218 protein-coding genes, 1 tRNA gene, 3 pseudogenes and 3 riboswitches (2 of these 225 running past the window's edge) are annotated in these 226,273 nt (G+C 63.6%); of the genes and pseudogenes, 101 read left to right on the forward strand and 121 right to left on the reverse strand.

Annotated elements, in window-relative coordinates; genetic code table 11:
• From FDP28_RS09245 to FDP28_RS09255, 3 genes are all read left to right on the forward strand, one after another.
• On the forward strand, positions 1–1,203 hold the 3' portion of the coding sequence (locus FDP28_RS09245) for an ROK family transcriptional regulator (protein ID WP_144660893.1). It extends 3 nt beyond the left edge of the window; 1,203 of the gene's 1,206 nt are visible here — the last part of the coding sequence; the start codon falls outside the window, past its left edge; it ends in the stop codon at positions 1,201–1,203.
• A 100-nt stretch (positions 1,204–1,303) separates the two neighbouring features.
• Positions 1,304–2,383, forward strand: coding sequence for a YihY/virulence factor BrkB family protein (locus tag FDP28_RS09250; RefSeq protein ID WP_144660897.1), 1,080 nt, complete (start codon positions 1,304–1,306; stop codon positions 2,381–2,383).
• Complete coding sequence (locus FDP28_RS09255) at positions 2,384–2,590, forward strand: hypothetical protein (RefSeq protein ID WP_144660902.1); 207 nt, start codon at positions 2,384–2,386, stop codon at positions 2,588–2,590.
• Between the two features lie 118 nt (positions 2,591–2,708).
• Here the strand turns inward: FDP28_RS09255 and FDP28_RS09260 are convergent, their stop codons facing one another.
• Genes FDP28_RS09260 through FDP28_RS09270 form a run of 3 tightly spaced genes read right to left on the reverse strand, consistent with a single transcriptional unit; the run spans position 2,709 to position 5,928 of the window.
• Entirely contained in the window at positions 2,709–3,548 is an 840-nt protein-coding gene (locus FDP28_RS09260) for a sugar phosphate isomerase/epimerase family protein (protein ID WP_144660905.1), read from the reverse strand.
• Complete coding sequence (locus FDP28_RS09265; RefSeq protein ID WP_144660907.1) at positions 3,545–4,759, reverse strand: dihydrodipicolinate synthase family protein; 1,215 nt, start codon at positions 4,757–4,759, stop codon at positions 3,545–3,547. The genes FDP28_RS09260 and FDP28_RS09265 overlap by 4 nt, the downstream gene beginning before the upstream one ends.
• Positions 4,759–5,928 carry a Gfo/Idh/MocA family protein gene (locus FDP28_RS09270; RefSeq protein ID WP_144660910.1) on the reverse strand — a complete coding sequence of 390 codons (1,170 nt, stop codon included), beginning with the start codon at positions 5,926–5,928 and terminating at the stop codon, positions 4,759–4,761. The genes FDP28_RS09265 and FDP28_RS09270 overlap by 1 nt, the downstream gene beginning before the upstream one ends.
• 215 nt (positions 5,929–6,143) lie before the next feature.
• Here FDP28_RS09270 and FDP28_RS09275 point away from each other — a divergent pair, with 215 nt between their 5' ends.
• Positions 6,144–7,163 carry a LacI family DNA-binding transcriptional regulator gene (locus tag FDP28_RS09275; RefSeq protein WP_144660913.1) on the forward strand — a complete coding sequence of 340 codons (1,020 nt, stop codon included), beginning with the start codon at positions 6,144–6,146 and terminating at the stop codon, positions 7,161–7,163.
• A gap of 98 nt (positions 7,164–7,261) precedes the next feature.
• Here FDP28_RS09275 and FDP28_RS09280 read toward each other — a convergent pair whose 3' ends face one another.
• Both FDP28_RS09280 and FDP28_RS09285 read right to left on the reverse strand, forming a co-directional pair.
• Positions 7,262–8,035: a sugar phosphate isomerase/epimerase family protein gene (locus FDP28_RS09280; protein WP_144660916.1), complete on the reverse strand. Its 774-nt coding sequence runs from the start codon at positions 8,033–8,035 to the stop codon at positions 7,262–7,264.
• A gap of 66 nt (positions 8,036–8,101) precedes the next feature.
• Positions 8,102–8,956 (reverse strand): LysR substrate-binding domain-containing protein, encoded by an 855-nt coding sequence (locus FDP28_RS09285; RefSeq protein ID WP_144660919.1) that lies wholly within the window; start codon positions 8,954–8,956, stop codon positions 8,102–8,104.
• Between the two features lie 166 nt (positions 8,957–9,122).
• Between FDP28_RS09285 and FDP28_RS09290 the strand changes: the two genes are divergently transcribed.
• Positions 9,123–10,523, forward strand: coding sequence for an MFS transporter (locus FDP28_RS09290; RefSeq protein WP_144660923.1), 1,401 nt, complete (start codon positions 9,123–9,125; stop codon positions 10,521–10,523).
• 79 nt (positions 10,524–10,602) lie between these two features.
• On the opposite strand, the gene FDP28_RS09295 is transcribed toward FDP28_RS09290, so the two are convergent.
• Positions 10,603–10,673, reverse strand: a tRNA-Gly gene (locus FDP28_RS09295).
• Positions 10,674–10,774: 101 nt separating this feature from the next.
• Positions 10,775–12,316, reverse strand: a complete 1,542-nt coding sequence (locus FDP28_RS09300; RefSeq protein ID WP_144660926.1) for a M15 family metallopeptidase — start codon at positions 12,314–12,316, stop codon at positions 10,775–10,777.
• A 218-nt stretch (positions 12,317–12,534) separates the two neighbouring features.
• Between FDP28_RS09300 and FDP28_RS09305 the strand changes: the two genes are divergently transcribed.
• Positions 12,535–12,972: an SRPBCC family protein gene (locus FDP28_RS09305; RefSeq protein ID WP_144660929.1), complete on the forward strand. Its 438-nt coding sequence runs from the start codon at positions 12,535–12,537 to the stop codon at positions 12,970–12,972.
• Here the strand turns inward: FDP28_RS09305 and FDP28_RS20765 are convergent.
• Positions 12,969–14,999 carry a CAP domain-containing protein gene (locus tag FDP28_RS20765; RefSeq protein ID WP_260842410.1) on the reverse strand — a complete coding sequence of 677 codons (2,031 nt, stop codon included), beginning with the start codon at positions 14,997–14,999 and terminating at the stop codon, positions 12,969–12,971. The two genes, FDP28_RS09305 and FDP28_RS20765, sit on opposite strands and share 4 nt — an antisense overlap.
• 125 nt (positions 15,000–15,124) lie before the next feature.
• Here FDP28_RS20765 and dcd point away from each other — a divergent pair, with 125 nt between their 5' ends.
• Positions 15,125–15,700 carry a dCTP deaminase gene (dcd, locus tag FDP28_RS09315; RefSeq protein WP_021474048.1) on the forward strand — a complete coding sequence of 192 codons (576 nt, stop codon included), beginning with the start codon at positions 15,125–15,127 and terminating at the stop codon, positions 15,698–15,700.
• 90 nt (positions 15,701–15,790) lie between these two features.
• Here dcd and FDP28_RS09320 read toward each other — a convergent pair whose 3' ends face one another.
• The 3 genes from FDP28_RS09320 to FDP28_RS09330 all read right to left on the reverse strand — a co-directional run bounded on the left by FDP28_RS09320 (position 15,791) and on the right by FDP28_RS09330 (position 18,947).
• The gene (locus FDP28_RS09320; protein WP_144660933.1) at positions 15,791–16,990 is read right to left on the reverse strand and encodes a cation:proton antiporter; all 1,200 of its coding nucleotides are present in this window, start codon (positions 16,988–16,990) and stop codon (positions 15,791–15,793) included.
• Positions 16,991–16,995: 5 nt separating this feature from the next.
• Positions 16,996–17,478, reverse strand: coding sequence for a cation:proton antiporter regulatory subunit (locus FDP28_RS09325; protein WP_018778177.1), 483 nt, complete (start codon positions 17,476–17,478; stop codon positions 16,996–16,998).
• 65 nt (positions 17,479–17,543) lie between these two features.
• Positions 17,544–18,947, reverse strand: a complete 1,404-nt coding sequence (locus FDP28_RS09330) for an MFS transporter (protein WP_144660936.1) — start codon at positions 18,945–18,947, stop codon at positions 17,544–17,546.
• Positions 18,948–19,147: 200 nt separating this feature from the next.
• Here FDP28_RS09330 and FDP28_RS09335 point away from each other — a divergent pair, with 200 nt between their 5' ends.
• The 6 genes from FDP28_RS09335 to mnhG are packed head-to-tail and all read left to right on the forward strand — an operon-like array spanning position 19,148 to position 25,459.
• On the forward strand, positions 19,148–22,180 hold the full coding sequence (locus FDP28_RS09335) for a Na+/H+ antiporter subunit A (RefSeq protein WP_144660939.1): 3,033 nt from the start codon (positions 19,148–19,150) through the stop codon (positions 22,178–22,180).
• Positions 22,177–22,677 carry a Na(+)/H(+) antiporter subunit C gene (locus tag FDP28_RS09340; RefSeq protein ID WP_144660942.1) on the forward strand — a complete coding sequence of 167 codons (501 nt, stop codon included), beginning with the start codon at positions 22,177–22,179 and terminating at the stop codon, positions 22,675–22,677. Before FDP28_RS09335 ends, FDP28_RS09340 begins: the two co-directional genes overlap by 4 nt.
• Positions 22,674–24,242: a Na+/H+ antiporter subunit D gene (locus tag FDP28_RS09345; protein WP_144660946.1), complete on the forward strand. Its 1,569-nt coding sequence runs from the start codon at positions 22,674–22,676 to the stop codon at positions 24,240–24,242. Before FDP28_RS09340 ends, FDP28_RS09345 begins: the two co-directional genes overlap by 4 nt.
• Complete coding sequence (locus tag FDP28_RS09350; protein WP_144660949.1) at positions 24,239–24,805, forward strand: Na+/H+ antiporter subunit E; 567 nt, start codon at positions 24,239–24,241, stop codon at positions 24,803–24,805. The genes FDP28_RS09345 and FDP28_RS09350 overlap by 4 nt, the downstream gene beginning before the upstream one ends.
• The gene (locus FDP28_RS09355; protein WP_144660952.1) at positions 24,802–25,080 is read left to right on the forward strand and encodes an MrpF/PhaF family protein; all 279 of its coding nucleotides are present in this window, start codon (positions 24,802–24,804) and stop codon (positions 25,078–25,080) included. Before FDP28_RS09350 ends, FDP28_RS09355 begins: the two co-directional genes overlap by 4 nt.
• The gene (gene mnhG, locus FDP28_RS09360; protein ID WP_144660955.1) at positions 25,070–25,459 is read left to right on the forward strand and encodes a monovalent cation/H(+) antiporter subunit G; all 390 of its coding nucleotides are present in this window, start codon (positions 25,070–25,072) and stop codon (positions 25,457–25,459) included. Before FDP28_RS09355 ends, mnhG begins: the two co-directional genes overlap by 11 nt.
• Positions 25,460–25,534: 75 nt before the next feature.
• Here the strand turns inward: mnhG and FDP28_RS09365 are convergent, their stop codons facing one another.
• Together FDP28_RS09365 and FDP28_RS09370 are read right to left on the reverse strand one after the other, a co-directional pair.
• The gene (locus tag FDP28_RS09365; RefSeq protein ID WP_144660958.1) at positions 25,535–25,795 is read right to left on the reverse strand and encodes a DUF4235 domain-containing protein; all 261 of its coding nucleotides are present in this window, start codon (positions 25,793–25,795) and stop codon (positions 25,535–25,537) included.
• A gap of 25 nt (positions 25,796–25,820) precedes the next feature.
• Entirely contained in the window at positions 25,821–26,510 is a 690-nt protein-coding gene (locus tag FDP28_RS09370) for an NUDIX hydrolase (protein WP_144660961.1), read from the reverse strand.
• Between the two features lie 173 nt (positions 26,511–26,683).
• Positions 26,684–26,819, forward strand: a riboswitch (TPP riboswitch).
• 76 nt (positions 26,820–26,895) lie between these two features.
• Here FDP28_RS09370 and FDP28_RS09375 point away from each other — a divergent pair.
• Genes FDP28_RS09375 through FDP28_RS09385 form a run of 3 tightly spaced genes read left to right on the forward strand, consistent with a single transcriptional unit; the run spans position 26,896 to position 29,863 of the window.
• Positions 26,896–27,516 carry an ECF transporter S component gene (locus FDP28_RS09375; protein ID WP_144660964.1) on the forward strand — a complete coding sequence of 207 codons (621 nt, stop codon included), beginning with the start codon at positions 26,896–26,898 and terminating at the stop codon, positions 27,514–27,516.
• Complete coding sequence (locus FDP28_RS09380; protein ID WP_144660967.1) at positions 27,516–29,072, forward strand: ABC transporter ATP-binding protein; 1,557 nt, start codon at positions 27,516–27,518, stop codon at positions 29,070–29,072. The genes FDP28_RS09375 and FDP28_RS09380 overlap by 1 nt, the downstream gene beginning before the upstream one ends.
• The gene (locus tag FDP28_RS09385) at positions 29,069–29,863 is read left to right on the forward strand and encodes an energy-coupling factor transporter transmembrane component T family protein (RefSeq protein WP_144660970.1); all 795 of its coding nucleotides are present in this window, start codon (positions 29,069–29,071) and stop codon (positions 29,861–29,863) included. Before FDP28_RS09380 ends, FDP28_RS09385 begins: the two co-directional genes overlap by 4 nt.
• Before the next feature lie 4 nt (positions 29,864–29,867).
• On the opposite strand, the gene FDP28_RS09390 is transcribed toward FDP28_RS09385, so the two are convergent.
• Together FDP28_RS09390 and FDP28_RS09395 are read right to left on the reverse strand one after the other, a co-directional pair.
• Positions 29,868–30,461 (reverse strand): GNAT family N-acetyltransferase, encoded by a 594-nt coding sequence (locus FDP28_RS09390; RefSeq protein WP_144660973.1) that lies wholly within the window; start codon positions 30,459–30,461, stop codon positions 29,868–29,870.
• Between the two features lie 33 nt (positions 30,462–30,494).
• Positions 30,495–32,606, reverse strand: coding sequence for a penicillin acylase family protein (locus FDP28_RS09395; protein ID WP_144660977.1), 2,112 nt, complete (start codon positions 32,604–32,606; stop codon positions 30,495–30,497).
• Positions 32,607–32,707: 101 nt separating this feature from the next.
• Here FDP28_RS09395 and FDP28_RS09400 point away from each other — a divergent pair, with 101 nt between their 5' ends.
• Positions 32,708–33,427 (forward strand): siderophore-interacting protein, encoded by a 720-nt coding sequence (locus tag FDP28_RS09400; protein WP_144660980.1) that lies wholly within the window; start codon positions 32,708–32,710, stop codon positions 33,425–33,427.
• 4 nt (positions 33,428–33,431) lie between these two features.
• Here the strand turns inward: FDP28_RS09400 and FDP28_RS09405 are convergent, their stop codons facing one another.
• Together FDP28_RS09405 and FDP28_RS09410 are read right to left on the reverse strand one after the other, a co-directional pair.
• Positions 33,432–33,917 (reverse strand): hypothetical protein, encoded by a 486-nt coding sequence (locus FDP28_RS09405; RefSeq protein WP_144660985.1) that lies wholly within the window; start codon positions 33,915–33,917, stop codon positions 33,432–33,434.
• Positions 33,914–34,906 carry a WXG100 family type VII secretion target gene (locus FDP28_RS09410; RefSeq protein WP_186313575.1) on the reverse strand — a complete coding sequence of 331 codons (993 nt, stop codon included), beginning with the start codon at positions 34,904–34,906 and terminating at the stop codon, positions 33,914–33,916. Before FDP28_RS09410 ends, FDP28_RS09405 begins: the two co-directional genes overlap by 4 nt.
• A 181-nt stretch (positions 34,907–35,087) precedes the next feature.
• Between FDP28_RS09410 and FDP28_RS09415 the strand changes: the two genes are divergently transcribed.
• Entirely contained in the window at positions 35,088–36,611 is a 1,524-nt protein-coding gene (locus FDP28_RS09415; RefSeq protein WP_144660991.1) for a UDP-N-acetylglucosamine 1-carboxyvinyltransferase, read from the forward strand.
• Positions 36,612–36,712: 101 nt separating this feature from the next.
• Here FDP28_RS09415 and FDP28_RS09420 read toward each other — a convergent pair whose 3' ends face one another.
• Positions 36,713–37,507: a DUF559 domain-containing protein gene (locus FDP28_RS09420; protein WP_186313576.1), complete on the reverse strand. Its 795-nt coding sequence runs from the start codon at positions 37,505–37,507 to the stop codon at positions 36,713–36,715.
• Positions 37,508–37,762: 255 nt separating this feature from the next.
• Between FDP28_RS09420 and FDP28_RS09425 the strand changes: the two genes are divergently transcribed.
• Positions 37,763–38,959, forward strand: coding sequence for a glutamate--cysteine ligase 2 (locus FDP28_RS09425; protein ID WP_144660997.1), 1,197 nt, complete (start codon positions 37,763–37,765; stop codon positions 38,957–38,959).
• Here FDP28_RS09425 and FDP28_RS09430 read toward each other — a convergent pair.
• Genes FDP28_RS09430 through FDP28_RS09445 form a run of 4 tightly spaced genes read right to left on the reverse strand, consistent with a single transcriptional unit; the run spans position 38,956 to position 41,447 of the window.
• Complete coding sequence (locus FDP28_RS09430; RefSeq protein ID WP_144661000.1) at positions 38,956–39,558, reverse strand: hypothetical protein; 603 nt, start codon at positions 39,556–39,558, stop codon at positions 38,956–38,958. The two genes, FDP28_RS09425 and FDP28_RS09430, sit on opposite strands and share 4 nt — an antisense overlap.
• A gap of 10 nt (positions 39,559–39,568) precedes the next feature.
• Complete coding sequence (locus tag FDP28_RS09435; protein ID WP_144661003.1) at positions 39,569–40,777, reverse strand: O-succinylhomoserine sulfhydrylase; 1,209 nt, start codon at positions 40,775–40,777, stop codon at positions 39,569–39,571.
• 2 nt (positions 40,778–40,779) lie between these two features.
• Positions 40,780–41,190 (reverse strand): rhodanese-like domain-containing protein, encoded by a 411-nt coding sequence (locus FDP28_RS09440; RefSeq protein ID WP_144661006.1) that lies wholly within the window; start codon positions 41,188–41,190, stop codon positions 40,780–40,782.
• Positions 41,187–41,447, reverse strand: a complete 261-nt coding sequence (locus FDP28_RS09445; protein WP_144661009.1) for a DUF1737 domain-containing protein — start codon at positions 41,445–41,447, stop codon at positions 41,187–41,189. The genes FDP28_RS09440 and FDP28_RS09445 overlap by 4 nt, the downstream gene beginning before the upstream one ends.
• A gap of 13 nt (positions 41,448–41,460) precedes the next feature.
• Positions 41,461–41,574: riboswitch (SAM riboswitch) on the reverse strand.
• 175 nt (positions 41,575–41,749) lie between these two features.
• On the opposite strand from FDP28_RS09445, the gene FDP28_RS09450 reads away from it, so the two are divergent.
• From FDP28_RS09450 to FDP28_RS09465, 4 genes are all read left to right on the forward strand, one after another.
• Complete coding sequence (locus FDP28_RS09450) at positions 41,750–43,078, forward strand: NtaA/DmoA family FMN-dependent monooxygenase (RefSeq protein WP_144661012.1); 1,329 nt, start codon at positions 41,750–41,752, stop codon at positions 43,076–43,078.
• Positions 43,078–44,640 carry an aromatic amino acid ammonia-lyase gene (locus FDP28_RS09455; protein ID WP_144661015.1) on the forward strand — a complete coding sequence of 521 codons (1,563 nt, stop codon included), beginning with the start codon at positions 43,078–43,080 and terminating at the stop codon, positions 44,638–44,640. Before FDP28_RS09450 ends, FDP28_RS09455 begins: the two co-directional genes overlap by 1 nt.
• Positions 44,637–45,698, forward strand: coding sequence for a PLP-dependent cysteine synthase family protein (locus FDP28_RS09460; protein WP_144661018.1), 1,062 nt, complete (start codon positions 44,637–44,639; stop codon positions 45,696–45,698). Before FDP28_RS09455 ends, FDP28_RS09460 begins: the two co-directional genes overlap by 4 nt.
• A 115-nt stretch (positions 45,699–45,813) precedes the next feature.
• Positions 45,814–46,296 (forward strand): carboxymuconolactone decarboxylase family protein, encoded by a 483-nt coding sequence (locus FDP28_RS09465; protein WP_144661021.1) that lies wholly within the window; start codon positions 45,814–45,816, stop codon positions 46,294–46,296.
• Positions 46,297–46,505: 209 nt separating this feature from the next.
• Here FDP28_RS09465 and FDP28_RS09470 read toward each other — a convergent pair whose 3' ends face one another.
• Positions 46,506–47,960 carry an amino acid permease gene (locus FDP28_RS09470; RefSeq protein ID WP_144661025.1) on the reverse strand — a complete coding sequence of 485 codons (1,455 nt, stop codon included), beginning with the start codon at positions 47,958–47,960 and terminating at the stop codon, positions 46,506–46,508.
• A 251-nt stretch (positions 47,961–48,211) separates the two neighbouring features.
• Positions 48,212–49,153: an aminodeoxychorismate lyase gene (locus FDP28_RS09475; protein WP_144661028.1), complete on the reverse strand. Its 942-nt coding sequence runs from the start codon at positions 49,151–49,153 to the stop codon at positions 48,212–48,214.
• An 86-nt stretch (positions 49,154–49,239) separates the two neighbouring features.
• Here FDP28_RS09475 and cls point away from each other — a divergent pair, with 86 nt between their 5' ends.
• On the forward strand, positions 49,240–50,712 hold the full coding sequence (gene cls, locus FDP28_RS09480) for a cardiolipin synthase (protein WP_144661031.1): 1,473 nt from the start codon (positions 49,240–49,242) through the stop codon (positions 50,710–50,712).
• 4 nt (positions 50,713–50,716) lie between these two features.
• Here the strand turns inward: cls and FDP28_RS09485 are convergent, their stop codons facing one another.
• The 3 genes from FDP28_RS09485 to FDP28_RS09495 form a co-directional block, all read right to left on the reverse strand.
• Positions 50,717–52,771: a chorismate-binding protein gene (locus tag FDP28_RS09485; RefSeq protein ID WP_144661033.1), complete on the reverse strand. Its 2,055-nt coding sequence runs from the start codon at positions 52,769–52,771 to the stop codon at positions 50,717–50,719.
• Positions 52,768–53,328: a low molecular weight protein-tyrosine-phosphatase gene (locus tag FDP28_RS09490; protein WP_144661036.1), complete on the reverse strand. Its 561-nt coding sequence runs from the start codon at positions 53,326–53,328 to the stop codon at positions 52,768–52,770. Before FDP28_RS09490 ends, FDP28_RS09485 begins: the two co-directional genes overlap by 4 nt.
• A gap of 104 nt (positions 53,329–53,432) precedes the next feature.
• The gene (locus FDP28_RS09495) at positions 53,433–54,038 is read right to left on the reverse strand and encodes a TetR/AcrR family transcriptional regulator (protein WP_144661040.1); all 606 of its coding nucleotides are present in this window, start codon (positions 54,036–54,038) and stop codon (positions 53,433–53,435) included.
• Between the two features lie 99 nt (positions 54,039–54,137).
• Between FDP28_RS09495 and FDP28_RS09500 the strand changes: the two genes are divergently transcribed.
• Positions 54,138–54,473 (forward strand): putative antibiotic biosynthesis monooxygenase, encoded by a 336-nt coding sequence (locus FDP28_RS09500; protein WP_144661043.1) that lies wholly within the window; start codon positions 54,138–54,140, stop codon positions 54,471–54,473.
• Positions 54,474–54,549: 76 nt separating this feature from the next.
• On the opposite strand, the gene FDP28_RS09505 is transcribed toward FDP28_RS09500, so the two are convergent.
• Genes FDP28_RS09505 through uriH form a run of 3 tightly spaced genes read right to left on the reverse strand, consistent with a single transcriptional unit; the run spans position 54,550 to position 57,943 of the window.
• The gene (locus FDP28_RS09505; RefSeq protein WP_144661046.1) at positions 54,550–55,491 is read right to left on the reverse strand and encodes a ribokinase; all 942 of its coding nucleotides are present in this window, start codon (positions 55,489–55,491) and stop codon (positions 54,550–54,552) included.
• Positions 55,488–56,930: a uridine transporter UriT gene (gene uriT / locus FDP28_RS09510; RefSeq protein WP_144661049.1), complete on the reverse strand. Its 1,443-nt coding sequence runs from the start codon at positions 56,928–56,930 to the stop codon at positions 55,488–55,490. Before uriT ends, FDP28_RS09505 begins: the two co-directional genes overlap by 4 nt.
• Complete coding sequence (gene uriH / locus FDP28_RS09515; protein ID WP_260842413.1) at positions 56,930–57,943, reverse strand: uridine-preferring nucleoside hydrolase UriH; 1,014 nt, start codon at positions 57,941–57,943, stop codon at positions 56,930–56,932. Before uriH ends, uriT begins: the two co-directional genes overlap by 1 nt.
• A gap of 174 nt (positions 57,944–58,117) precedes the next feature.
• On the opposite strand from uriH, the gene FDP28_RS09520 reads away from it, so the two are divergent.
• Complete coding sequence (locus FDP28_RS09520; RefSeq protein ID WP_144661052.1) at positions 58,118–59,155, forward strand: LacI family DNA-binding transcriptional regulator; 1,038 nt, start codon at positions 58,118–58,120, stop codon at positions 59,153–59,155.
• Here the strand turns inward: FDP28_RS09520 and FDP28_RS09525 are convergent, their stop codons facing one another.
• Both FDP28_RS09525 and FDP28_RS09530 read right to left on the reverse strand, forming a co-directional pair.
• Entirely contained in the window at positions 59,156–59,509 is a 354-nt protein-coding gene (locus FDP28_RS09525; RefSeq protein WP_144661055.1) for a hypothetical protein, read from the reverse strand.
• A gap of 37 nt (positions 59,510–59,546) precedes the next feature.
• The gene (locus FDP28_RS09530) at positions 59,547–60,170 is read right to left on the reverse strand and encodes a LysE family transporter (RefSeq protein ID WP_186313577.1); all 624 of its coding nucleotides are present in this window, start codon (positions 60,168–60,170) and stop codon (positions 59,547–59,549) included.
• 667 nt (positions 60,171–60,837) lie between these two features.
• On the opposite strand from FDP28_RS09530, the gene FDP28_RS09535 reads away from it, so the two are divergent.
• A complete protein-coding gene (locus FDP28_RS09535) occupies positions 60,838–61,929 on the forward strand; it encodes a DNA polymerase IV (RefSeq protein WP_186313578.1) in 1,092 nt (363 codons plus the stop codon).
• A gap of 58 nt (positions 61,930–61,987) precedes the next feature.
• Here the strand turns inward: FDP28_RS09535 and FDP28_RS09540 are convergent, their stop codons facing one another.
• The 5 genes and pseudogenes from FDP28_RS09540 to FDP28_RS09560 all read right to left on the reverse strand — a co-directional run bounded on the left by FDP28_RS09540 (position 61,988) and on the right by FDP28_RS09560 (position 66,140).
• Positions 61,988–62,971, reverse strand: coding sequence for an aldo/keto reductase (locus tag FDP28_RS09540; RefSeq protein WP_144661388.1), 984 nt, complete (start codon positions 62,969–62,971; stop codon positions 61,988–61,990).
• 432 nt (positions 62,972–63,403) lie between these two features.
• A pseudogene (locus tag FDP28_RS09545) lies at positions 63,404–64,213 on the reverse strand (RNA polymerase sigma factor); the annotation flags it as partial.
• A gap of 3 nt (positions 64,214–64,216) precedes the next feature.
• Positions 64,217–64,576, reverse strand: coding sequence for a YciI family protein (locus tag FDP28_RS09550; RefSeq protein WP_144661061.1), 360 nt, complete (start codon positions 64,574–64,576; stop codon positions 64,217–64,219).
• 100 nt (positions 64,577–64,676) lie between these two features.
• The gene (locus tag FDP28_RS09555; protein WP_144661064.1) at positions 64,677–65,492 is read right to left on the reverse strand and encodes a class I SAM-dependent methyltransferase; all 816 of its coding nucleotides are present in this window, start codon (positions 65,490–65,492) and stop codon (positions 64,677–64,679) included.
• Positions 65,493–65,573: 81 nt separating this feature from the next.
• Positions 65,574–66,140: a MarR family winged helix-turn-helix transcriptional regulator gene (locus tag FDP28_RS09560; RefSeq protein ID WP_144661067.1), complete on the reverse strand. Its 567-nt coding sequence runs from the start codon at positions 66,138–66,140 to the stop codon at positions 65,574–65,576.
• A gap of 154 nt (positions 66,141–66,294) precedes the next feature.
• Between FDP28_RS09560 and FDP28_RS09565 the strand changes: the two genes are divergently transcribed.
• Entirely contained in the window at positions 66,295–68,478 is a 2,184-nt protein-coding gene (locus tag FDP28_RS09565; RefSeq protein ID WP_144661070.1) for an MMPL family transporter, read from the forward strand.
• A gap of 255 nt (positions 68,479–68,733) precedes the next feature.
• Positions 68,734–69,705: a thioredoxin-disulfide reductase gene (gene trxB / locus FDP28_RS09570; RefSeq protein WP_144661389.1), complete on the forward strand. Its 972-nt coding sequence runs from the start codon at positions 68,734–68,736 to the stop codon at positions 69,703–69,705.
• An 84-nt stretch (positions 69,706–69,789) separates the two neighbouring features.
• On the opposite strand, the gene FDP28_RS09575 is transcribed toward trxB, so the two are convergent.
• Together FDP28_RS09575 and FDP28_RS09580 are read right to left on the reverse strand one after the other, a co-directional pair.
• Positions 69,790–70,647, reverse strand: a complete 858-nt coding sequence (locus tag FDP28_RS09575) for a prephenate dehydratase (protein WP_144661073.1) — start codon at positions 70,645–70,647, stop codon at positions 69,790–69,792.
• 162 nt (positions 70,648–70,809) lie between these two features.
• Positions 70,810–72,222 carry an aldehyde dehydrogenase family protein gene (locus FDP28_RS09580; protein WP_144661076.1) on the reverse strand — a complete coding sequence of 471 codons (1,413 nt, stop codon included), beginning with the start codon at positions 72,220–72,222 and terminating at the stop codon, positions 70,810–70,812.
• 170 nt (positions 72,223–72,392) lie between these two features.
• Here FDP28_RS09580 and FDP28_RS09585 point away from each other — a divergent pair, with 170 nt between their 5' ends.
• Complete coding sequence (locus FDP28_RS09585) at positions 72,393–73,031, forward strand: LysE family translocator (RefSeq protein ID WP_144661078.1); 639 nt, start codon at positions 72,393–72,395, stop codon at positions 73,029–73,031.
• On the opposite strand, the gene FDP28_RS09590 is transcribed toward FDP28_RS09585, so the two are convergent.
• The 3 genes from FDP28_RS09590 to FDP28_RS09600 all read right to left on the reverse strand — a co-directional run bounded on the left by FDP28_RS09590 (position 73,028) and on the right by FDP28_RS09600 (position 75,135).
• The gene (locus FDP28_RS09590) at positions 73,028–73,750 is read right to left on the reverse strand and encodes a hypothetical protein (RefSeq protein ID WP_144661082.1); all 723 of its coding nucleotides are present in this window, start codon (positions 73,748–73,750) and stop codon (positions 73,028–73,030) included. The genes FDP28_RS09585 and FDP28_RS09590 overlap by 4 nt on opposite strands.
• Positions 73,740–74,423 carry a helix-turn-helix domain-containing protein gene (locus FDP28_RS09595; RefSeq protein WP_144661085.1) on the reverse strand — a complete coding sequence of 228 codons (684 nt, stop codon included), beginning with the start codon at positions 74,421–74,423 and terminating at the stop codon, positions 73,740–73,742. Before FDP28_RS09595 ends, FDP28_RS09590 begins: the two co-directional genes overlap by 11 nt.
• 121 nt (positions 74,424–74,544) lie before the next feature.
• Positions 74,545–75,135, reverse strand: a complete 591-nt coding sequence (locus FDP28_RS09600; RefSeq protein ID WP_144661088.1) for a TetR/AcrR family transcriptional regulator — start codon at positions 75,133–75,135, stop codon at positions 74,545–74,547.
• A gap of 121 nt (positions 75,136–75,256) precedes the next feature.
• Here FDP28_RS09600 and FDP28_RS09605 point away from each other — a divergent pair, with 121 nt between their 5' ends.
• The 3 genes from FDP28_RS09605 (at position 75,257) to FDP28_RS09615 (ending at position 79,154) form a co-directional block, all read left to right on the forward strand.
• Positions 75,257–77,203 carry a primary-amine oxidase gene (locus tag FDP28_RS09605; RefSeq protein ID WP_144661091.1) on the forward strand — a complete coding sequence of 649 codons (1,947 nt, stop codon included), beginning with the start codon at positions 75,257–75,259 and terminating at the stop codon, positions 77,201–77,203.
• A gap of 2 nt (positions 77,204–77,205) precedes the next feature.
• Positions 77,206–77,643, forward strand: coding sequence for a hypothetical protein (locus FDP28_RS09610; protein ID WP_144661094.1), 438 nt, complete (start codon positions 77,206–77,208; stop codon positions 77,641–77,643).
• Between the two features lie 137 nt (positions 77,644–77,780).
• Positions 77,781–79,154, forward strand: a complete 1,374-nt coding sequence (locus FDP28_RS09615) for an APC family permease (RefSeq protein ID WP_260842414.1) — start codon at positions 77,781–77,783, stop codon at positions 79,152–79,154.
• Here the strand turns inward: FDP28_RS09615 and FDP28_RS09620 are convergent.
• A complete protein-coding gene (locus tag FDP28_RS09620) occupies positions 79,132–80,028 on the reverse strand; it encodes a sigma-70 family RNA polymerase sigma factor (protein ID WP_144661097.1) in 897 nt (298 codons plus the stop codon). The two genes, FDP28_RS09615 and FDP28_RS09620, sit on opposite strands and share 23 nt — an antisense overlap.
• A gap of 17 nt (positions 80,029–80,045) precedes the next feature.
• Positions 80,046–80,504, reverse strand: coding sequence for a carboxymuconolactone decarboxylase family protein (locus FDP28_RS09625; protein ID WP_144661100.1), 459 nt, complete (start codon positions 80,502–80,504; stop codon positions 80,046–80,048).
• A 93-nt stretch (positions 80,505–80,597) separates the two neighbouring features.
• Here FDP28_RS09625 and FDP28_RS09630 point away from each other — a divergent pair, with 93 nt between their 5' ends.
• Positions 80,598–81,635 (forward strand): zinc-dependent alcohol dehydrogenase family protein, encoded by a 1,038-nt coding sequence (locus FDP28_RS09630; RefSeq protein ID WP_144661103.1) that lies wholly within the window; start codon positions 80,598–80,600, stop codon positions 81,633–81,635.
• A 21-nt stretch (positions 81,636–81,656) separates the two neighbouring features.
• Here FDP28_RS09630 and FDP28_RS09635 read toward each other — a convergent pair whose 3' ends face one another.
• Positions 81,657–82,280: a TetR/AcrR family transcriptional regulator gene (locus FDP28_RS09635; RefSeq protein ID WP_144661106.1), complete on the reverse strand. Its 624-nt coding sequence runs from the start codon at positions 82,278–82,280 to the stop codon at positions 81,657–81,659.
• A 122-nt stretch (positions 82,281–82,402) separates the two neighbouring features.
• Here FDP28_RS09635 and FDP28_RS09640 point away from each other — a divergent pair, with 122 nt between their 5' ends.
• Genes FDP28_RS09640 through FDP28_RS09655 form a run of 4 tightly spaced genes read left to right on the forward strand, consistent with a single transcriptional unit; the run spans position 82,403 to position 87,566 of the window.
• Positions 82,403–83,323 (forward strand): SDR family NAD(P)-dependent oxidoreductase, encoded by a 921-nt coding sequence (locus tag FDP28_RS09640; protein ID WP_144661109.1) that lies wholly within the window; start codon positions 82,403–82,405, stop codon positions 83,321–83,323.
• Positions 83,320–84,501, forward strand: a complete 1,182-nt coding sequence (locus FDP28_RS09645; RefSeq protein WP_144661112.1) for an acetyl-CoA C-acyltransferase — start codon at positions 83,320–83,322, stop codon at positions 84,499–84,501. The genes FDP28_RS09640 and FDP28_RS09645 overlap by 4 nt, the downstream gene beginning before the upstream one ends.
• A 52-nt stretch (positions 84,502–84,553) precedes the next feature.
• Positions 84,554–85,933 carry an MFS transporter gene (locus FDP28_RS09650; RefSeq protein ID WP_144661115.1) on the forward strand — a complete coding sequence of 460 codons (1,380 nt, stop codon included), beginning with the start codon at positions 84,554–84,556 and terminating at the stop codon, positions 85,931–85,933.
• A 4-nt stretch (positions 85,934–85,937) separates the two neighbouring features.
• Positions 85,938–87,566, forward strand: coding sequence for a long-chain fatty acid--CoA ligase (locus FDP28_RS09655; RefSeq protein WP_144661117.1), 1,629 nt, complete (start codon positions 85,938–85,940; stop codon positions 87,564–87,566).
• 10 nt (positions 87,567–87,576) lie between these two features.
• On the opposite strand, the gene FDP28_RS09660 is transcribed toward FDP28_RS09655, so the two are convergent.
• The 3 genes from FDP28_RS09660 to FDP28_RS09670 all read right to left on the reverse strand — a co-directional run bounded on the left by FDP28_RS09660 (position 87,577) and on the right by FDP28_RS09670 (position 90,595).
• Complete coding sequence (locus FDP28_RS09660; RefSeq protein WP_144661120.1) at positions 87,577–88,806, reverse strand: pyridoxal phosphate-dependent aminotransferase; 1,230 nt, start codon at positions 88,804–88,806, stop codon at positions 87,577–87,579.
• Positions 88,807–88,863: 57 nt separating this feature from the next.
• On the reverse strand, positions 88,864–89,526 hold the full coding sequence (locus FDP28_RS09665) for a hypothetical protein (protein WP_144661123.1): 663 nt from the start codon (positions 89,524–89,526) through the stop codon (positions 88,864–88,866).
• 127 nt (positions 89,527–89,653) lie between these two features.
• Complete coding sequence (locus tag FDP28_RS09670; RefSeq protein ID WP_144661126.1) at positions 89,654–90,595, reverse strand: NAD-dependent epimerase/dehydratase family protein; 942 nt, start codon at positions 90,593–90,595, stop codon at positions 89,654–89,656.
• Between the two features lie 140 nt (positions 90,596–90,735).
• On the opposite strand from FDP28_RS09670, the gene FDP28_RS09675 reads away from it, so the two are divergent.
• The 7 genes from FDP28_RS09675 to FDP28_RS09705 all read left to right on the forward strand — a co-directional run bounded on the left by FDP28_RS09675 (position 90,736) and on the right by FDP28_RS09705 (position 97,467).
• Complete coding sequence (locus FDP28_RS09675) at positions 90,736–91,461, forward strand: TetR/AcrR family transcriptional regulator (protein ID WP_144661129.1); 726 nt, start codon at positions 90,736–90,738, stop codon at positions 91,459–91,461.
• A 23-nt stretch (positions 91,462–91,484) separates the two neighbouring features.
• Complete coding sequence (locus FDP28_RS09680) at positions 91,485–92,276, forward strand: oxygenase MpaB family protein (RefSeq protein ID WP_144661132.1); 792 nt, start codon at positions 91,485–91,487, stop codon at positions 92,274–92,276.
• Positions 92,269–93,165, forward strand: a complete 897-nt coding sequence (locus FDP28_RS09685) for a DUF817 domain-containing protein (RefSeq protein ID WP_144661135.1) — start codon at positions 92,269–92,271, stop codon at positions 93,163–93,165. The genes FDP28_RS09680 and FDP28_RS09685 overlap by 8 nt, the downstream gene beginning before the upstream one ends.
• Before the next feature lie 193 nt (positions 93,166–93,358).
• Positions 93,359–95,230: a molecular chaperone DnaK gene (dnaK, locus tag FDP28_RS09690; RefSeq protein ID WP_144661138.1), complete on the forward strand. Its 1,872-nt coding sequence runs from the start codon at positions 93,359–93,361 to the stop codon at positions 95,228–95,230.
• Positions 95,231–95,232: 2 nt separating this feature from the next.
• Entirely contained in the window at positions 95,233–95,889 is a 657-nt protein-coding gene (locus FDP28_RS09695; RefSeq protein WP_144661141.1) for a nucleotide exchange factor GrpE, read from the forward strand.
• A gap of 164 nt (positions 95,890–96,053) precedes the next feature.
• Positions 96,054–97,028 carry a DnaJ C-terminal domain-containing protein gene (locus tag FDP28_RS09700; protein WP_144661144.1) on the forward strand — a complete coding sequence of 325 codons (975 nt, stop codon included), beginning with the start codon at positions 96,054–96,056 and terminating at the stop codon, positions 97,026–97,028.
• 10 nt (positions 97,029–97,038) lie between these two features.
• The gene (locus FDP28_RS09705) at positions 97,039–97,467 is read left to right on the forward strand and encodes a heat shock protein transcriptional repressor HspR (protein ID WP_144661149.1); all 429 of its coding nucleotides are present in this window, start codon (positions 97,039–97,041) and stop codon (positions 97,465–97,467) included.
• Between the two features lie 9 nt (positions 97,468–97,476).
• Here the strand turns inward: FDP28_RS09705 and FDP28_RS09710 are convergent, their stop codons facing one another.
• Together FDP28_RS09710 and FDP28_RS09715 are read right to left on the reverse strand one after the other, a co-directional pair.
• Positions 97,477–97,881, reverse strand: a complete 405-nt coding sequence (locus FDP28_RS09710; RefSeq protein ID WP_260842415.1) for a hypothetical protein — start codon at positions 97,879–97,881, stop codon at positions 97,477–97,479.
• A gap of 59 nt (positions 97,882–97,940) precedes the next feature.
• Positions 97,941–98,339 (reverse strand): nuclear transport factor 2 family protein, encoded by a 399-nt coding sequence (locus tag FDP28_RS09715; RefSeq protein WP_144661152.1) that lies wholly within the window; start codon positions 98,337–98,339, stop codon positions 97,941–97,943.
• 184 nt (positions 98,340–98,523) lie between these two features.
• Between FDP28_RS09715 and FDP28_RS09720 the strand changes: the two genes are divergently transcribed.
• Complete coding sequence (locus FDP28_RS09720; protein ID WP_144661155.1) at positions 98,524–98,826, forward strand: DUF3040 domain-containing protein; 303 nt, start codon at positions 98,524–98,526, stop codon at positions 98,824–98,826.
• A 19-nt stretch (positions 98,827–98,845) separates the two neighbouring features.
• Here FDP28_RS09720 and FDP28_RS09725 read toward each other — a convergent pair whose 3' ends face one another.
• Both FDP28_RS09725 and FDP28_RS09730 read right to left on the reverse strand, forming a co-directional pair.
• Positions 98,846–99,268, reverse strand: a complete 423-nt coding sequence (locus FDP28_RS09725; protein ID WP_144661158.1) for a hypothetical protein — start codon at positions 99,266–99,268, stop codon at positions 98,846–98,848.
• 88 nt (positions 99,269–99,356) lie between these two features.
• A complete protein-coding gene (locus FDP28_RS09730) occupies positions 99,357–100,007 on the reverse strand; it encodes a CG0192-related protein (RefSeq protein ID WP_144661160.1) in 651 nt (216 codons plus the stop codon).
• Positions 100,008–100,113: 106 nt separating this feature from the next.
• Between FDP28_RS09730 and FDP28_RS09735 the strand changes: the two genes are divergently transcribed.
• The 5 genes from FDP28_RS09735 (at position 100,114) to FDP28_RS09755 (ending at position 103,683) form a co-directional block, all read left to right on the forward strand.
• Positions 100,114–100,458 (forward strand): hypothetical protein, encoded by a 345-nt coding sequence (locus tag FDP28_RS09735; protein WP_144661163.1) that lies wholly within the window; start codon positions 100,114–100,116, stop codon positions 100,456–100,458.
• 86 nt (positions 100,459–100,544) lie between these two features.
• Positions 100,545–101,345: a GNAT family N-acetyltransferase gene (locus tag FDP28_RS09740; RefSeq protein WP_144661166.1), complete on the forward strand. Its 801-nt coding sequence runs from the start codon at positions 100,545–100,547 to the stop codon at positions 101,343–101,345.
• 135 nt (positions 101,346–101,480) lie between these two features.
• Entirely contained in the window at positions 101,481–102,146 is a 666-nt protein-coding gene (locus FDP28_RS09745; protein ID WP_144661392.1) for a GntR family transcriptional regulator, read from the forward strand.
• On the forward strand, positions 102,143–103,321 hold the full coding sequence (locus tag FDP28_RS09750; protein ID WP_144661169.1) for an MFS transporter: 1,179 nt from the start codon (positions 102,143–102,145) through the stop codon (positions 103,319–103,321). The genes FDP28_RS09745 and FDP28_RS09750 overlap by 4 nt, the downstream gene beginning before the upstream one ends.
• A 68-nt stretch (positions 103,322–103,389) precedes the next feature.
• A complete protein-coding gene (locus tag FDP28_RS09755; protein WP_144661172.1) occupies positions 103,390–103,683 on the forward strand; it encodes a hypothetical protein in 294 nt (97 codons plus the stop codon).
• A 7-nt stretch (positions 103,684–103,690) separates the two neighbouring features.
• Here FDP28_RS09755 and FDP28_RS09760 read toward each other — a convergent pair whose 3' ends face one another.
• The gene (locus tag FDP28_RS09760) at positions 103,691–107,101 is read right to left on the reverse strand and encodes a DEAD/DEAH box helicase (RefSeq protein ID WP_144661175.1); all 3,411 of its coding nucleotides are present in this window, start codon (positions 107,099–107,101) and stop codon (positions 103,691–103,693) included.
• 165 nt (positions 107,102–107,266) lie between these two features.
• On the opposite strand from FDP28_RS09760, the gene FDP28_RS09765 reads away from it, so the two are divergent.
• From FDP28_RS09765 to FDP28_RS09785, 5 genes are all read left to right on the forward strand, one after another.
• On the forward strand, positions 107,267–108,115 hold the full coding sequence (locus FDP28_RS09765) for a DMP19 family protein (protein WP_144661178.1): 849 nt from the start codon (positions 107,267–107,269) through the stop codon (positions 108,113–108,115).
• A 109-nt stretch (positions 108,116–108,224) separates the two neighbouring features.
• On the forward strand, positions 108,225–109,019 hold the full coding sequence (locus FDP28_RS09770; protein ID WP_144661182.1) for an ABC transporter permease: 795 nt from the start codon (positions 108,225–108,227) through the stop codon (positions 109,017–109,019).
• Positions 109,012–109,851, forward strand: a complete 840-nt coding sequence (locus FDP28_RS09775) for an ABC transporter permease (RefSeq protein WP_144661185.1) — start codon at positions 109,012–109,014, stop codon at positions 109,849–109,851. The genes FDP28_RS09770 and FDP28_RS09775 overlap by 8 nt, the downstream gene beginning before the upstream one ends.
• 1 nt (position 109,852) lies before the next feature.
• Entirely contained in the window at positions 109,853–110,830 is a 978-nt protein-coding gene (locus FDP28_RS09780; RefSeq protein WP_144661189.1) for an ABC transporter ATP-binding protein, read from the forward strand.
• Between the two features lie 185 nt (positions 110,831–111,015).
• Complete coding sequence (locus FDP28_RS09785) at positions 111,016–111,960, forward strand: type IV toxin-antitoxin system AbiEi family antitoxin domain-containing protein (RefSeq protein WP_144661192.1); 945 nt, start codon at positions 111,016–111,018, stop codon at positions 111,958–111,960.
• A gap of 189 nt (positions 111,961–112,149) precedes the next feature.
• On the opposite strand, the gene FDP28_RS09790 is transcribed toward FDP28_RS09785, so the two are convergent.
• Positions 112,150–112,677, reverse strand: coding sequence for a COG4315 family predicted lipoprotein (locus tag FDP28_RS09790; protein WP_144661195.1), 528 nt, complete (start codon positions 112,675–112,677; stop codon positions 112,150–112,152).
• A gap of 133 nt (positions 112,678–112,810) precedes the next feature.
• Here FDP28_RS09790 and FDP28_RS09795 point away from each other — a divergent pair, with 133 nt between their 5' ends.
• A complete protein-coding gene (locus FDP28_RS09795) occupies positions 112,811–113,308 on the forward strand; it encodes a sigma-70 family RNA polymerase sigma factor (protein ID WP_144661198.1) in 498 nt (165 codons plus the stop codon).
• Positions 113,305–113,976: an anti-sigma factor family protein gene (locus tag FDP28_RS09800; RefSeq protein WP_144661201.1), complete on the forward strand. Its 672-nt coding sequence runs from the start codon at positions 113,305–113,307 to the stop codon at positions 113,974–113,976. The genes FDP28_RS09795 and FDP28_RS09800 overlap by 4 nt, the downstream gene beginning before the upstream one ends.
• A 19-nt stretch (positions 113,977–113,995) precedes the next feature.
• Here FDP28_RS09800 and FDP28_RS09805 read toward each other — a convergent pair whose 3' ends face one another.
• The 4 genes from FDP28_RS09805 to FDP28_RS09820 all read right to left on the reverse strand — a co-directional run bounded on the left by FDP28_RS09805 (position 113,996) and on the right by FDP28_RS09820 (position 116,128).
• On the reverse strand, positions 113,996–114,478 hold the full coding sequence (locus FDP28_RS09805) for a type II toxin-antitoxin system RatA family toxin (protein ID WP_144661204.1): 483 nt from the start codon (positions 114,476–114,478) through the stop codon (positions 113,996–113,998).
• The gene (locus FDP28_RS09810; RefSeq protein WP_144661207.1) at positions 114,478–114,870 is read right to left on the reverse strand and encodes a hypothetical protein; all 393 of its coding nucleotides are present in this window, start codon (positions 114,868–114,870) and stop codon (positions 114,478–114,480) included. Before FDP28_RS09810 ends, FDP28_RS09805 begins: the two co-directional genes overlap by 1 nt.
• Before the next feature lie 21 nt (positions 114,871–114,891).
• A complete protein-coding gene (gene trmB, locus FDP28_RS09815; RefSeq protein ID WP_144661210.1) occupies positions 114,892–115,797 on the reverse strand; it encodes a tRNA (guanosine(46)-N7)-methyltransferase TrmB in 906 nt (301 codons plus the stop codon).
• 70 nt (positions 115,798–115,867) lie between these two features.
• Positions 115,868–116,128 (reverse strand): ribbon-helix-helix domain-containing protein, encoded by a 261-nt coding sequence (locus tag FDP28_RS09820; RefSeq protein WP_144661213.1) that lies wholly within the window; start codon positions 116,126–116,128, stop codon positions 115,868–115,870.
• Positions 116,129–116,194: 66 nt separating this feature from the next.
• Between FDP28_RS09820 and FDP28_RS09825 the strand changes: the two genes are divergently transcribed.
• Positions 116,195–117,472: a CynX/NimT family MFS transporter gene (locus FDP28_RS09825; RefSeq protein WP_144661216.1), complete on the forward strand. Its 1,278-nt coding sequence runs from the start codon at positions 116,195–116,197 to the stop codon at positions 117,470–117,472.
• Positions 117,473–117,546: 74 nt separating this feature from the next.
• Here the strand turns inward: FDP28_RS09825 and FDP28_RS09830 are convergent, their stop codons facing one another.
• Positions 117,547–118,839: an MFS transporter gene (locus FDP28_RS09830; protein ID WP_144661219.1), complete on the reverse strand. Its 1,293-nt coding sequence runs from the start codon at positions 118,837–118,839 to the stop codon at positions 117,547–117,549.
• A gap of 15 nt (positions 118,840–118,854) precedes the next feature.
• A complete protein-coding gene (locus tag FDP28_RS09835; RefSeq protein ID WP_144661222.1) occupies positions 118,855–120,072 on the reverse strand; it encodes a M20 metallopeptidase family protein in 1,218 nt (405 codons plus the stop codon).
• 140 nt (positions 120,073–120,212) lie between these two features.
• On the opposite strand from FDP28_RS09835, the gene FDP28_RS09840 reads away from it, so the two are divergent.
• The gene (locus FDP28_RS09840; RefSeq protein WP_144661225.1) at positions 120,213–121,250 is read left to right on the forward strand and encodes an Lrp/AsnC family transcriptional regulator; all 1,038 of its coding nucleotides are present in this window, start codon (positions 120,213–120,215) and stop codon (positions 121,248–121,250) included.
• On the opposite strand, the gene FDP28_RS09845 is transcribed toward FDP28_RS09840, so the two are convergent.
• Together FDP28_RS09845 and soxR are read right to left on the reverse strand one after the other, a co-directional pair.
• On the reverse strand, positions 121,247–121,975 hold the full coding sequence (locus FDP28_RS09845) for an SAM-dependent methyltransferase (protein ID WP_260842416.1): 729 nt from the start codon (positions 121,973–121,975) through the stop codon (positions 121,247–121,249). The two genes, FDP28_RS09840 and FDP28_RS09845, sit on opposite strands and share 4 nt — an antisense overlap.
• A 72-nt stretch (positions 121,976–122,047) precedes the next feature.
• Positions 122,048–122,503: a redox-sensitive transcriptional activator SoxR gene (gene soxR, locus FDP28_RS09850; protein ID WP_144661228.1), complete on the reverse strand. Its 456-nt coding sequence runs from the start codon at positions 122,501–122,503 to the stop codon at positions 122,048–122,050.
• A 66-nt stretch (positions 122,504–122,569) separates the two neighbouring features.
• On the opposite strand from soxR, the gene FDP28_RS09855 reads away from it, so the two are divergent.
• Together FDP28_RS09855 and FDP28_RS09860 are read left to right on the forward strand one after the other, a co-directional pair.
• A complete protein-coding gene (locus FDP28_RS09855) occupies positions 122,570–123,973 on the forward strand; it encodes an MFS transporter (protein ID WP_144661231.1) in 1,404 nt (467 codons plus the stop codon).
• Positions 123,974–124,322: 349 nt separating this feature from the next.
• Positions 124,323–126,044 carry a DEAD/DEAH box helicase gene (locus FDP28_RS09860; protein ID WP_144661234.1) on the forward strand — a complete coding sequence of 574 codons (1,722 nt, stop codon included), beginning with the start codon at positions 124,323–124,325 and terminating at the stop codon, positions 126,042–126,044.
• A gap of 74 nt (positions 126,045–126,118) precedes the next feature.
• Here FDP28_RS09860 and FDP28_RS09865 read toward each other — a convergent pair whose 3' ends face one another.
• The 5 genes from FDP28_RS09865 to FDP28_RS09885 all read right to left on the reverse strand — a co-directional run bounded on the left by FDP28_RS09865 (position 126,119) and on the right by FDP28_RS09885 (position 129,292).
• A complete protein-coding gene (locus FDP28_RS09865) occupies positions 126,119–126,769 on the reverse strand; it encodes an MBL fold metallo-hydrolase (RefSeq protein WP_144661237.1) in 651 nt (216 codons plus the stop codon).
• Between the two features lie 4 nt (positions 126,770–126,773).
• On the reverse strand, positions 126,774–127,778 hold the full coding sequence (locus tag FDP28_RS09870; RefSeq protein WP_144661240.1) for an aldo/keto reductase: 1,005 nt from the start codon (positions 127,776–127,778) through the stop codon (positions 126,774–126,776).
• A gap of 74 nt (positions 127,779–127,852) precedes the next feature.
• Complete coding sequence (locus FDP28_RS09875; protein ID WP_144661243.1) at positions 127,853–128,239, reverse strand: DMT family transporter; 387 nt, start codon at positions 128,237–128,239, stop codon at positions 127,853–127,855.
• A gap of 2 nt (positions 128,240–128,241) precedes the next feature.
• The gene (locus FDP28_RS09880) at positions 128,242–128,556 is read right to left on the reverse strand and encodes a DMT family transporter (RefSeq protein WP_144661246.1); all 315 of its coding nucleotides are present in this window, start codon (positions 128,554–128,556) and stop codon (positions 128,242–128,244) included.
• Between the two features lie 9 nt (positions 128,557–128,565).
• Positions 128,566–128,631: riboswitch (guanidine-III (ykkC-III) riboswitch) on the reverse strand.
• A gap of 49 nt (positions 128,632–128,680) precedes the next feature.
• The gene (locus FDP28_RS09885) at positions 128,681–129,292 is read right to left on the reverse strand and encodes a HutD/Ves family protein (protein WP_144661249.1); all 612 of its coding nucleotides are present in this window, start codon (positions 129,290–129,292) and stop codon (positions 128,681–128,683) included.
• A gap of 97 nt (positions 129,293–129,389) precedes the next feature.
• Between FDP28_RS09885 and FDP28_RS09890 the strand changes: the two genes are divergently transcribed.
• Entirely contained in the window at positions 129,390–129,986 is a 597-nt protein-coding gene (locus FDP28_RS09890; protein ID WP_144661252.1) for a phosphoribosylanthranilate isomerase, read from the forward strand.
• A 336-nt stretch (positions 129,987–130,322) separates the two neighbouring features.
• Positions 130,323–130,724, forward strand: coding sequence for a YccF domain-containing protein (locus FDP28_RS09895; RefSeq protein WP_144661254.1), 402 nt, complete (start codon positions 130,323–130,325; stop codon positions 130,722–130,724).
• On the opposite strand, the gene FDP28_RS09900 is transcribed toward FDP28_RS09895, so the two are convergent.
• The 7 genes from FDP28_RS09900 to FDP28_RS09930 all read right to left on the reverse strand — a co-directional run bounded on the left by FDP28_RS09900 (position 130,721) and on the right by FDP28_RS09930 (position 138,389).
• Positions 130,721–132,376 (reverse strand): sialidase family protein, encoded by a 1,656-nt coding sequence (locus tag FDP28_RS09900; RefSeq protein ID WP_144661256.1) that lies wholly within the window; start codon positions 132,374–132,376, stop codon positions 130,721–130,723. The two genes, FDP28_RS09895 and FDP28_RS09900, sit on opposite strands and share 4 nt — an antisense overlap.
• A 10-nt stretch (positions 132,377–132,386) precedes the next feature.
• Entirely contained in the window at positions 132,387–133,151 is a 765-nt protein-coding gene (locus FDP28_RS09905) for a 2-phosphosulfolactate phosphatase (RefSeq protein ID WP_144661258.1), read from the reverse strand.
• Between the two features lie 5 nt (positions 133,152–133,156).
• A complete protein-coding gene (locus FDP28_RS09910) occupies positions 133,157–134,026 on the reverse strand; it encodes a DUF4031 domain-containing protein (protein ID WP_144661260.1) in 870 nt (289 codons plus the stop codon).
• Between the two features lie 132 nt (positions 134,027–134,158).
• Complete coding sequence (locus FDP28_RS09915) at positions 134,159–135,493, reverse strand: FAD-binding oxidoreductase (protein ID WP_144661262.1); 1,335 nt, start codon at positions 135,491–135,493, stop codon at positions 134,159–134,161.
• Positions 135,494–135,595: 102 nt separating this feature from the next.
• Positions 135,596–136,477 (reverse strand): hypothetical protein, encoded by an 882-nt coding sequence (locus FDP28_RS09920; protein ID WP_144661264.1) that lies wholly within the window; start codon positions 136,475–136,477, stop codon positions 135,596–135,598.
• A gap of 89 nt (positions 136,478–136,566) precedes the next feature.
• Positions 136,567–137,217, reverse strand: a complete 651-nt coding sequence (locus FDP28_RS09925) for a response regulator (protein ID WP_144661266.1) — start codon at positions 137,215–137,217, stop codon at positions 136,567–136,569.
• Entirely contained in the window at positions 137,214–138,389 is a 1,176-nt protein-coding gene (locus FDP28_RS09930; protein ID WP_144661267.1) for a sensor histidine kinase, read from the reverse strand. The genes FDP28_RS09925 and FDP28_RS09930 overlap by 4 nt, the downstream gene beginning before the upstream one ends.
• Before the next feature lie 360 nt (positions 138,390–138,749).
• Between FDP28_RS09930 and FDP28_RS09935 the strand changes: the two genes are divergently transcribed.
• From FDP28_RS09935 to FDP28_RS09950, 4 genes are read left to right on the forward strand one after another with little or no spacing between them, the layout of a single operon-like run.
• Entirely contained in the window at positions 138,750–139,160 is a 411-nt protein-coding gene (locus tag FDP28_RS09935) for a TOBE domain-containing protein (RefSeq protein ID WP_144661268.1), read from the forward strand.
• Complete coding sequence (modA, locus tag FDP28_RS09940; protein WP_144661269.1) at positions 139,157–139,939, forward strand: molybdate ABC transporter substrate-binding protein; 783 nt, start codon at positions 139,157–139,159, stop codon at positions 139,937–139,939. Before FDP28_RS09935 ends, modA begins: the two co-directional genes overlap by 4 nt.
• A gap of 7 nt (positions 139,940–139,946) precedes the next feature.
• Positions 139,947–140,756: an ABC transporter permease gene (locus FDP28_RS09945; RefSeq protein ID WP_144661270.1), complete on the forward strand. Its 810-nt coding sequence runs from the start codon at positions 139,947–139,949 to the stop codon at positions 140,754–140,756.
• On the forward strand, positions 140,753–141,823 hold the full coding sequence (locus tag FDP28_RS09950) for a sulfate/molybdate ABC transporter ATP-binding protein (protein WP_144661271.1): 1,071 nt from the start codon (positions 140,753–140,755) through the stop codon (positions 141,821–141,823). Before FDP28_RS09945 ends, FDP28_RS09950 begins: the two co-directional genes overlap by 4 nt.
• 413 nt (positions 141,824–142,236) lie before the next feature.
• Here FDP28_RS09950 and FDP28_RS09955 read toward each other — a convergent pair whose 3' ends face one another.
• On the reverse strand, positions 142,237–142,854 hold the full coding sequence (locus tag FDP28_RS09955) for a pyridoxamine 5'-phosphate oxidase family protein (RefSeq protein WP_144661272.1): 618 nt from the start codon (positions 142,852–142,854) through the stop codon (positions 142,237–142,239).
• A 137-nt stretch (positions 142,855–142,991) separates the two neighbouring features.
• Here FDP28_RS09955 and clpB point away from each other — a divergent pair, with 137 nt between their 5' ends.
• On the forward strand, positions 142,992–145,649 hold the full coding sequence (gene clpB, locus FDP28_RS09960) for an ATP-dependent chaperone ClpB (RefSeq protein ID WP_144661273.1): 2,658 nt from the start codon (positions 142,992–142,994) through the stop codon (positions 145,647–145,649).
• A gap of 12 nt (positions 145,650–145,661) precedes the next feature.
• On the opposite strand, the gene FDP28_RS09965 is transcribed toward clpB, so the two are convergent.
• Entirely contained in the window at positions 145,662–146,519 is an 858-nt protein-coding gene (locus FDP28_RS09965; RefSeq protein WP_260842417.1) for a septum formation family protein, read from the reverse strand.
• Positions 146,520–146,831: 312 nt separating this feature from the next.
• Between FDP28_RS09965 and FDP28_RS09970 the strand changes: the two genes are divergently transcribed.
• Both FDP28_RS09970 and FDP28_RS09975 read left to right on the forward strand, forming a co-directional pair.
• Positions 146,832–147,056, forward strand: a complete 225-nt coding sequence (locus tag FDP28_RS09970; protein ID WP_011776148.1) for a DUF3073 domain-containing protein — start codon at positions 146,832–146,834, stop codon at positions 147,054–147,056.
• A 182-nt stretch (positions 147,057–147,238) separates the two neighbouring features.
• Positions 147,239–148,009, forward strand: coding sequence for a VOC family protein (locus FDP28_RS09975; protein WP_144661275.1), 771 nt, complete (start codon positions 147,239–147,241; stop codon positions 148,007–148,009).
• A 65-nt stretch (positions 148,010–148,074) separates the two neighbouring features.
• Here FDP28_RS09975 and purM read toward each other — a convergent pair whose 3' ends face one another.
• From purM to FDP28_RS10005, 6 genes are all read right to left on the reverse strand, one after another.
• The gene (purM, locus tag FDP28_RS09980) at positions 148,075–149,223 is read right to left on the reverse strand and encodes a phosphoribosylformylglycinamidine cyclo-ligase (protein ID WP_144661276.1); all 1,149 of its coding nucleotides are present in this window, start codon (positions 149,221–149,223) and stop codon (positions 148,075–148,077) included.
• Positions 149,220–150,845 (reverse strand): amidophosphoribosyltransferase, encoded by a 1,626-nt coding sequence (purF, locus tag FDP28_RS09985; RefSeq protein WP_144661277.1) that lies wholly within the window; start codon positions 150,843–150,845, stop codon positions 149,220–149,222. The genes purM and purF overlap by 4 nt, the downstream gene beginning before the upstream one ends.
• Positions 150,846–151,002: 157 nt before the next feature.
• Entirely contained in the window at positions 151,003–151,335 is a 333-nt protein-coding gene (locus FDP28_RS09990; protein WP_144661278.1) for a hypothetical protein, read from the reverse strand.
• A gap of 89 nt (positions 151,336–151,424) precedes the next feature.
• On the reverse strand, positions 151,425–151,766 hold the full coding sequence (uraH, locus tag FDP28_RS09995; RefSeq protein WP_144661279.1) for a hydroxyisourate hydrolase: 342 nt from the start codon (positions 151,764–151,766) through the stop codon (positions 151,425–151,427).
• The gene (gene uraD / locus FDP28_RS10000) at positions 151,763–152,272 is read right to left on the reverse strand and encodes a 2-oxo-4-hydroxy-4-carboxy-5-ureidoimidazoline decarboxylase (protein WP_144661280.1); all 510 of its coding nucleotides are present in this window, start codon (positions 152,270–152,272) and stop codon (positions 151,763–151,765) included. Before uraD ends, uraH begins: the two co-directional genes overlap by 4 nt.
• 152 nt (positions 152,273–152,424) lie before the next feature.
• A complete protein-coding gene (locus FDP28_RS10005; protein ID WP_144661281.1) occupies positions 152,425–153,255 on the reverse strand; it encodes a phosphatase PAP2 family protein in 831 nt (276 codons plus the stop codon).
• Positions 153,256–153,422: 167 nt separating this feature from the next.
• Here FDP28_RS10005 and FDP28_RS10010 point away from each other — a divergent pair, with 167 nt between their 5' ends.
• On the forward strand, positions 153,423–154,517 hold the full coding sequence (locus FDP28_RS10010; protein WP_144661282.1) for a pyridoxal-phosphate-dependent aminotransferase family protein: 1,095 nt from the start codon (positions 153,423–153,425) through the stop codon (positions 154,515–154,517).
• A 184-nt stretch (positions 154,518–154,701) separates the two neighbouring features.
• Here FDP28_RS10010 and FDP28_RS10015 read toward each other — a convergent pair whose 3' ends face one another.
• The 12 genes and pseudogenes from FDP28_RS10015 to FDP28_RS10070 form a co-directional block, all read right to left on the reverse strand.
• Entirely contained in the window at positions 154,702–155,259 is a 558-nt protein-coding gene (locus FDP28_RS10015; RefSeq protein WP_144661283.1) for a hypothetical protein, read from the reverse strand.
• Positions 155,260–155,611: 352 nt separating this feature from the next.
• Entirely contained in the window at positions 155,612–156,031 is a 420-nt protein-coding gene (locus tag FDP28_RS10020; protein ID WP_144661284.1) for an ATP-binding protein, read from the reverse strand.
• On the reverse strand, positions 156,024–156,356 hold the full coding sequence (locus tag FDP28_RS10025) for an STAS domain-containing protein (RefSeq protein ID WP_144661394.1): 333 nt from the start codon (positions 156,354–156,356) through the stop codon (positions 156,024–156,026). The genes FDP28_RS10020 and FDP28_RS10025 overlap by 8 nt, the downstream gene beginning before the upstream one ends.
• A complete protein-coding gene (locus FDP28_RS10030; RefSeq protein WP_144661285.1) occupies positions 156,346–158,319 on the reverse strand; it encodes a glycosyltransferase family 2 protein in 1,974 nt (657 codons plus the stop codon). The genes FDP28_RS10025 and FDP28_RS10030 overlap by 11 nt, the downstream gene beginning before the upstream one ends.
• A gap of 18 nt (positions 158,320–158,337) precedes the next feature.
• On the reverse strand, positions 158,338–159,456 hold the full coding sequence (locus tag FDP28_RS10035) for a PP2C family protein-serine/threonine phosphatase (protein ID WP_144661286.1): 1,119 nt from the start codon (positions 159,454–159,456) through the stop codon (positions 158,338–158,340).
• A gap of 179 nt (positions 159,457–159,635) precedes the next feature.
• Positions 159,636–160,106: a thioredoxin-dependent thiol peroxidase gene (gene bcp / locus FDP28_RS10040; protein WP_144661287.1), complete on the reverse strand. Its 471-nt coding sequence runs from the start codon at positions 160,104–160,106 to the stop codon at positions 159,636–159,638.
• Between the two features lie 81 nt (positions 160,107–160,187).
• Entirely contained in the window at positions 160,188–160,940 is a 753-nt protein-coding gene (locus tag FDP28_RS10045; RefSeq protein WP_144661288.1) for a winged helix-turn-helix domain-containing protein, read from the reverse strand.
• 10 nt (positions 160,941–160,950) lie between these two features.
• On the reverse strand, positions 160,951–162,300 hold the full coding sequence (gene allB / locus FDP28_RS10050; RefSeq protein WP_144661289.1) for an allantoinase AllB: 1,350 nt from the start codon (positions 162,298–162,300) through the stop codon (positions 160,951–160,953).
• On the reverse strand, positions 162,293–163,459 hold the full coding sequence (locus tag FDP28_RS10055; RefSeq protein WP_144661290.1) for a glycerate kinase: 1,167 nt from the start codon (positions 163,457–163,459) through the stop codon (positions 162,293–162,295). The genes allB and FDP28_RS10055 overlap by 8 nt, the downstream gene beginning before the upstream one ends.
• A gap of 23 nt (positions 163,460–163,482) precedes the next feature.
• On the reverse strand, positions 163,483–165,258 hold the full coding sequence (gcl, locus tag FDP28_RS10060) for a glyoxylate carboligase (RefSeq protein WP_144661291.1): 1,776 nt from the start codon (positions 165,256–165,258) through the stop codon (positions 163,483–163,485).
• Positions 165,259–165,373: 115 nt separating this feature from the next.
• Positions 165,374–166,270, reverse strand: a pseudogene (locus FDP28_RS10065) (2-hydroxy-3-oxopropionate reductase); the annotation flags it as partial.
• A gap of 37 nt (positions 166,271–166,307) precedes the next feature.
• Positions 166,308–167,111 carry a hydroxypyruvate isomerase family protein gene (locus tag FDP28_RS10070; protein ID WP_144661293.1) on the reverse strand — a complete coding sequence of 268 codons (804 nt, stop codon included), beginning with the start codon at positions 167,109–167,111 and terminating at the stop codon, positions 166,308–166,310.
• A gap of 337 nt (positions 167,112–167,448) precedes the next feature.
• Here FDP28_RS10070 and FDP28_RS10075 point away from each other — a divergent pair, with 337 nt between their 5' ends.
• Entirely contained in the window at positions 167,449–168,102 is a 654-nt protein-coding gene (locus tag FDP28_RS10075) for a hypothetical protein (RefSeq protein ID WP_144661294.1), read from the forward strand.
• Positions 168,099–170,981, forward strand: coding sequence for a hypothetical protein (locus FDP28_RS10080; protein ID WP_144661295.1), 2,883 nt, complete (start codon positions 168,099–168,101; stop codon positions 170,979–170,981). Before FDP28_RS10075 ends, FDP28_RS10080 begins: the two co-directional genes overlap by 4 nt.
• A gap of 423 nt (positions 170,982–171,404) precedes the next feature.
• Here FDP28_RS10080 and FDP28_RS10085 read toward each other — a convergent pair whose 3' ends face one another.
• From FDP28_RS10085 to FDP28_RS10095, 3 genes are all read right to left on the reverse strand, one after another.
• A complete protein-coding gene (locus FDP28_RS10085) occupies positions 171,405–174,833 on the reverse strand; it encodes an SIR2 family protein (protein WP_144661296.1) in 3,429 nt (1,142 codons plus the stop codon).
• Between the two features lie 471 nt (positions 174,834–175,304).
• Positions 175,305–176,000 (reverse strand): MAE_28990/MAE_18760 family HEPN-like nuclease, encoded by a 696-nt coding sequence (locus FDP28_RS10090; RefSeq protein ID WP_144661297.1) that lies wholly within the window; start codon positions 175,998–176,000, stop codon positions 175,305–175,307.
• 2 nt (positions 176,001–176,002) lie between these two features.
• Entirely contained in the window at positions 176,003–177,154 is a 1,152-nt protein-coding gene (locus FDP28_RS10095) for a DUF262 domain-containing protein (RefSeq protein WP_186313579.1), read from the reverse strand.
• A gap of 285 nt (positions 177,155–177,439) precedes the next feature.
• Between FDP28_RS10095 and FDP28_RS10100 the strand changes: the two genes are divergently transcribed.
• The 7 genes from FDP28_RS10100 (at position 177,440) to FDP28_RS10130 (ending at position 184,978) form a co-directional block, all read left to right on the forward strand.
• The gene (locus FDP28_RS10100; protein ID WP_144661299.1) at positions 177,440–178,435 is read left to right on the forward strand and encodes a LacI family DNA-binding transcriptional regulator; all 996 of its coding nucleotides are present in this window, start codon (positions 177,440–177,442) and stop codon (positions 178,433–178,435) included.
• Positions 178,436–178,633: 198 nt separating this feature from the next.
• Positions 178,634–179,941 carry an ABC transporter substrate-binding protein gene (locus FDP28_RS10105; protein ID WP_144661300.1) on the forward strand — a complete coding sequence of 436 codons (1,308 nt, stop codon included), beginning with the start codon at positions 178,634–178,636 and terminating at the stop codon, positions 179,939–179,941.
• Between the two features lie 2 nt (positions 179,942–179,943).
• On the forward strand, positions 179,944–180,930 hold the full coding sequence (locus FDP28_RS10110; RefSeq protein WP_186313580.1) for a carbohydrate ABC transporter permease: 987 nt from the start codon (positions 179,944–179,946) through the stop codon (positions 180,928–180,930).
• The gene (locus FDP28_RS10115; RefSeq protein ID WP_144661301.1) at positions 180,927–181,826 is read left to right on the forward strand and encodes a carbohydrate ABC transporter permease; all 900 of its coding nucleotides are present in this window, start codon (positions 180,927–180,929) and stop codon (positions 181,824–181,826) included. The genes FDP28_RS10110 and FDP28_RS10115 overlap by 4 nt, the downstream gene beginning before the upstream one ends.
• Positions 181,827–181,871: 45 nt before the next feature.
• Positions 181,872–182,975 (forward strand): Gfo/Idh/MocA family protein, encoded by a 1,104-nt coding sequence (locus FDP28_RS10120; protein WP_144661302.1) that lies wholly within the window; start codon positions 181,872–181,874, stop codon positions 182,973–182,975.
• Position 182,976: 1 nt separating this feature from the next.
• Positions 182,977–183,720, forward strand: coding sequence for a ThuA domain-containing protein (locus FDP28_RS10125; protein ID WP_144661303.1), 744 nt, complete (start codon positions 182,977–182,979; stop codon positions 183,718–183,720).
• A gap of 25 nt (positions 183,721–183,745) precedes the next feature.
• Positions 183,746–184,978 (forward strand): Gfo/Idh/MocA family protein, encoded by a 1,233-nt coding sequence (locus tag FDP28_RS10130; RefSeq protein ID WP_144661304.1) that lies wholly within the window; start codon positions 183,746–183,748, stop codon positions 184,976–184,978.
• A 470-nt stretch (positions 184,979–185,448) separates the two neighbouring features.
• On the opposite strand, the gene FDP28_RS10135 is transcribed toward FDP28_RS10130, so the two are convergent.
• Complete coding sequence (locus FDP28_RS10135; protein ID WP_144661305.1) at positions 185,449–186,396, reverse strand: NAD-dependent epimerase/dehydratase family protein; 948 nt, start codon at positions 186,394–186,396, stop codon at positions 185,449–185,451.
• A 99-nt stretch (positions 186,397–186,495) separates the two neighbouring features.
• On the opposite strand from FDP28_RS10135, the gene FDP28_RS10140 reads away from it, so the two are divergent.
• Positions 186,496–187,092: a TetR/AcrR family transcriptional regulator gene (locus tag FDP28_RS10140; RefSeq protein WP_144661306.1), complete on the forward strand. Its 597-nt coding sequence runs from the start codon at positions 186,496–186,498 to the stop codon at positions 187,090–187,092.
• Between the two features lie 33 nt (positions 187,093–187,125).
• Positions 187,126–187,809 carry a type 1 glutamine amidotransferase domain-containing protein gene (locus FDP28_RS10145; RefSeq protein WP_144661307.1) on the forward strand — a complete coding sequence of 228 codons (684 nt, stop codon included), beginning with the start codon at positions 187,126–187,128 and terminating at the stop codon, positions 187,807–187,809.
• Between the two features lie 32 nt (positions 187,810–187,841).
• Here the strand turns inward: FDP28_RS10145 and FDP28_RS10150 are convergent, their stop codons facing one another.
• The 6 genes from FDP28_RS10150 to FDP28_RS20535 all read right to left on the reverse strand — a co-directional run bounded on the left by FDP28_RS10150 (position 187,842) and on the right by FDP28_RS20535 (position 191,736).
• Positions 187,842–188,225 (reverse strand): DUF1304 family protein, encoded by a 384-nt coding sequence (locus FDP28_RS10150; protein ID WP_144661308.1) that lies wholly within the window; start codon positions 188,223–188,225, stop codon positions 187,842–187,844.
• A 91-nt stretch (positions 188,226–188,316) separates the two neighbouring features.
• Entirely contained in the window at positions 188,317–188,892 is a 576-nt protein-coding gene (locus FDP28_RS20525) for a hypothetical protein (RefSeq protein ID WP_186313581.1), read from the reverse strand.
• A 45-nt stretch (positions 188,893–188,937) separates the two neighbouring features.
• A complete protein-coding gene (locus tag FDP28_RS20530; RefSeq protein WP_186313582.1) occupies positions 188,938–189,342 on the reverse strand; it encodes a hypothetical protein in 405 nt (134 codons plus the stop codon).
• A 28-nt stretch (positions 189,343–189,370) separates the two neighbouring features.
• Positions 189,371–190,588 (reverse strand): ABC transporter permease, encoded by a 1,218-nt coding sequence (locus FDP28_RS10160; protein WP_144661309.1) that lies wholly within the window; start codon positions 190,586–190,588, stop codon positions 189,371–189,373.
• A complete protein-coding gene (locus FDP28_RS10165) occupies positions 190,588–191,505 on the reverse strand; it encodes an ABC transporter ATP-binding protein (RefSeq protein WP_144661310.1) in 918 nt (305 codons plus the stop codon). Before FDP28_RS10165 ends, FDP28_RS10160 begins: the two co-directional genes overlap by 1 nt.
• Positions 191,506–191,586: 81 nt before the next feature.
• A complete protein-coding gene (locus tag FDP28_RS20535; protein ID WP_186313583.1) occupies positions 191,587–191,736 on the reverse strand; it encodes a hypothetical protein in 150 nt (49 codons plus the stop codon).
• Between the two features lie 622 nt (positions 191,737–192,358).
• Between FDP28_RS20535 and FDP28_RS10170 the strand changes: the two genes are divergently transcribed.
• Positions 192,359–192,541, forward strand: coding sequence for a hypothetical protein (locus FDP28_RS10170; RefSeq protein ID WP_144661311.1), 183 nt, complete (start codon positions 192,359–192,361; stop codon positions 192,539–192,541).
• A gap of 39 nt (positions 192,542–192,580) precedes the next feature.
• Here the strand turns inward: FDP28_RS10170 and ggt are convergent, their stop codons facing one another.
• From ggt to FDP28_RS10195, 5 genes are all read right to left on the reverse strand, one after another.
• Positions 192,581–194,446, reverse strand: a complete 1,866-nt coding sequence (gene ggt, locus FDP28_RS10175) for a gamma-glutamyltransferase (RefSeq protein WP_144661312.1) — start codon at positions 194,444–194,446, stop codon at positions 192,581–192,583.
• Between the two features lie 108 nt (positions 194,447–194,554).
• Positions 194,555–195,499 carry a hypothetical protein gene (locus FDP28_RS10180; RefSeq protein WP_144661313.1) on the reverse strand — a complete coding sequence of 315 codons (945 nt, stop codon included), beginning with the start codon at positions 195,497–195,499 and terminating at the stop codon, positions 194,555–194,557.
• A gap of 68 nt (positions 195,500–195,567) precedes the next feature.
• Positions 195,568–196,764: an NAD(P)/FAD-dependent oxidoreductase gene (locus tag FDP28_RS10185; protein WP_144661314.1), complete on the reverse strand. Its 1,197-nt coding sequence runs from the start codon at positions 196,762–196,764 to the stop codon at positions 195,568–195,570.
• 120 nt (positions 196,765–196,884) lie between these two features.
• A complete protein-coding gene (locus FDP28_RS10190) occupies positions 196,885–197,787 on the reverse strand; it encodes a diacylglycerol kinase catalytic domain-containing protein (RefSeq protein WP_144661315.1) in 903 nt (300 codons plus the stop codon).
• A 9-nt stretch (positions 197,788–197,796) separates the two neighbouring features.
• Positions 197,797–198,813 (reverse strand): SPFH domain-containing protein, encoded by a 1,017-nt coding sequence (locus FDP28_RS10195; RefSeq protein WP_144661316.1) that lies wholly within the window; start codon positions 198,811–198,813, stop codon positions 197,797–197,799.
• Between the two features lie 107 nt (positions 198,814–198,920).
• Here FDP28_RS10195 and FDP28_RS10200 point away from each other — a divergent pair, with 107 nt between their 5' ends.
• The 10 genes from FDP28_RS10200 (at position 198,921) to FDP28_RS10250 (ending at position 209,688) form a co-directional block, all read left to right on the forward strand.
• Entirely contained in the window at positions 198,921–199,655 is a 735-nt protein-coding gene (locus FDP28_RS10200; protein ID WP_144661317.1) for an NUDIX hydrolase, read from the forward strand.
• A gap of 1,077 nt (positions 199,656–200,732) precedes the next feature.
• Positions 200,733–201,209 (forward strand): hypothetical protein, encoded by a 477-nt coding sequence (locus tag FDP28_RS10210; protein WP_144661319.1) that lies wholly within the window; start codon positions 200,733–200,735, stop codon positions 201,207–201,209.
• Positions 201,206–202,435, forward strand: coding sequence for an NRAMP family divalent metal transporter (locus FDP28_RS10215; protein WP_144661320.1), 1,230 nt, complete (start codon positions 201,206–201,208; stop codon positions 202,433–202,435). Before FDP28_RS10210 ends, FDP28_RS10215 begins: the two co-directional genes overlap by 4 nt.
• Positions 202,432–202,851, forward strand: coding sequence for a hypothetical protein (locus tag FDP28_RS10220; protein WP_144661321.1), 420 nt, complete (start codon positions 202,432–202,434; stop codon positions 202,849–202,851). Before FDP28_RS10215 ends, FDP28_RS10220 begins: the two co-directional genes overlap by 4 nt.
• Positions 202,841–203,176: a PRC-barrel domain-containing protein gene (locus FDP28_RS10225; RefSeq protein ID WP_144661322.1), complete on the forward strand. Its 336-nt coding sequence runs from the start codon at positions 202,841–202,843 to the stop codon at positions 203,174–203,176. The genes FDP28_RS10220 and FDP28_RS10225 overlap by 11 nt, the downstream gene beginning before the upstream one ends.
• 48 nt (positions 203,177–203,224) lie before the next feature.
• Positions 203,225–203,653 (forward strand): hypothetical protein, encoded by a 429-nt coding sequence (locus FDP28_RS10230; protein ID WP_144661323.1) that lies wholly within the window; start codon positions 203,225–203,227, stop codon positions 203,651–203,653.
• A gap of 116 nt (positions 203,654–203,769) precedes the next feature.
• Positions 203,770–204,255 (forward strand): SRPBCC family protein, encoded by a 486-nt coding sequence (locus tag FDP28_RS10235; protein WP_144661324.1) that lies wholly within the window; start codon positions 203,770–203,772, stop codon positions 204,253–204,255.
• Positions 204,256–204,345: 90 nt separating this feature from the next.
• Positions 204,346–205,875 (forward strand): CYTH and CHAD domain-containing protein, encoded by a 1,530-nt coding sequence (locus FDP28_RS10240; RefSeq protein WP_144661325.1) that lies wholly within the window; start codon positions 204,346–204,348, stop codon positions 205,873–205,875.
• A 112-nt stretch (positions 205,876–205,987) separates the two neighbouring features.
• Complete coding sequence (locus FDP28_RS10245) at positions 205,988–207,724, forward strand: ABC transporter ATP-binding protein (RefSeq protein WP_144661326.1); 1,737 nt, start codon at positions 205,988–205,990, stop codon at positions 207,722–207,724.
• Positions 207,721–209,688: an ABC transporter ATP-binding protein gene (locus tag FDP28_RS10250; protein WP_144661327.1), complete on the forward strand. Its 1,968-nt coding sequence runs from the start codon at positions 207,721–207,723 to the stop codon at positions 209,686–209,688. Before FDP28_RS10245 ends, FDP28_RS10250 begins: the two co-directional genes overlap by 4 nt.
• A gap of 138 nt (positions 209,689–209,826) precedes the next feature.
• Here the strand turns inward: FDP28_RS10250 and FDP28_RS10255 are convergent, their stop codons facing one another.
• Both FDP28_RS10255 and FDP28_RS10260 read right to left on the reverse strand, forming a co-directional pair.
• Positions 209,827–210,534, reverse strand: a complete 708-nt coding sequence (locus tag FDP28_RS10255) for a hypothetical protein (protein WP_260842420.1) — start codon at positions 210,532–210,534, stop codon at positions 209,827–209,829.
• Between the two features lie 165 nt (positions 210,535–210,699).
• Positions 210,700–211,272: an MOSC domain-containing protein gene (locus FDP28_RS10260; protein ID WP_144661328.1), complete on the reverse strand. Its 573-nt coding sequence runs from the start codon at positions 211,270–211,272 to the stop codon at positions 210,700–210,702.
• A 76-nt stretch (positions 211,273–211,348) separates the two neighbouring features.
• On the opposite strand from FDP28_RS10260, the gene FDP28_RS10265 reads away from it, so the two are divergent.
• The 3 genes from FDP28_RS10265 to FDP28_RS10275 are packed head-to-tail and all read left to right on the forward strand — an operon-like array spanning position 211,349 to position 212,781.
• The gene (locus FDP28_RS10265; RefSeq protein WP_144661329.1) at positions 211,349–211,786 is read left to right on the forward strand and encodes a hypothetical protein; all 438 of its coding nucleotides are present in this window, start codon (positions 211,349–211,351) and stop codon (positions 211,784–211,786) included.
• Entirely contained in the window at positions 211,783–211,974 is a 192-nt protein-coding gene (locus tag FDP28_RS10270; RefSeq protein ID WP_144661330.1) for a helix-turn-helix transcriptional regulator, read from the forward strand. Before FDP28_RS10265 ends, FDP28_RS10270 begins: the two co-directional genes overlap by 4 nt.
• A 27-nt stretch (positions 211,975–212,001) precedes the next feature.
• A complete protein-coding gene (locus FDP28_RS10275; RefSeq protein ID WP_144661331.1) occupies positions 212,002–212,781 on the forward strand; it encodes an alpha/beta fold hydrolase in 780 nt (259 codons plus the stop codon).
• Here the strand turns inward: FDP28_RS10275 and FDP28_RS10280 are convergent.
• Positions 212,778–213,254, reverse strand: coding sequence for an NUDIX hydrolase (locus FDP28_RS10280; RefSeq protein WP_144661397.1), 477 nt, complete (start codon positions 213,252–213,254; stop codon positions 212,778–212,780). The genes FDP28_RS10275 and FDP28_RS10280 overlap by 4 nt on opposite strands.
• A 283-nt stretch (positions 213,255–213,537) precedes the next feature.
• Between FDP28_RS10280 and FDP28_RS10285 the strand changes: the two genes are divergently transcribed.
• A complete protein-coding gene (locus FDP28_RS10285; protein ID WP_144661398.1) occupies positions 213,538–214,863 on the forward strand; it encodes a hypothetical protein in 1,326 nt (441 codons plus the stop codon).
• Here FDP28_RS10285 and FDP28_RS10290 read toward each other — a convergent pair.
• From FDP28_RS10290 to FDP28_RS10325, 8 genes are all read right to left on the reverse strand, one after another.
• Positions 214,860–215,051 (reverse strand): hypothetical protein, encoded by a 192-nt coding sequence (locus FDP28_RS10290; protein WP_144661332.1) that lies wholly within the window; start codon positions 215,049–215,051, stop codon positions 214,860–214,862. The two genes, FDP28_RS10285 and FDP28_RS10290, sit on opposite strands and share 4 nt — an antisense overlap.
• A 7-nt stretch (positions 215,052–215,058) precedes the next feature.
• Positions 215,059–216,189: a glycosyltransferase family 2 protein gene (locus FDP28_RS10295; RefSeq protein ID WP_144661333.1), complete on the reverse strand. Its 1,131-nt coding sequence runs from the start codon at positions 216,187–216,189 to the stop codon at positions 215,059–215,061.
• A gap of 258 nt (positions 216,190–216,447) precedes the next feature.
• The gene (locus FDP28_RS10300; protein ID WP_186313584.1) at positions 216,448–216,618 is read right to left on the reverse strand and encodes a hypothetical protein; all 171 of its coding nucleotides are present in this window, start codon (positions 216,616–216,618) and stop codon (positions 216,448–216,450) included.
• Between the two features lie 180 nt (positions 216,619–216,798).
• Positions 216,799–217,629 (reverse strand): oxidoreductase, encoded by an 831-nt coding sequence (locus FDP28_RS10305; RefSeq protein WP_144661335.1) that lies wholly within the window; start codon positions 217,627–217,629, stop codon positions 216,799–216,801.
• Between the two features lie 97 nt (positions 217,630–217,726).
• Positions 217,727–219,703 carry an APC family permease gene (locus FDP28_RS10310; protein WP_144661336.1) on the reverse strand — a complete coding sequence of 659 codons (1,977 nt, stop codon included), beginning with the start codon at positions 219,701–219,703 and terminating at the stop codon, positions 217,727–217,729.
• A 95-nt stretch (positions 219,704–219,798) separates the two neighbouring features.
• Positions 219,799–220,335 carry a GNAT family N-acetyltransferase gene (locus tag FDP28_RS10315; RefSeq protein WP_144661337.1) on the reverse strand — a complete coding sequence of 179 codons (537 nt, stop codon included), beginning with the start codon at positions 220,333–220,335 and terminating at the stop codon, positions 219,799–219,801.
• Positions 220,336–220,361: 26 nt separating this feature from the next.
• Positions 220,362–221,723, reverse strand: coding sequence for an LLM class flavin-dependent oxidoreductase (locus FDP28_RS10320; protein WP_144661338.1), 1,362 nt, complete (start codon positions 221,721–221,723; stop codon positions 220,362–220,364).
• Positions 221,724–221,799: 76 nt separating this feature from the next.
• Positions 221,800–222,684, reverse strand: a complete 885-nt coding sequence (locus FDP28_RS10325) for a MetQ/NlpA family ABC transporter substrate-binding protein (RefSeq protein WP_144661339.1) — start codon at positions 222,682–222,684, stop codon at positions 221,800–221,802.
• Positions 222,685–222,903: 219 nt separating this feature from the next.
• Between FDP28_RS10325 and FDP28_RS10330 the strand changes: the two genes are divergently transcribed.
• From FDP28_RS10330 to FDP28_RS10340, 3 genes and pseudogenes are all read left to right on the forward strand, one after another.
• Positions 222,904–224,007 carry a methionine ABC transporter ATP-binding protein gene (locus tag FDP28_RS10330; protein ID WP_144661340.1) on the forward strand — a complete coding sequence of 368 codons (1,104 nt, stop codon included), beginning with the start codon at positions 222,904–222,906 and terminating at the stop codon, positions 224,005–224,007.
• Positions 224,004–224,666: a methionine ABC transporter permease gene (locus tag FDP28_RS10335; protein WP_144661341.1), complete on the forward strand. Its 663-nt coding sequence runs from the start codon at positions 224,004–224,006 to the stop codon at positions 224,664–224,666. Before FDP28_RS10330 ends, FDP28_RS10335 begins: the two co-directional genes overlap by 4 nt.
• Before the next feature lie 41 nt (positions 224,667–224,707).
• Positions 224,708–225,661, forward strand: a pseudogene (locus FDP28_RS10340) (LLM class flavin-dependent oxidoreductase); the annotation flags it as partial.
• A 535-nt stretch (positions 225,662–226,196) separates the two neighbouring features.
• On the opposite strand, the gene FDP28_RS10345 reads toward FDP28_RS10340, so the two are convergent.
• Positions 226,197–226,273: the 3' end of a PLP-dependent cysteine synthase family protein gene (locus FDP28_RS10345; protein ID WP_144661343.1), read on the reverse strand. 1,282 nt of this gene lie beyond the right edge of the window; only the last 77 of its 1,359 coding nucleotides appear in the window; its start codon lies beyond the right edge, outside the window; it ends in the stop codon at positions 226,197–226,199.

Raw genomic sequence — 226,273 nt, forward strand, 5'->3', positions numbered from 1 at the left:
AATGAGCCAACCGCGCCCGGACGCGTGGGTGACGTCCGCCGTCGAAATCTTTCGCTGGTGTTGGACTCGATTGCCAAAACCGCTGACGCCAAACCCAGCCGCGCGCAGCTCGCTGCCGGCACCGGGCTCACCAAGGCCGCGGTCTCCAGCCTTGTGGCGGATCTTGTCGAGTCGGGCCTGGTGTCCGAGGTCGGCCTTTACCGTGATGGCGAGCGGGGGCGGCCGGGGCAGGGCTTGGAACTGAACTCCCGTCGGGGTGTGGTCGGCATGGAGATCAACGTCGATTATCTGGCCGTGGGCCTGGTGGACCTCGCGGGAAACCTTCGTTTCCATTCTGCCGTTGAGTCGCGGAACCGCGCAGTGCCGCCCGCACAGGTCATGGACCAGCTGGCTGTTTTGGCCGCTGAAGCGAAAGCTGCGGCAGCGGCCGAGGACATTGCCATCCTGGGCGGGGGGTTGGCGGTGCCGGGTCTGGTGGATGACAAGGGTGACGTCGTGCTGTCCGCCCCCAACCTTCATTGGGAGCATGAGAAGTTGCGTCCTCAATCCCTGCTGGAGGGCGCACCGCTGGGCGTCAAACTGTCCAACGAAGCCAACAGCGCAGCCCTCGGCGAGCTTTGGTATGGCGGAGGGCCAACTGACTTCCTGTACGTCTCGGGTGAGGTCGGTGTCGGTGGTGGCGTCATCATTGGCTCCGAGTTGTACACCGGACCAGGGGGATCGGCGGGCGAGCTGGGGCATATCGTGGTGCACCCCGAGGGCCCTGCGTGCTCGTGCGGCGGTGCGGGCTGCCTTGAGACCTTTGCCGGCCAGGAAGCCATTTTCGAAGCGGCAGGGATTGCCGCGGGCACACTGGGTGAGCGGACCGACATGCTGCTGGCGGCGTTGGGCGCCCACGAGCCCAGGGCCACTGCGGCAGTTCACGACGCCGGTCGCTACCTGGGCGTTGCACTCGCCTCGGCCGCGCGGTTGATGGATATTGAAGCCGTGGTCCTCGGTGGGCATTTCGCTGTTCTTGGGGAGTGGCTCAGGCCCTCCCTCCTGGCCAGCCTGGAACGGCATGCGCCCGGGCTCCTGGCTCCGGAAAACCTCACGGTGTCCGGGCTGGAGCATTCCGGCACGCTCCTGGGCGCCGCCGGCCAGGTGATCCGCTCTGTTATCGAGTCGCCTTTCGAGTTTCTGTTGGCGAGCAAATTGGCCTGAAGTACAGGCAATTTCGGCGGGGTTCTTCCGGAGTTTTCATCAGTATGCTTAGTATTGATGAGTCAGCTGTTCGCGCAAACTACCCACGGACGAGTGCCTCATGACTACACAAGACTCAGCCCACAAAAGTACAACCAAAGCGCAGACCGCGCCTTCGCCGGAAGATTCCAGTAAGCCAGACAGTCCCAACGACCTCGTCAAGCCTACGTGGACCTACATCGCCAAGCGCACGCTCAGCGAGTTCAGCAAGGACCAGTGCCCCGATGCCGCCGCAGGTCTGACGTACTACGCTGTTTTGTCGCTCTTCCCGGCGCTCTTGGCCCTGGTGTCGGTCCTGGGACTCTTTGGCGATGCGGGCAAGACCACCTCAGCCATCCTCGATATCGTCCAGCAATTCGCGCCAGGACCTGGTGTGGAGGCCATGCGCCAACCAATCGAGGAGCTCACCCGATCCAACGCTGCGGGCTTCGCCTTGGTTTTCGGTGTTCTGGCGGCTCTCTGGTCCGCCTCCGGCTATGTCACCGCCTTCAGCCGGGCCATGAACCGGGTCTACGAAGTGGACGAAGGCCGCGGACTCGTGAAGCTGCGCGGAACGATGCTCGCCGTAACGGTCGTGGCCGTGGTGGGTGCTGCCCTGGTGGCGGCCATGCTGGTCCTCAGCGGGCCCGTAGCCGAGGCGATCGGCGGGGCCATCGGCCTCTCCGAAGCTTTCGTAACCGTGTGGAACATCGCCAAGTGGCCGGTCCTCATCGTGATCGTGGTGGCCATCATCGCCGTCCTTTACTACTTCACTCCCAACGTCAAGCAGCCCAAGTTCCGTTGGATGAGCATGGGCTCCCTGATCGCGCTCGTGATTTTCGCCCTGGCTTCCCTGGGCTTCGGCTTCTACGTGGCCAACTTCAGCAACTACAACAAGACCTACGGTGCGCTGGCGGGCGTCATCATCATGCTGCTGTGGCTGTGGATCCTGAACATGTCCCTGCTGTTCGGTGCCGAGTTCGACGCCGAGATGGAACGCGGCCGGCAGCTCCAGGGCGGAATCAAGGCTGAGGAAAGCCTTCAGCTGCCTCCCCGGGACACCAAGCGCAGCGAGAAGCAGCAGAAAAAGGAAGAAGAGTTGGTCAGCCGAGGCGAGGAACTCCGCGAAACCCACGGCGAAGACTCCAAGAAAGACAAATAGATGCCGGCAAGCAAAGATACAAAGCTCAAGACGGTCAGGAACGGCGACCGGCTGCGGATCGGCGGTGAAGTCTTCCGGGTCAGCGCGGTCGAGCCGCAGTTGGATTCGCACAACATCAGGCTCGAGCTGCAAGGGCACGACGGCGGACTGGTCACCTTGATCGGACTGCCGAAGACCCGGGTGGAGCTGGCAGCGAAAGCTTCGTGATCTGGCCGTCACCCCTTCGAACGCAAAGCGGGCCCCTGCCGTGACCGTGGCAGGGGCCCACTGGATTTTGGAGCGGTCCTCCCGCGGAGCTTAGGGCATCGGCGGGAGGACCACGCTTTTACGCGAACGGGAGGACGAGCTCCGCGTAGCGCTGCTTCATGGTTTCCAGGACAGAGTCGCCGTCCGCGTCCCAGATGTCCTGGTTGAAGATTTCAACCTCGATGTCGCCCGTGTATCCGGCGTCCCTGACCCAGGTGCCGATGGTCGCGAAGTCGATGACGCCGTCGCCCATCATGCCGCGCGAGAGCAACGCGTCGGCGGCGATCGGCAGGTTGAAATCGCACACCTGATAGGAGGCGATGCGGTCTTCGCGTCCGGCACGTTCGATCTGAGCCTTCAGCTCCGGATCCCACCAGACATGGAAGGTGTCGACGGCGACGCCGACGGCCTTCGCGTCGTACGGCGCGGCAAGATCCAAGGCCTGGCCCAAAGTGGAAATGAGTGCACGGTCAGCCGCGTACATCGGGTGGAGCGGCTCAAGGACCAGACGGACGCCGTTCTCCGAGGCGAACGGGACCAGTTCCTCCAGGCGATCGGCCACACGCTGGCGGGCGGCGACGACGTCCTTCTCTCCGGGAGCCAGTCCGCCGACCACCAGGAACAATTCCTGCGTGTCCAGGGCAACGGCTTCACGGATGGCCTCGAAGTTGTCGGCCAGCGCGGCGGCCTGTCCCTCGGCGTCGGCCGCGGTCAGGAACCCGCCACGGCACAAGGACGAGACACGGAGCCCGGCGTCCTTGATCAGCTTGGCGGCCTTGTCGAGCCCGGCCTCTGCCACGCGGTCACGCCACGGTCCAATGGCCGGAATGCCTGCCCGTGCGCAACCATCCACGGCCTCGGCGAGGGTCCACTTCTTGGTGGTGGCGCTGTTGAGGGAGAGTCGTGAGAAGTCGCTCATGCGCCCACCCCGTTGATGCGCAGGTAATCGGACATGCGGAACGCGGCCAGCGATGGATCCTTCAGCAAGCCCGCCTGGTCGGCCAGCTCGAAGGTCTTTGCCAGGTGCAGGACCGAACGGCCCGAATGCAGGCCGCCCACCATCTGGAAGCCGGGCTGTTTGCCGTTGAGCCAGGACAGGAAAGCGATGCCTGTCTTGTAATAGAAGGTCGGGGCGCTGAAGATGTGCTTTCCGAGCTCACGGGTGGAGTCCAGGATCGCTCGTGCCTCGGCGCCATGACCGGCGTCGTACTTCTGCAGGGCGACCGAAGCGGCAGGGTAGATTGCCGCGAAGATGCCCAGCAGGGCGTCCGAGTGGTGGGTCTCGTCGCCGTCGATCAGTTCGGGGTAGTTGAAATCGTCGCCGGTGTAGAGGCGGACGCCTTCCGGGAGGTTCGCGCGGAGGGCGACTTCGTGCGAGGCGTCCAGCAGCGAAACCTTGACCCCGTCGACCTTGTCCGCGTGTTCCCGGATCAAACTGAGGAACGTTTCGGTAGCTACGGAAACGTCGTCCGAGCCCCAGTAGCGGGCCAGCGCGGGATCGAACATGGTGCCCAGCCAGTGAAGAATGACGGGCTGGTCCACTTCCTGCAGGAGCGTGGAGTAGACGTGCAGGTAGTCGTCGGCGCCATGGGCCACCTTGGCCAGCGCACGGGACGCCATCAGGATCACCTTGGGGCCGGCTTCGCTGACGACGGCGATCTGCTCGCGGTAGGCATCAATCACCGCCTGGACGCCGGCTGCGCCGTCGGGAAGGGAAGTGATGTCCAGCTGGTCGGTGCCCGCGCCGCAGGACACAAGGTCGCGGACGGACTTGCCGGCAATTGCTGCGTTTCCTGCTGAAACAACCGAAGCAGCCTCCGCACCCGTGCGCTTGATGAGCTGCTGGGTTGCTGCCCAGTCCAGGCCCATGCCGCGCTGGGCAGTATCCATGGCGTCGGCGACGCCCAAGCCGTAGGACCAGAGCTCGTGGCGGTAGGCCAGCGTCGCGTCCCAGTCGAGCTGTGCCGGCGCGCCGGGGGTGTTGTCAGCAGCGACTTCAGGGATGACGTGGGCCGCGGCGTAGGCCCGGCGGGAGGTCAGGGGAGCGGTTGGTTTGGCCCACGTGGTGGCGGCCTGGAGGCGGTACTCGCGGGTGCCGCCGTCGTCGGTGGGAAGGATCAGTGACGTCATTAGAGGGTGATCTCCGGGATGTCGATGGTGCGGCGCTCTGCCGAGGACTGCAGTCCGAGCTCGGCCAGCTGCACGCCGCGGGCGGCGGAGAGCAGGCCAAAACGGTGCTCGCGGCCGGCGACGACGTCGCGCAGGAACTCTTCCCACTGCAGCTTGAAGCCGTTGTCCAGTTCAGCGTTGGCGGGGACTTCCTGCCACTGGCTGCGGAAGGACTCGGTGACGGGAAGGTCCGGGTTCCAGACCGGCTTGGGGGTGTGGGCGCGCTGCTGCGCAACGCACTTGTTCAGACCGGCGACGGCGGAACCGTGCGTGCCGTCGATCTGGAACTCAACCAGTTCGTCGCGGTAGACGCGGACGGCCCAGGAGGAGTTGATCTGGCCGATGACCTCGTCGCCCCCCGGCGTCTCGAGCTCGAAAATGCCGTACGAGGCGTCATCCGCGGTGGCCTTGTATTCCTTGCCGGCCTCGTCCCAGCGGGCGGGGATGTGCGTAGCGGTCTTGGCGTTCACGCTCTTGACCTTGCCGATGATGCCTTCGAGCACGTAGTTCCAGTGGCAGAACATGTCCGTGGTCATTCCGCCGCCATCTTCCTTGCGGTAGTTCCAGGACGGACGCTGGGCAGCCTGTACGTCGCCTTCGAAGACCCAGTAGCCGAACTCGCCGCGGATGGAGAGGATGCGTCCGAAGAAGCCCTCGTCCACCAGGCGCCGCAGCTTGACCAGGCCGGGGAGGTACAGCTTGTCGTGGACCACGCCTGCCGTGACGCCGGCTTCCTTGCCGATCCGGGCGAGCTCGATCGCTTCTTCCAGGGTCTCGGCGGTGGGCTTCTCGGTGAAGATGTGCTTGCCGGCGCGCATGGCCTTCTTGAGGGTGGCTGCGCGGAGACTGGTCATGGAGGCGTCGAAGATGATGTCCACGGTGGGGTCGTTGATGACGGCGTCCAGGTCCGTGGTCCATTCGGAGACCTTGTGAAGCTCTGCGAGCTCGCGGATCTTGGCTTCGTTCCGGCCAACCAGGATCGGTTCCACCTGGACCTTGGTGCCGTCTTCAAGGGTGAAGCCGCCGGCGTCGCGAATGGGGAGGATGGACCGCAGCAGATGCTGGCGGTAGCCCATCCGGCCGGTGATGCCGTTCATGGCGATGCGGATCGTCTTTGTTTCGAAGCCCATGTTTTCTCCAGTGCCTGATGTGCCGGTCGCTGTGCGGATGCCGGTGCTTGGTTGGTCTTGTCTTGGGAGAGCGCCCATCTTGGAAAGCGCATTCCCGCTGAGATTGATGATGCACCACGGAATGCCCTTTGGCAAGCGCTTTCCCAGAATTGGCGAGGAACTGCCATAATTTTCTTAGCGCCAGCCCCGGCGCTTGAAGAAGAGGAGTCTCCCCTTTGGCCGCCAGCACACTGAGTGAAGTTGCCCGCCTGGCCGGGGTCTCCCTGGCTACGGCCTCCCGGGTTCTGAACGGCTCGTCCCGGAAGCCCGCCGAGGAGATCGCGGAGCGGGTCCGGGAGGCCGCCGACAAGCTCGGCTACATTCCCAACGCCCAGGCCCAGGCTCTTGCGAAATCCAGCTCCGGACTCATCGGACTGGTAGTCCACGACATCGCGGATCCCTACTTCTCAGCCATCGCGCGCGGCGTCCAGGAGGCCGCCCGAAAGCAGAACCGCATGGTGTTGCTGGCCAGCACCTCCGGAGCTCCCATGGATGAGAAGGAAGCGGTAGCTGCCTTCGCCGCACGCCGCGCCGACTCCATCGTGATCGCAGGGTCCCGCTCTGCACGGGAAGAAGACCAGCAGGGCAACGCGGAACTGGCTGCTGAGTTGGATAGATATTGCCGCAACGGGGGACAGGTGGGCGTGGTAGGCCACCCCGTCGTGGGAGCTGCCGCTTCGGAGGGCTACCACGTGGTGAAGGTTCCCAATGAGGAGCTTGCTTCCGGGCTCGCCGAGCAACTTTCGGCCCACCATGACGGCGGATTCGTGATCATCGCCGGTCCGGAGGGGCTGTTCACCTCAGACGACCGCGTCCGCGGCTTCCAGCGTGGCTTGTCCGACGCCGGCCGTCCGGCTGCCGAAGTCATCCGCACCGGGTTCAATCGTGCCGGAGGTTTCGAGGCGGGCCAGGCGCTGGCGGAACGCATCAAGTCCTCGAAAGAACGGCTCTGCATCTTCGCCGTCAACGATGTCATGGCCATCGGGGTCGCGGCTGCCCTCCGGCCGGAGGGTGTGTGGATTCCCCGCGATGCCACTGTTGCCGGCTTTGACGACATTGAGACCCTGCGTGACTTCCGCCCCGCCCTGTCCACGGTTCACCTGCCCCTGGAAGACATTGGGCGCCTCGCAGCCGGCGATCAGGACACTCCTCCGGTCAGCGGATCCGTGCAGCTGCGCCGTAGCACCGAGTTCTAAGGCCTGGTTGTGCCGAGATCGCTGGAAACCTGCCATTTCACCGCAAGCTTCCATACGAAACCGCAGCGTTGCAGCGAACTCGATGCCGTGCCCCCGCCCTAGTCCTCGCCCAGGGTGAGCGCGTGCAGGAAGGCGGCGTCGCTGAGCACGTTGTTCGGGAGGTCGTCCTGGACGAACTCCAACATGATGTCCAGGTCCTTGCCGTTGCCGCGCAGGACATCGGCGACCGTCTGCCAGAGTCCGGCCCGGTTCCGCAGTGGAAATCGCTCGCCCGCCGGTCCCCAGGAGAAGCAGTGGACGCCCGCCACATGCGGGAGGACCTCGTGCAGCGAGTCCAGCGCCTGCTGGTCTGAAAGCCCGACGGCGGGTTGCCAGTAGGTGCCCACGTTCCGGTGATTCACCCTGTCCAGCAGTTCGAGCGTCGTTGCGGGGGAGTCCGTGAGGGTGTTGCCGTGGTACTCGAAGGCTACGGCGATCCCGCGTCCTGCGGCGATGTCCGCGATGCGCCGGGTGTCAGTGACCACGGCTTCCCAATGATCCGCAGTGGCCACCGCCGACCCCAGTTCACCGGCCCAGATCCGGATGCGTGGCGCGCCAAGAGCTTCCGCCAGGTCAAGGTCCCGCCCGAAATCGCTGAAGGCCCCGGCCCGGTAGTACGAGCCGAGCGAGAGTACCGCGAGGCCGGCTTCCGTGGTCGCCTGCCTCGCCTGGCGGGCGGACGCGGCGTCGCTGACGTGCACATCCGTACCCCATTCGATCCCTGCCAGGCCTGCTTCAGCCGAAATCCGGACGACGTCGTCTATCCCGTAGGAGCGGAGGGTAACGGAACAGATCCCGGGGGTGAGGTCAGCCAGGGTGGTGAGGTCGATCATCGGAACAGGATAGCGGGAATGCGCTTACCCGGGTAGCGTCGGCGTTCATTCGAACACCTTCGAAGGCTAATTCGACTTGCTCAGCGTCCGACCCATGATGGCCTGGGTCAAGGCGTCAATGACCTCCGCGTTGGCCAGCGGATTGCGGATCAGCGTGAAGTCGACGTCGCCCACCGGCGGCAGGCCGAACCGCTGGGTGATCACCTTCAAGTCCTCCGGAACGAGTGAAGCGGGCATGACGGCAACCCCAATGCCGGCCCGCACTGCGGCCAGGACACCGCTGATCTGCTTGGTGCTGCAGGTGATCCGCCACGTGCGGCCCGCGGCTTCCAAGGCGTCAATGGCGAGCTTTCTGCTGAGGCTCGGGGCGGGGTAGGCGATCAGGGGGACAGGAGCGCCGGGTTCCAGGACTGTCTGCTCAACACCCACCCACGCGAAGTTGTCATGCCGGACCACGGTTCCCTCCTTGGCCCCGGCCACCCATTTGACGAACACCAGATCCAGCTGGCCCGCGTTGAGCCGTTTGTAGAGTTGGTCGCTTTGGCTGACCGTGAGTTCAAGGTTGATCTGCGGGTACAACTGCCGGAATTCGCGCAGGATCCGTGGCAGGCCCGTGATGGCGAGGTCGTCGGCAGTGCCGAAACGGAGGCGCCCGCGCATGGCCGATCCTGAAAAGTAGCGGGCAGCCGAATCGTGGGCCGCCAGAATGCTGCGGGCGAAACCGGCCATGGCGTCCCCGTTGTCGGTGAGCCTGACCTCGCGCGTATCGCGGGCAACGAGAACCCGCTTGGCGGCTGCTTCCAACTTCCGGACGTGCTGGCTCACTGTCGGCTGGGCGAGTCCAAGCCGTTCGGCGGCCTTGGTGAAACTCAGCGTTTCCGCGACGGCGAGGAAGGAGCGGAGCTGGACAGGTTCGAACACGGAACTCCTCAAAGCGCAGGTCAGCGCAGGGCACGGGTGCTGCGCGGGGGACGGGAGCCCATTGCATTCCGCAATGCTAGTTATAGGCGCAATACGCTTCCACAATTGCTGCTGGCAACCCTAGCGTTAAACGCATCCCACCGAAACTCCCATCCGAGGACTACTTTTGGCACCCCCACCGCCTTCAGCGGCACACGTCAGCCAGCCCGTCATCGATTCCCTGTCCGCTGGTCCCCTGCCGGAGACAAAGCAGCCGGACACCGTCACCCAGCCACTCGCGGTCGTGAGTGAAAAGCTGCCCTGGCGGCACACCTTCATTTCCCTGAAGGTGCCCAACTTCAGGATCTTCGCGATCGGCCACTTCATCGCGGTCATCGCCATCTGGATGCAGCGCATCGCCCAAGACTGGATGGTGCTCCAACTCTCCGGTTCCGTCACCGCCGTCGGAATTACCGTGGCGCTGCAGTTCATGCCGTCCCTGTTCCTTGGCCCCTGGGGAGGCATGATTGCCGACCGCTTCGCCAAACGGAAAATCCTCATCATCTGCCAGTCGGCGGCAGCGGTGCTTGCGGCCGTCCTTGCGACACTGTCACTCACCCACACCGTGCAGGTCTGGCATGTCTACGTGATCGCGTTGGTTCTGGGCTTCGTCACGGTCCTTGACCAGCCCGCCCGGCAGGTGTTCGTCAATGAACTCGTCGGACCCACGTATCTGCGCAACGCCATCAGCGTCAACTCCACCACGTTCCAGCTTGGCGGGCTCATCGGCCCTGCCCTCGCAGGCTGGTTGCTGACCGCCGTCGGTGCGGGCTGGGCTTTCGCCGGGAACGCCGTGGCCTGCTGCTCCACCGTGGCCATGTTGATGATCCTCCGGAAGGACCAGCTCCACCTCAGCCAGCCAACGCCGCGGAAGAAGGGCATGCTGCGCGAAGGCCTCAACTACGCGCTCAGCAAGCCGACCATCTACTGGCCGTGGCTGATGGCCGGATTCGTGGCTGTTTTCGCCATGAGCCTGCCGGTCCTGCTGGCCGCCTTCGCGGACCACGTGTACGACGCCGGTGCCGGAGGCTACGGACTGCTGAACGCCATGGTTGCGCTCGGTGCGCTGACAGGTGCCATTGCGTCCACCCGCCGCAGGCAGCTGCGGTTGCGCTCGGTGGTGCTCTCCGCCGGTCTGTACGGACTGATGCTCTGCCTGTCATCGGTGATGCCATCCATGGTGTTGTTTAGCGCGACCATGGTCCTCTCCGGTTTTTGGTGCCTGATGTTCCTCACCGCCGCCAACCAGATGGTCCAAACCAGTTCCAATATGAGCATCCGCGGCCGGGTCATGAGCCTCTACCTGGTGGTGCTCATCGGCGGCCAGGCCATCGGCGGTCCCATGATGGGCTGGCTTGCCGAGCACCTCGGTCCGCAGCTGGCCATCCTCGTGGCGGGCGGGGTGCCGGCCATCGCTGCTGCGGTAGTCGCCGTCGTCCTTGCCCGGAAGTCCTCGCTGCACATCAAGGTGGACCTGCGGGACCGGCGCCGGGTCCTTCGGATCGTGCAGGAGCCGCAGACGGCCTGATTCCGGGCGGATCAGTCGTCTGGTCTCCAAGCATGGAAACAAAAGAACCCCGGATCCATTGGATCCGGGGTTCGCTGTGAGCGGGCGACGGGAATCGAACCCGCGTATCGAGCTTGGGAAGCTAGCGCTCTACCATTGAGCTACGCCCGCACTGCCGGCGGAAATCCACCGGGCGAGTCCTAGCTTAGCGCAGTTGTGGGACTCCTCCTGACAAGCGCTCCCGGCCGGGCCCAACGTACGCGGCGGGGTGCCTACTTGAACAGTTTCATGCCGTTCCAGCCGATGCCCACCTGCCGTTGTGCGCCCCATACGCCACTGCCCAATCCGTAGTCCACCAGGTACCCGTCGACTGTTTGAGCGGTGATGCTGCGCGTTCCCGGGCCCGACAAACCGAAGCTTGGGACAAGGGCTTTCATGGTTCCCCACCCGGATCCGATGCTGCTGGGCAGTCCCTTAAAACCGCCGACGCCGTTGCCCGGGTAGCTGAGCAGGATTCCGGAGGTGGTGGTGGCGAGGATGTCGTTGGCGCCGTCCGCGTCCCAATCGGCCATGGTGAGGCCCATGCCGGCCCACCCGGTCCCGATGTCGACCCGGTACGTCAGCGCCCTGCCGGACGTGTTGGGGTAGTAGCGCAGACCGCCGTCAGGGAAGTAGCCCACGACGCCCGGGTAGCCCTGGTTGCTGGACCACTTCCCGACTGTGATGGTCATGGCGTCCCAGTCGCCGGTGCCAACGACAATCTGCGTGGAGAAAGCCCCGCCGGGCCAGCCCTTGAACAGACCCAGGGTCCCGTTGCTCCACTGAGCCAGGAGATCGTAGACGCCGTCCGAATCCCAATCGACCACGAACGCCTGCTTCAACCCAGTCCAGTTGGAACCGATCTGTACCGGCGCTCCGTAGCCACCGCTGGCCAGCGCCGGGTAGCGGAGCAGCCGTCCCGCTCCGTCCGCGGCGACGATGTCCGCCCCGGAAGTGATGCTCGAATAGATGGCTGGGTTGCCGGCAAAGTACTGCTCCAGAGTGGCAAAGCCCCGGCGCTTCATGTCGGTTGCCAGGTCCACACCGACGTAGCGCAGGTGCCACGGCTCATAGCTGTACCCCGTGATGTTCGTGTAGCCGTTGGGGTAGCGGATGATGAAGCCATATTTGTACGCATTCGCCGCCACCCACATACCCGCGGCAGTGTCGCCAAAGCAGGTGCTGAGCCCGCAGGAACCGTTGGCGTTGCCGACGTCCACCGCCAACCCCGTTTGGTGCTCGCTGTAGCCGGGCCGGGCCGAGATCAGGTCTGCTTGGGCCTGGCCATACAGGCTGACGTAATAGGCATAAACCTGTTGCTGCTGCGCGTAGGAACGGTAACCGCTCACCACTGCCAGCCCACCCGTACCGGCATCGGCGGCGCCTTGGAACAGCCCGTTCAGCCAGGCCGCCGCCTGGGCCCGCAGATATTGGCCCGAACCACGGGCGTTCACCAGGTCACCCGGTGCGTAGGTCACCGGGTTCAGTGGTCGGGCCTTGTTCACCAGAACAGACTGGTTGGCAGGATCGCCCACGGGGTCGAGCGCCGGAAGAGGATTGGCCGCCGACGGCACCAGCGCATTCACGACGGCGGCAGTTGCCTTGGCGGGGCTGGCGGCGGTGGTTGAGGTGGCCGGTGCCGCTGTTGCGTTGCCGGCTGTTGCGGGGGCCGCGGCAGCGAGGCCGCCGGCCAGGACGGTGGCGAGGAAGGCAGCGCAAGCCGCCAACCGGCGTCGGCCATTCTTCGGTGTTCCTGCTTGATCCTGAACCCGCATGTCGCCCCCAGTCGGTTTTTCTCCAGCGGCAGGACTCTACCCGGCACGGCGGCGCGTGTCAGCAGTGTGCGCTAAAAAGTCATCAGGTAACCATTCGATCAAGGCTCGGTGGTCGTGTGTCGCGGTCGGCGCCGCGCTGACTATTCTGAAGGTGTTAGCTGCAGTGTATGGGGAACCCGGCTACGACATTTGAACCGTAGGCCGAAAGTGGGTTTTCCGTGGCATTCGCAGCCAATGAAGTGGTGATCAGTCGGGACGCCATGACCGTTTACGGTTTCCTTATGGACGGCATGAACAACTCGCTCTGGCGTCCGGACGTGCGCAGCATCGCGCTGCGTTCGGGCATCCGTGGCCAGAAAGGCGCGTTGTACCAGCAGACGGTGGCAGGACCCGGTGGCCGGCCCATCGCAGCGGACTTCACCATCACCGAGGCCCGCCCTGGAGCGGAAGTCCGGTACGCCGTCGTCGCTGGACCCGCCCGCCCAACAGGCGGCTACTACCTCAGTACCGAAGGCGCCACTACCCGGCTCCGCTTCGCGCTGGAGTACCACCCCAAAGGGCTGCGGAAGCTCATGAACGGGATGATCCAGAAGGCGCTGGAAGACGAAGTCGGACAGCTGGAACGGCTCAAGACCGCCATCGAGGCCAGCTCCTAGCTGGCGAACCTCAGGCCACCCCAGCCGTTGCCGATGGTCACGGGGGTGGTGAGGCGACCCGAGGTGAGGTCCCAGTACTCCACCATGCCATTGCGGTCCAGGCCGGCCACGCCAACGGAGTCGGGACCCGTGAGGCCGCTCAACGCCCTCAACCCGATGTAATCCGTCCACGCGCTTCCCACCACCGGCCGGGACTCCTGCTTGGGCGTGCCCAAACCGCTGCCCCGGTACAGCCGGAGGGTCCCGTTGGGCTCGGTACTGAGCAGGTCCTCGAAGCCGTCGGCGTTGTAGTCCACCATGGTCACCCGGACGGAGGGGTTGCCGGTTCCGATCGCTGCCTGGCTGCGGATGTAGCTCAACCCTGTGTTCTTGTACAGGTACAAGTTGCCGCCCTTGTCCATGGCGACGATCTGGGGCAGCCTGTTGTTGGCGCACCACGTCCCTACGGAAATGTTCAGGGTTCCCCACCCTTGGCCCAACACCACAGGATCCTTGAACCCGCCGCTTTGAAGCCCGGGATAGACCAGCAGCGCACCGTCAAGGCGTTGATACAGAAGGTCGAAGACACCGTCGCGGTCCCAGTCCGTTACAAAGAGATCCTTGAGGCCCACGAATCCGGCCCCGATCCGCTTGCCCGGACCAAACCTGCCGTTGCCCCACGATGGATACGCCACCACGGAACCGTCACCTGCGATGGACACAAGATCGGCGGCGCTGCTGATCGAGGCCGCACCCAAGTCGACCGTTGGTGGCTGATGCTTCGATCCGGGTTCACAGACAGCCACGGGATCAGTCGGCGGTGTGACCGTTCCGCCGGGGCTGGTGGTGGTCCCCGCTGGCAGCGTCGTGTAGCCGAAGAAGTTGACCACGCCCCAAAGGGTGTAGCGGTTGGGGGTCGTCTGCCAGTTGCCGTCCGTGTACGTGATGCCGATGCCCATGACGTTGAACCGGGGATCCCGCAACAAAGCATCGTGGCCCGGTGAGCCCTTCCACCACTCCACAAGCTGCGCGGCGTCGCGGTCCCAACGCACAGCAATGACCTCGCCCGCCCCATTGTTCGGGTTCATCGCGCGGGGGTCGGTCCAGAAGTTGGGGCGGTGCTGGATCACTTCACGCGTTGCAATGTTGTTGGACCACTCCTGGGCCAGGCTTGCCACTGTTGCGTGGTACTTCACCGGTGCCAGGCCCAACGATGCCCGGTAACTGTTGATCGCGTTGAACACCGTCAGGATCGCGGCACTGTTGTTATCCGGCAGGAGCGCCAGGGCTCCGTCCTCGAGCTGCGGATCGTGCTGGGGGGCTTTGCCGGGGAAAGGCGTGGCGGAGTCGGTGCTGGGGGCTGCCGGGCTTTCCGGGGCGGTTGGATTCTCCGGAGCGGCTGGGTTTTCCGGGGCGGCGCCCGTTGGGGTGGTTACCGGCGACGGCGTCTGGCTGGGTGCCGGTGTTTGGCTTGGTTCCGTTGCTGTTGCCGTCGGGGTTGGGGTTGGCGTCGCGGTGGGCGTCGCGTTCTGAGTGGGTGTGGGCTCGGCGGTCAGTGTAGGCTGCGCGGGCGCCGGACCGGCGGCCTCCGCTGTCGGCGTCGAGCCGGGGGAAACACTACCGGCGCTCTGCTGGGGAGCTGGTTGAGCCTCTGTCGGCTGGGGAGAGGTGGGCGTAGCGGAGGGAGTGGGATCTGACGGATTATCCGGCCCCCATGATGGCCCAATGTTCGGCACAGGCGGAGGTGTCTCAAACACCGGATCTACTGCGACCGGACCGCTTTCGCGAACCGAGGGTGTTTGCGCGGGCGGCTCTGTTGTGGGCTCGGTACTGGAAGACCCGCCCCCGGCCGGACCCACCGCCGAAGGTGAGGGAGCCGCCGTCGGGCTTTCTTCAGGGACCGCCAGGCCGGAAGGGACGCTGGATGACGGAGTGGCGCTGGCGCCAGGTGCCGCCTCCGTCGCCGGCAGGATCTGGCTGGACGCGGCCATGCAAAGTGCCAGTGCGCCAGCCAGCACAAGAGCGGCAGGCGCTGCCAGTTTGTTCACAATTACCCCGCGGTTGCTCGTTGCCCCCAAGTACGGGCGCGGCTTTACATGTCCGGGAACTATAGTCCCATGGGGCGGCCGGAACAATGCGTGGGGTATTTGGCCGATGGGGTATTTTTGATGACGTGCTGATCTCTGACCGCGACATACGTGCCGAAATCGACTCCCAACGGATTGTTCTTGAGCCGTACGATCCCGCGATGGTGCAGCCGTCTTCGGTGGATGTACGTATTGACCGGTTCTTCCGGCTTTTTGACAACCACAAATATGCCCACATCGACCCGGCAGAAGAGCAGCCCGAGCTGACCCGCCTGGTGGAAGTGGAAGGCGATGAGCCTTTCATCCTGCATCCCGGGGAATTCGTGCTGGGCTCCACGTATGAAACCGTGAGCTTGCCCGATGACATTGCCGCCCGGCTGGAGGGCAAGTCCTCCCTGGGCCGTTTGGGGCTGCTCACACACTCGACCGCAGGCTTTATCGATCCCGGATTTTCCGGACACGTCACTCTTGAACTCTCCAACGTGGCCACGTTGCCCATCAAGCTGTGGCCGGGCATGAAGATTGGCCAGCTGTGCTTCTTCCGGCTCACTTCCGCTGCTGAGCACCCCTACGGTTCCGGCGAATACGGCAACCGCTACCAGGGCCAGCGCGGACCCACCGCGAGCCGCAGCCACCTGAACTTCCACCGGACGTCCATTTAGCTATTTGCGCCGAGGCGTGGGCGTTCGCCTCTTTGTGGGCCGTTATGTAGCCTCTTTCGCTTGAGGCGTCGTCCCTCGGTGAAGGCGGCGTTACGCCGGAGCGCGGTCCGGGGTCCGGGGCGGGGCTTTGGGGGTTCTCCGGAGGGCCTTGACCGCGGGCTCCACGAAACGGGCCGCCAGCGGGCCAAGGATGGCCATGAGGAGGACGTAGGCCGTGGCCAGCGCCGCGAGTTCGTGCGGAACAGTTCCGGAAGCCACGGCCAGACCGGCGATGACAATGGAGAACTCACCACGGGCAATCAGTGCCGCCCCGGCGCGGAACCGGCCGGGCATCGCAATGCCGGCCCTCTTGGCCGCCCAGATTCCCGTGAGCATCTTGGTGGCGGCGGTGAGTACGGCCAGCAGCAGGGCCCAGCCCAGAACCGGCGGAATCGAGGTGGGGTCGGTGTTGAGCCCGAAAGCCACGAAGAAGATCGCAGCAAACAAGTCCCGCAGTGGTTCCAGAATGCGGGTGGCGGTGTGGGCTGTCGCGCCGGAAATGGCGATGCCCAACATGAATGCTCCCACAGCGGCGGAGACCTGAAGGGCCGAGGCAATGCCTGCCACCAGCAGCGCAAGGCCCAAGACATTGAGCAGGAAGACTTCGGAGTTCTCGCTGTGGATGGCTTGGGAGACGCGCTGACCGTACTTGAGGGCGATGACCAGCACCACCGTGACTACGGCCAGGGCGATGCCCACTGTCTGCAACCCGCCCAGGAATCCTACGCCCGCCAGGATCGCGGTCAGGATGGGCAAGTAGATAGCCATGGCCAGGTCTTCGAATACCAGGATCGACAGCACGACCGGCGTTTCACGGTTGCCGATGCGGCCAAGGTCGGTGATGACCTTGGCAGCGATGCCCGATGACGAGATGTAGGTAACGCCGCCCATGACGATCGCGCCGACCAGCCCCCAACCAAGCAGAACGGCCAATCCCGCGCCGGGCAGGAAGTTAAGGACAAAGTCCATGACGCCCGCCTGCCACGAGCGGCGAAGCCCCGTGACCAGCTCCGACGCCGTATATTCCAATCCGAGCATAAGCAGAAGGAGAATGACGCCGATCTCGCCGGAGAGATGCGCGAACTCGTGCATGCCGTCAAGCTTGACGAACCCGCCGGCACCGAATGCCAACCCGCCGACAAGGTAGAGGGGGATGGGCGACATGCCGATTCGGCCCGCTAATCGAGCCAGGAGGCCGAGGCAGAACACGACGGCCCCCAGTTCAACGAGGGCTAATGCGAGCGGATCCATTCCGGTCAGCCGTTGCGGAGGATGTCGGCTGCCGAGTCAAGTCCTTCCTGGGTGCCGACCGCTACGAGCAGATCGCCGGTGTGAAGAACGACGTCGGGTGCCGGCGAGGGGACAACCTCACCTTCGCGCATGATCGCCACGATGGAGACACCGCTGCGTGTGCGGATTTGGGCCTTCCCCATGGCCTGGTTGACGAACGGGGAATCAGCGGTGATGGAGAACTGGCGTGTGACGATGCCCGGGACTTCGCGGTGTGCTTCGGCCAGGCGCATGGCAATGTGCTGCCCGCCCAGCAGGTTCCCGAGGGTCGAGGCCTCGTCAGCTGTCAACGGAATGGAGGCCTGGCACGTATCCGGGTCATCCCACGTTGAGACGAAAAGCTCCGTTTCGCCCTCGCGCAGTTCCACCACCCCAATACGGCGGCCTGATGCCGTCACGAAGTCCTTCCGGATGCCAAGGCCCGGAAGTTCGGTCTCATCCACGTTCATAGCTCCACCCTAAACTCTGTTGAACCGGTCCGGTACGTTGTTGACGTTCGACAGGTCCTATGTAGTTAACGCTCTGGTATTACGGCTATTTCCACCTTGGCTGGCGGCTTTACGGGAAGGATCACCAGCAGGCCCGCCAGGAGCACCACCATGATCCCCAGGATGCCCCAGCGCTGGGCTTCCCCGGCCGGGACGAGGGGAGAGGCGATGGCAATGCAGAGCGTGAACAGGGTGGGGGCCAGGAAACTGACGGCCCGCCCCGTAGTGGCGTAAAGACCGAACAACTCGCCGGACTCACCTGCAGGGGCAAGCCTGGCGAGGTAGGCCCGGGACGAGGACTGCGCGGGTCCGACGAACAAGCACAGGAGAAGGCCGAAGACCCAGAAGGTGGAACTGCCCGGCCAGGGGCTGCCGAAGAAGACGTAATCACCGTTGCCCAGGACCAGGATGAAGGTTCCCGCGGTCAGCAGGCCGATCAAGGACAACACGATGACTGCTTTGGGTCCGATCCTGTCGTCCAGGAAGCCGCCGATGATTGCGCCAACGGCGGCGACTACGTTGCCGAAGATGGCGAAGAAGATGACTTCCTTGAGCTCAAAACCGAAGGTCCCTGCGGCAATCACCCCGCCGAAGGTGAAGACCGCGGCGAGGCCATCACGGAAGATGGCGCTGGACAGCAGGAAGTAGATGGTGTGCGGGCTGGTCCTGTAGATGGCTCCGATGCGGCGGATCAGCAATTTGTAGGAGTCGACGAAGCCCAGCGCCGCCGTGTCCTTCTTCACGGAGACCTCAGGGACGGCAAACATCACGGGGAGGGCAAAGATGAAGAACCACAGGGCGGAGAAGACGGCGACCAGCCGGATGTTGAGCGAATCCTCGGTGGACGCCCCAAACCAGTCGAACGAAGGCTGGACAAAAAGTTGCAGTACCAGCAGGAGCGCGACGATCCCGCCCAAATAGCCCATTCCCCAGCCGAAGCCGCTGATTTTTCCGATGTTGCGGGGTGTGGAGATCTGGGCCAGCATGGCGTTGTAGTTGACCCCGGCGAACTCGAAAAACACGTTGCCCAGTGCGATCAGGCAGACTCCGAGGAGCAGGAACTCGGGCCGCGGGAAGACGAAGAAGCACAGCCCGGTGAGCAGTGCTGTGGCGGCCGTGTTGACGCCAAGCCATAGCTTCCGCCTCCCGCCGGCATCGGAACGTTGGCCCGTGACCGGCGCGAGCAGCGCTATGGCCAGGCCTGCGACGGCAAGGGCGGCGCCCAATGCGGCCGAGGCCGCATCTTCTCCGCCGAACGCATTGGAAGTGAGGTACACCGTGAAGACGAACGTCGTCATGACGGCGTTGAAGGCTGCCGATCCCCAATCCCAGGACGCCCACGCAAGGATTTGTCCCTTCTTGGAGGTGACCGGACCAGAGGCAAGCTCGGATGTCGGGTTGGAGGCTTCGGGAACTGCGGCCGCGTTCATAGTGTGAATGCTATCCGGGCGGAATGGACTGCGCGTGGATGACAGACCGCTATGTGGACATCAGCAGTCGTCGGGCGCTTGGGGCGGGGACAGTGGCCTAAAAGTGTCCTTCCCCCTTGATAAACTGGATGGACTGAACCCAACGTATGACCGCCTGCTCCAACTTTTGACAATTCTTTTCTGACTTTGCGGAGAAAACAGTGATCACAGTTCTCGCCATCACCTTTGCAGCGGCAACTGTGGCGCCCTTGATCTTCCGCGCGCTGCGCAGGAATGCGTTCTACGTTCTGGCCGCCGTCCCCGCGGCCGCCTTCATTTGGCTGGTCCTTCAGTACAACTCCGCATATTCCGGGGAGGGCATAGAAGAAGTCCTGCCTTGGATTCCCAGTTTGCACCTGGAACTCGCGTTCCGCATGGACCCCCTGGCGTGGGTCATGTCGCTGCTCATCCTGGGAGTGGGTTCGCTGGTGCTGGTCTACTGCGCCCGGTACTTCAAAAACAAGGATTCCGGCCTGGGCGGCTTCGGCGCCCAGCTGCTGGCTTTCGCCGGTGCCATGTTCGGATTGGTTACCTCCGATGACCTCCTGATGCTCTTCATCTTCTGGGAGCTCACCACCATCCTGTCGTACCTCCTGATCGGCTATGCCCGCACCCGTCTGGCGGCGCGACGGTCTGCCCTGCAGGCACTGATGGTCACCACTGCGGGTGGTCTGGCGATGCTCGTGGGCTTGATCATCCTGGGCCAGGCCGCCGGAACTTACCGCGTCTCCGCCATCCTCGACCAAGCCGGGTCGCTCCTGACTGGACCTATGCAGGGCGCGGTGGACGCCGCCGTCGTCCTGGTCCTTGTGGGCGCCATCACCAAATCGGCGCTCGTCCCCTTCCACTTCTGGCTGCCGGGAGCGATGGCGGCCCCGACGCCGGTCAGCGCCTACTTGCACGCGGCTGCCATGGTGAAGGCGGGCATCTACATCGTGGCCCGCCTGGCGCCGGGCTTCGCGTCCTCGGAGTTCTGGCTGCCGTTGGTCCTCGGCCTTGGCCTGGCCACCATGATCATCGGTGGCTACCGTGCGCTGCGGCAGACGGACATCAAACTCATCCTCGCTTACGGCACCGTGAGCCAACTCGGCTTCCTCACCATGGTGGTGGGACTCGGCCGGCCCGACGCCGCCTTGGCCGGTCTGGGCTTGCTGCTGGCGCACGGCTTGTTCAAAGCCACGCTGTTCCTGGTGGTGGGGATCATCGACCACCAGTCCGGCACGCGCGATACCCGTAAGCTCTCGGGCGTCTTCCGATCGTCGCGCGCGCTGGGCGTGGTTGCGGCGATTGCCGCCGCGTCGATGGCCGGTGTGCCGCCGCTGGCCGGGTTCGTCGCCAAGGAATCGGTCTTTGAGGCCTTCGTCCAGTACGGAACAGGCGAGGAGGGCGCTTTGGGGATCTGGATCCTGGTGGGCCTGGTCATCGGCTCCATCCTCACGTTCGCTTACAGTGCCCGTTTCATGTGGGGAGCGTTCGCAATCAAACCGGGCGTGGAGCCCACTCCGTTCAAACCCATCAAGCCCTCGTTCCTTGCTGCCCCGGCGATCCTCAGCCTGCTCAGCATCGTGTACGGGGTCTGGCCTGCGCCGGTGGATACCTGGATCCAGCCTTACGCTGCGTTGTTCGCCACCGGACCTGACGCCGTCGACGCCGGACACCTGGCGTTGTGGCACGGCTTGACGCCCGCGCTGGGCCTGACAGCGATAACGTTCGTGCTGGGCGCGGCGATGTTCTACGGCCGCAACGTCGTTGCCCGCCTCCAGGGCCTGGTCCCCGATTGGGTCGACGGCGACCGTGCGTACCAGAACACCATTGGCGCGCTGGATGATGTTGCGGTCTGGGTCACCGGCCGCACCCAGCGGGGTTCGCTGTACTTCTACCTGGCAGTGATCCTTACTGTCGCTTTCGCTGTTCCCTTGGCTGCCATCGTGATGGCCAACAAACCGTTGCCTGAGGGGATCTACCTCGTCGACCCGAACTCGCCGCTGCAGATGGTTCTGGGCGTGGGAATCGTGGTGGGAGCCCTGGCCGCGGTCCGGGCCAACAAGCGATTCCTCGCCGTGCTGATGGTGTCGGTCACCGGGTACGGCATCGCCCTCATGTTCGCGCTGCAGGGTGCACCGGACCTGGCCCTGACACAGATGCTGGTGGAAACCATTGTGCTGGTGGCCTTCGTCCTTGCCATGCGCAGCCTGCCTGCTGAGCTGCGGGACAGGACCGGCGGACGGCTCAGGGTCATCCGCGTCATCATCGGGGCAGCGTTTGGCATCACCATGATCTTCGTGGCGATCTACGCGATGGGCGCCCGTGTGGCCACCCCGGTGTCCCTCGACTTCCCGCGCCTGGCCTATGAAGGCGGCGGCGGCTTGAACGTAGTCAACGTGACCCTCGTGGATATCCGCGCCTGGGACACTTTCGGCGAGATTTCCGTGTTGGCGATCGCCGCCACAGGCGTGGCGAGCCTGATCTTCGTCCGAAGCCGTGGCGACCGCATCAAAACGTCCGAAGCCGTGCCGGAAGGCAGCGTGGGGCGCCGCACCGGCGTCGAGCGTGATTCCCGGGCGAGCGCCACGCTGGCCGTCGCCCGGAAGTTCTCGGCGGTCACCCGTGACGCGTGGCTGGTAGCGGGCCGGACGTTGGCACCCGAACGGCGTTCGATCATCTTCGAAGTCGTCACCAGGCTCATCTTCCATTCGCTGATCGTCTTCTCCATCTACCTCCTCCTGGCGGGTCACAACCTGCCCGGCGGAGGGTTCGCTGGTGGTCTCACCGCGGGGCTTGCCCTGACCATCCGCTACCTGGCGGGCGGGCGGTTTGAGTTGAGCGAGGCAGCGACAGTCAGTGCCGGAACACTCTTGGGAACGGGACTCGCGACGGCGGCAGCCTCCGGGGTCGTCCCGTTGTTCCTTGGCGGGCAGGTGTTCCAGAGCGCCATCATCGAGTTCTGGCTGCCCGTCTTCGGTGACGTCAAGTTCGTCACGTCCACGATTTTCGATATCGGCGTGTACATCGTGGTGGTGGGGCTGGCGCTGGATGTCCTCCGCAGCCTCGGTGCGGAAATCGACGAGCATTTTGAAGGCCAAGGCGCGCCCCTGACGGCGGAAGACGCCGCAGAACAGGCTGAGCAAGCCGAGCAAGCCGCGTGGGTCCAGACCGCCGCCGAATCTTCCGCCTCCGGGAAAGGTACCGCATGAGCATCAACCTGACCCTGCTGATCGTCATGGGCGTTCTCTACGCCTGCGGCATCTACCTCATCCTTGAACGCAGCCTCACGCGTGTGCTGCTGGGGCTGATGTTGCTGGCCAACGCCACCAACATCCTCATCCTGAGCACCGGAGGGTACGCCGGGCTGGCTCCCTTCTTCAGCAAGGAAACAAGCCCGGATTCCTACAACGACCCCCTCCCGCAAGCACTGATCCTCACGTCGATCGTCATCTCCTTCGCCGTGACAGCATTCATGCTCGGCATCATTTACCGCACCTGGGTCCTTGCCCGCCAGGACGAAATCCAGGACGACCTCGAAGACGTCCGCGTGGCAAAAACCCCCAGCTTCGACGCCGAAGACGACGCCATCGTGCCGTTGGAGACCTCGGAGTTCGCGGTCACCCCGTCCAGTCCGTCAGACCGGTTCCACCCGGAAGCCACGGAAACACCCAGTTCTTCGACAAGGCAGGAAGGGGGCAGCGCGTGAACCTCGCAAACCTGTCACCGCTGGCCGTCCTCCTCCCCATCCTGGGCGCCGCGCTGGCGTTCCTGCTGATCCGGCACCAGACTGCCCAGCGGGTAGTCAGCATCGGCATCCTCAGCAGCACCTTGCTCCTGGAATGCCTCCTGCTGTTCTCCGTTTGGAGCGGCGGCACCACCTCCGTCACTTTGGGTGGCTGGCTGCCGCCTTGGGGCGTGGTGCTGGTCGTAGACCAGTTCTCTTCGCTCATGCTGGTGGTTTCGTCCGTGGTGAGCCTGGCGGTTTTGATCTACGCGACGGGCCAGGGCATGGCCGACGGCGACCAGGAAGCGCCCGTTTCGATCTTCCACCCCACGTACCTCATCCTGGTGGCGGGCGTCTCCAATGCCTTCCTCACAGGTGACCTCTTCAACCTTTACGTCGGCTTCGAGATCCTGCTGACCGCAAGCTATGTGCTCATGACCCTGGGCGGCACCGGTCCGCGCATCCGTGCCGGTGTCACGTACGTGGTGGTCTCTGTAGTGTCGTCCGTCCTCTTCCTCATTGCCATTGCCATGATTTACGGGGCCACAGGGACCATTACGATGGCGGACCTGGCGGTTAAGCTGGCTGAACTGGACCCGGGCACGCAGAACTTGCTGCACGTGATGCTCCTGGTGGCGTTCGGTATCAAGGCGGCTGTCTTCCCCTTGTCGTTCTGGCTTCCCGACTCCTATCCCACGGCCCCGGCCCCCGTTACAGCGGTGTTCGCAGGCTTGCTGACCAAGGTGGGCGTCTATGCGATGGTCCGGACTGAAACCCTCCTGTTCCCCGGAGACACCCTCAACGTCCCCTTGATGGTGGTGGCGCTGCTGACCATGGTGGTGGGCATTCTGGGTGCCTTGGCCCAGAGCGACATCAAACGTCTGCTGTCCTTCACCCTGGTCAGCCATATCGGGTACATGGTGTTCGGGCTGGCCATCAGCTCGGTGTCCGGCCTGGGCGCGGCTGTGTTCTACGTGGCACACCACATCACCGTACAGACCAGCCTGTTCCTGGTGACGGGCCTGATTGAACGTCGTGGCGGCAGTTCATCAATTGACCGGCTGGGTGGCCTGGCCAAGCTCTCGCCTTTGCTGGCGTTGCTGTTCTTCGTACCGGCCATGAACCTGGCAGGTATTCCACCGTTCTCCGGGTTCCTTGGAAAGCTTGGCCTCCTGCAGGCGGGCGTGGAACTCGGCACACCGTTGGCGATCGTGCTGGTTGTGGGCGGCGTGGTCACCAGCCTCCTGACCCTGCTGGCCATCGCAAGGGTTTGGAACAGGGCTTTCTGGCGCAAACCCGAAGACGCCGAGTACCCGGACCCCGTGCTGCTGACCCCCGGTAACGTCGGAGTGCTGCCGCGCACCATGGTGGGTTCCACGGCAGCGTTGGTGGTGTTCGGTGTGGCGTTGACGGTCTTCGCCGGCCCTCTCTTCCAGATCGCGGACGGTTCGGCTGAAATCATGTTGGACCGCTCGGCCTACATCCATTCCGTGCTGGGCGACGCCGTTGAGGTGCCGCCCCTGCCTCAGAACAGTGGTGCCAAATGAGCCGCAAACCGACCTCGTTCCGCACGGAACTGCCTCTGCTCATCTGGTTGGTCATCGTGTGGGGTGCGCTGTGGCGGGACTTCAGCCCCGGAAACCTGCTCTTCGGCGCGCTGATCGCCGTGCTGGTTGCCAAGTTCTTTTACCTCCCGCCCGTGGAGCTCAGCGGCAGGTTCAATGTCCTGCGCGCCATTCCGTTCGCCGTGGTCTTCCTCGCGAAAGTGGTGGCAGCGAGCTTCGTGGTCCTGTACCTGGCTGTGGTCAAAGGGCCCAAGGTGCGCAGCGCCGTCGTCGCTGTTCCCTTGCGGAGCCATTCGGACCTCATGGTGACTGCGACCGGCCACGTCATATCGCTGATCCCCGGGTCCCTGGTTGTGGAGGTGGACCGTTCGACGTCCACCCTGTACCTGCACGCACTCAACATTGACGGGGAAGCGGACATCGCGAAAATACGCCACGAAACCCAGAACATCGAGGCCGGGCTGATCCGCATCATGGGTACCCGGGAAGAGGTCGAGGCGCTGAAAGCGGAACCCCGGGCCGGCCTGGAAGGGGCAGCGCTGTGAAGGAATTTGTCTTGGTTGCTACGGCGGTGATCCTCAGCCTCGCAGCTGCAGGTGCAATCATCCGCATCGCGATCGGTCCGTCCCTGCTGGACCGCGTCCTCGCCTCCGATGTCCTGCTGGCCATCGTGGGTGCAGCCCTCGCCGTGGACATGGCAGTGAACCGGCACCTGAACAACCTGATGCTCCTGGTGGCACTTGCGATCATCGGGTTCATCGGCTCGGTAACGGTTGCCCGCTTTGTGGCCGAGAGGAGGGAACACAGCAATGAATCCTGATGCCTCCGGCGTGGACGTCGTCATCGACGCCGTTACCGTCGTGTTCCTGATTGTCGGTGCGCTGATGTCGCTCGGTGCTGCGATCGGCCTGCTGCGGTTTCCGGAGCTTATGAGCCGCATGCACGCCGCCACCAAGCCGCAGGTGCTCGGACTGTTCCTGATGCTCTCGGCAATCGGCTTGCAGATGCGGACCTGGTGGGTCTGGCCGGTCCTGCTGGTGGCGTGGATCTTCCAGCTCCTCACGGCGCCGGTCTCCGCACATATGGTGGGACGTTCGGCGTACAGGACCAAGCACGGACACCGCGAGAAGCTCACCAAGGATGAACTCGAAGCCGTGGTCCAAAGGGCTGCCGCCGGCCAAGAGCCCCTGGAGCCCTAAGGCAACGCGGGGTCACTTATGGCCCATCCCCAGGGGATTTATGGGCCATAAGTGACCCCGCGTTGCTTCTCCTGCTTAGACGATGTCCTGCGACTTCGCGAAACGGGCAATGGCCCGCTGCGTGCCCCGGCTGGTGAGGACTTGGATCAGCGTGCTCACGAAGGCGGAAACCAACGCAAACGTCAGGGCCGAACGAAGGCTCGTTTCCATGTCGTCGTGGCCTGTGGGCGGCTTGCTGCCCGTGGCCTTTTCCCAGCCTTTGTTGACGAGTTTGGTACCGACAAAGCCTGCGCCGAGGCTAATCCCCGTGCCCAACAGCTTGAAGAAGAGGTTCATGCCCCCAGCCTAGCTGTACGGCAGGCTACCTGCGGCTCTCCCTTTCCTTGAGAAACGCAGTCAAGGAACCGACCGGCGCCAGCACCGGGATCACTGGGTGCTCGGCCGACCAAACGGCGTCCACGGAGTCGAAAGCCGCGAGTTCCTTGAGCAGGTAATACGTGGGCGGCATCAACTTAAGTCTGCCTTCTGCTTCGGAAGCCAAGATTCCGCTGACAGGCATCCACAGTGATTGCCAGGCTTCCGTGGTCTGGTGGCGTGGCTGTGCTTCCGGGACGGGCTTGGCGAGGTAGAAGTAGGTGTCGAAACGCTTGGGCATGTCCACGGGAGTGATCCAGTTGGCCCACGGACGCAGGGCTGCGGCCTCTATGGCCAGCCCCGCTTCTTCCTGGACTTCGCGGATTGCTGCAGCAAGGACGGTCCCAGCGGCCTTCTGTGCCTGGGCTGGATCCGAGGAAATCGAACTCTGCCCCCAGGCGGCAGCGTGGCTGTGGAGAAGTTCCGCCGGGTAATCCCATCCGGCTTGATCCGCGGCATCCACCCGGCCGCCCGGGAACACCACCATTCCCGCCGCGAAGTCCATGGTGCTGACCCGGTGCTGGACGAACACTTCGAGCCCGGATGGGGTATCGCGGAGCAGGATGACGCTGGCGGCGAGGCGTGGCTCGGACACTGGCGTGGTGTCGGGAAGGCTGGAACCGGGAAGATCCGTCATGAAGTCATTCTTGCAGGTGCGTTGCGGGGCCTGCTCTGCGTGCTACGAGCGTGGAATGGGGCGCAGAGCGGGCCTCGCAACGGCAAGGACGGAATGTGACCCCGCCTACCCCGTCTGGCCCGGCCTCCCAAGCACGCCAAGGTGTAAACTGAACCAGCCCATCAGGGCAGATTTGATAACGACAGGGGAGCGCCGCCGTCGAATCCTGCACCACGCAGGAGACGCGAGGGCGCTGAGAGTGCGGACAGCCGCAGACCCTCGAACCTGATCCGGTTAGTACCGGCGCAAGGGAGTCGAGCTTCTCAGAGTGTCCGGGTCCGGACGGCGCACGCCGGCCGGAAACCGGGGAGCACTTTCCCCTCCTGTAACCTCAGGAGGCAGAAAAATGACCACGGTAAACGTGAAGAAGACCAGTTACGGCTGGCGAGTTGTAGACATCGTAGTGGCAGCCCTCATCGCCATCGCCGGCGGTGTCATCTTCTGGGCCTGGTCCCAGGGCGCCGCGATCGTATCCATCCCCATGAACGCGGCCTACCCGCCCTTGACCGGCCTCATCGCCGGTGGCTGGATGATCCCCGCCGTCCTGGGCATGCTCATTATCCGCAAGCCCGGCGCAGCCCTGTTCTGCGAGGCTGTGGCCGCCACCGGCGAACTCATCATGGGCTCGCAGTACGGCACCACGGTGCTGATCTCCGGCATCCTGCAGGGCCTCGGCGCCGAGCTCATCTTCGCGGCGTTCCGCTACAAGAAGTTCAACCTGCCCACGTCGCTTCTCGCGGGTGCAGGTGCCGGACTCTTCTGCGGCCTCAACGACTCCTTCCTCCCGTGGGGCTGGAACATCGCCTATGAGGCCATCGACAAGCTCACCTACATCGCGTTCTGCACGCTTTCCGGCGCGATCATCGCAGGGGCCCTTTCCTGGGTGGCCACCCGCGGTCTGGCGAAGACGGGCGTTCTCAGCTCCTTCGCCTCGCGCAAGGCCGCTTCGGAGCCAGTCTTCAGCTGATGCCCGCTACACAGAGCGGTACGGTCAAGCCTGCCGCCATTACCGCCGAGGGGTGGGGGTGGCGGCATGCCGGGCGCTCCACGCCTGCCATCCAGGGCCTGGACCTGCGGATCGAGCCGGGGGAGCGGGTCCTCCTGCTGGGCCCTTCCGGGGTCGGCAAGTCCACGCTCCTGCACGCCCTGGCCGGGGTGCTGGGTGATGAGGAAGACGACTCGGACGAGACCGGCTCGCTGCTGATCGACAGCGTCGCGCCCCGCGAGTCCCGTGGCCGGGCGGGGCTGATGCAGCAGGACCCCGAAACCCAGGTGATCCTCTCGCGCGTGGGCGACGACGTCGCCTTCGGTGCGGAGAACTTGGCTGTGCCCCGGGACGAGATCTGGTCCCGCGTGCATGAAGCGCTCGACGACGTCGGCTTGCGTACCGCTGCCTGCGGCGGTTTGGCGTTGGACCACCCGACGGCGGCACTCTCCGGTGGCCAGAAGCAGCGGCTCGCGTTGGCGGGCATTCTGGCGATGCGGCCCGGGCTGATCCTGCTCGACGAGCCCACGGCCAACCTTGACCCCGCAGGCGTACTGGAGGTCCGGGACGCGGTGCGCCGCTGCCTGGACAAGACCGGTGCCACGCTGGTGGTCGTGGAGCACAGGGTGTCCGTGTGGAAGGACCTGGTGGACCGGATCGTGGTCCTGCAGCCCGGTTCTGCCGGTGGGGGAACACTGCTGGACGGGCCGCCGGACCAGGTTCTCTCCGAGGCACGATCCATGCTGATGGCAGCGGGCGTATGGGTACCCGGTTACGTTCCCGCGACCCGGGCACGGCTGCAGGCGGACGGTCCCCGCGAGCTGCTCCTCGTGGCCCAGGACTTGGCGGTTTCCCGGGAAAAGCCCAAGCGGAAGGGCTTCAGGACCATCCCGCCCGTTCCCGCGCAGAAAGACATCACGGCCCAGGTCAGGGCCGGCCAGGCACTGACCATTACCGGGCCGAACGGGGCCGGCAAGTCCACCTTCGCACTCACCTTGGCTGGTCTTCTGGCGCCGGTGGACGGCGCGGTGAGTGCCGGCGTCGAGCTTTCACAAGGAGCGGGCATTGACCCGTACAAATGGAAAGCCGATCAGCTGATCTCCCGGATTGGCACTGTCTTCCAGGAGCCGGAGCACCAATTCGTCACCGGCAAAGTCCTGGACGAGCTCATGTTCGGCCCCAGGCACCTCGGCCACGGCGAAGAGCGCGTTGACGAACTCGTGGAGCGGTTGAGGCTGGGCCATTTGGTGGACGCGAATCCCTACACCTTGTCCGGCGGGGAGAAGCGGAGGCTCTCAGTAGCCACAGTGCTGGCAGCCCACCCCAAGGTGCTGGTCCTGGATGAGCCCACGTTCGGTCAGGACGCCAATACCTGGGCAGAGCTGGCGTCGTTCCTTTCGGAGCTGCTCGATGCCGGGACGGCCGTCGTGTCGGTGACCCACGATCAGGAGTTCAGCGCGGTCCTGGGCGGGACGGAGCTGCGGCCGGGGCCGGCAACACAGGGCGAAGCAGCGCATCGGGAAGCGGGTGCCGCGTGAGGGATGCCCTGAACCTGAGCGGAAACCACGCACTCCTGACCCGGGCGAACCCCCTGGCGAAGTTCGTGGCCGTATTCTTCATCTCGCTGGTGCTGGCCCTGTCCATCGACTGGGTTTCGGCATCCACTGCGCTGATTGCGGAACTGGCACTTTTCCCGTTGGCCGGCCTGACGTTGCGGCTGTTGTGGCTTCGCGCGTGGCCGCTGATCATCGCGGCAGTGATCGGGGGCTGGAGCACCGCCATTGTGGCCGCCGACAGCGGCGCTGTACTGCTCGACGTCGGACTCTGGTCCATCAGCGAAGGTTCCCTTCAGCTGGGGCTGGGTTTCATGCTGCGCGGCTTGGCGATCGCCCTCCCGGCGATCCTGCTGATGTCGTGCACAGACCCGACCGACCTTGCCGACGCCTTGGCCCAGAAAGCGAGGCTGCCGCACCGCTTTGTCCTTGGTTCCCTTGCTGCCATGAGGCTGGTGGGCCTCATGGCGGAGGAATGGCAGACCATCGGAATGGCCCGACGCGCCCGGGGTGTCGGCTCTCAGGGCAGCCCGCTGCAGAGGCTCAAGGCGACGCTGGGGCAGAGTTTCGGTCTGCTGGTCCAGGCTGTCCGGCGGGCTTCGAGATTGGCCGTGACCATGGAAGCGCGCGGCTTCGGGGGCGGACAACGGACCTGGGCGCGCGAATCCACCTACTCACTCCTGGACGTGTGGGTGGTGCTCGGCGGGGTGCTGGTTGCCGCGGCCGCTGTGCTGACCGCTGTGGGTGCCGGGACGTGGAGCTTCGTCTGGCGCTAGCTGCCTAGCGCTGGCGCTGGATTTCCTCGAAGCCGGCGCGGGTCAGGAAGCCCAGTTGGGCTTCCTTTTCTTCCAGCTGGATGATCGGGCCCAATTCGAAGCAGGTGGCTTCGAGCCGGCGAAGGGCTTTGGCGTTGCGGGCATCCGGTTCCACGACGATCCTGTCCTTGCCCGGTACGGAGAACATGTACTTGATGAGCGAGGTTGCCAGGCGGGGCGTGAAGTGCGGGATGGGTCGGGTGGCCGGGGCGAGCAGGAGGTGCATTCCGATGTCCTCGGCCCGGGCCGGATAGGCCTCTCCCACGGGGTCGTGCAACGGCTCATAGGTCTGGAACAAAGCCAGCGGTTCGCCGTCGAGGATCACCAGGAACGCGTGGTGGGTGTCCAGTGAGTCAAGGAATTCGTAGATGCCCAGTACTTCCTCACGCGGCTTCTCCGTCATGCCCCAGAACCTGGCCCTGGGCTGCGAGACCCACTCGTGGATGAGTCCGATGTCCTCGGCCGGGATCAGGGGAACGATCCGCAGCGGGCCCCAGCCGTCGAGCTCCTCGGCGTAGACGGTGGTGCGGGCAGAGAAATCCTGTGCGGTGGTGGTCATGGTTTCCTTCGGTTGATGCGGCCGGTGCCGCTGTCAGGGGGTGTCTTTGGCCAGGGCGGACCAGTCGGTGGCCACGGGGACCAGCCGGCCGTCAGTCCACAGCGGGAGTTGGTCTGCGAAGTGCCTGTGGCCGGGGGTGCCTGCGGCTCCAAAAGGAACGACCCAGCGGCTGCCGGCCCGATCGCCCAGGTCCCAGACATAGCGGGCCACAGGACCCCTGAAACTTCGGTCCTCCACGCCAGGGAGGCTTTCGGTGCTCAGCACGCAACCGGTATCTCCGCCCAGGCCGGACGTGGGCACGCTTGCCGCGAGAGCCTCGGGGAGGACGTGAACTGCCAACAGCTTGTGCCGGTCACCCCAGGATGCCCGGTCCAGCGAAACGACTTCCAGTGCCGTGTCCTCCAACGCCGCCACAGCTTCCGTGTTCACGTCGATGCCCAGTTCCGGGGCCCGGGCCAGCAGTGTCTCCAGCGCGAAGCCGATGCGCGATGCCACCGACAACCACGGCCCGAACAAGGGGGAGTATCCGCTGGGCGTGTTCAACGGAGCCAGAGCCGCATGCCCATGGAAGCGCTGGACCACAGCACCGCGCCAAGCAGCGAAGAGCGCCGCTGGCTGGCTGTCCGCGTCCATCCGGCCATCCCAGGCCAGGAGTTGTGCCCTCACGTCCGCTGCCTTCAGGGAGAGCGCGCCAGGGTGCATTGAGCTCAGAATCCGCCGGAAGACGGGCCAAGGACCCAGCAACGTGTCAGTGTGGATGGCCTGCATATCGTCCACAGTGAGCGTTCCCGCAGGAGCGGAGTCCAGCAAGTGCCGGATGCGTGCGGCACGATGGGCGGGCGCGAACTCCATGGCTACGGTGTCTCCGCCTCCGGCCGCGCGGTCGTTGGCGCTCACGGCGAACCGCTGGACCTCGGTGCGGGGCAACGCTGCGTAGTGCCCGTCCCAGGCGTGACGCGCTGAAGGCGCCGGTGCGGGCAAACGGCGGTTTGCGGGATTGCGCTGTGGGACCAGTCCGGCAACGAAATGCCTCACCGCACCGGAGGAATCCGCGGCCACCACGCTGTTGACGGGCTCCACCCAGCCATCGAAGGCAGCTTCAACGTCGACGACGCTCCGGCTCCGAAGCAGCGGCAGGAGGGCCTCGAACCCCAACCGCCCCTCAACGCGCGCCGGAAAGCGCAAACTCAGTGCGCCGCCGTCGGGCGTTTCAGAGATCACCGGGCCTCGGGCAGTCTCGATGATCTCGACAATGACGGCGTCGCCGCCGCGGACCCTGATGGTCTCGGAACCCACGACGGCGGTTTCCCAGCCTTCCGGGCCGCGGGCCTCGATGTGTTCGCCGTCGGCGTCCCGGATCCGGCGGAGTTCCTCCACGAAGAGGTCCTGGTAATCTGCCATGGCGTTGGTGACGGCCCAAGCAGCGTGGCCGGTGTGGGCGAAGTGCGGCAAGCCCGGGACGCCGGGGAACGCGAAGCCCACGACGTCGAATTCCGGGCACGCGAGCCGCACCTGCTGGTACACGCCGGGCAGCTCCATGAGGCGGTGGGGGTCTCCGGCGATCAACGGCTGCCCGCTCGCCGTCGTGGAACCGTGGGCGGCCCAGGCGTTGCTTCCGGACCAGACCGGGGCTTCGATGCTGAACAGGTCGACGGCATTTTCACCGAGGGTCCGGGCGACGTGGGCGCGGAACATCTTGTTGGGGAACGTCGAGAAGAGGATATGGTGCACCAGGAAGACGCCGAGTGGGGTCCACGGTAGCCAGGGTTCCGGGGTGCAGTCGGCTTCATCGAACTCCGGGCCGCCGCGGAGCCCGTCGTCCAGGGCCTGGTTGATGCCGGCCACGTACTGGGCACACCAGCGCCGGGTCGGGTGCGGGAGCTTGTCGAAGCAGCGACGTGCCGTGTCATTGAGCCGGGCCTGCCGGACAAAACGGTCCCAGGCCACGGCGTCGGGACCTAGCACTTCCGCGGTGCGACCTTCCGACCGCCAGCGTTCCAGCTCGATCTGCCATGAGCGGTCCGCCGCTGCGTTACGGCCTTGGTGGAAAGCGAGTTCATCCGCCGATTCAGCCCAGAGATGCGGAATGCCCCAGTTGTCCCGGTAGCTCCCGGGACCACCTGGCGGGGCGGAAGGTGGCGTCATGTTCTCTGGCTGCTCTCTGGCTTAGGTTAGGCTTACTTAAGTTCAAGATAGGTGGCATCGGCTGCCCGCACAAATTGTGGCCGTTCGTGAAGGGGTGCTGGTTGAAGCGCAATTGGGAAGGCGTAGTGCTCAAGGTCATGGGTGCCAAGGATTTCACCTTGGAGGTCACCGGCCGGGAAGAGATCACGCCGGATTTCCTCCGTGTGCACGTCCGCGACGGCGGACTCCTGAAAGCCAGCGGCCTGCACCCCACCATGTGGATCCGGCTGTGGTTCGACGACTCCGGCAAGGCCCATCAGCGCGCCTACACCCTGGTGGACACGGATCCGGCCGCCGGCACGTTCAGCATGGACTTCGCAATGCACGGCGGGGTGGCGGCTGACTGGGCACGCACTGCCCAAGCCGGCGACACCATCGACGCCACCGTCCAAGGCAGCTCGTTCAGCTTTCCGCAGCCCGCGCCGCGCCGCATTTGGGTAGTGGGTGACCCTGCGTCCATTCCCGCCATCAACTCACTGCTGGACGCGCGGGGAGAGGCGCCAGTCACCGCCTGGCTTGAATACCAGCACGACGCCGATCCCTCCCTTGAGGTGCGGGCGTCGGCTTCCGATGTGGTCACCTGGATTCCGCGCAAACGCGACGGGGCTGCCCTGGTTGAGGAGGTGTGCGGTTCGCTGACGTCCGGTTCCGTGGCCGTGGCGGAGGACTTCTTCTGGATCGCGTGCGAAGCGTCAAGTACCCGGGCAATCGTCAAGCATTTGCGGAAGGGCTTGGGCGTGGACAAGCATCGGATTGATGCGTTGGGCTACTGGCGGGCCTAGGTCCTTACTCGCGCCAGTTCAGGAAGCCCTTTTTGCCTTCCGGAGGGGTGAGCACTACGTCCCGGCCATACTTCTTCTTCGCGTCGGCTCCGAAGAACGCATCCGGGACTATGCGGACTGCCTTGGCCACTTTACCGTCCTTCAGGAACACGAACAGCGCCGGTGATGCGGTGTACCGGTTCTCCTTGGTGAGGGGTTCGCCGAAGGCGTTCTCGATGTCCTTCGCCGGCGTTCCCGACAGGACAAACCCGGCCTGGTCCCACTCGAAGTCCGTGGCATCGGCCAGCTTCAAGGCAGTGCCATTGGTGGCGGAATCGAGCACTTTGCTGTTGAGTGACTCGTTCGATTCGGGCATAACGGTTCCTCCCAGGGAACAAGCGGCAAGAGTGAAGGCCAAGGCCAAGGCCAAGGTGAGCAGGCAGGCGAGAGTGACGCGGCCTGCGGAAGTCCGCAACCGCCGTCGGGCTTGTTGTTGGTGCGGGACGCTCACGAGGTTGTCCTCGACTCGTCGTTGAAGTCCGGGTCCTTGCCCGGGGCCGGTTCGGCGTTGTTCGCATCGCCCGTTTGGTCCATGGAAACTTCGTTGGACGGGTGCGGCAAGAGGTCCGGCCCCACCACCACGGTATCGCCGTTGTTCACGGCTTTCTCAATCAAATCGGCAAGCTCCTCAGCGCTGGCGTCCGGGTGGGCGATAGCCACGTTGCGGCCTACTTCATTGTTGTACAAATCCATGGCTTCGCGGGGAGCCGGGTTTCCGGGCAGCTGTTCGTGTGCCGTGGCGTAGTCCTCAGCCCATTCAGCGCCGAACTCCTTGACCATCAGGGCGTTCCAGTACGCGTGCCGGAAGGCGTCATTCTGGTCATCGTTCTGGTCGGCGCTGGGGAAGCGCTCATCCGCAACACTGAACGCGTCATCGTGGATGCCCTTGAAAGCGTTCATCTCGAATGGCCCGAGGCCGTTCAGCAGTTCTGCTTCCTTTTCGGTGACCACCCTTTGGTCAACCACAAAGCGCAGCGGGTCCCAGTCGCCGGGCCAATTGGTGGTCTTGGCGTCACTGACCTGGTACTGCTCCAGTATTTCCTGGGGCGACGGACGATGGTCATCCGTGGCAGCTACGGTTCCCGCCTTGACGGTCGGTAAAGTCCCAGGACCCTTGCCGGCGGAGCCAGGTGCGCCATCCGTGGATGCGGCAGATTGCTCGTCTGCATTGGCCAGCACTGACCGGGAGGCCTCGTCCATCTGCCGCGAGGTCCTCTCCAGCAGTGGTCGAAGGCTGCCCTGCCATTCAGCCGCGAAACGCTCTGAGTCATTGCCGCGCCAATGACCATTACGGGTGATGAGAGAGTCAAGCTCCCGGGCCCGGCCGGACAGCGCCAGGGCGCCGCTGGCCAGGGACTTTGAGAGTGCTTTGAGCTGGTCGACGTCGGCGCCGTAGAAAGGCATGTTTCCCCCTGTGGTTTCCAGTTCATGGTCAGCCATCTCTTCCCACGGAAACAATGGGTAGCGGTGCCCATGTGGAAATCTCCGTCCGGTGCTGCGCGCCGCCGTTTGCTGCGCGCCGCCGTCGTTCGTTATCGCATAAAACGGGTAGGTTGTGACGTTTGCCGCGCGAACCGCGTTTCAGTAGCCAGTTCTAACTCATTTGTGATATTTCTTGGGTATGACTCAACCTACCGCAGAACACGTCGGCCTCCTGCTCCGCAATGCACGTGGAGAAAAGGGCTGGACGCAGGGGCAGTTGGCTACTGAGCTGGGAACCAGCCAAAGCGCAATCGCCCGGATGGAGCAAGGTAAACAGAACCTGAGCCTCCGGATGATCGAACGCCTCGAGGCGATCTTCGGCCGTTCCATCGTTAAAGTAGGCAAACCGCAGATGACCCACCTGCGGGTGGAAGGCGGCCGGACGCTTTCGGGCGAAGTGGATGTCAACAGCAGCAAGAACGCCGGAGTGGCCCTGCTGTGCGCCAGCCTCATCAACCGCGGCACCACCACCCTGCGCCGTTTGGCACGGATCGAAGAGGTCAACCGGATTGTTGAAGTCCTGACATCCATCGGCGTGGAATGCACTTGGCTCAATGGCAGCGATCTGCGCATTCGCCGGCCCGAGGTCCTGGATCTTGAATCGATGGATGTCGACGCCGCCCGCCGTACCCGCAGCGTCATCATGCTGCTCGGACCGCTCCTGGATGAGACCAGCGAATACCTGCTGCCGTACGCCGGTGGATGCGACCTCGGCACCCGAACCGTTGAACCCCACATGCAGGCGCTGCGCGAGTTCGGCCTGACCGTTGAAGCAAAATCCGGATTCTATTCCGTGGCAGCTCCTCCGGCCGACGGACACCACCGCTCCTTCGTCCTGACCGAACGCGGCGACACGGTCACGGAAAACGCCATCATGGCCGCTGCCCACCGTGAAGGCACCACGGTGATCCGCAACGCCAGCCCGAACTACATGGTCCAGGACCTCTGCTTCTACCTGGAGGGCTTGGGTGTTGATATCCAGGGCGTCGGGACCACTACGCTGAAGATCACCGGCCGGCCGGCAATCGACGTGGACATCGAGTACTTCCCGTCCGAGGACCCCATCGAGGCCATGAGCCTGATCACCGCCGGCATCGTGACCAACTCCGAGGTCACCATCCGCCGCGTCCCCATTGAATTCATGGAGATCGAACTGGCCACCCTTGAGCAGATGGGCCAGAAACTGGAGGTCTCCGGTGAATACATGGCCCGCAACGGCCGCACCCGGTTGGTGGATGTGACCACCAAGCCTTCGGAGCTCCATGCCCCGCAGGACAAGATCCACCCGATGCCGTTCCCCGGTCTCAACATCGACAACCTGCCCTTCTTCGCCGTCATCGCCGGCAATGCCGAGGGCCAGACCATGATCCACGACTGGGTCTACGAGAACCGTGCCATTTACCTGACGGAACTGAACAAGCTCGGCGCCCAGGTGCAGCTCCTGGACCCGCACAGGATCTACGTCAACGGACCTACCAAGTGGCGTGCCGCCGAGGTCGGTTGCCCGCCTGCCCTGCGCCCCGCCGCCTGCCTGTTGCTGGCGATGCTGGCGGCCCGGGGCACCTCGGAGCTGCGCAACATCTACGTGATTGAGCGCGGCTATGAGGACTTGGCCGAGCGCCTGAACACCATCGGCGCAAAGGTCGAGTACTTCCAGGACTGATCTTCGGGGAATTCTGCTGGATCACCAGTGTGAGACATAGGAGGCAGGCCTGAGTGAAGGGCTTGCCTCCTCCTTCTCCACGTGATGATCCAGCAGAAAACTTAGGGACAGGGCCGGGTGTGTGGACGTCCCCTCGCAAGAAACCCATGAATCTGTGCCATGACATCGTCCGGGGAATTCCAGATCTGCTCGGGAGCAAAGCTCAGGATGTTGAAACCCCTTGCCTGCGCCGCGTTCAACCTGGCCATGTCCTTCCGCCACGCGTCCCTTGAACTGTGGAATTGATAGCCATTGACCTCCACGATCAGCCAGTCATCAATAAGGGTGTCCACCCGGCCCACGCCGGAGATACGGACTTGGCGTCTGAATGAGAGACCCTCTGATTCGAAGAGCAGACGGGCGCTGATCTCCGGAACGGACTCGGATAAACCATCGGCCATCCGGAGTCGTTTCCTCGCATTCCCGAAGTAGTTGGCCCGCAGCTCGCCCTCCAGGACGTCTCGCGAAACTCCGCGGTTTTTCATCGCGGACTGGGCCACGGCGATAGCGTCGACCTCCGGTAGGCACGTAAGAGCGTGAATGACAGTGTCTTCCAGGGATGCGACCGGCATATGGGACTCCGGGCCGAGCCTTGGACCGCCGTGCCGGATAAACCCCCGGCCTCTGTTGTGCTTGGTGGCCAAGTGAACTCTTCCCGGTTTGTCCTTAATCCAGAGGCCATAGCGGACGGCAGCGCTTGCGCACGTCAGAAGTCCGTTGTTCTTGAGGGCGAAGACAAACTCCGAATCTGCGGATGGCAAAGCCCATATGCCGTGCCGTGGTTGATAGGCTCCCTCGAGCTTCTTCAGGTCCGCCGGGGTGTGCCCGTGGGCCCTGAGAAGACCCACCTTGGCCACGCCACCTACTGATGACAGGAATTCGAACGCGTTCATGCATTCAGTCAGCCACGGGCTGGTGCCTTCCCAATCCGGAAACTTCGCGTATGTGGACAATTCTGCCGGATCATCGGCCTTGGCCCGCTTGCGTGACCCCGCTAATCCGCGGGTCGGCTCCGCTGCCAGTGGCGATGATCCAGCAGAATCCATTGCCGCAGCCCGCACCACACGCTCCACCCTGTGTTCTGGAAAGCCACTCGTGACGCAGAATGGAGCATGCGGACTTTCGGGGTGGAGGAAGAACTGCTCATTGTGGATCCGGTGACGGGCGCGCCCCTTGCCCTCGCGGATGCGCTTCTGGCTGGCCATGACGAGCCCGCGACGGCGACCGGCCTCAGCCCGGAGCTCAAGCTGGAACAAATCGAAACGCAAACACGCCCGTGTCACAGTTACGCCGACATCCTCCAGCAGATCCGCTGCGGCCGTGCGATGGCCGACCAAGCCGCACGGCAGCACGGCGCAAGGGTTGCTGCGATCGCGACCTCTCCGCTGGCCTCGAACACCCACACCACCCCGGACCCGCGCTACGCCGCCATGCTGGACCACTTCGGGATCATCGCTACCGAGCAGCTGACCTGCGGATTCCACGTGCACACGTCCGTGGAATCACCCGAAGAAGGCGTAGTGGTGCTGGACCATATCCGGGACAAGCTAGCCGTCCTCACGGCGCTCTCCGCGAATTCCCCCTACTGGCGCGGACTTCCCACGGGCTTTGACAGCTACCGCACGCAGGCGTGGAACCGGTGGCCGACGTCTGGTCCGTCCTCCCTTTTCGGATCGCTGACCGCCTATCGACGCGTGGTGCAGCGCTTGCTTGATACCGGGGTCATCCTGGATGAGGGCATGGTCTACTTCGACGCCAGGATTTCCAGAAACCACCCAACGGTGGAGGTCCGGGTGGCCGACGTCTGCCTACGGGCCGAGGACGCGGCGCTGATCGCTGTGCTGGTGCGGGCGCTGGTGGAGACGGCGTCGTTGGAAATGCTCGACGGCGTTGACCCCACCCCGGTGCCGACCGCCCTGCTGCGGATGGCGGGTTGGCGGGCCAGCAATTCCGGGCTGCGCGGAGACCTCCTGGACTTCGGCGATTTCCGGCCCCAGCCTGCGGCGGACGTGGTGTGGGCTTTGGTCGATTACCTAAGCCCCGTCTTGGATGACCAGGGTGAATTGACGCTCGTCAAGTCCGGTATTGCGGAGATCTTGGAGCGCGGCAACGGCGCACTCGAGCAGCGGGATGCTGCGGCACGATACAGCGGGAGGCACCGCGACGGGGCCACTCCGCCCGGAAGTCCTCCTGACGAAGAAACCCTTGCGGCCGTCGTTGCGCATGCTGCGAAAGTGACTGTGCGTGGCAGCGCTCCGGCCGGGCCCAAGGACCCCTCTCCCATGATGACAAGGGTGCGGCGGCCCTAGTCGTCCTTCTGTTCAGCGTCCGCAGGGTCTTCAGCCCAGGTCATCAGATATGTGCCCACGGCCCCTTCAGTGAGATAGAAGACGAAGGGCGGAATGTCTTTGGCCGTTGCAAGGACCACTCCGGAAACAGCGGCCACCCCGGCCGCCGTGATGCCCACCCATCGTTTGGCGGGGGACTTCAGGAGGCTGCCTCCCAGTGCCGCGAGACCCGCCACGTGCAGCCAGGAGTAACCGAGGAACGGTGCGTTGGATCCCCGGAATGAAGCGAAACGCTCGAGGTCCGACGCGCGGCGGCTCAGGCTGTAGATGAAAAGCGGAGCTCCTGCGAGCAAGGCCGTAGCAGCCGTGGAAGCCCACGTTTTGGAGGCGCCGGGACGTTGCGCGCCGGCAAAGGCCGCGATGCCGAGCGGCACCGCGGCTGTTCCCGCAGCGGCCAAATGATGTCCGATGATCCAGCCCCGTTCACCGTGGACGAGCAGCCGCAAACGCTCGGCCGGATCCAGCGTGGTGTACACGCGTGGCACCGGAGAAATCCCCACAAGCCACACCACCGAACCCGCAACGATGACAGCCCCCGCCCGGCGGTATGGATGCCTCATGCCAGCAAGGTTAGACCTGTTTGAGGGCCTTCTCCAGATCCAGGATGAGGTCGTCCACGTCCTCGAGACCCACGGACAAACGGACCACGCCGTCGGACAATCCGATGGCCGCACGCCCCTCCGGACCCATGGCCCGGTGCGTGGTGGTGGCCGGGTGGGTGATGAGGGACTTGGAGTCGCCCAGGTTGTTGGAGATGTCGATGACGCCCAGGCCATCGAGCAGCGCGAACGCAGCTTCCTTGGCGCTGCGCCCACCGGAGGGGGAGAGCTCGAACGTCAGCACGGTGCCGCCGGCCTTCATCTGCTTGGTGGCGAGCTCGTACTGCGGGTGCGACAACAGCCACGGGTATTTGACCCAGCTGATGGCCGGCTGCTGTTCAAGCCATTCGGCGATCTTCAGGGCCGACGCCGAGCTGTGGTTCACGCGCAGCCCTATGGTCTCAAGGCCCTTGGTAAGCACCCAGGCATTGAAGGAGGACAGCGAGGGGCCGGTGTGGCGCATGAGCTGCTTGACCGGGCCGTCGATGTATTCCTTGGTGCCCAGGATGGCGCCACCCATGACGCGTCCCTGGCCATCGATGTGCTTGGTGCCCGAGTAGACAATGACGTCGGCGCCCAGGTCGCCGCAGCGCTGCAGCAGGGGAGTGGCAAAGACGTTGTCGACGACGACGGTCGCCCCGGCGGCATGCGCCAGTTCGCTGACGGCCGCGATGTCGACGATCTCCTGCATCGGGTTGGACGGGGATTCGAAGAAGACGGCGGTGGTCGGCTCGGAGAGGGCCTCGCGCCACTGCTCCAAGTCCGGTCCGTCGACAAAGACGGTCTCCACGCCCCACCGCGGCAGGATCTCATTGAGGATCACGAAGCACGAACCAAAGAGGGAACGGGCGGCAACCACGCGGTCGCCGGCAGCCAGCAGGGCACCCAAGGCGGTGAACACTGCGGACATGCCGGACGCCGTCGCAAAGCACGCCTCGGTTCCTTCAAGCAGACGGAGCCGCTCCTGGAAGGTGGCCACGCTCGGGTTGCCGTAGCGGGAGTAGACGAAGCGTTCGTCCTCGCCGGTGAAGGCGCGTTCCGCAGCGGCAGCGGATTCGTACACGAAGCCGGAGTTGAGGAAAACGGGCTCGGCCGTTTCCTGGAAGTTGGTACGGTCAAGTCCACCGCGGACGGCCTGGGTGTCAGGGCTCCAGCCGGCGGCGTCAGGATTGAATGTCACTTTTAGTCGTTCCCCAAGTTGGTAGGCAGGCCGCGGTTCTTCCAGCCGTTTACAGTACGTTCGCCATAACGGTCCGGCTCACCCTCAAAGCCTTCCAGCACGTTGTAGGCGGTGAATCCGGCCTGCGTGGCGGCGATGGCGGCGGCGATTGAGCGCTGGCCCGAGCGGCAGAGGAACACCAGCTCCACGCCGTCGGCTTCGGGAGCCTGCTGCTGCAGCTCCTCGATGAAACGTGAGTTCGGGATGCCACCGGCGAGGTTCCACTGGATGAACAAGGGATCGTTCTCGGTGGCCTTGGTGTCGGGGATGCCGATGTGGGCCCATTCGCCCTCAGTGCGGACGTCCACCAGGATGGCGCCTTGTTCAAGTTTGGCCCACGCGTCGTGCGGGCTCAGGTCACCTGCGTAGCTCATGCGTGGCCCTCGTATGATTCTTCGTAGTTTTCCAACTCGTCCACGGCGCTTGCTACTGCGGCGTCGGAACTGGCGACGGCGGCAGGCAGGATCACGGCCTGGGCGACGATCACGTCGGTGCCGTTGAAGGTTGCTGCGGGATTGCCGTGCAGGACGTAGCCCTCGGCCAAGGCATTGCTGATGCGTTCGCAGAATTCACGGGTGTCGGGACCGGTGATCAGGCGATACGCGAGTTTTTCTTCAGTGGGTTCAGGCATTCGTGGTGCTCCTCAGTCACGCTTGCAGTTCGAAGTGTCGAATAAGCCGAGTAGTCACCTGAGGCACCCCGCCGCGGGAGAGGGTTGCCGACCAGCAAGTCAGGGCTTAACGCTGGTGCTCATTACTCAAGAAAAACGTAACATCCAAGGCGCCGTCGCCGCATTTGGGGACAGCGCCGCCGTCGTCATGTTGCGTAACCGGTCCCTGGGCGGGCCGCTGAAGTCAGGCCCCAAATGTGACCTCCCGGGAGCATAATTGACGCAGTACGACCCCCTGTAACTTCGTGTGAAATCAGGTCGCGGTGAGCGGACAGAGCAGTTCTACACTCAAGCCCATGCTTCATTTTGGATGGTTCGTGGGCCACGGTTTCGGGGTCCAAGGTTGGGGGACTCCCGGCTACAGCCTGGGCTATGACTGGAAGAAGCCTGCCCTCTACCAGGAGGCTGTCCGGGCCTTTGAGCGATCCGGGCTGGACCTGTTCATCATCGAGGATTCCCTGACTGTCCCGGATACCTACGGTGGCACAGCCGAGGTCTCCCTGGCCCATGCCTCCTTTGCGCCCAAGCACGATCCCCTGGCGCTGGTTCCGTATCTGCTGTCTGCCACGGAACACCTCGGAATTGTGCCGACCGTCAGCGCCTCCTTCTACCCACCGTTCACCGCGGCCCGGCTGCTGGCGACGCTGCAGCATTTTTCGGAGGGCCAACTCGGCTGGAACGTGGTCACCTCGGGCAGCGACCTCGCAGCACAGAACTACGGCCTGGACCAGCAAATCGAACACGACCTCCGGTATGAGAAGGCGGAGGAATTCGTCGACGTCGTCAGGCGGCTTTGGCGGAGTTGGGAACCTGGCGCCGTGCTTGAGGATGTGGACGCCGGGAGGTTCGCCGACCACACCAAGGTCCACCCCATCAACCATCAAGGCGAGTTCTTCAAAGTCCGGGGTCCGTTGAACACAGCGCCTTTGCCCGAGGAGCCTGTCCTGGTTCAGGCCGGGGCTTCACCACGAGGCAAGGCGTTCGCCGGCGGCCACGCGGATGTTGCCATTGCCTTGGCCCGCGGGGTTGACGGTATGAAGTCATACCGCGATTCCATCCGCGCCGAGGCCGCGAAGGCCGGCAGGAACCCCGACGACGTGAAGGTACTTTTCGTGCTGAAGCCCACCGTGGTGGGCTCCACCGCGGAGGCAGAGGAGCTGCGTGCCCAGCGTCGGGAGCTGACCCAGCGCGACATCGACAGCCAGCTCAATTCCATCTCCTACCTCTCCGTTATCGACTTCAAGCAGTTCGACCTGGATCAGCCCCTTCCCGAGCTCAGCACCAACAGCAACCAAGGCACGCTGGAGCATTTTGCCAAGGCCGCCCCTCCCGGATCCACCTTGCGCGAGATCCTGCAGGCACGCAGCGGCGGTGCGGGAGACTCGATCATCGGCACAGCGGGAGAAATTGCCGACTACCTCGAGGAAACAGGCTCGGCTGTGGGCGGAGATGGGTTTCTGTTCTCCGGCTTCGTCGATCCCGTGACAGTCCATGGCGTTCTGGACAAACTCACGCCTGAACTGCGGCGCCGCGGCCTGTTGAGGACGAGCTACGGCAACGGTGGTTTCCGGCAGAATCTCTTGGATTTCTAGTGGCAACCTTCAGCATCGGGACGGGCCCTGTTTCGGCGTTCATCGCCGCGAAGGTGGCTGCTGACCCAACGTTTCACGTGGAACTCAACCAAGATACGTTGAATTTGCTCCGGCGATCCCGGGAAGTCGTGGAAAAGACTGCCGCGTCCGGCCAGCGGGTTTACGGGCTGAACACCTTGCTCGGATCCGGTCGGGACACCGACGTGGAGGAGAAGTCGCTGCTGGCTTATCAAGTACAGGTGGTCCGGTATCACAACAGTGGGGTTGGCCCGTACTTGGACCGGACTGCCGCCCGCTCAGTGATCCTGGCCCGCCTCATAGGCTTCAGTCGGGGCGGCTCCGGCGTCCGTCCGGAAACCGCCGCCTTCTATGCTGAACTGCTCAACCGCGGCGTCTTTCCTGCCATCCCGGGCGAGGGCTCGGTGGGCTCGTCCGACCTGACCCAACTGGCCGCCGTCGCCGCTGTTGCCTTGGGGGAGGGCGAAGCGTTCGACGCCTCCGGCCTGCTGGTTCCTGGCGCCAAAGCGCTCGCCGACGCAGGCCTTCAACCCCTCCAGCCCGCTGCCGGTGAGGCCCTGGCCCTGGTGAGCGCGAACGCGTTCTCCGTTGGCGCCGGAACCCTCGCCTTGGTGCGCCTGCGGCACCTGGCACGGTTGGCCGACGTCGCGCTTTCACTTTCGCTGGAGACCATCGCAAGGTACGACGGCGGCGGGAACCTCAGTCCCTTTTCGCCGGCCATCCAGGCGGCCAAGGCAGTGGACGGGCAGGGCGACTCGGCGGCCGCTGTCCGCGGCCTGTTGAGCGGGGGATGGTTGGAGGATGTCCGGCCGGAAGTGTCGGTGCAGGACGCGTTGTCGTTCCGTGCCGCGCCGCAAACCCACGGCGCGTTCCGGTCTCTGGTGTCGCAACTGCGGTCGGCCCTCGAAGTGGAACTGAATGGCCGGGGAGATAACCCGTTGGTTGATGTGGCGTCCGGTGCGATGGTGTCCGGCGGGAACTTCCAACCGATGCAGCTGGCCTTGTCTTTTGAAGGGCTTCGGCTGGCCTTGGCGCACGTGGGCATTTCCAGCGAACGACGCATCGCCAAGCTGTATCCACCGCAGCGGGCCATCCGGGCCCGACACCTGGCAGCGGCATCCTCCGAGCCGGGATCGGCGTCGGCATTGATCCAGGAGGAGCTGCCCGGGCTTCTCTGGTATTCCGCGGCGGGACTGTTGGCCGAGCTCAAATTCCTGGCGGCCCCGGCGACCTTGGGTGCTCCCACCCTCTCGGCCGACGTCGAGGACCACTCCACGTTGGCGCCACTGGCCCTGCAGCAACTGGAGAAGTCCATTGATGCGGCCGAGAAGCTCCTCGCGATCGAGGCCCTGACGGCGTCGTACCTTTTGCTCGAAGCGGAAGCGGCGCAGCCTCTGGGAAACGGGACAGGGCTGGTGGTCGGCAGGTTGGCCGACGTGTTGGCGGACCGGCCGTCGGCGCCGGAGCTGGTGGAGCGGGCACGGACGATCCTGCGGGAAGCCGTGGACCAACTATTTCCTGAAACTGAGGAGGAGACGTCATGAGTACGGCTACCCGCAAACATGGGCTGCACGCCATGCCCGCGGCTCTTGATGGGCTCGATGCGTCGGTTTTGGACAAGGTTGGCAACACTCCGCTGGTGAAGTTGGAGGCGCTAAGCCGCGGGCTGGGCAGTTCCATCCATATCAAGCTGGAGTCCGAGAACCCCGGAGGCTCCATCAAGGACCGCACGGCATTGAGCATGGTGCGGGCGGCTGAGCGTTCGGGGGAGCTGCAGCCCGGTGCCACGATCGTTGAGAGTACGTCCGGCAATACCGGTATCGGGCTGGCACTGATCGGACACCTCACGGGCCATCCGGTCGTGGTGGTCACGGGAGACACGATTTCCCAGGAGAAACTTGCTGCCCTCCACAACTACGGCGCCCGGGTGATCCTGACGGATTGGAACGCCCCCTCCGAGTCCCCGGAGAACGCCCGAGCCGTGGCGGCCCGGATTACCGAGGAGACTCCGGGAGCATGGCGGCCCATGCAGTTCGACAACCCGGCCAATCCGCTGGCCCATTATGAGACGACCGGGCCGGAGATCTGGGAACAGACCGGCGGCCTCGTGACGCACTTTGTGGCCGGGATCGGTACGGGCGGGACCATCAGCGGAAACGGGCGGTACCTGAAGGAACAGGTTGCGGCTGCACGGCCCGGCGGTCATCTGGAAGTCGTGGGCGCGGACCCCTACGGTTCCGCCTACAGCGGCGGGCACCCCGGGGAGATCCTGGTCGATGGGGTGGGGAACTCGTGGCCGCAGGCAGAGTGGCCCAAAATCTTCGACCGCTCCATAGTCGATCGCTTCCTCCGGATTCCCAACGACGAGGTCTACTCCACCGTCCACCGGCTCCTCGATGAGGAAGGGCTGGCCCTGGGGCCGTCGTCCGGGCTCGCCGTGGCGGCGGCGATACGGGTGGCCCGCGCAGCGCCTCACGGCTCGGTCGTGGTGGCAATAGCCCCCGACGCCGGCACGAATTACATGAGCAAGGCTTTCAACCCCGTGTGGCTGGCTGAGAACGGCATCCGCCTCTCCGCCGACATCCCGGACGCCCGGGACTAGCAACCCTCGCTCACATCCCTCCCGTTTGGGGCGGTCGCTCGCTCACATCCCTCCCGTTTGGGGCGATCCCTCGCTCACTTGGTGGCCCCGCTGCAGGGTGGGTTAGGCTCCAACCATGCCCGAACAGGAAACGAAACCCCGGCTCGCCGGTTACCTCGATAAGCAGCAACCCGACCTTTACGCAACGCTCAGTCACTATTCACAGCAACTGGTTGACGAGGCTGACCGGCTTGGCATCTCACGCCAGACCCTGGAACTCATCAATTACCTGTGCTCACAGATCAACGGCTGCGCGTTTTGCCTGGACCTGCATCATCGGCGGGCGCTGAAGTACGGGGAAACTGAACAACGGTTGTCCTTGGTTGCCGTCTACAAGGAAGTGCAGCTCTTCGAGCCCGCCGAAGTCGTAGCCATGCAGATTGCCGAGCAGATTACCCGGATGAGCACGTCCCGGCCCAGTCCTGAACTCTTTGCCCAAGCCCGCCAGCACTACAGCGACGAGCAGATCAGTGTCATCTGCATGGCCGCGATCGGCATCAACGCCTTCAACCGCCTGTCGATTCTGAGTGAGCACCCGGTCAGGGCGGGCAAGAAGTAGCCAGCGCCACCTTGCCCGCCTACCAAACCGGGAGGCCGCGGCAGGTGAGCCTGTGCAGGCGAGGTGAGGGCCGGCGTCGTGCTTTCATCAAACCGGCGAGCCCAAGCGGGCCGCCACCACCCGCTTCCACAACCAATCAGCCCTTGGTCAACCGGAATAGGTTGGCCAAGGGCTGATCTGTCTCCAAAGAGGGTCAGGAAGCCACGGAGCTAAGCGTCCAGGGCCTTCTTGAGTGAGCGTCGGCGTCCGTACTTGAAGTAGAAGAACGCGTAGCAGGCGCCCACAAATGGAATTCCAAACAAAAGGGCGGCTACTTGGTTGGGATCGAAGGCAATGCCGATGAGGGACACCACGCACAGGGCGAACGCGAGGATCGGCACCAGCGGGAAGAGTGGCGCCTTGTACGGCAGCGTGTTGACGTCGCCGCCGTTCCTGACGAACGTCCGCCGGTAAATGAAGTGTGAAGCCACAATCGACATCCATACGCCAACCGTCGCGAAGCCAGCCACCGAGACCAGCACCAGGTAGACCGTAGCCGGCGCCACAACGCTGCTGATGAGTGAAGCCAGCCCTCCGAGCATGCTCACGCAGAGGGCAACCAAGGGAATGCCGCGCTTGGTGAGCTTCTTGAAGACCTGCGGGGCGTGGCCTTCGTCGGCCAGCGAAAACAGCATGCGGGCACAGGAGAACAGGCCGCAGTTGCCCGCAGAGAGCAGGGCCGTGATGATCACGAAGTTCATGATGTCAGCCGCATAGGGGATGCCAAGCATGGAGAACACAGTGACGAACGGGCTCTCATCCACGCTGACCTTTTCATACGGGATGGTGGCCGCGATGACCGTGATGGCACCGACGAAGAAGATCATGAGGCGGATCACCGTGGTGCGCATGGCCTTGGGGATGGTGGCGCCGGGGTTGGCGGTCTCACCCGCCGCAACGCCGATCAGCTCGGAACCGGAGAAGGCGTAGAACACGGCCAGGCAGGTGACAAAAACCCCGGTGAAGCCGTTCGGGAAGAGCCCGTCAGTGGTGCTGAAGTTCGATCCGAAGGAGGGATAGTCGCCCGCGGCGAGGGGGTGGAAGCCGGCAAGCGCGGCGCCGCCCAGGATGATCAGGCCGACGACGGCGGCGACCTTGATGAGCGCGAACCAGAACTCCGATTCACCGAAGACACGCGATGAGATGGCGTTCAACGTGAAGAGGACGGTGGCGAACACGAAGCACCAGATCCAGACGTCGACGCCGGGGAACCAGCGCTGCATCAGGAGGCCTGCTGCCGTGAATTCGGAACCCAGGGCCACGGCCCAGCAGAGCCAGTACAGCCAGGCGGTGGCAAAGCCCGTGGCCGGTCCAATGGTCCGGGCCGCATAGATGTGGAACGCGCCTGAGACGGGGAACGCAACAGCGAGTTCCCCGAGGCAAGCCATGACGAGATAAACCACGACGGCGCCAATAAGGAAGGCGAGTACCGCACCCAAGGGGCCGGCGGTGGCGATGGTGTAGCCGGAACTGACGAAAAGGCCTGAACCGATGACGCCGCCCATGGCGATCATGACCAAGTGCCGGGCCTCCATGGACCGGCGAAGTCCTGATGATGAAGCGGCAGTCGCGGACTGCGCTTCGGTTGCCGATGCATCGGCTTTTGTGGGGGAGCTGAGTCCCATATTCCCTCCGGGAAGTTAGCCAGCAAAGTCTGAAGGAAGTGCCAGTCGGACGTGATCCAACTAACACGAGAACAAGATTCATCACATGGCGAATGACCATTTCAAGGAGGATAAGAAATGCGATTCAACGCACAACAAGGTCATGGCCGAGGCCAAGAGTTTCTTATCATTGAGTCATGCGAGCAATTACTCTACTTGTGACCTGCTAGGTTCCAAGCGGAGCAAATGTGCCAAGCGCCTGAGGCGGGACCCTATTCGATACCCGCGAACAGTTCGTTCAGTTCGGCTGTGAGCTGCTTTCGAATAGCGGGCGTGCCCACTTCCTGGCCGTTGATGTGGTTCACGGGCGCGATCAAGCGGATGCTCGAAATAAGCCAGACAGCGTCGGCATCGAACAGGTCCTGCGGCTCCAGCGGCCCGTAGCCCAATTCCCAGCCCGCCGCCTTGGCCGCGGCGAACAGGGCACCCTGCGAGGTGCCCGGGAGGATCCCGCTGTCGAGCTGCGGCGTGATGAGGCGACGAACAGTCCTGACGGAACCGTCGCCGTCGTCGACTGTTTCAAGGTGCGCCAGCAACACAGTGGACGTTGGCCCCTCCAGGACGCGGCCGTCGGTCGAGGTGAAGATCGCGTCATCTGCGCCCTGCTTGTGCGCGTAGCGCAGCGCCGCCATGTTGACGGCGTAGGACAGCGTCTTGGCGCCAAGCAAGAGCCAGGGCGCGCGCTCGCCGGCTTCGGTATCGAAACCGCGGTCCAAAAGCACGACGTCGATACCCGTCTCCCGCTGCCGGCGGCTGCCCGCGGGTGAGGGCGACGCCTGCACCCAGCAGGTTGGGCTCGCAGCACCTTCAACACCTCGGGTGACGAGCAGCTTGACCACCACTTCGTCTTCCTCGGGTGTAGGCGCGGGGTGGACTTCGCGGAATTCCGTGATGGCGGTGTCGATTGCCCTTCGCCACGCGTCCTGTGAGGGCAGGGTCAGGTCCAGTGCTGCCGCGGAACCGGCCAGGCGGTTGAGGTGCGCCTGGACCTTCCGTGGGCGGCCCTGAACGGCCAGGAGCGACTCGAACACGCCATCACCCCGGGTAGCTCCCAAGTCCGTGGCCATGAGCTGCGGCTGGCTGGAGTCGGCAATACGGCCGTTTTCGAAGGCGGGGTCCAGGAAAACGAGGACCGTGGGAGCTACTGAAGTCATGGTCCCAGCTTAGTGCGGGCCACTGCTGGTGGCTTTGCCGGATAGGCTGTGGTCACTGTTGTTCATGAACCGTGGGGGTTTGTCACGTGCTCTTTCCTTTTCCGTTTGGCCAGGAATGGACCTGGTTGCTGGGCGCGTGGGCCATCGCGGAAGTCGTCATGCGGATCGTCCTGCTGGGAATCATTCCCGGCAACCGCCGTCCCACCACCGCCATGGCGTGGCTCTTGGCTGTGTTCCTCATCCCTTCCGTGGGCTTCGTCCTGTTCCTCCTTTTTGGCAACTTCAAACTCTCCAGGCGCAGGCGGGAGCAGCAGGAAGAGGTCAACCGCCGTGTACGCGCAGTCACCTCCGACCTCTCCGACCCGGTGAGTATCTACTCCGGCCCCGAGTGGGTGAAGTCGGCCAGCGAGCTCAATCACCGGCTGGGCTCCCTGCCCATGGTGGATGGCAACAAGGTGGAACTGATTCCCGGGTACGAGGAATCCATCAAGGCCATGGCCGAGGCGGTCAGGGGCGCCACGAACTACATCAACGCCGAGTTCTACATCATGAGCAGTGACTCCGTGACGGACGAGCTTCTGACCGAGCTGGAGAAAGCCGCTGAACGTGGCGTCACCGTAAGGCTCCTCTTCGACCACATCGGAACCTTGCGGGTCAAGGGCTACCGACGCCTGATCCGCAGGCTCAAGGCAGGCAAGATCCAGTGGAAGAGGATGCTCCCGCTGCTGCCCATCCATGGCCAATGGCGGCGTCCGGACCTGAGGAACCACCGCAAGATCATGGTGATCGACGGGCACGTCGCTTTCACGGGCTCGCAGAACCTGATCGAACCCTCCTACAACAATCCCAAGCACCGCAAGGTCGGCCGCAAGTGGGTCGAGCTGATGTCCAGGCTTGAGGGACCGATTGTGCCCACCCTCAACGTGGTGTTCGCGACGGATTGGCTGAGTGAAACGGACGAATCCCTGGAGGACCAGTTGCGTCTTCCGGCTCTCCCTCCTCCCGGACAGGTGACAGCCCAGGTAGTGCCGAGCGGCCCGGGGTTTGCCACGGAAAACAACCTGCGCCTTTTCAACACGCTGATCTACTCGGCACAGCACAGGATCTCGATTTGCAGCCCGTACTTCGTCCCCGATGATTCACTGCTCTACGCCATCACCACAGCGGCCCAGCGCGGCGTGGATGTGGAACTGTTCGTCTCGGAGAAAGGCGACCAGTTCCTGGTGCACCACGCGCAGCGCTCCTACTACGAGGCCTTGCTGGATGCTGGCGTGCGGATCTACCTGTACCGGGCGCCGTACGTCCTCCACGCCAAGCACTTCACTATTGATGACGAGGTAGCGGTTCTTGGTTCCAGCAACATGGACATGCGCTCCTTCTCCCTGAACATGGAGGTCTCGGTGATGCTCTTGGGCGCCGAAACCGTGAACCTCATGCGGGCCGTGGAGTCCACGTATCGCGAGGTATCCCGTGAGCTTACGTTGGACGACTGGATGGACAGACCCCCTCTGGCCAAGTATGTGGATAACGTCGCCAGATTGACCGCGACGCTGCAGTAAAAACTCAGTGGGGGAAGTCGGAGCCAAGGGTTGAGAGTACTCCGAATGCCTTGGTCCGGATCTCCTCGTATTCGTCATCCGCGACGGAATCCGCGGTAATGGCCCCGCCCACGCCCAGGGACAACGTCCGGCCGCCGTCAGCGTCGGGGTTCACTACCAGGGTGCGGATGACCACAGCGAGGTCGGTGGCGGCGTTCAGGGAAAAGTAGCCAATGGCGCCGGAGTAGATACCTCGCGGCCCTGATTCGAGCTGGTCGAGGATGTCCATGGTGCTGATTTTTGGCGCGCCTGTCATGGACCCTGCGGGAAACGCTGCGGCGACTGCTTCAGCCCGGGGAGCACCCGGCCGGAGGTGGGCATCGATAGTGCTCACCATCTGGTGGACGGTGGCGTAGCTTTCGATGGCGCAAAGCCTGCTCACCGTTACCGAGCCGGGGATTGCGAAGTGGCTGAGATCATTGCGCAGGAGGTCAACGATCATGATGTTCTCGGCGCGGTCCTTCAACGACGTCTCAAGATCCTGCCGCAACGCTGCGTCCTCGGCCGGGTCGGCTGACCGGCCCCGGGTGCCCTTGATCGGCTCGGCCCGCATCCCGCCGTCGGACAGTATCCGCAGGAACCGCTCAGGCGACGTGCTGGCAATCTCCAGTCCGCCGAACCGGAGGTAGCTGGCGAACGGCGCCGGGTTCCGGCGTCGCAAGGCAAGGTAACTGCCCCACGCGTCCAGCTCCCCGGCGGGCGCCTCGAGTGTGGTGGTCAGGCAGATTTCGTACGAGTTGCCTTCGCTGATCTGGTGTTGCGAGTCGGCGATTTTGCGCTTGTAGTCGGTGGCGGAATCGCGGCTGGCGAACTCGGGAACCGTTGCGCCAAGGGTGCCCGCAGCGCCGGAGCCGCCTAAAGCAGCGGCAGCACCGCCGTCGGAAGCGCTGACGACGGCGTCCCGCGCCTCCCGCAGCCAGTCGCCGGCGTCGGGGGCTTCCAAGGCGAGCAGCCAGGCAGTGTGTTCGCGATGGTCGAGCACCACGGCCCGGCCGGCGAAGAGGAGCGCGGCGTCAGGGGTGTCCGACTGGACATCGTTCCCGCCGGTTTCGCGCTTGAGTTCGTAGCCCAGATATCCAAGCCAGCCGAGCGTGAATTGGGCGTCGTATCCGCGGGGTGCGCGGACGGCCCGCCGACCCCAGACGGAGTCGAGCCAGCGGAAGAAGGGGCCGGGCGTGGTCACCGTGGCCGAACCTGCGGTTACTTTGGTGACTCCGGAATGGTGCTGTACCGACTGGCCAAAGGTGCCGCCGTCGTCGGCCAGGATGCTGAAGCGGCTGCGTGCGGCTGCCTGGGAGCGGGCCGGTACGGCCGCGGCGTTGGAGGAATCGAGCCACACGGCGTTCGGTGAGCGGCCGTAGAGGGTTTCGAAGAGCCGTGCGGCGTCCGGGGTTGCTTCGAGGCGCTCGGACCGCAGCTGCAAGCCCCGGCGGGCGCTGAGTTCGGGGGAGAGGATCGCGGCAAGCGACGGCAGATACATCAGGGCCCGCAGGACATCCTCTGGTGCGGTGCCGTCGGCCGGATTCTGGACGTGGATGTCAGCGTCCTCCATGACCGAATCCGCCGCAAGCCACTCTTCCTCTTGCGCGGCCCAGCTGTCCCAGTACGGTTCGTAGGTGCTTCCGTCGCGCGTCAGGGCACGACGACGGCGATCGTCACCTGGCGCTTCCACCCACACCACCGCGTCCAGCATGGAACGGCCTGCTTCAGCGCCGGCCCCAACACCCTCGACGATGACGATTTCGGCGGGCAGCGTGACGTTCAGGCCGCCGTCGTAATGCCGTTCCCAATCCCAGCTGACCCATTCGGCGGCTTTGCCCTCGCGAAGCGGCGCCAGGACGGTGCCCACGTAGCGCTCAATGCCGGTGCGCAGCCCGTTCCATCCGGGATAGATGTCCTCGAGGTGGAAGAGCGAGACTTTGTGGTGTTGCCGCAACCGGGCCGCCAGTTCCACGGCCAGAGTGGTTTTGCCTGCGCCGGACCTGCCGTCAACAGCGATGATCACGGGTGCGGGGGTCATGTCATAGAGGTTACCTGCTGGTGCTCGTGGCCTGCTTCGGTGTCCGCCTTGGCGATCGCTGACTTGACGTGCTCCACGATGCCCGGGATGGCAGCTTTTATCAGCGTCCAGGTGTTGTCGAAATCTGTGTGCCCGCCGTACCAAGGGTCTTCGATGCCGAGATCGAGGGTGTTTCGCCCTGCCGCCTGCGGGTCGAAGCTCCTGAGCATGCGGACTTTCTCCAGCGATCCGCGGTCCGGAGCCCCTTCCTGGAGCCAGCCGAAATGGTCGACGTCGAGGGCGAGGATCAGGTCACGGCCTGCGAACCATTCGTGCCTCCACTCGCGGGCGACGTGGTCTTCGGACGCGATGTGCTGGGCGGTCAGGACCCTGGCGGCGCGGGGGTCGATGGGGTGGCCGACCTCGTACCCCGTGGTGCCCGCAGAGTCCACCATGACGAGTCCGCCGAGCCCTTCCGCTGCGAAGGCTTCGGTCAGCATGAGCGCAGCCATGGGCGAGCGGCAGATGTTTCCAGTGCAGACCGTAATGATGCGGTATGGGCTCGTCGTTGAGTACATTCAGCAAGCATGGTCGATGTCACCCCCTCTTGGCTAGGGGCAACTTCACAGCTGAGTCACTTTTGGTGTCAAAGTTGTCACAGCGTGGGCGCAGGGCGCCTGCGTCAGGCCGTGGCGGCTTCCGCTGCTTCAGCCGCCAGCGCCGCTGCGGCCAAGTGAACAGTACGGACGACGGCGGCCCGTCGCCTCTGGACGCGGCCTGGGTCATTGCCGGCCATCAAACCGTCCAGTGCAGGCAGGACGGGAGCCGAATCGCAGAGGCTCACGATGGTAATGAGGAGATCTCCGGCATCCTCCCTGGAGATTCCGGGCAGGGCTGCGATGGTGCTGTTGACCTTGGAGGCGCAGTTGGCCATGCGTTTGGGCAGGCCCACAACTTCGGTGCCGCGCTCCAGGCCCTCCCAGAACAGAAGCCGGGGTGCGGTGGCGTCTTTTTGATGGTGGTCAAAGAGCCGTCCGGCGTAGTCCGCCATTGCTTCCGGGCCGGTGCCTTCGATGGGTACCTCGTCCATGAGGGAGCTGAGGGCGGTGACGATGACGGCGTCGAACAATGCGTTTTTGTTGCCGAAGTACTGGTAGATCCGCTCCTTGTTGACCCCGGCCTCGGACGCGATCCTGTCAATGCGGGCGCCCGCCAATCCGCGAGTGCAGAACTCGGTGGTGGCGGCCTCAAGCAGCAGGGCCTTGGTTCGTTCTGTGTCCCATGCCATAGGGTCATATTAGCAGTTTCCAACTAAGTAGTTGTAATTGACTGCGTGCAGGGTTATGGTGATCTCACATCAATTACAACTATCTGGTTGGAGAATCTGATGACGACCCCCGTCGCCGCCGAAACAACTGCCTCCGAAGCCCCGGCTGTCGCGCCCAACTCAAGCGCCGCCGTCGTCCGGCCCCAGGGACCCTCGGTGCACATGCGTGCACTCATCACCTGGATCGCGATCTTCCCGCTCGTCTCGGTAGGCATGCTGTTGCTTGGCCCCATCATGGAACCGTGGCACCCGGTCCTTCGTGCCCTGGTATTGACCGCGTTCGTGGTTCCTACTGCTGTGTACGTTGTGGTTCCCCGCCTGATGGCCGGACACGGTGCGCTGAGCCGCAGGGCGATCGAGCGCTCAGCCCAGCGCGCAGCCCGCAAGTCCGCTTAACCCAATTAGGGGACAGCTCGTGCTCCACTGAGCACTCAGTAGAGCAGGAGCTGTCCCCCAGTTGGGTACACGGGGGTTAGGAGGCGCGGGCGGCTTCGGCTTCCTCGAGGGTTGCGTAGGCGGCCTGGGTACCCTTCTTCGTTGCGGCCAACGCGGCGGCCACCGAAGCGAACGACGCCGCGTCAGTGAGCGAATCGCCGGCGGCCAAGCGCGCGGCCACGGCACCGGTGAACGCATCGCCGGCACCCGTCGTGTCGACGGCGGAAACCCGCGTCGGAGCGATCCGGGTCAGCTGCTCCCCGCGAGCCAAGGAATCCAGCACCACGGATCCCTGCGAACCAAGGGTCACGAGCACCCGCTGCAGGCCGCGGTCGGCGAACTGGCTGCGAACGGGCTCCCACGCTTCGGCGTTCGCCTCGGCATCGGGTATAAAAGCCTCCGGGCCAAGGAACAGGGCGGCCTCGTGCGCGTTCACCAGCAGCACGTCGCTCAAGCCCGCCAACAACTCAGGCACCTCAGCGTACGGCGAGAGGTTCAGCAGCACTGTAGCTCCGGCGTCGTGCCCTGCCTGGGCGGCGGCCACGACGGTATCGATGCCAACCTCCAGGCAGAGGCACACGACGGCGGCGTCCTGGAACGCGGCGAAGTCGACATCGGCGGGGGCCAGCGTGCCGTTGGCGCCGGCGGAGATGATGATGCTGTTCTCACCGTTGGCATCCACCGAGATCACTGCGACGCCGGTCGCGGTATCCGAGCGTCGAACCCGCGAGACGTCCACCCCGGCGTTGGCGGTGGACTCGAGGAGCATGGTCCCGTTGGAGTCCTCGCCCACTGCGCCGATCAGGGTCACCTTGCCGCCCAGCTTGCTGGCCGCAACCGCTTGATTGGCGCTCTTGCCGCCGGGATTCACGGCGAAGCCGTTGCCATGGACGGTCTCGCCGGGCTGGGGGAGTCGCTGGGTGTAGATGGTCAGGTCCGCATTGAGCGAGCCAACGACGACAATTCCGGACGTGCTCACGCGGCCACCTCTTCGTCTTCGTGCACCTCGGCATCGACGGGCTTGGGAATCAGCAGCGAGGCCGCGAACGCCGCGAACGTGATGGCAAAACCAACGACGACGACGGTCAGGTAGGACGCTTTCGCGTCACCGAGCGCTGAGGTAGCCACCAGGACGGCGGGCAGGACCAGGAAGCTCAGTCCTGCACCGAGGTTGAAGGCACCGGCGTTCATGCCGGGGAGGAAGCCGGGGTTGCCCTTGGGCGAGAGCACCACGCCGAGTCCGTTCAGCATGATGTTGACGGTACCGGCGTACATGATGCCCAGCAAGGCCGTTCCCAGGATCATCATGGGCAGGTTGTTGAGGCCGAAGAGCGCAATGATGGCCAGGGCCACGAGGCTGCCGATAAGGCCGATGCGGAGCACCTTGGTGTAGCCCAGCACCGGAGCGAGTCGGCCGCTGATCGGTCCGAAGACCCAGCCGAGGAGGGCGTACGGGGTGAGGATCATGAGCGACATTTCGGTGGGTCCCACCCCGAAGCCCGGGTCCGCGGCCTGGACGAACGCGGGGACGATGCCGTTGATCACCGCGAAGATGCCGGTCATGGTGAGGGTGGTGGTCAGCAGGGGAGCCCACGTGGAGCGCTGGCGCAGGTGCACGGTTTCCACCATCGGCTGCTTGGCGCGCTTCTCCACAGTCCAGAAGGCGGCGAACGCCACCACGGCAACTACCGTGAGGCCGATGGCGAGGGCCAGCGTGCCGCCGTCGAATGCTGACGCGAGCTTGGAGCCTTCGTTCAGTGCGGTGAGCAGGGCACCGACAGCAATGACGATGAAGAACACGCCAAGCCAGTCCATGGTGGTCCCGGCGGCCGGCTTGCTTTCGCTGGCCAGGAACGCGATGAGGAGCGTGGCGACGACGGCCAGGGCGACCATCAGCCAGAAGATGCTGCGGAAACCGAAGTTCTCGGCGAAGTAGCCGCCCACGAAGGAGTCGACGCCGGCCACGCCACCGTTGACGGCAGTGATGAGGCCCATGAGTGCGCCGTACTTGCGCGGGTTGCTCACGGCGGAGCGGAGCATGATGAGGCAGAGCGGAACGGTCGGGCCGCTGACTCCCTGGATGATGCGGCCCACGAACAGCCACGTCACGTCCGGAGCCACAGCTGCGATAACCGAGCCGACGGCCATGAGGAGCATCATGCCCACAAGGATCTTCTTGCGGCCGACGATGTCGCTGAGGCGGGGTAGGAACAGGGAGAACAGCGCTGCGGCCGTGAAGAACCAAGTCTGCGAGAGGCCGATAGTGGCTTGGTCCGTCTGGAGTTCGTTGCCCATGGTCACCAGGGCCGGACTGAGCATGGAAGCGTTGAGCTGGAAGGCCACGCAGGCTGCCAGCAGGGCGACCATGAGGGCTGTGACGTTGTTGCGGGTGGACTTGGTTTCGGCGAGGGTGGACATTACTTCGCCTCTCCTGCCAGAACTGAGTCCGCGAGCTGCGCGCCCGAGGGGGCGCCGCCGTCGGGCTCGCCGATCCGTTCAATCGCGTCGGTGACCAAATCCCAGAACTTCTTGTGGTCCAGCTCGACGGCGACCGAGGTATGGCAGTCCTCCGGGGCGGGTGCGCGGAAGTCGGCCACGGTCATGCCGAGGGTGAGCTTGCCCTGAAGTTCAATGTCGACGGGAACCTTGCGCGTGGTCATGACGGTGGGGTCGATGACGTAGGCGACGGCGCAGGGGTCGTGCACCGGCGGGAAGTCGAAGCCCTGGGCGTCCTTGTAGGTTTTCTTGAAGAACTCCATCAGTTCCAGGACAAACTTGGCGGGCTTGGTCCCGATCTTGGCGATGTTGTTGACTACCTCGTCGGTCGCCAACGCCTGGTGCGTCAGGTCCAGGCCCACCATCACCACGGGCCACTTCTCGTTGAACACGATGTGTGCGGCTTCGGGGTCGATGATGATGTTGAACTCAGCCACGGCACTCCAGTTGCCCACGTGGTAGCCGCCGCCCATGAGGACAACTTCCTTGACGCGTTCCACGATTCGCGGCTCCTTGCGGGCGGCCATGGCGATGTTGGTCAGGCCCGCGGTGGGGACCAGGGTGACGGTGCCTGGCTCATGCGCCATGACGGTTTCGATGATGAGGTCGACGGCGTGGCGCGGGTCGAGCTCGATGGCGGACTCGGGCTGCTCCGGGCCATCCATGCCGGAGTCGCCGTGGATGCTGGGGGCCGTTTCGATGGTCCGCACCAAGGGGCGGTCGCAGCCGGCGGCGAAGGGGACGCCCGTGATGCCGGCGATGGTGGCTACGGAAAGCGCGTTGCGCGTGACTTTTTCCAGGGTCTGGTTGCCAACCACGGTGGTCACGGCGAGCAGCTCGATGTCCGGGTTTCCGTGCGCCAGCAGCAATGCCACTGCGTCGTCATGGCCAGGATCGCAATCAAGAATGATCTTTTTGCGGGGGTTGGTTTCCACGTTTCTCTCCACGTCATTGGGGCCTGCCACGAACTTGCCCGGGGCAGGGCGATAAGCATTCAGGGTGATTTTGGCATTGCTTCGGCGGCTGCGTCAAACGCTTAACGTTGAGTGCGTCAAGCGCTTGATGCCTTCTCGCAGGTCAGGGCCGTATAACAACGCTACGATCGATACATGGAATCCCTGGAGCGGCGCAGTGGCCGCGCACATCGCTCGCCCCGGGTAACGGCTGCCATGGTGGCCGCGCGGGCGGGTGTTTCCACAGCCACGGTTTCATTGGTCGCCAACGGCAAGACCCAGGGACGGGTATCGGACGACAACATCTCCCGCGTCCGGTCCGCCATCGCCGAACTTGGCTACGTGGTGGACAGCATTGGGAGTTCCCTTGCCCGCGGCGTCAGCTCCATCGTCATCCTGGTGACGCCCGATGTGTCCAACCCGTTCTTCGCCAATGTGATCGCAGGGGTCAGGGAAGCCTTGGGCGCGGAATATCAACTGCTGCTCTCAGTGACCGACGCCGGCGAATCACCCCAGGCTTCCGACGTGCGCAAACTGCTGGCCCTCCGCCCTGCCGGCCTGCTGGTGGGAGCTCCGAGTGCCGAATTCCTTGAAGATCTCTCCGCGGCCGGTCCACTGGTACTGCTGGATGCCCCGGGCTTGGAAGCCTACGCACCCTCGGTGAACCTCGACGTTGCCCAAGGGGCGCGTGAGCTGGCCCGCCACCTGGCCTCGTCCGGACATACCCGCGCCGCCTACGTCGACGGCATCACCGGGACCACCACGTTCCAGCTGCGCCGCGACGCTTTCCTTGAGGAAGCAGCAGCCTGCGGACTGGCGGTCGACGCCGGGCACGTCATCAGTACAGCGATCGACGTCGGTGCTGCCGCTGCCGCGTTCGCCCAAGCGTGGCCCGGGTGGCAGCGCGAGGGGGTGACCGCCGTCGTCTGCGGTACTGACACGCACGCCTATGGCGTGTTGCAGGAGGCGCGCGTGGAGGGCGTAGCGATCCCCAAGGAGCTGGCGGTGGCGGGCTTCGACGATCTTCCCTACTCCGCCACCAGCAACCCCAGCCTCACCAGTGTGCACCTGCCCGCGACGCCTTTGGGGCGCAAGGCGGGGGAGCAGCTTCGAGGACTCATGGAAGGCACCCCGCTGGCCGAGCCGCACGTGACACTGGAGAGCTCGCTGGTGGTGCGGGGATCTACCTCGTAGCTATCGGGTCAGCGGGCGAAGTTTGTCTTCGCTGACGGGCAGCGAAACCGTGAAGTAGATCTGCGGAGCCGTCATGTCGCCCCAATCGTCCTTCTTGACCCGGACTGCGGAGGGCGTCACTTCGGCGATCCGCACGCGGAGCCAGCCGCCGTCGTCGAGCCGTAGTTCATGAGGGTCGGCCAGGTAGCGAAGCCCGAGGTCATCGAGAACTTCCTCCGCGCTCAACCAGTCCACCACCTCGGTTCGCGGACGGCCCAAGAGGTCGACGGCGACAAAACCTTCGTCGACCGGCTTCATCCATCCGATGTGCTCGCCGTCGTCCGCGCGTCGGTGCTCGATCCAGTCCGGTTCCATGCCTCCGACCGTAGCATTCACGCGTTCCCGGAACTGGCTAGTGGATGACTGCCAGCAGGATGCCGACCAGTACGAACAGGCAGCCGAAGATCCGGTTGAGGATGGTCTGGCCCTTTTGGTCATGGGTGAACCGCTGGAACGAACGTGCCGCCAAGGCGAAGAAGAACCACATGACCATGATGTCGATGGCCAAGACAGTGGCGGTCAGCACGACATATTGCTGTACCAGGGGCTGGTCCGGGCGGATGAACTGCGGCATGAAGGCCAGGAAGAAAACGATCGCCTTCGGGTTCAGCAGGTTGACCCAGATGCCGCGCTGGAACATGGACAGGGCGGGCTCGTTCTTCTTGTTATCGACCTGCTCTTTGTCCAGGTCAGGCTTGTGCAGGAACTGACGAATGCCCAGGTACACCAGATACGCGGCACCGGCGTAGCGAATGACATTGAAGATCACGGGCGAGTTGGAGACCAGGACGCCCACACCCAAAGCGACGATCAAAATGTGAATGATCAGGGCCACCTGTTGGCCGAGGATGCCCCAGATGGAGCGTCGGAAGCCCGAATTGAGCGAGTTGCTCATGGTGAAGATCGCGCCGGCGCCGGGAGTGAAACTGATGAGGGTGCCGGCGCCTACCAGGGCCAGCCAAAGTGAAAACTGCACCACCTCAGCTTATGCGGGGCCGGCCTGTGCCCGGGACGAGTGCCGCCCCGACCCACACTGGCGGCGCATTGGCGACTCTGACGGTGGCCGCCAGCCGGAACTGGCGGCCACCGCTCCCTGTTACGGGATGTTGTGCCAGAACCAGCGGGCAACATCAACGGCTAGCCGGATGATGTTGACCACCAAGTTCCAGGCGCCCCATGATTCCTTCCATTTGCGTTTGGAAGTCATGCCGGCACCTCCTCCATGGGAACAGGGCGCGGCCACACTACGAGGAGCTTCAACGAGCGTTGCACCTATAGCGTGTGGGGCCATAGGCTCAAGGGGTGATGTTTGAGGTTCTATGGCCCTCCAACCGCACCAAATGAGCGCACTGCGCTGAACAGGGACCCGATTGCCGTCGGGTCCATTGTTCTTTAACGGCACCACAGGACTTCTTCCTGGTCCTCCAACCCTAAGGGAACGGAAGCTTCTTTCCCCCGAGGGGTTTGAAGCTGTGGATCGCTTCACTGCCACTTTGTTGAGAAAGCTCCGTGTCTGTGCCCGGGACGCGTGCCGCCACGACCCACTTTCACGCCGCGGGCCGCTAAATACACCCGAAATCGGTTGATTTTGGCAGGAGCGAAGCTGAAAGAAGGTCGGGAAGGTACAGCCAACCCGGCACCCGATGAGGCAGACTGATCCCGTGAGCGGAACTCCATGGGTGCTGCACGTTGACCTCGACCAGTTCATTGCGGCGGTCGAAGTACTGAGGCGCCCGGAGCTTGCCGGTAAGCCGATCATCGTGGGCGGCCGCGGGGACCCCACCGAGCGTGCTGTCGTGTCGACGGCGTCCTATGAGGCCCGGGCTTTCGGCGTTGGGTCGGGCATGCCACTGCGCATAGCAGCCCGGAAGGTGCCGGACGCCATCATCCTGCCTGTCGATCAAGAAGCGTATCTGGTTGCTTCCGAAACCGTGATGACCACCCTTCGCGAGCAGCCCGGTGCCACAGTGCAAGTGCTGGGGTGGGATGAGGCATTTGTTGGCGTCCGCACCGAGGACCCGGTGGCGTACGCAAAGCAGATTCAGGCCGCCGTCCTCGAGAACACCCAGCTGCACTGCAGCGTGGGCATCGGCGACACCCTGGTCCGAGCCAAGAACGCCACCGATTTCGGCAAACCGGCCGGCATCTTCCGCCTGACCAAGGACAACTGGCTGGACGTCATGGGGGAGAAGCCCACCATCGGGTTGTGGGGCGTAGGTCCCAAGATTTCCAAGCGATTGGCAACCCACGGAATCACCACGGTGAAGGAACTCGCCGCCGCGGACCCGCAGGACCTGGTCCCCGAGTTCGGCCCGAAAATGGGTCCGTGGTACGCGCAACTCGGCAGGGGCGAGGGCGCCACGGAGGTGGATGACACGCCTTGGGTTGCCCGCGCTCACGGCCGTGAAACCACGTTCCAAGAGGATCTCACCGAGCCCGGGCAGATCGAAAACGCCCTAAAGGAACTGACCGCCCGCGTCCTGGAAGACGTCGCAGCCGAAGGCCGGCCCGTGGTCGGTTTGACCCTCAAGGTCCGCTATAAGCCCTTCTTCACCAAGACCTACGCGAGGAAAATCCCCGAGACCTTCGACCGAGACGAAGTCCTGTCCCAGGCGCTGGACCTTTCCGCCAAAATCGAACCCGAGCGCCCGATCCGCCTCCTCGGCCTAAGGGCGGAAATGTCGATGCCCGAGGAAGCGCGGAAGGGCCACACGCCGACACGCAGCGGTTGGTGAGCGGCGTCGCGCGTTGGGAAGGATGCCAAGCGCAAAGCGTACGACGCCGGCCTGCCGCCTACCAGCGCGGGTGGATCGCTTCGCGGAAGTAGCGGTCGTAGATGTCCCGCACCCCGTCCGACAATCCTGCGCCGACAACGTGCATGTCTCCGGCTTCGGCGTTGGCCGCGGCTTGCTCGGCCGAGCGGGCTCCGGGAATCACCGACGTGACGCCATCCTGGGCCACGACCCAGGCGAGGGCCGCTTGCGGGGTGGTGACGCCGTCGGGAACCAAAGCGCTGAACTCCTGCGCTGCCTTGACGCCGGTGGCGAAGTCCACGCCGGAGAAGGTCTCGCCGACGTCGAAAGCTGCACCGTCGCGGTTATAGTTCCGGTGGTCATTCTCCGGGAACTCCGTCTCCGGAGTGTACTTGCCGGACAACAATCCGGAAGCCAGGGGAACGCGGGCGATGATGCCCACGCCGGCTTCCTTGGCTGCGGGCAAGACCTCATCGAGCGGCTTCAAACGGAAGGCGTTCAGGATGATCTGGACTGAGGCCGTGTTGCCGCGCTTGATGGCTTCAAGGGCCTCGTCCGTCCGTTCCACGCTGACGCCATAGTTGCGGATGGCTCCCTCGCTGACCAAGGTGTCCAAGGCGTCATAGACCTCGGAGTTGCTGTACACGGAGGTGGGCGGGCAGTGCAGCTGGACGAGGTCCAGGGTGTCCTGCTGAAGGTTGCGGCGGGAACGGTCGGTCCATTCCCGGAAGTTCTTGAGGGTGTAATTTTCCGGGACTTGGTCCACACGGCGCCCCATCTTGGTGGCAACCGTGACGTTGAGCTCCGGGTGCTCGCTGAGGAAACGGCCAATGAACTGTTCGCTGCGCCCGTCACCGTACACATCGGCGGTGTCGAAGAACGTGACACCGTGCTCCACCGAAGCTTCCAGCACGGCAAAAGCATCCGCTTCGGTGACGGAACCCCAGTCGGCTCCGAGTTGCCACGTTCCCAGGCCAACGGTTGAAACGGGACGGCCGGTCTTGCCAAGTATGCGCTGTTCCATGGTTCCGACTATAGGGGGTCCGGACCCGCCGTCGTCCAGCTTTGTGACCTTCCCCAGCAGGTAGCGACGCTCCTGGAGGCTCTGTGTTTTTTTGGCTGCGGCAAGAAAAGCGGCACGGGCCTGCGGAATCGAGCCGGCCATCTCGTACAGATGCCCACGCACGGCATCCAGCCGGTGCGAGCGCCCGAGCCCAGCATCCAGCCCGGCAAGCAGCTCAAGACCCGCCGCAGGCCCCTTCACCATGGCCAGGGCCACTGCGCGGTTCAGCGTCACCACCGGACTCGGAGCGACAGCCTCCAACACCGTGTACAGGGCAAGGATTTGCGGCCAATCGGTTTCCTCGTTGGAGGCCGCCTCCGCGTGAACGGCCGCGATCGCGGCCTGCAGTTGGTACGGTCCGGCAGCACCGCGTCCCAGCACTGATGACAACAGCGCAATGCCCTCGTCGATCTGCGCGCGGTTCCACAGATTTCGGTCCTGCTCAGCCAGCGGAACCGGGGTCCCATCGCCCAGAGTCCGCGCCGATCGCCGGGAGTCGGTGAGCAGCATCAGCGCCAGCAGTCCGGTCACCTCCGGCTCGGGGGCAGCGGCCACCAACAGGCGAGCCAGCCGGATGGCCTCCGTAGTAAGTTCTTCGCGCTGCAGCGACGCACCTGAGCTCGCAGCGTAACCTTCGTTGAAGATCAAGTACAGGACGTGAAGTACGACGCCGAGCCTCGCCTTCCGCTCGGAAGGCGGCGGCATGCTGAACGTGGCTCCGGCCTTCTGGATCCCCTGTTTCGCGCGGCTGATGCGTTGTCCCATGGTCGCTTCGGGGACCAGGAAGGCTGAGGCGATTTCCGCCGTCGTGAGTCCTCCAACTGCCCTCAGCGTCAGGGCCAGTTGCGACGGTGCCGACAACGCGGGGTGGCAGCAGAGGAACATGAGGGTAAGGGTGTCGTCTGTTTCCGGGGCGGCGCTGTACTGGACGTCCATGGCCGCGACCCGTTCCTCACGCGCACGCCGGGCATTTTCACTTCGATAGAAATCCACCAAGCGGCGTGATGCGACCGCCATCAGCCATGCTTTCGGGTTGTCCGGCAGGGCAGAGGGCCATTGCATGGCGGCCTCCAACAGCGCTTCCTGGACGGCGTCCTCGCAGGCATCGAACTGGCCGTGCTTGCGTGCCAGCACGCCGAGGACCTGCGGCGCGAGGGTGCGCAGCAGGTCCTCGATGTCTCTTTCCCGGGCGGGTTGGGCCAAGGACTAAACCTCCGGAGGGCCGTCCGCGAGGGCGCGGAGCTCAACCACCTGGGAGTACTTCACAATGCTGGAACAGATTTCCACGGCTCGCTCCTCGCTGGCGACATCGACCACCCAGTAGCCGACGAGGGATTCCTTGGATTCGGCGTAGGGGCCATCGGTGGTGATGACGCCGTCCGGGGTCTGCTTGACGAGCTTGGCGGTGCTGCCGTCGGTCAGACCGGCGTTGAAGACGAGTTCCCCGGATTCGGTCAGGTCCTTGTCGATCTGGATCATGAATCCGATCATTTCCCGGATCCACTCAGGATCGGCGGTCTCCATCATGCCCTCAGCGGACCCGAACATCATGATCATGTATTTCATGGCTAACTCCTTGTGACGTGGCGCCCTGGATGGGTGCTTCACTCATGGGTCGGAACTGGTGAGGAGATTTCTACATGGTTCCGGAATCTTTTTTTGAGCCTTATGCCCGGGCGATGACTTCGCCGTTCGGAATGAGGAAATAGCCGTCCTCGGTGGCGCCCCAGCGGTGCCAGCCGGCGGCGATCCGGGCAAGGTCGGCCTCGTTGGCCAGGCCATATTCCAAGGCCTGCTCGGCGAACGCGGAATGGAGAACGCGTTCGCTCCAGACCCGGGATTGCCAGGCACGCTGCTGGGCCGTGGCGTAGAGCCAGTTGCTGCTTGTGGGGGCCACCTGCGTGAATCCTGCCTGCTGCGCCCATGAGACCAAGCGCCGGCCGGCGTCGGGTTCTGCTCCGTTGCGCCGGGCGATCTTTTGGTACAACTCCATCCAGTCGTCGAGTTCCGGAACTTCCGGGTACCAGCTCATGCCGTGGAAATCGGCGTCGCGCACGGCCACGATGGCACCGGGTTTGGCTACGCGGCGCATCTCACGCAGGGCCGCGACGGGGTCGGTGAGGTGCTGGAGGACCTGGTGGGCGTGGACGAGGTCGAACGATTCGTCCTCATAGTCGAGATCATAGATATTGCCGGTTTGGAACGTCACGTTGTCCACGCCGCGCTCCCTGGCCAGTTCGGTTGCCTGCGCCACGATATCGGCAGAGCGGTCCAGCCCGATCACTTGCCCCGGCGCAACCAGCCCCGCGAAATCGCAGGTGATGCTCCCAGGTCCGCAACCGACGTCGAGAACCGACGTTCCGGGGGTGAGATGGGGGATCACGAACGCCGCCGAATTCTCGACCGTCCGTGAAGCATGGGCCCGGACAACCGACTCGTGGTGCCCGTGGGTATAGACATCTTCTGGCTGCTGCGCGTTCATAGGGAAACGCTACAACCACCCCACCCCAACTGGGGGACAGGAAACGGTCCAATAGGGGCTCATTGGGTCGTTTGCTGTCCCCTAGTTGGGTTCCGCCGCTGTGGCTTGTCGCCGGGCTTCGATGGTCGCCTCCACCATGTCGGCCATGAAGCGGCGTACGAGTTCCAGTTCCTCCGCGCTGTACTCGGCCATGGCCTTGCCCATGCGCATGGCGAGCGGCATGAAGATGGCACTGCCGTCCTGGTACGCCTTGGGGGTCATCTGGAGTTGGACCTGGCGACGGTCCGTGCCCAGGCGCTCGCGGACCACGTGGCCGCTCGCATGGAGGCGGTCGACCAGCGCGGTGGTGGCGGGGGAGCTCAGGCGCAGTTCGCTGCGTAGCACTCCCGGCGTCACCACGAGTCCGGCGGCCGAATGTCGCATGATCACCGCCAAGGCGTTGAGGTCGGTGCGGTGCATGTCGTTTGCTCCGCCGGCAGCATCCACGTAGTGGTTGGCTTCCAGCGTGAAGTCCTGGAGCAGGCGGACCAGGTCCTGGGAGGGGCCCGACGGCGGGCCGGCACCTTCCGGCGCGGCGTCCGACGGCGGGACGGCAGCTTCCGGGGCTGCGGCAGGATTGCCGGTCCGCTGCCCGTTCTTGTCCGACATCTGCCCTCCTTGAGTCATTTCTGCCCTCCGGATATTACTCCCCGCCACGCCCCTTCAGCGCATCCATCAAGGCAGGCCTCTTGATTAGTTCCATCATGGAGATACTATATAGTCTAATGAAAATACTTAGAAGCTTCCCCTAGAAGAAGGACTCATGAATCCGCAGAAAGTACCGTTCTGGCTACGCTGGCTGGTGCCGGTGGTGCTCGTCATCACGTGGCTGGGCATCGCAGGAGTGGGCGGCCCCACGTTCGGGCGCCTGGACGAAGTCTCCTCCAACGACCAGGCATCCTTCCTGCCCGCCGGGGCGGAAGCCACCGAAGCCGGCGACTGGCAGGCCAAGTTCCGTGATTCCAAAGAGATCCCCGCTGTGGTCATCATCGAGAACGACGCAGCATTCACCCCGGCCCAGCTGGGCGAAGCAGCCAAGCTGAAAGCCGACATCGAGGCACTCAAGCTGGGGAGCGCCGTCGTCGGTCCTATCCCTTCGGAAGACAGCAAGGCTGTTCAGTACATCGTCCCGATCGCGTCCACGGATGAAATCCGTGACGTGGTGAAGGAGTTGCGTGACGTTGTGCAGCCGGGTGCTCCGGACGGCATGAAAGCGTATGTGACAGGCCCGGCGGGATTGACGGCTGACCTCGTCAACGCCTTCGGCGGCATCGACGGAATCCTGCTGCTGGTAGCCCTGGGCGCAGTGTTCGTGATCCTGCTTCTGGTGTATCGCTCGGTGGTGCTTCCGCTGGCGGTGCTTTTCACCTCGGTCTTTGCCCTGTGCGCCGCGATCCTGCTGGTGTTCGGCATGGCCAAACTGGGATGGATCCAGCTCAACGGCCAAAGCCAGGGCATCCTGTCGATTTTGGTGATCGGTGCCGCCACCGACTACGCGCTGTTGTTCGTAGCACGATTCCGTGAGGCGCTGACCCACACGCGAAACCGCACGCAGGCCGTTCTAACCGCGTGGAAGGCGTCCTTCGAACCGATTCTTGCCTCCGGCGCCACCGTCATCATCGCCCTGCTCTGCCTTCTCTTCTCCGACCTGAATTCCAACAAGGCGCTGGGCCCCGTGGCCGCAGCCGGGATCCTGTGCGCACTCTTCGCTGCGCTCACGCTCCTGCCCGCGCTGATGGCTTTGCTGGGACGCGCCGCCTTCTGGCCCTTCCGGCCCAAGCTGCTGCCCGACGACGAACGCGAACCTGACATTGTGACCGGACTTGAGGGGCAAAAGGGTCTGTGGCGCGCCACCGGCCGCCTGGTCTCGCGGCGGCCGCGCGTCGTCTGGATCGCGTCTGTGCTGTTGCTCCTCGTGGCCGCGACGGGTGTCCTGCAACTGAAAGCCAACGGTGTGCCGCAGACCGACGTGATCCTGTCCAAGTCCGACGCCGTGGACGGCCAGGACGCACTGGCGCGCCATTTCGACGCCGGCAGCGGCAGCCCCGCCGTCGTGGTCGCCTCCGAAGGTTCGGCGCAACAGGTCCTGGACAAGGTCAAAGCCGCCGACGGCGTTGGCGACGCCTACCTGCTGGCCGACGGAAGCGTGCCCATTACGGGAGCTCCGGGAACGCCATCCGAACCCGCAGTCCGTGACGGCAAAGTGCTCATCAACGCCACGTTGAACAACGCGGCGGACTCGATCGAGGCCGAAAATGCCGTGAAAGCCCTGCGCGTTGCCGTCAAGGAAGCAGACCCGGGAGCGTTGGTCGGCGGTGTCACTGCCACAGCCCTGGACACCAACACCACCGCACAGCGTGACTTGGTGGTCATCATCCCAATCGTGCTGGTGGTCATCCTCTTTATCCTGATGCTGCTCCTGCGCTCGGTGGTTGCGCCGGTGCTGTTGGTGCTCTCGGTGGTGTTGTCCTACGGCGCGGCCATGGGCGTCTCCGCCTGGGTGTTCAATGGGATTTTCGGATTCCCGGGAGCTGACGCAACAGTGCCGCTGTTCGGCTTTGTGTTCCTGGTTGCGCTGGGCGTTGACTACAACATCTTCCTCATGAGCCGAGTCCGGGAAGAATCGCTCAAGCACGGGACGCGTCCGGGTATCCTCCGGGGACTTTCCGTAACAGGGGGTGTCATCACCTCGGCCGGCGTTGTGCTCGCCGCCACGTTCGCTGCGTTGGGCGTCATCCCGATCATGTTCCTCGTGCAGCTGGCGTTCATTGTCGCGTTCGGCGTGCTCCTGGACACCGTGCTGGTCCGGTCCTTGCTTGTTCCAGCATTGGCCTACGACATCGACAGCAAGATCTGGTGGCCGGGCAAGCTTGGGCGCGGATCTTCGGCGGACCCAGTTGATCCGCGTGGGGAGCGTGAGGAAGAAGCAGCGTCCGTGGGGCGATAGATCGTGCCCGTCCCGTCAATCCATGGCGGGCGTGCGGCACTCAAGCAGCCGGGTGTCGCGCCATTGTCCGGCGGTGGTTCCGTTGGCCGGAAGGCCAACGGAACCCTCCGCCGGCAATGGCGAATATGAGGACTTCTCTCCAGCCGTTGCCCGCCTGTGAAAATTGCCAGCGGACGGAGCGATCTTTAGCGCATGGATGTATTCTTCGTGGCAGCGGGTGCGGACGACCCCGACCAGATCAATCCAGGAGAATCAATGGAACAGCTGATCATCATCGGGTCCGGCCCTGCGGGCTACACGGCAGCAATTTACGCAGCCCGGGCGGGCCTGAACCCCTTGGTCCTGGCTGGTTCGGTCACGGCCGGCGGAGCCCTCATGAACACCACGGAAGTGGAGAACTTCCCCGGCTTCCCTGAAGGGATCCAAGGCCCTGAGCTGATGGACGGGCTGCAGGCCCAGGCGGAGAAGTTCGGCGCCCGGATAGTGTTCGACGACGTCACTGAAGTTTCGCTTGCAGGTCACGTCAAGACTGTGGTCACCGGCGGCGGCGAGAAGCACGAGGCCACGGCGGTCATCCTGGCGACCGGCTCGGCCTATAAGGAACTGGGTTTGCCGGAGGAGAAGAAGCTCAGCGGGCATGGTGTGTCGTGGTGCGCCACCTGCGACGGATTCTTCTTTCGCGAGCAGGACATCATTGTGGTCGGCGGCGGAGACTCGGCCATGGAGGAAGCGACGTTCCTGACGCGATTCGGTAAGTCCGTGACCGTCGTCGTGCGCAAGGGCGAGCTGCGCGCCTCGCGGATCATGGCCCAACGCGCCAAGGACAACCCGAAGATCTCGTTCGCCTGGAACTCAGCCGTGACCGCCATCCATGGCGATACCAAGGTCACGGGGGTGACCCTTACGGATACCCGCACCGGGGAAACCCGTGAGCAGGCAGCAACGGGCATCTTCGTGGCCATCGGACACTTGCCGCGGACGGAGCTTGTTGCGGGCCAGGTTGAGCTCGACGCGGAGGGCTACATCAAGGTGGATTCGCCCACCACGTGCACCAACCTGTCCGGTGTCTTCGCTTGCGGCGACGCCGTGGACCACCGCTACCGCCAGGCGATCACGGCCGCGGGAACCGGGTGTTCGGCAGCGCTGGATGCCGAGCGCTACCTCGCAGCCCTGGAAGATGCCGACAGCATTGCCACGGCACTTGTGGAGGAGCCGACGCATTTTTAGCTTGGCCGAATCAGCGAGGCTTGTAGACGTCTGCGCGGTGCTGAATCCGATGGACGTAAAGCACGTGCTCTTGAGCTTTCGGTCTCAGGCCTTGACTGTGTTCCGCTCCCGATATGCATCCGCTGCATAGACGCCCAGGACGCGCACTTCGGTGGTGAAGAACTCCAGTTCCTCCAGCGCGCGGCGCAGACGAGCGTCCTCCGGGTGGCCTTCGACGTCGGACAGGAACATGGTGGCCGCGAACTCGTCGCCGACCATGTAGCTCTCGAGTCGGGTCATGTTCAGCCCATTGGTAGCGAAGCCGCCCAGTGCCTTGTACAGGGCAGAAGGAACGTTGCGGACGCGGAAAACAAAACTGGTGATCGCCGGGCCGGGGAGTTCTTCCTTGGTGGGAAGTTCGCGTTCACGCGCCAGGACAACAAAGCGGGTGGTGTTGGTGGGGTTGTCCTCGACGCCGGAGGCAAGGACTTCGAGGCCGTACAACTGGGCCGCCAGCGGCGGAGCGAGCGAGAGCTTGCGGGGGTCGTTCCAGTCCCGGACTTCCCGTGCCGAACCGGCGGTGTCACCGGCAATGACGGGCTTGAGGCCGGCCTCGCGGATGATGCGGCGGCACTGGCCCAGGGCATGGATGTGGCTGTGCACCTCCGTGGCCGCTTCGATGGTGCTGCCGGGAACGCCCATTAGGTCGAAGTGGATCGGGAGGAAATACTCCCCGACGATCTGAAGATTGGACTGGGGGAGCAGGACATGGATGTCGGCCACCCGCCCGGCGATGGAGTTCTCGATGGGGATCATGGCCAGATCGACATCCCCGTTGGAGACAAGTTCAAACGCATCCTCAAAGCTGGCGCACGGCACGCTTTCGAGTTCGGGGAACATTTCCTTGCACGCGAGGTCCGAATTGGCTCCGGGCTCACCTTGGTACGCAATCTTCTGGGCCATACCGCTCATGGTTTCACGCCGGGTATACAGCTGCGCAAAAGCGTCCACCGTGTGGCCAACGGGAACCGACGCAGCCACCCGCAGCCCAAGTAGGGGACAGATAACGTCGCTGTGGAGGCTCAGTGCGACGTTATCTGTCCCCTACTTGGGCGGGGAAGGGGATCAGCCGTTGATGATCTGCGGCACTCCCAGGGCTTTGAGGCCTTCGGCGCCGAACTCCAGCCCGTAGCCTGACTGCTTGGCTCCGCCGAACGGGACACGGGGATCCACGGCGCCGTGTTTGTTGATCCATACCGTTCCGGCCTGGATGCGTGCGGCGACTTCGCGGGCGGCGGCGGGGTCTGAGGACCAGACCGAGGCGCCGAGTCCGACGTCGAGCGCGTTCGCCTGGGTGACGGCCTCATCAACGGTGCTGTACTTGATGATCGGAAGCGCCGGGCCGAACTGTTCTTCCGCGACGAGCGGGTTGTCGTTGTCGATGTCGGCCACGAGGGTGGTGGGGTAGAAGTTGCCGGGCTGCTCGGCGTCGGGGTTGCCGCCGAGCAGGATGCGGGCGCCGGAGTCGCGGGCGGCGTCCACCAAGCGGGCGACGATGTCGTACTGCTGGCGGTTCTGGAGCGGGCCCAGGACGTTGTTTTCGTCGAGCCCAACACCCATTGGCATCGCCGCTGCAACTGCTGTGAGCTCTGAGCAGACGGCTTCGTACTGGGACTCGTGGACGTAGAGGCGCTTCAGGGCGGCACACGTCTGGCCGGTGTTGATGAACGCGCCCCAGAACAGGCCTTCGGCGATGGCCTTGGGGTCGGAGTCGGGCAGGACGATGCCGGCGTCGTTGCCACCGAGCTCGAGCGTGAGCCGCTTGACGGTGTCCGCGGAGGAACGGATGATCGCCTTGCCCGTGGCGGTTGAGCCGGTGAACATGACCTTGCCGATCGCGTCATGCGAGGCAAGCGCTTCACCGACGTCACGGCCCCCGGACACCACAGTGAGCAGGCCCTCGGGCAGTTCCTGGTTGATGATCGAGATCAGGGCGAGCACGGACAACGGTGTGTACTCGGAGGGCTTGACCACCACGGCGTTACCCATGCGCAGGGCTGGCGCGATCTGCCAGACGGTGATCATCATGGGCCAGTTCCAAGGACCGATCGCGCCCACGACGCCGATGGGCCGGTAGTGCAGCTCGGCGCGGGTTTCGCCGTCGTCAACGACCACTTCGGGTTCCAGCGGGGTGCCGGCGGTGGCGCGCAGCCAGGCGGCGCAGGCGCCGACTTCGAAGCGTGCGTTCGGGCCGTTCAGTGGCTTGCCCTGCTCGCGGGAGAGCAGCTGGGCGAGTTCTTCGGCGGAACGTTCGACGGCGTCGGCTGCTTTCAGAAGCGCGGCGGACCTGGCGTCGTGGCCCAAGGCCGCCCAGGCTGGCTGGGCTGCGGCGGCCGCATCGATTGCGCGCTGGAGGTCCTCCACGGTGTGGACCGGGGCCTCGCCAACAGTTTCGCCCGTGGCGGGGTCGAAGATGGTGCGGCTGTTCTGGCCGGGGGCTGCGGTGATCGAGGCCAGCAGGGCGTCGTAAGTCTCCATTGGTACTCCGCTCAGGTAGTAAGTCTTCACGGCCGATACGGCGCGCGGCGATGTCTCCAGTGTGGTTGGCGTCACGTGGAGCGGTCTTGTCATTGGACGAACAGGCTTTGACGGCAAGCGAACGCTTTCCTGGCTTTCGCTACCTGCCGGTATCCTCCACAATCGATCTTGTGACTCTCGCTTCCCTCGCTGCTTTCGCTGGTCTCTGCCTGGTCCTGTCTGTGACTCCTGGCCCCGACACTTTCCTGGTGCTGCGCATTGCGTTGAACAGACCGTCGGCGGGCATCGCCGCGGCCGCCGGTTCCGCAGGTGCAGCGATTGTCTGGGCGGCGCTGGTGGGTGTGGGCCTGGCCGCGATCCTGGAGCAGTCCGCGGAGTTGTTCCGCTGGATCAAGATCGCCGGAGGGTTGTACTTGCTGTACTTGGGGATCTCCTCGTTCATTAAGTCGCGTCGTGCTGCGAAGGCGGGCGCCAGTGGATCCGCGGAAGAGCCTTTGCCCTACAACCGGCTTTCTGCGCTTGGCGCCGGGGCTCTGTCCACCCTCCTCAACCCGAAGGTTGGCCTGTTCTACCTGGCGGTGGTCCCGCAGTTCATCCCGCACGGCGGCGACACGATGGGCACGTCGTTGATCCTTGGTGTGGTGGTGGCCGTTATCGCCTTCGCCTACCTCTCCATGATCGCCGTCGTGGCCTTCAAGGCAATGAGGTGGCTCAAGAAGCCCAAGGTGAGCACCGTCGTCGAACGGACCTCCAGCGGAATCATCGCGGGGCTGGGCTTGGGTGTGGTGGCGTCAGGGGCGACGAGCTAGCTCAGCGACAGACGGAGGCGTTCCACGCCCTCGCCACCTTCCGGGAACTGATCCATAAGCTCCGGTTCATTGGCGAGGCGACCCAGCATATCTGCAAGGTGGTCCCGTTCAGCCGGCTTGTAAGCCACACCGCGAAGGTCGGACGCCCGGATAACAGAGGCCAAAGTGAGGAAATCGTCGATGTGCCGCTGCCTGCGGGGGTCGTTAATGATGGTCAGTGCTGCGGCCTTACCGATGAGGCTGCCCAGGAGCGTGGGCCGGACCACGCTGCCGGTCGCTGATCCTGCCTGAACGGCAACGGTCTCCGAACGGTCGAGCGCTTGCTGGCTGGCTGGTGCAGCAATTGTGGTTCCACCCGTAATTCCGCGTCGCTTCTCGGCACGTTCACCGAGATGGCGCGGGATGAGAACGTCAATCATTGCCTCTCCGCGCTTCCAGCGATGTTGATAGCCCTCCAGTGATTCTCCTGAGGACTCGAATCCGAGCCGCACGAGGAGGGCGGTGAAGTCGTGGAGCATCGTCGGGAAGGCCCGGATGTCCAGGGCCATATCCGCGTCGTTCGTGGCCCGCACGGTCGGAGCTCCTCGTTCCACGGCGTGCAGGAAGACGGCTTGGCCGCCGACCAAGACCCAGCCGTCGTGCATGGAGCCATGGATTTCGAAGACCGCTTGCCATGCTTCCTGTTGTTCGAGGGGCATCGCTGGAAGCTCAATGGGCATGAATGCTCCCGAGGATTTCACGTGCGGCCTGTTGTTCGCGGACACCTGGCCGCTCCGCGAGGTCTGCCGCCACAGCAAGCGGTGGAAGTTCGCCCGGGATTTGATCGGCCGCTCTGAGAATGACATTGGATCTCTTGCCGGAGGCAGGTTCAACCAGGAACCAGTCTTTAACGACGTCCTTTAGTTCGTCGCGTCGCACGTACGCCTCCAGCTCTGCGTTCGCCAGCAGTCCTGACCGTGGATGGGAAACGCCGGAGACGTAGATTCGTTTGTCCTCGCGAAGCTCGGCTATGTCTGCCGGGTTGGAGGAGAACTCGAACTTTTCGGCGCGATTGGCGAGCCATGCGGCGAGGAGGTCCTGAGGATCGTGCGAGTCCTGGAGCCGCCTGATCCGTTCGTTGAGGCGATGCCTCTCGATGGGTGAGAGCTCTAAGTAATCAAGGGGAGAGCGTGGGCTTTCGTCCCAAAAAGATGACATGAGCAGCCAGGCGCTTCGTTCGGAAAGAGGTCGGCCGGCAAGCCTCCCAGGGCGGTACTGGGCGGCATCGGCTTCCTCAACTATCCAGCGTCCACCGACCCGTTGCCCGCGTATGCGTCCGGAATTGACGAGGTGCCGTGCTCGGCTCTCGTTCACATGGAGGCGGTTTGCCAACTCGGAGATGCTGAGCGCCATTTCATAATGGTAGCGGTATCGCTATGAATATGTAACGGTTCTTGGCGCAGCTTGTGGACATTTCACATTCATAGCGATCCCGCTATGAATGTGAAATCTCGCGCGGGACAGGCGGCCGTGCTCACGCCGCCAGCAGTGCCAAATAGTTGTCCAGCTGCCCTGCCAGGTCCTGCGAGAAGTGTTCAGCCGGTGACAGTGCCGCCACAATCTGCGCGCCAAGCATCATGTTGAGCAGGTGATCGGCGACGGCGGCATCCTCCAGTGGGGTGGCGATCTCACCGGCCGCCCGGGCTGCTGCGGCATGGGCGGTGATGGTGGCGTGCCACTGGTTCATGGATTCGCTGTGCAGGGCGGCCATGTCGGCGTCGTTGAGTGCCTTTTGCCAGAAGGGGATCACGATGCGCGCTTCGTTGACGCGTTCCTCGTCCAGCGGAAGGACCTCGGCGCAGAAGGCGCGCAGGGCCGCCAGTCCTGACAACCCTTCCGTCACGACTGCGATGCGTTGGTTGGTCCGGTTGAATACGTGCCCGAAAGCGGACGTGAGCAGGAGATCCTTCGTAGGGAAGTAGGGCTTGAGGGCGCCGTTTGCGAAGCCTGCCTCTTCGGCGATTTCCCGCATGGTGGCGCCTTCCATGCCAAGTCTCGCGATGATCCGCCAGGTTGCGTCCACCAGTTCGAGGCGTCGTTGATCGTGGTCGACAATCTTTGGCACGGGGTGGGCTCCTGGGAAAAATGTCGGCGAAAGGTCTTGTGACCCATCTTACGTTTTGGTTATTCTCTACAACTATAGAAAATAAATCCTGACCATCACAGGTCCCGGACCAGAGGCAACCATGACGCCCACAGCAACTGACATTTCCACCCAGTACAGCCTTGCCACCGCGGAAGAAATCACCGCGGTCCAGGGCATCCTGCAGGCTGCGGGACACCTCGGAGACGGGCATCGGATCGCGTATCTGGGCCTGGTGGATCCATCGCGCCGCGCCGAGGACCACGACCGGCGGTTCCGCGTCTTCATCCACGACATCTCCGGAGGCGCCCCCAAGGACATCCTCGTTTCCGCCACCCGCGGGCAGATCCTGTCCGCCGTCGAACTTGATACCAAAGTCTCCGGCGAACTGCCGGTCCTTGAAGAGGAGTTCGAGGTAGTCGAGACGCTGCTGGCCACCGATGAGCGCTGGCTCGCCGCGCTCGCCGCCCGGAACCTCGACGTCGAAAAGGTCCGCGTGGCGCCGCTGTCCGCAGGTGTTTTTGAGTACGAGGAAGAGCGCGGCCGGCGCATCCTCCGTGGGCTGGCGTTCGTGCAGGACTTCCCTGAGGACAGCGCCTGGGCCCACCCCGTCGACGGTCTGGTTGCCTACGTAGACGTGGTCAACAAGGAGGTCACCCAGGTAATCGACCTTGGCGTCATGCCGATCCCCGCCGAGCACGGAAACTACACCGACCCCCAGCTGACCGGCCCACTGCGCGATACCCAGAAGCCCATCAGCATCACCCAGCCCGAGGGCCCCAGCTTCACCGTCACCGGCGGCAACCACGTCGAGTGGGAGAAGTGGAGCGTCGACGTCGGCTTCGACGTCCGCGAAGGAGTCGTCCTTCACAACCTGGCGTTCCAAGATGGGGACCGCAAGCGGCCCATCATCAACCGCGCCTCGATCGCCGAAATGGTGGTCCCGTACGGTGATCCTTCGCCCATCCGGTCTTGGCAGAACTACTTCGACACCGGCGAATACCTGGTAGGCCAGTACGCCAACTCCCTGGAACTGGGCTGCGACTGCCTGGGCGACATTACCTACCTCAGTCCGATCATCAGCGACGCTTTTGGCAACCCCCGCGAAATCCGCAACGGCATCTGCATGCACGAAGAAGACTGGGGCATCCTGTCCAAGCACTCGGATCTGTGGACTGGCATCAACTACACCCGCCGCAACCGCCGCCTGGTGATCTCCTTCTTTACCACCATCGGCAACTACGACTACGGCTTCTACTGGTACCTCTACCTGGACGGCACCATCGAGTTCGAAGCCAAGGCAACCGGCGTCGTCTTTACCTCAGCCTTCCCGGAAGGCGGCTCGGACAACATTTCCCAGCTCGCGCCGGGTTTGGGTGCGCCCTTCCACCAGCATCTCTTCAGCGCACGCCTGGACATGGCCATCGACGGCTTCACCAACAGGGTTGAAGAAGAGGACGTGGTCCGTCAGCCCATGGGACCGGGCAACGAGCGCGGCAACGCGTTCTCCCGCAAACGCGTTCTCCTGGCCAAGGAGTCCGAGGGTGTCCGCGAAGCCGACGCCCGTGCCGGAAGGACCTGGATCATCTCCAACCCGGAATCGAAGAACCGCCTGGGCGAACCCGTCGGTTACAAGCTCCATGCAGAGAACCAGCCCACGCTCCTGGCAGATCCGGGTTCCTCCATCGCCCGCCGCGCAGCCTTCGCCACCAAGGATCTGTGGGTCACGCGCTACGCCGACGAGGAACGCTACCCGACCGGCGACTTCGTGAACCAGCACTCCGGCGGCGCAGGCCTTCCCGCGTATGTAGCCCAGGACCGCGACATCGACGGCCAGGACATCGTCGTATGGCACACCTTCGGCCTGACCCACTTCCCGCGCGTGGAGGACTGGCCGATCATGCCCGTGGACACCGTTGGCTTCAAGCTGCGTCCCGAGGGCTTCTTCGACCGGAGCCCTGTCCTCGACGTCCCGGCCAACAACTCCGGAGCGAGCTGCCACACGGCTCCTGAAGCCGGGCACGGCGACGCCGCCGGGCACTGCCACTAGCCATGGCGATCACTGCAGGACGGGTCCGCACCTCCGGGCCCGTCCTCCATCCCCGGATCTGCGCAACCCTCACGGCCATCTCCTGCCTTACCCACCTCTGGCTGGCCGCATCCGGACACCACGAGGCCTGGGTCGGCGTGCTCATGATCGCCCTCGCGGCCGTGTGCGTTCCGTGCACCATCCACATCTGGCGCCACAGCCGCGTCGGGGCCCTCCACCAGGTCACCGGCTCGGCCCTTGCCATGGTTGCCCTGCACGCTGCGCTGCTGCTCGGCGCGGGCGGTGCCGGACACGCGCACGGCGGCAGGTCGCCGTCGAACGCTGTTGATACAAGCGGAGCCGCGCAACTGCTGCTGGTGATCGGACTGGAAATCACGACGGCGTTGCTCGCCTCGACGCTGGTGGCCCGGCTCAGGCGGCGGGCGGCTGTGCGCTACTGACCCACTTTGCCGCCGAAAGGGCGTGAAGACACCCGAATTTGGTTGGAGAATCCGCCCAAACGGTCGAAAGAAGGTCGTGGAGATACGCGCGCCCGGAAGTTCGGCAGGATATTGCTCTTGGCAGGCAGTTTCCCTGCTTGTTGGAACCCCTCCGAACGCTGTTCAGTGGAACGGTGATCAAAGCTGTCAGTAGTTCGGGCCTTGGGCTGTTCAGGGCGACCGGTATTTATGTAGGTGCCATTCTCGGTTCAGGAGTGCTGGTGTTGCCCGCCATCGCCGCCCAGGTGGCCGGCCCGGCGTCGATCTTGGCATGGGCTTTGCTCCTGGTGTTCTGCACCCCCGTGGCGTTCAGTTTCGCCGAAATGTCCAGGCAGCAGCCCGACGCCGGTGGCATCGCAACGTTCGTCACCAGGGCATTTGGGCAGCGGGCGTCAGTGGTGGCCGGCTACCTCTTCTACTTCGCCATTCCCTTTGGCGCGCCCGCGACCGCGGTGATTGGCGGGGAGTACATCGCCCACGCGATCGGAGGCGGCCGCGAAACAGTGTTGATCGCCGCGGGGCTGATCCTGGCGGCAGGTTTCCTGAGCAACGCGGTGGGCATCAGGGTTTCCAGCAAACTGCAGCTGCTCCTGATGGTCTTGCTGGTGGCGTTGCTTGCCTTTGCCGTAGCCGTGGCGGCGCCGTACGCCCGGGCAGGGAACTTCGTGCCCTTTGCCCCGAATGGTTATTGGGCCGTGGGTGGCGCAGCGAGCTTGCTGTTCTTCTGCTTCGCCGGGTGGGAAGCCGTGACGCACTTGGCAGGCGAATTCCGCAACCCCGAGCGAGACCTGAAGCGGGCAACGTGGCTGACCCTGATGGTGGTTGGCGTGATCTACATTGGCCTCGTGGCTGCTTGCGTAGCCGTTCTGGGGCCGGGACTCGCGGGCAGCAGCGTCCCGGTTGCCGAGTTGCTGGCGAAGGGACTTGGGCCCGCGGCAGCACCGGTGACCGCAGTGGCGGCGGCAGTGCTGACGTTCGGGCCGCTCAACACTTTTGTCGCCGGCGCCAGCAAGCTTGGTGCCCGATTGGCGTCCGACGGCGTGCTGCCGCGGGCATTGGCGCGTGGCACCGGGCCGGGGGAGGTGCCGTCGGTGAGTCTCGGCGTCCTGGGAGTGATGGCGTCGATCTCCTTTGTGCTCGCGGCGACCGGGGTGCTGAGCATGGAGTTCCAGATCGGCGCGGCCTCGGCGTGCTTCACCGCAGTGACGGCCTTTGGATTGGCTGCCGGGGTGGTCCTGCTCCGGCGTCGGACTCCAGCGTGGTACGGGGTGATCGTGGCGGCGGCAGTGATGTTGGTGGTGCTCGTGTTCAGCGGATGGGCGCTGCTGGTCCCGGCCGGGTTGGGTGTGGCGGCGTTGGTGGCAGGGCGGGTTCGTCGAGTTCGCGGGAAGCCTGCCACTTCGCAGGCAAGTTTCCCGGCGAACTCGCAGCCTTCCCGCGAACTCGCGGCTAGGAACGGCAGACCCTCGTAAGTTTGTCCGGATTGGAGAGCTGACGCAGCCCACGGATGCTTCCATCCGGGGCAGCGTCCACCTCGATGACGTCGGCGCGGCCGTTGTGCCTGAGCACCAAGGCTGCCCCTCCGTTAATCTCCACAACCCAGGCCCGGATCGGCTCCACGGGATCGAAGGCCACCGCCTTGCCGAGGATGGCCGTAAAGAATCGAGCGATCCTTGAGGCCCCGAACAGCGGGTTCATCGCGCTCTTGACCTTGCCGCCGCCGTCGGCCCATAGCACTGCGTCCCGGTGCAGCATCGAAACCACCGTGTTGATCTCACCCTCCTCGATGGCCTGGACGAGCTTCTCCAGCACGGCCCGGTCCTTGGCCCGGGGAGCGGGCGCATCGGGGTCGATGTCCAGGCGGCGTTCGGCCCGTGAAATCAGCTGGCGGACGGCGGCCGGCGTCTTGTCCAGGATGTCCGCGATCTCCGGCGCGGGCATCCCGAAGGCGCGGTGCAGGACCAACGCCGCCCGCGCCTCCGGTGCCAGTTGCTCGGCCAGATGAAGCAAGGTCAAGGACAGCAGTTCGCGGTTGGCCACTGCCTCCTCAGGCAAACGGGCGGTATCCACGGGCTCAGGCAGCCACGGTCCGGTGTAGTCCTCGCGGACCGCCGCGAGCTGGCGCACCCGGTCGATGGAACGGCGCACGCACACGGTGGTCAGCCACGCCGGCCAGGAGTCCACGCGGCCGCCGTCGGTGTTCCGTTCCTGCCGTACGGCGTCGATGGCAACCTCGGAGACCACGTCCTCCGCATGGCCGAAGTCCCCCAGCATCCGGTACGCGATCCCCAGCAGGCGGTTCCGTTCGCTCTGCCACGCCGCCGTGGCCGAGACTGCAAGAGTCATGATCCCCACGTTACCGTTCAGACCAGCGGATTCTTCTCATCCACCGGCGGCTCCATCTGTGTGCTGATGGCGATCCTGTTCCACACGTTGATGGTGGAGATTGCCAGGATCAAGCCGCCCATCTGGCCATCGTCGAAATGGGTTGCGGCGGCGTTCCAGATCTCGTCGGTCACCGTGTCAGGCCCCAATTGCGTCAAGGCATCGGTGAGGGCAAGGACGGCCTGTTCCCGCGCATCGAAAAATACTTTGGAGTGTTGCCAGGCGGCCACGGCATGCAACTTCCGTGACGGGATTCCGCGCTTGCGCCCGTCGGTCGCGTGCATGTCCACGCAGAAACCGCAGCCGTTGAGGATCGAGGCGCGGAGCTTGATCAGCTCGTACAGATCAGGATCGACAGAGGTGCGGGCGTACCCTTCCAGGCCAATGACGGCGGCGTAGCCGAGTTTGTTGCTGCGGCCGATGTTGATGCGGGTCATGCTGACTTCCCTTCAAAGTTGGTGCGTTACAACAGTGATGTCGGAGGCGGGGCCGGAAGTGTGACAGTGCCGGCCAATTGTTAGAGTCAGTCCGTGCGCGCAGTAGTTTTTGATGAGGTCCGGACCCAGCCCGAGGTAAAGGAGGTCGCCAAGCCTGGCGCCCCTGATGGGGGCGTGGTGGTGAAGGTGCTGGCAACGGGCATGTGCCGCAGCGACTGGCACGCCTGGGCAGGCCACGACGACATTGCCATGCCCCACGTGCCGGGCCACGAACTCGCCGGCGTCATCGACGCCGTAGGGGAAGGTGTCCGCAACTGGAACGTCGGCGACCGCGTCACTGTGCCGTTCGTCTGCGGCTGCGGCAGCTGCGAATGGTGCCTGGCCGGCGACGCCCAGGTTTGCCCGGACCAGCAGCAACCCGGCTTCACCCACTGGGGTTCGTTCGCCGAGTACGTTGCCCTGCACGCCGCCGACAGCAACCTGGTTGCCCTCCCGGACAACGTTGAATTCACGACGGCGGCAAGCCTCGGCTGCCGCTTCGCAACGGCCTACCGCGCTTTGGCTGCCCGGGCGCAGGTGAAGTCCGGTGAATGGGTCACTGTGGTGGGGGCGGGCGGCGTCGGGCTGAGCGCAGTGATGATCGCCAAGGCCATGGGCGCCAGGGTCATCGCCGTGGACCGGAACCCGGAGGCTTTGGCCGTGGCTGCGCGTTTGGGTGCCGAACACACTGTGGTGGCTGACGGTACGGACATTCCGGAAGCGGTGTCCCAGCTGACCGATGGTGGCAGCCACGTGGCGATTGACGCCGTCGGAAGTGAACAGACCTGTGCCGACGCGATCCTCAGCCTTCGACGGCGGGGACGGCACGTCCAGATCGGTTTGTTGCCCTCGATCGACGGAAACCCCCAGGTTCCCATGGCCCGGGTGATCGGCTGGGAGCTCGACGTGTTGGGCAGCCACGGGATGGCCGCCGTGGACTATCCGGGAATGATGGCGCTCATTGAGCAGGGTGCGCTCCAGCCGCAGCTGCTGATCGAACGCACCATTGGCTTGGAGGATGCCGCGGCGCTGCTGCCCGGCTTCGACAAGGCCAATCCGGCGGGCATGACCATGGTGGACCCGGCGCTCTAGTTCCAGAGTTGGGCGGTCGCGTCAGGGAGAGGCGACTCCACTGAGGATGAGGTCCACGACGTCCCCGGCCAGGGCCCGGATCCCCTCCGCGTGCTGCTTATCCTGCTCGCGGTACCAGACATCCACGGCGTTGAGGCTGCTTAGCAAAACGCGGGTGGCCAGTGGTGGATCGACCTTCCGCAGTGACCCGTCGGTGACGCCTTCCTCCACCACGCGCCGGAACAGGAGCTCGTAGTCCTTCCGGAGCTGGTTGAGATTCACCAGGGCCTCACGTTGACCGACGGTGAGCGACTCAGATGACTGATCCCGCACGCCTTGATGCACGACGTGGTGGTAGTCCACGTCCTCCATCAGGTTGATCACGTGGGCGGTCGCCATGCGCTCGAGCCGCTCACGCCCGGATCCAGGTGAATCCGCCAAGGGCTCCACTACTGCCTTGACCTTGTGCATGCCGAGCTCGTACGCGGCAAGGAAGATATCGAACTTTGATCTGAAGTGATAGTAGACCAGGCCTTTGGTGGCCCCCACCGCCATGGCGATGTCGTCGATCGTTGTCTTCGCGAAACCCCTGCGCGCGAACGCAGCAGCGGCCGCATCCAGGACACGCGCCCTGATGCCGGGGTCGGCGTCGGCAGTACTGGTCACATGTCCTCCATCAGGCGTTGGTCCCAAATCATCATGCCATCCGTTGCCCGGGGCCCTTGACGTTGATGTGAGCCGCGCAACATAATACTGAGTAGTATGTTGACGAAATAAAGGAGACCTCTGTGGGCATCGACCTCCGCGGGCAAGTAGCGATCATCACCGGAGCTGGGGCCGGACTGGGGCGTGCGCACGCTTTGGCCCTGGCGGAGCGGGGCGTCAAGGTCGTCATTAACGACGTCGGCGGGCCGGCAAGCGGCGCCGGGAGCCAGTCCGCTGCCGCAAGCGTCGCGCAGGAGATCCAGGATGCCGGCGGCCAGGCCATGGTGGCGCTGTGTGATGTCTCGGACGAGCAGGCTGTCGCCGGAATGGTGGACCAGGTGATTGACACGTGGGGGCGCGTGGACATCCTCATCAACAACGCGGGCATCCTGCGGGACAAGTCCTTCGCGAAGTCGGACCTCCAGGCATTCCGAACAGTAGTGGATGTCCATCTGATGGGGTCCGTGAACTGCTCGCATGCGGTCTGGCCACATATGGTCAAGCAGGGGTACGGGCGGATCCTGATGACGACGTCGGCGTCCGGCATTTATGGCAACTTCGGCCAAGCCAACTACGGCGCGGCCAAGTCCGCTGTAGTCGGGCTGATGAACGTCCTGGCGATCGAGGGCGGGAGCAAAGGCATCCGGGTCAACTCCCTGGCACCCACCGCAGCGACGCAAATGACCGAGGACCTCCTTGAACCCCAGGAGCTTGCATTGTTAGCGCCCGAGTCGGTGTCTCCTGGTGCAGTGTTCATGGTGTCGCCGGAGGCTCCCACCATGACAATCCTGGCGGCGGGCGCGGGAGTGTTCGCCGTCGCCCGGATGGAAGAGTCGGCCGGTGTCTACCTTCCGGAGGACAAGCGAACGCCCGAGCAGCTTGCCCTGGAATGGTCGCGGGTCAGTGACATGTCCGGTTCCGTGCTCACGGACAGTGCCTTCGACCAGACGCGCCGGTACATCGCCATTGCACAGCGTGACGACGTTGCCGAGGCCGCGCTGTGAGGGAGGCAGTTGTCGTTTCGACGGCGAGAACGCCCATCGGTCGCGCGTACAAAGGAACGCTGAGTTCAGCTACCGGCCCCGGGCTGGCCGCCCACGCAATCGCGGCCGCCGTCGAACGCGCAGGCGTGCAGCCCGAAGAGGTCGAAGACGTCGTTCTCGGCTGTGCCATGCAGGAAGGCACCACCGGATTCAACGTGGCCCGGCAATCCGTGCTCCGCGCCGGGCTCCCCGATTCCGTGCCGGCCATGACCATTGACAGGCAGTGCGCCTCAGGGCTGATGGCAGTGGCAACGGCGGCCAAGCAGATAGTTGCGGACGGTATGTCGATTGCCGTCGGTGGCGGCGTTGAGTCCATTTCGCTGGTCCAGAACCAGCACCAGAACCGATACTTGGCCCACGATCCCTGGCTGCTGGAACGCCGCCCTTCGATGTACCTGTCCATGCTCGAGACGGCTGAAATTGTCGCGGAGCGCTACGGCGTCGGCCGCCAGGCCCAAGACGGGTTCGCGCTGCTGTCGCAGCAACGCACCGCCCAAGCGCAGGCGGCAGGACTTTTCGACGACGAAATCGTTCCGTTCAACGTGTCGGAAAACGGGCGGGATCTGGAAGACGGGACCACCTTGTCGCGGGACGAGGGCAACCGCCCGTCGACAACCCAGGAGGGCTTGGCAGCGCTGCGGCCAGTCCTTGCCGATGGCCACGCCTCCCGCTCGTCGACGGTCACAGCCGGCAATGCCTCGCAGCTTTCCGACGGCGCTTCAGCCCTGGTGCTCATGGAAGCAGCAGCCGCCAACCGCCGGGGGATCGAACCCCTCGGCATCTACCGTGGCATGGCGGTGGCTGGTTGCGAGCCCGGCGAAATGGGCATCGGGCCAGTCTTCGCGATTCCCAAACTGCTGCGGGAACACGGGCTGCGGGTGGAGGACATCGACCTGTGGGAACTCAATGAAGCGTTCGCCTCCCAAGCCCTGTATTGCCGCGACCGGCTGGGGATCGACCCGGACCGGATGAACGTCAATGGAGGGGCCATCTCCATCGGCCACCCCTACGGAATGACCGGCGCCCGGATGGTGGGCCACGCCCTCCTGGAGGGCCGCCGCAGAGGCGCGCGCTACGCCGTCGTCACCATGTGCGTCGGCGGCGGAATGGGAGCCGCCGGTCTGTTCGAAGTCTGCTGACATCCCACCCTTTCAAGACACCAAGACCACTCCGAGCGAGGATCAAGGCACCATGACCGAACCATCTCTGCGTACCGACGTCGTTCACGCAAGAGCCACCCGCAAAGCACTGTTGAAGTTGATTCCATTGCTCTGCGTTGTCTACTTCATGTCCTATGTGGACAGGACGAATGTTTCCCTGGCCAAGACCCACCTTGAAGCGGATATAGGACTAAGTGCCGCCGCCTACGGGCTGGGCGCCGGCATCTTCTTCATCAGCTACGCGTTCCTCGAGGTCCCGAGCAACCTGATCATGTACCGTGTGGGGCCACGGGCGTGGATCACCAGGATCGCACTGACCTGGGGTGCAATCTCCGCCCTCATGATGTTCGTGCAGGGAGAAGCGTCCTTCTACATCCTGCGGTTTATCCTGGGTGCCGCGGAGGCCGGGCTGTTTCCCGCGTTGGCGTACATGGTGACGGTGTGGTTCGCGCAGAACCAGCGTGCCAGCGTCATGGGGTTCATCTACCTGGCACCGACCATCGCCCTCATCATCGGCGGCCCCGCGGGCGGAGCGCTGATGGAACTGGACTCCTTGTTCGGCCTGCACGGTTGGCAGTGGATGTTCATGATCGAGGGCCTGCTCACGATGGTGGTCGGCGTCGTCGTGTGGTTCAAGTTGCCATCGACGCCCCAGCAAGCGTCCTGGCTTACAGCGGATGAAGCCGACAGCCTGTCCCGGCATGCCGGTACACCGGATGAGCACGAGCACCGCATCAAAGGGAACGTGCGCAGGGCCTTTGGCCGTCCATTCATCGTGATCATCGCCCTTGTCTACTTCCTGAACCAGGTAAGCAGCGTTGGATTGGTGTTCAACATCCCGGCGATCATTGAGTCCATGCACGTGAAGAGCCCGTTCATGATTGGACTGATCTCCGGGAGCGTCGGCATTGGAGCGACGATCGGCGTCCTGCTCATCCCGAGGCTGTTCCGACGTTCCAACAAGGAGGCTGCCTGGGTTGGCTTCATGGCCTTGGGCACCCTCGTTACAGCCGTGGCGTACGTCCTTGTCGAGCCCCCGGTGGTCCGGGTGGTTCTCATCGCGCTCGGAGCAGTCTTCATCTTCGGCACGTTGCCGGTCTTCTGGTCCATTGCGATGGGGCGGATGTCAGGTATTGTGGCCGCTGCCGGCTTGGCGTTCATCAATACGATCGGGCTCATCGGCGGATTCGTTGGCCCCTACCTCTTCGGTGTGGCTGAGACGGCAACGGGAGACCCGGCCACCGGCTTCTTCATCATCATTGCCGCGTCCGGAATCTCCCTAGCCCTCACTCCTGTCCTGACGTGGGCGCTCAAGCGGGAGGATCGTCACTCAGCGCTGAAGGCCGGTCCGGACAGCGAACGCGGTGCCTTGTCATCCCGCGGGCTCATGGATTCACGGCAGGAAGGCTGACGCGATGCACGGACTTATGCAGGACCACCCCCTGGCCACGCCCATGCTGGTGGACCGCCTCGAAGGAGCATTCGCCAACAAAACGGTGGTCACGGGTGGGTTCGATGACCGACAGTCTGCGAACTACGGCGAAGTGGCGCAGCGGACCAGGAAGCTGGCCGGTGCATTGGATGCATTGGACGTGCCCGTGTCCGCCCGGGTTGCCACCCTCGGGTGGAACACCCAGCGCCATTTCGAGCTGTATCTCGCGGTGCCCAGTTCCGGCAGGGTGCTCCATACGATCAACCACCGCCTGGCGCCCGCCGACATCCAGTACATCATCAACGATGCCGCGGACGACGTCCTCTTCGTGGATCGCTCCTTGCTCGACGTCCTCTGGCCGATCGCGGACAAGCTGCCCACGCTTCGGCACATCGTGGTCATGGACGACTGTGACAAGCCGTCGGTGCCCCAAGACCCCCGCATCCTGGACTACGAATCGATCCTTGAACAGGCGCAAGGCGTAGAGACTTTCGACGTCCCGGACGAACGAGCAGCCGCCGCACTCTGCTATACCTCGGGAACAACAGGCCGCCCCAAGGGAGTGCTGTACGACCACCGCTCCGTCATCCTGCATGCCATGTCCCTGCTCTTCGCTGACGTCTTTGCCCTCGGCGAGGGCGATGTCGTGATGCCGATCGTGCCCATGTTCCACGCGAACGCATGGGGCCTACCCTTTGCCGCAGCCTTGTGCGGGGCATCCCTGGTCCTGCCGGGCCGGGCCACGGCGCCGAAAAAACTGGCCGGGCTCATGGAACAGGAGCAGGTTACGGTGTCGGCCGCCGTGACCACGGTCTGGAAGAGCCTGCTGCCGCATCTTCAGGGACGGGACCTGTCCAAGCTGCGGCGCCTGGCCAATGGTGGAAGTCCGCTGCCCGTCGAGTTGGCCCGCCAGTATCTTGAGGAACTGAAGGTGCCGTTGGTCGGAACCTGGGGGATGACGGAGGCAAGCCCGCTGCTTACCTCTTCGCGGACACCAGCCAAAGGGGAGCAGCCCGCCAGGGACGAAACGGGAGACAAGGCACTTGCCCTGATGTGCGCTCCGGGCTATCCCAGTCCCTTGGTCAAGCTCCGCGTCGAGCGGCCGGACGGAACCTTTGCCCCGCACGACGGCCAGGAAACGGGAGAGCTGCAGGTATGCGGAGCCACGGTCGCCGGAGGATACTTCGGCGCATCCGACGGCTCGGAGGCTTTTACAGCCGATGGTTGGCTGAAGACCGGAGATGTGGGGACCATCGATCCCGATGGCTGCGTCCACGTAGTCGACCGCCTCAAGGACCTGATCAAGTCCGGTGGCGAATGGATCGGCTCTACAGAGATGGAGAACGCCATCCTCAGCCACCCCCAGGTGTGGGAGGCCGCCGTCGTCGCTGTTCCTGACGAGAAGTGGGGCGAGCGGCCGGTGGCCTATGTTGCTCCCCGCCAGAACGCCGTCCTCACCGCAGAATCCGTGCAGTCGCATCTGGAGGGCAAGGTAGCCAAGTGGTGGATCCCGGAACGGGTGGTCATCATTGCCGAGATCCCCAAGACATCGACTGGGAAGATCGCCAAGAAGGCGCTGCGGGAGTCGGCCGCTGATACAGGGGGACTGTAGGCCGCCTGCGTCAGTCCTCCGTCGGGCGGTTCCGGTACGCGGCTAGGAAGTGCGCGATCCTGCGCACGGCTTCCTCGATGTCCTCAACCGCGGGGAGGATCACGAACCTGAAGTGGTCCGGGGTGGGCCAGTTGAAGGCCGTTCCGTGCGACACCAGGATCTTTTGTTCCTGCAAGAGCTGGAGGACGAATTTCTCGTCCGAGGCGATGGGGTACACCTCCGGATCCAAGCGTGGGAAAAGGTACATCGCCCCGGCTGCCGGTACGCAGGACACGCCAGGAATCGCGGTGAGCAGCTTCCATGCGAGATCACGTTGCTCCCGCAACCGGCCGCCCGGGGCGATGAGGGCCTCAATGCTCTGGTAACCGCCCAGGCAGGTTTGGATCGCGTGCTGCGCAGGCACATTGGCGCACAACCGAAGCGAAGCCAGGAGCTCCAAGGATTCCCGGTAGGCGGCGGTGGCAGCCAAAGGACCTGTCACGGCAACCCATCCGGCCCGGTAACCCGGCATCCGGTAGGCCTTGGACAAGCCGCTGAACGTGAGCACACAGACGTCATCCGCAACGGATGCCGTATGGATGTGCGGGGCATCGACGTAGCGGATCTTCTCGTAAATCTCGTCGGAGAAGAGCACCAGATCGTGTTTCCGGGCGAGGGCTGCGAACTGTTCCACGATGTGCCGGGGATAAACCGCGCCAGTGGGATTGTTCGGATTGATGATGACTATTCCGCGGGTGCGGGGCGTGATTTTGACTTCGACATCGGCCATGTCCGGCCACCAGTTTTCGTCCTCGTCACAGAGATAGTGCACGGGCTTGCCGCCCGTGAGGGTCACAGCGGCGGTCCACAAGGGGTAGTCCGGCGCAGGGATAAGGATCTCGTCGCCGTTTTCCATGAAGGCCTGCAGGGTCATGGAAATCAGCTCGCTGACACCGTTGCCGATGAAGATGTCCTCGACGCCGATGTTCATCAGTCCGCGGGTTTGGTAGTACTGCGAGATCGCCGTGCGTGCGGAGAAGATTCCCTTGGAATCGCTGTACCCCTGCGCCCCCCGGATGTGGTGGATCATGTCCACCACCACGGACTCCGGCGCTTCCAGCCCGAACGGTGCCGTGTCCCCAAGGTTCATCTTCAAAATGCGGTGGCCTTCGGCTTCCATGGCCTTGGCTGCCTGAAGGATGGGGCCGCGGAGTTCGTACCGGACGTTCTGTAGTTTGCTGGAGTGCTGCATGGGACGCATGGTTGATCTTTTCATGGCATGGGCACCGGCGAGCAAACCATTCCGGAAAGTGATCCCCTAAACCCAGCGGATAATCACTGGGAGGCTGCGGGTGGTTGCCGAGACTTCCCGTTCCGTGCCGCCCACCGCCACTGCGAAATGCTGGAGGTCGTCGGCGGAAGCCATGACCTCGAAATGCCCGGTGGCATCGCTCACGACGGCGGCGGCCGAGGAATGCGCATGGATGTAGGCGTCAGGAATCCCCTTGTTGTGCGCGTCGACCAAGCGCCCGCGGATCCTACGCCCGGCATTGGCATTCCCGGGAGCCGGCTCGTGGAAGGGCGGACCCGAGGGTTCCTCAAAGGGGAGGGATACTGGTACGCGGACCATGAACCCCAACCCTTGCTGGATGGCATTGGAGTACTCTTCGAGCCGGAACTCTCCACTGGATATCACGGAGTAATGGCTGTGGAGCTCCACCGCCAAAAGAAGCTGCTCCATGTTGTCCAGTTGTTCCGGGCCGTGGCATTCCACAGCCACCCGCAGTTCGAGGTCCAGGACGGGTCCGTCCCGCCGGGACCTTCCCACGCGGTTAAGCGCGACGGCGCGGACCGTCACCGGAGCGTCAGGGGGCGGAACAACCGCAGTGGGGGACCCGTCGTCGAACCTCACGTGCTGGGGAGCGACGGCACTGGAAAGTACCCCCAGAAGGTCGGACAGCGACGCATGCACATGGCCCACGGCAGAACCCCAGCCGGACAGAGATCCACAACTTCAACTGGAACTAGGCTACTCCCGCAATTCCGCGTAGTCACTGGGATCCAGGGGTCAGGATGACCCCACAACATCGAGGCGGCATCAGCCGGGGCTAAGCCGCCTGATCCGGCTGCCGGGCGGCCTGCCGCCACCAGGCCACAGTAGCCGCGGCTGCCTCCGGCAGGGGAGTCGGTTGGAGTCCCAGGAGCCGCTGGCTTTTGGTGGAATCCATGATGAACGGCCGCTCGAACTGGTACAGCAGCTCGGCCAGTTCGCGCATGTCCGTGGAAAACACGCCGGCTGTCCGCAGCACCCAGCCAGGCACGGCGCCCACCTTCGGCGCAGCAACGTCGGCGGCTGAGGCGTACGCTGCCGCCATCTCACGCTGGGTGATGGCAGGACCCGTGGGCGCGTGCAGCACAGTGTTCCAAAGCTCCGGCTTCCGAGCTGCCGCGATCATGGCAGCGGCAAGATCGGGGACATAGGTAAACGAATGCGGCTGGCGTGCGCTCCCGATGACCTGCAAGGCCTTACCCGCCAGGACCGGCGTGACCATGCGCTCGCCGGCGTGGGCCGTCTTCACGAGAGGGCCGTAGAAGTCGCCTGCCACCACGCTCACGGTGTTCGCCGCGTGGGTCTCGCGGGCCTTCAACAGTGCGGTCCGGATGCCGCGCTTACCGCCGCTGGCAGCCCGCGGCCCGGCCTCCGTCATGATCCTGTCCGGCTCGCTGTACGAATACAGGCTTTCAGGAAAGACGACGACGGCGCCCGCGGCCGCCGCTGCATCCATCACCACTTGCTCGGCCTGGGGGAGTTCGGCGGCCCACGCTGCGGCGCGGTAGGCCGACCCGTGGATGCAGTGGAATATGGCCGATGCTCCTGCCGCGGCCTCGTTGAGCCGCGCGGGGTCGGAGGCGTCCACCCGCTTCCTTTCCACGAGGGGATGTTCCGGGCCGCTGCCGGAGCGGGTCAATACCCGCACCCTGTGGCCTTCCGCCGCAAGTCGTTCGGCAATGGTGTATCCGACAGGTCCTGCTCCGGTGACAACGTACATGGTGACCTCTTTCGTGGTTTTTGGCTTGAAGGCAGCGAGAGCACTGCTCTCTTTCGTTCAGCATGGCGACCATGGATCAGAACGTCAAGAGCACTGCTCTCGAATGTTGACGGCGCTCTCTCTTGTGGCAAGCTGTAGCCATGTCTGCCGCAAAAGCCTCCAATGCCAAAGCTGCCACTCCGCGCGAACGTGCCCGCGCCCAAACGCTGGTGGACATCGTCAGGATTGGTCGGGAGCACTTGGCTGTCCATGGAGCTGCTGCCCTGTCCTTGCGTGCCGTGGCGAGGGATCTCGGCGTCGTATCTTCTGCGGTCTACCGCTATGTCCAGAACCGCGACGAACTCCTCACGCTCTTGCTGATCGACGGCTACAACGAGCTCGGTGATCAGGTGGATGCAGCCGTGGCAGCCGTTCCGGAGGCGGACTTCCCCGGGCAATTCAGGGCTCTGGGCCGTGCCGTCCGGCAGTGGGCGATCCGGGAGCCTGCCAGCTACGCCCTCCTCTTCGGCAGTCCCGTGCCCGGATACCAGGCTCCCGGGGAGCGCACCACCGTCCCTGGAACCCGGGTGATTTTCCGATTGGTGGGCATCTTCGACGCAGCCCAGCGGGCGGGGACGCTCAACGCGGAGGTGGGGCCCGACGTCGTGATTCCTCCGGCGCTGGCCGCGGACCTGGACGCAATCCGCTCCGAACTGAACCTTGAGGTTCCGGAGTCGTCCCTCGCGCGCGGCGTGCTCGCCTGGACTTCCATTTTTGGCGCGATCAGCTTCGAAGTTTTCGGCCAATACGGTCCGGACACCTTCAAGGCCCGCGACGAGTTGTTTGAGCATCAACTGGCAGTGCTCGAGGGTGTGGCCGGGCTCTAAGGCGGGAGCGCTAGAGTATTCGGATGGTTCGGGGATTGGCGGATATTGGTGCGGAGGGCGTCCTGCTGGCCGGTGCGGGGCGCGCGATTCTCCTGCAAATCGCCAACCCGCGCGTGGGGCATGGCGTGGCGGAGCACAGCAATTTCGCCGAGCGTCCCATGGACAGGCTCCGCGCCACCATGACCTACGTCTATGCGGTGATATACGGCTCCGAGGAACAACAGAAGGCCGTGCGACGAGCCGTTAACCGTGCCCACGCGCCGGTACGCCGGGGAGCTGATGAATCCTCCGCAGGCTACAGCGCGTTCGACGCCGAATCCCAGCTGTGGGTGGTCGCCACCCTGTACCAGACCGCCGTCACCGTCTACGAGCAGGTCCATGGACCGCTCGACGACGACGCCGCCGACCGCATCTACGGCGAGTACGCACGGATCGGGACTGCCCTGCAGTTACCGGCCAGCATGTGGCCGGCGGACCGGAGCGCGTTCGTGGAGTATTGGAATGCCCAGGTCGCCGCGCTGCGGCCGGACGCCAAGGCGTTGGGCGTTGCACGGGACTTGCTCCACCCCTCCGGAGGCCCGCAGCTGCTGCGGCTGGCCATGCCGTTGGCCCGCTTCCTCACGGCCGGCCTGCTGCCCAACCATGTGCGGGACGCCTACGGCTTTGAGTGGAGCGCCGGGCATGAGCGCCGCTTCAACAGGATCATGAGGACTGTTGGGCGCGTCTACCCCCGGCTGCCGCAGCGGGTGCGGCACTGGCCCCGGGACTACTACTTGAGGCAACTTGCTGTGGGGAGCGGGGTGCCCCATGCGTAATTCCACATCGGTGGAGCAGGCGATCGACCAGGCCGCGCACCGCTACCTGGACCGCTCCGGGGGAAAGCTCCGAGGGCGGCTCACCGAGTTTGTGGTCTTCGGCCTGAAGCAGGCGTGGGCTTGCGTGTTTGGTGCCTTGCTACTGGCTGTGATCATCGGCGTCCGGCTCTGGTATCCCGCTGACGCGGGTTTGGCCAGCAACGATTTCCTGACCATCGCCGCCGTCGTCATCCAGGTCCTGATGATCTGTTTCAAGCTCGAGACGCTGCGGGAACTCCGGGTGATCCTGCTGTTCCACGTGGTGGGAACTGTCATGGAGTTGTTCAAGACGGACGTCGGGTCCTGGGCCTACGATGCTGACGGTGTTCTCCGGATCGGTGCCGTGCCGCTGTTCAGTGGATTCATGTATGCCGCAGTTGGTTCGTACATGGTCCGGGTGTTCAGGCTGTTCGATCTCCGCTTTGACCGCTACCCTCGACGCTGGATCACGGCCCTTGTTGCCGGTGCGATCTACGTCAACTTCTTCTCGCACCACTACATCCTTGACCTTCGCTGGGTGCTGCTGGCCGCCGTCGTGCTTGTTTACGGACGGTGCGTCATGCACTTCAGGGTCTTCCGGAAGCGCTTCCGCATGCCGATCCTGGTGTCGTTCCTGCTGGTGGCGCTGTTCATCTGGTTCGCGGAGAACATCGGCACGTGGTCGCGTGCGTGGCTGTATCCGAACCAGCTGGCGGGATGGCAGGCGGTGTCCATCGACAAGCTCCTGGCATGGTTCCTGCTGATGATTATCTCCGTGGTGCTGGTGGCGTGGGTGTACAAACCGGAGCCCTTGGATCAGTTCACGCTGAGCGAAAAGGTCGGCGAAATTCCTGCAAACACAGGGAAGTAGAAGGCTCGATTGGGAAAGTTGAGCGCACTCGACTCAACTTTGGATTGACATCTTTCCGAGGCTGAGTACAGTTGAGTGCAGAACGCTCAACTAGCCGATTGTTGAGCAGGCTCCCGAACCAGCAAGACCGCACCAGCGGACCCCTGCTGGCCGGATGCATTCATCAACATCGGTCATTGAAAGGAAGCAAGATATGTCACGTGCAGTAGGTATCGACCTCGGAACCACCAACTCCGTGGTCTCTGTTCTTGAAGGTGGCGAGCCCACCGTCATCGCCAACGCCGAAGGCGGCCGCACCACGCCGTCCGTCGTCGCGTTCTCCAAGTCCGGCGAGGTCCTGGTTGGCGAAATCGCCAAGCGCCAGGCCGTCAACAACATCGATCGCACCATCGCCTCCGTCAAGCGCCACATGGGCACTGACTGGACCGTCGCCATCGATGACAAGAAGTACACGCCGCAGGAAATTTCCGCGCGTATCCTCATGAAGCTTAAGAACGACGCCGAGAGCTACCTGGGCGAAAAGGTCACCGACGCTGTGATCACCGTTCCGGCTTACTTCAACGACGCCGAGCGCCAGTCCACCAAGGAAGCCGGCGAAATCGCAGGCCTCAACGTCCTGCGCATCGTCAACGAGCCCACCGCAGCTGCTCTGGCCTACGGTCTGGACAAGGGCAAGGAAGACGAACTCATCCTGGTCTTCGACCTCGGTGGCGGTACCTTCGACGTCTCCCTCCTCGAGGTTGGCAAGGACGAAGACAACTTCTCCACCATCCAGGTCCGCGCAACCGCCGGTGACAACCGCCTCGGTGGCGACGACTGGGACAACCGCATCGTCGAATGGCTCCTGAGCCAGCTCAAGGTCAAGGGCATCGACCTCTCCAAGGACAAGATCGCCCTCCAGCGTCTCCGCGAAGCTGCTGAGCAGGCCAAGAAGGAACTCTCCTCCTCGACCAGCACCAACATCTCCCTCCAGTACCTCTCCGTCACCCCCGACGGCCCGGTCCACCTGGATGAGCAGCTGACCCGTGCCAAGTTCCAGGACCTCACCAAGGACCTGCTGGACCGCACCAAGAAGCCGTTCCACGACGTCATTGCTGAAGCCGGCATCAAGGTTTCCGACATCGACCACATCGTCCTCGTCGGTGGCTCCACCCGTATGCCTGCTGTCTCCGAGCTCGTCAAGGAACTCGCCGGCGGCAAGGAACCCAACAAGGGCGTCAACCCGGACGAAGTTGTGGCCGTTGGTGCTGCACTTCAGGCCGGTGTCCTGAAGGGTGAGCGCAAGGACGTTCTCCTCATCGACGTCACGCCGCTGTCCCTCGGCATCGAAACCAAGGGTGGCGTCATGACGCACCTCATCGAGCGCAACACGGCCATCCCGACCAAGCGTTCCGAGACCTTCACCACCGCTGACGACAACCAGCCGTCCGTGGCCATCCAGGTCTTCCAGGGCGAGCGCGAATTCACCCGCGACAACAAGCCGCTGGGCACGTTCGAACTGACGGGTATCGCTCCGGCGCCGCGTGGCGTTCCGCAGGTTGAGGTCACCTTCGACATCGACGCCAACGGTATCGTCCACGTGTCCGCCAAGGACAAGGGCACCGGCAAGGAACAGTCCATGACCATCACCGGTGGCACGGCACTGTCCAAGGACGACATCGACCGCATGGTCCGCGAAGCCGAAGAGCACGCTGCAGAGGACAAGGCCCGCCGCGAAGCTACGGACACCCGTAACTCCGCTGAGCAGCTCGCCTACTCGGTGGACAAGCTGATCGCCGACAACGACGACAAGCTGCCCGAAGAGGTCAAGACCGAGGTCAAGGCCGACGTCGACGCCCTCAAGTCCGCGCTCGAAGGCACCGACGACGCAGCCGTGAAGACGGCGTTCGAGAAGCTCCAGGCTTCCCAGACCAAGCTCGGCGAAGCCATCTACTCGCAGGCCTCCGCAGCTGACGCTCCGGGTGCCGGTGCAGAAGGTGCTCCCGCCGGTGGTGCAGGTTCTGCCTCGGCCGACGAGGACATCGTTGACGCCGAAATCATCGACGAAGACGAAGCGAAGAAGTAGCCATGCCTCATCACGGCAACGAAGCAGAGCACTCTGACGAGCGCGGCGCCAACGAGGGATCGGGCCAGCAGAAGCCGGTCATCCGGGACAACCGCAAGGTTGACCCGGAGACCGGGGCCGCCCGCCACCCCGAAGGCGAAGCTGGCGCTCCCACCGACGGCGACGCCCTCTCCCAGGCTGAGGAAATCCTCAACGGCGTAGAGGTGCCGGCTGAAGAGTCCGTGGCCTCGGGCGCGGCGGCCGAAGCCCAGGCAGCGGAGCTCCGCAACGACCTCCTTCGCCTGCAGGCCGAGTACGTCAACTACCGCAAGCGCGTCGAGCGCGACCGCGCCGTAGCAGGGGAGATGGCCGTCATCGGCGTCTTGAACTCCCTGCTCCCGGTGCTTGACGACGTCGACGCCGCACGCCAGCACGGTGACCTCGAAGACGGCCCCTTCGCCGCCATCGCCACCAAACTGGAGAACGCGCTGAAGACGTACGGACTGGAGCGCATCGCGGACACGGGTGTCGAATTCGACCCCACCATCCACGAGGCACTCATCCAGCAGCCCGGCGAGGACATCCAGGTTGACACTGTCAGCCAGGTGCTGCGCTCCGGATACCGCTCAGGCGAGCGTGTCCTCCGCGCAGCCCAGGTCATCGTCGCGGTTCCGGCCTAAGGTGAGTTAGTCGCAGCGCGAAGTGGAATATGGGCCCCGGGAGTGGCTTCGGGCCTACCGGAGCGTGGCGGCCAAGTCCGTTAGGACTGGGCCGCCACGCGTAGGGGCGGGGGCCCATATTCCACGTAGCGCAAACGCAACAACAGATGTGAAAGGAAACGCTCTTGGCCAGCCAGGACTGGGTTGAAAAGGATTTTTACGCGATCCTTGGTGTTGCCAAGGACGCGTCCGACGCTGACATCAAGAAGGCTTACCGCAAGCTTGCCCGGCAGTACCACCCCGATACCAACGCCGGGGATGCTGCTGCGGAGAAGCGGTTCAAGGATATTTCCGAGGCTTACTCGGTGTTGTCGAGTCCCGAGGACCGGCAACAGTATGACGCCATCCGGGCCATGGGTGGCGGTGCGCGGTTCGCTCCGGGCGCCGGACGTGGCGGTGCCGGGGCCAACGGCGGGTTTGAGGACCTGTTCGGTGGCTTGTTCGGCGGCGGCGCAGGCGCACGTCAGCCACAGGGCGGAGGTATCCCGCCGGAGTTCGCTGACCTGTTTGGCGGCGGATTCGGTGGCGGCCCCACCGGCTTCCAACGCGCGCCGCAGAAGGGCTCGGACCGCACCGCGTCCACGACAATCTCGTTCGCGGGTTCCATCAAGGGCACCACGGTGAGCCTCCGTGAGAGCAACGGGAACGTCATCGACGTCAAGATTCCCGCGGGAATCAAGGACGGGCAGAAGGTACGCCAGCGCGGCAAGGGCAACGTTGGCCCGGCCGGAAATGGCGACCTCATCATCACGGTCAACGTGAAACCCCACGATTTCTTCCAGCGCGACGGCGACAACATCCGCATCCACGTGCCCGTCACGTTCGCGGAAGCGGCGCTCGGCGCCACCATTGAGGTTCCAACGCTCGACGGCGACACCGTCAAGTTGCGTGTCCCGGCGGGCACACCCGCTGGCCGCACTTTGCGGGTGAAGGGCCGCGGCGTGAAGACATCGAAGGGGACCGGCGACCTGCTGGTGACCATCGACGTCGCCGTTCCTCAAAACCTGAACAAGGAAGCTGAAGAAGCTGTGAAGGCGTTCGCTGCAGCCACCTCCGACGCCAATCCGCGTCACGACCTGGCCGCGAAGGCCCGGTTGTAAGGAGAGGGTCATGGCAATCGACGTCAATCAGCCGATCTTCGTCATCTCCGTAGCTGCGGAGCTTGCCGACATGCATCCGCAGACGTTGCGCCAGTACGACCGGCTGGGCATCGTCTCGCCCAGCCGTGCCCCGGGCAAATCCCGGCGATATTCGCAAAACGATGTTAACAAGCTGCGTGAGGTCCAGCGCCTCTCACAGTCCGGCGTGTCCCTTGAGGGCATCAAACGCATCCTGGACCTCGAAAACCAGGTAGCCGCGCTGCAATACCGCGTAGCTGAGCTGACCGAGGAACTGTCGCGGCGCCGGACGCCTGTGGATGCCCGGATCTTCGCTGCGGGAGCGGCGGGAGACGTGGTGAGCCTCGCCCGGGGACAGCGCCCGCGCGGAAGGTCCCAGGCCGTCGTCGTATGGCGTCCGCGGTCGGGAGAAGAACTTTAGGAACGGGAGCTAGTCCCGGGTCCGGTCCCAACTGACCACCACCCGGGCGGCTCCCGTTTCCGTGCGCTCCACGTCGGTGACAATCTGCGACTCCCTGGCGCCCATCTCCCGGATCCGGCGCCGATAGTCCTCAACGTGCGCCTGAAGGGACTCTTCGGTCCATTCGCCCGGGCGCATTCTCGTCGAGATTTCTACAGGTTCTTCCCTGGGGAGCGTCTCACTGGGCTGGGGTTCAAGGTCCCGAACCGGTTCAGGTTCGCCGGGCGGCACCAGCATCCTGACTGCGAAGACGCCGCCTGCAATACCGGCAACGAGGCCTGCCGCGATGAGCCAAAGGGTGCGCCCGCGTGAACGTTTCTTGGGGAGGCGGACGGGTTTTCCGGGACTGGACGTGACTGTGGATTTTTTGGCCATGGGAAGACGCAACCTTCCGATCAGTGGTTCGTTGTCCGATTACAGGGTAGAACTCCCACTCAGTCTGCCACTGTATCGCCGTGTCTGTGCGCTACCTTCCACTCACCGTCCTCGCGGCGGTACACCTGGGTTGCCCTGAGCGTGTAGGTCCGTGGGGTTCCATTCAGTGTGGCTGAGGTGTGTTCCAATCCGGCCGTGTACGCCATGTCCCCGATGACGTCGTATGCCTGGAGCTCGAACTCATACGACGTGCAGTCGGAAAAGCTGGCCCCCAGTGCCTCGAAGAGTTCATTGAGTTCCTGCTGCCCGTAGGCATTCTTGAAGGCACCCAGCACGCTGACCGGTTCATGTCTGGACCAGAGCGCCCGGCGCGGTGCCGCATCGCCGTTATGGAGGGCCAACTCTGCTTCGTACAAAGCCGTCCTGATCCATGCCAAAAAGTCATCCTTGTCGCTCATGGACCCAGTATGCGCGTGGCGTGTCAGCAGGTGAAGGAGAGTTGCGGCAGAGGCTGGAAGGGCAGTGGCTGGAAGGCCGGATCAGGAAGATAATGAAGGCAAGGCACGGCAAGCAGCGTCCGCGCCGATATCTGAGCAGCAGTGCCACAACAACCATGCTGCTCGTGTGGTGAGGAAGATTCCGGTGTCCTTGTCGGATGAAGAGCGCAGGAGCTTGGAGGAGCTGGAGCGGGATCTGGTTGCAACGGATCCGGACCTTGCCCTTGAACTGAAGTCGGGCCGCCTTCGCGGAGCAATGGCCCGGACTACAGGTGGCGTCCTTGCCCTGGTGGGTGGCTTCGTGATGGTGATCGTGGGAATCACCACCCAGCTGGTGGTGCTGGGCGTGGTCGGATTCCTCTTGGCCAGCACAGGAGCGTATCTGCTTCTGGCCGGATCTTCGTTGCGGCGGCGCATTGGCAGGCGCGGCAGGGATTCTTCGGGCTAGCCGGGCAGGCGCTCGCGTTTCAGGGGACGGGTGGCACGGGAGGTTGCACAGGCCCGTCCGCCTTTTTCACGGGATCAGGCTCGGCGGAGGGCATCATGGTCCGCCACGCAAGGACGGCGCCGGCGCCGATAAGGGCGGCCAGCAGGGCGATCAGCAAGCTCCGCGGACGGTTTGTCGGCTTCCGGGTCTGGCGGGACAAGGTGCGCGTTGCCCGGCTTACGGCCTTGGCCGCCGTGCGCCGGGCCTCCTTGGCAGTCTTCTTGTTGCCGGTGAGGGTGAGCATCACGCCATGAACCACCGACGGGACATCCGCATGGTTGATCCTGGCCAAGGCCCACCGCACCACGGCATCGGTCTGTGAGCTGGTTCCCTCTGCTGCGTGGTTTACCCATTCCCGGGCAAGATCCTGGGTCGCTGCAAAGATGTTCTGCGGTTTGTACATTGTGCACCCCTATCGGAGTAGATGGCCCCGTGAGCCAGCCTACGCCGTGCTTCCTACAGGCAACAGGCCCGCAGGAGGGCCCCGGAACCTAGTTCCGGATCACGGAGGCCAGCTCCACCGGCTTGTCCAGGCCAGCCCACTGTCCGTTGAGGACAAGCTCGTGGTGAAGTTCCTGTGCCTCGGCCGTGGCAGCTGATGCATCCGCCGCAGCGTCCAGTACACGGATCACCTTCAACCGGAGGTCACCGGCATCAATGATTGTCACGCCGCTGCCCGATACCGGCGCCGACGCACTCACGGTGGGCAAACCGCCGTCGAGCGTTCCACTGCCCTTGACGGTAACGCTGCTGGGGCGGGGTTCGGACTCGCCGTCGACCAGCAAGGCTGCCTCTTCCTGGCCGGTGAGGATGGCTGTAGCGAGGGCTTTGACGTAGACCGGGTCGGCGCAGGCGTCGTACACCCAGCGCTTGCCGAGGACCGAGTGTTCCATGGTGCCGATCAACCATTCGTTGGCGCCGCCCAGCTCGTGGCCGCGGTAGCTGAGGGGAACCTGGTAGATCCGCTCGCCCGCTGCCACGACGTGCGTCTCGAGGCCCACCTCGCCGGCGGGGTCGTCAAAGCGGTAGGCGCCGATGAGTTCGGGAGTGCCGTCCTGGATGAACCACGGCTGCGTGGGCAGGTAGTCAGCGATGAGTTCGAGCTTGGAGGGGGACAGGGTTGCTTTGTGAATGATCGCCATGTCACCCAGCCTAGGGCAGCCCGCATCATGCCCCTAAGCAGGCCCGATGCGTGGGCTTGGCCCTGCTCTGTTTACAATCAAAGGGACGTCGACCACTGAGGGAATCATGAAGAAACTCACCACTGTCCTGATTGCTGCCGGGCTTCTTGTCTCGGCTTCCGCTTGTTCAGCACCGCAGCTGACCACCGCACAGACCTGTGACAGGATGGCCGCCGCCGCCGCAGGTTTGACCCAGGAAAACAACAAGACCGCCACCACCCGCGTGGCCAACGCTATCCGTCCCATCGAGGGCGTGGCTTCCGACGAAATGAAGCCGGTGGTGACCTCCATCCTCGATTTCTTCGATGAGCAGGCCAAGGAGAACCCGGACGAGAAGAAGCTGGGCGAACTCACCACCGCATACCAGGAAGCAGGCAGCAAGTACGGCCAGCTCTGCCGCGGCGGACAGTAACCGCGTACCGTTTCAACGCTCCCCCATCAGCACTCTTCCGGAGTTGCGGGTGGGGGAGCGTTGTCGTGTGCAGTAGGCTCTCCACAATGAGCCACGCTGATGCGAAAAAACGCCTTCTCGCCGCCTATGACCAGCAGCTTCGTACTGATGCGGAGACATCGGATGCGCTGACGGTTACGTCGCTTGGGCCGCTGTTTTTGGCTACGTTCGTGGGCGGCCGCGGCTTCATCACCTACCGGGATCTGGGCGGGGCGGACGAGGAAGGTATCCGTGGCCTGGTTGCTGACGGTGTTGCGTTCTTCAAGGGCCAGCCTGAAATCACCAGGGTTGAGTGGAAGACCCGCGGGCACGATGACGCCCCTGGCCTCCACGAAGCGCTCCTTGCCAACGGCTTCGCCGCTGAGGAGCCCGAATCGATCATGATCGGGGAGGCACAGGCGCTCAGTGTGAGCGTGCCGCTTCCCGACGGCGTGACGTTGCGTCGCGTCGTCGACGAGCCGGATGTGCGGGCCATGACGGCGATGCAGGACGAGGTGTTCGGTGATCCTGTGTCGGACGAGATGGCCGATGGGCTGCTGCACAGGTTGACGTTGGATGACGGCATGGAGCTGTGGATCGCTGAAGCGGAGGGTCGTGCTGTCAGCGCAGGCCGCCTGGATCCCGTGGCCGGGACCGATTTTGCCAGGATTTGGGGAGGGGCAACCCGCCCGGAATGGCGAGGCCGTGGAATTTACCGTGCACTCACTGCGCGCCGCGCCCAATCCGCGCTCGCGAAGGGCAAATCCTTCATCCAGAGCGACTCAACCGAATACTCGCGCCCGATCCTGGAGCGCTCCGGTTTGCTCAAGGTCTCGACGACGACGCCGTACCGCTGGGCGCGGAGCTAACCGAGACCTGCAACGCGGGGTCACTTACGGCCCAAGATTCACCCGAACAGGGGCCGTAAGTGACCCCGCGTTGCTTGGGTAGTGGCGTTTGTGTATAGATGTATACAAGTACACCTTCCCTACATGGCGGCAGAATTGACAGACCCACAAGCCCGGAACACCGGCGCGCACCTCGTCTACAGCGAACTCAAGCGGCGAATCCTCAGCTTGGAACTCAAACCTGGTGAGCGCATCTACGAACCCGCCATGGCGAATGAGCTGCAGGTCAGCCGGACCCCGCTGCGGGAAGCCATCCGCCGGTTGATCTCTGAAAGCCTCCTGGAGCAGCAACCCACCGGCGGAGTACTGGTTCCGGTGCTCGACGAAAAAGCCATTTCAGAGTTGTACGACGTCCGTGCTGCCTTGGAGTCCTTGATGGCACGGGAAGCGTGCGCCAAAGCCACCGCGGAAGACCTCGAAGAGCTTCGGGGGATCGTGGCCCGCAACGCGGCGCTGGTGGACTTCGCGGATGAAGCTATGAAATACGGGGTCGCCCTGCACGCCGCCATCGCCAGGATCGCAGGCAACTCCTGGGCCCAACGCTTTCACGGGCAGATCTCCAGCCACGTGGAGCGCTACAGATACTTCACCAACAACGCTCCCCACCGACGCGACGAAGCACTTGCCGCTCATCGGCTGCTGGTGGATGCCATTGCGTCCAAGGATGCGGAAAAAGCCGCCCGGATCGCTTTCGAGCACGTCATTGGTGCCCGGGATGAGACCTTGCGGGTCATTTCCCAGCACGGTCTCGACGTCTCATGATCGGCGAGCTCGGGCGCCGCTCGTCTACGGCGCTTCTCATCCACTCTGCGCTGATACAGGCCGTGACTTTCCTGGTCCGGCCGGCTGCGACTTACAGGGCCCTGGAACTTGATGTCCCTGCCTTCGCCCTCGGCGTGCTGGCCGCCAGTTACGCCGTCTTCCCTTTGCTGCTGGCCCTGCCGATCGGCGGCCTCGTGGACCGTTTGGGAGAGCGTCGCCTCATGGCGGTCGGGTCCGCCGTCGTCCTTGGCTGTTCCGCGTTCCTGCTCTTCTGGGGGACGTCGGTGGCAGCCTTGGTGGCCGGGACGGCCCTCCTTGGTGCTGGCCAGTTGGCGTGCGTGGTGGGCCAGCAGGCGGTGGTGGCGAACAATGCTGCTTCATCGCGGCTGGACTCGGCGTTCGGCTACCTGACGTTCGCGGCGTCGGTGGGGCAGGCCCTTGGCCCGCTGGCTATCTCCGTGGTGGGCGGTGCCTCGGTGCATCCCGACACTCAGGCCATCTTTATCTTGTCGGTTGGCATGAGCCTGGTGCTGTTCCTGACCACGTTCGTCATCTCACGCAGTGTCAGTGGCCGCACCGGCAGAACAAAGGCCAGGAATGCCCCCAAGGGTGGCGCGATCGCGCTTCTGAAGACGCCCGGCGTCGTACGGGCCCTCGCGACGAGCGCCACCGTTCTGGCCGTCGTCGACCTGACCGTCGTCTACCTTCCCGCGCTCGGTGCCGAGCGCGGCCTGTCCGCCGCCACGGTGGGCCTCATGCTGACCGTCCGCGCTCTGTTCTCCATGGTGTCCCGGATTGGCCTGGGCAGCATGTCCCGCAAGCTCGGCCGGATGCGGCTGCTTGTCCTGAGCTTGGCCATCTCGACGGTCGCCCTTGCGGTGGCGGCGATTCCGATGCCCGGTTGGCTGTTGTTCGTGGTCATGGCATTCCTGGGCCTCGGGTTGGGAATCGGTCAGCCCCTCACGATGTCGTGGCTTTCCGCGCAGGCGCCGGCCGGTCAACGCGGGCGCGCGCTGGCGCTTCGTTTGGCTGGAAACCGTGTGGGCCAAGTGTTATTGCCCAGTGGCATCGGTGTAGTCGCGGTGGGTCTGGGGGCGGCCGGGGTGTTCCTGGCATCGGCGGTTGCCGTGGGCGGGACGATGCTGCTGCTGCGGGGTGTGCGACTGGACGACTGATCCACCCGTCACGTTCTGCCCCCTCGCCTCACTGCTAGTTAAGCGGGAAAGTGAGGGGGCAGTTCCCAGTGGAAGAAAGCACTGTGTTCGTGATGTCGGATCCGGAGAATTTGCCGGTGCGTTACTACAAGGCATGGGAGTACTTCGTGCCGGGGGACGAAGTCGAGGTCAAGCAACCAGGTGCTGCCCTTGATGCGGGCGTGGTTGTGAATGTCATGCCGGATGGCAGTGGCGTGTGGGTCTACGTCAACGGCGTCGGGCAACGTCTGTTCAACGTCAAGGAGGATGTCGAGATCACGATTAGGAACGCCACGGAGCGCGCGGATATCACCGTGGATCCGCCAAGTGGGCAGAACCCGTGACCCACCCCTACTCCGCGAACAGCGCCGCCAGGTCCTCCGCCGTCAACGACCCGCCAGCCAGTGCATCGCCCTCCATCACATCCGCGAAAAGCTGCGACTTCTTGGCCTTCAGCGCCATGACCTTCTCCTCGATGGTGTCCTTGGCAACCAGCCGGTAGACCATGACATTCCGAGCCTGCCCGATTCGGTGGGTGCGGTCCACGGCCTGGGCTTCGGAAGCAGGGTTCCACCACGGATCCAGCAGGAACACGTAGTCCGCCTCGGTCAGGTTCAAACCGAAACCACCGGCCTTGAGGGAGATCAGGAACACCGGCGCTGTGCCGTTCTTGAACTCACTCACCACGTCTCCACGGTTCCGGGTACTGCCGTCGAGGTAGCAGTACTCGATCCCCTCCGCGTCCATGCGCTCGCGGACCTTGCCCAGGAAACCGGTGAACTGGCTGAAGATCAACGTCCGGTGTCCCTCGGAGATGATGTCCTCGAGTTGCTCGAACAGCACATCCAGCTTGGACGAGCGCACGGCAGCAAGCGAGGAATCCACCAGCGACGCATCCAGGCTCAGCTGCCGCAGCAGGGTCAGCGACTGGAAGATTGTGAAGCGGTTCTTGTTGACGTCGTCGATCAGCCCCAGGATCTTCTGACGCTCACGCTGCAGGTGTGTTTGGTAGACCTTTTGGTGCCGCGGGTTGAGCACCACTTCGAGGATCTGCTCCTGCTTGGGCGGCAGATCCTTGATGACCTGTTCTTTGGTGCGGCGCATCATCAGCGGACGGACACGACGCCGGAGCTTGTCCAGTTGCGCCGAGTCACCGTTCTTTTCCACCGGCTTTTGGTAGTTCTCGGCGAACCTCTTGGGGCTTGGGAACAGGCCCGGAGCCACGATGGATGTCAGCGCCCAAAACTCCATGAGGTTGTTTTCCAGCGGGGTGCCTGTGATGGCAAGCTTGAACTTGGCAGGCAGTTTCCGCGCACATTGGTATGCCTTGGACTGGTGGTTCTTCACGAATTGGGCCTCGTCCAGCATCAGCCCGGCCCACTGGAAATAGGCGTATGCCTCATAATCGATCCGGAACAAGGCATAGGAGGTAATGACGACGTCGGCCCCCGCCATGGCTTCCGACGGCAGCAGGCCGCTCTTGGCGAAGGTCTCCGAAACCGTGCGCACCACCAGGCCGGGAGCGAACCGTTGCGCTTCCAACGCCCAGTTGCTGACAACGCTGGTGGGAGCCACAACGAGGAACGGCGCCCTGTCATTGCCATTGAACGCGCCCAGCTCCTTGGCCGCGCACATCAGCGCGATCGCCTGGACAGTCTTGCCGAGGCCCATGTCGTCGGCCAGCACGCCCCCGAGGCTGTGCTTGTACAGGAAGCTGAGCCAGTTGAAACCCTCCAGCTGATACGGACGCAGCTCAGCGTTAAGGCCGGCCGGCAGCGGCAGCCCGGTCACGCCGTCGTCGAGCAATCCGCCAACGGCCTCGCGCCACGCGGCTGCCTGTTCGTCCACAATCCCCAGCTGCGCCAGCTCGTCCCACAGCCCCACCTGGAAGCGGCTGATCTGCAGGGTGCCGTCCTTGTTGTCGGGGTTGTCCTGAAGTGAGCGGGCTTCGTCGATCAGGGCGCGGAGCTGGTGCAGTTCGGGCAGGTCCAAGGAGAAGTGCGCGCCGCTGGGAAGCAGCATACGGGTCTGGCCGGCGGCGAGCGCGGAGAAAACAGCCGCGAAGGAAACCGGTTCGCCTTCGAGCGTGATCACAATTCCGAGGTCGAACCAGTCGCCGCTGGCGGTTTCCTTGGTGGAGATGGACACTACCGGTGCTTCTTCGGCCTCCCGGTAGTCGGCGATGTCGCCCGAGGTTTCCACGACCACGTCGGGCAGCTCCTTGAGCGCGGGCAGCACCTCTTCGGTGAAGGCCAGGGTGTCCAGGCCGCCCAGTTCCGCAGTAGCGGCCAGGCGCGGGGCACCCCACCCTCCCGTTGCCGACTCCGCGAGCGCGGGGACCGCGTCCCACGGCCGGCCGAGCGATTCAAGAATGCGTGCCTCGGCAGCATCATCCCGGTAGCCGCGGTCGTCCGGGTGCCGCCACAGGGGCTGCGCGGTGACGAGCGTGCCCGAGGTGTAGTGCCATTCCCAGTGCAGCCGGACTTTGTGGTCGTTGCCGTAGTTGGCCAGGAGCGAGAGCGTCGGCACGGCCAGCGTGGGCAGCTCGACGGACTTGTCTGCAGCCTGCACGGGCGTGGATTGACGCAGCTTGGGGTAGAACGATGTGAGGAAGCGGCCTTCGTCCTCGGCCGGGATCTGGAGCGTCTGCCCCTCGGTGACGAATTCGAGCAGCTCGTCGCTGATGGCACCCTCGATCGGGGCCAGTGTGATCAGGTTCTTCTGCTGCGGCACGCCGGGGAGCGTGTCGCCGGAATGGGTAAAGAAGATGCCGTTGGCCGGCTTTCCCAGGAAACCCACGGTTCCGGGATCCACGGCTTCCCCGCCGACGGTGACGGACGGCGCGAGCTCCAGGCCGCCGTCGTGCGTTGCGCTTTCGGTACCGTTCGCGTCCAGGCGCGCCAGACTAAGACCGACGACGGCGGGCTGGGCCTCGACGCGGACGGGCTCGCTCCCAGCGGAGTGGACGAGCGGGAGGCCGGCCTTTTTCGCCTCATCGAGGAGGCTCCACAGGTTCTTGGCAGCGAAGTCGTTCAGGCTCAGCCACATCGCACCCGAGGGCTGTTGCCGTCCGTTGCTGGAACCGTGGGCGGCCAGGAAAGTCTGAAGCCATTCGACGTGTGCCTCGTTGAATTCGCGCCGGAAACTGACGTAGCTCAGGTTGTTCCAGGACACGTCGCCGCGGATCCACTTGCCCTTGGCGCCCATCATCACCGGGCGTGCCTTCAGTTGGCGGACGCTGCGCATGGGGTCGCGTCGTCCTGTGTAGGAGAAGTGCGCGGCCGGTTCCTCCACTTCGAACTGGAGGGCCAGGGGGATTCCCGCTGCGGAGGGCGTGGTGCCGGGCTTGGCGATCAACCTGTTGAGGGCTTGTTCCCACGCGGGACGCGCTGCGCCGATCTCCGACGGCCTGGCTGTCTGGATGCCTGGCGCTTGCGACAAAAGTTGGGCGCGGATGGTGGGGTGGTCTTCGGCGGTGAAAAGCAGGGCCGCCACGTGCTTGCAGTCCTTGCGGACCGGGCAGCTGCAGATCCCCACAGTGCAGCTCCAGCCGGCGGGCTTGCGGACCAGTTTGGCCGACGTCGAATACGGTTGCGGGCCGCTGCCGCGGACCTTGCCCAGGAGGAGCCCCGTAGCCGGATCGAAGGAAATGCCGCTCACCCGGCTGCCCATGGCATACGCCAGTCCGGCCGCCAAGGAGCGGTCGTTGATGGCTGGAGTCTGAATGGCCAGTTCCCAGGATTCGTCGGTGGGGGACGGCATGCGTCGGGCTACTTTCGGCAGGAGGTTATCTGCTCAATCTTAGTCAGCCCGCAGCGGCCCCCAAACTTCGCCCACCGTTCACCTCCACCTCGATTGCGGCGCCATTGCCACGCGTACGTTGTAGGTGTCCGGAGCACCATCAGCTTTCAGCAGTGAGGATTTCCCATGACTACCAACGAATACCCCGTCGTCCTGAACAAGACCGCTTTCGCAGCAGGCAATGGGGATGTAGTGGATTCCAACGTCACGGTCGTGAACCATATGTACGCCGAACTCCTCAACAGCGACGAGATCTCGCCCGCCGCGCTCAACAGCTACTTTGTGGACTTCTACCTGACCCAGGCGCTCTCGGGTGGGTTCGCGCAGTACGTGTTCACCGCTCCTGAGCGTGAAGAGGTTGATGCCCATGTCCGTGCGGGCCTTGAAGCCATGGGCGCTACCCGGCACCTGGATCTCTTCGACCGCACTGCTTCGGCGTTTGATGCGTTGACGGAGGACGAAGCCGAAGCCTATCTCGACGGCGAGCTGGATGAGGCCGAGACGCCCGTTCCGGCCGGTGTGGCACTGGACGAGTTGGGCGGTGAGTTTGAAGCCTTGCTTGAAGAGGAGGACATTATCGACCTCAACGCCGTGTACCTCCGCGACCAGTCCGAGCTGCTGGTTCTTTCCGACGAAGAAATCGAGGCACACATCGCAGCACGCGTGGCCCTCATCCCGGATTTGGCCGAGCGCCAGGCGGAGGCCGAAGAAGAAGCGCTGGCAAACGCACCCGAGTTCGAGGTGATCATCCGGGAACTGTGCGATGTGGCCGGCTTTGCGCTGGAGAAGATCACCATGGGCGATCCGAACTACGAGCACGACGGCGTGAAGACCCTCGCCTGGCACTTCTCCACCGACCACGGGGACTACCTCATGATCGAGGACGACGAGGAGGCCTTCATGATCCACCCAGAGACCAAGGAAATCATCGCGGCTGTGGAGTTCGAGGAGTCCGACGAGTTCGTGGGGGCCTAGGCCTCCCGCATCTCGCCGGGATCGCTGGAACGCTGCGGGATCGCCGGAGTTTTCCAGCGATCCCGGCAGCTTCCGGCGACTTGGACGAGCTCGTGAGTAGACTCGTCCAGTGCGTGCGTACTGGGAACTCGCTAAATCATCCTTCCGCCGCCATTCCACGTACCGCACTGCCGCCGTCGCCGGTGCTTTCACGAACTCCGTTTTCGGCCTAATCCGCGCCTCCCTGCTGCTGAGCGCAATTACGACGGCGGGCGGCGCCATCGGGGGATACTCGGCAACGGGGGCGGCTACTTATGTGTGGCTGGGCCAGGCGCTTCTGGCGCCTTTGGGACTCTTCGGCTCAGCTGAGCTGGCCAACCGCGTGAAGTCTGGGGACATCGCCGTCGACCTTTCCCGATCCGTCAACCTGACCGCCTCATACTGGGCACAGGACCTGGGCCGTGCCGCTTTCGATGTCCTGCCGCGCGGACTTCCCCCGCTCATCATCGGGAGCGTGGTGACCGGGTTGGCGATGCCCGGGACGCCTGGACCGTACCTTTTGGGTTTTGTGTCCATCCTGGCTGCGGTGTCCCTGAACTTCCTGGGCTTCTTCGCCATCAATCTTTTGTCCTTCTGGGTCCTTGAAATCCGCGGTTTCTGGATGCTGTACATGGTGGTGATGAATCTGCTGTCCGGCTTCCTGGTACCGGTGACGTGGTTCCCTGCCTGGCTGCTGGACTTCGCGAGGGCTACACCGTTCCCGTCGATGCTCCAGACCCCTGTGGACATCCTCGCGGGGAGAACCGAAGGGGCCGAGAGCCTCGCGTTGGTCGGTGTGCAACTGCTGTGGCTGGGCGTGATGCTGCTCTTGGTGCAGGTGATGGTCCGTTTTGGTTCGCGGAAGTTGGTGGTGCAAGGTGGCTAGTCCCCGCTCAACCCGCGATCCCCATGCGCCGGTGACCAACCTGGTTCTCCTCAAGCTGCTCGTCTCTGCCCGGCTGCGCTCGCAGCTCGCATACCGAGGCAGCTTCCTCTCCGATCTCGCCGGGCAGGTCCTGCTGGGAGTGGCCGAGTTCGTGGAGCTTTACGCGATCGTCCACAACGTATCAACGTTTGGCGGCATGACCCTGGCCCAGACGCTTTTGGTGTTCGGGTTCGCGTCAGTTGCCTTCGCTCTCGGGGACCTCCTCATGGGAGAGACCGATTCCATGGCCGAGACCATCAGGTCCGGGAAGTTGGAGGTGCTGCTGGTCCGGCCCCTTCCCGTCCTTCTTCAGCTGGCGACGTCGGATTTCCAGCTGCGAAGGGTTGGCCGGTTGATGTTCGGGGTCGTCGCGCTGGGGGTGGGCTTGCTGCTCGCAGACGTCCAGTGGGACCTGGCAAAAGTACTGCTGGCCACTGCGACGCCTCTCGCAGGAGCGGCAATTTTCTGTGCGCTCTTCCTCGGCGCCGGAGCGATGCAGTTCTGGATCCTCGATGGCAGACAATTCGCCAACGCCTTCACCTACGGTGGTCGCTACGTGGCCTCAATGCCTGGCGCCGCACTCTTCTTCCCGCTGCAGGTCTTTTTCACCTTTGTTATCCCGGCAACGCTCGTGGCCTATGCGCCCAGCCTGGTCATTCTTGACCTCACCGGGCCGGCCGGAATCCCGGCCTGGACGGGCTGGCTGGGACTGCCGGCCGCCGTCGTCCTCAGCGGACTCATGCTGCTCCTCTGGCGGGCGGCCATCAAAAAGTACACCGGCGCAGGAGGCTGATGTGCCCGTTATCGAAGTGGAAAACCTGAGCCGGAACTTCCAGGTCATGGAACCATTGGGGCGATTTCGGCGCCGCAAGAAGACCGTCCACGCGGTCCGGGGGATCGATTTCAGCGTGGAACCGGGTGAGGCGGTGGGGTACATCGGGGCCAACGGTGCCGGCAAATCCACCACCATCAAGATGCTCACGGGCGTCCTGGTGCCAACGTCCGGCCGGGTATCGGTCTGTGGATTCAACCCGGTGCCTCAGCGCAAGGCGCTGGCCCGGAAGATCGGCGTCGTTTTTGGTCAGCGATCCCAGCTCTGGTGGGACCTGCCGCTGCAGGACTCCTACCCGATCCTTGGTGCCATGCACCGCCTGCCCGAGGCAGACTGGAAGCCCAGGTTCCGGGAACTCGCCGGGCAAATGGATTTGGGGGAGTTCCTCACCACGCCCGTCCGGCAGCTTTCGCTGGGACAGCGCATGCGCGGCGAGGTTGCCGCCGCCCTGCTGCATCGCCCGGACTTGGTGATCCTGGACGAACCGACCATTGGCTTGGACATGATCAGCAAGGAGAAACTGCGGCAATTCCTGGATGCGGAGCGCCGGGAGAACGGCACCACGCTGCTGTTGACCACCCACGACATGAGCGACATCCAGCGTTTGTGCCAACGGGTTCTGGTGGTCGACGACGGCGCCATCGCCTATGACGGTCCGCTTACCGGTTTGGCTGAGGTCGCCGGGGCGGTGCGAACCATGGTGGTGGACCTCGCCGCTCCCGTCCACTCGGCTGGTCTTTTGTCGCTGCCCGACGGCGCGGTACACGAGGGCATTGAGGCCGATGGGATCCGGCACAGCGTGACGTTCGATCCCCGCAGGCTTTCCGCCGCCACGGTGCTTGCCGCGATCTCCCGCAGCGCTGACGTAGCTGACCTGTCCCTGCACGAACCGGACATCGAACACCTGGTGAGGCAGCTCTACGGAAGTGCGAGGCGCTAGCTGGTTCTGGCCCGGCGCTTTGCTTGTACGCCGCCGATTCGTGGGACGCCGCTTCGTGGGAAGCGTGCGCAGTCGCCGCAAGGTTGCGGGCGGTTTCGCAGTGTTTCCACTATTTCGGCCCGGGCTTTCCACATAGCGAGGGCTGGACCTTCTGCGACAGGATCGGGCCCGGCGATGCTGGAGCGATGGAATCAACGTCAGCAACTCCGGTCAACCCCGTCTTGCCGTTACCCTCGCGCGGCCACATGTGGAGGACCGATGAACTGCTCCGCTTCGGGCTAAATGCCCGAAAAATCAGGGCGCTGGTAGACGCCGGGGAATTGCAGCGGTTGAGGTACGGCTGCTACATCAGGTCCAGCAAGTGGAACGCCATGGGTCCAAGGCGAAAGGCGATGGCGCGCATCGTGGCACACGCCCATGGCACACTGACAACGTCGTCGGGCGGTCTCGTTTACAGCCACCTCTCCGCGGCGCGACTCCACGGATTGTTCGTGTGGGGTGTTGATGACAAGGTCCACGTGCTTTCTCCAGTCAGGCCTTCTCCGGACCGGTGGGGCAAGGACGTCACGGGACACACTGAGAGCTTCACCGAGGACGATGTCGTGATGGTTCGGGGCCTGCGGGCGACTTCGCTGGAACGCACCATGTTCGACTGCGCAAGAATGCTTAGCTATCCAAAGGCCTTGGTGGTTATGGACCATGGGCTGAGATTGGGCGCGGACATCCAAACGCTTACCCGCATGCTGGCGGCCTCCAGCGGCAAACGGGGTATCCGAACGCTGCGCAAGGCACTGGAAAACGCAGATCCGCGCTCCGAGTCTGCCGGGGAGACGCTCGCCCGGGACCTGATGCAGAGATTGCGCATCAAGGCCCCTCAGCCGCAATATGAGGTTCAAACCCGGGTTGGCCGACATCGCATGGATTTTGCGTGGGAAGAAGAAATGCTGGCTTTGGAGTTTGACGGGCGAACCAAGTACTTCGATTACAAACCCACGGAGGAGGTCATCTTCCAGGAACGCCGGCGCGAGAAGGCACTCATGGAAGATGGCTGGCGCTTCATTCGAATCGAGTGGAAGGACTTGTTCCAGGAACGGGCCTTCAAAGAACGTATCCTCCGGGCGCTCAGGTGACTGCGGCTGTGCCCAGTTCGCGGGAACGCTGCCAGCTCGCCGCAAGTTTGCGGGGGTATTGGGAGGGTTCCCGCGAACTCGGCGGGGCAGGGGGAGGGTTCCCGCGAACTCGGCGCGCCAGGGGGAGGGTTCCCGCGAACCCGGTGGGGCGTGGGCCAGGGGGCAGCGGGCAGGGTTCCCGAACAGCCCTCAGTATCCCGATGCCGAAGCCCCCTTGACCATTTCTCCGCTCGGGCTCACCAGGTACCAAACGCCGCCAACGCCTTGGCCTGTGACATCCCCGGCGGCCTTGTCCTTGGCGTAGTAGTACAGGGGCATGCCGTTGAGGGTGACCTGCTTCTTCCCGTCAGGGGTGGCGATGGTTCCCACTGTGCCGGTGACGCCATCAACGCTCGGGGTGGCCGACGTCGTCGTAAATACCGGCCAGGCCGTGAGGCAGGCGCCGGTGCAGGCGCTTGTTCCCGAGTCCTTCACGTCCTTGGTGAAGAAGTACAGGCTCATGCCCTTGCTGTCCACCACGATCTGGCCGGCGCTGGAGGACGCGGTTTTCATCTCGGCCGCGGCGGCAGGGCTGGAGGCTGCAGAGGATGTGGCTGCAGTTGACGAGGCCGCAGGCGGCGCCGAAGATGACGTCGATGTTCCGGAGCTACCACCACAGCCTGCCAACGCGGCGGCCAGGACCAGAGCCCCGATTCCCATGCTGAGTTGCTTTTTCATCCCTAGCTCCTTCGACGAGCCGGCCGGACGGGTCGGCGCTAACCCGTACGACGCCGGTCGGGCGAGAATGGTTCAAGTGAACCTTTTCGCGACGTAAGTCGTCGTATCGGGTGACACAGCGAAGGAGGTGGCTATGCCGTTGGATGAGGACGTGGTGGCAGCGATCTACCGCGACCACGGCGTAGCGCTGAAACGCTTCGTGCTCAGCTGCACGCCCGACGCCAATCTGGCCGACGACGTGGTGCAGGAAACCATCCTCAAAGTGTGGCAGCACGCCCCGCAGATCACTGGAAGCCTGCGCAGTTACCTGTTCAGGACCGCGAGGAACGTGATCATCGACAATTACAGGAAGGCCCAACGCCGCCCCACCGAAACGGGCGAGCATGACCTGCCGGACCATGCAGCCACCGAACGCGTGGACGAACTCCTCAACCGCGTGCTCATGGAGGAAGCGCTGCTGCGGCTTAGCGTCGAACACCGCGAGGTCCTGGTAGCCCTCCACTATCAGCGGTCCACTGTCGTGGAGGCTGCGCTCCAGCTGAACATTCCTGCGGGAACTGTGAAATCCCGGGCCTTCTACGCTGTGAAGGCCCTCCGAACGATCCTTGATGAAATGGGGGTGGAACGATGAACGGCGAGTCCGTCCACCAATTGCTGGGCGCCTATCTGCTGGGTGGCCTTGAGCCGGAAGAAGCCCGTGCCTTCGAAGACCACCTCGCCCGGTGTGCCGGGTGCCGCGGTGAACTGGAAGAGCTGGAGAGTCTTCCCGCGCTCCTGGACGCAGTCCCCGCTGCCGACGCCGTCGCGCTCACCTCAAGTGGCAACGCAACGCTGGCGCCATTGGGAACGGAAGCGGAGCAGCTTCCGGAAAAGGTTCTGGTTGATCTTGGGGTCCGCAGGCGGAAATCACGACGCCGGTGGGCAGCTGTTGTTGGTGCGGTCGCCGCTGCCTGCCTGGCACTTGGGTTCTTGGGTGGGCCTTTGCTGAACCAACCTCCGAAGCCTGATGCGAGCTATTCAGTGCAGTCGGACGGTGGGCTTCAGCTGACCGTGGATATGGTCAAGAAGACCTGGGGCACAGAGCTGGATGTCGAAGGACGCAGCATGCCGCTCCAAGGGACGCTCTACCTCTGGGTGAAGGGCCGTGACGGGGCCGAGGAACGTACGTGCGGGTGGACGGCCACGCCGAGTGGGCGCATCAAGATCACGGGCGCCACCCCGGTGCAGCTGGCGGGGATAGCCGGAGTGGAGCTCAGGGACGAATCCGACAAAACGGTGGCGTCGATCTCTGTCCCGTGAGGGTCGGTGCCGTGATGAGTCACTGCCGCGACTGGGCTTTCAACTCGGCCACCAGTGCCGGATCCTCGCAGGCCCGGGCAAAGGCTTCGATCCGTCGTTCGATTTCCCGGCCCAGCAGCCAACTGCCGATTCTCTCAGCCACTGGTCTGATGAGAGCCGGGCGGCACGAAAAGGTGTACTTCCAGACGGCCCGGGTGCCGCCGTCGTCGGGGGTGAACCGCCAGCCGCCGCCGAAGTTCTCAAAGAACCACGGACCGGACACCATGGTCATGCCCACGTTGCGTGGGGGAGTGTAGGAGACGTATTCGCTGACCATCTTCAGGCCCATGCGCGAAACCGTCCGGGTCCGCACACCTTTGCCCGCAGCTTGGGCGCCATCCATGAAGGACTGGGCGGAGATGAAGGGGTCCCACTTGAGCCTGAACGCACCCGTGGTCTGGGAGAGGGCGAACGCTGTTTCGGGGTCGAGGCGAATGAATCGTTCGGCTCGGACTTGGGGCATCAGAATCCCTGCCCGGAGCCGAGCACCAGAAACACGATGAAGACCACGCCGAAGATGTTGATCGCCATGACCGACAGTCCGATGATCCCCGTGACCCGCCCGGCGTTCATGCGTCCGGCGCGGAAGACCGCAATGAGCCCGCTGATCACGGAAACGATGGCCAGGAGAACTGCCGTCCCGGCCAGGACCAAGGCACCGATCCACCACGCGTCGTTGCCTTGGTTGTAGCGGCTCATGGCCGAAGCCACAGCTGCGACGCCCAGCGGAATGCTGACCGCCGCTGCGATAGGCGAGAGGACTGCTGAGACGATGCTCGTAATACCGGCACCCAGACCCGGTGTGCCGAAACGCTGCGGTTGCCGGTAGTGGTCCACCGGCGGCTGATAGCTCATGGTTCCCCCAAGGTCCGTTGGCTAAAGCTTGCGGTACGTAAGGTCGAAGATCATGCGGCCGGCCTCGTGTGCCTTGTTCTCGAAGCTGGTTCGAATGCGGCCTTCGAATCGCGGCGCCCAGCCGCCCTCCTGGTCCACGCCCTCGTTAGGTCCGGTGTGCTCCGTGCTGACGGGTGCCCGGCCTTCGCGTACAGGCGCGCCACCCACAACGGATTCGACGCCGGATTGCCACACTTGCGTCAACGGGCTCTCCTCGCCGCTGCGCTCGCCTTCGTGCATGTTCTCGAACTCCGTGGACCCTGCCAGGACTTCCCGGACGTGGACTGCATAGTTGGACCAGTCGGTGGCGATCCTCCAGTAGCCGCCCTTTTGCAGCGCCTTGGCGGCAACAGAGGCGAAGGCCGGCTGGATGAGGCGGCGCTTGTGGTGGCGGGCCTTGTGCCAGGGGTCGGGGAAGAAGACCCAGAGCTCGCTGACGGAGCCTGGGGGAAGCATGGATTCGAGGACCTCGGGTGCGTTGGCTTCCACCACCCTCACATTGGTCAGTCCGCGGCTGTTGATCTTGATGATGGTGTTGGCAAGGCCCGGCGTGTAGACCTCGACGGCAAGGAAGTCCTTGTCCGGGTTCTGCTCGGCGGCGTGAACAACCGCGTCACCCAGTCCCGAACCGATCTCCACGATCAACGGCGCTTTGCGTCCAAAAACAGCCTCGGCGTCGAAGGTGTAATCCGGGTGCACGGACGTGTTGGCCACGTGACGGGGAACCTGGACAGCCCAGCGCTCGGCGTGCTCTTCCCACGCCGCCTGCCTGCGTCCCTGGAGGCGGGTGCCGCGGCGCACGAAACTGACCGGACGGCCACCATAGGTTCCGAAGGAAGCCTGGCTGCCAGGAGTTATGGGGCGTGGGGTATCTGGGGTTTCACTCATGTCCATTCAAGAATACTTTGCGCGCGCTAAGCACGGATGCCGTGCTTAAGCGCAGATGCATGCGCCTGCACTACGCCGCGCTAATCCACGCCCGGACGGCTGCGCGGATCGCTTCTGAGCGGCTCAGGTGATCATGCTCGGCGCGGGCAGAGAGCTGCCGAAGCAGCTCCGCGTCCATGCGTACGGGCACCACTTCGCCGGGGCCCTCGCCAACCGGGCGGCGGCCACGCTTGCGAAGTTGCTCAGTTGGGTATCCGCGCTCGGCCTCGTCAGCCCAGGCTTGGATCATCTCAGGGGTGACTGGTGCACCATTGATCCGCTCAGCACTCATGTCTAAATCGTATTACGAAATTGAGGGTCGGGAAAGGGCGTGCGACGGCCTGACAGAATAGGACGTGTGACCTCCTCCCAGAAGCCCGCCGCAACAGAGAAATCCGTCCTGCCCGAGATCGCCGTGGACGCGGAGATCGATGACGAACCCCCAGCGGACCCCACCCAACTTCGGGGCAAGAAGGGCCTGGCATACCTTGGCATCTGCCTTGTCCTGATCGGCCTGAACCTGCGAACGGTCTTCTCGAGCTTTTCAGCGGTCCTTCCCGAAATAACGTCCGACGCCGGTCTGCCGGGCTGGTCGCTGGTGGTCCTCACCACGGTGCCGGTCACCTTGTTGGGCGTGTTCGCGCCGCTTGCCCCAATCCTGGCCCGGAGGTTTGGTGCAGAAAGAGTGCTGCTCGGGGCCATGGCAGTCCTCACGGCGGGCCTTCTGCTCAGGCCGCTGGATATCCCAGGGGCCGGGCATCTCCCCGCACTTCTGGCCGGAACCGCCGCGTGCGGTGCCGCGATCGCGCTGTGCAACGTCCTTCTCCCCGGGGTGGTGAAGAGGGACTTCCCGCACCGCCTTGGCCTGATGGGTGGCCTCTATACGACGGCAATCTGCGCGTCAGCCGCGCTCGGTGCCGGATTCACGTACCCGGTCTTCACGGCAACCGGCCACTGGACATCGGCGCTGTGGTTCTGGGTGGTGCCGGCCGCCGTCGTGCTTTTGCTGTTCCTTCCGCTGGCAATCCGCCAGCCGTCCACGAAGCACCAAGCCATGCACGGAGGCGTGAACGTGTGGCGCTCGGCGGTGGCTTGGCAGGTGACGATGTTCATGGTGCTGCAGGCGATGATGTCCTTCAGCGTGTTCGCGTGGATGGCACCCATCCTGCGTGACCGCGGCATTGACGGGGCAATGGCCGGGCTCATTGTGTCGGTGTCTATTGTGTTGCAGATGCTCGGCTCCCTGTTTGCCCCGGCCCTGGCGACGCGTTTCAAGGACCAGCGGATCATCAACATGGTGGTGGCCCTGATGACCGGAGGCGGCTTCGCGCTGACAATATTCGGGCCCACGGAACTCATCTGGGTATGGACCGGTTTGAACGGGCTGGGGCAGGGTTCGCTGACGGCGGTCGCCCTGACGATGATCATGGTCCGGACCCGGGATGCCCATACTGCCGCGCACCTGTCCGGGATGATGCAGGGGGTTGGCTATGGGCTGGGCTCCACGGGGACGCTGATGGTGGGCCAGTTGCATCAGGCAACGGGAGGCTTCGCGGCGGCGGGGATCCTGTTCCTGGTGGTTGGTTTGCTTGCGGCGTTCTTCGGCTACCGCGCAGGCCGTGACCGCTTCGTTTAACCCAAGTAGGGGACAGCTAACGGCCCAGTGAGCGGTCAGTGGGCCGTTAGCTGTCCCCTAGTTGGGGGAGGGGGTTAGACGGTCAGGTCCTTGCCCTTGGTTTCGGGGATCGTGAACACGAACGCGATGCTGATCACCAGCAGGACCACGGCATAGACGTTGAACAGGTAACCGTGACCGATCGTGCCCAGCCACGTCTGCAGGTACGGCGCCGTTCCACCGAAGGCCGCGACGCAGATGGAGTACGGAACGCCGACGCCGACGGTGCGGATGTGCGTCGGGAAGAGCTCCGCGTACACGGCCGGAACGATCGCGGCGCTGCCTGCGATGAAGAACAGCATCACGGACATGGACACCGTGAGCTGCCACGGGGAATCCTTCAGCAGCCACGTCATCGGGAAGTGGAGCAGCGCAGCACCCGCGGAGGACATGATCAGGACGGGCTTGCGGCCGATACGGTCCGAAAGCTTGCCCCAGAATGGCAAGGCAGCGATGAACACCACGTTGGCAATGACGCCTGCCCAGAGCGCCGCTCCGCGGTCCATCTTCAGGGCGGTTGCGGCGTAGCTCGGGGCCACGACGCCCCAAATGTAGTAGACCACCGTGAGGCCAACGGTCAGCCCGATGACCTGCAGGGCCTGCTTGCGGTACTTGACGATCTGCGGCCACATCGGGGCGCGCTTTTCCTTGGGTGCCTCTGCCTCGAACGCTTCGGTTTCCTTCATCTTGGCCCGCATGATCAGGGCGTAGATACCCAGCGCACCACCGATCAGGAACGGAATGCGCCAGCCCCAAGCGCTCATGTCATCCTTGCTCAGGACGGCCGTGAGGATCGCGCCCAGCAGCGTGCCGGCCAGGATGCCGGCGGTGCCGGAGGTGTAGATGAGGGTTGCCCAGAAGCCGCGCTTCTCCTTGGGCGCCATCTCGGACAGGTACGTTTGCGACGACGGCAACTCGCCACCGTGCGCCAAGCCCTGGATGAGGCGGGCCACCAGCAGCATCACGGATGCGAAGGCACCGACCGCCGCGAAGGTGGGGGCGATACCGATCAACAGGCTGCCCACGGCACCCAGCGCAACGGCGATGGTCATCGAGGTCTTGCGGCCGATCCTGTCACCGATCCAGCCGAACACGAAACCGCCGAAGGGACGGGCAACAAAGCCGACGGCGAAGATCGCCAAGGTGGACAGGACAGCTGACGTGGGGTCGGCGCTGCTGAACAACGCGCTCGCGATGAACGGCGAGAACGTGGCGTAGATGGCCCAGTCGTACCATTCAACGGCGTTGCCGATGCCGGTGCCGACCAGGGTGCGGACATGCGATGTGTGGACCTTGGCGTCGGGGGACGTTCCAACGGTGGTGGTCATGGGGTTCTCCAGGGGTTAGTTGCCGGCGAGGGTGGCGATGCGGGACACGGCGAGTTCGGCATAGAGCGCCGCACCGTCGGTGAGGACGCCGTCGTCGAACGTTGCGTACGGCGAGTGGTTGAAGGGCGACGTCGTGTGGTCGGCTCCGGGGGCGACGGCACTGAGTCCGACGAAGGTTCCGGGAACTTCGGCGAGGACGCGGGAGAAGTCCTCCGAACCGCTCAGGGGAGTGGCGATCCGGGTGTGCCTGGACTCTCCGAACATTCCGGCGATGACGTTTTCCGCGGTGGCCGTTTCGTCGTTGTTGTTGATGGTGAGGGGGTATTCCTCTTGGTAATGCACGTCAGCCTCCAGGCCATGGGCTGCGGCGATGCCGTGGAGCAACCGGGGTACTGTCTCCATCATCTTCCGCCTGGACTCTTCGGAAAAGGTCCGGATGGTGGCTTCGATCCTGGCGGTCTCGGGGATCACGTTGCGCATGGTTCCGGCGTGAAGGACTCCCACGGTCAGGACTACGGGATCGAACATGTTGAACTGCCGGGTGACCATGACCTGGAGCGCGGTGACCATTTCGGCTGCGGCCGTGACGGGGTCCTTGGCCGAATGCGGGGCTGATCCGTGGCCCCCGGCGCCCAGGACAGTTACGACCAGCCCATCGGAGGAACTGAGCATGACGCCGGGCTTGGTGACGAACCGGCCGTGCGGTTCCAGGGAAGAGAAGACGTGCATGCCGTAGGCGGTGTCGGCGCGGCGGCCGGCGGCATCCAGGACGCCTTCCTTGATCATGTAGCTGGCGCCGTCGAATCCTTCTTCGCCCGGCTGGAACATGAGGATCACGTCGCCGGCCAACTGGTGCTGCCTCTCGGCAAGGAGGGTGGCGGCGCCGGCGAGCATCGAGGTGTGCAGGTCGTGGCCGCAGGCATGCATCGCGCCGTCCACACGTGAGGTGTAGTCGACGCCCGTGGTCTCCTGCACGGGCAATCCGTCCATGTCCGCCCGGAGCAACACCACGGGCTTCTCGGCCGAAGCGTGGGCCGCGCCACCGCGCAGAACCGCGGTGACCGACGTCGTCTCTTTGCCCAAGGTGATCTCGTACGGGAGTCCGTCCAGCGCCTTGAGCACCTTCTCCTGGGTGCGGGGGAGTTGCAGGCCGATCTCCGGTTCGCGGTGGAGGTCGTGGCGGAGGCGGACGATGTCCTCCTGCAGTTCCTTGGCGTCGGCGACGATGGTCATGATTCTCCTGGATCTATCCGGTGATGGTTTCCTCATGCCATTGTGGGGTGACCTGCTTCACACGCTTGAAAACAACTGTAAATATGCATAGCTGGGTCTGATTAAGCAGGATTCATGCGTCGCTTTGGGATAATCAACTCATGGAACTCAGCGAAGAAGATTTGCGCCTGGTCAACGCGCTGCAGATATCGCCGCGGATCAGTTGGTCCGACGCCGGCAGCGTCCTGGGCGTCCACGCCACCACACTCGCCTCGCGCTGGGACCGCCTGAGGGCTGCCGGCGCCGCCTGGACCACGGCACACCTGATGGGTGATCCCAAGGACATGTGCCTCGCCATGGTGGATATCGACTGCGAAATGCACTTACGTCCGGACGTCACGTCCGCGGTGGCGCAGCTTCCCGAGGTAATCACCGTGGAAGAGGCCGCCAGCAACCGCGACCTGACGCTCACGGTGATCACCCAGGACCTGGAACAGTTCAGCACCCAGGTGTTGCCCCGGCTCAAGGAAATCCGCGGACTCACGAAGTACCACACGGCCTTGTGCACGCGGATCCACACCAGTGGCTACGCCTGGCGTTTAAACGTGCTCAGCAAAGCCGAACAACAGGCTTTGCGGGCACTCGCGGGCCCTGAGGCCGGCAATCCTTCAGCCCTGGATACCGTCGTGGCGCCCCTGCCCGAAACACACCTGGCGCTCATTCCGTTCCTCGCCCGCGACGGCCGCGCCACGGCCGCGGAGATCGCCCGTGCCCTGGGCCGCAACCCGGCCACGGTCCAGCGCCAACTCGGGCGCGTCTTGGCCAGCCGGATGCTGTCCTTCCGCTGCGAAATAGCCCAGCAGTTCTCAGGGTTCCCCATCACCGTCCAATGGTTCGCCAACGTCCCGCCCGGACAACACGAAGCCGCCGCCACCGAACTCAGGGCCATCCGCAACATCCGCTTCTCCGCCTCCACCACGGGCCGGACAAACTTCACCATGATCATGTGGCTGCGTTCGCTGGCGGACGTGATGGAAATGGAGCTCACTATCCAACAGCGCATTCCGGGCATCGAGCTTGTGGAAAGCGTGGTGATGCTCAATACGGCCAAGCGGGTGGGGTGGATGCTGCATCCCGATTCGACCGCCACGGGAACCGTGGTTCCGCCCTATGGAGAGCTGTTGCCTGCGGGTATCTAGGCGCGCTTTGTCGCCCTCAGGACTGTGTCCAGGGTGGTTCCGGATTCGCCGTTCGGGCCCGATACGGTTCGTTTCCTGTCCGTCAACACGTTCACGAACCACGGCTCGCGGTCCAACCGCAGCGCTCCCGCCAGTTGCTCAGGAGTGAAGAACATTCCGGGTTCGTGGTGGTGCTGGCTCCAGGAAGGGAGGCCGTGGGGGTGATGGCCCACCACCAGCAACGTACCGCCGGGGGCGACGGCCGCAGCCGCTGAACTGACCGAATTGCGCCACGGCAGCAGAGGCGAGTGAAGGAACTGTGCCGAGACCAAGTCAAAGTCCGGCTGCGGTTCCCACTCGGTGAGGTCTTGTTGCTGCCAGGTGATCCGGTCGGCAACGCCTGCTTCGTCCGCATGGGCTGCTGCCCGTTCAAGCGCGACGGCGGACACATCCAAGGCGGTCACGGTCCAGCCCTGCTTCGCGAGCCAGATGGCGTCGCCGCCTTCCCCGCAGCCAAGATCAAGGGCTTTGCCGGGCGTCAGGTCCTGGGCTTCGGCCACCAGCTGTGGGTTCGGATTTCCGCTCCAAATCTTGGCCCGCTCCCGGTACATGCCATCCCACATGTCCACTGCGTTTTCCGCGTCCTTGTGGAGGTTCAGCCCACCCTGCTGGGCACCTTCATGGCGGGCGCCTTCGTGCTGGTCGCCGTGCTGGTGAGTGCCGGCGTCGTGCGTGTGTTCAGTCATGACCCAAGCGTGCCAAGAGGCTCCAGCGCAAGGCAATGCCTGTTGCCGTTTCGGCAAGATCGAACAGGTGGGCTACGCCGGCGCGTTCCATCGCTGGGCCCCGGCCCCGGCGGCGCCGAGCTCGTCCGACGGGTTCTGCAGCGTGCACGACTTCAAGCTCAGGCAGCCGCAACCGATGCACCCATCGAGATCGTTGCGAAGGTGCTGCAGCGCCGCGATCCGCGCATCCAGTTCCTCCCGCCAGCGCAGCGACAACCTGCTCCAGTCGCCTTTGGTGGGCGTGCGCCCTTGCGGCAAGGAATCCAGGGCGTCCCGGATATCCTTCAGCGGCAGGCCCACCCGCTGCGAGGTCTTGATGAACGCCACGCGCCTCAGGGTGTCCCGGCGGTATCGCCGCTGGTTTCCGGCCGTGCGCTCGGCTTCGATGAGCCCGTTGCGTTCGTAAAAGTGCAGGGCCGACGGCGACACTCCGCTGCGCTCGGACAGCTCACCGATGGTCAGGGGTCGGTGCGCGGGGGCTGCGGACATGGAACTGCTTCCGGTAGGGCGTGCTGGATTGACCTCAACATTAGTTGAGGTTTTAGGCTGGCGTCCATGACCCCTGACACCTCAACGGCCGGAATCCTGGGCCGCCCTTACCTCCTGGCTACCGTGGGAGCCTGCGCACTGGTCTTCCTGAGCGCGTTCGAATCCCTCGCGGTGACGACCATCATGCCGCTCGTGAGCCGGGATCTGGACGGAGCCAGCCTCTACGCGCTGGCTTTCGCCGGGCCGCTGGCTACCGGCGTGATGGGCATGGTGGCGGCAGGCAACTGGTCCGACCGGCGAGGTCCCGCAGCGCCCCTGTACTCCTCCGTGGGGTTGTTCGTGCTGGGCCTGCTCATCGCGGGAATGGCGGGAAGCATGGAGGTCCTGGTGCTCGGGCGCCTGGTGCAGGGCCTTGGCGGCGGCGCGATGACCGTGGCCCTCTACGTTTTGGTGGCCCGCGTCTACCCGCCCGGGCTGCACCCCAAGATCTTCGCCGCCTTCGCCGCGTCCTGGGTGGTTCCTTCCCTGGTGGGTCCCTTCGCCGCCGGGGTTGTGGCGCAGTTGAGCAGCTGGCACTGGGTGTTCCTGGGCGTCGTAGGCCTGGTTGTACCGGCGTTGCTGATGGTGGTGCCAGCCGTGCGGGGGATGGATTCCGAACCCACTGCCGAGACGGTCCCGTGGGCATTGGGGCGTATGGGATGGGCGGCGCTCGCGGCCCTTGCGGTGCTCGGACTGAACCTGTCCGCAGAGGTTCCGGGCGTTGGCGGGGTGATTGCCGTCGTCGCACTTGTCCTTGCATTGGTGGCCCTGCGGCCGCTGGTTCCGCGCGGGACGTTGACCGCCAAGCGGGGTTTGCCCAGCGTCATCCTTACCCGTGGTCTGGCGTCTGCCGCGTTCTTCGGGGCCGAGGTCTATCTGCCATACCTGCTGACGGAGCGCTATGCCTTCACCCCGACGTTCGCCGGGCTGACCCTGACGGGGGCTGCGCTTGCGTGGGCGGGGGCGTCTGCGATCCAGGGGCGGCTGGGCACCCGGTTGGCCGATGACCGCGCGATCAAAATCGGCGCCGCGCTGGTGCTGGTGGCCATCGTCCTTACCTTGGTGACGGCAAGCTTTACCTTGCCGGCAGCCGTAGCGATTGGTGGCTGGATCCTGGCGGGCGGAGGGATGGGGCTTATGTACCCGCGGCTGTCCGTCATGACGCTGGCACTGTCCAGCGAGGAAAACCAGGGCTTCAACAGTGCGGCCATGTCGATTTCCGATTCCCTCGGCGGCGCGTTGTCTCTGGCCGCCACGGGATTGGTTTTTGCGGCATTCACGACGACGAACCCGTTTGCGGGGGTCTTCGCGCTGACGGCGGTGATCGCCGTCGTCGGGGTCGTCATTGCGCCGAGGGTCGCCACCCGGGCCTCCGCATCCGCGCCCCGGACCGACTCCGAAAGCCACCTCTCACTGACGCAACCCAACTAGGGGACAGCACATGTCGCAATGAGCGCTCATTGCGACATGTGCTGTCCCCCAGATGGGCGCGAGTGAGCGGGCGCAACGCTGCCCGATGCAAGGCTTCACCCGGGACACTGCTAGAATGGAAGGACTTGATGTGCGGTGACGCCCTGAAGGCTCGCTCGGAAGAGCGTGCGGCAGGGCATTTTTCATGTGAGAGGCACATCCTGCGTCGATGAACGCGTTCCATTTGGTCCCGGCCACCGCTGTTGCAGCGAACCGGTAGACCACCTGACTTTTCCTCGGCGAACCCCTGGCCCAACCGGCGTCGGGGGCCGATGTCCGCTACTGGACACCGCCCGAAAGACATGAAGTAATGACTACTTTTGCTGCCCTTGGCACGCCCAAGGCAATTGCTGAATCCCTCGCCGCAGACGGCATCGAAGAAGCATTCCCCATCCAGGTCAAGACCTTGCCGGACACCCTCGCCGGCCGCGACGTCCTTGGCCGTGGCCGCACCGGCTCCGGCAAGACCATCGCTTTCGCCATCCCGCTGGTGGCCCGCCTGGCCGAGCGCGAGGCCGGCTACTTCCGCAAGCCCGGCCGTCCCATGGGCCTGGTCCTGGCACCGACCCGCGAGCTTGCGACCCAGATCAACGCAACGGTCGAGCCGCTGGCCAAGGCCATGGGCTTGAACACCACGGTGATCTACGGCGGCATCTCGCAGGCACGCCAGGAAAAGGCGCTGCGTGCCGGCGTCGACATCGTCATCGCCTGCCCGGGCCGCCTCGAGGACCTGATCCGCCAGCGCATCCTGACCCTCGAAGCCGTTGAGGTCACCGTCCTGGACGAGGCCGACCACATGGCAGACCTCGGCTTCCTCCCGGTGGTCAAGAAGCTCATGGACATGACCCCCAAGCAGGGTCAGCGGTTGCTCTTCTCCGCGACGTTGGACAACGGTGTTGACAAGCTGGTCAGCCGTTACCTGTCCAACCCGCTGACGCACTCCGTGGACGATCCCCAGGCCGCTGTCACCACCATGGAACACCACGTCCTGGTGGTCAACGACCAGACCGTCAAGAAGCAGCTCATCGTGGAACTGGCCTCCGGCGCCGGCCGCCGCGTCCTGTTCATGCGGACCAAGCACCACGCCCGCAAACTTGCCAAGACCCTCACGGACGCCGGCATCCCCGCCGTCGACCTGCACGGAAACCTGTCGCAGAACGCCCGCGACCGTAACCTTGCCGAGTTCTCCAACGGCGACGTCCGCGTCCTGGTGGCCACCGATGTCGCGGCCCGCGGCGTGCACGTTGACGACGTCGAACTCGTCATCCATGTCGACCCGCCCACAGAGCACAAGGCCTACCTGCACCGTTCCGGCCGTACGGCCCGCGCAGGTTCCGACGGCACCGTGGTCACGCTGACGCTCCCCGAGCAGCAGCAGGACGTCAAGAAGCTCATGAAGGCTGCAGGCGTGGACGTGTCGTTCGAGCGTGTCACGGCCAACTCCCCGTTGGTTGCCGAGCTCGTGGGCGAGATCGCTGACAAGGTCGACCCCCGCACCCGCGCGGCCCTGCTCGCTGCCAAGCTCCCGCAGCAGGGTGGCGGAACGTCCACCGGTGCCAACGCACAGCGCAAGCGCGCCCGCCGTTCCGGCCAGGCTGCCCCGACTGCTGGTGGCCGTGGTGGTCGCGGCGGACGTGGCAAGGTTTCGGCCGAGCCGGTCCGCACCGACGTCAACCGCGCCGAGCGTCGCGCAGCAATGAACGACGACGTCGCCCGCAACTCCCGCGGTCGCGGCAAGTCGGGTGCCACGCACCGCAACGACGTGCCGGGTTCGCAGGGACAGGGCAGCCGCAGTGGCCGTCCGGCTACCGGGCAGCGCTCAGCTTCGGCTCCGCGTTCGGCCTCGGCCACCACGACGCGCAGCACCGGAAACAAGGCTGTTTGGTCTTCGAACACCGGCGGTACCTCGGGCGGATCCTACGGTTCGGGCTCGGGCAACTCCGGCCGTGGTGGTTCCGGCTCGGGTCGTCCGGCCCGCAGTGGCCCCCGTCGTGCGTCGGCTCCGGCCTCGAACGAGCGCCGCGGCCGCTGAGGTCCAGTTGTGAGGCCCGCTCTGCGTCCTATTCCTTGGGTTTAGGGCGCAGAGCAGGCCTCGCAACGCGTGCACTACCAGCCCCGGGCGCGCCACTCTTCCAGATGTGGCCGCTCGGCTCCGAGGGTAGTGGGCAGCCCATGTCCCGGGTGCACCACGGTGTCATCCGGGTAGGCGTCGAACAGGCGTTCCGTCACGTCGTTCAACAGTGACGTGAAGCGTGCGGGATCGTTCTGTGTGTTGCCGACGCCGCCCGGAAACAACGAGTCGCCACTGAAAATGTGGGCCGGCCCGTCCGGATCCTGGTAAACGAAGGCGATCGAGCCCGGGGTGTGTCCGCGCAAGTGGACTGCCGTGAGCTCGAAGCCGTCGAACCGCTCAACGTCGCCGTGACCAAGCCGGATGTCCACCGGAACCGGCAGCGCATCGGCGTCGTCCGCTCCTGCTGAGGTGATGGCCCCGGTCGCTTCCACCAGCTCTGCCAACGCACGGACGTGGTCCCAGTGCTGGTGGGTGGTGGCGATCCTGGCCAGCTTGGTGGGCTGGGCGGAGTCGGCAGCGGAGTCCGCCAGGAGTTGCTGGATGGCCGGGAGGTCGTCTGCAGCGTCGATCAACACCTGTTCGCCTGTGGACTTGGAGGTCACCAGGTAGACGTTGTTGTTCATTTCGCTGACGGAGATGCTGCGGATAGTGACGTCGCGCAGTGAGTGAATAAGCGAATCCATGATGTCAGCCTACGTGGTCGGCTTCACGGCCTTGCGAGACCCAGTTGGGGTCGGCGGATCGTGAACCGACGACGGCGGCTGCAGCGTGGTCGAGCACCTCAAGCTGCGCTGTTCCCAGTTGCACGGACAGCGCGCCAAGGTTCTCGTCGATCCGGTGCGCCTTGCGCGTGCCGGGGATGGGAACGACAGGGATGCCAATACGGCGGCCCTGCTCAAAGAGCCAGGCCAAAGCAACCTGCGCCGGGGTAGCTTCAAGTTGCGCGGCTACCCCGCGGACTGCGGCCACCACAGCCTGGTTCGCATCAAGTGCCTGCTCGCCAAAGCGCGGGATCTTGTGCCGGAAGTCATTCTCGCCAAGGTCATTTGCGCTGACGGTTCCCGTAAGGAACCCGCGGCCAAGCGGCGAATACGGCACGAACCCAACGCCAAGCTCCTTGGCTGCAGGCACAACATTGAGCTCGACATCCCTGCTCCAGATGGACCATTCACTCTGGACCGCGGCAATGGGATGGACGGCATTGGCCTGCCTGAGCTCCTCGGCTGTCACTTCCGACAAACCGAGGTGCCTGACTTTGCCCTCACGGACCAGCTCCGCCATGGCCTCTACGGTTTCCACAATCGGAACGCGGAGGTCACGGCGGTGCATGTAGTAGAGGTCAATGACATCAGTGTCCAGCCGGCGGAGGCTCGCTTCCGCCGCTTGCCTGACGTAGGCGGCATCCCCGCGGACGCCCGAGTAGCCGTCCGCGGGGTTGCCCTCAATCCCGAACTTGGTAGTGAGTTGAACCTCGTCCCGGCGTTCCTTGAGTAGCCGGCCGACGAGTTCCTCGTTGCTGCCCGCGCCATACACATCCGCTGTGTCGATGAACGTGATCCCGGCGTCCACCGCATGCCTGAGTGTTTGCAGGCCTTCTTCAGGATCGATCCCGCCATAAACGGGGGTAAGGGCCATGCCTCCGAATCCGAGGGGGCTGACAGTGAGGCCATCTCCGAGCTGAACTGCAGTCATGAACGTCTCCAATGCGCGCGTTTTGGGTGCTCTTGAAGGCGGCAACTCCAGGGTGCCGGAGGGTATTCCCTGCCCTAGTCGGCCTTTGCCGGGGTTTTTCCGGACGTGCCGGAGGGCAACGCCTTCAAACCTGCGGCACAGCCCACGATGCCCGCGATGAACAGCAGCTTCAGCGGGCTAGCCGCTTCCACGCCGGTGATCATTGCCCAGCCAACGGTCAGCGCCGCGCCGATACCCACCCATACGGCGTACGCGGTTCCGAGCGGGATGCGTTTTACGGCCACACCCAATCCGAGCATGCTCAGGACGGCGGTGACGGCGAAGACGACTGTCGGCAGGGGTTGCGTGAAGCCGTTGGAGAGACCCAAGGCGGTGGCCCACACGGCTTCCAGCAGTGCTGATGCCAGGAGGATGACCCAGAAGATTCCGGTGTTCTGTGCTTTGTTTGCCTGTGCAGTCATGGCTACGCCACCACCTTCAGGCCGACCACGCACGCGCCGATGCCGGCAAGCAGGAGCAACCGGGCCGTCGTCGTGGGTTCAACTTTGGTAACCATCGCGTAGGCCGCGGTCAGCACCACGCCGACGCCGACCCAGACGGCGTAGGCCGTGCCGGTCGGAATGGTTTGCATGGCGATCGCGAGGCCGCCCATGCTCGCGATGACTGCCACCAGGAAGACAACTGTGGGGACAGGCTTGCGGAAGCCTTTGGAACGGTGCAGGGCTGCGGCCCAGACGGCCTCGAGTGCACCGGAGAAAATGAGAATTAACCACGACATGACATTTCCTTTGGCCAGTCTTGTCGCGTGCCGGGTACTGAACCGTCGTCCGGAGGTTCCAGAGCGGAACCTTCATTTCAGGCTAGCAACTCCCGCGCGGGGTGGCCACTTGTGGTGGCGAAGGTCACCCGACGTGGTCGATCGAGATGACAGCCACAAAGCCCCGGCCGGAGATCTCGGGACTGCGGGTGTCTGAGCCAACTACGGTGTCATACCGTGACAACTCAACGGGTTCGGCCGCGCTGGTGGCCGCTTCGCCGCCGTCGGACTCTTCCGCGGCCCCGGGCGCAACAGTCGCTTTGCCCTCCAACAGGACCGCCAGCTGCCCTTCGAATACCGGGTGCGGGCGCTTCTTGGAGATCTCCACGATGGACGTGTAGCCCTTATAAGCACCCTGGCGTGCGATGACGTTCAGGTCCCGGATATCGCCGGTAGGCAGGGTGGCCGAGGACGCGGCCTCGCCCGAGAAACGGAATGGGCGGTACTTCTCCAACGGGTGCTCGGAGCCATCGACGGTCAGGAGCAGCAGTTCGCCGTCGATGATGGTGATGACCCGCTCCATGCCCGGGAAAACGGAAAAATCGCCCGCTGTGGAGACGTCCGCGATGCTGACCCGCCAATCCCACGCGCCGTCCTGAGCGGAGGCGGCTTGTGGATGGCTTGCGATCTCACGCGTCACACCGCCCCCATTGCGCCACGGCTCGGGACGGACATCGGCAAAGCGGATAATCTCCATCCGACCAGCCTAGTGGTGGACGCCGTTTCTCCGGTGGCAACGCGGCTTGCTAACGTCATATGTGGAAAACGTTGCGGGGATTGCTGGGAGGCGCTGGATGTTCGTCAAAGTGTGCGGCTTGAGCACGCCCGAATCCGTGCGCGAAGCCGTCGACGCCGGTGCGGACGCCGTCGGTTTCGTCCTCACCGCCAGCCCGCGTGAAGTCAGCCCGGACCAGGTCCGCATTCTGCTTCCCTTGGTCCCTTCTTCGGTGAAGCCCGTGGGGGTTTTCCGTCACGAGTCCGCCGCCGATGCCGTGGATACTGCCCGCGCCGCCGGCCTCGAATGGGTCCAGCTTCACGGTCACCGCACTGCCGACGACGTCAAAACAGTGCACGACGCCGGGATGCGGGTTATCAGGGCCGTCACCATGGGTGCCTCCCCGGACGCATTCGCTGACCTGGGCGAGGATGTTTTCCTGATCGATGCTGCCGTGCCGGGGTCGGGGGAGTCCTGGGACTACGCGTCCGTTCGCGAAAAGGGGCTCGACGGCCGTGAATGGTTGCTCGCCGGTGGCTTGGAGCCTGGCAACGTCGCCTTCGCCGCCGCGGCTGCAGGGGCCTGGGGCGTGGATGTTTCCTCGGGCGTTGAATCGTCGCGGGGTGTGAAGGACCTGGCCAAGATCCGCGCGTTCGTCCAAGCCGCCAAAGCCTGACCCTCTCTCACATCCCCTTGGGTTGAGCCGAGCCCTCTCTCACGTCCCCCTGGGTTGAGCCGATCCCTCTCTCACATCCCCTTGGGTTGATCCCGGCCCTCTCTCACGTCCCCTTGGGTTGAGCCGAACCCTCACTCACGTCCCGATTGGTAGTGATGGAGGGTTGGGGTGATGGTGCGGGGATGTGATGGAGGGTTGGGCTGAAGTGGTGGGGATGTGATGGAGGGTTGGGGTGATGGTGTGGGGATGTGATGGAGGGTTGGCGGGGCAAAGTCAGGGGAAGTTCAGGGCAGACCCCGAGCCCTTTTGTCGGGGCCACAGGGCAGAATGAAGAGTATGAAAACGCTGCTCAACATCATCTGGCTTGTCTTCGGTGGCTTCTGGTTGGCCTTGGGGTACTTCGCGGCTGGAATCATTTGCTGCGTCCTCATCGTGACCATCCCATGGGGCATCGCATCGTTCCGGATCGGCGCATACTGCCTGTGGCCTTTCGGGCAGATGGTGGTGGAGAAGCCGGGCGGATCCGGGGTGTTCGCGCTCCTGGGCAACGTCATTTGGTTGCTGGTGGCGGGCATCTGGATTGCCATCGGACACGTCGTCACGGCGTTCGCCATGGCCATCACCATCGTGGGAATTCCGTTGGCCATCGCCAACCTGAAGCTGATCCCGGTATCGCTCATGCCCCTCGGAAAGCAGATCGTGCCCACCAACCAGCCGTTCGTCAGCTCCTACCGCTAGGAAACGACAACCGATCCCGTCCGCAGATCAATCTGGAACGTGCGCTCCCGACGCACCGACCCGCCGTCGGCCTCCACCGCGAAGCAGAGTTCCAACAAGTCCCGAGCGAGATCTGGTGCGGTGATCGTGTACGTCGGCGTGAAGTAGAGGGCGTGTTCACCGGGCTGCAGGTCCGCCGACGGGAAGTCGGCCGGGTTGCGGTGCGGCCCTTGAAGTTCGACGCCGGTCATCGCCTTCCCGGAGCAGTTGCGGGCGCGTCCGGTGAAGGCAAGGATGTCTCCGGCTTTGTAGCCCGGGATAATGGAGCCGTAGTTAAGGTCTTGGGCCTCCCGGGTGCCCAGAATCTGATCGCCGGTGTAGCCCTGCCCGATCTCCTTCCACGTTTGTACGTCCCATTGATCTCCGCCCGAGGAAGGGATCACGTGGAATTCACCGGCGTTCTGCCACGAAGCGGGCCTGCCTGGGGTTACGGAGCGCAGCTCCATGTCGAAGACCAGGCCTGTGAGCTGAGCAGCCGAGGAAGGCCGCGAGGAAAGTTGTTCAGTGAGCTGCTCAGCGGGGATGGAAGCGAACACGATTTCCCTGTAACCCTGCCGCTCGTAGAGCACGCCGATGTTGCCGTTCGGCAGCCGCGTCACCGTGGAGTACGCCGAGCTGCCGGGGCACACCACCAGCTTGGCTGGCCACGTGGCGCCGTTGTCCGTGGAGAGGCTCAGGACAGTGTTCCGACGCAGATGAGGGTCGTGGTTATTGCTGGCGAGCAGCCACGTCGCGCCGGACGCGGCATCCCCCACGTCTACGCCAGGCAGTCCGTCGAAACGGGCCAAGGAGCCGTTGTCGCTGGGATCCGGGAGTTCCGGTACAGGCTGCAGGGGGCTCCAGGTCTGCCCGCCGTCCTCGGACACGGCAGAAATCCGGCACGGTGTGGCCCGGGAATGCAGGAGCAACCGGCCATCGTCCAGGCACACAACCTTGTTCTCATTCGGCCCTGCTCCTGCCTGGCCCGGGCCGATCAGATCACCCAGCTGCCATGTCTCTCCGTGGTCGTCACTGAACGCGGAGGCGGCCCTGATGGATCCGTCCACCAAGAGCACGTACTGCTGGACCAGCCTGCCCGCAAAGGGGCCGGTGTGCAGCTGGATGCCTTGCCCCGCGGCGGCAAAAAGCCCGGCAATCCCGCGGTTCTTGAGCTGTGCGGTGAGCCGACGGTGGTGCCAGGTCCCGCCGTCGTCGTCTGAATAGCTGACGTCCGCATGCTGCACGTCGTCCTCCGGCTCCAAGCCGGTGGCGGATTCAAAGAAGCCCGCGTGGGTACCGGCAGCGTGGAACATGAAGATGCGCCCGGTCTGCGTGTTGACCAGGAGGCTCGGATCGCCGTATCCCTGCAGCCCTGTGCCCGTGCGGACCACCTGCTGCTGCTCCCACGTAGCCCCGTTGTCATGGCTTCGCCGAAGAAGGAGATCGATGGGGTTCGGGAGGTCATCCAGGTTGGGCCGGCCGTCGTAGGCAGCGAGCACGGTACCTCGCGTACTGATCGCGAGGGCCGGGATCCGGTACTGGCGATAGCCGCCAGTACCCCGAACGGCCAGGACATGCTCGGCGGTGGGAACGGCCAAAGGGTACGGATCATCCGCGAAGAGGTAGGAGGTCACATCTCCTAGTCTAGCTCGCGGGAAAACCCCTAAAACAACCGTCCTCCAGCGCAGCAACCACTGAACTGCCATCCAGCTCGGCCGCAATCGCAACATCCCCCGCGTAACCGGCGTCGACCAGTTCGCGACCACTCGAACAACCCCGTAAAACAGCGTCCAAATGGGGTTCTGCAGCGTCGAAGGCTGCCCCGGCAGCTGCGGCCTCGGGGGAGAAATTGTGCCGGCCTGCTGCTGCCAGTCCGGCGAGAAAAGCGCCCGCTCCGAGTTCGTCCTCCAGCGCCGGCCGCAACGCGCCATGACGCCACGCCTCACCCGCCGCAATTACGGCGATTACGGCGTCAGCGGGCAACGCGGAGTGCACCCAGTCGGCAGTTGCAGCGGCATTCCGCAGAGAGACCGCAACCACCTGTCGCGCCGAGGAAGCGAGCTCATGGCTGATCGTGGAGCCGTTGGGGGAGGGCAGGACCACCCGGTCCAAGGTGTGCGCCGCGCGGAGACTCCGGGGCGACAAGCTCAACCCCTCGGAGCCTCGCGGACCCGCCAGTGAAGCACCGCGATGCGCCGCGAACTCGCTGGCCCCGGCATCGCGCATGGGATAGGGGAAGACCTGCGCCCCGCGGTCGACCGCAACGCTGACGCACGTGGTGAACGACAAAACGTCAACCACCACCGCGAGGTCGGATCCCGGCACCACCGCACGCGCGCCGTCGAGCCCCCATTCGAACCGCACCGAGTACGGAAGTTGCCGCTGCGCAGCCCCTGGTTCGCTGAGCATGAGGCTCACGCCAATTCGGCGGCGAGGTTCCGGCGGGCGGTGTCGAGCCAGAGGCCCCGGGCGCGTTCGCTGTGGAACAGCGGGTCCAGGTCCAGTAGGTGACGTACGACGGCGGCCCGCCCCTTGGCGAAGTCGGCGTCACTGACGTGGGCGTAATCTTCGCGGACGGCGGCCAGATATCGTGCGTACGACTGTTCGTCCCCTCCCAGGACGGAGAGGTCCGCATCGCAGAGCAGGGCGCCGGCGTGGTCACCGGGTTCGGGTTGGTGGCTGGACGTGAGCCGCACGAGCCGGGCGACCTCGGCCACATCAGCCGGAGCCAGGCCGGCCAAGGTCAGGCGGTTTTCGGCAAGGAGTGCCGACTCTTCCTCATCCTGCCCGGCGACGCCTTCGTAAACGGCATCATGAAACCAGGCAGCGAGCGATACTGTGCGGGCGGGCAGGGCAGGTTCCGTCAGGGTGTCCAGGGCTTCAAGGACGGCCAGCAGGTGGGTCCGGCTGTGGTATTTCCGGCCGTTCTCACCCCACCGTTCCAGCAATTCGAGGCCAAGTTCCTCGTGGCCCGGATACGTGGTATTCCAGCGTTCCAGCAGGGGAACGGTCAGCGCCTTGCTGCGTTCGCGGGCGGGGATGCGCAGCCCGCTGGCAATAAGTTTGCGGACCAGGATGCGGGCTTCGACGGGGATGGCCCCGGCCTGCACCAAATCCTCGTAGCGGCGTTCCGGGACGTCGTAGTGGTCGCCGTCGAAGGCCCGCCCGGGTACGCCCGCGGCCGCTGCGAAGGCATGCAGCTCATCCAACGACGTGTCCGACACCAAGTGTGAGAACACCGTTCCGTGGGCCGGCCACAGGGGCGGATCGACGTAGATAGCCATGGCCAAAGTGTAATCCCGGCGATCCTTCCCAGTTGCCGCCCGTCGGGACGTCTACCGCCGTGCTTGCCGTCCCGGAGACAGGGGCGCCAGTGCTCTTGCCGTTCGTGGCAACTGGGAAGGAGTGGGCAGCCCTCAGTGTTCCGCCGGCAGGATGTTCTGGTTGCCGCGGAATACGTTGTCGGGGTCGAATTGGCCCTTCACCAGGGAAAGCCGACGGTAGTTCTGTTCACCGTAGGCCGCCATGATCCGGTCCTGGCCCTCGTCGCCGATGAAGTTCAGCCAGACACCGCCCGTGGTGTGGGGTGCGATGTCATGCCGGAACTGCTTGACCCAGGCCTTGGCTTCCTGCCCGCCTTCCCGGGTTTCCGCGAGCCCGAACGGGTGGCTGACCCACGCCGCACCCCGGTTCTGCAAGGGAGTGTTCGCCGCGGCGGGTCCGGATACGGCGCCACCCCAGCGCGCTACCAGCTGCTGCGAATGTGGGCCCGGGAGGCGCTGGGCGGAATCGACCAAGAGGTCCAAGGCGACGTCGCTGAGTTCGTCGTGGTAATCGGCGCTCCAGTAGTTGTAGTGGTCCGGGGGATCGTCGATCATGCACTGGAAGTCCGCGTAGCCCATGGGCGAGACCAGATCCACTGCAGGGCCAAGCTCGCGGAACGGCTTTGCATGTTCTTCGCCTGCTTCCACGGAACCCGCATAGAGGTAGGCCATACCCACCGCCAGCTTGCCCACCAAGTCCTCCGGGACGAACTCTTCCGGGGGAGCGGTGAGATAGACCAAAGCGGTTCCGACGGCGTCGGGCGCTTCCAACGCGATGCTGCGGAACGCCCGGGAGAGATCAAGGGCGTCTTCCCCCGGGAACAACATGAGCCCGGCCATCACGGTGGGACCGAGGTCATGCAGCGCGAAGGTCAGGGACGTCGCCACGCCGAAGTTGCCGCCCCCGCCGTGGAGCGCCCAGAACAACTCCGGGTTCTCATCCTTGTTGGCGGTCACGTGCTCCCCCGAAGCAGTGACGAGGTCAACAGACACCAGGTTGTCACACGCGAATCCGTAGCATCGCTCCAGCCACCCTGAGCCTCCACCCAGGGTGAAGCCGGAGACACCTGTGGTGGACGCCCGTCCCCCTGTGACCGCCAGCCCGTGCTGCTGGGTGGCACGGTCGAACTCGCCCCAGGTAACGCCGCCGCCTACCGTCACAGTCTTGGCTTCGGGGTCAACGCTGATGGACTTCATGGGGCGGACGTCAACCACCAGTCCGCCGTCGTTGGTTGACATGCCCGCCACCGAGTGACCGCCGGACCGTACGGCGACGTCCAGATTGTGGTTGTGGGCGTAGCGGAGGGCCTCGGCTACTTCGCCGGGATCCGTGCATTTGGCAATGACAGCCGGCTTTCGGTCGATCATCGCATTGAAGAGTTTCCGGGCCTCGTCATAGTTCGGGTTGTCCGGTCGAATCCATTCCATGGGACGCTCCTTCGCGCCTGAGACTCTCTCCCTGGAACAGGGTACTGCGGTCCCATCCGGCGGGCTATGGCTGGAGCTTACGGAATGCTTTCGGCGCCAGGATCAGCCCAGCAGAACCTTCGCCTTGGCCGCGGCATCGGCGCGGATCTGTTTGACGGCCTCCACCTCGGGCTCCAGTTCCTTCATCCGCGTGGTCAGGTATTTATCCAGCACGGCGGTAATCTTCGCATCGAACCCTGTGCTCTGACGGCAGGTGGCATCCGTGACGGCGATCTTCAGCTCCTTCTGTCCTCCTGCTTGGAGACCGGCAGAGACGGCTTCTCCGGGGTGGCTGTAGGGGAACGCTGTGGTGGACATGCATTCTTTCCAGGAGTTCACAGCCGCCTGGATCTCCGGATCCTGGCCGGCAGCGTTGGTGGCGACCATCAGGGAGTTGAAAGCCAACCCGGTGGCCCTCATGTAGTTGTCGGCATTCCCGTAGATCGCGGTGACTCCCTCGGCCGTGCACCCTCCCCAGAGCATCCCCGTCCCGGCGGAGGACTGGACCACATTTTGTTCAGGGTTCCCGCCTCCGTGCAGGGCCTGCTGAAAGCCGGGATCGGCCATGAGCTTTCCCAAAGTGGAGTCCGGGGCAGGCTCACCTGGTCGCTTGGGCTTGGACGAGGCGTAGCCGGAAATCCGCGCAGTCTCAACCGTGAGCGTATCGAAGCCCACGTAGTTCTTGAGGTCCACGGACTGCTGCCCTGCCGATACGGGTGTGTAGTCGTAACCTGCCTTGGCCATGCACCGCCGGACGGCTTCGGCCACTCCTTTTTCGGCCACCGGGTCCGCCGAGGCAAACTGCTCCGCGGCAAGGGTGGTCCCGGATACAGGATGGTCCGCGGGCTTGGTCAGCATGGATGACACTCCCGGAGTGGCAGCGGCCGCCAATGTTGCGGCTGCGCCAGCGGCAAGGATCAGTGCCCCAATGGATTTCTTTTTCACTGTTTCTCCTTCATGACGGATTATCGTCGATTTTTGGCAATGCGGTGGCTGACCCTGGTGGTTCCAGGGCCTGTTTGGAGCTTGGAAAATCAGGCGATCAGCTTGTTCTGGTAAGCGAACGCGACCAATTGGATGCGGTTTTTGAGGTTGAGCTTGGACAAAATGTTCCCGATGTGGGACTTCACAGTGGCATCACTGAGCACCAGGGACGCGGCGATCTCCCCATTGGCCAGGCCCTGCGCTGCGAGCATGAACACGTCCTGCTCACGGGCCGACAATGGCGCCAGGACGGCAGTGTTCGACTCTGCGGGAGTGGTGTAGTCCCTGAGCAGTTCATTGGTGGCCGAAGGCGCCATGACCGCATGGCCCGAGTGAACGGTGCGGATGGTGGCCAGCAGGAACTCCGGTGTCGCATCCTTGGTGAGGAAACCACCGGCACCTGCCTGGATGGCGCGGACAACGGCTTCGTCGTGCTGGATGGTGGTGAGCACGATGACCTTGGTCCTGCCCTTGCCTTCGGTGATACGCCGGGTGGCCGTGATCCCGTCCATGACCGGCATCCGAATGTCCATCAGCATGACGTCCGGCTCCACGGCCCCTGCAAGTTCAATGGCCTGCTCACCGTCGGTGGCCTCACCCACCAGGTCCAGATCCGGCTGGCTGCGCAAGATCATCTTCAGGCCGGCGCTGAACAGGGGTTGGTCATCCACCAAAGCGACGCGGATCGGTGATTCATTCATGGCAGGATTGCCTCCACTTCGAAGAGCTGACCGTTAGTGGCCGTCGTGAGTTGCCCGCCCGCCGCCGTCGCGCGTTCCCGCATCCCCGGGATGCCGCGTCCGGTTCCCGACGTCGGTACTTCCGTGCCGCCTTCGGCCAGCCTTGAACGGACCTTCAGGCGCAGGCCGCTGGGGTCGCGGGCGACGGTCACCACTGCGCCGGCGGTCCGGTCGCCGTGCTTGAACGCGTTCGTCAGGCTTTCCTGCACGATTCTGTACACGGTGAGATCCTCTACCGGCGACAACTCTTCCAGCCCGCTCGTCTGCAGCTCAACGGGCATGCCACTGCTTTGCAGGTGGTGGACCAGGACGGGTAGCTCAGCGGCTCCCGGGGCTGGGCCTTCCAGTTCGGAACCGAAGCTTTGAACGAGCCGTCGGGTTTCCTGAAGGGCACTCCTGGCCGAGGACGCAATGACCTGCGCCGCTTCCTCCACGAGTTCCGGCTCGCTCCTGTGGACGTAGCGGATACCCTCGGCCTGCGCTGTGATGACGGCAAGGGAATGCGCCAGGACGTCGTGCAGCTCGCGGGCGATCCTGTTTCGCTCCTGTTCAATCACCAAGGCACTGGCAGTAGATTCGAGCTGTGTTTCAGCCTGTTCCTTGGCCAGCCGGTTGGCAGCGGCCTGGCGGACCGACGCAGCGGCAGCCCAACCTGCGAGGTTGAGGGCAGAGAATGCCGCGAACACCAGGAAGGCGTAGACCGCTACACGAAACGGGCCGGCATCGGAGAGCTGCTTGCCGAAAACGAAGTTGATCCACGAAGGGTCGGCGAACCAGTTCACGGTGACCAAACCAGCTGCGGCCACAGTAGCTATGGGCAGGGGCCAACGTTGAGGTTCGTTCCAGCCGAGAGCCGCGAAAAAGAAGAGCACGGGCAGGCAAACATAGGGGATAGCGCCGGACAACATGACGTTCGGAAAGATGCCGAATGCCTGCAAGCCCAGAGCTGCGAACGCGAAGATCACGGCCGGGACGGGGATCAGTTCCGCGGCAGCAACAGCCGCAGTCAGCGCCACCAGCAGGGCGCTCGCTGAGTCAAAGCTGCGCTCCTCGAGAATCAGGAGGGCCACGAGCATGCCAAGGCCGGCAAGCGGTGCGGCTGCGGGGCGGAGCGCCTGGATCCGTGGGGTCATGCTTCAACCCTAGGGTGGGCTGCCCGGGCTTTCGCGTTGTTTGGCCCAGGTTCATCCGGGTGGGGGAGCAAGTTCGTCCGAGGTGCGGAGGCGTTGGCGGGGAAACGACGACGCCGGGCCGCAGCTTTCGCCGCGGCCCGCACCCTTTTCCGCCCTTCGCGCCAGAGCTTACGGGTGCATTCCGCGGGTAAGGGTGCGCACCATGCGCGGAAAGGGTGCGTCACGCGTCACCAGGTGCGCCAACGCAACCCCATGCCACGACTCCAGCCACAGCCAGTGCCCACTCACAACCGAAAGTCACATTGCGTTTGCGGGCGAAGACGTTTCTTCTAGACGCAAATACGGAACTAGACTCAATCCATGCCGCAAATACGTATATCCGAGGCCGCCCGTTTCCTCGGCGTCAGCGACGACACCGTCAGGCGTTGGACGGAGAACGGGACGCTGACGCCGCAGAAGGATGCGGCAGGGCGGCTCGCAGTGGACGGGCTGGAGCTCGCCACCCTTGCGCGGGACCAGTCGCACCTCCCGGACGACCCCTCACGCGCCGGCAGTTCAGCCCGGAACCGCTTCATCGGCTTGGTCACCGGGATTACGGCGGACAAGGTCATGGCGCAGGTGGAGCTCCAGTGTGGTCCGTTCCGCGTGGTGTCCCTCATGAGCAGCGAGGCCGTGCGGGAACTCGGGCTTGAGCTTGGTTCGGTGGCCACCGCCGTGGTCAAGGCCACCACTGTCATCATCGAAACACCCCAGGGAAAGAGCATCATATGAACCGCGAACCCCTTACTGCAGTGCTGCTGGCCGGGGCATTGGCAGCGAGCGTGGCGGGATGCGCCCCAGGCGCGAGCCCAACGTCGCAACAAGGCACCTCACCTTCAGGCGAGATCACCGTCTTTGCGGCCGCGTCACTCAAAGGCACGTTCACGCAGCTGGCCAAGGACTTCGAGTCAGCGAACCCGGGCACAAAAGTGAAGCTGAGCTTTGCTGGCTCCTCCGATCTGGTCACGCAGATCACCCAGGGCGCACCGGCTGATGTCTTCGCCTCCGCCGACACCAAGAACATGTCCAAACTGGCTGATGCGAACCTCGTGGAGGGCACTGCCACCAACTTCGCCACCAACGTCCTGGAGATCGCTGTCCCACCCGGCAATCCGGCGTCGATTGCTTCTTTCGCGGACTTGGCAAAGCCGGGCGTCAAAGTGGTCGCCTGCGCAAGCCAGGTGCCGTGCGGCGCCGCAACCGACGCCGTCGAGAAAGCTTCCGGAACCACGCTGAGCCCGGTCAGCGAGGAGTCGTCCGTGACGGATGTCCTGGGGAAGGTCAGCTCCGGTGAAGCGGACGCGGGCTTGGTGTACGTCACCGATGTGAAGGGAGCCGGCGACAAAGTGAAGGGCATCCCGTTCGCCGAATCGGACAAGGCGGTCAACACCTATCCCATCGCCACGGTAGGCTCCAGCAAGAACAAGGCGCTGGCGGCGGCCTTCATTGCCACGGTAACCGGGGACAAGGGCAGGAAGGTCCTGGGCGACGCTGGTTTCGGCACACCCTAGGGAGAATATGAAGACCACCACCGGCTATCACGGCATTCCGCGATGGATCCATGCCGTGGCAGCAGTGGGTGGCCTGCTGGTGGTCCTGCCGCTGGCGGCGATGCTGCTGCGCGTGAATTGGCCCCAGTTCATTCCCCTGATCACGTCCGAGTCGTCCCTCGCAGCCCTGGGCCTGAGCCTGCGGACTTCTGCGGCCAGCACGGCTCTCTGCATTGTGCTGGGTGTCCCGCTGGCCCTCGTGCTTGCCCGGGGCGAGTTCCCCGGCCAGAAACTCCTCAGGTCCTTTGTGCTCCTCCCGCTGGTGCTCCCGCCGGTGGTTGGTGGGATTGCGCTGCTGTATACCTTCGGGCGGCAGGGCTTGTTGGGGAAGACCCTGGAGGCCGCGGGGATCCAGATCGCGTTTTCGACCACCGCAGTGGTCCTAGCCCAGACATTCGTGGCCCTTCCGTTCCTGGTGGTCAGTTTGGAGGGCGCCCTGCGGTCGGCGGGCAGCAGGTATGAAGCCGTGGCTGCGACGCTCGGGGCCAAGCCCACCACGGTGCTTCGCCGCGTCACCCTTCCCTTGGTGCTGCCGGGGTTGGCGTCCGGGGCGGTGTTGTCGTTCGCGCGCAGTCTGGGTGAGTTCGGCGCAACGCTGACGTTCGCGGGCAGCCTGGAAGGTGTCACCCGTACGCTGCCGTTGGAGATCTACCTGCAGCGCGAGACCGACGCCGATGCCGCCGTCGCGCTGTCCCTGGTCCTGGTTGCCGTGGCAGTCGCGGTGGTGGGGCTGAGTTATGGCGGCCGGCGACGTGCACCAGAGGCGGTCCAGCCGTGAGCTTCGAGATGCGTGCCAGCCTGAAGGCCAGGAATTTCGAGATGTCCCTCAGTCTCGGGAACGGTGAAACCGTGGCCGTTCTTGGTCCCAACGGGGCCGGCAAGTCAACGTTGCTGGGGGTGATCGCCGGACTGTTGCGGCCCGACTCCGGCTCCGCGTCGATTGACGGGCGCCAGCTGTTCAAGCTCGACGCCGGTACTCGCCAATGGGACCCGCCACACCTTCGCGGTATCGCACTTTTGGCCCAGGAAGCACTGCTGTTTCCGCACCTGAATGCGTTGGACAACGTCGCGTTCGGCCCCCGCAGTGCAGGCGGCTCCAGGGCCGCTGCCCGGGAAACTGCCCGGCATTGGCTGGCCGAAGTCGACGCGTTGACGCTGGCAGGCAGGAAGCCGGCCCAGCTTTCCGGAGGCCAGGCCCAACGCGTGGCCGTGGCGCGGGCTTTGGCAGCCGAGCCGGAACTGCTGCTCCTCGACGAACCCATGTCCGCACTGGACATCCACGCCGCGCCCTTGCTCCGCCGGGTCCTGAAACGGGTTCTGCAGGACAGGAAGGCCATCATCGTCACGCACGACGTCCTGGACGCCTACATGCTGGCAGACCGGGTGATAGTCGTGGAAAGCGGCCGCATTGTCGAAGAGGGCCCGACGCGCCAGGTCCTGGAACGCCCCAGAAGCCACTTCGCCGCCGGGCTCGCCGGCCTCAATCTCGTCACCGGTGCCCTCAGCCGGGAGGGAATCACGACGCCGGGTGGCCGGGTTTTCGCCGGACAACACGATCCGGACTGGTCACCTGTGCCCGGCCAGGCAGGTGTGGCGGCGTTCCCGCCGTCGAGCGTTTCCGTTTTTCTCGGCGATGTCCACGGAAGCCCCCGCAATTCCTTCCCGGTGACCATTACGGACCTTGAACCGCACGGCGACCAGATCCGGGTCCGGGCAGGCGCCGGTTCGGACGGCACGTTGTCCGCCGACATCACGCCAGCGGCATCGGCGGACCTCGGCCTGGCTCCCGGCATGGAGGTGCGGTTCGTGGTGAAGTCCGCGCTGGTGTCGGTGTACCCGGCGTGAGGCCCGGTCCCGATCTTCAACTGACGGAGACCGCCAGCACAACGCCGACGGCCCCCGCTCCCGTTTAGGGGATGTTGTGCCAGAACAGGCGGATAACATCAACGGCTAGCCGGATGATGTTGACCGCGAGGTTCCAGGCGCCCCATGGTTCTTCACGTTTCCGCTTTGAATCCATGCCGACACCTCCTCCCAAAGGAACAGGCACGGCTCGCACTGATAGTCGGCACAACAACGTTGCGCCCTACGTGCGTAGGGCCATAGACTCAAAGTGTGGCGTTTGAGGTTCTATGGCCCTCTTACCGCACCAATGAGCGAACCGCTCAGAACAAAGACCCGATGCCAGTCGGGTCTTTCGTTCGTTAACGGCACAGCAGGCTGTTGCCTGATGGTGCAAGCCTAGGGCAGGTTCCCCGCTACTCCCGGTACATCCGCTCCGCATAGGACGGCCCGTAGTAGGTCTCGAGATCCTCCAGCGGCGTCTCCGGCTGGGTGTACGCCTGGGCGAGCACGGCGATGCTCGGAAGGTCTTCGGACTCCCACGTTTCCGGCTGCCACAGGCCGCTGCGCATGAAGGCCTTGCCGCAGTGCGTGAACACTTCCTCCACCGAAACCACGACGGCGGCACGTGGCCTGTGCCCCTTGACCACCATCTGATCGAAGAAGTCGGCGTCACGGACAATTCGAGCTGTTCCGTTGATTCGCAGGGTGTCGGTGCGGCCCGGGACTACGGAGAGGATCCCGACGTTCGGGTTCTCCAGGATGTTGTGGAAGCCGAAGGCGAGCTTGTTGCCCGGGCGTTCGGGGATGGCGATGGTGTGCTCGTCAAGGACGTGGATGAAGCCCGCCGGATCGCCCTTGGGGGAGGCGTCCACGCGACCCTGCGCATCCGTCGTCGAGAGGACGCAGAAGGGGCTGGCGGCGAGCCATTGCCGGTCGAAGTCGCTAAGCGAGGTCCGGACCTTCTTGCGCACCCGTTCGAGGGGCAATCCGATCAGGTCTTCGAGTTCAGCGGCGGAGGAAATCGTGTCCATGGCCCCAGCCTAACCGTGCAGCTATGGACATGGGTTTCGCCGTGGGCAAACATGGAACAAGTGACCGCCAAATCAAACTTGAGCGTAGTAGACTCAACTTTGAAAGTATTGGTCACTCTCCAGAAAGGGAGCTCTCTTTGGACGTCAAATTCACTACCAAAAGCCAGGAGGCCCTTTCTGCGGCCGCCATGAACGCATCAACCGCGGGAAATCCCCAAGTGGAACCCGCCCATCTGCTGAAGGCCCTCATGGACCAGCGGGAGGGCGTTGCTGTTGCTCTGCTGCGTGCCACGGGAGCCGACCCCGATGCCGTGAGCGTCCAGGCGAGCTCGGCCATCAAGGCCCTTCCGTCGTCGTCGGGCGCCTCAGTGCAGCAGGCGCAGTTGTCGCGGCAGTCACTGCAGGCCATCCAGGCCGCCCAAAACGAGGCGGACAAGCTCGGCGACTCCTTCGTCTCCACCGAGCACCTGCTGCTGGGGCTCTCGGCCGGAAGTGACGCCGTCGGGAAGTTAATGCGCGACGCCGGTGCCTCCCATGAGGCGCTTCTCGCCGCCCTGCCGGGTGTCCGCGGTGACAGGAACGTCAATTCCCCGGATCCGGAGAACACCTTCCAGGCCTTGGAGAAGTTCGGCACGGACCTGACTGCGGTGGCGCGCTCCGGCAAGCTGGACCCCGTGATCGGGCGTGACAGCGAGATCCGCCGCGTCGTCCAGGTCCTGAGCCGCCGTACCAAGAACAACCCGGTGTTGATCGGTGAGCCCGGCGTTGGCAAGACCGCCGTCGTCGAGGGCCTCGCGCAGCGGATGGTGGCGGGCGACGTCCCGGAGAGCCTGCGCGGCAAGACGCTCGTCGCCTTGGATCTCGCATCGATGGTGGCTGGCGCAAAGTACCGCGGCGAGTTCGAGGAGCGCCTGAAGGCCGTCCTGGAGGAGATCAAGAACTCCAACGGGCAGATTGTCACGTTCATTGACGAGATCCACACCGTTGTTGGCGCCGGCGCCACGGGCGAGAGCGCCATGGACGCCGGCAACATGCTCAAGCCCATGCTGGCCCGCGGGGAACTCCGCCTGATCGGTGCCACCACCTTGGATGAGTACCGCGAGAACATCGAGAAGGACCCCGCCCTGGAGCGCCGCTTCCAGCAGGTCTACGTGGGAGAGCCGAGCGTTGAAGACACCATCGGCATCCTCCGCGGCCTCAAGGAGCGCTACGAGGCGCACCACAAGGTAGCCATCGCCGACTCGGCGCTGGTCGCCGCAGCCACGCTGTCCAACCGCTACATCTCGGGGCGCCAGCTGCCTGACAAGGCCATCGACCTCGTGGACGAGGCTGCGTCACGGCTCCGCATGGAAATCGACTCGGCGCCGGAAGAGATCGACCAGCTCCGCCGCGCCGTCGACCGTTTGACCATGGAAGAGCTCGCCCTCCAGAACGAAACCGATCCCGCTTCCGTTGAGCGGCTCGCCGCGCTTCGCGCTGACATGGCGGACAAGAAGGAAGAACTCAACGCCCTCAACGCACGGTGGGAGGCTGAGAAGGCCGGACTGAACCGTGTGGGTGACCTGAAGGCCAGGATCGATGAACTGCGCTCCGCTGCCGACAAGCACCAGCGCGAAGGTGACCTGGAATCGGCGTCGCGGATCCTGTACGGCGAGCTGCCGGCCCTGGAGCGGGAGCTGAGCGCGGCAGCCGAGGAGGAGTCCGCCCGCAGTGATTCAAAGCCGGAGCTGATGGTCGCTGAGGAAGTCACTGCCGATGACATTGCCGAGGTCATTTCTGCCTGGACTGGTATCCCGGCCGGCCGCATGCTTCAGGGTGAGTCCCAGAAGCTGCTGCACATGGAAGAGGAGCTCGGCAAGCGCCTGATCGGGCAGAGCAAGGCGGTACAGGCCGTGTCCGACGCCGTCCGCCGTGCCCGTGCGGGGATCAGCGACCCCAACCGGCCCACGGGTTCGTTCCTGTTCCTGGGCCCCACCGGCGTCGGTAAGACAGAGCTGGCCAAGGCCTTGGCTGACTTCCTGTTTGACGATGAACGAGCCATGATCCGGATCGACATGTCGGAGTACAGCGAGAAGCACGCCGTGGCCCGCCTGGTGGGTGCCCCTCCCGGATACGTGGGCTACGAAGAGGGTGGCCAGCTCACCGAGGCTGTCCGACGACGGCCGTACTCCGTGGTGCTGCTGGACGAGGTTGAGAAGGCCCACCCGGAGGTGTTCGACATCCTCCTGCAGGTGCTCGACGACGGCCGCCTCACCGATGGGCAAGGCCGCACCGTGGACTTCCGGAACACCATCCTGGTGCTGACGTCCAACTCGGGCAGCCAGTTCCTGGTGGATCCGTCGCTGGATGCCAAAGCCAAGCGCGAAGCCGTCATGGCCGTGGTCCAGGCCTCCTTCAAGCCCGAGTTCCTGAACCGCTTGGACGAGATCGTGCTCTTCGATCCGTTGTCCGTTGAGGAACTGGCACGGATCGTGGAGTTGCATGTCGACGAGCTCAGCAGGCGGCTTCGGGACCGGCGGCTCACGCTCGAGGTCACTGATGGTGCCCGTGCCTGGCTGGCCATGTCCGGCTACGATCCCGCCTACGGTGCCCGGCCGCTGCGTCGACTGGTCCAGCGCGAGATCGGCGACCGCCTGGCCAAGGAAATCCTGGCCGGCGAAATCAGCGACGGCGACACCGTGCTGGTCGATACTGCAGCGGACTTGGACGAGCTCACCATCGACGGTTTGGAGGCGTTGTCAAACGCCGACGGCGGGACCCCGGCAGGTACGGGCCTCACCGTCCGCCGGAAGTAGGACGGTCCGGCACTACTTCTCGAGGAGGTCTTCCTTGATGGTATTGCCGGAGTCCACCACGATGAAGCAATCAACGCGGCGGTCGCCACGGTCCCAGCTGGAACTGCTGGGGTACACGTTCTGCTGGAGCAGCACGTAGTTGGCGGCCGCATCGTTGAGCTTCACGGTCTTGCACACTTCCCGGCCCTTGTCCCGCAGGGCATTGGCGCCCGGGAAGGACTCGTCAGCGCCATAGCTGAACACTGCGCCGAGCTGGGCTGAATGTTCGGTGTCGCAGGCAACCGCCCTGGCCTCGCTGGCTTTGGGGTCGAAGCTGGCGAAGCAATCGCCTATCTGGAAGTCCTTCGCGTTCGTGTCGCGGGGGAGCGGGCCAAGCGTTGCCGAGGCACTGGGGCTCGCCACGCTGGCTTCGGGCCGGTTGCCGAGCAGGTTGAGAAGAACCCAAATCACCACGCCGATGAGAACCAGGACACCGACAACGATTCCGCCAATGACAAGACGCTGGCGCTTGACCGGATCGCCATGCGGCTCCGGCTGCCATTCCTGGGCCGTTTGCTGGGCAGGGTATGGCTGGCGCGTGTAAGGCTGTCCTGCGTCCTGTCCCGGGTACGGTTGGCCCGTATAGGGCTGGCCCGGCTGTGACTGGTTCGTATAAGGCAGCTGCCATGGGTAGTTCGGTTCGCCGCCGGGCGCTGGGCCTGTGTTTGCCGCACCGTTTTCCGGGGGCAGCGCCGGATCAGGTTGCTCGGCCGGGTTGGGGACGAAGTCGGGGTCGAGCTCAGGTGCGGGGTCCGGCTGGAGGCCCGACGGTGTTGTCCCCGGCTCCGTTTCAGGCTGTTCGCCAGGTGCCGGGCGAGGTGTTTCAGGCACGGGGGACGCACCCTCCTTGCCCTGATCGTGTGGTGAACCATCACGCGGTGAGGTGTTGTCCTGGCTCATATTTCCGGGTGTGCCTTCCTGCTGTGGAGCCGCATTGAGGCCGACTCTACCCAATTTTCCCCGTGCTTGGAGGTGCATATGGCTGGTTTTGACGGTGTGGGGCCTGGACTCGGGGCCCGTGTGGCGCACAGGCACCCCTGAAAGCATGTAATCTAGACATACGACAAATTGACCAAACATTCCGGGGCCTCACCGATAGCCAAGGTGACCACCTCCGGTCCAAGTACAAAAGGGGGTCACGCCATGGGGCGCGGCCGTCAAAAGGCAAAAGCTACCAAGCAGGCTCGGGACATCAAGTACTACTCCCCGAACACTGACTATTCGGCACTTGAGCGTGAGCTCACGGGGCCATCCAGTCGTGTCAAGAGCCACTTCCCGGACGATCCTCCGGAGCCGGACTACTCGGCCTACGAGGACAAGTACGCGGAAGATGATGACGACGAGGTAGACACCCGCCGTATCGGATAGCTGTCGCAACCAACAGGTGCCGCTGGCACTGAGTTGCGTACCGCCGTCGTACATCAGGTCATCGCGCATCCCCGGATGCCGTATATCTTTTGAAAAGGGCCCCCAGGGCACGCCGCTCATTGGCGTACCCTGGGGGCCTTTTCTGCTGAGGCCCAAGTCCTGGCCGTGGCAGGATTAAAGGCATGACGGAGAGAAAGCACTACGCCAGCGGCGAGCCCTGCTGGGCGGACCTGCAGACCAGGGACGTCGCGGCTGCCAAGGATTTCTACCAGCAGGTGTTTGGGTGGTCGTACAAGGACCTGCCGACTCCGGACGGACGCAGTTATGCCCAGGCGTTCGTGAAGGATCAGTTGGTGGCTGTCATCGCTCCGCAGAATCCCCTGCAGGAAGCCGCCGGGACGCACGGACAGTGGAACATCTACCTGGCCGCCACGGACACGGAAGAAGTAGCCGAGGACGCTGCTCACGCCGGCGGCAAGCTGCAGTTCGGCCCCGAGGCAGTTGCCGACACGGGAGTGCTGGCGTTCATCGAGGCTGCAGGCGGAGGAACCACGGGGATCTGGCAGGCGGGAACGCATATCGGCAGCCACCTGTACAACGAGCACGGTGCGCTGGCCTGGGCCGAACTTCTCACTCCTGAGCCCCAGGCCGCCGTCGCGTTTTTCCAGCAGCTTTTCGGCTACGAGGTCACCGAATATCCCCAGGACGACGGCGGCAGCTACAGCACGCTGATGGTCGGCGGTGATGAGGTGGCCGGCATTGTCCCTGCCGAGGAGGGCGACGACGCCGCGTGGCAGGTGTACTTTGGGGTGGCTGATGTCCGGAAGGCCGCCGACGCAGCCGTCGCGGCCGGGGGAGAGCTTCTGGTGGAACCCGAGGACCAACCCGAGGCTGGGTCATTGGCCACTATCATGGACGCCCAGGGCGGAATCCTGAGCCTGATCCAGGTCTAGTACCCAACTAAAAGCGGCCCGGCAGTTGATCCAACTGCCGGGCCGCTTTTCAAGCGAGAGGACGCTTAGGCGTAGGCGTTCACCAAACGGACCGCGCCGCCGTCGACACCCTTGGCACCCTGGACGTAATCCGGACCGGTCTTGTCGATCGAGTCCGAGTTCTCCGTAACGGTACCCATGACCCAGGACGGCAGGCCGCGCTCGTTGAGGCGGGCGACTGCGGCGTCGGCAGCTTCCGGGGAAACGATCGCAACCATGCCCACGCCGAGGTTCAGCGTACGCTCCAGGTCGGCCAGCGGAACGTTGCCGAGCTCGGAAACGAGCTTGAAGATCGCTGGGAGCTCCCACGTGGCGCGGTCAACCGTGGCGACGAGGCCCTGCGGGAGGACGCGTGCCAGGTTTGCGGCCAGGCCACCACCGGTGACGTGGCTGAAGCCGTGAACAGCTGCTCCGGCGGAAACCGGGAACGTGCGGGCCAGGTCCAGGCAGTCGGCGGCGTAGACGCGGGTGGGCTCCAGGAGTTCCTCACCCAGCGTGCGGCCAAGCTCGGAAACCTGACGGTCCAGGGCCCAACCGGCGTGGTTGATGACGCGGCGGACAAGGGAGTAACCGTTGGAGTGCAGGCCGGAGGAGGCCATGCCGATCACGACGTCGCCCGCGCGGACGCGGTCCGGGCCGAGCAGTGCGTCAGCTTCCACAACACCGGTGGCGGCACCTGCGACGTCGTATTCGTGCTCCCCCAGGAGGCCCGGGTGCTCGGCGGTTTCGCCACCCACCAGGGCGGTACCGGCTACGGAGCAAGCCGAAGCGATACCGCGGACGATGTCAGCAATGCGCTCGGGAACAACCTTGCCGCAGGCGATGTAGTCCGTCATGTAGAGCGGCTCGGCGCCCACAACAACGATGTCGTCCACCACCATGCCCACCAGGTCGAAACCGATGGTGTCGTGGATGTCCATGGCCTGCGCAATGGCCACCTTGGTACCGACACCGTCGGTGGAGGTCGCCAGGAGCGGCTTCTTGTAAGTCAGGAGCTTTGAGACGTCGTAGAGGCCAGCGAAACCGCCGACGCCGCCAATCACCGACGAGTTATGGGTCGCCTTGACAGCGCCCTTCATGAGTTCGACTGCGCGGTCTCCCGCTTCGACGTCGACACCTGCCGAAGCGTAGGTGATGCCGGCGTTGTTGTCAGCGGCGGGGGTTGCGGAGGTCATACAGACTCTTTCTTGTCGGCGTCGGTCAAACGATCAGCGTCGGTCAGGAGGTTCTCGAATTCGGCGTCGGGCCCTGGATCGCAGCCCGTGGCGCCGGGCTTCTCGGCCGGATCCTCGGTTTCTTCAACGGAGTCTTCGGCAGGGGTGAGGCCACCCAGGTCGGTGCGCTCCAGCAGGTTCTTGCCCAGCTTGTCCGCGTGCGGCAGCTCGATCGGGTACTTGCCCGTGAAGCAGGCGGTGCAGAGACGTTCGCGTGGCTGCTGGGTGGCGCCGATCATGCCGTCTTCGGAGATGTAGGCCAGCGAGTCGGCGCCGATGGCCTGGGAGATCTCGTCGATGGTGGCACCGTTGGCGATCAGCTCCGCGCGGGAGGCGAAGTCGATGCCGTAGAAGCAAGGCCACTGGACCGGGGGAGAGGAGATCTTGACGTGGACCTCTTTGGCGCCGGCTTCCCGCAGCATACGGACAATGGCGCGCTGGGTGTTTCCGCGGACGATCGAGTCGTCCACCACCACGATGCGCTTGCCGCGGATCACGGACTCCAAGGCGTTGAGCTTGAGCCGGATACCGAGCTGGCGCAGCGTCTGTGAAGGCTGGATGAAGGTACGGCCAACGTAGGCGTTCTTGACGAAGCCGTGTGCGAACGGAATCCCGGACTGTTCGGCGTAGCCCACAGCGGCGGGAGTGCCGGACTCGGGCACCGGAATGACGAGGTCTGCCTCGTGGGTGTTCTCGCGGGCCAACTGGCGGCCCATCTCCACGCGGGACTCGTAGACGGAGCGGCCGGCGATGGCGGCGTCGGGACGGGCCAGGTAAACGTATTCGAAGACGCAACCGGCCGGGGTCGGCTCGGCGAAGCGCTGCGAACGGACGCCGTCCTCGTCGATGGCGATGAACTCGCCGGGCTCGATCTCGCGGATGAAGCTGGCACCGACGGTGGCCAGACCGGCCTGTTCGGAGGCGACAACCCAGCCGCGATCCAGGCGGCCGAGGCATAGCGGCCGGATGCCGTACGTGTCACGTGCTGCGTAGAGGGTTCCCTCGTCCATGAACACGAAGCAGAAGCCACCCTTGATCTTGGGAAGCAGCTCCAGAGCGGTCTGCTCCAGGGTCTTGCCCTCTTCACCTTCAAGGAGGGCCGTCACCAGTGCGGTGTCGGAGGTGTTGCCCTGCTTCATTTCGCCGGTCAGCTGGCCGTCGTTGCGCTGGAGGATCATTTCCCGGAGCTCAGCGGTGTTGGTCAGGTTGCCGTTGTGGGCCAGTGCAACCGTGCCGGTTGCTGTCGCGCCGAGGGTCGGCTGCGCATTGGCCCAGTGGCTTGCACCGGTGGTGGAGTACCGGCAGTGGCCCACGGCCAAGTGCCCGGTCAGGGTGTTCAAAGTTGTCTCATCGAACACCTGGGACACAAGGCCCATGTCCTTATAGACGTTGATGCGCTTGCCGTCACTGGTAGCGATACCAGCCGATTCTTGTCCGCGGTGCTGCAGCGCATACAGCCCGTAATAGGTGAGTTTTGCTACTTCTTCACCGGGAGCCCAGACACCGAAGACGCCACAAGCGTCCTGGGGGCCTTTTTCGCCGGGGAGAAGATCATGAGAAAGTTTTCCGTCGCCACGTGCCACTGGTCGATTGTCTCATGTTGTGGGCGTGGTACGTTCCCCCGCAGCCTATATGACCCCGCCAACCCCTACAGAAAAGGCGAAGATCAGGCGTGTCGGGCCGAAAATGCGGTGTGTCTCACATTGGCTCCCCCGCAAAAGGGCGGGACGGGCGCCTGACTTAGCGGACGCCGTCGTTCTCTGGTCCCTCGTCCGGAACCGAATCCGGAACGGCCTCCACCACCGCACGCTCGGAGCGCTTGACGCTCATGCGGTCCAGGACCAGGGCCAGGATGGAGAAGAGGATGACGCCGCCGCCGGCGCAGACGGTGAGGAAGAATCCGAACACTGTGCTCGCGTCGAAGGCGGGATCGGCCGGGCGGCCGTAAGCGATGATTGCGGCCACGATTGCCCCCACCACCGCGCCCAAAATCATGAAGGGAACGAACTTGGGCGCCCGGCGAACCGTGATTTCGCGGCGGGCGGTGTTGGGGGTGGTGTCCTCTGAAGCCATACCTTCAAGCGTACCGTTCCGCGTTTGGGTACAGATAATGCCCCTAAGAAGACTCCTTAAGGGCATTACCTGTACAAAAACTTGGCGGGTTAGCTGCCGCGGTACGTCGAGAAGGCGAACGGGCTCAACAGGAGCGGCACGTGGTAGTGCTCGCCGGCGTCGGAAACTGTGAAGTTGAGGTCCACTTCCGGGAAGAAGGTCTCGGTGCCGAGACCTTCGTAGTACGCGCCGGTGGCGAAGTTCAGGCGGTAGGCGCCACCCGGGACGCGCTCCGGGCCAAGGGTCTTGATGCGGCCGTCGGCATCGGTTTCGCCCTTGGCCACCAGGGTCCATTCGTCGCCTTCGCGGACGTAAAGCACGACGGCGACCCCCGCCGCCGGGCGACCGGAACCGGTGTCCAGGATGTGCGTGGTTACTTGTGAGACGCTCATGCGTTGACTCCTTCGCTGACCAGGCCGGAGAGACGCAACAGCGCGATCTCCCGCAGCTGCCCGGCCACAATCGTGTCTTCTTCTTCGGGGGTGTGGTTGAGGCGCTCCTGCAGCGTGCTGAGGATTTCCTGGGCGCTGCGACCGGCGGCGCGGATCAGGAAGACGCGGCCGAACTTCTCTTCGTACGCCCGGTTGCCTTCTGCCAGCGCGGTTGTCGTCTCGTTGTCCCCGGGGTCGACGCCGGCTTGTTCCGAACGCGACATGGCCGCCTCGGTGGTTTGTGCCTTGGGACGTTCACCGATGCGGGGGTGGTGGGCCATGGCTGATTCCACCTCGGCCGCAGTAAAGGGCTCGGCGGCGCGTTCGGCCTGTGCCAGGAGTTCATCGACGCTGGCGTAGGGGCGCGCGTCGACGACGGCTTCCACCCAGCGGCTGATATCCAGGCAGGGGGTGAGGGTCTTGATGGCCTCGTCCCGGTCGACGCTGTTGAATACTGCAAGCTCCATGCTTGTCATCCTCGTGCAAAATGCTGGCATCCATGGTGTGGGCTATGCGGAACCCCCGCTTTCGGGAGGAAGCGTTTGCTTTCTTGCTTCCGCATCATGGAACTGTTATTTCAGCATACGTAATTCAGTTAAGCCGAGTCGCCCGGCTGGTGTCAAGAGACTACCTCGTGATGACGCCTCGTGCGCACCGTCAGATAGAGCCTGTGAGCGGTGATGACCAGCGCGAGCCACGCGATGCCGATAGCCCAGGCGGCCAGGACGTCGGTCAGCCAGTGGTGGCCGAGGTAGACCCTGCTCAGGCCCATGGTTGCCGCAAAGACGGCGGCGATGACTATGGTGATGACCCTTGCCCTGGCGGTCTTGACCCGCAGGATGATCAGGTAGGCCACGATTCCAGCGATCACGATCGAATTCAGGGAGTGGCCGCTGGGGAATGAAGCCGAATGTTCGTATGGCGGGATCGCGTCCGCAAGATCGGGGCGTGTGCGGCCAAACAGCGGCTTTCCCAAGATGGTGATCAGGAGTGAACCCAGGCCGGTTGCGAGCATCAGAATGACCGGAGTCCACGAACGCCTGCGGGTTGCCAGGAAAATCATGATTCCCACCGCGATGAGTGGCATGCCAACGGTGCCGCCCACGTTCGTATAGGCCGTGATGGCCGCATCTGCAGCAGGGGAGCGGAAGGACTTGGCTGCTTCCAGCACGGGGTGATCGAAGTTCGCGACGCCGTTGGCTTCTGTGACGGACTCGTAGACTTCACCGAAGGCCCATGCCAGTGCAAGCGTGACACCGAGGCCCACCAGGAGTGTGATGATGAGGGCTGCGTAGGGGCCAAGGAACTTGGTGACCCGCTCCGCGCCCCTGGCCAAGGTTCGGCCCGCCGGGGACTTCCACCGCGTAAGATCCTGCCCGGCGACGAAGCGGTCCTGGTTTACTTCACCCCGTACGCCCTGTTCTGCGGGGCTGTTTCCTTCAGTCGTCACTCTCGTCCCCTATCGTGGCGGCTTCGATATTAGTGAGTAACCTTAGCATTTGCGCTTTGGAGTTCCCCTTGCGGGGCCTGATATACGTCCCATGCCCGACTTTTGGCACGAAGAGCGGGCCTCACAACGGCTGCTGGGGCAGAATGACCTCAACTGAAGGAGTTCGCATGCCCGACATTCTGACATCCAGGTTCCTGTTCGGTCCCGGCCCGAGCAATTGCTACCCCGAGGCCATGGCCGCTCTGGCCTACCCGGTGCTGGGCCACCTTGATCCGGTGTTCATCGAGCGCCTCGACCACACCTGCGAGGGGCTACGGACAGTGTGGGGCACGGCCAACGCGCGGACCCTTCCGTTAAGCGCCACAGGTTCCGGCGGCATGGAAGCGGCGTTCGTGAACACCGTGTCCGACGGCGACGTAGCTGTCATCGCCGTCAACGGACTTTTTGGGGCGCGCATGTGTGAGGTCGCCCGGCGCTGCGGGGCGACAGTCATCCGGGTGGACCACGAATGGGGCCAGCCGGTCGATGCCGACCGTGTCCTATCCGCACACCCAAACCCCGCGGTCATCGCCGCCGTCCATGCAGAGACGTCCGTGGGCGTGATCTCGGATATTGCTGCCCTCGGAGCCGGGAAGGGCGACGCCCTGCTGATCACCGACGCCGTCACGTCCATAGGCGGACTGGACCTTCGGGCAGACGACTGGGGCATCGACGTCGGATACGCCGGCACCCAGAAATGCTTGGGCGTCCCGCCGGGGCTCTCGCCCTTCACGGTGTCAGATCGCGCGTTCGAGCGCCGCGTCAAGGATCCGCGCTCGTGGTACCTCGACATCGGTCTGCTCGGCGGGTACGTCGGGGCTGCTTCAGGCGCGCGGACGTACCACCACACCGCGCCCGTCACCATGATCGCCGGACTCGAGGCGGCACTGGACCGGATCCTCGCCGAGGGCTTGGAGAACGTACAGGCCCGGCACCGCGCCGCGGGCGCTGCTTTGCAGGGCGGACTGCAGGAGATCGGACTGAAACTGTTCGCCGCCGAAGGCTCACGCCTGCCGAGCCTCACCACCGTGAAAGTGCCCGACGGCGTCAACTCGGCAGCCGTCCGCGCTTACCTTTTGGAGCACTTCAGTATCGAGATTGGCTCCGGCGTAGGGGAGTTCGCCGACACGGTGTGGCGTATCGGCATGATGGGCCCGAATGCCAACAGTGCCTCGGTGACCCTGGTGCTGGGGGCGCTGAAGGAAGCCCTCGCAAAGGCCTGACGCTCGCTCACATCCCTCCCGCTTGAACCCAACGCTCTCTCACATCCCAAGGGTTTGAGTGCGTCGCTCTCTCACATCCCAAGGGTTTGAGCGGGTCGCTCTCTCACGTTCCGTGGGTTTGAGCGCGTCGCTCTCTCACGTCCCTCCCGGATTTCCGGTTTCCTCTCTCACATCCCAAGGTGCGTTATCCGGCGACGGTGGGGAGTTCCGAGGAGTCGCAAGTGGCTGAACTTACCGGAACCGTGATTCGCAGGTACGCCGGGCTTTTGGACTCGATGCTTACGGTGGCTCCCACAGCGTCCGTGCTGCGCGCCACCACCCAGCCTCCAGGAACATCATCCGTGCCCCCAAATTCCGGAAAGCCATGCTTGCCAAGGACAGGGTTGCCGGCCGCGAAGACTTCCTCGAAATTCCGGGACGGCTCCACGATGTCCGCACTGCTCTTCATGCTCGCCGGCCGCAGGATGCACCGCCCATCGTTCGCCTTCGACAGGGACGCCCGCTTGTCCTCACTCCAGGTGATTCCGGGCAGCTTTTGTTCCAAGGCGGCAATTAATTCAGTGCGAAGGGCGTCGTACTTGGCAAAACTCTCGGCCACCGGGGCTGCGGTTTGCTGAGGAGTGACCGTTGGGGAGTCACTTGTTTCCCGGGTTGGGTCGCCCGGCGCCTGGCTGCAGGCGGCCAACGTGAGGGCGCAGGCCAAGACAACGGCCCGCTTCCCCAGCTTGATGGTGTTTGGCATTCTTCCCCCGGTTTCCGTTGCGCTTGCCTGCGCGTTGATGCACGACGGCGGCAGTCACCGCATGCTTTCACGCTTGCCTTGCGTCCGGCCATGGGGAGAACGCCCCTGTGGACAGTGGTGAGCGAAGGATAGGGAATTGGGGGTGGGATGTGAGCGAGCGTCCGGCCCAAGCGCGGGGGATGTGAGCGAGGGTTCGGTTCAAGCCCGGGGGATGTGAGCGAGCGTGGGGCGCAAGCGGGTGGAATGTGAGCCAGCGTCCGGCCCAAGCGGGTGGGATGTGAGCGAGCGTTCGGCCCAAGCGGGTGGGATGTGAGCGAGCGTCGGGCCCAAGCGCGGGGGATGTGAGCGAGGGTCAGGTTTCGCGGGTGAGGATCCAGGTGTTGGTGCCGTCCTGGCGCTCGAACGTCACAGTTGTCACCAAAGCCTCGATCAGCGCCAGCCCACGCCCGGACTCGGCATCGGAATCCGGCATCGAGGCCTGCATATCATCGGCGAACGGTTCCCGGGCATTAAAAGCGCTGACCCGGGCCACCAAGCGGTCAGGGCGCACGCTGATGTCGACGTCGATCTCCACCGGCTTCTCTGCCGCGGGGAGCGCGTGCTGCACGATGTTCGCCGCAGCTTCAATCACTGCTGTAGCGAACGTCATCCGGTCCATGTCCGGCACAAAAGAGGCATCGTCCCACAGGGCGTCCAGCTCGTTGTGGATGGACTCGATGGCTTCGTCGTTGGAGGGCCCGTGAAATCCCCGGCGGGCGACTACATCAGTCATTGCCGAAAGCGTCTTCAGGCGTGGGGTAGGCCGTGAGGACCCGGTCCATGTTGGTCAGTTCCAGGACCATCTTGACCTGCGGCTGGACGGCGGCGATGCGCAGGTCACCACCGGCTTGGCGGGCAGCTTTAAGGCAACCGATGAGCGCCCCAAGCCCCGAGGAATCCATGAAGTCCGTCTCCGCCAGGTTGACCACAACACGGCTCGAGCCGCCGGCAACAACTTCAGCCACCACTTCGCGAAGCTTGGGCGCGGCTACCATGTTCAGCCGGCCCACGCTCTTGACCTCCGCGTAGGCGTCCTTGACCTCGTAGCTAAACTGCATCTGCATTCCTTTCTTCTTGGTGCTCAGGCCCACTTTCGGGCACAAAACCCTTGTACAAAACTGCTTTGACCAGCACGCTCAGGACCACGAGGTCGAACGCCACCCACGCCACGTTCACCAGGGTGCCCAGGGGTTCCGACATTCCGGCGAGCAAGCGGATGAGGCCAACGATCAACGCCACGGTCAGCAGCACGGCCACGATGATTTGGGGCCGGATCAAGCTCCAACTTGGTCCGCCGCTCTGCCGCGCTTTGGGGGTGACCGCAAACCCAAGGGGACGGCCGAACCAAACGTTCCGTGCCGCCGTCGTGCAGGCCTTGATCCAGGTGGGGAACAGCGCAAGGCTGTACTGCTGCCCGCGCCAGGTGGGGATACCGTGCCCGGCCACGAGGAACAGCAACTGGTTCACCACCATGAACGGGATGAAGCGGATGAAGAAGTCGTAGCTGAGGCTGCTCACCGGGAGGATGCCGAGCGTCAGGTAGATGATCGGCGCGGCGAAATACACGACGGCGGCGAAACCGCTGAGGTAGCTCCACATCGTCGAGAAATACATGAGCCGCTGTCCCCACGTGAGCCGGCGCTGGACCAGCGGGTTCTCGCGGAGGAGGACCTGGATGGTGCCCTGGGCCCAACGGAGGCGCTGGGTGAGCATGGTTTTGATGTCCTCCGGCGCGAGGCCGTTGGCCAGGATCTCGTGATGGTAGACGCTCTTCCAGCCCAGTCCGTGCAGGCGCATCGCGGTCGCCATGTCCTCGGTGACGGAGATGGTGGCCAGCGGCATGATCGGCTGGGCTTCGTCCGTGCGCTCGACGGAGATGGCGTCCAGGACAGCGTGGACGGATTCGAGGGCACCCAACGGCGACCAGTCACGACCGGACATACGGTCGACGGCGTCACTCGCCACGGTGGTGACGCCCGACTCCCCGACGTGGGCAAGTTCCATCGCGGCGATTTCTTCGAGGTCCGATTGCAGCGCGGAGAAGTCCGCGGCCACAAGGGTGCGAACGGCGTCGTCCACTTTGCGGCGCACCCGGAACGTGATTTCGCTCAGGGAGGCGCCGGCGTCGAGCTCCTTCTGGGCTGATTCGGTGGCGGCTTCCACCTCGTTCAGCATCTGCTCCACCAGCGGGTTCTCAGCCTCGGGGGAGCGGCGTGCCTTCTTGATGGCGGTGCGCGAGGCTGCCAAGGCGCGGCGGACGCTCTTCTCCGTGGCCTTCACATAACCCACCAGGCCCAGCTGCATGAGGGCTTCCCGGCGGAGGATGGCGTTGGAGCCGCAGAAGAACGCAGCGTTCCAGCCGTCCTTGCCCTGCTGGATGGGTCCGTAGAACAGGGGTGCCTGGCTGCCCAGGGGATCGTCGGCGGGGACGTTGATGAAGTACTGCGGGGTCTGGACCAGGGCCACACGGCCGTCGTTGAAGTAGCCCAGCGTCTTGTCCAGGATGTCCGGCTCGGGGATCTGGTCGGCGTCGAGAATCAACAGGTACTCGCCCGAGGTGATCATGAGCGCGTTGTTCAGGTTGCCCGCTTTGGCGTGCCGCGGCATGTCGGGTGTCCAGTCAGCAGTGCGCGTCACGTAACCGATGCCGTGGGCTTCGGCGAGTTCGCGCATCTCAGGCCGGTTGCCGTCGTCGAGGATCCAGGTACTGTGCGGCCAAGTGATGTCCTTGGCAGCCAGGGCCGTGGTCATCACAAGATCCAATGGCTCGTTGTACGTGGTGATGAAGACATCCACCGTTGCATCCGCAGGCGGCGGGGGTGGTGGCTTGCGGATCTTGAGGTTCCACACCGTCAGGCCGAACAGCATCACATCGATCAGGCTGTACGTCTCAGCGATCACCAGCGGAACCGCGATCCACCAGGCATCCCAGTTCAGCGACGCCATCCAACGCCACGCCACATAATTGACGCCCAGAATTACTGTCAGGACTACGATCAACCGGGTCCAGAAACGTGTCAAAATCCCCCCTTTGTGGCTTTAGTGCCTTGCGTCAGGTTTACGGCGAACGACGACGGCGGTCACGTCGTCTTCGGCTGTTGCCGCCGGTGCCAGCTCCAGCAGGGCGGCGCAGACGTCGTCCGAAGTAGGTCCGGTGCGCGCCGCTTTCTCGACGTTCCGCACGAAGTCTTCCAACGACTCATGGGCGTCCAGCACCCCGTCGCTGACAATCACCAGGGAATCTCCCGGCTCAAGTTCCACTTCAGAGGCCGGCCAGTGCTGGCCATCCAGGATGCCGACGGGCGGACCAGCCGACACGAGCCTCTGTGCGGTCCCCTCTGCGGGGATATGCAGCGCGAGCCCGTGTCCGGCGTCGATGTAGCTGAGCTTCCCGGAGGCGCTGTGCAGCCGTGCGTGGAACATCGTGGCGAACGAGCCGGACTGGTCGAGGTCGGAGGCGATGGTGAGGCTGGCCGAGGCGAAGGCGTCATCGATGGCCGGGGTGTCCGCCACGGAACGCATCACGGCCCGGACAGTGGCGGCGATCAGCGCGGCGCCCATTCCCTTGCCCATCGCGTCGGCAAAGGTCAGGTGCATGCCGTCGCGGGTCTGGTACCAGTCGTAGAAGTCCCCGCCAACGCTGCGGGTCGGACGGAAGGCGCCGGCGACGTCGTATCCTTCCAGCCGGACTGTTTCGCGCGGGAGGAGGCTTTGCTGCACGACGGCCGCCCGCTCAAGTTCGTCCACCTGGCGCGGGTCCTCCGCAGGTGCGGCGGGCGTCCGGGCCCGACGGAACAGGGCACGGATGCGGGCCTGGAGTTCCCGTGGGCTGAAGGGTTTGTTGATGTAGTCGTCCGCGCCGGTATCCAGGCCGTTGAGGCGGTCGATCTCATCGGCGCGGGCGGTGAGCATCAGGATGTATGCGTCAGAAAATTCGCGGAGGCGGCGGCAGACTTCCATGCCGTCGATGTCCGGGAGGTTGATGTCCAGGGTCACCAGTTCGGCGTTGGTGCTGCGGACGGCCTCGACGCCGGAAAGACCGTCGGGCGCCTCGGTCACCACAAAGTCGAGCTGCTCAAGGACCAGGACGAGGAGGCCGCGAATGTCGGCGTCGTCTTCGACAACGACGGCATGGCGCGGGGGCGAGGTTGAGACCATGGCTCCATTAACTAATGCTGCTGGCTATTTGTCACGTTTAGTCACGTCAAATGAAACGCCCGCTCACTTTTGGTGAGCGGGCGTTACAAGATTTGTGCAGTTATGTGAGCGGGCGTCCGGCTCAAGCGCGGGGGATGTGAGCGGGCGTCCGGCTCAAGCGCGCGTGATGTGAGAGAGGGTTAGACGCCCAGCAGCTCTTCCTTCAGCGCCTGGACGTGGCCCTGTGCGGAGACCTGGTACTGGGTGAGGCGGACAAGGCCTTCGCCGTCCACGACGACAGTGGAGCGCACCAGGCCTTCGACGATCTCGCCGTCGACCAGCTTTTCGCCCCATGCGCCGTAAGCCAACGCCACGGCGTGGTCTTCGTCGGAGAGCAGCGGGAAGGTCAGGGCGAAGTCGCCGGTGAACTTGGCCAGGGCTTCGGGGCCGTCGGGGGAGATCCCGAGGACCTCGTAGCCGGAGCCCTGCAGACTGGCGAGGTTGTCGCGGAAGTCGCAAGCCTCGGTGGTGCAGCCGGGGGTGGCTGCCTTCGGGTAGAAGTACACAATGACGTTGCGTCCGCGGTAATCGGACAGCGAGACCTTGTTGCCGTCGGCGTCGAGCAGCGTGAAGTCAGGTGCTTGCGTTCCGACGATGAGTTTCTGGGTCATGGCGATCCTTTACATTCAACCGGTGTGCACCGGCGTTTGGTCATTCAAAATAAAGCGGATTCGAGATGTAGAACAGCGAACCTAGATGCTGTATTCCGCGGGTCCGCGCACTGTGGCATAGGGGCCTGGCACGAACTGGTAGCCACCACCACGGACGGTGGCGACGGTGTGGCGCGCGGAGCCGAGCTTCCGCCGCACCCTTCCAACATAAACGTCGATCGAGCGAAAAGCCGCGCCGGGAAGGTCAAATGACTCCAGGAAACGTTGCAATTCTTCACGACTGATGGCCCGCGAGCAGTTCACCACCAGGTAGCGCAGCAGCTTGTATTCCATGCCAGTAAAGGAAACCGGCTCGCCATCAAGCAGGACTACTTCAGCAGCGAGGTCCACCGCAAGTTGGCTGCGACGGCTCGCCAACGTTACGGGCTCGACGGCGGTGCTGCCGCCCGCTTGGGTGCCGTCGCCGCCGTCGGACGCGGTTTTGGACCGGGCCTCCGCGAGGGCATCGGCAAGGGTGAGCGAGCCGTTGGTACCGGCGTCGGCGGCTTCCTGCGGAGTGCCGCCCCAGGAAGTGTCGCCGACGCCGGAGTGCTGTGCCCCGATGGCGGGCCAGATGCGGACTTCCGCCTCCGGGGCAAGTTTCATGGCGCGGGCCAGCACAAGTCGTGCTGCCCGCTCCCAAATTTCAGGATCCACGGGGTCGCCCTCGGCCGGGTTGACCCAGAGCGCGAGACCGTGTGCTGTCAGGCCTTGCTGCCGCGCGGCCCCCGGCGCTCCGTTGCTGGAGCGCCGGGGGAACCGTGCGGGCGGTGGCCCATAGGCATTGACTGCCATGGTGGTGGGCCTAAACGTTGCCGCGGCGGAGCAGCTTGCCGCCGGGGTTCTGGCCGTCGATCGGGGTGCCGCGCAGGTAGGTCTTGCGGACGACGCCGGCCAGCGGACGGCCGTCGTACGGCGTGATCGGGTTCTTGTGCTTGAGCTTGGTGACGTCCACAACGAAGGCTTCGTCCGGGGCGAAGATGGAGAAGTCGGCGTCGTAGCCCAGGGCGAGCTGGCCCTTGTTGTGCAGGCGGGCCAAGGCGGCGGGCTTCTCCGACATCCAAGCGACAACCTGCTCCAGCGGGATGCCGCGGTGGCGTGCTTCGGTCCAGATCAGGGACAGGCCCAGCTGGAGGGACGAAACGCCGCCCCAGGCCACTGCGAAGTCACCGTTCTCCAGGTCCTTGAGGTCGAGTGTGGAGGGGGAGTGGTCCGAGACGATGCAGTCGATGGTGCCGTCCTGCAGGCCCTTCCAGAGGAGCTCGCGGTTGGAGGCCTCACGGATGGGCGGGCAGCACTTGTAGGCCGTGGCGCCATCGGGGATTTCTTCGGCCATGAGCGTCAGGTAGTGCGGGCAGGTCTCAACGGTGAGGTTGACGCCGTCGCGCTTTGCCGAGGCGATCATGGGGAGCGCGTCGGAGGAGGAAAGGTGCAGGATGTGGGCGCGGGCGCCAGTCCAGCGGGCACGTTCGATGACTTCGGCGATGGCCTTGTTCTCAGCACCGCGGGGGCGGGAGGCGAGGAAGGTCTCGTAGTGGTCGCCGCCGGGGTGCGGGGCGCGGTCGATCGCGTGGGAGTCCTCGGCGTGGACGATCATGAGGGAGTCGAAGGACTTCAATTCCTTCATGTCCTCTTCCATCTCGTCCGCATCCAGGTGCGGGAACTCGTCCACGCCGGAGTGCAGGAGGAAGCACTTGAAGCCGAACACGCCTTCGTCGTGCAGCGGGCGGAGGTCGGCCTTGTTGCCCGGGATGGCACCGCCCCAGAATCCGACATCGACGAATGCCTGGTCCTTGGCGACGACGTGCTTCTGCTCCAGGCCGTCCACGGTGGTGGTGGGCGGGATGCTGTTCAGCGGCATGTCGATGATGGTGGTCACGCCACCGGCAGCGGCGGCACGGGTGGCGGAGGCGAAGCCTTCCCACTCGGTGCGGCCGGGCTCGTTGACGTGGACGTGGGTGTCCACCAGGCCAGGGATGAGGGTTTCGTCGTCCGCGAGTTCGATGACCTCATTGCCCGTCAGGCCGTTGCCCAGGGGTTCGATGGCGACGATGACGCCGTCGCGGATACCAACTTCGCGTGCAGCGAGGCCGGCAGTGGTCAGGATGCGCTGTCCCCGGATGACGAGGTCATAGGCGCCGATTGCTTCAGACATTGAGGTACTCCTTGTTTTCGGTCCGTTCCGCCAGGTACACGCCTATGTGCTTACCTAATTGTTCAAGCAACGGACCTGCTTCAGCGATACATTTTTGGACGTCTTTTTCCAGGTCGGTCAGGGCGTGGACCGTGTGGAAACCGGCGTCGTTCAGTTGTTCCCGGCTCAGCGTACTCCGGCCGCAGACTGCGATCACGGGAACGCCCTGCCGTGTGGCTGCCCTTGAGACACCCATGGGGGTCTTGCCGAGCAGGCTCTGTTCGTCCAGGCTGCCTTCGCCGGTGATCACCAGGTCGGCGCCCTTCAGTTTGTTCTCCAGCTCAGTGAATTCGAGGACGACGTCGATACCCGGCCGCCGCTCTGCCTTCAGTGCCGCGATAGCTATGTAGCCAACGCCGCCAGCCGCGCCTGCGCCTTCAGCTTTGGCCGCGAACTTGGCGTGCTGCCCGGTTGCTGCGGCGAGGACGTCGACGAAGTGGCTCGCGGCGGCATCCAGTTCGGCGACGTCGTCCGGCGTCGCGCCCTTTTGCGGACCGAAGATGGCTGGGGCTCCGCTGTCCCCCAAAAGGGGGTTGTCGACGTCGGACGCCAACACGAACTCTGTTGCCTCGATCCGGACGTCGAAGTTGGCAAAGTCGATGCTGTCGAGCTGGGCGAGGGCGGCGCCGCCGCCGGGGAGCTCGTTGCCGTTCTTGTCCAGGAAGACGGCGCCGAGGCCCTGCAGGACTCCTGCTCCGGCGTCGGTGTTGGCGCTGCCGCCGACGCCGAGGATGATCTTCCGGCAGCCGAGGTCCAGTGCGGCGCGGATCAGTTCGCCCGTGCCGATGCTGTTGGCGGTCTTGGCTGTTTTCGACGTGGGGCCCTCGGGGAGGAGGGCCAGGCCGGAAGCTGCCGCCATTTCGATGACAGCTTCCTCGCCGCGGATGGCGAAGTCGGCTTTGACCGGATCGCCGAGCGGGCCGGTGACGGTGGTGGTCCGGCGGGTGAAGCCGGAGCCGATGGCGGCGTCGATGGTTCCTTCGCCGCCGTCGGCCACCGGAATGCGTGTTGCTTGTATGCCCTGGCCGAAGCCCGCCAGCAGGCCTGTTGCCAGGTGCTCGGCGACCTCGGGCGCGGACAGCGAGCCCTTGAATTTGTCCGGGGCGATGACAACACGCATTCCGGTGCCTCCTTTACTGTTACTTACGCCTTGGCGAGGATCGCGGTGGGTGCATCCGCCGCGGTCTCGGCCAGCTCTTCGAACTCGTTCACGCCATTGATCTCAACGCCCATGGAGATGTTGGTGATCTTTTCCAGGATCACTTCAACAACCACGGGAACCTTGAACTCGCCAGCCAGTGCCTTGGCCTTGTCGAAGGCGGCGGGCAGGTCGTTCGGGTTCTCAACGCGGATGGCCTTGCAGCCCAGGCCCTCGGCGACCTTGATGTGGTCCACACCGTAGCCGTTGGTCTCCGGGGAGTTGATGTTCTCGAAGGCCAGGGAAACGTTCTGCTCCATGTTGAAGCCGCGCTGGCTCTGACGGATCAGGCCCAGGTAGCTGTTGTTCACCACAACGTGGATGTACGGCAGGTTGAACTGTGCGCCCACGGCCAGTTCTTCGATCATGAACTGGAAGTCGTAGTCACCGGACAGGGCAACAACGGTGGCGTCCGGGGTTCCACGTACAACACCCAGGGCTGCCGGAGCAGTCCAACCCAGCGGGCCGGCCTGGCCTGCGTTGATCCACTTGCGGGCACCGAACACGTGCAGCATTTGGGCACCGGCGATCTGGGACAGACCGATGGTGGACACGTAGGTGGTGTCCTTGCCGAAGGCCTTGTTCATCTCCTGGTACACGCGCTGCGGCTTGATGGGCACGTTGTCGAAGTTGGTCTTGCGGTGCAGGGAACCCTTGCGCTCCTGGCACTCGGCAACCCAGCCCGAGTAGTCCGGCAGGGTCTTGGCTGCCTGGCGCTCGCGGGCCAGCTCCAACAGACCGTCCAGCGCCGCACCGGCGTCGGACGCAATGCCCAAGTCCGGCGAGAAAACGCGACCGATCTGCGTCGGCTCGATGTCGATGTGCACGAACTTACGGCCTGCCGTGTAGGTGTCCAGGCCGCCGGTGTGGCGGTTGGCCCAACGGTTGCCGATGCCGATGACGAAGTCGCTCTGCAGGAAGGTCTCGTTGCCGTAGCGGTGCGAGGTCTGCAGGCCAACCATGCCGGCCATCAGCTGGTGGTCGTCCGGGATGGCGCCCCAACCCATCAGGGTGGGGATGACGGGAACGTTCAGGATCTCGGCCAGTTCAACCAGCTGTGCCGAAGCGCCGGCGTTGATGATGCCGCCACCGGCAACGATCAGCGGGTGCTTGGCCGCGGTCAGCAGGTCCAGTGCCTTTTCCAGCTGCTTGCGGGAAGCCTTGGGCTTCTCCACGGGCAGGGGCTCGTAGGCGTCGATGTCGAACTCGATCTCGGCCATCTGAACGTCGATGGGCAGGTCCAGCAGAACCGGACCCGGACGGCCCGAACGCATTACCTGGAAGGCCTTCTGGAAAGCCCCGGGAACCTGGCCCGGCTCCAGGATGGTCATGGCGAACTTGGTGACCGGCTTGGCGATGGACTCGATGTCCACGGCCTGGAAGTCTTCCTTGTGCAACTTGGCAACGGGTGCCTGGCCGGTGATGCAGAGCATCGGAATGGAGTCGGCCTGGGCTGCGTAGAGGCCCGTGATCATGTCCGTGCCTGCGGGGCCCGAGGTGCCGATGCAGACGCCGATGTTGCCATCAGCTGCGCGGCTGTAGCCGTCGGCCATGTGGCTGGCGCCTTCAACGTGGCGGGCCAGCGTGTGGCGGATGCCGCCGTGGGCACGCATTGCCGAGTAGAAGGGGTTGATTGCTGCGCCTGGCAGGCCGAACGCCTCGGTGGCGCCTTCCTTTTCCAGGATGGCTACGGCCGCATCAACGGTACGCATCTTTGCCATGGTGTGCTCCTTGAAATCTTGGGTTCGCCCCGCGTTGGGGGCGGAAAAGGGTGTGGTGAGGGAGCCGCCGTCGTCATTTACGACGGCGGGTTCCCTGGTTTTGGTGCTTAGTGCCTTAGTTGCGGCCGCTGAGCTGGAGGACCTGCTTGAAGAGGCCCGAGTGGTCCAGCCCGCCGTCGCCCTGGTTGACGGTTGCGGCGACGAGCTGCGCGACGACGGCGCCGAGCGGGACGGCGACGTTGGCTTCGCGGGCTGCGGAGGTGACGATGCCCAGGTCCTTGTGGTGGAGGGCGAGGCGGAAGCCGGGGTCGAAGTTGCGGTCGAGCATCTTCTGGCCCTTCTGGTCCAGGACCTTGGAGCCGGCCAGGCCGCCGCCGAGGACCTTGAGTGCTGCGTCGGTGTCCACGCCGTAGGCCTCGAGGAAGGCGATGGCCTCGCCGAGGACCTGAATGTTGACGGCGACGATGAGCTGGTTGGCTGCCTTGACAGTCTGGCCGGAGCCGGACGGGCCGACGTGGACGATGGTCTTGCCCACTGCGTTGAGGACATCCTGTGCTGCCTCGAAGTCTGCTGCGTCGCCGCCGACCATGATGGAGAGGACGGCGTCGATGGCGCCCTGTTGGCCGCCACTCACGGGGGCGTCGAGGGGACGGATGCCTGCTTCACGGGCGTCGTCGGAGAGGCGCTTGGCGACGTCCGGGCGGATGCTGGATGCGTCGATCCACAAGGTGCCCTTCTTCGCGTTGGCGAAGACGCCGTCCTTGCCGCTGACTACACCCTCAACATCGGGGGAGTCCGGCACCATGGTGATGACGACGTCGGCGTCCTTGACTGCGTCCGCGATGGAGCTGGCGCCTTGGCCGCCTTCGGACACGAGCTTGTCGATCTTGTCCTGGCTGCGGTTGAAACCGGTGACCGTGTGGCCGGCCTTGACGAGGTTGATGGCCATGGGCAGGCCCATGATTCCGAGGCCGATGACTGCAACGTTGCTCATTGTGGTTCTCTTTCTGAAAGTCTTTTTAGCTCAGGTGTGCTTGTTGAGCTGGGTGCTAGTTGGCGTTGGCGCGCTGGCGGATGGCCCAGCTGAATGCCGTCTCCTGCGGTTCCTTGTATTCCAAACCGATGTAGCCCTCGTAGCCGAGTTCGCGGCTGCGGGCGATCCACTCGCCAAGGGGGAGGTTGCCGGTGCCGGGAGCGCCGCGGCCGGGGTTGTCGGCGATCTGGATGTGGCCGAAGTCCTTGGCGTGGTTCTCGATGACGGATTCGACATCGTCGCCGTTGACTGCCAGGTGGTAGAAGTCGGCGAGGAGCTTGATGTTCTGCGCACCGGATTCTGCCTTAACGCGGGCGATGACCTTGAGTGCGTCTTCGGCGGTGAGGAGCGGGTACTTGGGTGCGCCACTCACCGGCTCGAGGAGGACAGTTCCGCCGATACGTGCGACGCCGGCAGCTGCTGCGGCGAGGTTCTTGGCGGCGAGTTCGTCCTGCTCTTCAGGGGTGAACTCGTCCTGGCGGTTGCCGTAGAGGGCGTTGAAGGCCTTGCAGCCGAGGCGCTCACCGATGCCGGCAACGACGTCGATGTTGTCCTTGAACTCGGAGCAACGCCCCTTCCAGGAGACGAGGCCGCGGTCGCCGCCGGGCATGTTTCCGGCGTTGAAGTTCAGGCCCGTGAGCTGAACGCCGGCGTCCTTGATGGCTGTTTCAAACTCTGTTATTTGGGCGTCGGTGGGGACGGAGGTCTCGAAGGGCCACCAGAACTCGACGGCGTCAAAACCGGCTGCCTTCGCGGCGGCGGGGCGCTCGAGCAAGGGCAGCTCCGTCAGGAGGATGGAGCAGTTCACTGTGTACGTCATCGTAGGTCCTTCCGAGGAGGGGCTTGGATCTATCTTCCTGTGTGCTTCGTCTTGGCCGTGGTGCTTGGCTTTCGTTTCCGCTTTGTGGAATTTAGATTCTGCTTTATGAAAAGTTTAGGGAAGGTGGGGGTGCGAGTCAAGGGGGTGGGTGGAGAGGTGGGGGTTTGGGATACCAGATGTGTGGAAACTGCGGCCTGGAAGAGATACCGGATTCGGTATCAGTAGTGGCACGGTCTAATGGTCACGGACTAGCCGCGAATTTGAGGTTCGGCATGCCGCTTGAGTAGATGACACTGACGACTATGTGTGCTTAGGCCGGGAGATGTAACTTCGAGCGATGAACGACCATGTACTGGATGACCGCCAACAACGTGTGAACGGCGCACTCCTGAAGCGCAGTTCCCAACTGGCTGCCATGTACAGATTGGTTCTGAGCATTTTGGCGGCACCAACCGTTGCGGGGCAGGAGGTTGCCCGTGTCTCAGTCATCTGTCATGGCGGCCGAGAGTTGATGAACGGTGTTCCTTCTGTGATGTCGGAGATCGATATCCCCCGACCTGACCCGAACTCCGACACCTTAAAGCGTCGACTTCCGGAACTTCTTAGAGAGATAGAACTTGACGTCGATCAGGACCTCGTTCCAGTCCCTCGTTCGGCGGCAAAGACGCTTAGCCAACTTATTTCGGCAGTTGCCCAGGAACAAGGACGGAATCGGCGCCTCGCGAGCGCAGTTGTAACCGGCGCTACAGACGACAAACACCCCGCCATCAAGCAGTGGATGGAGGCGCAGAGGTTCTTTCTACGGTGGACACACCTCGATCGCTTGGCAGAGGGCGGGCGGGACCTGCCGGGTGATGCTGAACTGATGTCCAACTTGCGCATCGTTGAGGATGTTATTGATGCCAGGGCTGGTTTGTTTTTTGAGAATCTTCACTCGATCGAGGCGCTCCTAGCTGAGGCGAATTTCGTGGAAATCGAGGAGCAAGCATGACCAAATACCAGACACCTACAGACGACCAAGTGCGAGGGGCTATCCGCCGCATAATTAGCCCGCAGCTCCGTCGTGCCTTCTTCGAAGGGCTCAACAATCCGTTATGGGTAGAGCCTTTGGCAAAGTACGGGCTATTTGACAACCCACCGGAGCAGGGAAAAGGCGAGGGGGGACTGCCCTATGACGTCTACTGGCCTGAAGTGGACTATCTCGTTCGAATCGCCCCGGCCAAGCCGGCCGAGGTCGTGGACATCTTGCTCAAGCTTTCGCGCAGTAATAACGCTTGGCTCAAGCGGGCGGCCTTCAGCATCGGGTTGATCATTCCACCTAACCAAGCGGCAAGGTTGAAACCTCTGTTCAAGACGTGGCTCCGGACCGACTTCGGCTGGCGGACTGATCACCGGGAGATGGTTTCGCTCGCCGTCAAGCTGCTTGGAAGCGGGGAACGCAAAACCGGTATATGGCTTGCGGACATACTGTTCAAGCCAATGGCACCCAAGGATGAAGAGTCCTCGGGCTTCTTCCGCAAGCCGGCGTTGTTTCTACGCGAGCACTGGTATATTCGCGGTCTCGCTGATGTTGTTGAAGTGCTTCAGCCGACTGACCTTTACCTCGTCGTGGGATGGCTGCTAGCTTACGAGCGGTCGAGCGGTCACTACATCGACGGGCGTGACATCAGTCATCTGTCTCGCGAGTCGATCCGAGTCCGCGCTGGTCTGGGAACTCGGAGATCGGTGGAACAGTCCCTAATAGAAGGAGTGCGGGAAGTGGCTGTGAAAGCCGTTAGAGACGACGCGGCTATGGCTGTATCGGCACTTCTTGCGCCAGGCATGGCACTCACCAGGAAAATCGCCCTTCACTCGGTCGGCGTGGCACTTAGCGAAGGTGAACCTAGCGACGAACACTGGACAGATTTGATGGCAGCCGCCACCAACCTGCTTTTCGATTCGAAGTGTCGCGACCACGTTTACCGTATTGAGTACGGAGAGCTGGCTCGTGCGGTGGCCTCACATGATCCGTCTGCGCTAGAACCGTTGACTGCGTATCTCGACGAGGGGCCATTGACCGAACTCGCCGAATTACGCCGTCGGTTGCGTGGAGACAGCGAAGAATCTCCTGAGCATCTTGAGGCTGGCCTGACTCAGTACCTCTCCGGGTGGCGACATCAGTGGCTTGCCGCGATTGGCAAGGATGCCCTTCCCCAGGTCCTTCGAAATGAACTGGTCGATCTCGAAGCCAAGCGGGGGCCAATTGAGAACCCGCTAGAGCCGTCAAGGGTTACTACCACTTGGACAGGGCCAAATAGCCCACTCTCACAGGACGAAATTGCGGCGATGGGTCCGGAAGAGATCGTGGGATACCTCGAGAACTGGCGCACGTCCGGCGACGGCTGGGGGCCAGAGCCCTCACACGAAGGGCTGGGGCGACAGCTGACCTCGATACTTACCACGAACCCGTTGGCTGTAGCGGGAACTGACCGGCTTGTAGATAGGCTGCGCCCGACCTACTTGCGAGCAATATTCGAGGGATGGGAATCAGCAGCGAAGGCAGGAATCGCTCCAGACTGGACGCAGGTGGCCGAGGTACTTCGAGGAGTGCTGACGCACCCTGACGCATCCGTCATCTCCCCGGAGGGCGACGAGTTCGATGACGACCCAGACTTCCGCGGCGCAAAAAAGGCTGCGATAGGACTGCTAGAGGAGCTGGTCAAGAGCAGAGAAGACCGTATTCTCCCGGACGAGTCGCTAGCGACATTCAGTACGCTGCTGTTGTCTGAGGGGGCCGATGAAGTTGCGTGGGAGGAGTACGACGGCTACCAGCATGCGGATGACATGGATCCGCTGACCATCTCGATCAATTGGCAATGGCCCATCAGACTCAATGCGCTCGTGGGGCTCCTCTCGCACGGAAAGGACACCTCTTGGTACGTCAAGGCTAAGCAAGAGTTGGAACGCGAAATCGCTAGACCTGATCGACGGGGTGCATCTCGCGCTGTGCTTGGCGCCTCGCTCGGGAGATTCTTAAATGTGGATTCGAGCTGGATCGAACGGAGAGTTCCAGATTTGTTTGGGTCAACGGGTGAAATTTCTAAGGACCAGCAGATTTCGTTGACTACAGCCCTAGCGGCCCACAGATATCACCCACACCTCTACGATCTGTTAGCTGGTGCGATGATCGCTGCACTGAATTCTGACACTCCGATCGTTTCCGGGTGGGAGAACGGCGATGACCCCATTCTGAGGATCGGCGAATGGGTCGTCACAGCAATTGCAGTTGGTGACAAGACTTCGGATGATGCAGTCGCAACTGCTCTGTTCACTAATGCTGAACCAGCGACACGAGGCGTGGCCCTTGGACGGATTGCGGGGTCCCTTAAAGATGCGAGTAACGTCGATCAAGACGTCTTGAACCATCTCGGTGGGCTTTGGGACGAAAGGGTGGCTCACGTCCGGGCCTTTCCTGAGGATCGAGCAGAATTATTGGAGTTCTACTGGTTTGTCCATTGCCAGAAGTTTCCGGAGGAGTGGTGGTTACCTCGCCTTAAGGTTGCCGTCGAACTCTCGAACGGCACGTTCTCTACGCATGGACTGATTGGTAAGACGCTTAGTTTGGCTGCTCGAAACCAGCCCCGGGAAGCGTTCGAGGTTCTAAAACTACTTTTAGCGCAGCGCAGCGGTGACGCAGACCTGTTACAGTACGACCTCCACGAGCGCGCTGTGCCTTTTGTCCTTGCATTTGCGCTGGATTCCGGGAGCAAAGACCTTGTCGACGACGCGGCCCAAGTGATGAATCAGTTGGGAGCTGAGGGCTTTCTTCAGCTCGAAGCCCAGGTTAAGAAGGTGATGGCAGGAACCGCAGCCGAACTTGAGGACGACTAATTGTAGATCCGGGTGCCTCATACAAGCCCGGAAGGCAGTCCTCATTGAACGCTAATGCTCAGTTGCCGCGCCGTCTTGGTCCTCTACATATGATCCTCCGGAGTCTTATCACCGTCGAACTCGGTGATAGTGAAGTGCTGGATGATCGACAGTAGCAACTTGACCTCGCTGAGCTTACGATCATTTGTACCCTCAATTCCTTCCTTTTCGCAAGAGGCTTCTTCTCAGCCGCCGGGGCAAACGGAGCCGCTCTGTAACTCGCTAAGCTTTCAAACTTTTGAACCCCTTCAAAAGCCCCATTGCCGCCAAGATTTCTATTGGTGGCTCCGTTAAACTTGAGCATATTAAACATTTAGGAAGGTCAAGTGACGCTGACAATATCGAGGCAAGGGAGCCGGGTATTCGGGAGTGAAAACGGTTACCCTACTTCGGCCAGGTTGTAGCCGCTTCCACTCCTAAGCGAAGGGCCTGCTCTCGGATAGTACGGAGATGGCCTCGATCAACACTCGGTGCTTCGACGAGAATCAAGTACAGCCGTTCTAGATCCCTACCCACGTAATACGGGGTTTCGGTATTGGACAATAGATGAGCCAATAGCTGAGCGTAAGCACGGGGACTGGATGAAATGCGATCCTCTTGTATTGTGCGTAATCTTGCTGGCTGACTCAGTCCGGCCGGCATCGCGCAAATATACTCAACAGCCTTCTCGAAGCTTTGTGGTGCATTCAGCACATCAGCCCATTCGGCCATGGCTGATGCTTCGGCACGCTCCACAATTCTTGGACGTCCCTCGGTGCGTGCCGCCAAATAGGGGTTCATCCAGTCGTGCCAGCTCTTTGAAATCAATTCTGGTTTTGCCTGCGTCAGTTGCTGTCGAATAGATATCATCAGCTTTGCGCAGAAAGGCGAAGTTGCTGCGCGGGTTAGATCCAAAAGCCAATTGAGTTTTGTATGGGCAGACCACAGGCTGTGCACCGTGATTGAAGCGCAAAGCGTGGCCAGCCGCGGCTGCGCGGTTTCGGGGAGGTCCGTCAAGTGTTTCAGGGTCACTGCCAACTCTTGTTTCAGTCCATCGTCCAAAAGCGCTTGATTCGTGCCGGTCGTCTGTATCAGAACGGTCCATGCGGACGCAGCCACAGGTGATGAATCCCATCTAAATAGGGGCAGCATGCGTGTAATGGTCCACTCAGGATCGGCGGAGTGGAGAAACTTAAGGTGACGTATGAGGATAGCCCATGCGCTTGACATGGGTAGGACCTCAAAGCTGCAGATAGCTTCCAGAGCATCGCGGCTCTGTCCCTGGATACCGTTCCATCCATCCTTGTGGAGTCGCCAATCGTGGTGAATCACTTCAATCCAAAATTCGGCGAGATGCCCGTCCGCGCTGTTAAGGGCATTGATGAATGGATCAGTGCTTGTACCTGCTGAGAGCTCAAGACTGGACCAGACGTTGATGGCTAGAGTCCTGGCTTGGGGCAGCGCTGGCCATGGTGGTCCGGCAGTTTGGTTGCTTGCGCGTGGAGTCAGAAGGGACGCCACAGCGGATCCGAATTCTCTTAGATCGAGGGCCGAGGCTGTGCGGAGCATGCGTTCGGCCAGGTTCACATCTGCGGGGTTTCCGGCCCACCCCTCCAGTATGCTAGCCAGGAGTCTCGGTTCTGAAAGGGATTGATCCCACAGCAGGAAACCATCGTTGGGCCATCTTGAGACTACCGCGGCTACTTGTCGAGTTACTCCCGACCTGTAGCCATCAACATACGAAGTACCGGCCATGTGTCTGAAGACTTCATTTACTGCTGAGGTCGCGTCAGAGTTAATAAGTTCGTGTAGATGTTCTACGGACCACGGGTACTCCTGCTCAACCTTTACCCATCCGTAGTCCTCGTCTCTCAGATCTAGGTCTTCATTGGGAGACCCAGCAAGATCCGGATACTTCTCTACCAACGCCAAAAGGGTGCTCTTTGCCTTCGTTAGATTCGGATCGAGCCTAAGCAGCCATGCCAGTAGATCGTAGATTTCGTAGTCGCGTTGTGGACCCTCAGCTTGGGAACCCTTGAGCACAGTGCTGACTAGTCTCGACCTCGTGGTTTGACTCGTTTCGGGGAGGGCCGCCCTGATAAGCCGTAGCGCCTCATAGCGGAGTCGAGGATCGAAAAGGAGACGGTGGTCCCCCTGATCGAGTAGCCATTGGACCTTCTTGGTTGCCGTCACATCGGACCGATGCCGCCACCCGAATATTGCAAGGCGTTGAAGCAGGGGAATTCCGCTGGCGGCCCACCGATTGAGGTTGCTGTCAAGCTCACCGTCGTGAACGGTAAGAAGGAACATGAGGCAGTCTCTAGCCAAGTCGATGACAAAGTCTGCAGTTTCCTCTATGCCGTTTTGGGGCGAGTCTTCTATTGAGCGCCTGAGGAACGTCCACGTGTCATAGTCAGAGCCGGACACAGCGCGATTTCTGATGAAGAGGCTACTGAGAGTGTTTTCGAGTAGCCGCAGGAGCTCGGGAGCGCTGGAAGCTTCAGCCGCGAGGCCTGAGAGCCTGTCCTTGATCGAGTCGATCCATGAATAACTCAGTTCGACGACATACTCAGTCCCGTCGCCCAGTATTCGCGGCTTCGACCGTAGCCGTGGCTTGAGCAATTCTTCAAGGACGAAAAGGACATCGGTCGTCAATAAGCTCTTGGCCTCTGCAAGGAGCATGGCCAAGCCCTCAAGTTTGTTGACGGGATCAGGAGTTGGGGTATCTACGAGCCAATAAATCCATGGGGTCAGCCAGTCATGATATTCAGCGACATCGATCAACTCCGCACAAACAGCCGTCCAGAGCGCGTGGCTCGGTCGCTTTGATTGGTTAGTCAGCAAGGAAAGTGCATAACGGGAGTTTGAGTCTGAGACCACATAGTTTTTAGCGAACCAGTGGGCCAACGACGATTGGCTCCCTGAGTAGGCTGTTTCCGAAGCATCTGTGAGTCGTCGAAACGCGTCCTTGCTCACGATCCAGTCCAACCAATCGCGGCCCTCGGCTGTCGCGCAAAAGGCTCGTGTAAGGGCATCGTCATCTAATGCTGCCTCAAGGAAGTCATCTTCGTCTGGGATGCCCGTTGGCTGGTTGATTACCATATCCCGGACCCGTTCGTGCTTATCCAAGAGACCGGATGCCGCCCAATCGCCCCAGTCTTGAACGGCTGATAGCAGCTGCCTGTGTGACTTGTCTGTGTCCACGTAGGAAACCGGAAGGATGCCTAAGCTGGTCCAGCGGGAGTGTTCTGATACTGCTTCTGAAGTAAAGGCATAGCGTCTGGACCCCGGTCGTAGACCTCTAGCCAAATATGAAAGCACCACGTCTCGATGGCTATAGCCGATAAAGCATACGACATACTGATGAAACATTCGCTCTAGAAATCTTGCTGCCCACGCGTCGCTCAAATATGCGCGGCCAAAGTCCTTGTCGGTGAGAACCAATTTCCTTGGTTCTTGATCCACGGACCCGTGCAAGTAGACTAAGCCATCGAAGTCGTCACCCATGGGCAACGCCGGCGCGCGAAACTCGTCGAGTTTGGTTTCCGTCGTTTCCAGTGCGAGTGACAAGAATCGGTCGTAGTTGGTAGTCACGATCTTCGGTGCAGGTCCTGCCGCCGCAAGCCTCACTAACGCTGCGTGTAGCGCATTGCCGTCTCTGGCGTCCAAGATGTGCCGTTTGACCATTGCATGAACGTCTTGCCTGGGGTCATCGTCGAGTTGACCGAAGATGAAGTCTTCTGACCCCGGCGCACTAGGAACTTCGACCCCTAAATCCTTGGCGATGTTGGTCAGAAGGTTGCTAAAGCTGGGAAGCCCAGTAGGGGCTGCCATGGAAACTCCCGCCCCGACGAAGAGGACCAACCGTCCGGCCTCATGGGCGTCGAGCAACTCTAGGGGAACGTCTACTCCTGAAAAATGCACTGATTCTACCTCGGACAATTATGCAAGAAGTACTCCATATGGTGAGCTTACGGATTATTGTGCCCTGTGTCCTCATAGGTCGCGGGGACCGTGCTTTTGAGTCTGAAATGTCTCGGCGTTGAATGACTTGAATGCGGATCCCGGCGCTAGAGGGCAGGCGTTCACTGCTCAAATCGTGCGCTTGATGCAAGTTGCAGCCTAGTTATACTGCCTAGGGAGGCTCGTTGAGGCCGTGTGACCCGAGCCAGCACAGCAAACAAATAGGCATGGGGACTGGGCAAGCTCGCACCGCCGCGTTCCCCTGCAAATGAAGTGGGACGCGCTTTCGGTAAGTTTCAGCGTGACGAACATTGCCGTATCGCCCTTCTTCGCCCCTGGATGCTATTGCCGTACGTTCGCGGCTAAAAGCGCCGCCCTTGCTTCTAGTCGTCTCGCAAAGGCTTCCAATTGGCGGATGTACCGGTCAACGTCCTCGCTTGTAGGAATCCGTGTGACGTCACCATGGGCGATGTCATTCCGGCACTTGACAACGGTTCGGAGCATTAGGCGGATATTGACAGGTTCAGGATCGCCGCGATCTGCCAAGTGGACGTCGATGTCTCCGTCGCAAACTGGGGTAGCCGCACCCATAAGCGAGAACAACTTGTCGATGACATCGCTTCCGGGATTTGTCACGATGCGACGTAGAACGTCAGACTTGAGAAGTTGCGGAGGGGGCTTGGCTTCCGCGACCCAGAGGCAGTTGTACTCCGTAATCTTGCCGAAAAGCGACACCCGCTGTTTTGCGTCTTTGGTTGCTAAGATCTCTTCCATCCGTGGGATGGAGTGAAGTTCCTTTACCCCAAGTGGGATCGCACTCGAAGTTATGTCTCCGGTGGAGATCGCATCTATAAATTCTTCGGCTGTTGTCTTCAGGAAACTCTCAAAGTGACTAACGAGGAGAACAGCGGCCGCTCTGCATATAGCATTGCGACGTGCGTCCATTAGGACGTCTTCCTGATTAGCCTCACCCGTGCAGATTGAGAGAAGTGTTTGCACCTCAGTCACCCCAGAGGCGAAATCTTCGAATGCGGTCATGTTCAGACGTCCGAGGCACTTCCGGAAGCCGCGTCCAAGCCGAGACCCTCAGGAAGATCAACATGTACGCCGAATGAGCGGATACCGTCGGCTACTCGGCCTACTCGGTAGAGCATTCGTTGTTTGTCTGCCGTGGCTCGGCCGATGGCGGTGATGAACCGCTCTTCCTGGGGAAGGATTTCCATAAGGGCCTTGAACTCTGCGGCGTGCTCTCGCAGCGCCTGCTGATCCGCTCGGGCGACGGGAACCATGACGGCGTCGAACATCGCTTTGTTCAAAACGTTCTTGGAGCCGGGAACTCTGAAGGGGGCCGACCCGAGAACGTCTGAAACGGTTTCACAGGACGCCTTGAACAGTTGCACTAGCTGAGGGTCCGCAGGCGTCTGTCGGTTTTGCCGCATGTGGGTGTTAAGGAACTGTCGCAGGGGGGGCTTGTAGCCTTGGAGGTCGGCCATTAGGGCGAAGAATCGTAGCAACAGCTCCTCGAGTTCCATCCGTTTGCTACCTGAGGATCCGAGCATATTGGTGAAAGACTCATCTTCGGCGATTCTCTTGAGGGAGTCATTGTAAGGGCCCCTGTACACCGAATTTCGAAGCTCCTGCGCCGTCAGCATCGCGGCACCCGTGTTGAGCCGTTCAAAAACATCGAACTTGATATCGGGGTGGCTGTCCTCGGTTATCACGATGCAGCGGATGGTGCGATTTTCCAGTCGTCTACGGTCTCGGGGGGCCAAATCTCCGTGCTTCTTCCCATCCAATTCCTTAAGGACGGGAAGTCCAGTTAAGGCAAATTCACCACGCAAATAGTCTGCGATCGTCGTGAGTCGCTGCAAGCCGTCGATGACCTCATAGACGCCCGCGTCGTCCTCTGCAAAGTAGCACACAGGGATCGGGACGTTGAGAAGGAGCGACTCGATCAGTCGACTCGCTTTGCCTCGATCCCAGATGTATTGACGCTGGTACTCGATGTTTAGGCTTATCCGCCCCTGGTCGATGTCGTCGACTATGCCCTTGACCCCCAAGTCATACGGCTGAGTGACTAAGCGCCTCTCACCTGATGAAAGATCCAGTGCCTCTGACTGTTCGCTGGACGGTTCGCTGCCTGCTGCAGAACCTTGGTCGGCATCCTCAACTTCGAGCCAGTTGTCAGTCATCGTTATCCGTTCGCAATGATTCATCAGATGTTATCTGACGGATATGTTACTGGAGTGGACCGCGTGTCGCGTCTGCAACCTGGATTGTGATTCGAGGCATTGATATCTTCGCTTCCGGCTTTACCTAAGACGTCACTTCAAAGGTGCCAAGTGATCAACTGTCTCGACTCCTTCGATGTGTTTGACCCTCTTCCAGACAGTATCGGCCCTACGAATCTCGATAGAGTTGGCACGGCAGTGGCGTGGCGGCAAGGACCACCGCCTCTGCTTGCGGAAGGACAAACAATGGCTCGGCCGACAGTTCAAGACGTCGCCAGGACTGCGGGTGTGTCCGTGGGGACGGTGTCGCGCGTCTTGAATGGGAGCTCGTCAGTCAGCGCGTCGGCCAAAGAGAAGGTCAACGCTGCCATCAAGGAGCTGAGCTACCGCCCTCTCGCCTCAGCGAGGGACCTCCGTAGGGACCGGACCATGCGCGTCCTCGCCCTGGCCAAAAACCTCGACTCCCTCGTCATCAGCGAAGTCTTCCGGGGCGTAGGAGACGCGGCAGCAGACAACGGCTACGTCAGCCTCATCGCCGCCACCGACGGAGACCGTGACCGCGAACAGCAGCTCGTAGACATGCTCCGCAACGGCTCAGTGGACGGCCTGGTGATCTTCTCGCCCACGATGCTGGACGAGGACGTCAACACTGTCGCCGAGCAACTCAGCGTCATCCAGGTCTGCGAAATCGTCGATGCCGAGGCGGCGTTCGGGGTGTCGATCGATGACCGCCAGGCGGGCTACGACATCACCAAGCACCTGATCGACACAGGTGCCAAGAAGCTGGCCATGCTCGCACACAGGGGTGCCCGCTCGGGCCGACTCAGGGAAGAAGGCTTCCGCCAAGCCCTGAAGGAGAATGGCCTGGAACCGGACCGAGTTCTCCTGGGCGAAGGCAACTTCGGTTTCCACGCCGGACGCAACCTCGCCAAGAAACTCCTGGAAGCCAAAGACCTCCCCGACGCCGTCTTCTGCGGGACCGACGTCGTAGCGGCCGGGTGCGTCCGCGAGCTGACCGACGCCGGCCTAAGAGTTCCCCAAGATGTCGCCGTAGCGGGCTTCGATGACTCCGCCCAGGCAGAAATGTGCGTCCCCGAGCTGACCACGGTAAGGCAGCCGGCATACGAGATGGGCCGTGCGGCCTTCGCCGAGCTCCTGGAGCGGATGACTGTCGAGGGCGCGCACCGTAAGGGGCGGACCTTCTTCCCGCACCAACTCGTCATCAGGGACTCCACCAAATAAAAAGGGTTGACAGTCACGAGCAACCACTGCAAAACTACTTTGGAATCGATTCCACGGGCCGCAAGGCCTTTTTTCAAAGCAACATTTGGAATCGATTCCACCACTCAGCACAACACCCGGCAACGAAGCCAAACTCAGGACTGCGCTACAGCCAAAGCGCCGAACTGAACATCCCCACAGTCACCAAAGGAGCCACTTGTGGACTTGAACCGACCTGCTCTCCCGCTCCAGAACAAAGCCACCAAACGCACAGCCCTCGCCGCCACCGCCATCGCAGCAGCCCTCCTCCTCAGCGCGTGCGGCGGGGGAGCAGCTCCCCAAGGTGCCGAACAAGCGGCAGCTGCCGATCCGTCGTCGGGCGCTAATGCCAGCGGTGCCGTGAACGTCTGCGGCGTCAAGGACGCGAGCGGCATCTACAAGGGCACGGCTGAAGCGTTCACCAAGGCGAACGGCAAGGTCACGGCCAAGTACACCGAGATCGGGGCCACCACGGACGAGGCCCGCACGCAGATCGTGCAGCGCCTCGAAGGCAAATCCACCGAGTGCGACATCTTCATCTCGGACGTCATCTGGACCTCCGAGTTCGCATCGCAGGGCTGGCTGCTGGACCAGACCAAGCTGGTGGAGGCCAACAAGGACCGGCTCATTCCCTCCACTGTGGAAACCACCAAGTACCAGGACAAGTACTGGGCCTCGCCGTTCTTCACCAACGCCGGCCTGATCTACTACCAAAAGGACAAGGTAGCCAAGCCGGAGACCTGGCAGCAGCTCTACGCTGAAGCAGCCAAGGCGCCGGGCAACGGGTTCGTTTACCAGGGCAAGCAGTACGAGGGCCTCACGGTGAACTTCCTCGAAATGCTCTACAGCGCGGGCGGCGAAGTCCTGGATGACCAGGGCAACGTCAAGATCGATTCCCAGGAGACCCGCGACGTCCTCAACTTCATGACCGACGGCCTCAAGAACGGCTCCGCCGACCGCGCCGTCCTCACTTACAACGAGGACCCGGCCCGCCTCGCCTACGAGTCCGGCAACTTCGGATACCAGCGCAACTGGCCGCACGTGTACCGCCTGCTGAACGCGACGCCGCTCGCGTCCAGCTTCGCCGTCGCACCGCTGCCGGCCTGGGAAGGCGGCAAGGCCTCGGGCGTGCTTGGCGGCTGGAACTTGGCAATCTCGGCCAACTCCACCAACCAAGCAGGGGCGGTTGCCTTCATCGACTTCGCCACGACGCCGGACTGGCAGAAGCACGTGGCCATGGACTACTCGCAGGCCCCGGTGAATGAGGCTGCCTACTCGGACGCTGCGGTGCTCCAGAAGATGCCGTTCGCTACTGAACTCCTCGCCTCGGTCAAGGGTGCCAAGCCGCGCCCGATCTCCCCGGTCTACCCGCAGATTTCGCAGGCGATCTACAAGAACGTCTACGCTGTCCTCTCCGGCACCACCTCCACCGAGGACGCCGTGAAGAAGATGGCCGACGAAGTCGCTGCGGCCAAGTCGAGCTTCTAACCATGGCCATCAAGACCCTCCAACCCGGTCGCGGGGCGCCAAAGCGCGGGGCGTCAAAGCGCCCCGCGCCAGGCGGCGCCCCCGCCCGCGTGTCAGGCCGCGACCGCGCCGAACGCCGTCTCGCCTTCCGCATGACGGCGCCGTCGCTGATCCTCATGGCCCTCGTTGCCGCGGTCCCGATCGGCTACGCGATCTGGCTCTCGCTGAACCAGTACAGCGTCCGCACGGCCGGGCTCTCGCGGTTTGTCGGGCTGGAGAACTACATCAACGCCCTGGCCAGCCAAGAGTGGTGGGCCGCGTTCGGCCAGACGTTCCTCTTCGCGGGCCTCTCGGTGAGCTTGGAACTTATCCTCGGCACGGCGATGGCGTTGCTGCTCAACCTCGCGTTCAAGGGCCGCGCGCTCCTGCGCACGGTGGTCCTGTTGCCGTACGCGATCGTCACCGTGGTCAGCGCCATCACCTGGCAAACGATGTTCCAGCCCAACCTCGGACTGGTCACCAACGTCCTCTCGGCGCTTGGGCTGCCGGGCGGCGACGTCGTCTGGCTCGGTGAGCACGGTTACGCCATGGCGGTGATTGTCCTCGCCGACGTCTGGAAGACGACGCCGTTCGCGGCACTCATCATCCTGGCCGGCCTGCAGGTCATCTCCGCCGAAACCTACGAAGCCGCAGAACTCGACGGTGCCAGCAAGTGGCAGACCTTTGTCCACATCACCCTGCCGCTGTTGCGCCCCGCGATCGTCCTCGCCGCGATCTTCCGCACCATGGATGCCCTGCGCGTGTTCGACCTGCCGTTCGTCCTCACCCGCGGCGCGAACGGCACCGAATCGATGTCCATGCTGGCCTACGGCGAACTCCGCGAAAACCGGCTCGTTGGCGAAGGCTCGGCCCTCTCCATCCTCACCTTCATCACCGTCATGGTGGTCTCGGTCATCTACATCCGCTTCGGCGGCGGCAACATCCGCGATGTCGCGAAGGAGGAGCAATGAGCACGCTGACGGCAGAACGCACGACGCCGGCACCCGCCACCGGGCGCAAGTCACCCAAGCGCCGCTTGCGCGGGGAGGCGAAACTCCATCCTTTGGTGTGGGTATTCGTCGTCGCGGTCATGGGCTTCTCGCTCATCCCCTTCTACTGGCTGGTCAACACCTCCCTTAAGAAGGGAGCGAGCCTGTCCAAGGGCGAGCTCTTCCCGAGCCAGCCGACCCTGGAGAACTACCTCGTGGTCTTCCAGAACCCCGAGTTCCTCCTGGCCTTGCGCAATTCGGTGATTATCGCCGTCGTAACTACAACCGTGGCGCTGGTGTTCGCGTCCTTCGCCGCGTATGCGCTGGCGCGGCTCAAGATGCGCCGCAAGGCGATGATCCTGACGCTGATCCTCTCGGTGACGACGTTCCCGGCCATCGCGATCGCGGCCCCGATGTTCTCCATCTGGCGCGAAATCGGGCTGTACGACACACTGCTGGGCCTCATCATCCCGAAGCTGACGTTCGCGTTGCCGCTGGCGATCTACACGCTGACATCGTTCTTCAAGGAGATCCCGCGGGAGCTCGAGGAATCGGCGTACATGGACGGTGCCACGCCTTTCACCGCGTTTCGCAAGGTCATCCTTCCGTTGGCGGTGCCCGGCCTGGCGACCACCGCGATCTTGGTGTTCATCTCGGTCTGGAACGAGTTCCTCCTGGCCGTCACGCTGACCACCTCACCGGAAGCCCGTCCGGTACCGGTCGCGATCGCGTTCTTCAGCGGAACCAGCGAGTTCGACCAGCCGCTCGGCACTATCAGCGCGGCATCTGTGATCATCACGGTCCCGCTCGTGATCCTGGTGCTGCTGTGCCAGAAGCGCATCGTGTCCGGCATGACCGCGGGCGCGGTCAAGGGCTAACAGCTTTTCAAGACCATCAAGAAACCCAGAAAGAACAGGAATAACGTGAGTATTCAGCAGCAGGCCACCACCGCAACCCTCAAGGTGGGAGTTGTGGGCATCGGTTGGGCCGGCCAGCAGCACCTCAAGGCCTACAGCAACATCGACGGCGTCGAGATTGTCGCCGTCGCGGGTATGGAACCAGAGCTCCTGGCCCAGCTGAAAGAGGAGTACAGCATTCCGAACGCGTTCGCCCGCTGGGAGGACATGATCGAACTTCAGGACCTCGACGCCGTCAGCGTCGCCGTGCCGACGTTCCTCCACGCGCCCATCGCGATTGCTTCCCTTGAGCGGGGACTGCATGTGCTGAGCGAAAAGCCCCTGGCGCGCAACGCCGTCGAGGGTCAAGCGATGGTTGACGCCGCCCGGAAGGCAGGCCGCGTCCTCGACGTCGCGTTCAACCACCGCCGCCGCGGCGACATTCAGGCGCTCAAGAACGTGATCGACGAAGGGACCCTCGGCCGCCCGTACTACGCCAAGGCTTCCTGGCTTCGCCGCCAGGGCATTCCGATGCTCGGCAGCTGGTTCACCAATCCGGAGCTCGCCGGCGGTGGTCCGTTGGCCGACATCGGCGTGCACGTCCTGGACTACTCGCTGCACCTGCTGGGCGAGCCTAAGGTCCTGGCCGTTTCGGCGTCGACCCACTCCGAACTCGGCCCGCGCGGCCTCGGCGGCAACGCGAGGTATACGGCGTCGAACTCCAGCCATAAGTTTGAAGTGGAGGACTTCGCCTCCGCGTTCATCCGGCTGGAAGGCGGCGGAACCTTGATCCTCGAAGCGGGCTGGGCCACCTACCGCGACGAGCGGGACCTGATGGACTTCACGGTTTACGGGACCGACGGCGGAGCGGACCTGCGCTCGGTGGGCGCCTCCGAGAACCCCGTCGCGGACGTGCACATTTTCACCGAGAAGGACGGCCAGAATGCCGACTTCGAGGTGGTGGCCGAGCCCGGAAAGGCGCACCAGGCCGTCGTCGACGATTTTGTTGCTGCCGTCCGCGGTGGCGAGACCGTTTGGGGAAGCCACGACGGATCGCTTGCCCTCAGCCGCGCGCTGGTGCTCGACGCCTGCTACAAATCCGCCCTGGAACAACGCGAAGTAAGGCTCTGACATGTCTGATACGAAACTGAAGATCGTCGTCTGGAACGAGGGCGTCCATGAGGCCCGCAACGAGCCTGCCACCATCGGCGAGATGTACCCCGAGGGGATCCACGGCGCCATCGCCGCAGGGCTGCGCGGCTTCTACCCGGACTCCGAAATCACCACGGCTACCTTGGCCGATCCGGAACACGGGTTGTCCGAGGAACTCCTGGCGCAGACGGACGTGCTGCTCTGGTGGGGGCACATCGCCCATGAGGAAGTCGCCGACGAAGTGGTGGAGCGCGTGCAGCGGCATGTGCTCGGCGGCATGGGCCTGGTGGTGCTCCACTCCGGGCACTTCGCCAAGATCTTCACCCGCTTGCTGGGGACTACGTGCTCGCTGAAGTGGCGCAACGAGGGCGAACGGGAGCTGGTGTGGACCGTCAAGCCGTCGCACCCGATCGCGGCGGGTATTGAAAGCCCGATCGTGATTCCGCAACAGGAAATGTACGGGGAGCTCTTCGATATTCCGGAGCCCGACGACCTGATCTTCATCAGCTCGTTCACCGGGGGAGAGGTGTTCCGTTCAGGCGTGACCTTCTCGCGCGGCAAGGGACGGATCTTCTACTTCAGCCCCGGCGACCAGGAGTACCCGGTGTACCACCAGCCGCAGATCCAGAAGGTCATCGCCAACGGCGTTGGCTGGGTTGCGCAGCCGGGTGTCTTCCGCGAGGCGCCCGAGGTTTCCAACCCGTCGCGGGACTGGTTCGCGTAGGCCTGTCTATCCAAGGAGATTAAGCATGACCACTTCCCTTCCCGCTGGCCGTCCGTTGGGCGTGGCCGCGATCGGTTACGCCTTCATGGGAAAGGCCCACTCGAATGCGTGGCGGAACGTGGCCAGCTTCTTCGACGTCCCGGCCTTCGAGCAGCGCGTGCTCGTCGGCCGGGACGCCTTGGCGGTGGCCGAGGCCGCCGGCAAGTACGGCTGGGCGGAATCGGCGACCGACTGGCGCTCCGTGATTGAGCGCGACGACATCGACATCGTGGACATCTGCGCTCCGGGCTGGATGCACGCGGAGATCGCTATCGCGGCGCTGGAAGCCGGGAAGCACGTGCTCGTGGAGAAGCCGCTGGCCAACACCCCGGAGGAGGCTGAGCTGATGGCATCGGCGGCAGCTTTGGCCCGCGAGCAGGGCGTCCAATCGATGGTCGGGTTCAACTACCGGCGCGTCCCGGCGCTCGCCTTGGCCCGCGAACTGATCGCCGAAGGCCGTCTCGGAACCGTTCGGCACGTCCGTGCCGCCTACCTGCAAGACTGGCTATCCGACGTCGAAACCCCCATGAGCTGGCGGCTCCGGAAGGAGACCGCAGGCTCCGGGGCGCTGGGCGACATCGCTTCGCACGCGATCGACCAAGTCCAGTACCTGACCGGCCAGACCGTCACCGAGGTGACCGGGACGCTGCGGACTTTTGTTGCCGAACGGCCCGGTCCTGCTGGTCCGGAGAAGGTGACAGTGGACGACGCCGCGTGGACCACTTTGGGGCTGACCGGCGGCGTGAGTGCCTCCGTGGAAGCGTCACGGGTGGCTACCGGGCAGAAGAACTCTTTGAAGATAGAGATCTATGGGTCGTTGGGTTCATTGACGTTCGACCTGGAGAACCTGAATGAACTCGGCTTCCTGGACGCCACGCTGCCTGTGCGGGAGCAAGGGTTCCGGCGGATCCTGGTGAACGAGCCGGAGCATCCGTACGTTGAGGCATGGTGGCCGCAGGGGCACATCATCGGCTGGGAACACACGTTCACGCACCAGATCCGGGACTTCCTGTGCGCTATCCGCGATGGTGAGGCGCCGTCGCCGTCGTTCGACGACGGGCTGCAGGTCCAGCGGGTGCTGGCCGCCGTCGAAGAGTCGGCGCGGAACAGGAGTGTGGTGACGGGGGTTCAAAGGGCTGGACTTGGGGGCGAATTAGACGACCGAGACTCCTCTGTCGTCGGAGTTATCCAGAGAAAGACGGTTGAAGTCGTTCCCTGACGGGAAACGGGCGTCCGTAACACGGACGCCGCGGCACAGACCGTTAGGCCCACGGCCTTAATAAAACATGTCTCAACCAGCCTTGGACATCTTTTATTAGACCCAACGTACGATCTTGAGTCGAACTCCCGCCGGTTCTGCGGGCATCCCCTACATTCAAGACGTCCCAGGTTCAGGACCCGCGACGGAGCATCCAGGGGAGCCCAGACGGTAACTAAGCCCGTCGCGAATTGCGGCGAGAAGCTATTCCAGCATCAATTGCCATAGAGGCTGCCGCTACGACGAAACCGATACCGAGTGCAGGCAATACACCAAAGATAGGCCAGAATACGGCGAAGGAGACAAATCCCGCCAGGAAGATGATGATAGTGCGACGCATTCGAGGAGTCACTTTCATGGGATGACGCTACCACCGGCGTTTGCCGCCTTCCTTTACCACCGTTTTCCAGATGCAGCAGGTACTGGGCGCCTTAGTCTGAACCCGGCCGCGACGAATCGGCTTCGTGGCAGATGATTGCCAGGCCGTCCCGAGGGGAAGTTACCGCGAACTCAGGAAACCGTGAGGTGAATTTCGAGGAGCTGAAGCGGTTGTGGTGTTCGTAGCGCGGAAGAAGTTCCCGCAACTCGCGCACTTGGGCTGAGAACAGTCCTGCGACGTTGAGAACCCATCGGGGCACGACGGTGTAGCCGGCATCCTGTCCGAACGCCTTGCTGGCTATGTTGGCGAACTGCCGGTAGGTCAATGACTCCGTATCGACCGGGAGGTGCCACGTCTGCCCGAAAGCGTCAGGCGTGTTGCCCAGAAGCGCGAGAGCCCGGCTGGCGTCCGGGGTCCAGATCAGCGTTCTTTCGCGGTCATCCCGCACGGGCACGAAGGGCTTCTTGCCTTTCTTCAGGCGGTCGATGAGGAGCGCATTGGTGAAGCTCTGCGTGCGGCCCGGTCCGTAGAACTCGGGCGCCCGGGCAATGAGGACAGGAATATCGGCCTTGCCCATTTCCTCCCGCACCATCGATGCCATGTCCGCACGGACTTTTCCCTTACGCCCGACGGGAGCGAACGGGGCTTCTTCGGTCTGGACGCGATCGTCCTGGGGGTACATGTAGGTGTTGTCGAAATAGACGAACTTGGCGCCGGCAGCCCTTGATGCTTCCAATGCGTTGCGGAGCATGGTGGGAAATTGTGCTTCCCAAAGCTCCGTGTTCGCCGGAAGGCCGGCCGTGAAGTAGACGACATCGCTGCCCTGTACCGCCGCAGCCGTCTGTCCGGCGTCGAGCAGGTCCGCTTTGACAAGGGAGTCGGACTCGTTGACCTTGCGGGGGTTTCGGCTGACAAGCCGCAAATCCTTGCTGTAGGCGCGGTGCAGCTCCTTGGCCAGTTCGATTGCGATCTGGCCGTTGGCGCCCAATATTGTCTGCATTTTCAACCTCGGTTTCGTACGCGGCTTAGTGCGTCGGCGTGGACCTGCCAGAGCGCTATGTGTACACTGCTTACATCAGCGTAGGAGGCGAAGTTAGCAGTGTCAACATCAGTAAAGCCTTATCATCACGGTGACCTTCGTGCGGCACTGGTTGCTGCCGCCGTCGAGAGCCTGGAAGCGGGGGAGCCGTTCTCCCTGAGAGCCGTGGCCCGCCGCGCGGGGGTGTCTCCGACTGCGCCTTATCGGCATTTCGCTGATCGGGAGGCTCTCGATAACGCTGTTGCCGTGGAGGGTTTCCGGGACCTTCTGGCAGACCTGGAAGCTGCCTCGGCTAGGTTGCCCGGGGCTGCGGCACCCGAGGAGGTGATCACGGCACTCGGAGTGGCCTATGTGGCGTTCGCCTTGAGACGGCCGGCTGTCTTCAGGTTGATGTTCGGAAATGAATGCGACGAGGCCGACAGCGAACGTGTTCAAGCGGCGGAGCAACTCCATGGGATGTTGAACCAGGTCTTCGAGCGCCTCTTTCCAGGCAATTCAGGTCTTTCGGTCGCCCTGTGGAGCATGGCCCACGGCTTGGCATTCCTGCACCTGGACGGCAAACTGCGACCCCAAAGCAACGACGACGTTGCAGCCCGCGTGAAGTTGGCGGTCGGGGCGATCTTCGCGCTCAACGACAGCAAAAGGTCGGCTGGCTAAGTCCCTATCCGGCCCCCACGAAGGAGAACCAGCATGACCGAACGCATCCTCCATGTCGCCACCAACGTCAGCCACTACGACGACCCATCACACCCCACTGGCCTTTGGCTCTCAGAACTGGTTCACGCGTGGGCGGCGTTTGAGGAACACGGGTTCGAGCAAACCATCGTCAGTCCGGAAGGCGGCACGGTCCCTTTGGAACCTCGATCGTTGAAGTTCCCCAGTTATGACAAAGCTTCCAAGGCATGGCATGCGGACCCGGAGCGCATGGCACTTCTTGAGCACACCGACAGCCCCGAAAGCATTGAATCCGGGGATTACGACGCCATCTACTTCACCGGAGGTCATGCGGTGATGTACGACTTCCCCGACAGTGAAGGGCTCCAGAGGATCACCCGCGAAATCTGGGAACAGGGTGGCATCGTGTCCTCGGTCTGCCACGGGTATTGCGGCCTCCTCAATACCAGGCTTTCAGACGGCAACCTCTTGGTGGAGGGCCGGAAGGTCACTGGCTTCGCATGGCAGGAGGAAGTCCTGGCCCGGGTGGACAAGCTTGTGCCGTACAACGCCGAGGAGGAGATGAAGAAGCGCGGGGCGCTCTACGAGAAGGCCAAGCTCCCCTTAGTCTCTTACGCCATTGCGGACGGGAAACTGGTCACCGGGCAGAATCCTGGATCGGCCAAGGAAACGGCACGGAAGGTTGCGGATCTGTTGTGAGCGACGCCGGACGACGGCGGGATGGAGCCTGACTATCGAAGCGCAGCGTAGAAGACGATCACCAGTGCGGGGAAGAGCGCCTGGCCGATGGCGCTGGCGAGGAGACGCTTCTCCGTCACCCAAAGCCAAAAGCCGAGGAATACGTGGCACGCGCAGCAGAAGATGATTATTGCCGACCCGCTGTCGGGATTCCCAGAGAAGTTCACCATCCAAAGACCCACTGCGATTCCCAGGCCGAAGGCGACGTTGTAGGCACCGACGTTCATCGCCCACATACGCACGGCTTGGACGTCTTCAGGCCGAATCAGAAAGATCCGGTGGAAACGCTGGTCGCCATGGAAGAAGATCTCCAGGACACCGACACTTAGGAGTGCCAGTCCGGTGGATCCAGCGAGTATCTGGCTGAGCAGGTTCATGCCGCGCTCCTAGGCCGATCCCCAACCGCGCTTCTTTGAGCAGATTACGCTCGGTGCACGAAGCCCTTCAAGAGAAGACGGTATGCACCATCTAGAGGAGACTCACAACAAACTCTTCGATCCTTTCGAAGATCTCGGATTGCGCCGTTTGCGAAGCACGCCAATCGTTGTGAATCTGTAGGGAATGATCGGCCCCCGGCACTTCTAGAAACGTGCCGTTAGTCTCCGCCAGTCGTCCTCCGTCCCAGAGTTTGTCCTCTGATCCACCGATGAACAGGTCAGACTTTGAGGTAGCTCGTATTGTGCTTCTGACCCGGGCATCGGTGAGGAGTGGCGTCAGCCAGATGCCCGGAGTCAATGTCTCTTCGGCCCAAGGAATGCACAGAGTGCTGAATGACTTGGCCACGATAAGCCGCTTATGCCCTTCGGGTGATTCCGCGAAGGCTTGCTGGGCGGCCATGGCAGCGAATTCGTGAGGATTAGCACTTGGAGAATCTTCGGGAGTCCATTTGACAGCCTGTACATGCCATCCCAAGGCGCCGAGCATCTCGCCTATCCAAAAGAGGACAGGCCCTTCCACCGGGTAGCCGGAGCCGGGCAGCATTACAGCTACTTTGTTGGTTTCCGGATTATCCGTTGCGGCTCGTGCCCAAGTGAAGGATTTCATAGTGCATGCTACTGCTCGGACTGACGGGCAAATTCCACTCCCGCGTTATCGGTCACCGAGCTTCATCCCTTCTTGATCACGGGAGATGCTCCCTGCAGGCACATGAAAATGGCCATACCGGCGTAGGCAGAGATACATCCCCACGAAGCTGGCCACACCTAGGACCGGGGCGGCCCAGCCAACCACCGGGGAGTCGCGCAGGAGTATGGCAATTACCGAAAAGGCCATCGCCGCTACCGTGATCACCGGGCTTTCACGGACCTTATCGCGGCGGACATGGGAGCCCATCTGGCCGAAAAAGAAGCCAACCATCAGCGGGAAGGCAATGAAAACGCAAGCCACAATCAGAAGCCAAGGCATAGCTATCGTCGTAGCTGCGCCGATTGTCAGGCCGTAGCAGGCTGCCAAGGTCAACCAGTAGCTGTTTGCACTTCTTTGCATGTTGGTCATGAGCTCGAGTTTCCCGTCGTCGTGAACTTCAGCCTATGGGGGCTTTGTGCTGGCTGCCGCTCATTGGCCCGGTTTTCCACAGAGGGCGCCCGGAATACACGCGCCTTCCCACAGTCAAGACGAGGACGCTGACCGCCAATAGCCAGGCGCAACTGCAGATGAATTCCGCCGCCTGGATGTTTCCAAAAGCATTCCTGAAGAGCAAAGTGCTTGGAGCGGTCGGTGGAAAGAAGGTAAGGATTCGCACGACGGCTGAGTCAGGTTCCTCGGAAAGCAGCCCCAAGGTATAGCCCGGGGCGAACATCATGATGACAAAAAGTGTGGCAAACGCAGAGCCTTCCCGTGCACTTCTGATCCGGGCGCCTATCGCTGCATGGCTTGCAACCATGAAAAGCACGCCCAGCAAGAGGACCACCAGCCCCGCCGACATCTTCGAGGCATCGAGGACCCAGAGATTGAATGCGGGCAGTGGAAGGCCTAGATCGCGGCCGGCCAGCAGGTAGAAGAGCAAGAGCGGCAGTGACATCGCTGCCAGTTGAACCAGGCCGAGGATGGCGGTCGTCAGGATTCTCGTCAGGAAAACGCTCGACGGCGATGCGTCCAGAAAGAGGACTTCACGAATTTTCTGCTCCCGCTCTTCAGCGAAACTCGACATGATCTGGTTTCCAAGGAAGATGGTTACCGCGAAATACAGGAGCAAAAAGACCAGCGGAGGAGCAACGGACCACAACCCCGGGTCAACGCTGCCGTTCCTGTAGCCCACCCGGTTGACCTCGATGGTCCCGGTCAGAGGCTTGGTAAGTTCAGGGGATTTGAGACCCCTCACCAAGGAGGTCTGCAGCAGCTGACGGGCCAATGCAGTGGACTGTTGGTCACCAACCAAACCTTTGTTGTTCTCATAGATGTCTATCCGGCCGCTGCTGAGGTCGCCGGGGAACACAATCAATGTCTGCAGCCCGCCGGCGGTGACCTGCTTTATGGCAGCCGGTGCATCAACATCCTTGGTGCCGCCGGCCTCTTCAGCAAGCTTTGCGTCAATGAAACCGCCGGGATCCACGTAGTGGAACTTCATGACGCCAACTGTTCCGTTTGCGCTGTTCTTTACAGTGGCTGCGGCTCCCAATTGCGCCAAGGTTGCCAGAACGATGACCGCCAGAGGGACCAGCACGATCGGTACCCAGTAGCTCTTTTTCTTGAAGTGCCGTTTGAGTTCGAAGGCGAGGAGGATCCGGTTTGGAGCGTCCATCAGTTCAGGTTTCCGAACTGACCTGACTCGCCGTAAACCGACACGAAGATCTCGTCGAGACTCGACAACCTCGTGCTGAAGTCGGTTACCTTCGCCCCATCACTGACCAGCTGTCCCAGCAGTTCCTTGGCTGATCCCACTTCATGGGGAGAGTCCATCACGGCTATTCCCGTCGCCTGTACATTCAGGTCCCATTTCCTGGCACTTGCAGGAAGTTCACCCGTATACGTCAACACCGTGCGGCGGCCACCAAGTGCCTGCTTTGCGTCTTTCACTTCGCCCGCAAAGTGCTGGTCACCGTTACGCAGGAAGAGGACATTGTCAGCCAGTTCTTCTACTTCATGCATTTGGTTCGTCACGAGAATCAGAGTCGTCCCTTCATGCAGTTGCCTCTGCAAATGTGTTTTGAAGATTGCCTGGTTGATTGGATCGAATCCGCGGGTCGGTTCGTCCAAGACCAAGAGATCGGGGCTGCCAATGAACGTCAGTCCCAGATGAACCTTCTGCTGCTGGCCATTGGACAATGTTTGGATAGGGGACCGGGCATGAGCGGTCAAAGCCACGTCGTCGAGGTAGTCGTAGGCCTGGGACGTGGCCTCGCTATAGCTGAGGCCACGCAGCCTTCCGAAAAGGCGAATCACATCCAATGGGGTGTCGCGTTGGAAATTGCCACGTTCCTCGGGCAGGTAGCCCACGCGGGTTGGATGTCCGGAGTTGTAGGAGAGCCCCGCTATGTTGGCCCTTCCGGAGTCCGGTGCCAAAAGGCCCAACAGGCATCGGACAAGGGTGGTTTTTCCTGAGCCGTTAGGGCCGATGATGGCCATTGATCTCCCCGCGGCCACCGAGAAGTTGATGTCATTCAAGGCCCGGAATTGCCCGAAGTCCTTGGAGAGATGCTCAACGTTGATGAAATTCATGCGTCCTCAATTGGAGTCCCTTCGCATTGGAGAGCCGCGCCCGGCCTGACCAAGCGTCGGGCGCGGCTCAATGATGAACGACTACTTGCTCTGCCTCTTGTAGACGACCCACGTTGCAACCATTGCAAGGGAAGCCGTGAGGGAGAGTGCTGCCATCGTGGGATTACTGAAAAACGCGATGACAGCCGTAATGAAGAACATGGCAGCTGCCGTGAGCGTCAGTAACTTCATTTCTTGCTAACTGCAGCCGAGCATCGTCGCGAGTGCACTCACCGAATACGCGATGCCGCCGATAACGAGTGTTGCCCCGCCAGTGAAGGCCGCTGCGATCAGAGAGCCCGTAGCTATGACGTGCGATAGGAACCCAGCCAAACAGCTCAATTGCTGCCAGTTCATTTCTTCTCCTTGTCAATGGGAATAGCTTTCCTGGTAACGGGATTCCCCCATGGGCTAGATCAGGAATCGCGTCGGGATAAGCCTGCAAGGCAGAAATGCGCCTAGGTGCTCAGGAGAGCAGAAATGAGTGGTGATCAGGCCGGATCTAGGTGCTGAATAGGCCAAAAATGAGTGTCTCCACCCAGCCGTCTAGGTGGTGCAACGAACACTCCTCGCTGCACAGGGGGCTTCTGGGTGGATCTTGTTGTCCAGTCTGGCCAGTACACCTAGAAGTCGGCCGTCCACCACCTAGATGAAGCGAAAATGCACCTAAATTCGCCCAATCCACCACCTAGTTTTTGCCATTCCGCGCTGGGGCGCCATAAACCGCCCGTAGTGTCGGTTCCAAGAACAGTACCGACGCCAACCTCCGGGTGTGCGCCCTGAGCCAACGGACCCAAAAAGCAAAGGATCGACTATGAGCAACAGAGAGGTGAGCTGGCTGATCCTGGCCATGGTCCTGGGTTTCTACTCCCTCTACGTTTTCATCTCCGGAGGCAGCGACTCTGTCTGGACACTCATCACCGGTGTCATTTGCGCCCTCGCGGCCTGCACGGCTTACTGGCGTTCCAGGGTGGAACGCAGAGCGGACCGCGGCTGACAAAGCCGCGGCCCGCTTCAACTTTCGGAGGGGACAGAACTACTTGAGCTTCGGACCCTTTCCTGGGCCTCGATTATCGTCGGAAACCACCATTGCAGAGCCTCCTCCGCGACGCGTCGGCTCGGCAGCCGCGGTGAGCTTCCCGCCGTCGCCGAATTCAATGGCGGTGGCCGCACCTATCTCAGCAGCGGAGGTGAAGGCATCACCGGCCGGCATCAGATTATGACCCTTCGCCGTCAGCGCCGGGCCGTAGGCATCAATGAACGCCGGTTCCGAGCTCACTGTGGCGCCGTTCCTGGGTGCGGCACGGGGAGCCGCGAGGGCCTCGGAGACGGTCATGCCCAGGTCAACCCGGTTGATGATGGTCTGCAGGACAGTCGTGATGATGGTCGAACCACCAGGAGAACCGAGCGCCAGGAACGGCTTGCCTTCGTCCAGGATGATAGTGGGCGACATGGACGACCGCGGCCGTTTCCCTGGCTGAATACGGTTCGGATCAGCGGCGTCGTAAACAGTGCTGAAGTCGGTCAGCTCGTTGTTCAGCAGGAACCCACGGCCGGGAACAACGATCCCGGAGCCGCCCGTCTGTTCGATGGTCAGCGTGTACTCCACCACGTTGCCCCACTTGTCCGCAACCGTGAGGTTGGTTGTGGAAATGTTCTCGGTATCGGATTCCTTGGCGTGCGGTGCCGCCGAAGTGGGGCACGCGCCGTCGTAATCCGTGACGTCGCCCGGAGCGACCGGCTTCGCGGCCGCCTTTGCCGGATCGATCAGGCAGGAACGTTCCTTGCCGAAGTCACGGTCAAGCAGGGCGTTGGTGGGAACCTGCACGAAAGCCGGATCACCGACGTATTTGCCACGATCGGCGAAGGCCAACGAACTGGCCTCGAAGTAGTGGTGCAGCGCGTCCGTTGGCTTCATTTCGGACAGGTTGAACGGCGCCAGGATGTTCAGGGCTTCGCCAACCGTGGTTCCGCCGCTGCTCGAGGGTGCCATCCCGTAGACGTCATAGCCCCGGTAGTTCATGTGCGTGGGGTCTTGATCCACAGCTTTGTAATCCGCCAGGTCCTGAGTGGTCATGAACCCAACGGGAATGGGCAGGGTCGGCTCGGCGACCTTAGGCGGCGCCTGCACTGTGTTGGCGATCTCGGCAGCAAGCGGCCCGCCGTAGAAGGCGGCAGTGCCTTCCTCGGCAAGGAGCCGATAGGTCGCCGCGAGGTCGTGGTTCTGGAAGACACTTCCGACGGCGGGAGCGTCACCACCGGGAAGGAACAGGTCCTTGGTGGACGTGAAATTGCTGAACCGTGCTTGGTTGTCCTTCGTCTGGTTCCGGAAGGTTTCATCCACCACGAAGCCGCGGGTTGCCACCTTGATGGCGGGTTTCAGCGCATCTCCCAAATCCAAGGTGCCCCAGCGCTCCAGAGCGCGCTCCCAGGTGGCCGGAGTGCCGGGGACGCCCACGGATACCCCGCTTGTCGGCAACGCCGGGTTTTGCGTCGTGAAGGGGTACGGCTTGCCCGTGCTTGGGTCGATGAAAGCATCGTTAGGCATCGCTGCGGGCGCGGTTTCCCGGCCGTCGATGGTACCGACCTGGCCGGTCTTGGCGTCGTAGAAAACGAAGTAGCCGCCGCCACCGATGCCCGCGCTGTAGGGTTCGGTGACGCCGAGGGTCGCCGCCGCAGCAACGGCGGCATCGGCTGCGTTTCCGCCCTTCTTCAGGACCTCGATGGCGGCTGCCGATGCTTCAGGATCCACAGTGCTCACGGCGCCGCCGTAGCCGGTTGCTGTAGCTGTTTTCTCCGTTTGACGGGGATCAGCGACGGCCGGATTGGCGATGCCCAGGCTTGTTGCGCCCAGTGCGAAGGCCGCTGTGACTGCGGCCAGCTGACGTCTCACATGAGTCATGGTTTCTCCCAGAATTTTCCCAGACGATGATGTGGCGAACGGTTCGGCCACCCTACCCCGGGGGATCTGCGAGGGACAAAGGTTGATTCTTGAAGCAGTGACGGTGGCTCAGGGCCGTTCTGGGCTCTTCCGGCCGGTCATTGCGCGGATCCCTGCACCAGCCAGCCCAATGCCCACGGCGAGCAACAGCGTTGGGCCGGCACCGCCGTCGGGCCCCAAAGCGGCGGTGAGGACCTGCTGTCCCATGAGGACCATTTCGGCGATGTCCCCGGCTATCGCGCGGGTCGCCAACACTGACTGGACCGCGGTGAAAACGGCGGGGATCACCCATAGGAACGCGAGGTCCAAGACCCAGACGATGATGCGGCGGGCGGGTTTGAAACCGCACCAAGCCAGTGTGCAACCCACAAGGACAGCGGGGATCCAGTGGGCTATCGTCGGGACTTCGAGGGGCATGTTGCTTCGCCCCGCAACGCCGACGACCCACTGCACGGCCCAGGATGTGACGGGGACGGCGATGAGCCCGACTCCCAGAGCTGTGGCAGCACGGCCTGTCGAGCCGATCAGGAGCTGGGCCACGATACTGGCAGCAATCGAGAGGATGACGCAGGCCAGCAGTCCGAAGAAGTAGAAGTCCGTGAGCTTCCCGCCGGCGAGACCGTCGTTGAGCACTGTAAAGGACTGTGCTGTTGCCACCACCTGGACCATCAAGACGCCGCCAACCGCGCACCACATCGCAATGGCCCGGCGGGCCGGATTCCAGAGCCGTACCGCCAAACCGGTGAGGGCGCCGCCAGTGGTCACGAGCGCGATCAGGGTGAGGATCTCATACTGACTCAACGGCAGCAGCGCCAACGGCATCTGCTCCGGCATCACCGGCGAAGCCCAGAGGTTCTGCAGCGGCAGCTTCGCGCCGGTGATCCACCAGGGGAGAAGGCCAAGTGCTCCAGCAATGGTTCCGATCAGCAACGCGACTGCGGCTTGGAGGCCTGCCCTCGCGGGGCGGCTGGCCGACGCCGGCACCTGCTCAGTTGCGTGGTGGGCATGGCTCACGGAAGCTCCTCACTGGTTAGTCTTCCCACCCTAACGAATGAGTTTTGAACTCCGGCGCATTCCAAGGCTCAAGCGCGGCCCTTGAGGATGAGGTGCCAGTAGATCTGAGGGAAAACGTCCCGGTCCACGAACCAAGAGAGACGGCTTTCCTTCCATGTGGGGACACGGGGGATGGTCGGCATGACCTGGTAATGGTCATCGAATTCGGCGAAGACGACCGTGTTCCGGGAGACCGTGAAGGGGCAGACCGAGTAGCCGTTGTAGGCGGCAGGCAAGGCGTTCCCTTTCATGGCGGCCACGAGATTCTCGGCCAGGACTTTTGTTTGCTTCCGCAGGGCTCCGCCGGACTTGGAATTGGTGGTTCCGGCTGCGTCACCCAGCGACCAGACCTTTGGAAATCTTGTGTGCCGCAGGGTTCGCGTATCCACTTCGACGAAGCCGTGGCCGTCACCCGGCGCTGGAAGGGATGTGGTTTTGAGCCAGTCCGGGGCTGTCTGGGGAGGGACTGCGTTCAGGACGTCGTAGCTTAATTCCTCAGAATTTCCCGTTTCGAGATTGCGTACCGCGGCCTTCCTGTCAGCGGCATCGACTGCCACCAGTTCGCTGTCCGTCCACAATTCGATGCCGTACTCGGCGATCTTCCGCTCCAACTCGCGGTCTACCTCGGCAACCCCGAATACTGTGGGATAGGGCTGGACCATGACAACCCTGATCCGATCCAACACGCCCTGCTTCTTCCAGAAATCGCACGCCAGGTACATGGGTTTTTGCGCAGCGCCCCCGCATTTGATGGGCCCTGACGGCATGGTGAAAACCGCTGTCCCCGACGTCAGGCCATTGAACAAGTCCCATGCTTTGGCGGCGAGGTCGAACTCGTAGTGTGAGGCGCCATGCGGTGAATGGACGGCGTTAAAGAGCCCGGGAATCGAATCCCAGTCATACTGCAGGCCTGGGCACACCACCAGCTGTTGGTAGGAGAGCTGGGTCCCCGATTTCAGGGTCACGGTGTCGGTTTCGGCGCTGATACCGGTGACGGCATCCCGAATCCAGGTCACCCCGCGTGGCATCACGGACTTCTGCGGCCTGGTCGCCATCCGCGGCTTCGCGCGCCCTCCGGCGATGTGGGAAAAGAGCGGCTGGTACAGGTGGTGTTCGCGGGGTTCGATGACCGCAATATCTTTCACCCCGGAACGGTGCAGGCGTCCGGCAACCGACAGCCCGGCGTTCCCGCCGCCAACAACCACAACTTCATATCCCGTAGCCACAAACACCCTCCCTGAAAGGCAAAGAGCGCACCCGATGTGGCTCCCGTCATCATAAGCATGCTGATGATCCAGAGTTCAAGGGCAACGGAAAAGAACACGCCCGGCTTAGGGGCCCGGAAGCTAAACAACCAGCCGCAGCGGCCTCTGCCCCAGCTGCACCGTGATCTCCTGCCCCCACGAAGCCGTCAGCCGGTCGTCCTCCATGCCATCGCCGAACACCACCAGCTGGTCCGATGCCACGGTGATCCGCAGCTTTTCGCTTGCTTCCAGCACGCCTTCGGTCAGTGAAGCGCCCGTCACCGGTGACGGCCATGCCTCGCGGACAAACCACGCGAGCCGTGGATCGGTGGGGGCGGGCAAGGCCCGTCCGCCGCGTTCAAGGGCAATGGAAGCGCACCACCCGGTGGCGCCCGTCCCCGTGGAAACGATAAGGCCCGACGACGACTGCCGCTCGGTCTGTCCGCCGGCTTGGGTGAAACTCGGGGCGGCCAGGGTGTACTTGGCCGACTGGTGCGAGGCGTGCCCGACGAAAACCTCGTTCAGCGCCGAAAGCTGCTGACCGTCGTCGAGCGTTGCTGTCACTGTGGTGAGGTCCTGGCAGCGAAGCCGTCCAACGTCGCCGGAAGCCAGAAGGGCGGCAGCCGCGGCCGGGGTGTGCCGCACCAGTACGCCAGGGTTCGCTCCCGGCTCCGGATCGATGCCGATCACGGGCTGGCCCTTCAGATATTTGGCGACGTTCGCCACCAACCCGTCCTGGCCAACGACTGCGATGATGTCTTCGTCCGTCAACAGGAAGCGGCTGAGATCTGCGCGTTCCACTTCGGCCTGTCGCCAATCAGCAGGGACTGACGACCGCACTGCCGCGAGGGCTTCGTTGAGGCGATCGTGGCGGTCCTGCACGTCCTGGATGCTGCGGCCGCGGGTGCGGAGGAAGAACTCCGCCTGGCCCCGGGTGGCGTGCCGGTCCAACAGTTCCTGGAGCTCTGTGCGCCGGTGGACGATGACGATGCGCGGTGTTGCCATGGTGCGACCTTACTTGGTGGTTTCGGTGGTGGAGGTTTCCTTGAACAGCCCGGCGAGTGCTCCGCTGAGCAGGTCCGGGGTGATGGTCAGGTTCCCGATGTTTGGCAGGCTTCCGGCTGCGTCCTTGAGGGCCAAGGCCAGGAGGGTGGTCTGGTCCATGCCGCGGTAGACCTCCATGGTGGCAGCTTCGCGGGCGGCTGCTGCTTCACCCACCAGGCGGATCTGGTTGGCCTCGGCAGCGGCACCGATTCCCTGCCGTTCAGCGGAACCTTGAGCTTCGATCAGCCCGGCAGCTGCCTTCTCCTCGGCGGCGCGGCGGGCGTTTGCGCCTTCCTGCGCCACCAAGTTCTCCCGACGGACGGCCAGTTCGATCTGGCTCGCCATTTCGTTCTCGGAGATGGTGCGTTCACGTTCGACGGCGACTGCCCGCCTTTCGTACACGGCCCGGTCCGCTTCGGCTTGGAGTTGTTCCCGGACGGGGGTCTGCAGGGCGCGTTCGACCTCGGCTTCGGGCCGGACGGCGAGGACCTGGACGCCGAGGATCTCGATACCGGTGGATTGGAGCCTTGCGTCGGCGCGGAGGGCATCGGTCAGGACGAGACGGAGCTGGCTGACCCCGCGTTCCAATGCCTCGGCGAGGGTGGTGGTGGCGATCTGGTCGATCGCGTGGCTCTGGCACAGCTGGCCGATGATGGTGGACACCTGTTCGCGTCCGGTAGCGGGGGCCTTGCCTGCGGTCTGAAGTCCGAAGTCGAGGCGGGTGGAGACCGCAACGGGGTCGATGAAGCGGTAGGTCACGTTGGCCTGGACGCTGACGTCCTGGTGGTCCCGGGTGATCGCGTGGAAGAGGGTGGGCAGTTCCTGGTCGTCCACTGGAACTTCGCTGAGTACGGAGTTCGCGGGGCGGAAGAAGAACGCCTGGCCGACTCCCTGGTGCTTGACCGCACCCTTCTGCAGGTGCACGACGTAGCCGGTGGGGCTGCCGAGGAAGTGGCTGATCCAGGGGTAACGCTTGATGGTTGCCATGATGTTTAGCCTCTTTCGTTTTGTTGTCGTCACTTTGACGATAACCAAACTGTAGGCGGACGAGATCTTTATTGTCAACATGACGATAACTCCCCTAGGATTGCTTCATGCCTTCAACCCATCCAGCGCCTGAGCGCTTTCCGGTGACTGTCGACGTCGTCGCCCTTACAGTGCGCGATGGCGAACTGAACGTCCTGCTCATCACCCGCCTCATCGAGCCCTTCCGCGGCAAACTCGCACTGCCTGGCGGCTTCGTCCTTGCCGGCGAAGACCTGCTGGAGGCGGCGGTCCGTGAACTTGCGGAGGAGACTGGCGTTGAACGCTTGCCCGGGCACCTCGAGCAGCTGGGGAGCTATGGGCCCAAGGGGCGTGACCCCCGCGGTGATGTGCTCACCGTCGCGCACCTGCTGCTGGCGCCCGACTTCCCGGTGCTGGCCGCCGGCAGCGACGCTGAGCAGGCGGCCTGGTATCCCGTCCGGGAGGTTCTCAACGGCCGGCTTGAGCTGGCCTTCGATCACGCAAAAATCCTCGACGACGCGCTGGAGCGTGCCAAGTCGAAGCTCGAATACTCACCTTTGGGCGCTGCATTTTGCGGTGAGGAATTCACGATTGCCCAGCTCCGCGCCGTGTACGAAGCCGTGTGGGGCACCCGGCTGGATCCGCGCAATTTCCACCGAAAAGCGACCGGGACGCCCGGCTTCCTGGAGGACACCGGCCGCATGACAGCGGGCGACGCCGGACGCCCGGCCGCGCTGTTCAGGCTCGCTCCCGAATCGCGTCCGACGGCGGGCCACCCCGCCCGCGCGGTGCTGAACCCACCCCTGATGCGCCCCCGCGCCTAACCCCCGCTGGCCCCCACGGACGGGGGAAGGGGGTGCTCTCGTGTCCAGTGAGCCGGAGCGCACCCCGGATGCAACGCGCCGGGGGCGGGTGCTGGACAGGCTCCGCGAAACGGTAGTAAGTTTCCTGACGAACTACTACGCCAAAGGAGGATGCACGCCTATCATGATGCTATGTACGGACCTCTCGCGGGAAAGATTCGTTTGGATCCTTTTCCACAGGGGTACGTAAGAAATATGGAGATGAATTTCTCCAACCGGTGCCCGTTGGCATGGGTGGCGCTCCACATGGTGTGGGGTACCAGCGGACGCCTTCCTGAATAGACAAACAGTTATTGAAAGGGATGCGTAGCTCAATGAACACACTCCTCATAATCGCAGGTGTAATCGCGATCATCTTGCTTCTTGTTGGCGGTCTGAACCAGGCCCTTAGTTTCCTGCTCTGGGTAGGAATTATCCTGCTCGTGCTGGCACTCATTGGTTGGGTCGTCGGCAGGGGCCGGTCCCGCGTATGACAACTGATCCAAGCGAAGTTGCCGGTTTTTCCCAGGTTCGCGATGGAACCACCACCCCTGGACATCCCATTCCCAGGGACCCGGGGGTGCCAGAAACCAGCGGTCCGGGGGATGCCGGTGACGCATCGTCGGGAAGTCAGGATGACGCCGTCGATGCTGGTCCCAGCGAATCTGCCAATCCACCCGGGCCGGCAGAAGAAAAGGATGAAAAGACCGCGGACGACCGTGGTCTGACAACCGAAACCAATCCAACGGATTGATCGGATCAGCGGGCGGCGGGCGGGAGAAATCCGGTCCGCCGCCGCGCTTCCTGAGGAAACATTTTTACTGATGCTGAACGTCGTCACATAGCGATAGGGGTAGAAATGAGAATCGGCTCAATCCTCGGGCTATTCGTCGTTGTTTGGCTCATTATCGGGGCAGTAGCCGCCGGCCAAAGGGGATACTACAGCGCCCCGCCCGCCCAATGCTCGCAGGTGGCCACGATTGCCTTGAATATTGTTGCCGGCCCACTCAATTACACCGGTTTGAATCCCCAGGGCGGATGCGAGATACCGAAGCCGTCATGAGAAACGCCCCGCAGTTCCGCGCGGTGGCCCTGACCTTCTTGCTGATCGTTGCCGCGCTGCTGGCTGGCTGCTCACAGCGGCCCGCCGCCGACTCCCTGGAAGGACCCGCCAAAGAGGTCTCCTCCGCCGTGCGCGCGGCAAGCCTTGCGCTGGACCTCAGGATTGCGGACAGTACGACGGCGGCCGCCGCGTCCACGACGGCTGACGACATGCTGGGCGACGTCGAATCGGCCACCGATCAGGTCCACCGGCTCTCAGCGCAAACCCAAGAGGAAAGCATGCTCCGGAACGATGTCCTGGCCGTGTTTTCCTCTGTTTCCCGGGCGCTCCTGCATGCGCGTGATGCGCTCTCCCCAACTTCCGGCGTCTCCGACGATGCGCAGGGCCGAACCGAACTCTCCACAGTGCAGGGCGAGCTCCGCATTGCCACGGATCAACTCGATAACCTCATGACCAAGGCCGGCATCCAGTGAAACGGCTCCTCGGTGTTGCACTCGGCATCCTGACTGCGATCGGGGGCTTTGTCGACATCGGGGACCTTGTGACCAATGCCGTCGTTGGCTCGCGGTTCGGCATGTCGCTGGCTTGGGTGGTGCTGGTGGGCGTCGTGGGTATCTGCCTGTTCGCCAATATGTCCGGCAGGGTGGCTGCGGTCTCCGGGCGTGCCACCTTCGAGGTCATCAGGGAGCGCCTGGGTGCGAGAGCCGGATTGGCCAACCTGGGGGCGTCGTTCCTTATCAATGTCATGACCGTCACCGCGGAAATCGGTGGCATAGCCTTGGCGCTCCAATTGGCCAGTGGCGTGGCGTATCTGCTCTGGGTTCCATTCGCCCTGCTGGCCGTGTGGCTGGTGGTGTGGCGGGTTAAGTTCAAAATCATGGAAAACGTCACGGGGCTCGTGGGCTTGTCCTTGGTGGTGTTCGCAGTGGCTCTGTTCCTGCTGAAACCCGACTGGGGTTCGCTCCTCGGACAAGCCTTGCCCCCGGCGGTACCGGAAAGCGAGAGCGCTGGAACCTATTGGTACTACGCCATTGCCCTGTTTGGCGCTGCAATGACTCCCTACGAAGTGTTCTTCTTCTCCTCGGGAGCGGTGGAGGAACGGTGGAAAATCAAGGACTTGGCGCAGTCGCGTATCAACGTTCTTTTGGGTTTCCCGCTGGGCGGGTTGTTGTCCATTGCGATCGCCGCGTGCGCCGCCGTCGTTCTTCTGCCGGCTGGCATCAGCGTCACGTCCTTGTCGCAGGTGGCGCTTCCGGTGGCGCAGGCCGGCGGTCAACTGGCCTTGGCGGTCTTGATTCTGGGCGTGGTAGCGGCAACGTTCGGGGCGGCTTTGGAGACGACCCTCTCCAGCGGCTACACCTTGGCACAATACTTTGGCTGGTCCTGGGGCAAGTTCCGTAGTCCCGCCCAGGCTGCCCGTTTCCACGTGTCCATGATTGTGGTGCTCCTGGTCGGGGTCGCGGTGCTGGCTACGGGCGTCGATCCCATCCTGGTGACTGAATACTCAGTTGTCTTCTCGGCGATAGCCCTTCCGCTGACCTACCTGCCGATCCTCATCGTGGCCAACGATCCCCAATACATGGGCAAGCACGTCAACAGCCGGGCTGTGAACATCGCCGGCGTGATCTACCTGTTCATCATCCTGCTTGCTTCCCTGGCCGCCATTCCACTGATGATCGTCACAGGAGCGGGAGCATGAGTAAAAACAAGCGCGTCCAGCCCCAGGACATCCATGCTGCTCCGCATCTGGCTGGCCTCGTCCTCGACGCCCAGCTCCACTTGCTGGACAGGCAGGTGCTGGATGTCGACGGCGTCCCCGTCACCACTGTTGACGACATCGAGTTGAGCGGTCTGGAACCCGGCGAAGCAATCCCGGAGGGAACGTCGGCGCCGCAGATCTCGGCCCTGCTCACGGGGCCGGTGCTGGGGACGCGCATCTTTGGCGGCAGGCCGCCGTCGAGCCGTCTGATCCGGATCCCTTGGAACGTGGTGGCGGACGTGGACACGGTGCTGACGCTGGGCGTGCGCGCGGATTCGATGGATGCTTCGTGGGTGGAACGCTGGTTGCGGACCCATGTCATTGCCAGGATTCCTGGAGGCCACCATGAACCTTAACGACCTGCTGGGCACTGATGTGCTGGACGCGGACGGCCAGAGGCTGGGGGAAGTCTCGGATTTCCGCTTCGTGCTCGATGGCGCAGGTGGCCAACTCCTGAGCGGTGCGAGACTCGTGGGCATCGTGGTCAGTCCGCGGACGGCGGCGTCGTTCCTTGGCTATGAGCGGCAGGGCCTCACCCAGCCATGGCCGTTGGCTCAGCTGTTCCGGTGGTGGCACAGGGGTTCATTCCTGGTGCTGTGGGAGGACATCGCCGTGATGGGGCCGCAGGAGGTGGGGCTGCGGCCGGACTTCACTGCCTACGACGCGCGGCTGGCACCATAAACCATATGGCGACCAAATGCTAAGTTTACTGATAATTTTGTCAAAGGCATGGACATGCCACTAAGCATCCTTATAGGTTCGAAGTGTTCCATTAACACGTTCGCCGCATCGGAAAGGACACGTCACATGGACAAGCAGGACGCCACACCGGAAGAGGAAGTAGGAGGCTACGGCACTCCTACGGCAGAGCAGGAATCAGGCGGAGGCCAGGCCCAGCCCCGCGTCGAGGAAGACATCGACGAGGCAGCACTGGGAGAGGGAACCGGCGCGCCGAACCTCAGCCACCTGGATCCCGAAGACTCGGACAGCTCAGGAGAGCCAGGCGCAGGCCGCTTTGGCGGGATCGACGAACAGTCCCTCGCGGAGCAGTCGTCGCAGCCGGCGGATGCTGACGAACTGCCGGACGGCAGTGGCAACGACCTCCCGCAGGAAGAATCGCCCAACGACGATGACGAAGAGAACTTCGACGCCGGCTAAATAGCTTTGGCTGGCGCGCTTAGACTGGCGCGCCACTGGTTAAGCAGCCAGCCGGCTGGTGCGCCGCCGGGAATCACGAATCTGGAAACAGAGACAAGATCGAAGGAGCAAAACCCATGGCAACGGTCAACAAGTCAATTGATGTAGATGTGCCCGTGTCTGTGGCCTACAACCAATGGACGCAGTTCGAGTCCTTCCCGCAATTCATGAACGGCGTGGAGGCTGTCGAGCAGATCGATGACACGGCCCTGCACTTTGCCACCAACGTGGGCGGGGTCAAGCGGGAATACAACGCCCAGATCATTGAGCAGGTTCCGGACGCCTTGGTGAGCTGGGCCAGTGTTGACGGTCCGCGCAACTCGGGAACGGTGAGCTTCGTGCCACTGGATGATGGCCGGACCCGTGTCAACGTGGCCATCGACTGGGAGCCCGAAGGCCTTGCCGAAAAGGCGGGATCGGCCCTCGGCGTGGACGAGCTGCGCGTGGGTGCAGACCTGGACAAGTTCAAGAAATTCATTGAAGCCCAAGGACACGAAACCGGCGCCTGGCGCGGAACGGTGACCGGGGGCGACGTGGATGACACAGGTGGAGCCCTTCTGTAAGTTTCAACCCCAAGCGAGGGCCGGCCATTTCAACGGGCCGGCCCTCGCGGCATACTTGGAGCAAGTCGCAACGAGGGAGTTAAGAGGGCCATGGCAACGTCCAGCAGCGTGGAAGCAGAGCAAAAATTCGACGCCGTGGAGTCCACTCCGCTTCCGACGCTGGAGACCATCGACGGCGTCGGAAAAGTCGGCGAACCAGTGACCCACACGCTCGAAGCCACCTACTTCGACACAAGGCAGCTTGCCCTCGCCAGGCACGGGATCACCCTGCGGCGCCGCACAGGAGGGCACGACGCGGGCTGGCACCTGAAACTTCCCCTCGGCCCCGGCAAACGCACGGAAATCCATGCTCCCTTGGGCAGCGAGGATGTTGTCCCGACCGAACTCATGGACCGGGTGCTCGCCTACACGCGGGCCCACGCGGTCTCGGTGGTGGCAACCTTGCGCACGGAGCGCACGAGCTACGCCTTGTACGGAGGCCATGGAGAACGTGTGGCTGACTTCGTCGATGACCACGTCCGAGCCAACGTGACCGTGGGCGAGGCCCACGAGCTGCAATGGCGGGAGTGGGAAGTGGAACTGGCGGCCTCCGACGGCACGGGCGATGCTCTGCTGGCCGAGCTGACCCGGCAACTTTCCGAGGCCGGCGCGACTCCCAGTAAGCGGTCGTCCAAGTTGGCCACGGCTCTGGGCGGGCAATGGCCTGCGCCCGGGAAGGCCGAGGAGAAGAAGGACAAGAAGGCCGCCAAGACCGAGGCATCCGTTCCAGTGCTGAGCTATCTGCGTGCGCAGCTGGCCGGCCTGCTCCTCCAGGATGCCCGCGTCAGATTGCACCGGGACGATTCCGTTCACCAGCTCCGGGCCTACACGCGGCGGATCCGCTCCGTCCTGCACAGCTACCGTGAGATGTTCGAGCCCGAACCCGTTGCCGGACTCGAACAGGGGTTGAAGTCGTTGGCGGAGACACTGGGCAGGTACCGTGACACGGAAGTCCTGCACGAACACCTCCGCGCTTCCCTGGATGAACTGCCCGAGGAGCTCGTCCTGGGCCCACTGCACGCGGAGCTGGAGGAGCGGATGGAGGTCCGGGCCGACACCGCGAAGGCAGCCATTCAAGCGCGGTTGACCAGCCCGCACTACTTCCGGCTTCTTGATGACCTTGAGGCTTTCATCGACACACCACCCCTGACCGAAAAAGCCAAGGCGCCGGCCCGGAAAGCCACCGCGAAGCTCGTCAACAAAGCGGTCAAACGGCTCCGCAAACGCCACGACGCGGCGGTGGCGGCCGCCGTCGGGCATTCACGCGACGAAGCCTTCCATAACGTGCGGAAATCCGCCAAAAAGCTGCGTTTCGCTGCTGCTGCCGCGGAAAGCGTCCATGGCAAACGCGCAGCCAAGCTGGGCAAGGCCGCGCATAACGTGCAGTCGATCCTTGGCACCCACCAGGACAGCGTGATGGCGCGCCGTGAGTTGCTGGATCTCGGCTCGGCAGCCGGTGCGGGGAACGCGGCGTTCACCTACGGGGTGCTGTATGCCGTTGAAGGTACAGTTTCGGATGCTGCGCAGCGGAAGTACCTGAAAAAGAGTGCCAAGGTGTTGAAGCTGCGGCTCAAGAAGTAGCCTGCGAGCCGGCGCTGGCGCCGGCACACTGCGGCGCCCGGGTTGCCCTCTAGTTGCCCGCAGCAACCAGACGTAAACTGGCCTTCGGTTCACATCGAGGCTCGGAGACAGCATGCTCTGGAAGGTACTGGTTCGCTTCCTTCGGCCGCATCAGCGGCTGCTGGTCGCCGTCGTCGTTTTTCAACTGGCGCAGTCGATCGCATCCCTGTACCTGCCAACCCTGAACGCCGACATCATCGACAACGGCGTCGCCGCCGGGGACACGGAATACATCCTTCGGATGGGCGGCCTGATGCTGCTGATCACGCTCCTGCAGATCGCCTGTGCCGTGGTCGCTGTCTATTTTGGTGCGAAGGCAGCCATGGGGATGGGCCGGGACGTCCGTGACGCGATCTTCAGCAGGGTGGGCGAATTCTCGGAGCAGGAAGTCACCCGGTTCGGCGCGCCGTCGCTGATTACCCGCTCCACCAACGACGTCCAACAGGTGCAGCAGTTGGTGCTGATGTCGTGCACGCTTATGGTCACCGCGCCGATGCTCAGTATCGGCGGCGTGATCATGGCGGTGCGCCAGGACGGCCAGTTGTCGTGGCTGATCGCCGTGTGCGTGCCGGTGCTGCTGGTTGCGGTGGGCCTGATCGTGTCGCGGATGGTGCCGCTGTTCCGCAAAATGCAGGTCCGGATCGACGCCGTCAACCGGGTCCTGCGCGAGCAGCTCACCGGCATCCGCGTGGTGCGGGCGTTCGTGCGCGAGGACATGGAAGTCTCCCGCTTCGGCAGGGCGAACGACGACGTCACTGACGTTGCGCTGCGGGCCGGCCGGTTGATGGCGCTCATGTTCCCTGTGGTCATGCTGGTGATGAACGTTTCCAGTGTGGCGGTGATCTGGTTCGGCTCGTTCCGGATCGAGGACGGCTCCATGCAAGTAGGAACCCTGATTGCGTTCCTGAGCTATCTCATGCAGATCCTCATGTCGGTCATGATGGCAACCTTCATGGCGGTCATGATCCCGCGCGCCTCCGTCTCCGCCGATCGCATCGGCGAGGTGCTGGAGACCGACTCCAGTGTCCGGCCGCCGTCGAACCCCGTTTCCCTCACGGGCCGCCGCCGCGGCCAATTGGAAATGCGCGACGTCGGATTCGCCTACCCGGGTGCCGAACGGCCTGTGCTGAGCGGTGTCACCTTCACCGCGTTGGCCGGCCAAACGACGGCGATCATTGGCAGCACGGGCGCCGGCAAAACCACGCTCGTCAACCTGATGCCCCGGCTCTTCGATGCCACCACCGGCTCTGTCCGGATGGACGGAGTAGATGTTCGTGACCTTCACCCGGACCTGCTGTGGGGCCACATCGGCTTGGTTCCACAGCGGCCGTACTTGTTCTCCGGCACTGTCCGCAGCAACCTTCATTACGGTAAGCCGGATGCCACCGAGGACGAACTATGGGAAGCGTTGCGTGTGGCCCAGGCCGATGATTTCGTGCGCGGGATGGAAGGCGGGCTCGATGCGGCCATTTCGCAGGGCGGCACCAACGTTTCAGGTGGGCAGCGGCAGCGGCTCGCGATAGCCCGGGCGCTGGTGAAACAGCCTGAGCTCTACATCTTCGACGATTCCTTCTCCTCCCTGGACACCGCCACGGATGCCCGGCTGCGCCAAGCGCTCAAACGGCACACGAACGGCGCCACCTTGGTGATCATCGCCCAGCGCGTGTCCAGCATCGCCGACGCGGACCGGATCCTGGTGCTCGACGACGGCCGGATCGTTGGGCAGGGAACGCACGAAGAGTTGCTGGAGACATCCGAAACGTACCGTGAAATCGTGTCGTCCCAGCTGGCAGCGGAGGAGGCAGCATGAGCGCTGTATCAGCCGGACCGCGCGGCCCCCAGCGTCCGGCAATGGGCCCTGGGCGGGGTGGACCGTTCGCGGGGATGAACGTGCCCGCCGAGAAAGCCTCCAACTTCAAAGACTCGGCGCGCCGGCTCCTGGGAACCTTGCAGCCGGAACGACTCTGGCTCGGCCTGGTCCTGGTGTTGGCCGTGGCAAGCGTTGCGCTGTCCGTGATCGGTCCGCGGCTCCTGGGCGAGGGGACCAACCTGATCTTCGCAGGCATCGTGTCCAAGCAGCTGCCCGCCGGCGTCTCCAAAGAACAGGTCATCGCGGGGCTTCGCGCCTCAGGGGAGAACAGCAAAGCGGACATGCTGGGCGCCATGACCCTGACACCCGGCGTCGGGATCGACTTTGGCGCGCTGTCCTCCGTGCTGTTGTGGGCGCTTGCGTTGTATGTCTTGGCCTCAGCGTTCGGTTGGATGCAGGCCTACGTCCTTAACGGCGTCGTACAGCGGACCGTGTACCGCCTCCGCCAGCGCATCGAAGCCAAAATCCACCGCCTCCCGCTTCGCTATTTCGATTCCATCCAGCGCGGTGAGCTGCTCAGCCGGGTGACGAACGACGTCGACAACATCTCCCAAAGCCTCCAACAATCCATCAGCCAGGTAGTGTCCTCGCTGCTGACGGTGCTGGGCGTGCTGGTGATGATGTTCATCCTCTCGCCCCTGTTGGCGCTGATCGCCTTGGTCACCATTCCGCTGACGTTGGGCATCACCATGCTGATCGCCAAGCGTTCGCAGAAGCTCTTCGTGGCGCAGTGGAAGAACACGGGAGAGCTCAACGGGCAGATCGAGGAAACCTACACCGGGCACGCCTTGGTGAAGGTGTTCGGACGGCAGAACGAGGTGCAGGAGAAGTTCCGCGCCAAGAACGCCGAACTCTACCAAGCGAGCTTCGGTGCGCAGTTCGTCAGCGGCCTGATCATGCCTGCCATGACGTTCATCGGGAACCTCGTCTACGTGGGGATTGCCGTGGTGGGCGGCCTGCAGGTGGCTTCCGGGGCGATGCAGCTGGGCGATGTGCAGGCGTTCATCCAGTACTCACGGCAGTTCACCATGCCTCTGGCGCAGCTCGGGTCCATGGCGAACATGCTGCAATCCGGTGTTGCCTCGGCCGAGCGCGTGTTCGATCTGCTCGATGAGGAGGAAGAATCGGCTGAACCTCCCGCCTCTGACACGGGGCCTGGTCGAGGCCGGCTCGTGTTCGAGAACGTCTCCTTCAGCTACTCGCCGGACAAGCCGCTGATTACCGATCTCAGTTTGGTGGCCGAACCCGGGCAGAGCATCGCCATTGTCGGGCCCACCGGTGCGGGCAAGACGACGCTGGTGAACCTCATGATGCGGTTCTACGAGCTCGACGGCGGTCGGATCACCTTGGACGGCGTGGACATCGCCACCATGTCCCGGCAGGAACTGCGCTCGCGGATGGGCATGGTCCTCCAGGACACGTGGCTGTTCGGTGGGACCATCCGGGACAACATTGCCTACGGCAAGCCTGATGCTTCCGAATCCGCCATTGTGGAAGCAGCCCAGGCCACCTATGTGGACCGCTTTGTCCGGTCCCTGCCCGAGGGCTACGACACCGTCCTCGACGACGAGGGCAGCAACGTGTCGGCCGGCGAAAAGCAGCTGCTGACCATTGCCCGGGCGTTCCTGTCCCGGCCATCGGTGTTGATCCTGGATGAGGCCACGAGCTCCGTCGATACCCGGACCGAGGTGTTGGTGCAGAAGGCCATGAAGGCCCTGCGCTCGGACCGGACCAGCTTTGTGATTGCCCACCGGCTCTCCACCATCCGCGACGCCGACCTCATCCTGGTGATGGAGGCCGGGCAGATCGTGGAGCAGGGGACCCACTCGGAGCTGCTGGCTGCCGGCGGGGCCTACTCCAGGCTGTACGAAGCCCAGTTCGCGGCCCCGGTGGCGGAGGTCTGAGGGCTCCTCTGCACGGGAGCTGTACCTTCACGACCCACTTTCAACTTAGGGCCGGCCTTTTTCAACCGACTTTGGTTGTATTTGCCTCAGCGGGAGCTGAAAGTGGGTCGTGGCGTTACGCGCCTGGTTTAGGCAGGATTACTTTCGACGCCGGGCGGTTGCGTAGGAGGGTTCGCGCAGTCGCCTGGTCCAGCCGTAGGTCCCGGCCGTGGGCAGCGGATTCAGGACAGGGTCGAACCGTTCGTCGGTGTCTTCTGCGTGATCGGCGACTCTGAGCGTCAAGGTTCCAAATCGTGTCCACGCCCCCAGCGGGCTGGCGTGATGGAGTTCCAGTGTCCAGGCCGTTTCGCTGAGGAGTGAGCGGAATACGCCCGGGTCCATGGGCAGTTTTTCCGGTCCTCCAATGGTCCGCGCGGCGATGAGGACTGGGCCCTTATTCGACTTGTAGGGCATCATGCTGGAGAAAACAGCGCCCGCCGCATCGCGTCGGAGCCGGAGGATGAAACGGCCCAGCCCGGTGGGGCCGGTGGTGGCCAGCAACATGTCCGATCGTTTGCCCTCCGTGAAGCGCACTGCGAGCCCAATGATGTCCGGGAAGGCGTCCGGTAACCCGATGGACCGGGAGATCCGGGCATCGACTTGCGTGCTTCCTGGATTGTCCAGCCAAGGGATTCCCGAGGGCGGGCGGTCGCCGTCGTCCCTTTCCAAGATCCCCACCAAACAGATTCCCTTTGGGTGGATCGGCCTGTGGGGTCGTACAACCTTGATGGCTTTGAACATGGCGGCAAACGCCGTGCCGGCCATGGCTTGTACTTTGCTGCCTTCCAGGATGCTCTCGGTCCTCACGTGATCACCCTATGTGGCCCACGCGGAGAAAGACAGGCTCCTGATTAATACTGGGCGTGCCTTCAGGACCTTCTTTGAGACCAAGTCGCTCCAAACTCAACCTTTTCGTGGTGATTTTGGACTTCCCGGGCATCAAAGTGGGTCGTAGCGGCACGCGGCCCCGAGCTAGGGCAACCGCGATGGCCGCAGCACGTTCGCGTCGCCGGCCTTGGTGGGATCCAACGGCACCGGGCTGAGCAGAACGGCCGGCCCGCGATGCAGCAATCCGCCGGACACCACCTGGCACCGGACGCCACCCCGCCCGCGCATCGCCTTGTGCGCACCGGGAGCCAGCATCTGGTCCATCCAGGCGCAGGGATGGGCCGGGCGCCCGGCCTTCAAGCGCACCACATCTCCACCGGACTCAAGCGCGAACTCGTGGCCCAGCAGGGGAGCGAGCTCCACTCCGCGCAGCACAACGTTCCGGCGGGTCAGCAGGGGATCGAAAGGCCCGGCTTCAAGCTCGGCGGCAATGGCTTCCAATGCCTCGATGGCGAAGACCGTCACCGCGGCGTCCATATGGGCGGCCTTGCCGAAGAACCTGTCCCCAACAATGCCTTTGCCGGCAACCAACTCAGCCTGATCGACGTCGTCCGTTCGAACGTCAGCCGCCCCTTCGCGGGCGCGGCCAAAGTACGCATGCCCCGGCGACACCAAAAGGTGCAGCACCTCGACGTCGTACCTGTACCCAGCTGTCATCCCTCAACGCTAGCCCCTGTTGCCGTGCAGCGCAGGACCCATTGTCCCGCTATGTAAAGCGTGCTTTACTGTGTCCATGAGTAAAGCTTCCTTTACATCACGTCGGGCGCCTGCCCAGCACTACGTTTTGGCCGCCATCCTCGGCTCCGTCCTGACCATCGCGGTTGCGGTAGTGGTCGGAGCAACCAACCCGCGTGACTTTTGGCCCGCAGCAGGGATCGGCGCTCTGTGTTCGGCATACCCGGCCCTCTCGCTCGGGGTGCGGATCTTCGTCTCGAACAACACCGTCACCCGCGACTCCCACGGCGAGCAGAGTGTCGAGTTGCAATGGATGCGCGAGGCCGGCACGGGGGCCTTCCTGGACGTCCTGGTGGCCACGATCGTTGCTGCGCTGGTGCTGGCCATCGGTCGTTTCCAGATTGACGCCCTCCCCGTGCTGCTGGGACTTGTTGCCCTCAGCGTCGTGGATGCCGGACTCCGCTACGTGACCATCCGCCGTCGAGCACTTAAGTGAAGAACAACCTCGCCGAGCGTCGTGCCGGCCGCAACTGGACCCAGGCGGACCTGGCCGCCGCGCTCGGAGTGTCCCGGCAGACGGTCATCTCCATCGAGAAGGAGAAATTCGACCCCTCCCTGCCTTTGGCCTTCCTCATCGCGCAAACCTTTGGCTGCGCCATCGAGGACATCTTCACTGCAGAGTGATCGGCCCGCACAGATACAGTGGGCACCGTGAACTTTGCTGAAGCGGCCGACGGCGCGCAACTCGCGTGGACGTCTGAAGGCCATGGCGAGCCGATGCTGCTCATCGCTGGACAGGCGACGGCCATGGACGGTTGGGGCCCGACGGCGGAACTTCTGTCCCGCTCTTACCGCGTCATCCGCTTTGATCACCGGGGGATTGGCCTCAGCGGCAAGGGTGAAGCTGATCGCTACACCACGCGCCTGCTCGCACAAGATGCAGTGGCCGTCTTGAACGCAGCCGACGCGGATTCAGCACACGTGTACGGGCATTCGATGGGCGGGCGCATCGGGCAGTGGCTGGCGATCGATGAGCCCCGAAAAGTGCGGACTTTGATCCTCGCGGCTACCAGTGGGGGAAAGTGGCCCGACACCTCGACCATGCCGGACAAGGCTGCCTTGGAAGCACTGGTAAGCGGCGACATGAGCCGTCTTGAACCTCTCTTCTTCGACGCCGCATGGGCCCGGAGCAACCCCGAAGCGACCCACACCTTCTTCAATTCCCGGGCTTCGGCGTGGGCCAAAGCGCGTCACTTCAAGGCCAGCCGCGAACACGATGCCTGGAGTGAGCTTGGCGCCATCCGGTCTCCGACGCTGATACTGCATGGCACCGAGGACAGGCTGACTCCTTTGCTTAACGCCCAGCTTCTCCGCGAGCATATCCCCGGCTCCGTGCTGGTCAGGGTTCCCGGCGCGGGGCACGGGCTGCACCTGGACCATCCGGAAACCGTCGAGTGGATCCGGCAGTTCATTGAACGCAGGAGAGGCTAGCCCGCCCCTCCAATGTGACGGACCAAGGCATCCACAATAGGCAGCTGCCCCTTGACGAGCTTGGTGCGGGCCATGGACTCTTCAAACCACTGGGCGTCGTCGATCTCCGGGAATTCCTTGATGGCGCCGGAGCCTTTGGGCCATTCCATCGGGAAAGTGTTGCTGACAATCTCCTCGGGCTGAAAATCGTTGGCTTCAGCGGTGAAAGCGGTGATGAGCTTTCCTGAGGGCTGACGGAATGTGCCCAGCAAAACGTACTCGGTCGATGGGGGAGGAGTGCCGATTTCTTCGGTGAATTCACGACGCGCGGCAGTCAGCGCGTCTTCGTCGTCGGAGAATTCACCCTTGGGAATTGACCAGGCGTGCTGGTCCTTCCTGGCCCAAAAGGGCCCTCCCATATGGGCTATCCAGAGCTCCAATTGTTCTGTGCTGTTGCGGCGGTAAAGGATGATGCCTGCGCTGTGGATACTGATGGTGCCTCCCGGGCCAAATGCTGCCTGCACTTTCACAAGAACACCTCAAGGCTACGCCGTTGGACCCCGCCGTTATCCAATCGATGTTAATTCCGGGATTTCGGGTGCCAATTTCACTTCCGACAGGACTGCGGCTCCCTGATAATCGAGGAGTTGTACCTTCTTCGGGGGTGGAGGGTATTGCGGCCAGCGGGACCAGCCGCTGGCATTCTGGGCGCATCAGCAGGAGGAAACAGCTATGGCATTTGCAGTGAGGCTCCTTCCACGTGGGGGAAGAAGAATGATGGGGGTGGCCGTTGTTGCTGCGGTTGCCTTGTCGATGTTTGCGGGAACAGGTCCATCGCACGCGGCGGACACAACGCCCATGGCCGATGATCCTGGCCCTGTGGGCAGTTTCGCTTGGAAAGGTTTCAATTGGCAGAAGCGGTTCTGGGGCGGGGCACCCATGTACAACGGCACGTGGGATCCGAACAATGTCAGCAATCCTGACGCGAATGGCTACGTGAAACTGTCCATCAGCAATCCCACGGGATCGGCCCCAGTGGGCGCAGAATTCCAATCCACGCGTGAAGGTTTCGGCTACGGGACGTACAGCACCACGGTGGAAAAGGACGTCAGCGCGCTCCAAAAGGAAGCGGTGTGGGGCTGCCTGTTCACCTATGACCCCAACGCAACGCCCGGGTACACGGAGATCGACCTCTGTGAGGCCTCGGCGTGGGGCGGAGGTGGCGCCTATGGCGAGAGCTGGCCTGTGACGCAGGGACATGGGTACTGGTTCGATGCCAGCCTGCCTCCCGGGCAGGGCAACAACACGGTCAATTTCGACGTCACGAATGCACCGATCCTCACTCATCGAATGGTCTGGGAGCCGGGCAAGATCACCTTTGAGACGTTTGCGGGTGAAGGCTACAACGGGCCACTCCTGAAGAGGACCGTCCTTGAGGGCTCCACCGTTCCCACGCCCGCCAAGGAACAGATCCACTTCAACCTGTGGGTGACCGGCGGTGGCGGTGGAGACCCGGCCCATGTTGCGCCGGAGTCCGTCACTGTCAGGGACTTCTCCTTTATCCCCGCCAACCAGCTCACCGGACCGACTCCCACCATCACCGGCAATGCCGCCGTCGGATCAACGCTCACGGCCGTCCCGGGCGCATGGCCTGCCGGAACCACTTTGGCGTATCAGTGGTTCAAGAACGGCACGGCTATTTCGGGGGCCACAGCTCCCACCCGGGTCCTGGCCGCTTCCGATCAAGGTGCCACCCTGACCGTGCGGGTGACGGGAAGCCTGAGCGGCTATGCCTCGGCGACGAAGGAGTCCGCACCAACGGCGGCAGTGGTGGCGGGAACCTTGGTGGCTCCCACCCCCACTATCAGCGGTAACCTCACAGTGGGTTCAATGTTGACCGCCAACCCGGGAACGTGGACATCCGGGACCTCGCTGGCGTACCAGTGGTACCGCTCCGGCGCCCCCATTGCCGGGGCAACGTCCAAGAACTACAAACTTGTCGCGGCTGACCAAGCGGACACCATGAGTGTGAGGGTCACGGGATCCAAGGCCGGCTACACCACGGTGTCCAAGTTCTCGGCCAGCACGGCGGTGGTTCCCTAGGACGCTGAAGGCAGGCTCTTGTCCGCCCGGACGGGAACGATCCTCTTAATGGCCAGTCCCAAAGCCAGCATGGCAAAGGCGGCCAGGGCGAACCAGAACAAATCGCCCGCCCCGGTCATCGCGAGCGTGCCTGATCCCATTCCGCCAGCGGCTGCTCCGGCAATGGGGTTTACTGGGTTGTTGTACATCGGGGAACTACCAAACTTTCTTACGGTTGAATGCTGCATCCAGGTACGCCTTGGCGTGGACGGCCTGGAGGAAGACGTCGATCACTGTTTCGTACATGGTTGCGGCCAGCAGCATGTACCTCCAGCCCCGGAAGCGCACAGTGATGATGCGTTCCAGGATGAAGATGCCGGTGACTGCAACCCAGAAGGGCTGGAGGTTGAGTCCCATCCCTGAAATGAGTGCAAAAAGGATGGAACCAAAGTAGGCCAGCGTCACTACGACGCCGATCATTGAAAGGAACTGACGGCCCCAGTAGGGCCTGGTCACTTTGGTCCACCCGTATTGCACGCAGTTCTCCACCGCGCCCCGCTTCCACCGGAGCCGTTGTGCCCACAGTTCACGCCACGTGGGCATGACCTCCGTGACCAGCGTGCAGTTGGCCGGAGAGGCTATACGGTAGCCCAGTGTCAGCAGGGCGAAGGAGAGTTCGTTGTCCTCGGTAAGGACGGACGTGTCGTAGATGCCGCCGTTGCCGTTGCCGGGCGGCAGTGTGCCCTGGAGGCGGGCCGCAGCGACGTCGCGAAGTGTCTTGACGCGGAAGAGGGCAGCCGTGCCGGTCACCACCAGGCACTTGCCGTGGAGGCGCTTCACATCGCGGGCGTAGCGGGCGTATTCGTTTCGCTGGAGGTGACCGACGAAGCCGCCTCCGGGGCCGCCGCTGAAGACCCCGCCTACCGCGCCGAGCAGTTCGTCTCTGAGGAGGTTTGCCTTGGCGTTCTCAATGAAGTCCAGAGCCAACTGGGAGTCGGCGTCCTGGACCAGGATCAGGTCTTCGGGGTCGGCGTCGGGAAGCAGCCGGCTGAGGGCGAAGTTCAGTGCCCCCGCTTTCTTGTCCTTGTTCCCGACGGTGCGGATGACCTCTGCCCCCTGAGCCAGCGCGAGCTCTTCGGTGTCATCCGTGCAGTTGTCGGCCACCACGATCACGCGATCAGGCCGGTGGCTCTGGTTGTTCAGGGAGACGAGGGTTTCGGTGATGCCGGCGGATTCGTTGTGGGCCGGAACCAGCACGGTGACTACGCCACCGGCTGCACGGTGGGTTCCCCGTGGCGCCACGGCTGGGTCCGGTGCATCAGTGTGGACTGTGTTGTCGGTGAGCATGGGGACCCCTCCGTTCCTGCGTTGATTGCGTTGTCTCATTTAGAGTTCCAACGCGAACGCAAGAAAGGGGCAGGCAAACCGTCAAGGAAAACTCAAGGTTTGCTCAGGACTTACCGGGAATCGAGTTCGTGGGAGTGGTGCGGGAACGGGGGAAATTTGCGGGTGGTTTCGCTTGCTTCCAGCGAACTCGCGCTTTAAACGCAAGAGGACGACGGCGGGAGGTCCCGGCGTCGTCCTCTTGCGTTTGTTTCGAGCTGCTTAGCGGCTCAGGGCAACCGTGAAGGTTTTCGGTCCGCTGAGGGTCACGGCGATTCCGCAGTTTTCAGCGGCAGCGCGGTGGGAGAGGGACTGGATGGCGGCATCGATGGTGTGGTCGATGGCCGACTTGTCCCAGATTTTCAGCGTGATGGAGTCAGTATGTGTCGTCATTGTCAGTACTTTCACTCAGGCCGTTGACAGCCCCAAGCCTCTTCGCCCGGGGCCGCATCCTCGTCGGTGAGGATTGCTGATTCAGCTTGTATGGGAACGGATTCCCTCATTCATGGTTCATGCTGCCCACCCCGAAAAACAAGCCAAACGGCCCAAGTGTGACCGATTACACGTTCCTCATTACTCCGTGTAACCGGTGGCGGCACTGCGCTCGCGCCACCGCTCAACCTCGGCCCGCATGGCTTCCTCCACGGCGTTGTAGGCGTAAACAGCGTCGGCTCCCAGCAGCAGGAACGCCGGTGTTTCGTCGGCCTCGACGGCACTGATGATCAGTTGCGCGGCCTTGTCCGGATCACCGGGTTGGGTGCCGTGGACGGTGTCGTTCTCCTTGCGGCGCTTGCCCGCGGTTTCGGCGTAGTCGTCGATGGCTTCGGCGGACTGAGTCAGGGACCGTCCTGCGAAGTCGGTCCGGAAACCACCCGGTTCCACGGCCGTCACGGTGATCCCGAGGGGTGCCAGTTCCTTCTGCAGGGAGCCCGAGATGCCTTCCAGTGCAGCCTTCGTAGCCGAGTAGTACCCCGAACCGGGAGGGCAGATCCGCGCCCCGATGGAGGAGATGTTCACGATCGCACCGGAACGGCGGGAACGCATGCCGGGCAGGACGGCCTTGATCATGGCGACGGGACCGAAAACGTTGGTGTCGAACAAGGCCCGGACATCGGCGTCGTCGCCCTCTTCAACAGCAGCGCGGTAACCGTACCCGGCGTTGTTGACCAGGACGTCAACGACGCCAAAGCGTTTCTCCGCCTGCTTCACGGCCGCGTCCACCTGGGACTGGTTGGTGACATCGAGCGCTACGGCGAGTGCCGTCGTCGGGAACTCCGTGGCGAGGTCCTGCAGGGATTCAGTGTTGCGGGCGGTGACGACGGCGTTATCGCCTTTCGCGAGGACCGCTTGGGCCAGTGCGCGGCCAAGTCCCGTGGAGCAGCCAGTGATGAGCCAGGTAGTCATGTGGTTCCTTTCATGGTTGACCTATCCAACTGAACGCTACTCCCCACGGCTGAGGGAGTGCCTGCGTTAACAGGTACTGACAGGGCCACTGTGAAGATCAACCCACATGGACCCACGGCCGCCGGCTCACGTCCGGTTCTGCTTCCCGCAGGACTTCACGGGTGACAGGGGCGATCTCGCCCTCGCCCAGGAACAGGAAACGCAGCAGGTTGGTGATCGGGTTGCCTTCGGTCCAGCGGAAATAGATGTGGGGCATCAGGCCTGTGACATCGCGGATATGGAGCAGCACGGAGGCAATGGTGTTCGCCACCACCGGACCGTGGACCTCCAGGATCCGGTAGCCGTGGCGTTCGATGCCCTTGACGTAGAGCTCTGTCTCGAAATCGGAGGTGTCGTCCAGCACCACTTCCAGGAACATGCCGTGATAGTTGAGGGGGAGGTGGCTGACCTCGATGGCCGAGACCAGCTTCTCCCGGTACGCCTCGGCCGTGAGCCTGCGGGGCTCGTGGGCGATGAGCCGGATGGGACCTGAGTCGTCGTCGAGGATGAATTCGAGGGCGTTGCGGTCCATGTGGACATGCGTGGCGTGCAACTCAAAGGACCTCCGCACCCGGGACAGCAGGGAAATGCCGATGATTCCCGCGATGAACACGGCCGCGATCCGGATGCCTTCCGGGCGCTCCACGATGTTCGCCACCGTGGTGTAGACGAAGACCGTGGCTATGGCACCGAAGGCAATGGTCCGCTTGCGTTGATGACGACGGCGGCTGGACAGCGTCACTGCCACGGCGGCTGAGGTCATGAGCACCAGGACGCCGGTGGCGTACGCACCGCCCTGGGCGTCGACGTCGGCATTGAAGACCACGGTGATGAAGAACCCCACCAGCGTGAAGACGAGAACCAGCGGCCTGACTGCCTTGGCCCAGTCGGGAGCCATGCCGTAACGGGGGAGATAGCGCGGGACGAGGTTGAGCAGGCCGGCCATGGCGGAGGCCCCGGCGAACCACAGGATGGCGATGGTGCTGATGTCGTACACGGTTCCGAAACCGAGGCCCAGGTACTCGTGGGCCAGGTATGCCAAGGCGCGACCGTTTGCCTGGCCGCCCGTTTCGAACTCGCGCTCCGGGATCAGGACCACCGTGGTGAAGCTGGACGTGATGAGGAAGGAACTCATGATCAAGGCGGCTGTGGTCAGCATCCGCCGCGTACCCCGGATGCGGCCTGTGGGCTTGGCCTCGGTGTCTTCCGGATCGCCTTGGACTTGCGGCATCACGGCAACGCCGGTTTCGAAGCCCGAGAGGCCGAGCGCGAGCTTGGGGAAAACTATGCACGCGATCGCTATGGCCATGATCGGGTTGCCGTGCGAGGTCCACAGCAGCTGCCACCAATTCCCCACCGCGGTGGGATGGGTGAGCACTTCCACCACCGTGGTGGCGACGACCACCACGTTCAGCCCGAGGTAGAGGACCACCAGGACAACGGCGACACCGATCGCTTCCTTGAACCCGCGCAGGAACACCGCCGCCAGGAGAGCCAAGAGGAACAAGGTCACCAGCACGTTCTGGCCTTGCAACCAGCCGGGCATGACCGGGTTCTGGATGAGGTGGGCTGTGGCGTCTGCAGCGGACAGGGTCATGGTGATCATGAAGTCCGTGGCTGCGAAGCCCAGGAGCACCAGGACCAGGAGCTTGCCGCCCCAGCGGGGGAGCAGCCGCTCCAGCATGGCAATGGAACCCTCGCCCCGGGGGCTCTCGCCAGCCACCCTCCGGTACACAGGCAGTGCACCGAGCAGGGTCACGGCAACCAGGACGATGGTGGCCAACGGCGAGATCACCCCGGCAGCAAGCGCGGCGATGGCCGGCTGGTAACCCAACGTGGAGAAGTAGTCCACGCCCGTCAGGCACATGACCTGCCACCAGTGGTGCTTCTTTTCATGGGCCGCGCTGACGCCGCCTGGCCCGGGGTGTCGCCCTTTGTTGTCCTGCAGGCCGAACAGGAGCCAGGTCCGGAACGATGTCCAGCCCTTGGGCCCCTGCGCTGACGGGTCTGCCGGGGGCCTGCTTAACGTGGTCATGGGTTTCCTCCCAGCCCTACGCTCATTCAATCTGAGCTGAACATAGCACCGCTAAGGATGCTTGGTACCGGACCGGGAGGATTCTTGATGAGTCCTTAACGCGGCAGGTCCAGCGTGTACACCACCAGCTGCACCTTCGGCGCCGGCCGGGGCTTTTCCCGTTCAGGCCTGCGGACATAGCCCAGGCGCCGGTACAGGCTCTGGGACGGTTCGTTGTCGACGGCGGTGTCCAGGACCACGCGCTTGGCACCTTGGGCCGTGGCGAGCCGTGCGGCCTCATCCATGAGTCGCTGCCCCAGCCCTGTCCTGCGGGTTTCCGGCAGCACCGCGAGCAGCCTGAGCTCAGCTTCGCCTTCTTCCGCCTGCCGGCTCAGGCGCGAACCGTAGGGCAGCAGGCTCGCCGTCCCCACTAGGCGACCTGTCTCCGTGTCTTCAGCCACCAGCAGGACGCCTTCGTCCGCACGGGCCGCCGCGTCGAGCAGCAAGTTCAGGCGCTCGCCGTCGGGCTGATGGGCGCCGGGAAGATGGTGGCCGAAGCCTTCGTACGTCAGCCGACCCACGGCGTCGTACTCTTCGTGGCGGGCCTCGCGGATCACGTAGGTGCCGGTTGCGGCGGTTGCTTGGGTGGTCATCTTTGTCCTTTCGACGACGACGGCGGTCAGCGTGCGCGGGCCGCGGCGGGTTCCGGCCGGGAAGCCAGGCCAAGGTGCGATTTCAGGGTGCTGCCTGTGTACTCGGTACGGGCCAGGCCGCGTTCCTGGAGGATCGGAATGACCCGGGTGGTGAAACGCTCCAGGTCCTGCGGGAGGAGGGAGAACATGAGGTTGAAGCCGTCGGCGGCTCCCTCGGCATGCCATCGTTCCAGGGAATCGGCGACATGTTCGGGGCTGCCGATGAAGTCGTAGTTCCGTTTGTCTCCGGTGAGGATGGAGTAGAGATCCTTGAGGGTCACCTCATGTTCACGTCCCCGGATCTGTTCGCCGGCGGAGCGGAAGTCCGTGCGCGGGTTGGTGATGCCGGGAATGCCCGACTGTTCAACGGTGGCGTCCGGGCCGAGGCCTGTGAAGTCGATATGTCCTGCGAAGTACTCCTGCAGGAAGTCAATCACCTGCTGGTCAGTGATGAGATTGTCCAGTTCGCGGATGCGTTCCAGTGCTTCGTTCCGGCTGTCGGCGACGATGGGGGAGATGGCTTGGTAGACGTAGATCACGTCGGGGTTCCGGCCGAACGTTTCTGCCAGCGCCCGCACCGAATCCCGGTAACGCCGGGCCTGCGGGATATCCGGGTGGCTGGCGAACAGGGCGTTGGCGAAGCGGGCGCCCAAACGTTGTCCCGGGCCGGACGTACCGGCCTGCGCCAGGAGTGGCGAGTGCTGCGGGGATGGGCCGATATTGAGCGGGCCGGCCACTTTGAAGAATTCGCCCTCGTGGTTGAGGCGGCTGAGCTTGTGGCGGTCGAAGAATTGGCCGTGCTCTTTGTTGTACAGGAAAGCGTCAGGGTCCCAGGAATTCCACAAACCCTGCGTGACTTCCACGAATTCCTCGGCACGCTGGTAGCGGAGGCCGTGTTCGAAGTGCTGGTCGGCGCCGTAGTTTCCCGCTGTGCTGTTGGTCAGGTCCCGTGTGGTGACGATGTTCCAGCCCACCCTGCCGCCGCTGATGTGGTCTGCTGTGAGCGCTGCGCGGGCGAAGTTGTACGGCTGGTCGTAGGACGTTGACGAGGTAGCGATCAGGCCGATCCTGTCCGTCACTGCGCCCAGGGCCGTGACCAGGCCGATGGGGTCGAAACGGTTGAGGATGCCCGGGTTTGAAGTCTCGTCAATGGCAAGGGAATCGCCCAGGAAGATCGCGTCGAACTTCGCATCCTCGGCCGTTTTGGCCAGTTCCACCTGATGCGCGAAGTCGATGCTGGCCTGCGGGAATGCCGTTTCGTGGCGCCAGGAAGCCAAGTGGATGCCCGTCCCTACCAAGTAGGCGAAGAAGTGGATCTGCCGGCGTTCGTTGGCGAGGTGCTGGTTCATGGCGTGGTTTCCTGGTGTTCCTGGCATGGCTGAGGGGCGGCTGGCTGTGTGGCGCAGCGGGCCGCCCCTCAGACGATTACTTGGTCTTCTTGATGGCTGCTTCTTCGGCGGTCAGGACTTCCTGCAGCTTGGCAGCGGTCCAGTCGGCCTTGAATTGCAGGTTTCCGTCGTTGAGTTTGGTGACAGAGGCTTCAACTTCGGGCGTGTGGTAGGCGTCCACGATCTTCTTCCAGACGGGATCGTCCTTGCGGTCGGCCTTCACCACGAAACCGTTAATGTAGGGAGCCAGGGACTCGGAGTTCAGGTCTTCCTTGAAGATGATTTTGTCGTCGCCCAAGCCGCCCTTCTGGGCCTGCGTGTTATTGACGACGGCGGCCTCCGTGGTGCCCTTGAGCGCGTTCACTGTCTGGTTGCTGTCGACGGGGACAACCTTGACCTTGCTGGAGGTGATCTCAGCTGGGGTGGACAGCGAGTTGCCGCCATCCTTGAGCTGCAACAGTCCGGCAGTCTGCAGGTTCAGCAGGGCACGGGCCTGGTTGGTGGGGTTGTTCGGGATCGCAATCTCAGCGTCGGCGGGAAGCTCGGCCACGGACTTGTACTTCTCGGAGTAGAGGGCCAGCGGGTACACGGCAGTGGCGCCCACCGGGACGAGTGTGCCGTTGCTGTTGACGTTGAACTGGGAGAGGTACTTCAGGTGCTGGAACAGGTTGATGTCCACTTGGCCTTGCTGGGTGGCGGTGTTGATCTGAGCGCCGTCAGTGAAGTTCTTGACCTCCAGGTCGACGCCCTGGTCCTTGAGCTTGTTCTTCAGGATGGTCCAGTGCTCTTCGGCGCCATCGTCCACCCCGATGACCACCTTGGTGTTTCCGGAATTCGAAGAGCCTCCCGCAGCACCCCCGCACGCGGACAACGACAAGGCGGCAATGAGGCCGACGGCGGCGACTAACAGGCGGTTCTTCATGGTGCTTCTCCGTACAAGGGTATTGATGCGAATGGAAGGTACGGGGTGTTCCCCCTGCCTCACGCTAGGCAGTTGCGTGCACCGGAATCGAGCGGGCCCGCAACACTTCGACGCCTGCCGTCAAGGAAAGAAACCGCAGGTCACAGGGGGTCACCGGGTTCGATCCGGGAGTGGTGTCGCTGTTGGAATGAGGTCCCAAACAACCTCAAGGAGGCTCCGTTGAGCGCCATCGTCTCCCTGCGCGGAGTCAGTAAACAATTCCCGGTCCCCGGAGGCCGGACCGTGAACAAGGGTGCTGCTCCGGTGCGCGCCGTCGACTCCGTCACCCTGGACATTGAAGAAGGAACGGTCGTCGGGATCGTTGGATACTCCGGCGCCGGGAAGTCCACGCTGGTGCGGCTGCTCAACGGACTGGAACGTCCCACCGAGGGGCAAGTGATCGTCAAAGGGCAGGACATCTCTTCTTTGCCGGAAAGCCAGTTGCGGAAAGTCCGGTCCGGGATCGGCATGATCTTCCAGCAGTTCAACCTGCTCAAGTCCCGCACCGTCTTCGGCAACGTGGCCTACCCCTTGAAAGTTGCCGGCTGGCCCAAGGAGAAGATCCGGCCCCGTGTGGAGGAACTCCTGGAATTCGTGGGGATCGCCGACAAGGCAGGCACCTACCCGCGGCGCCTTTCCGGTGGGCAGCAGCAAAGGGTAGGCATTGCCCGTGCGCTGGCCAACGCCCCGGACATTCTCCTCGCCGACGAAGCCACCAGCGCCTTGGACCCCGAAACCACAAGGGATGTACTGCGCCTGCTGCGCCGTATCAACAAGGAACTCGGCACCACCGTGGTGGTCATTACCCACGAAATGAACGTGGTCCGCGAGATTTGCGACACCGTGGTGATGATGGAATCCGGGCGCGTTGTGGAATCCGGGCCCACCTACTCCGTGTTCGCAAACCCCCAGAGCCCCTCCACCCAGCGCTTTGTGTCCACCGCGGTCCACGGAACCCCCGAGCCCGAGACGGTCCAACGGCTCTCGGCCGCTCACCCGGGGTTGCTGGTCTCGGTGGGCATTTCCGAAGCCGCGCCCACTCCCTTGGTCGCTGCCACCTTTGAGCGCCACGGCGTCGGCTCCAGCGTGGTCTTCGGCGGCGTCACCGAAATCCAGAACCGCATCCTGGGCACGCTCACCTATGAACTCACTGGCAGCGACGCATCGATTGACGCGGCGCTCGCCGAACTGGGTGACGTCACCGCCGTCGAACGCCAAATTCCGACGGCGGCACCCACCGAAACTGGCGTACCGAACCTCGCCACTGTTGGAGAGAAAGCATGACCACCGACTGGACCACCCTCCTGCCCGTCCTGGGCGAATCCTTCCAGCAGACCATCTACATGGTGGTCATCACCGTGCTGCTCAGCGGACTGGCCGGGTTGGTGCTCGGTGTGACGCTGTACGCCACGCGGCCCGGGAATCTGTTTGCCAACAAGGCCGTGTTTTCCGTGCTCAACTTCCAGGTGAACATCATCCGGCCCATCCCGTTCATCATCTTCATCACGGCCATCGCTCCTCTGACGCTGATCATCATGGGAACCACCATCGGCACCACTGCGGCGATCCTGCCCATGGCGCTGATGGCCGGCGTCGTGATCGGGCGGGTGGTGGAACAGAACCTGGTGGCGTCCGATCCCGGCGTGGTGGAAGCTGCCCGGGCCATGGGCGACAGCCGCCTGCGCATCCTGTGGGCCGTGGTGATTCCCGAGTCCTTGGCGCCGCTGATCCTCGGCTACACCTTCATGATCATCGCGATCGTGGACATGTCCGCCATGGCCGGGTACATCGGCGGCGGCGGGCTGGGCAACTTCGCCATCATGTACGGCTACCAGCAGTTCAACTGGGAAGTCACGCTGGTCACGGTGCTCATCATCATCGTCATGGTTCAGGCCGCGCAGTTGCTGGGCAACTTCCTGGCCCAGCGAATCCTTCGCCGCTAAGTTTCTTTGGAGATTTTGTAATGCCTATCGAATTCCTCGGCATGGGTGCCGGCAACGACTCCACGGAGACTTCGCCAGCCACAACGGCCTTCTTCGACCCTTCCTACGCTGCGAAGATCGCGCGGATCCACGAGGACAACAATTGGGACCATGTGTTGTTCGCGTACAACTCGACGACCCAGGATCCAGCCGTCCATGCCACGTGGGTTGCGGCCAACACCGAGCGGATTCAGCTGAGGTTGGCGCACCGGCCCAACGTGTCACACCCGACGTTCGCTGCGCGGTCCTTCCTCACCCTGGACCACATAGCGCAGGGGCGCTTGACGGTGCACTTCATCACCGGTGGCAGCCAAGCGGACCAAGCACGGGAAGGTGATTTCCTGGCGAAGGATGCCCGGTATGGGAGGACGCAGGAGTACATGCAGATTGTGCGGCGGGCTTGGTCCGGCGACACCTTCAGCTGGGACAGTGAGCATTACCGCTTTGAGGACTTTGCCTCGGGTTTGGGCCCATTTGCCGGGAAGCGTCCTGGTATCTCCTTTGGCGGGTCATCCGAGGCCGCTTGGTCGGTGGGTGCTGCTGAGGCCGACATTTATGCCCTGTTCGGGGAGCCGTTGGCTGATGCCGCTGGCCAGCAGGAGCAGATCCTCTTGCGGGCCGCAGCTCTGGGGCGTACGTCGCCGCTTCGGTGGCAAATAGCGTTCCGGCCCATCGTTGCCGCGACGGATGAGCTGGCGTGGGAGAAGGCGCGCTCCATTCTTGCTACGTTTGAATCGCGCCGGTCCGCCGGCGAAGTCATCGATCCTGTCCGGCACTATGCCGTGAAGCCGGAAGCTGCAGGAACCCAGCGGCTTTTGGCAGCCGCCGAACGGGGAGACCTGCACGACCGCGCCTTGTGGACGGCCCTCGCCAAAGCTGCGGGAGGCGGAGGAGGAAGCGCGACGGCGTTGGTTGGCTCCTATGACACAGTCACCCAGGCGATCCTCGACTACCACGACCTCGGCTTTGAGATCTTCGGCCTGCGTGGCTACGACTTTGTGCCGGATGCGATCGAGTTCGGCCAGCACGTGATCCCGCAGCTGAAGCAGGAAGTTGCGCACAGGGAACGCGGCTTGAGTGCCGAATCCCGCCGGGCCGCGCACGCCGCCGCCCGCTCCCGCACCCTCTCTCACTAAATCCCCCCTTTTCGCCGACGCTCGCTCACATAACACCGGTTTGATCGGGACGCTCGCTCACGTAACACCGGTTTGTTCCGGACGCTCGCTCACGTTACACCGGTTTGATTGGGACGCTCGTTCACATACGGGGTGGCTCTCCCGGACCCTCGCTCTCTGGATCGATCCTTCCCCCGGCTCACCCGACCCCTTTCTCGACGCGCCCGGCCAGCTGTTGTGAGTGAGGGTTGGGGTCAAGCGGGTGGGTTGTGAGTGAGGGTTGGGGTGAAGGTGCGGGGGTGTGAGTGAGGGTTGGGGGCAAGTGGGTGGGTTGTGAGTGAGGGTTGGGGGCAAGTGGGTGGGATGTGAGAGAGGGTCAGGGGAGGGTGGCGGCGATGCGGCCGTCGACCAGAACCGCGATGATCTCCCCGCCCGTCCCGCCATCAGCACCCG

The sequence above is a fragment of the Paenarthrobacter nicotinovorans genome (assembly GCF_007670255.1).
GTDB lineage: Bacteria > Actinomycetota > Actinomycetes > Actinomycetales > Micrococcaceae > Arthrobacter > Arthrobacter nicotinovorans_B.

Bases quoted from the DNA above. Each gene is read 5' to 3' on its own strand.
- FDP28_RS10160 (WP_144661309.1), bottom strand. From the start codon at position 190,588: ATGGACGCTCCAAACCGGATCCTCCTCGCCTTCGAACTCAAACGGCAC.
- FDP28_RS09895 (WP_144661254.1), top strand. From the start codon at position 130,323: ATGAAAACGCTGCTCAACATCATCTGGCTTGTCTTCGGTGGCTTCTGG.
- FDP28_RS10300 (WP_186313584.1), bottom strand. From the start codon at position 216,618: ATGACGACACATACTGACTCCATCACGCTGAAAATCTGGGACAAGTCG.
- FDP28_RS09260 (WP_144660905.1), bottom strand. From the start codon at position 3,548: ATGAGCGACTTCTCACGACTCTCCCTCAACAGCGCCACCACCAAGAAG.
- FDP28_RS09375 (WP_144660964.1), top strand. From the start codon at position 26,896: ATGACCACGGTAAACGTGAAGAAGACCAGTTACGGCTGGCGAGTTGTA.
- FDP28_RS09500 (WP_144661043.1), top strand. From the start codon at position 54,138: ATGACGACCCCCGTCGCCGCCGAAACAACTGCCTCCGAAGCCCCGGCT.
- FDP28_RS09875 (WP_144661243.1), bottom strand. From the start codon at position 128,239: ATGACTGCACAGGCAAACAAAGCACAGAACACCGGAATCTTCTGGGTC.
- FDP28_RS10230 (WP_144661323.1), top strand. From the start codon at position 203,225: ATGGACATGCCACTAAGCATCCTTATAGGTTCGAAGTGTTCCATTAAC.
- FDP28_RS09430 (WP_144661000.1), bottom strand. From the start codon at position 39,558: ATGAGGCATCCATACCGCCGGGCGGGGGCTGTCATCGTTGCGGGTTCG.
- FDP28_RS10090 (WP_144661297.1), bottom strand. From the start codon at position 176,000: ATGACCGCATTCGAAGATTTCGCCTCTGGGGTGACTGAGGTGCAAACA.
- FDP28_RS09470 (WP_144661025.1), bottom strand. From the start codon at position 47,960: ATGGGACTCAGCTCCCCCACAAAAGCCGATGCATCGGCAACCGAAGCG.
- FDP28_RS10195 (WP_144661316.1), bottom strand. From the start codon at position 198,813: ATGGCAACCATCAAGCGTTACCCCTGGATCAGCCACTTCCTCGGCAGC.
- FDP28_RS09520 (WP_144661052.1), top strand. From the start codon at position 58,118: ATGGAATCCCTGGAGCGGCGCAGTGGCCGCGCACATCGCTCGCCCCGG.
- FDP28_RS09320 (WP_144660933.1), bottom strand. From the start codon at position 16,990: ATGGATCCGCTCGCATTAGCCCTCGTTGAACTGGGGGCCGTCGTGTTC.
- FDP28_RS09650 (WP_144661115.1), top strand. From the start codon at position 84,554: ATGACCGAACCATCTCTGCGTACCGACGTCGTTCACGCAAGAGCCACC.
- FDP28_RS09415 (WP_144660991.1), top strand. From the start codon at position 35,088: ATGACTCAACCTACCGCAGAACACGTCGGCCTCCTGCTCCGCAATGCA.
- FDP28_RS10265 (WP_144661329.1), top strand. From the start codon at position 211,349: ATGAGTAAAGCTTCCTTTACATCACGTCGGGCGCCTGCCCAGCACTAC.
- FDP28_RS10165 (WP_144661310.1), bottom strand. From the start codon at position 191,505: ATGAATTTCATCAACGTTGAGCATCTCTCCAAGGACTTCGGGCAATTC.
- FDP28_RS09680 (WP_144661132.1), top strand. From the start codon at position 91,485: ATGGTTCGGGGATTGGCGGATATTGGTGCGGAGGGCGTCCTGCTGGCC.
- FDP28_RS09595 (WP_144661085.1), bottom strand. From the start codon at position 74,423: ATGGCGCTCAGCATCTCCGAGTTGGCAAACCGCCTCCATGTGAACGAG.
- FDP28_RS09865 (WP_144661237.1), bottom strand. From the start codon at position 126,769: ATGGATTCGCTTATTCACTCACTGCGCGACGTCACTATCCGCAGCATC.
- FDP28_RS09560 (WP_144661067.1), bottom strand. From the start codon at position 66,140: ATGTCGGACAAGAACGGGCAGCGGACCGGCAATCCTGCCGCAGCCCCG.
- FDP28_RS10225 (WP_144661322.1), top strand. From the start codon at position 202,841: ATGAACCTTAACGACCTGCTGGGCACTGATGTGCTGGACGCGGACGGC.
- FDP28_RS20535 (WP_186313583.1), bottom strand. From the start codon at position 191,736: ATGAAGTTACTGACGCTCACGGCAGCTGCCATGTTCTTCATTACGGCT.
- FDP28_RS09750 (WP_144661169.1), top strand. From the start codon at position 102,143: ATGATCGGCGAGCTCGGGCGCCGCTCGTCTACGGCGCTTCTCATCCAC.
- FDP28_RS09300 (WP_144660926.1), bottom strand. From the start codon at position 12,316: ATGCGGGTTCAGGATCAAGCAGGAACACCGAAGAATGGCCGACGCCGG.
- FDP28_RS10115 (WP_144661301.1), top strand. From the start codon at position 180,927: ATGAGCACGCTGACGGCAGAACGCACGACGCCGGCACCCGCCACCGGG.
- FDP28_RS09675 (WP_144661129.1), top strand. From the start codon at position 90,736: ATGTCTGCCGCAAAAGCCTCCAATGCCAAAGCTGCCACTCCGCGCGAA.
- FDP28_RS10240 (WP_144661325.1), top strand. From the start codon at position 204,346: ATGGCAACGTCCAGCAGCGTGGAAGCAGAGCAAAAATTCGACGCCGTG.
- FDP28_RS09460 (WP_144661018.1), top strand. From the start codon at position 44,637: ATGAGTACGGCTACCCGCAAACATGGGCTGCACGCCATGCCCGCGGCT.
- FDP28_RS09805 (WP_144661204.1), bottom strand. From the start codon at position 114,478: ATGCCCCAAGTCCGAGCCGAACGATTCATTCGCCTCGACCCCGAAACA.
- FDP28_RS09660 (WP_144661120.1), bottom strand. From the start codon at position 88,806: ATGCGTCCCATGCAGCACTCCAGCAAACTACAGAACGTCCGGTACGAA.
- FDP28_RS09860 (WP_144661234.1), top strand. From the start codon at position 124,323: ATGACTACTTTTGCTGCCCTTGGCACGCCCAAGGCAATTGCTGAATCC.
- FDP28_RS10290 (WP_144661332.1), bottom strand. From the start codon at position 215,051: ATGTACAACAACCCAGTAAACCCCATTGCCGGAGCAGCCGCTGGCGGA.
- FDP28_RS10150 (WP_144661308.1), bottom strand. From the start codon at position 188,225: ATGAACCTGCTCAGCCAGATACTCGCTGGATCCACCGGACTGGCACTC.
- FDP28_RS09765 (WP_144661178.1), top strand. From the start codon at position 107,267: ATGACTACCAACGAATACCCCGTCGTCCTGAACAAGACCGCTTTCGCA.
- FDP28_RS10320 (WP_144661338.1), bottom strand. From the start codon at position 221,723: ATGAACCAGCACCTCGCCAACGAACGCCGGCAGATCCACTTCTTCGCC.
- mnhG (WP_144660955.1), top strand. From the start codon at position 25,070: ATGAATCCTGATGCCTCCGGCGTGGACGTCGTCATCGACGCCGTTACC.
- FDP28_RS09425 (WP_144660997.1), top strand. From the start codon at position 37,763: ATGCGGACTTTCGGGGTGGAGGAAGAACTGCTCATTGTGGATCCGGTG.
- FDP28_RS09695 (WP_144661141.1), top strand. From the start codon at position 95,233: ATGCCTCATCACGGCAACGAAGCAGAGCACTCTGACGAGCGCGGCGCC.
- FDP28_RS09740 (WP_144661166.1), top strand. From the start codon at position 100,545: ATGAGCCACGCTGATGCGAAAAAACGCCTTCTCGCCGCCTATGACCAG.
- FDP28_RS09525 (WP_144661055.1), bottom strand. From the start codon at position 59,509: ATGGAACCGGACTGGATCGAGCACCGACGCGCGGACGACGGCGAGCAC.
- FDP28_RS10315 (WP_144661337.1), bottom strand. From the start codon at position 220,335: ATGACCACCCAAGCAACCGCCGCAACCGGCACCTACGTGATCCGCGAG.
- FDP28_RS20525 (WP_186313581.1), bottom strand. From the start codon at position 188,892: ATGAAATCCTTCACTTGGGCACGAGCCGCAACGGATAATCCGGAAACC.
- FDP28_RS09735 (WP_144661163.1), top strand. From the start codon at position 100,114: ATGAAGAAACTCACCACTGTCCTGATTGCTGCCGGGCTTCTTGTCTCG.
- FDP28_RS09580 (WP_144661076.1), bottom strand. From the start codon at position 72,222: ATGGAGACTTACGACGCCCTGCTGGCCTCGATCACCGCAGCCCCCGGC.
- FDP28_RS09365 (WP_144660958.1), bottom strand. From the start codon at position 25,795: ATGAACCTCTTCTTCAAGCTGTTGGGCACGGGGATTAGCCTCGGCGCA.
- FDP28_RS09945 (WP_144661270.1), top strand. From the start codon at position 139,947: ATGAAGACCACCACCGGCTATCACGGCATTCCGCGATGGATCCATGCC.
- FDP28_RS09795 (WP_144661198.1), top strand. From the start codon at position 112,811: ATGCCGTTGGATGAGGACGTGGTGGCAGCGATCTACCGCGACCACGGC.
- FDP28_RS09730 (WP_144661160.1), bottom strand. From the start codon at position 100,007: ATGGCGATCATTCACAAAGCAACCCTGTCCCCCTCCAAGCTCGAACTC.
- uriT (WP_144661049.1), bottom strand. From the start codon at position 56,930: ATGTCCACCCTCGCCGAAACCAAGTCCACCCGCAACAACGTCACAGCC.
- FDP28_RS09550 (WP_144661061.1), bottom strand. From the start codon at position 64,576: ATGAAATACATGATCATGATGTTCGGGTCCGCTGAGGGCATGATGGAG.
- FDP28_RS09255 (WP_144660902.1), top strand. From the start codon at position 2,384: ATGCCGGCAAGCAAAGATACAAAGCTCAAGACGGTCAGGAACGGCGAC.
- FDP28_RS09715 (WP_144661152.1), bottom strand. From the start codon at position 98,339: ATGAGCGACAAGGATGACTTTTTGGCATGGATCAGGACGGCTTTGTAC.
- FDP28_RS09885 (WP_144661249.1), bottom strand. From the start codon at position 129,292: ATGGAGATTATCCGCTTTGCCGATGTCCGTCCCGAGCCGTGGCGCAAT.
- FDP28_RS09440 (WP_144661006.1), bottom strand. From the start codon at position 41,190: ATGAGCTACGCAGGTGACCTGAGCCCGCACGACGCGTGGGCCAAACTT.
- FDP28_RS09800 (WP_144661201.1), top strand. From the start codon at position 113,305: ATGAACGGCGAGTCCGTCCACCAATTGCTGGGCGCCTATCTGCTGGGT.
- FDP28_RS09610 (WP_144661094.1), top strand. From the start codon at position 77,206: ATGGCGATCACTGCAGGACGGGTCCGCACCTCCGGGCCCGTCCTCCAT.
- FDP28_RS09535 (WP_186313578.1), top strand. From the start codon at position 60,838: ATGAGGCAGACTGATCCCGTGAGCGGAACTCCATGGGTGCTGCACGTT.
- FDP28_RS09590 (WP_144661082.1), bottom strand. From the start codon at position 73,750: ATGCCCATTGAGCTTCCAGCGATGCCCCTCGAACAACAGGAAGCATGG.
- FDP28_RS10110 (WP_186313580.1), top strand. From the start codon at position 179,944: ATGGCCATCAAGACCCTCCAACCCGGTCGCGGGGCGCCAAAGCGCGGG.
- FDP28_RS10055 (WP_144661290.1), bottom strand. From the start codon at position 163,459: ATGCGTGTTGTCATCGCCCCGGACAAATTCAAGGGCTCGCTGTCCGCG.
- FDP28_RS10145 (WP_144661307.1), top strand. From the start codon at position 187,126: ATGACCGAACGCATCCTCCATGTCGCCACCAACGTCAGCCACTACGAC.
- FDP28_RS09540 (WP_144661388.1), bottom strand. From the start codon at position 62,971: ATGGAACAGCGCATACTTGGCAAGACCGGCCGTCCCGTTTCAACCGTT.
- FDP28_RS09905 (WP_144661258.1), bottom strand. From the start codon at position 133,151: ATGCTCAGCGAACCAGGGGCTGCGCAGCGGCAACTTCCGTACTCGGTG.
- FDP28_RS09890 (WP_144661252.1), top strand. From the start codon at position 129,390: ATGTTCGTCAAAGTGTGCGGCTTGAGCACGCCCGAATCCGTGCGCGAA.
- FDP28_RS10080 (WP_144661295.1), top strand. From the start codon at position 168,099: ATGACCAAATACCAGACACCTACAGACGACCAAGTGCGAGGGGCTATC.
- FDP28_RS10235 (WP_144661324.1), top strand. From the start codon at position 203,770: ATGGCAACGGTCAACAAGTCAATTGATGTAGATGTGCCCGTGTCTGTG.
- FDP28_RS09330 (WP_144660936.1), bottom strand. From the start codon at position 18,947: ATGAACGCGGCCGCAGTTCCCGAAGCCTCCAACCCGACATCCGAGCTT.
- FDP28_RS09785 (WP_144661192.1), top strand. From the start codon at position 111,016: ATGGAATCAACGTCAGCAACTCCGGTCAACCCCGTCTTGCCGTTACCC.
- FDP28_RS09250 (WP_144660897.1), top strand. From the start codon at position 1,304: ATGACTACACAAGACTCAGCCCACAAAAGTACAACCAAAGCGCAGACC.
- FDP28_RS09915 (WP_144661262.1), bottom strand. From the start codon at position 135,493: ATGGAATGGATTCGACCGGACAACCCGAACTATGACGAGGCCCGGAAA.
- FDP28_RS10070 (WP_144661293.1), bottom strand. From the start codon at position 167,111: ATGACGTACACAGTGAACTGCTCCATCCTCCTGACGGAGCTGCCCTTG.
- FDP28_RS09270 (WP_144660910.1), bottom strand. From the start codon at position 5,928: ATGGGCTTCGAAACAAAGACGATCCGCATCGCCATGAACGGCATCACC.
- purM (WP_144661276.1), bottom strand. From the start codon at position 149,223: ATGACCTCCGCAACCCCCGCCGCTGACAACAACGCCGGCATCACCTAC.
- FDP28_RS09685 (WP_144661135.1), top strand. From the start codon at position 92,269: ATGCGTAATTCCACATCGGTGGAGCAGGCGATCGACCAGGCCGCGCAC.
- FDP28_RS10325 (WP_144661339.1), bottom strand. From the start codon at position 222,684: ATGAAGAACCGCCTGTTAGTCGCCGCCGTCGGCCTCATTGCCGCCTTG.
- FDP28_RS10095 (WP_186313579.1), bottom strand. From the start codon at position 177,154: ATGACTGACAACTGGCTCGAAGTTGAGGATGCCGACCAAGGTTCTGCA.
- FDP28_RS10190 (WP_144661315.1), bottom strand. From the start codon at position 197,787: ATGGCAACACCGCGCATCGTCATCGTCCACCGGCGCACAGAGCTCCAG.
- FDP28_RS09820 (WP_144661213.1), bottom strand. From the start codon at position 116,128: ATGAGTGCTGAGCGGATCAATGGTGCACCAGTCACCCCTGAGATGATC.
- FDP28_RS09620 (WP_144661097.1), bottom strand. From the start codon at position 80,028: ATGACTCTTGCAGTCTCGGCCACGGCGGCGTGGCAGAGCGAACGGAAC.
- FDP28_RS09870 (WP_144661240.1), bottom strand. From the start codon at position 127,778: ATGACTGCAGTTCAGCTCGGAGATGGCCTCACTGTCAGCCCCCTCGGA.
- FDP28_RS09575 (WP_144661073.1), bottom strand. From the start codon at position 70,647: ATGGCCCAGAAGATTGCGTACCAAGGTGAGCCCGGAGCCAATTCGGAC.
- FDP28_RS10245 (WP_144661326.1), top strand. From the start codon at position 205,988: ATGCTCTGGAAGGTACTGGTTCGCTTCCTTCGGCCGCATCAGCGGCTG.
- allB (WP_144661289.1), bottom strand. From the start codon at position 162,300: ATGTCTGAAGCAATCGGCGCCTATGACCTCGTCATCCGGGGACAGCGC.
- FDP28_RS09855 (WP_144661231.1), top strand. From the start codon at position 122,570: ATGACCCCTGACACCTCAACGGCCGGAATCCTGGGCCGCCCTTACCTC.
- FDP28_RS09840 (WP_144661225.1), top strand. From the start codon at position 120,213: ATGGAACTCAGCGAAGAAGATTTGCGCCTGGTCAACGCGCTGCAGATA.
- FDP28_RS10045 (WP_144661288.1), bottom strand. From the start codon at position 160,940: ATGGCAGTCAATGCCTATGGGCCACCGCCCGCACGGTTCCCCCGGCGC.
- FDP28_RS09495 (WP_144661040.1), bottom strand. From the start codon at position 54,038: ATGGCATGGGACACAGAACGAACCAAGGCCCTGCTGCTTGAGGCCGCC.
- FDP28_RS09760 (WP_144661175.1), bottom strand. From the start codon at position 107,101: ATGCCGTCCCCCACCGACGAATCCTGGGAACTGGCCATTCAGACTCCA.
- trmB (WP_144661210.1), bottom strand. From the start codon at position 115,797: ATGAGTGAAACCCCAGATACCCCACGCCCCATAACTCCTGGCAGCCAG.
- FDP28_RS09880 (WP_144661246.1), bottom strand. From the start codon at position 128,556: ATGTCGTGGTTAATTCTCATTTTCTCCGGTGCACTCGAGGCCGTCTGG.
- FDP28_RS10210 (WP_144661319.1), top strand. From the start codon at position 200,733: ATGAGAAACGCCCCGCAGTTCCGCGCGGTGGCCCTGACCTTCTTGCTG.
- bcp (WP_144661287.1), bottom strand. From the start codon at position 160,106: ATGACCCAGAAACTCATCGTCGGAACGCAAGCACCTGACTTCACGCTG.
- FDP28_RS09395 (WP_144660977.1), bottom strand. From the start codon at position 32,606: ATGACGCCACCTTCCGCCCCGCCAGGTGGTCCCGGGAGCTACCGGGAC.
- FDP28_RS09930 (WP_144661267.1), bottom strand. From the start codon at position 138,389: ATGACCCCACGGATCCAGGCGCTCCGCCCCGCAGCCGCACCGCTTGCC.
- FDP28_RS09265 (WP_144660907.1), bottom strand. From the start codon at position 4,759: ATGACGTCACTGATCCTTCCCACCGACGACGGCGGCACCCGCGAGTAC.
- FDP28_RS09390 (WP_144660973.1), bottom strand. From the start codon at position 30,461: ATGACCACCACCGCACAGGATTTCTCTGCCCGCACCACCGTCTACGCC.
- uraH (WP_144661279.1), bottom strand. From the start codon at position 151,766: ATGAGCGTCTCACAAGTAACCACGCACATCCTGGACACCGGTTCCGGT.
- FDP28_RS09975 (WP_144661275.1), top strand. From the start codon at position 147,239: ATGACGGAGAGAAAGCACTACGCCAGCGGCGAGCCCTGCTGGGCGGAC.
- modA (WP_144661269.1), top strand. From the start codon at position 139,157: ATGAACCGCGAACCCCTTACTGCAGTGCTGCTGGCCGGGGCATTGGCA.
- FDP28_RS09710 (WP_260842415.1), bottom strand. From the start codon at position 97,881: ATGGCCAAAAAATCCACAGTCACGTCCAGTCCCGGAAAACCCGTCCGC.
- FDP28_RS09835 (WP_144661222.1), bottom strand. From the start codon at position 120,072: ATGACCATCGTCGCCGACGCCAAGGAACTGCAGGAGGACATCGTCCGC.
- FDP28_RS09925 (WP_144661266.1), bottom strand. From the start codon at position 137,217: ATGAATGAATCACCGATCCGCGTCGCTTTGGTGGATGACCAACCCCTG.
- FDP28_RS09445 (WP_144661009.1), bottom strand. From the start codon at position 41,447: ATGCCTGAACCCACTGAAGAAAAACTCGCGTATCGCCTGATCACCGGT.
- FDP28_RS10010 (WP_144661282.1), top strand. From the start codon at position 153,423: ATGCCCGACATTCTGACATCCAGGTTCCTGTTCGGTCCCGGCCCGAGC.
- FDP28_RS09605 (WP_144661091.1), top strand. From the start codon at position 75,257: ATGACGCCCACAGCAACTGACATTTCCACCCAGTACAGCCTTGCCACC.
- FDP28_RS09555 (WP_144661064.1), bottom strand. From the start codon at position 65,492: ATGAACGCGCAGCAGCCAGAAGATGTCTATACCCACGGGCACCACGAG.
- FDP28_RS09625 (WP_144661100.1), bottom strand. From the start codon at position 80,504: ATGACCCGCATCAACATCGGCCGCAGCAACAAACTCGGCTACGCCGCC.
- FDP28_RS09380 (WP_144660967.1), top strand. From the start codon at position 27,516: ATGCCCGCTACACAGAGCGGTACGGTCAAGCCTGCCGCCATTACCGCC.
- FDP28_RS10295 (WP_144661333.1), bottom strand. From the start codon at position 216,189: ATGCTCACCGACAACACAGTCCACACTGATGCACCGGACCCAGCCGTG.
- FDP28_RS09565 (WP_144661070.1), top strand. From the start codon at position 66,295: ATGAATCCGCAGAAAGTACCGTTCTGGCTACGCTGGCTGGTGCCGGTG.
- FDP28_RS09325 (WP_018778177.1), bottom strand. From the start codon at position 17,478: ATGAACGTGGATGAGACCGAACTTCCGGGCCTTGGCATCCGGAAGGAC.
- FDP28_RS09810 (WP_144661207.1), bottom strand. From the start codon at position 114,870: ATGAGCTATCAGCCGCCGGTGGACCACTACCGGCAACCGCAGCGTTTC.
- FDP28_RS09935 (WP_144661268.1), top strand. From the start codon at position 138,750: ATGCCGCAAATACGTATATCCGAGGCCGCCCGTTTCCTCGGCGTCAGC.
- FDP28_RS10220 (WP_144661321.1), top strand. From the start codon at position 202,432: ATGAGTAAAAACAAGCGCGTCCAGCCCCAGGACATCCATGCTGCTCCG.
- FDP28_RS10015 (WP_144661283.1), bottom strand. From the start codon at position 155,259: ATGCCAAACACCATCAAGCTGGGGAAGCGGGCCGTTGTCTTGGCCTGC.
- dnaK (WP_144661138.1), top strand. From the start codon at position 93,359: ATGTCACGTGCAGTAGGTATCGACCTCGGAACCACCAACTCCGTGGTC.
- FDP28_RS10335 (WP_144661341.1), top strand. From the start codon at position 224,004: ATGACCACCGACTGGACCACCCTCCTGCCCGTCCTGGGCGAATCCTTC.
- FDP28_RS09990 (WP_144661278.1), bottom strand. From the start codon at position 151,335: ATGGCTTCAGAGGACACCACCCCCAACACCGCCCGCCGCGAAATCACG.
- FDP28_RS09490 (WP_144661036.1), bottom strand. From the start codon at position 53,328: ATGTACTCAACGACGAGCCCATACCGCATCATTACGGTCTGCACTGGA.
- FDP28_RS09845 (WP_260842416.1), bottom strand. From the start codon at position 121,975: ATGACTGAACACACGCACGACGCCGGCACTCACCAGCACGGCGACCAG.
- FDP28_RS09410 (WP_186313575.1), bottom strand. From the start codon at position 34,906: ATGGCTGACCATGAACTGGAAACCACAGGGGGAAACATGCCTTTCTAC.
- FDP28_RS09655 (WP_144661117.1), top strand. From the start codon at position 85,938: ATGCACGGACTTATGCAGGACCACCCCCTGGCCACGCCCATGCTGGTG.
- FDP28_RS20530 (WP_186313582.1), bottom strand. From the start codon at position 189,342: ATGACCAACATGCAAAGAAGTGCAAACAGCTACTGGTTGACCTTGGCA.
- FDP28_RS10020 (WP_144661284.1), bottom strand. From the start codon at position 156,031: ATGACTGATGTAGTCGCCCGCCGGGGATTTCACGGGCCCTCCAACGAC.
- gcl (WP_144661291.1), bottom strand. From the start codon at position 165,258: ATGGCAAAGATGCGTACCGTTGATGCGGCCGTAGCCATCCTGGAAAAG.
- FDP28_RS09350 (WP_144660949.1), top strand. From the start codon at position 24,239: ATGAGCCGCAAACCGACCTCGTTCCGCACGGAACTGCCTCTGCTCATC.
- FDP28_RS10025 (WP_144661394.1), bottom strand. From the start codon at position 156,356: ATGCAGTTTAGCTACGAGGTCAAGGACGCCTACGCGGAGGTCAAGAGC.
- FDP28_RS09370 (WP_144660961.1), bottom strand. From the start codon at position 26,510: ATGACGGATCTTCCCGGTTCCAGCCTTCCCGACACCACGCCAGTGTCC.
- FDP28_RS10170 (WP_144661311.1), top strand. From the start codon at position 192,359: ATGAGCAACAGAGAGGTGAGCTGGCTGATCCTGGCCATGGTCCTGGGT.
- FDP28_RS09340 (WP_144660942.1), top strand. From the start codon at position 22,177: ATGAGCATCAACCTGACCCTGCTGATCGTCATGGGCGTTCTCTACGCC.
- FDP28_RS10310 (WP_144661336.1), bottom strand. From the start codon at position 219,703: ATGACCACGTTAAGCAGGCCCCCGGCAGACCCGTCAGCGCAGGGGCCC.
- FDP28_RS09830 (WP_144661219.1), bottom strand. From the start codon at position 118,839: ATGACCACCACCGTTGGAACGTCCCCCGACGCCAAGGTCCACACATCG.
- FDP28_RS10130 (WP_144661304.1), top strand. From the start codon at position 183,746: ATGACCACTTCCCTTCCCGCTGGCCGTCCGTTGGGCGTGGCCGCGATC.
- FDP28_RS10100 (WP_144661299.1), top strand. From the start codon at position 177,440: ATGGCTCGGCCGACAGTTCAAGACGTCGCCAGGACTGCGGGTGTGTCC.
- FDP28_RS09465 (WP_144661021.1), top strand. From the start codon at position 45,814: ATGCCCGAACAGGAAACGAAACCCCGGCTCGCCGGTTACCTCGATAAG.
- FDP28_RS09970 (WP_011776148.1), top strand. From the start codon at position 146,832: ATGGGGCGCGGCCGTCAAAAGGCAAAAGCTACCAAGCAGGCTCGGGAC.
- FDP28_RS09280 (WP_144660916.1), bottom strand. From the start codon at position 8,035: ATGATCGACCTCACCACCCTGGCTGACCTCACCCCCGGGATCTGTTCC.
- FDP28_RS10285 (WP_144661398.1), top strand. From the start codon at position 213,538: ATGGGGGTGGCCGTTGTTGCTGCGGTTGCCTTGTCGATGTTTGCGGGA.
- FDP28_RS10250 (WP_144661327.1), top strand. From the start codon at position 207,721: ATGAGCGCTGTATCAGCCGGACCGCGCGGCCCCCAGCGTCCGGCAATG.
- FDP28_RS10035 (WP_144661286.1), bottom strand. From the start codon at position 159,456: ATGGTCTCAACCTCGCCCCCGCGCCATGCCGTCGTTGTCGAAGACGAC.
- FDP28_RS10305 (WP_144661335.1), bottom strand. From the start codon at position 217,629: ATGACTACCTGGCTCATCACTGGCTGCTCCACGGGACTTGGCCGCGCA.
- trxB (WP_144661389.1), top strand. From the start codon at position 68,734: ATGGAACAGCTGATCATCATCGGGTCCGGCCCTGCGGGCTACACGGCA.
- FDP28_RS09475 (WP_144661028.1), bottom strand. From the start codon at position 49,153: ATGACTTCAGTAGCTCCCACGGTCCTCGTTTTCCTGGACCCCGCCTTC.
- FDP28_RS09485 (WP_144661033.1), bottom strand. From the start codon at position 52,771: ATGACCCCCGCACCCGTGATCATCGCTGTTGACGGCAGGTCCGGCGCA.
- FDP28_RS10125 (WP_144661303.1), top strand. From the start codon at position 182,977: ATGTCTGATACGAAACTGAAGATCGTCGTCTGGAACGAGGGCGTCCAT.
- FDP28_RS10075 (WP_144661294.1), top strand. From the start codon at position 167,449: ATGAACGACCATGTACTGGATGACCGCCAACAACGTGTGAACGGCGCA.
- FDP28_RS10085 (WP_144661296.1), bottom strand. From the start codon at position 174,833: ATGGCAGCCCCTACTGGGCTTCCCAGCTTTAGCAACCTTCTGACCAAC.
- FDP28_RS09705 (WP_144661149.1), top strand. From the start codon at position 97,039: ATGGCAATCGACGTCAATCAGCCGATCTTCGTCATCTCCGTAGCTGCG.
- FDP28_RS09955 (WP_144661272.1), bottom strand. From the start codon at position 142,854: ATGGACACGATTTCCTCCGCCGCTGAACTCGAAGACCTGATCGGATTG.
- uraD (WP_144661280.1), bottom strand. From the start codon at position 152,272: ATGGAGCTTGCAGTATTCAACAGCGTCGACCGGGACGAGGCCATCAAG.
- FDP28_RS10260 (WP_144661328.1), bottom strand. From the start codon at position 211,272: ATGACAGCTGGGTACAGGTACGACGTCGAGGTGCTGCACCTTTTGGTG.
- FDP28_RS10135 (WP_144661305.1), bottom strand. From the start codon at position 186,396: ATGCAGACAATATTGGGCGCCAACGGCCAGATCGCAATCGAACTGGCC.
- soxR (WP_144661228.1), bottom strand. From the start codon at position 122,503: ATGTCCGCAGCCCCCGCGCACCGACCCCTGACCATCGGTGAGCTGTCC.
- FDP28_RS10200 (WP_144661317.1), top strand. From the start codon at position 198,921: ATGCCTTCAACCCATCCAGCGCCTGAGCGCTTTCCGGTGACTGTCGAC.
- FDP28_RS09725 (WP_144661158.1), bottom strand. From the start codon at position 99,268: ATGTACAAACCGCAGAACATCTTTGCAGCGACCCAGGATCTTGCCCGG.
- FDP28_RS09910 (WP_144661260.1), bottom strand. From the start codon at position 134,026: ATGGCTATCTACGTCGATCCGCCCCTGTGGCCGGCCCACGGAACGGTG.
- ggt (WP_144661312.1), bottom strand. From the start codon at position 194,446: ATGACTCATGTGAGACGTCAGCTGGCCGCAGTCACAGCGGCCTTCGCA.
- FDP28_RS09790 (WP_144661195.1), bottom strand. From the start codon at position 112,677: ATGAAAAAGCAACTCAGCATGGGAATCGGGGCTCTGGTCCTGGCCGCC.
- FDP28_RS09670 (WP_144661126.1), bottom strand. From the start codon at position 90,595: ATGTACGTTGTCACCGGAGCAGGACCTGTCGGATACACCATTGCCGAA.